The organism is Bradyrhizobium sp. HKCCYLS3077 (genome assembly GCF_051167555.1).
In the GTDB taxonomy this organism is placed as follows: domain Bacteria; phylum Pseudomonadota; class Alphaproteobacteria; order Rhizobiales; family Xanthobacteraceae; genus Bradyrhizobium.
In genome coordinates, this window is the sequence record NZ_JBNPTH010000006.1 from 340,611 (window position 1) to 558,597 (window position 217,987).

At 65.7% G+C, this 217,987-nt stretch carries 209 protein-coding genes, 6 tRNA genes and 1 pseudogene (1 of these 216 running past the window's edge); 133 read left to right on the top strand and 83 right to left on the bottom strand.

Annotation, left to right across the window (positions count from 1 at the left end; genetic code table 11):
- The 6 genes from ACQR0Z_RS24965 to ACQR0Z_RS24990 all read left to right on the top strand — a co-directional run.
- Positions 1-523 carry the 3' portion of a MotA/TolQ/ExbB proton channel family protein gene (locus tag ACQR0Z_RS24965; RefSeq protein WP_434920394.1) on the top strand. It extends 257 nt beyond the left edge of the window, so 523 of the gene's 780 nt are visible here — the last part of the coding sequence; its start codon lies beyond the left edge, outside the window; its stop codon occupies positions 521-523.
- Positions 520-1,191, top strand: coding sequence for a hypothetical protein (locus ACQR0Z_RS24970; protein WP_434858489.1), 672 nt, complete (start codon positions 520-522; stop codon positions 1,189-1,191). The genes ACQR0Z_RS24965 and ACQR0Z_RS24970 overlap by 4 nt, the downstream gene beginning before the upstream one ends.
- On the top strand, positions 1,188-1,805 hold the full coding sequence (locus ACQR0Z_RS24975; RefSeq protein WP_434875450.1) for a hypothetical protein: 618 nt from the start codon (positions 1,188-1,190) through the stop codon (positions 1,803-1,805). Before ACQR0Z_RS24970 ends, ACQR0Z_RS24975 begins: the two co-directional genes overlap by 4 nt.
- A gap of 220 nt (positions 1,806-2,025) precedes the next feature.
- Positions 2,026-2,238 (top strand): hypothetical protein, encoded by a 213-nt coding sequence (locus tag ACQR0Z_RS24980; RefSeq protein WP_434875451.1) that lies wholly within the window; start codon positions 2,026-2,028, stop codon positions 2,236-2,238.
- 19 nt (positions 2,239-2,257) lie between these two features.
- Positions 2,258-4,519, top strand: a complete 2,262-nt coding sequence (locus tag ACQR0Z_RS24985; protein ID WP_434920395.1) for a tetratricopeptide repeat protein — start codon at positions 2,258-2,260, stop codon at positions 4,517-4,519.
- Between the two features lie 118 nt (positions 4,520-4,637).
- Entirely contained in the window at positions 4,638-5,576 is a 939-nt protein-coding gene (locus ACQR0Z_RS24990) for a S1/P1 nuclease (RefSeq protein ID WP_434920396.1), read from the top strand.
- Between the two features lie 13 nt (positions 5,577-5,589).
- Here ACQR0Z_RS24990 and ACQR0Z_RS24995 read toward each other — a convergent pair whose 3' ends face one another.
- Positions 5,590-6,315 carry an SDR family oxidoreductase gene (locus tag ACQR0Z_RS24995; RefSeq protein ID WP_434920397.1) on the bottom strand — a complete coding sequence of 242 codons (726 nt, stop codon included), beginning with the start codon at positions 6,313-6,315 and terminating at the stop codon, positions 5,590-5,592.
- Positions 6,316-6,408: 93 nt separating this feature from the next.
- Here ACQR0Z_RS24995 and ACQR0Z_RS25000 point away from each other — a divergent pair, with 93 nt between their 5' ends.
- On the top strand, positions 6,409-7,299 hold the full coding sequence (locus ACQR0Z_RS25000) for a LysR family transcriptional regulator (protein ID WP_434920398.1): 891 nt from the start codon (positions 6,409-6,411) through the stop codon (positions 7,297-7,299).
- Positions 7,280-7,867, top strand: coding sequence for a hypothetical protein (locus ACQR0Z_RS25005; protein WP_434920399.1), 588 nt, complete (start codon positions 7,280-7,282; stop codon positions 7,865-7,867). Before ACQR0Z_RS25000 ends, ACQR0Z_RS25005 begins: the two co-directional genes overlap by 20 nt.
- Before the next feature lie 7 nt (positions 7,868-7,874).
- Here the strand turns inward: ACQR0Z_RS25005 and ACQR0Z_RS25010 are convergent, their stop codons facing one another.
- On the bottom strand, positions 7,875-9,008 hold the full coding sequence (locus tag ACQR0Z_RS25010; RefSeq protein ID WP_434920400.1) for a hypothetical protein: 1,134 nt from the start codon (positions 9,006-9,008) through the stop codon (positions 7,875-7,877).
- A gap of 520 nt (positions 9,009-9,528) precedes the next feature.
- Here ACQR0Z_RS25010 and ACQR0Z_RS25015 point away from each other — a divergent pair.
- On the top strand, positions 9,529-10,269 hold the full coding sequence (locus tag ACQR0Z_RS25015; RefSeq protein ID WP_434920401.1) for a metallophosphoesterase family protein: 741 nt from the start codon (positions 9,529-9,531) through the stop codon (positions 10,267-10,269).
- 3 nt (positions 10,270-10,272) lie between these two features.
- Positions 10,273-11,730, top strand: a complete 1,458-nt coding sequence (locus ACQR0Z_RS25020) for a serine/threonine protein kinase (protein WP_434920402.1) — start codon at positions 10,273-10,275, stop codon at positions 11,728-11,730.
- A gap of 349 nt (positions 11,731-12,079) precedes the next feature.
- On the opposite strand, the gene ACQR0Z_RS25025 is transcribed toward ACQR0Z_RS25020, so the two are convergent.
- Genes ACQR0Z_RS25025 through rpe form a run of 4 tightly spaced genes read right to left on the bottom strand, consistent with a single transcriptional unit; the run spans position 12,080 to position 14,662 of the window.
- Positions 12,080-12,529: a hypothetical protein gene (locus ACQR0Z_RS25025; protein ID WP_434858501.1), complete on the bottom strand. Its 450-nt coding sequence runs from the start codon at positions 12,527-12,529 to the stop codon at positions 12,080-12,082.
- Between the two features lie 54 nt (positions 12,530-12,583).
- Positions 12,584-13,414: a bifunctional allantoicase/(S)-ureidoglycine aminohydrolase gene (locus ACQR0Z_RS25030; RefSeq protein WP_434858782.1), complete on the bottom strand. Its 831-nt coding sequence runs from the start codon at positions 13,412-13,414 to the stop codon at positions 12,584-12,586.
- A 45-nt stretch (positions 13,415-13,459) separates the two neighbouring features.
- Positions 13,460-13,945, bottom strand: a complete 486-nt coding sequence (locus ACQR0Z_RS25035) for an ureidoglycolate lyase (protein ID WP_434858502.1) — start codon at positions 13,943-13,945, stop codon at positions 13,460-13,462.
- 15 nt (positions 13,946-13,960) lie between these two features.
- On the bottom strand, positions 13,961-14,662 hold the full coding sequence (rpe, locus tag ACQR0Z_RS25040; RefSeq protein WP_009028548.1) for a ribulose-phosphate 3-epimerase: 702 nt from the start codon (positions 14,660-14,662) through the stop codon (positions 13,961-13,963).
- A 226-nt stretch (positions 14,663-14,888) separates the two neighbouring features.
- Between rpe and ACQR0Z_RS25045 the strand changes: the two genes are divergently transcribed.
- Complete coding sequence (locus ACQR0Z_RS25045; RefSeq protein WP_434920403.1) at positions 14,889-15,650, top strand: EF-hand domain-containing protein; 762 nt, start codon at positions 14,889-14,891, stop codon at positions 15,648-15,650.
- Between the two features lie 2 nt (positions 15,651-15,652).
- On the opposite strand, the gene ACQR0Z_RS25050 is transcribed toward ACQR0Z_RS25045, so the two are convergent.
- Positions 15,653-16,651, bottom strand: coding sequence for a P1 family peptidase (locus ACQR0Z_RS25050; protein ID WP_434920404.1), 999 nt, complete (start codon positions 16,649-16,651; stop codon positions 15,653-15,655).
- Between the two features lie 57 nt (positions 16,652-16,708).
- Positions 16,709-19,483, bottom strand: a complete 2,775-nt coding sequence (locus tag ACQR0Z_RS25055) for a PAS domain S-box protein (protein WP_434920405.1) — start codon at positions 19,481-19,483, stop codon at positions 16,709-16,711.
- Between the two features lie 234 nt (positions 19,484-19,717).
- Between ACQR0Z_RS25055 and ACQR0Z_RS25060 the strand changes: the two genes are divergently transcribed.
- Entirely contained in the window at positions 19,718-20,122 is a 405-nt protein-coding gene (locus ACQR0Z_RS25060; RefSeq protein ID WP_434920406.1) for a response regulator, read from the top strand.
- Between the two features lie 129 nt (positions 20,123-20,251).
- Here ACQR0Z_RS25060 and ACQR0Z_RS25065 read toward each other — a convergent pair whose 3' ends face one another.
- The 5 genes from ACQR0Z_RS25065 to ACQR0Z_RS25085 all read right to left on the bottom strand — a co-directional run bounded on the left by ACQR0Z_RS25065 (position 20,252) and on the right by ACQR0Z_RS25085 (position 25,360).
- On the bottom strand, positions 20,252-21,370 hold the full coding sequence (locus tag ACQR0Z_RS25065; RefSeq protein ID WP_434920407.1) for a branched-chain amino acid ABC transporter substrate-binding protein: 1,119 nt from the start codon (positions 21,368-21,370) through the stop codon (positions 20,252-20,254).
- 160 nt (positions 21,371-21,530) lie between these two features.
- Positions 21,531-22,262, bottom strand: a complete 732-nt coding sequence (locus ACQR0Z_RS25070) for an ABC transporter ATP-binding protein (protein WP_434858508.1) — start codon at positions 22,260-22,262, stop codon at positions 21,531-21,533.
- Positions 22,259-23,092: an ABC transporter ATP-binding protein gene (locus ACQR0Z_RS25075; protein WP_434858509.1), complete on the bottom strand. Its 834-nt coding sequence runs from the start codon at positions 23,090-23,092 to the stop codon at positions 22,259-22,261. The genes ACQR0Z_RS25070 and ACQR0Z_RS25075 overlap by 4 nt, the downstream gene beginning before the upstream one ends.
- Positions 23,089-24,429 (bottom strand): high-affinity branched-chain amino acid ABC transporter permease LivM, encoded by a 1,341-nt coding sequence (livM, locus tag ACQR0Z_RS25080; protein ID WP_434858510.1) that lies wholly within the window; start codon positions 24,427-24,429, stop codon positions 23,089-23,091. The genes ACQR0Z_RS25075 and livM overlap by 4 nt, the downstream gene beginning before the upstream one ends.
- A gap of 13 nt (positions 24,430-24,442) precedes the next feature.
- Positions 24,443-25,360 carry an ABC transporter permease subunit gene (locus ACQR0Z_RS25085; protein ID WP_434858511.1) on the bottom strand — a complete coding sequence of 306 codons (918 nt, stop codon included), beginning with the start codon at positions 25,358-25,360 and terminating at the stop codon, positions 24,443-24,445.
- A gap of 311 nt (positions 25,361-25,671) precedes the next feature.
- Between ACQR0Z_RS25085 and ACQR0Z_RS25090 the strand changes: the two genes are divergently transcribed.
- Together ACQR0Z_RS25090 and ACQR0Z_RS25095 are read left to right on the top strand one after the other, a co-directional pair.
- On the top strand, positions 25,672-25,824 hold the full coding sequence (locus ACQR0Z_RS25090) for a hypothetical protein (RefSeq protein ID WP_434858512.1): 153 nt from the start codon (positions 25,672-25,674) through the stop codon (positions 25,822-25,824).
- Positions 25,825-25,993: 169 nt separating this feature from the next.
- Positions 25,994-26,539, top strand: a complete 546-nt coding sequence (locus tag ACQR0Z_RS25095; protein ID WP_434920408.1) for a hypothetical protein — start codon at positions 25,994-25,996, stop codon at positions 26,537-26,539.
- Between the two features lie 10 nt (positions 26,540-26,549).
- On the opposite strand, the gene pcaD is transcribed toward ACQR0Z_RS25095, so the two are convergent.
- Positions 26,550-27,332 (bottom strand): 3-oxoadipate enol-lactonase, encoded by a 783-nt coding sequence (pcaD, locus tag ACQR0Z_RS25100; protein WP_434920409.1) that lies wholly within the window; start codon positions 27,330-27,332, stop codon positions 26,550-26,552.
- A 232-nt stretch (positions 27,333-27,564) separates the two neighbouring features.
- Here pcaD and ACQR0Z_RS25105 point away from each other — a divergent pair, with 232 nt between their 5' ends.
- From ACQR0Z_RS25105 to ACQR0Z_RS25190, 18 genes and pseudogenes are all read left to right on the top strand, one after another.
- Complete coding sequence (locus tag ACQR0Z_RS25105) at positions 27,565-28,011, top strand: SRPBCC family protein (RefSeq protein WP_006612358.1); 447 nt, start codon at positions 27,565-27,567, stop codon at positions 28,009-28,011.
- 131 nt (positions 28,012-28,142) lie between these two features.
- Complete coding sequence (locus ACQR0Z_RS25110; protein WP_006612357.1) at positions 28,143-28,628, top strand: (2Fe-2S)-binding protein; 486 nt, start codon at positions 28,143-28,145, stop codon at positions 28,626-28,628.
- A gap of 46 nt (positions 28,629-28,674) precedes the next feature.
- Positions 28,675-29,532, top strand: a complete 858-nt coding sequence (locus ACQR0Z_RS25115) for an FAD binding domain-containing protein (protein WP_434920410.1) — start codon at positions 28,675-28,677, stop codon at positions 29,530-29,532.
- 22 nt (positions 29,533-29,554) lie between these two features.
- Positions 29,555-30,463: an AAA family ATPase gene (locus ACQR0Z_RS25120; protein ID WP_434858516.1), complete on the top strand. Its 909-nt coding sequence runs from the start codon at positions 29,555-29,557 to the stop codon at positions 30,461-30,463.
- Positions 30,464-30,631: 168 nt separating this feature from the next.
- Positions 30,632-31,837, top strand: a complete 1,206-nt coding sequence (locus ACQR0Z_RS25125; RefSeq protein ID WP_434858517.1) for a vWA domain-containing protein — start codon at positions 30,632-30,634, stop codon at positions 31,835-31,837.
- 20 nt (positions 31,838-31,857) lie between these two features.
- Positions 31,858-32,181, top strand: a complete 324-nt coding sequence (locus ACQR0Z_RS25130; protein ID WP_434858518.1) for an XdhC family protein — start codon at positions 31,858-31,860, stop codon at positions 32,179-32,181.
- A gap of 3 nt (positions 32,182-32,184) precedes the next feature.
- Positions 32,185-32,886 carry an XdhC family protein gene (locus tag ACQR0Z_RS25135; protein ID WP_434920411.1) on the top strand — a complete coding sequence of 234 codons (702 nt, stop codon included), beginning with the start codon at positions 32,185-32,187 and terminating at the stop codon, positions 32,884-32,886.
- Positions 32,883-34,490, top strand: coding sequence for an NTP transferase domain-containing protein (locus ACQR0Z_RS25140; protein WP_434920412.1), 1,608 nt, complete (start codon positions 32,883-32,885; stop codon positions 34,488-34,490). The genes ACQR0Z_RS25135 and ACQR0Z_RS25140 overlap by 4 nt, the downstream gene beginning before the upstream one ends.
- A gap of 294 nt (positions 34,491-34,784) precedes the next feature.
- Positions 34,785-35,186: a DUF4189 domain-containing protein gene (locus tag ACQR0Z_RS25145; protein WP_434875473.1), complete on the top strand. Its 402-nt coding sequence runs from the start codon at positions 34,785-34,787 to the stop codon at positions 35,184-35,186.
- 103 nt (positions 35,187-35,289) lie between these two features.
- Positions 35,290-35,702 (top strand): annotated as a pseudogene (locus ACQR0Z_RS25150) (DUF2000 family protein).
- A gap of 121 nt (positions 35,703-35,823) precedes the next feature.
- Positions 35,824-36,849 (top strand): alcohol dehydrogenase AdhP, encoded by a 1,026-nt coding sequence (adhP, locus tag ACQR0Z_RS25155; RefSeq protein ID WP_434920413.1) that lies wholly within the window; start codon positions 35,824-35,826, stop codon positions 36,847-36,849.
- A gap of 103 nt (positions 36,850-36,952) precedes the next feature.
- Positions 36,953-38,233 (top strand): alpha-glucosidase/alpha-galactosidase, encoded by a 1,281-nt coding sequence (locus ACQR0Z_RS25160; protein WP_434920414.1) that lies wholly within the window; start codon positions 36,953-36,955, stop codon positions 38,231-38,233.
- Between the two features lie 165 nt (positions 38,234-38,398).
- Positions 38,399-39,043 (top strand): TetR/AcrR family transcriptional regulator, encoded by a 645-nt coding sequence (locus tag ACQR0Z_RS25165; RefSeq protein ID WP_434920415.1) that lies wholly within the window; start codon positions 38,399-38,401, stop codon positions 39,041-39,043.
- Positions 39,040-39,816: an HlyD family secretion protein gene (locus ACQR0Z_RS25170; RefSeq protein WP_434920416.1), complete on the top strand. Its 777-nt coding sequence runs from the start codon at positions 39,040-39,042 to the stop codon at positions 39,814-39,816. Before ACQR0Z_RS25165 ends, ACQR0Z_RS25170 begins: the two co-directional genes overlap by 4 nt.
- Positions 39,813-40,751: an ABC transporter ATP-binding protein gene (locus tag ACQR0Z_RS25175; protein ID WP_434920417.1), complete on the top strand. Its 939-nt coding sequence runs from the start codon at positions 39,813-39,815 to the stop codon at positions 40,749-40,751. Before ACQR0Z_RS25170 ends, ACQR0Z_RS25175 begins: the two co-directional genes overlap by 4 nt.
- On the top strand, positions 40,748-41,905 hold the full coding sequence (locus tag ACQR0Z_RS25180) for an ABC transporter permease (RefSeq protein WP_434858528.1): 1,158 nt from the start codon (positions 40,748-40,750) through the stop codon (positions 41,903-41,905). Before ACQR0Z_RS25175 ends, ACQR0Z_RS25180 begins: the two co-directional genes overlap by 4 nt.
- 39 nt (positions 41,906-41,944) lie before the next feature.
- A complete protein-coding gene (locus tag ACQR0Z_RS25185) occupies positions 41,945-43,255 on the top strand; it encodes an adenylate/guanylate cyclase domain-containing protein (protein WP_434858783.1) in 1,311 nt (436 codons plus the stop codon).
- 90 nt (positions 43,256-43,345) lie between these two features.
- Positions 43,346-45,031 carry a tannase/feruloyl esterase family alpha/beta hydrolase gene (locus ACQR0Z_RS25190; protein WP_434920418.1) on the top strand — a complete coding sequence of 562 codons (1,686 nt, stop codon included), beginning with the start codon at positions 43,346-43,348 and terminating at the stop codon, positions 45,029-45,031.
- 4 nt (positions 45,032-45,035) lie between these two features.
- On the opposite strand, the gene ACQR0Z_RS25195 is transcribed toward ACQR0Z_RS25190, so the two are convergent.
- Complete coding sequence (locus ACQR0Z_RS25195; RefSeq protein ID WP_434858530.1) at positions 45,036-45,494, bottom strand: DUF488 domain-containing protein; 459 nt, start codon at positions 45,492-45,494, stop codon at positions 45,036-45,038.
- Positions 45,495-45,504: 10 nt separating this feature from the next.
- A complete protein-coding gene (locus tag ACQR0Z_RS25200; RefSeq protein ID WP_434920419.1) occupies positions 45,505-46,344 on the bottom strand; it encodes a DUF72 domain-containing protein in 840 nt (279 codons plus the stop codon).
- 155 nt (positions 46,345-46,499) lie between these two features.
- Between ACQR0Z_RS25200 and ACQR0Z_RS25205 the strand changes: the two genes are divergently transcribed.
- From ACQR0Z_RS25205 to ACQR0Z_RS25215, 3 genes are all read left to right on the top strand, one after another.
- Positions 46,500-46,700, top strand: coding sequence for a hypothetical protein (locus ACQR0Z_RS25205; protein WP_434920420.1), 201 nt, complete (start codon positions 46,500-46,502; stop codon positions 46,698-46,700).
- A gap of 265 nt (positions 46,701-46,965) precedes the next feature.
- Complete coding sequence (locus ACQR0Z_RS25210) at positions 46,966-48,099, top strand: glycosyltransferase (protein WP_434858533.1); 1,134 nt, start codon at positions 46,966-46,968, stop codon at positions 48,097-48,099.
- Positions 48,096-49,613 carry a glycosyltransferase family 39 protein gene (locus tag ACQR0Z_RS25215; protein WP_434920421.1) on the top strand — a complete coding sequence of 506 codons (1,518 nt, stop codon included), beginning with the start codon at positions 48,096-48,098 and terminating at the stop codon, positions 49,611-49,613. The genes ACQR0Z_RS25210 and ACQR0Z_RS25215 overlap by 4 nt, the downstream gene beginning before the upstream one ends.
- Positions 49,614-49,621: 8 nt before the next feature.
- On the opposite strand, the gene ACQR0Z_RS25220 is transcribed toward ACQR0Z_RS25215, so the two are convergent.
- Positions 49,622-50,422, bottom strand: coding sequence for an FkbM family methyltransferase (locus ACQR0Z_RS25220; protein ID WP_434875483.1), 801 nt, complete (start codon positions 50,420-50,422; stop codon positions 49,622-49,624).
- A 515-nt stretch (positions 50,423-50,937) separates the two neighbouring features.
- On the opposite strand from ACQR0Z_RS25220, the gene ACQR0Z_RS25225 reads away from it, so the two are divergent.
- The 6 genes from ACQR0Z_RS25225 to ACQR0Z_RS25250 all read left to right on the top strand — a co-directional run bounded on the left by ACQR0Z_RS25225 (position 50,938) and on the right by ACQR0Z_RS25250 (position 58,171).
- Entirely contained in the window at positions 50,938-52,122 is a 1,185-nt protein-coding gene (locus tag ACQR0Z_RS25225; protein ID WP_434920422.1) for a tlde1 domain-containing protein, read from the top strand.
- A 1,056-nt stretch (positions 52,123-53,178) separates the two neighbouring features.
- Complete coding sequence (gene paoA / locus ACQR0Z_RS25230; RefSeq protein WP_434920540.1) at positions 53,179-53,820, top strand: aldehyde dehydrogenase iron-sulfur subunit PaoA; 642 nt, start codon at positions 53,179-53,181, stop codon at positions 53,818-53,820.
- Positions 53,817-54,767, top strand: coding sequence for an FAD binding domain-containing protein (locus ACQR0Z_RS25235; protein WP_434920423.1), 951 nt, complete (start codon positions 53,817-53,819; stop codon positions 54,765-54,767). Before paoA ends, ACQR0Z_RS25235 begins: the two co-directional genes overlap by 4 nt.
- A gap of 3 nt (positions 54,768-54,770) precedes the next feature.
- A complete protein-coding gene (gene paoC, locus ACQR0Z_RS25240; protein ID WP_434920424.1) occupies positions 54,771-56,990 on the top strand; it encodes an aldehyde oxidoreductase molybdenum-binding subunit PaoC in 2,220 nt (739 codons plus the stop codon).
- Between the two features lie 350 nt (positions 56,991-57,340).
- Positions 57,341-57,529, top strand: coding sequence for a hypothetical protein (locus ACQR0Z_RS25245; RefSeq protein WP_434920425.1), 189 nt, complete (start codon positions 57,341-57,343; stop codon positions 57,527-57,529).
- Positions 57,530-57,634: 105 nt separating this feature from the next.
- Positions 57,635-58,171, top strand: a complete 537-nt coding sequence (locus ACQR0Z_RS25250) for an HNH endonuclease (RefSeq protein WP_434920426.1) — start codon at positions 57,635-57,637, stop codon at positions 58,169-58,171.
- 117 nt (positions 58,172-58,288) lie between these two features.
- Here the strand turns inward: ACQR0Z_RS25250 and ACQR0Z_RS25255 are convergent, their stop codons facing one another.
- The gene (locus ACQR0Z_RS25255; RefSeq protein ID WP_434920427.1) at positions 58,289-58,669 is read right to left on the bottom strand and encodes a hypothetical protein; all 381 of its coding nucleotides are present in this window, start codon (positions 58,667-58,669) and stop codon (positions 58,289-58,291) included.
- On the opposite strand from ACQR0Z_RS25255, the gene ACQR0Z_RS25260 reads away from it, so the two are divergent.
- The 9 genes from ACQR0Z_RS25260 (at position 58,655) to lepB (ending at position 65,974) form a co-directional block, all read left to right on the top strand.
- Positions 58,655-58,725, top strand: a tRNA-OTHER gene (locus ACQR0Z_RS25260). The two genes, ACQR0Z_RS25255 and ACQR0Z_RS25260, sit on opposite strands and share 15 nt — an antisense overlap.
- A gap of 2 nt (positions 58,726-58,727) precedes the next feature.
- A tRNA-Arg gene (locus ACQR0Z_RS25265) sits at positions 58,728-58,794 on the top strand.
- A gap of 370 nt (positions 58,795-59,164) precedes the next feature.
- Positions 59,165-60,316 carry a slipin family protein gene (locus ACQR0Z_RS25270; RefSeq protein ID WP_434920428.1) on the top strand — a complete coding sequence of 384 codons (1,152 nt, stop codon included), beginning with the start codon at positions 59,165-59,167 and terminating at the stop codon, positions 60,314-60,316.
- Positions 60,317-60,547: 231 nt separating this feature from the next.
- Entirely contained in the window at positions 60,548-60,835 is a 288-nt protein-coding gene (locus ACQR0Z_RS25275; RefSeq protein WP_434920541.1) for a GIY-YIG nuclease family protein, read from the top strand.
- A 286-nt stretch (positions 60,836-61,121) separates the two neighbouring features.
- Entirely contained in the window at positions 61,122-61,253 is a 132-nt protein-coding gene (locus tag ACQR0Z_RS25280) for a hypothetical protein (protein WP_434920429.1), read from the top strand.
- A 201-nt stretch (positions 61,254-61,454) separates the two neighbouring features.
- On the top strand, positions 61,455-62,795 hold the full coding sequence (locus tag ACQR0Z_RS25285) for an RtcB family protein (RefSeq protein ID WP_434920430.1): 1,341 nt from the start codon (positions 61,455-61,457) through the stop codon (positions 62,793-62,795).
- A 152-nt stretch (positions 62,796-62,947) separates the two neighbouring features.
- A complete protein-coding gene (locus tag ACQR0Z_RS25290) occupies positions 62,948-63,529 on the top strand; it encodes a 2OG-Fe(II) oxygenase (protein WP_434920431.1) in 582 nt (193 codons plus the stop codon).
- 246 nt (positions 63,530-63,775) lie between these two features.
- Entirely contained in the window at positions 63,776-65,119 is a 1,344-nt protein-coding gene (locus tag ACQR0Z_RS25295) for an RtcB family protein (protein WP_434920432.1), read from the top strand.
- 72 nt (positions 65,120-65,191) lie between these two features.
- A complete protein-coding gene (gene lepB / locus ACQR0Z_RS25300) occupies positions 65,192-65,974 on the top strand; it encodes a signal peptidase I (protein ID WP_434920433.1) in 783 nt (260 codons plus the stop codon).
- Here lepB and ACQR0Z_RS25305 read toward each other — a convergent pair.
- Positions 65,971-66,567, bottom strand: a complete 597-nt coding sequence (locus ACQR0Z_RS25305; RefSeq protein ID WP_434920434.1) for a cysteine hydrolase family protein — start codon at positions 66,565-66,567, stop codon at positions 65,971-65,973. The two genes, lepB and ACQR0Z_RS25305, sit on opposite strands and share 4 nt — an antisense overlap.
- 125 nt (positions 66,568-66,692) lie before the next feature.
- Between ACQR0Z_RS25305 and ACQR0Z_RS25310 the strand changes: the two genes are divergently transcribed.
- Complete coding sequence (locus ACQR0Z_RS25310) at positions 66,693-67,535, top strand: LysR family transcriptional regulator (protein ID WP_434920435.1); 843 nt, start codon at positions 66,693-66,695, stop codon at positions 67,533-67,535.
- A 145-nt stretch (positions 67,536-67,680) separates the two neighbouring features.
- Here ACQR0Z_RS25310 and ACQR0Z_RS25315 read toward each other — a convergent pair whose 3' ends face one another.
- The 4 genes from ACQR0Z_RS25315 to groES all read right to left on the bottom strand — a co-directional run bounded on the left by ACQR0Z_RS25315 (position 67,681) and on the right by groES (position 70,409).
- Positions 67,681-67,965, bottom strand: a complete 285-nt coding sequence (locus ACQR0Z_RS25315; RefSeq protein WP_434920436.1) for a HigA family addiction module antitoxin — start codon at positions 67,963-67,965, stop codon at positions 67,681-67,683.
- 11 nt (positions 67,966-67,976) lie between these two features.
- Positions 67,977-68,258 (bottom strand): type II toxin-antitoxin system RelE/ParE family toxin, encoded by a 282-nt coding sequence (locus ACQR0Z_RS25320; RefSeq protein WP_434920437.1) that lies wholly within the window; start codon positions 68,256-68,258, stop codon positions 67,977-67,979.
- Positions 68,259-68,362: 104 nt separating this feature from the next.
- Positions 68,363-70,003 carry a chaperonin GroEL gene (groL, locus tag ACQR0Z_RS25325; protein WP_006612114.1) on the bottom strand — a complete coding sequence of 547 codons (1,641 nt, stop codon included), beginning with the start codon at positions 70,001-70,003 and terminating at the stop codon, positions 68,363-68,365.
- A gap of 91 nt (positions 70,004-70,094) precedes the next feature.
- The gene (gene groES / locus ACQR0Z_RS25330) at positions 70,095-70,409 is read right to left on the bottom strand and encodes a co-chaperone GroES (protein WP_006612113.1); all 315 of its coding nucleotides are present in this window, start codon (positions 70,407-70,409) and stop codon (positions 70,095-70,097) included.
- A gap of 381 nt (positions 70,410-70,790) precedes the next feature.
- Between groES and ACQR0Z_RS25335 the strand changes: the two genes are divergently transcribed.
- The 3 genes from ACQR0Z_RS25335 (at position 70,791) to ACQR0Z_RS25345 (ending at position 74,331) form a co-directional block, all read left to right on the top strand.
- Complete coding sequence (locus ACQR0Z_RS25335) at positions 70,791-71,075, top strand: usg protein (protein ID WP_434920438.1); 285 nt, start codon at positions 70,791-70,793, stop codon at positions 71,073-71,075.
- Positions 71,076-71,492: 417 nt separating this feature from the next.
- The gene (locus tag ACQR0Z_RS25340) at positions 71,493-72,098 is read left to right on the top strand and encodes a cupin domain-containing protein (protein WP_434920439.1); all 606 of its coding nucleotides are present in this window, start codon (positions 71,493-71,495) and stop codon (positions 72,096-72,098) included.
- A gap of 157 nt (positions 72,099-72,255) precedes the next feature.
- Complete coding sequence (locus ACQR0Z_RS25345) at positions 72,256-74,331, top strand: acyltransferase family protein (RefSeq protein WP_434920440.1); 2,076 nt, start codon at positions 72,256-72,258, stop codon at positions 74,329-74,331.
- Here the strand turns inward: ACQR0Z_RS25345 and ACQR0Z_RS25350 are convergent.
- Positions 74,269-75,519, bottom strand: a complete 1,251-nt coding sequence (locus ACQR0Z_RS25350; protein ID WP_434920441.1) for a NupC/NupG family nucleoside CNT transporter — start codon at positions 75,517-75,519, stop codon at positions 74,269-74,271. The genes ACQR0Z_RS25345 and ACQR0Z_RS25350 overlap by 63 nt on opposite strands.
- A gap of 117 nt (positions 75,520-75,636) precedes the next feature.
- Between ACQR0Z_RS25350 and ACQR0Z_RS25355 the strand changes: the two genes are divergently transcribed.
- Complete coding sequence (locus ACQR0Z_RS25355) at positions 75,637-76,863, top strand: MFS transporter (RefSeq protein WP_434920442.1); 1,227 nt, start codon at positions 75,637-75,639, stop codon at positions 76,861-76,863.
- Positions 76,864-77,084: 221 nt separating this feature from the next.
- Here ACQR0Z_RS25355 and ACQR0Z_RS25360 read toward each other — a convergent pair whose 3' ends face one another.
- The 5 genes from ACQR0Z_RS25360 to ACQR0Z_RS25380 form a co-directional block, all read right to left on the bottom strand.
- Positions 77,085-77,837 (bottom strand): SDR family oxidoreductase, encoded by a 753-nt coding sequence (locus ACQR0Z_RS25360; protein WP_434920443.1) that lies wholly within the window; start codon positions 77,835-77,837, stop codon positions 77,085-77,087.
- A gap of 45 nt (positions 77,838-77,882) precedes the next feature.
- On the bottom strand, positions 77,883-78,641 hold the full coding sequence (locus ACQR0Z_RS25365; protein WP_434858559.1) for a peptidase: 759 nt from the start codon (positions 78,639-78,641) through the stop codon (positions 77,883-77,885).
- 242 nt (positions 78,642-78,883) lie between these two features.
- Entirely contained in the window at positions 78,884-79,735 is an 852-nt protein-coding gene (locus ACQR0Z_RS25370; protein ID WP_434920444.1) for a transglutaminase family protein, read from the bottom strand.
- A 161-nt stretch (positions 79,736-79,896) separates the two neighbouring features.
- Positions 79,897-80,841: an alpha-E domain-containing protein gene (locus ACQR0Z_RS25375; RefSeq protein ID WP_434920445.1), complete on the bottom strand. Its 945-nt coding sequence runs from the start codon at positions 80,839-80,841 to the stop codon at positions 79,897-79,899.
- 278 nt (positions 80,842-81,119) lie between these two features.
- A complete protein-coding gene (locus tag ACQR0Z_RS25380) occupies positions 81,120-82,538 on the bottom strand; it encodes a circularly permuted type 2 ATP-grasp protein (RefSeq protein WP_434858562.1) in 1,419 nt (472 codons plus the stop codon).
- Between the two features lie 229 nt (positions 82,539-82,767).
- Between ACQR0Z_RS25380 and ACQR0Z_RS25385 the strand changes: the two genes are divergently transcribed.
- The 3 genes from ACQR0Z_RS25385 to ACQR0Z_RS25395 all read left to right on the top strand — a co-directional run bounded on the left by ACQR0Z_RS25385 (position 82,768) and on the right by ACQR0Z_RS25395 (position 84,995).
- Positions 82,768-83,505 carry a competence/damage-inducible protein A gene (locus ACQR0Z_RS25385; RefSeq protein ID WP_434920446.1) on the top strand — a complete coding sequence of 246 codons (738 nt, stop codon included), beginning with the start codon at positions 82,768-82,770 and terminating at the stop codon, positions 83,503-83,505.
- Between the two features lie 243 nt (positions 83,506-83,748).
- Positions 83,749-84,270, top strand: coding sequence for a xanthine phosphoribosyltransferase (gene gpt, locus ACQR0Z_RS25390; RefSeq protein ID WP_434920447.1), 522 nt, complete (start codon positions 83,749-83,751; stop codon positions 84,268-84,270).
- Positions 84,271-84,374: 104 nt separating this feature from the next.
- A complete protein-coding gene (locus ACQR0Z_RS25395) occupies positions 84,375-84,995 on the top strand; it encodes a hypothetical protein (RefSeq protein WP_434920448.1) in 621 nt (206 codons plus the stop codon).
- A gap of 116 nt (positions 84,996-85,111) precedes the next feature.
- Here ACQR0Z_RS25395 and ACQR0Z_RS25400 read toward each other — a convergent pair whose 3' ends face one another.
- A complete protein-coding gene (locus ACQR0Z_RS25400; RefSeq protein ID WP_434920449.1) occupies positions 85,112-87,919 on the bottom strand; it encodes an autotransporter outer membrane beta-barrel domain-containing protein in 2,808 nt (935 codons plus the stop codon).
- Between the two features lie 455 nt (positions 87,920-88,374).
- Positions 88,375-89,397, bottom strand: a complete 1,023-nt coding sequence (locus tag ACQR0Z_RS25405) for a methionine synthase (protein WP_434858567.1) — start codon at positions 89,395-89,397, stop codon at positions 88,375-88,377.
- 138 nt (positions 89,398-89,535) lie between these two features.
- On the opposite strand from ACQR0Z_RS25405, the gene ACQR0Z_RS25410 reads away from it, so the two are divergent.
- The 3 genes from ACQR0Z_RS25410 to ACQR0Z_RS25420 all read left to right on the top strand — a co-directional run bounded on the left by ACQR0Z_RS25410 (position 89,536) and on the right by ACQR0Z_RS25420 (position 92,050).
- Positions 89,536-90,240: a glutathione binding-like protein gene (locus ACQR0Z_RS25410; RefSeq protein ID WP_434875510.1), complete on the top strand. Its 705-nt coding sequence runs from the start codon at positions 89,536-89,538 to the stop codon at positions 90,238-90,240.
- A 227-nt stretch (positions 90,241-90,467) separates the two neighbouring features.
- A complete protein-coding gene (locus ACQR0Z_RS25415) occupies positions 90,468-91,073 on the top strand; it encodes a 2-hydroxychromene-2-carboxylate isomerase (protein ID WP_434920450.1) in 606 nt (201 codons plus the stop codon).
- A complete protein-coding gene (locus ACQR0Z_RS25420; protein ID WP_434920451.1) occupies positions 91,073-92,050 on the top strand; it encodes an NADPH:quinone oxidoreductase family protein in 978 nt (325 codons plus the stop codon). Before ACQR0Z_RS25415 ends, ACQR0Z_RS25420 begins: the two co-directional genes overlap by 1 nt.
- 261 nt (positions 92,051-92,311) lie before the next feature.
- Here ACQR0Z_RS25420 and ACQR0Z_RS25425 read toward each other — a convergent pair whose 3' ends face one another.
- The 8 genes from ACQR0Z_RS25425 to ACQR0Z_RS25460 form a co-directional block, all read right to left on the bottom strand.
- On the bottom strand, positions 92,312-93,202 hold the full coding sequence (locus ACQR0Z_RS25425; RefSeq protein ID WP_434858571.1) for a crotonase/enoyl-CoA hydratase family protein: 891 nt from the start codon (positions 93,200-93,202) through the stop codon (positions 92,312-92,314).
- 416 nt (positions 93,203-93,618) lie between these two features.
- Positions 93,619-95,034, bottom strand: a complete 1,416-nt coding sequence (locus ACQR0Z_RS25430) for an amidase (RefSeq protein WP_434875514.1) — start codon at positions 95,032-95,034, stop codon at positions 93,619-93,621.
- A gap of 66 nt (positions 95,035-95,100) precedes the next feature.
- A complete protein-coding gene (locus tag ACQR0Z_RS25435; protein WP_434920452.1) occupies positions 95,101-96,264 on the bottom strand; it encodes a M20 aminoacylase family protein in 1,164 nt (387 codons plus the stop codon).
- Positions 96,265-96,287: 23 nt separating this feature from the next.
- A complete protein-coding gene (locus ACQR0Z_RS25440; protein ID WP_434920453.1) occupies positions 96,288-97,787 on the bottom strand; it encodes a M81 family metallopeptidase in 1,500 nt (499 codons plus the stop codon).
- 397 nt (positions 97,788-98,184) lie between these two features.
- A complete protein-coding gene (locus tag ACQR0Z_RS25445) occupies positions 98,185-99,831 on the bottom strand; it encodes an ABC transporter ATP-binding protein (RefSeq protein ID WP_434875517.1) in 1,647 nt (548 codons plus the stop codon).
- 111 nt (positions 99,832-99,942) lie between these two features.
- Positions 99,943-100,833 carry an ABC transporter permease gene (locus tag ACQR0Z_RS25450; protein ID WP_434858576.1) on the bottom strand — a complete coding sequence of 297 codons (891 nt, stop codon included), beginning with the start codon at positions 100,831-100,833 and terminating at the stop codon, positions 99,943-99,945.
- Between the two features lie 10 nt (positions 100,834-100,843).
- Entirely contained in the window at positions 100,844-101,785 is a 942-nt protein-coding gene (locus tag ACQR0Z_RS25455; protein ID WP_434858577.1) for an ABC transporter permease, read from the bottom strand.
- 419 nt (positions 101,786-102,204) lie between these two features.
- A complete protein-coding gene (locus tag ACQR0Z_RS25460; RefSeq protein WP_434920454.1) occupies positions 102,205-103,335 on the bottom strand; it encodes a M20/M25/M40 family metallo-hydrolase in 1,131 nt (376 codons plus the stop codon).
- A 337-nt stretch (positions 103,336-103,672) separates the two neighbouring features.
- Here ACQR0Z_RS25460 and ACQR0Z_RS25465 point away from each other — a divergent pair, with 337 nt between their 5' ends.
- The gene (locus ACQR0Z_RS25465) at positions 103,673-105,229 is read left to right on the top strand and encodes an ABC transporter substrate-binding protein (protein ID WP_434920542.1); all 1,557 of its coding nucleotides are present in this window, start codon (positions 103,673-103,675) and stop codon (positions 105,227-105,229) included.
- A 425-nt stretch (positions 105,230-105,654) separates the two neighbouring features.
- Complete coding sequence (locus tag ACQR0Z_RS25470; RefSeq protein WP_434858579.1) at positions 105,655-107,268, top strand: ABC transporter substrate-binding protein; 1,614 nt, start codon at positions 105,655-105,657, stop codon at positions 107,266-107,268.
- Between the two features lie 93 nt (positions 107,269-107,361).
- Here the strand turns inward: ACQR0Z_RS25470 and ACQR0Z_RS25475 are convergent, their stop codons facing one another.
- The gene (locus tag ACQR0Z_RS25475; protein WP_434875518.1) at positions 107,362-107,505 is read right to left on the bottom strand and encodes a hypothetical protein; all 144 of its coding nucleotides are present in this window, start codon (positions 107,503-107,505) and stop codon (positions 107,362-107,364) included.
- A 241-nt stretch (positions 107,506-107,746) separates the two neighbouring features.
- On the opposite strand from ACQR0Z_RS25475, the gene ACQR0Z_RS25480 reads away from it, so the two are divergent.
- Entirely contained in the window at positions 107,747-109,357 is a 1,611-nt protein-coding gene (locus tag ACQR0Z_RS25480; protein WP_434920455.1) for an ABC transporter substrate-binding protein, read from the top strand.
- Between the two features lie 336 nt (positions 109,358-109,693).
- Positions 109,694-112,816 (top strand): autotransporter domain-containing protein, encoded by a 3,123-nt coding sequence (locus ACQR0Z_RS25485; protein WP_434920456.1) that lies wholly within the window; start codon positions 109,694-109,696, stop codon positions 112,814-112,816.
- Between the two features lie 18 nt (positions 112,817-112,834).
- Here the strand turns inward: ACQR0Z_RS25485 and ACQR0Z_RS25490 are convergent, their stop codons facing one another.
- Entirely contained in the window at positions 112,835-114,238 is a 1,404-nt protein-coding gene (locus ACQR0Z_RS25490) for a methyl-accepting chemotaxis protein (protein ID WP_434875521.1), read from the bottom strand.
- Positions 114,239-114,419: 181 nt separating this feature from the next.
- On the opposite strand from ACQR0Z_RS25490, the gene ACQR0Z_RS25495 reads away from it, so the two are divergent.
- Genes ACQR0Z_RS25495 through ACQR0Z_RS25505 form a run of 3 tightly spaced genes read left to right on the top strand, consistent with a single transcriptional unit; the run spans position 114,420 to position 115,911 of the window.
- Complete coding sequence (locus ACQR0Z_RS25495; RefSeq protein WP_434875522.1) at positions 114,420-114,749, top strand: ArsR/SmtB family transcription factor; 330 nt, start codon at positions 114,420-114,422, stop codon at positions 114,747-114,749.
- On the top strand, positions 114,742-115,221 hold the full coding sequence (locus ACQR0Z_RS25500) for an SRPBCC family protein (protein WP_434920457.1): 480 nt from the start codon (positions 114,742-114,744) through the stop codon (positions 115,219-115,221). The genes ACQR0Z_RS25495 and ACQR0Z_RS25500 overlap by 8 nt, the downstream gene beginning before the upstream one ends.
- A 30-nt stretch (positions 115,222-115,251) precedes the next feature.
- A complete protein-coding gene (locus ACQR0Z_RS25505) occupies positions 115,252-115,911 on the top strand; it encodes a glutathione S-transferase family protein (protein WP_434920458.1) in 660 nt (219 codons plus the stop codon).
- Positions 115,912-115,940: 29 nt separating this feature from the next.
- On the opposite strand, the gene ACQR0Z_RS25510 is transcribed toward ACQR0Z_RS25505, so the two are convergent.
- The gene (locus ACQR0Z_RS25510) at positions 115,941-116,672 is read right to left on the bottom strand and encodes an SDR family NAD(P)-dependent oxidoreductase (RefSeq protein WP_434920459.1); all 732 of its coding nucleotides are present in this window, start codon (positions 116,670-116,672) and stop codon (positions 115,941-115,943) included.
- Between the two features lie 133 nt (positions 116,673-116,805).
- A tRNA-Leu gene (locus tag ACQR0Z_RS25515) sits at positions 116,806-116,892 on the bottom strand.
- A 320-nt stretch (positions 116,893-117,212) separates the two neighbouring features.
- Here ACQR0Z_RS25515 and ACQR0Z_RS25520 point away from each other — a divergent pair.
- Positions 117,213-117,671, top strand: coding sequence for a hypothetical protein (locus tag ACQR0Z_RS25520; RefSeq protein ID WP_434920460.1), 459 nt, complete (start codon positions 117,213-117,215; stop codon positions 117,669-117,671).
- Positions 117,672-117,681: 10 nt separating this feature from the next.
- Here the strand turns inward: ACQR0Z_RS25520 and ACQR0Z_RS25525 are convergent, their stop codons facing one another.
- Both ACQR0Z_RS25525 and ACQR0Z_RS25530 read right to left on the bottom strand, forming a co-directional pair.
- Positions 117,682-118,881 carry an FAD-dependent monooxygenase gene (locus tag ACQR0Z_RS25525; RefSeq protein WP_434920461.1) on the bottom strand — a complete coding sequence of 400 codons (1,200 nt, stop codon included), beginning with the start codon at positions 118,879-118,881 and terminating at the stop codon, positions 117,682-117,684.
- A gap of 10 nt (positions 118,882-118,891) precedes the next feature.
- Complete coding sequence (locus tag ACQR0Z_RS25530; RefSeq protein ID WP_434858590.1) at positions 118,892-119,134, bottom strand: zinc-finger domain-containing protein; 243 nt, start codon at positions 119,132-119,134, stop codon at positions 118,892-118,894.
- Between the two features lie 293 nt (positions 119,135-119,427).
- Here ACQR0Z_RS25530 and ACQR0Z_RS25535 point away from each other — a divergent pair, with 293 nt between their 5' ends.
- Positions 119,428-120,579, top strand: coding sequence for a hypothetical protein (locus ACQR0Z_RS25535; protein WP_434920462.1), 1,152 nt, complete (start codon positions 119,428-119,430; stop codon positions 120,577-120,579).
- Positions 120,580-120,622: 43 nt separating this feature from the next.
- Positions 120,623-121,372 carry an alpha/beta fold hydrolase gene (locus ACQR0Z_RS25540; protein ID WP_434920463.1) on the top strand — a complete coding sequence of 250 codons (750 nt, stop codon included), beginning with the start codon at positions 120,623-120,625 and terminating at the stop codon, positions 121,370-121,372.
- A gap of 122 nt (positions 121,373-121,494) precedes the next feature.
- On the opposite strand, the gene ACQR0Z_RS25545 is transcribed toward ACQR0Z_RS25540, so the two are convergent.
- Positions 121,495-122,700 carry a hypothetical protein gene (locus ACQR0Z_RS25545; RefSeq protein WP_434920543.1) on the bottom strand — a complete coding sequence of 402 codons (1,206 nt, stop codon included), beginning with the start codon at positions 122,698-122,700 and terminating at the stop codon, positions 121,495-121,497.
- A 599-nt stretch (positions 122,701-123,299) separates the two neighbouring features.
- Here ACQR0Z_RS25545 and cysE point away from each other — a divergent pair.
- Positions 123,300-124,127: a serine O-acetyltransferase gene (gene cysE / locus ACQR0Z_RS25550; protein WP_434858594.1), complete on the top strand. Its 828-nt coding sequence runs from the start codon at positions 123,300-123,302 to the stop codon at positions 124,125-124,127.
- Between the two features lie 269 nt (positions 124,128-124,396).
- Entirely contained in the window at positions 124,397-124,609 is a 213-nt protein-coding gene (locus ACQR0Z_RS25555) for a DUF3126 family protein (RefSeq protein WP_006611186.1), read from the top strand.
- Positions 124,610-124,848: 239 nt separating this feature from the next.
- Here the strand turns inward: ACQR0Z_RS25555 and ACQR0Z_RS25560 are convergent, their stop codons facing one another.
- A complete protein-coding gene (locus ACQR0Z_RS25560; protein ID WP_434920464.1) occupies positions 124,849-125,547 on the bottom strand; it encodes a hypothetical protein in 699 nt (232 codons plus the stop codon).
- Between the two features lie 197 nt (positions 125,548-125,744).
- Here ACQR0Z_RS25560 and ACQR0Z_RS25565 point away from each other — a divergent pair, with 197 nt between their 5' ends.
- Positions 125,745-126,074: a DUF6949 family protein gene (locus ACQR0Z_RS25565; RefSeq protein WP_434858596.1), complete on the top strand. Its 330-nt coding sequence runs from the start codon at positions 125,745-125,747 to the stop codon at positions 126,072-126,074.
- Positions 126,075-126,149: 75 nt separating this feature from the next.
- On the top strand, positions 126,150-126,680 hold the full coding sequence (locus ACQR0Z_RS25570; RefSeq protein ID WP_434920465.1) for a gamma carbonic anhydrase family protein: 531 nt from the start codon (positions 126,150-126,152) through the stop codon (positions 126,678-126,680).
- Between the two features lie 4 nt (positions 126,681-126,684).
- Here the strand turns inward: ACQR0Z_RS25570 and ACQR0Z_RS25575 are convergent, their stop codons facing one another.
- Both ACQR0Z_RS25575 and ACQR0Z_RS25580 read right to left on the bottom strand, forming a co-directional pair.
- Positions 126,685-126,852: a hypothetical protein gene (locus ACQR0Z_RS25575; protein WP_434875528.1), complete on the bottom strand. Its 168-nt coding sequence runs from the start codon at positions 126,850-126,852 to the stop codon at positions 126,685-126,687.
- Positions 126,849-127,157, bottom strand: a complete 309-nt coding sequence (locus ACQR0Z_RS25580; RefSeq protein WP_434875529.1) for a hypothetical protein — start codon at positions 127,155-127,157, stop codon at positions 126,849-126,851. The genes ACQR0Z_RS25575 and ACQR0Z_RS25580 overlap by 4 nt, the downstream gene beginning before the upstream one ends.
- Positions 127,158-127,232: 75 nt before the next feature.
- Here ACQR0Z_RS25580 and ACQR0Z_RS25585 point away from each other — a divergent pair, with 75 nt between their 5' ends.
- From ACQR0Z_RS25585 to ACQR0Z_RS25595, 3 genes are all read left to right on the top strand, one after another.
- On the top strand, positions 127,233-127,820 hold the full coding sequence (locus ACQR0Z_RS25585) for a hypothetical protein (protein WP_434875530.1): 588 nt from the start codon (positions 127,233-127,235) through the stop codon (positions 127,818-127,820).
- A gap of 160 nt (positions 127,821-127,980) precedes the next feature.
- Positions 127,981-128,286, top strand: coding sequence for a hypothetical protein (locus tag ACQR0Z_RS25590; RefSeq protein ID WP_434875531.1), 306 nt, complete (start codon positions 127,981-127,983; stop codon positions 128,284-128,286).
- 142 nt (positions 128,287-128,428) lie between these two features.
- A complete protein-coding gene (locus ACQR0Z_RS25595) occupies positions 128,429-128,581 on the top strand; it encodes a hypothetical protein (RefSeq protein ID WP_434858792.1) in 153 nt (50 codons plus the stop codon).
- Between the two features lie 75 nt (positions 128,582-128,656).
- Here the strand turns inward: ACQR0Z_RS25595 and ACQR0Z_RS25600 are convergent, their stop codons facing one another.
- The 6 genes from ACQR0Z_RS25600 to ACQR0Z_RS25625 all read right to left on the bottom strand — a co-directional run bounded on the left by ACQR0Z_RS25600 (position 128,657) and on the right by ACQR0Z_RS25625 (position 133,544).
- Complete coding sequence (locus ACQR0Z_RS25600; RefSeq protein WP_434920544.1) at positions 128,657-129,469, bottom strand: dienelactone hydrolase family protein; 813 nt, start codon at positions 129,467-129,469, stop codon at positions 128,657-128,659.
- A 409-nt stretch (positions 129,470-129,878) separates the two neighbouring features.
- Positions 129,879-130,394, bottom strand: coding sequence for a hypothetical protein (locus ACQR0Z_RS25605; RefSeq protein ID WP_434858601.1), 516 nt, complete (start codon positions 130,392-130,394; stop codon positions 129,879-129,881).
- A gap of 262 nt (positions 130,395-130,656) precedes the next feature.
- A complete protein-coding gene (locus tag ACQR0Z_RS25610) occupies positions 130,657-131,070 on the bottom strand; it encodes a hypothetical protein (protein ID WP_434858602.1) in 414 nt (137 codons plus the stop codon).
- Between the two features lie 198 nt (positions 131,071-131,268).
- Positions 131,269-131,895 carry a transglutaminase-like cysteine peptidase gene (locus ACQR0Z_RS25615; RefSeq protein WP_434858605.1) on the bottom strand — a complete coding sequence of 209 codons (627 nt, stop codon included), beginning with the start codon at positions 131,893-131,895 and terminating at the stop codon, positions 131,269-131,271.
- Between the two features lie 332 nt (positions 131,896-132,227).
- Positions 132,228-132,842, bottom strand: coding sequence for a PilZ domain-containing protein (locus tag ACQR0Z_RS25620; RefSeq protein ID WP_434858606.1), 615 nt, complete (start codon positions 132,840-132,842; stop codon positions 132,228-132,230).
- 144 nt (positions 132,843-132,986) lie between these two features.
- Positions 132,987-133,544 (bottom strand): PAS domain-containing protein, encoded by a 558-nt coding sequence (locus ACQR0Z_RS25625; protein ID WP_434858607.1) that lies wholly within the window; start codon positions 133,542-133,544, stop codon positions 132,987-132,989.
- Positions 133,545-133,879: 335 nt separating this feature from the next.
- Here ACQR0Z_RS25625 and ACQR0Z_RS25630 point away from each other — a divergent pair, with 335 nt between their 5' ends.
- From ACQR0Z_RS25630 to ACQR0Z_RS25685, 12 genes are all read left to right on the top strand, one after another.
- The gene (locus ACQR0Z_RS25630) at positions 133,880-135,148 is read left to right on the top strand and encodes a tyrosine-type recombinase/integrase (protein ID WP_434920466.1); all 1,269 of its coding nucleotides are present in this window, start codon (positions 133,880-133,882) and stop codon (positions 135,146-135,148) included.
- Between the two features lie 361 nt (positions 135,149-135,509).
- Entirely contained in the window at positions 135,510-135,821 is a 312-nt protein-coding gene (locus ACQR0Z_RS25635; RefSeq protein WP_434920467.1) for a hypothetical protein, read from the top strand.
- Between the two features lie 3 nt (positions 135,822-135,824).
- Positions 135,825-136,235 (top strand): hypothetical protein, encoded by a 411-nt coding sequence (locus ACQR0Z_RS25640; RefSeq protein ID WP_434920468.1) that lies wholly within the window; start codon positions 135,825-135,827, stop codon positions 136,233-136,235.
- Positions 136,232-137,221, top strand: a complete 990-nt coding sequence (locus ACQR0Z_RS25645; protein ID WP_434920469.1) for a bifunctional DNA primase/polymerase — start codon at positions 136,232-136,234, stop codon at positions 137,219-137,221. Before ACQR0Z_RS25640 ends, ACQR0Z_RS25645 begins: the two co-directional genes overlap by 4 nt.
- Positions 137,218-138,264, top strand: coding sequence for an AAA family ATPase (locus ACQR0Z_RS25650; RefSeq protein WP_434920470.1), 1,047 nt, complete (start codon positions 137,218-137,220; stop codon positions 138,262-138,264). The genes ACQR0Z_RS25645 and ACQR0Z_RS25650 overlap by 4 nt, the downstream gene beginning before the upstream one ends.
- Positions 138,265-138,726: 462 nt before the next feature.
- Positions 138,727-139,104 carry a type IV toxin-antitoxin system AbiEi family antitoxin domain-containing protein gene (locus ACQR0Z_RS25655; RefSeq protein WP_434920471.1) on the top strand — a complete coding sequence of 126 codons (378 nt, stop codon included), beginning with the start codon at positions 138,727-138,729 and terminating at the stop codon, positions 139,102-139,104.
- Positions 139,105-139,117: 13 nt separating this feature from the next.
- Complete coding sequence (locus ACQR0Z_RS25660; protein WP_434920472.1) at positions 139,118-139,474, top strand: hypothetical protein; 357 nt, start codon at positions 139,118-139,120, stop codon at positions 139,472-139,474.
- Between the two features lie 10 nt (positions 139,475-139,484).
- The gene (locus ACQR0Z_RS25665) at positions 139,485-139,919 is read left to right on the top strand and encodes a hypothetical protein (RefSeq protein ID WP_434920473.1); all 435 of its coding nucleotides are present in this window, start codon (positions 139,485-139,487) and stop codon (positions 139,917-139,919) included.
- A 406-nt stretch (positions 139,920-140,325) separates the two neighbouring features.
- On the top strand, positions 140,326-140,859 hold the full coding sequence (locus ACQR0Z_RS25670; RefSeq protein WP_434920474.1) for a hypothetical protein: 534 nt from the start codon (positions 140,326-140,328) through the stop codon (positions 140,857-140,859).
- Between the two features lie 681 nt (positions 140,860-141,540).
- The gene (locus ACQR0Z_RS25675; protein WP_434920475.1) at positions 141,541-142,194 is read left to right on the top strand and encodes a hypothetical protein; all 654 of its coding nucleotides are present in this window, start codon (positions 141,541-141,543) and stop codon (positions 142,192-142,194) included.
- Between the two features lie 644 nt (positions 142,195-142,838).
- Entirely contained in the window at positions 142,839-143,693 is an 855-nt protein-coding gene (locus ACQR0Z_RS25680; protein WP_434920476.1) for a hypothetical protein, read from the top strand.
- A 293-nt stretch (positions 143,694-143,986) separates the two neighbouring features.
- Positions 143,987-144,750, top strand: a protein-coding gene (locus ACQR0Z_RS25685; RefSeq protein WP_244424310.1) for an IS5 family transposase whose coding sequence is annotated in 2 segments (ribosomal slippage) — positions 143,987-144,322 and positions 144,325-144,750 — 762 coding nt in all. Because the reading frame shifts where the segments join, the coding sequence is not laid out codon by codon here.
- Here ACQR0Z_RS25685 and ACQR0Z_RS25690 read toward each other — a convergent pair.
- Positions 144,709-145,197 carry a hypothetical protein gene (locus ACQR0Z_RS25690; RefSeq protein WP_434920477.1) on the bottom strand — a complete coding sequence of 163 codons (489 nt, stop codon included), beginning with the start codon at positions 145,195-145,197 and terminating at the stop codon, positions 144,709-144,711. The two genes, ACQR0Z_RS25685 and ACQR0Z_RS25690, sit on opposite strands and share 42 nt — an antisense overlap.
- Positions 145,198-146,443: 1,246 nt before the next feature.
- Here ACQR0Z_RS25690 and ACQR0Z_RS25695 point away from each other — a divergent pair.
- Positions 146,444-147,238 carry a rhomboid family intramembrane serine protease gene (locus ACQR0Z_RS25695; protein ID WP_434920478.1) on the top strand — a complete coding sequence of 265 codons (795 nt, stop codon included), beginning with the start codon at positions 146,444-146,446 and terminating at the stop codon, positions 147,236-147,238.
- 286 nt (positions 147,239-147,524) lie between these two features.
- Positions 147,525-147,953, top strand: a complete 429-nt coding sequence (locus ACQR0Z_RS25700; RefSeq protein ID WP_434858609.1) for a CBS domain-containing protein — start codon at positions 147,525-147,527, stop codon at positions 147,951-147,953.
- On the opposite strand, the gene ACQR0Z_RS25705 is transcribed toward ACQR0Z_RS25700, so the two are convergent.
- Positions 147,940-148,968 (bottom strand): patatin-like phospholipase family protein, encoded by a 1,029-nt coding sequence (locus ACQR0Z_RS25705; protein WP_434858788.1) that lies wholly within the window; start codon positions 148,966-148,968, stop codon positions 147,940-147,942. The two genes, ACQR0Z_RS25700 and ACQR0Z_RS25705, sit on opposite strands and share 14 nt — an antisense overlap.
- 242 nt (positions 148,969-149,210) lie before the next feature.
- Between ACQR0Z_RS25705 and ACQR0Z_RS25710 the strand changes: the two genes are divergently transcribed.
- Positions 149,211-150,284: a hypothetical protein gene (locus ACQR0Z_RS25710; RefSeq protein WP_434858610.1), complete on the top strand. Its 1,074-nt coding sequence runs from the start codon at positions 149,211-149,213 to the stop codon at positions 150,282-150,284.
- 228 nt (positions 150,285-150,512) lie between these two features.
- Here the strand turns inward: ACQR0Z_RS25710 and ACQR0Z_RS25715 are convergent, their stop codons facing one another.
- Positions 150,513-151,148 carry a TetR/AcrR family transcriptional regulator gene (locus tag ACQR0Z_RS25715; RefSeq protein WP_434920479.1) on the bottom strand — a complete coding sequence of 212 codons (636 nt, stop codon included), beginning with the start codon at positions 151,146-151,148 and terminating at the stop codon, positions 150,513-150,515.
- A 98-nt stretch (positions 151,149-151,246) separates the two neighbouring features.
- Here ACQR0Z_RS25715 and ACQR0Z_RS25720 point away from each other — a divergent pair, with 98 nt between their 5' ends.
- Positions 151,247-152,092 (top strand): class I SAM-dependent methyltransferase, encoded by an 846-nt coding sequence (locus ACQR0Z_RS25720; RefSeq protein WP_434920480.1) that lies wholly within the window; start codon positions 151,247-151,249, stop codon positions 152,090-152,092.
- Positions 152,093-152,169: 77 nt separating this feature from the next.
- Here the strand turns inward: ACQR0Z_RS25720 and ACQR0Z_RS25725 are convergent, their stop codons facing one another.
- The 3 genes from ACQR0Z_RS25725 to ACQR0Z_RS25735 form a co-directional block, all read right to left on the bottom strand.
- The gene (locus ACQR0Z_RS25725; protein WP_434875542.1) at positions 152,170-152,736 is read right to left on the bottom strand and encodes a TetR/AcrR family transcriptional regulator; all 567 of its coding nucleotides are present in this window, start codon (positions 152,734-152,736) and stop codon (positions 152,170-152,172) included.
- 93 nt (positions 152,737-152,829) lie between these two features.
- Positions 152,830-153,405 (bottom strand): DinB family protein, encoded by a 576-nt coding sequence (locus ACQR0Z_RS25730; protein WP_434920481.1) that lies wholly within the window; start codon positions 153,403-153,405, stop codon positions 152,830-152,832.
- Positions 153,377-154,192 (bottom strand): class I SAM-dependent methyltransferase, encoded by an 816-nt coding sequence (locus ACQR0Z_RS25735; RefSeq protein WP_434920482.1) that lies wholly within the window; start codon positions 154,190-154,192, stop codon positions 153,377-153,379. Before ACQR0Z_RS25735 ends, ACQR0Z_RS25730 begins: the two co-directional genes overlap by 29 nt.
- An 818-nt stretch (positions 154,193-155,010) precedes the next feature.
- On the opposite strand from ACQR0Z_RS25735, the gene ACQR0Z_RS25740 reads away from it, so the two are divergent.
- Entirely contained in the window at positions 155,011-157,479 is a 2,469-nt protein-coding gene (locus ACQR0Z_RS25740; RefSeq protein ID WP_434920483.1) for a putative bifunctional diguanylate cyclase/phosphodiesterase, read from the top strand.
- Between the two features lie 263 nt (positions 157,480-157,742).
- Here ACQR0Z_RS25740 and ACQR0Z_RS25745 read toward each other — a convergent pair whose 3' ends face one another.
- Positions 157,743-158,306 carry a nitroreductase family protein gene (locus tag ACQR0Z_RS25745; RefSeq protein ID WP_434920484.1) on the bottom strand — a complete coding sequence of 188 codons (564 nt, stop codon included), beginning with the start codon at positions 158,304-158,306 and terminating at the stop codon, positions 157,743-157,745.
- Positions 158,307-158,613: 307 nt separating this feature from the next.
- Here ACQR0Z_RS25745 and ACQR0Z_RS25750 point away from each other — a divergent pair, with 307 nt between their 5' ends.
- Positions 158,614-159,531 carry a hypothetical protein gene (locus ACQR0Z_RS25750; protein WP_434920485.1) on the top strand — a complete coding sequence of 306 codons (918 nt, stop codon included), beginning with the start codon at positions 158,614-158,616 and terminating at the stop codon, positions 159,529-159,531.
- A 118-nt stretch (positions 159,532-159,649) separates the two neighbouring features.
- Here the strand turns inward: ACQR0Z_RS25750 and thrS are convergent, their stop codons facing one another.
- Positions 159,650-161,716 (bottom strand): threonine--tRNA ligase, encoded by a 2,067-nt coding sequence (thrS, locus tag ACQR0Z_RS25755; RefSeq protein ID WP_434920486.1) that lies wholly within the window; start codon positions 161,714-161,716, stop codon positions 159,650-159,652.
- Between the two features lie 254 nt (positions 161,717-161,970).
- On the opposite strand from thrS, the gene ACQR0Z_RS25760 reads away from it, so the two are divergent.
- The 3 genes from ACQR0Z_RS25760 to ACQR0Z_RS25770 all read left to right on the top strand — a co-directional run bounded on the left by ACQR0Z_RS25760 (position 161,971) and on the right by ACQR0Z_RS25770 (position 165,199).
- Positions 161,971-163,410, top strand: a complete 1,440-nt coding sequence (locus tag ACQR0Z_RS25760) for a hypothetical protein (RefSeq protein ID WP_434920545.1) — start codon at positions 161,971-161,973, stop codon at positions 163,408-163,410.
- A 91-nt stretch (positions 163,411-163,501) separates the two neighbouring features.
- Positions 163,502-164,677, top strand: coding sequence for an MFS transporter (locus ACQR0Z_RS25765; RefSeq protein ID WP_434920487.1), 1,176 nt, complete (start codon positions 163,502-163,504; stop codon positions 164,675-164,677).
- 159 nt (positions 164,678-164,836) lie between these two features.
- The gene (locus ACQR0Z_RS25770) at positions 164,837-165,199 is read left to right on the top strand and encodes a hypothetical protein (protein WP_434858621.1); all 363 of its coding nucleotides are present in this window, start codon (positions 164,837-164,839) and stop codon (positions 165,197-165,199) included.
- A 27-nt stretch (positions 165,200-165,226) separates the two neighbouring features.
- Here ACQR0Z_RS25770 and ACQR0Z_RS25775 read toward each other — a convergent pair whose 3' ends face one another.
- Positions 165,227-166,375, bottom strand: coding sequence for an alpha/beta hydrolase (locus ACQR0Z_RS25775; protein ID WP_434920488.1), 1,149 nt, complete (start codon positions 166,373-166,375; stop codon positions 165,227-165,229).
- Positions 166,376-166,802: 427 nt separating this feature from the next.
- Here ACQR0Z_RS25775 and ACQR0Z_RS25780 point away from each other — a divergent pair, with 427 nt between their 5' ends.
- Both ACQR0Z_RS25780 and ACQR0Z_RS25785 read left to right on the top strand, forming a co-directional pair.
- Positions 166,803-168,176 (top strand): APC family permease, encoded by a 1,374-nt coding sequence (locus ACQR0Z_RS25780; protein WP_434920489.1) that lies wholly within the window; start codon positions 166,803-166,805, stop codon positions 168,174-168,176.
- Between the two features lies 1 nt (position 168,177).
- Positions 168,178-169,416, top strand: a complete 1,239-nt coding sequence (locus ACQR0Z_RS25785) for a hypothetical protein (protein WP_434920490.1) — start codon at positions 168,178-168,180, stop codon at positions 169,414-169,416.
- A 14-nt stretch (positions 169,417-169,430) separates the two neighbouring features.
- On the opposite strand, the gene ACQR0Z_RS25790 is transcribed toward ACQR0Z_RS25785, so the two are convergent.
- Together ACQR0Z_RS25790 and yidD are read right to left on the bottom strand one after the other, a co-directional pair.
- Complete coding sequence (locus ACQR0Z_RS25790; RefSeq protein WP_434920491.1) at positions 169,431-169,640, bottom strand: hypothetical protein; 210 nt, start codon at positions 169,638-169,640, stop codon at positions 169,431-169,433.
- A 161-nt stretch (positions 169,641-169,801) separates the two neighbouring features.
- Positions 169,802-170,152, bottom strand: coding sequence for a membrane protein insertion efficiency factor YidD (gene yidD, locus ACQR0Z_RS25795; RefSeq protein ID WP_434920492.1), 351 nt, complete (start codon positions 170,150-170,152; stop codon positions 169,802-169,804).
- 261 nt (positions 170,153-170,413) lie between these two features.
- On the opposite strand from yidD, the gene ACQR0Z_RS25800 reads away from it, so the two are divergent.
- Positions 170,414-171,316, top strand: coding sequence for a hypothetical protein (locus ACQR0Z_RS25800; RefSeq protein ID WP_434920493.1), 903 nt, complete (start codon positions 170,414-170,416; stop codon positions 171,314-171,316).
- Positions 171,317-171,400: 84 nt separating this feature from the next.
- Here ACQR0Z_RS25800 and ACQR0Z_RS25805 read toward each other — a convergent pair whose 3' ends face one another.
- Positions 171,401-171,901, bottom strand: a complete 501-nt coding sequence (locus tag ACQR0Z_RS25805; protein WP_434920494.1) for an iron-sulfur cluster assembly scaffold protein — start codon at positions 171,899-171,901, stop codon at positions 171,401-171,403.
- A 227-nt stretch (positions 171,902-172,128) separates the two neighbouring features.
- Between ACQR0Z_RS25805 and folE the strand changes: the two genes are divergently transcribed.
- The 4 genes from folE (at position 172,129) to ACQR0Z_RS25825 (ending at position 175,957) form a co-directional block, all read left to right on the top strand.
- Positions 172,129-172,851 (top strand): GTP cyclohydrolase I FolE, encoded by a 723-nt coding sequence (folE, locus tag ACQR0Z_RS25810; RefSeq protein ID WP_434920495.1) that lies wholly within the window; start codon positions 172,129-172,131, stop codon positions 172,849-172,851.
- Positions 172,852-172,881: 30 nt separating this feature from the next.
- The gene (hisI, locus tag ACQR0Z_RS25815; protein ID WP_434858630.1) at positions 172,882-173,310 is read left to right on the top strand and encodes a phosphoribosyl-AMP cyclohydrolase; all 429 of its coding nucleotides are present in this window, start codon (positions 172,882-172,884) and stop codon (positions 173,308-173,310) included.
- Positions 173,311-173,459: 149 nt separating this feature from the next.
- The gene (locus ACQR0Z_RS25820) at positions 173,460-174,494 is read left to right on the top strand and encodes a lytic transglycosylase domain-containing protein (protein WP_434920496.1); all 1,035 of its coding nucleotides are present in this window, start codon (positions 173,460-173,462) and stop codon (positions 174,492-174,494) included.
- A gap of 287 nt (positions 174,495-174,781) precedes the next feature.
- On the top strand, positions 174,782-175,957 hold the full coding sequence (locus ACQR0Z_RS25825) for a DUF2336 domain-containing protein (RefSeq protein WP_434920497.1): 1,176 nt from the start codon (positions 174,782-174,784) through the stop codon (positions 175,955-175,957).
- A gap of 243 nt (positions 175,958-176,200) precedes the next feature.
- On the opposite strand, the gene ACQR0Z_RS25830 is transcribed toward ACQR0Z_RS25825, so the two are convergent.
- The 5 genes from ACQR0Z_RS25830 to ACQR0Z_RS25850 all read right to left on the bottom strand — a co-directional run bounded on the left by ACQR0Z_RS25830 (position 176,201) and on the right by ACQR0Z_RS25850 (position 181,578).
- A complete protein-coding gene (locus ACQR0Z_RS25830) occupies positions 176,201-176,785 on the bottom strand; it encodes an Hpt domain-containing protein (RefSeq protein WP_434920498.1) in 585 nt (194 codons plus the stop codon).
- A gap of 119 nt (positions 176,786-176,904) precedes the next feature.
- Positions 176,905-177,450: a response regulator gene (locus tag ACQR0Z_RS25835; RefSeq protein WP_434920499.1), complete on the bottom strand. Its 546-nt coding sequence runs from the start codon at positions 177,448-177,450 to the stop codon at positions 176,905-176,907.
- Positions 177,451-177,766: 316 nt separating this feature from the next.
- Entirely contained in the window at positions 177,767-178,546 is a 780-nt protein-coding gene (locus tag ACQR0Z_RS25840; protein ID WP_434858634.1) for an NAD kinase, read from the bottom strand.
- A gap of 182 nt (positions 178,547-178,728) precedes the next feature.
- Entirely contained in the window at positions 178,729-180,876 is a 2,148-nt protein-coding gene (locus ACQR0Z_RS25845) for a CHASE2 domain-containing protein (protein WP_434920500.1), read from the bottom strand.
- A gap of 18 nt (positions 180,877-180,894) precedes the next feature.
- Positions 180,895-181,578 (bottom strand): hypothetical protein, encoded by a 684-nt coding sequence (locus ACQR0Z_RS25850; RefSeq protein ID WP_434858636.1) that lies wholly within the window; start codon positions 181,576-181,578, stop codon positions 180,895-180,897.
- A gap of 236 nt (positions 181,579-181,814) precedes the next feature.
- On the opposite strand from ACQR0Z_RS25850, the gene ACQR0Z_RS25855 reads away from it, so the two are divergent.
- A complete protein-coding gene (locus ACQR0Z_RS25855; protein WP_434920501.1) occupies positions 181,815-183,401 on the top strand; it encodes a S10 family peptidase in 1,587 nt (528 codons plus the stop codon).
- A gap of 132 nt (positions 183,402-183,533) precedes the next feature.
- On the opposite strand, the gene ACQR0Z_RS25860 is transcribed toward ACQR0Z_RS25855, so the two are convergent.
- Together ACQR0Z_RS25860 and ACQR0Z_RS25865 are read right to left on the bottom strand one after the other, a co-directional pair.
- Positions 183,534-184,922: a serine hydrolase domain-containing protein gene (locus tag ACQR0Z_RS25860; protein ID WP_434920502.1), complete on the bottom strand. Its 1,389-nt coding sequence runs from the start codon at positions 184,920-184,922 to the stop codon at positions 183,534-183,536.
- Between the two features lie 246 nt (positions 184,923-185,168).
- A complete protein-coding gene (locus ACQR0Z_RS25865; protein WP_434858639.1) occupies positions 185,169-185,714 on the bottom strand; it encodes a tetratricopeptide repeat protein in 546 nt (181 codons plus the stop codon).
- A gap of 290 nt (positions 185,715-186,004) precedes the next feature.
- Between ACQR0Z_RS25865 and ACQR0Z_RS25870 the strand changes: the two genes are divergently transcribed.
- The 4 genes from ACQR0Z_RS25870 (at position 186,005) to ACQR0Z_RS25885 (ending at position 188,559) form a co-directional block, all read left to right on the top strand.
- Positions 186,005-186,439 carry a hypothetical protein gene (locus tag ACQR0Z_RS25870; RefSeq protein ID WP_434858640.1) on the top strand — a complete coding sequence of 145 codons (435 nt, stop codon included), beginning with the start codon at positions 186,005-186,007 and terminating at the stop codon, positions 186,437-186,439.
- 216 nt (positions 186,440-186,655) lie between these two features.
- Positions 186,656-187,102, top strand: coding sequence for a hypothetical protein (locus ACQR0Z_RS25875; RefSeq protein WP_434920503.1), 447 nt, complete (start codon positions 186,656-186,658; stop codon positions 187,100-187,102).
- Between the two features lie 298 nt (positions 187,103-187,400).
- Entirely contained in the window at positions 187,401-188,114 is a 714-nt protein-coding gene (locus tag ACQR0Z_RS25880) for an outer membrane protein (protein ID WP_434920504.1), read from the top strand.
- 205 nt (positions 188,115-188,319) lie between these two features.
- Positions 188,320-188,559: a hypothetical protein gene (locus ACQR0Z_RS25885; protein WP_434858643.1), complete on the top strand. Its 240-nt coding sequence runs from the start codon at positions 188,320-188,322 to the stop codon at positions 188,557-188,559.
- Positions 188,560-188,806: 247 nt separating this feature from the next.
- On the opposite strand, the gene ACQR0Z_RS25890 is transcribed toward ACQR0Z_RS25885, so the two are convergent.
- Positions 188,807-189,055 carry a hypothetical protein gene (locus ACQR0Z_RS25890; RefSeq protein ID WP_434920505.1) on the bottom strand — a complete coding sequence of 83 codons (249 nt, stop codon included), beginning with the start codon at positions 189,053-189,055 and terminating at the stop codon, positions 188,807-188,809.
- 181 nt (positions 189,056-189,236) lie between these two features.
- On the opposite strand from ACQR0Z_RS25890, the gene ACQR0Z_RS25895 reads away from it, so the two are divergent.
- A complete protein-coding gene (locus ACQR0Z_RS25895) occupies positions 189,237-189,344 on the top strand; it encodes a glucose transporter (RefSeq protein ID WP_434858645.1) in 108 nt (35 codons plus the stop codon).
- Positions 189,345-189,402: 58 nt separating this feature from the next.
- Here ACQR0Z_RS25895 and ACQR0Z_RS25900 read toward each other — a convergent pair whose 3' ends face one another.
- Positions 189,403-189,984, bottom strand: a complete 582-nt coding sequence (locus tag ACQR0Z_RS25900; protein ID WP_434920506.1) for a hypothetical protein — start codon at positions 189,982-189,984, stop codon at positions 189,403-189,405.
- Between the two features lie 342 nt (positions 189,985-190,326).
- Between ACQR0Z_RS25900 and ACQR0Z_RS25905 the strand changes: the two genes are divergently transcribed.
- From ACQR0Z_RS25905 to ACQR0Z_RS25915, 3 genes are all read left to right on the top strand, one after another.
- Complete coding sequence (locus ACQR0Z_RS25905) at positions 190,327-190,926, top strand: TetR/AcrR family transcriptional regulator (RefSeq protein WP_434920507.1); 600 nt, start codon at positions 190,327-190,329, stop codon at positions 190,924-190,926.
- 221 nt (positions 190,927-191,147) lie between these two features.
- A complete protein-coding gene (locus ACQR0Z_RS25910; RefSeq protein WP_434920508.1) occupies positions 191,148-191,810 on the top strand; it encodes a DUF3313 domain-containing protein in 663 nt (220 codons plus the stop codon).
- A 179-nt stretch (positions 191,811-191,989) separates the two neighbouring features.
- A complete protein-coding gene (locus ACQR0Z_RS25915; protein WP_434920509.1) occupies positions 191,990-192,616 on the top strand; it encodes a DUF2147 domain-containing protein in 627 nt (208 codons plus the stop codon).
- 15 nt (positions 192,617-192,631) lie between these two features.
- Here ACQR0Z_RS25915 and ACQR0Z_RS25920 read toward each other — a convergent pair.
- Both ACQR0Z_RS25920 and ACQR0Z_RS25925 read right to left on the bottom strand, forming a co-directional pair.
- A tRNA-Thr gene (locus ACQR0Z_RS25920) sits at positions 192,632-192,706 on the bottom strand.
- Between the two features lie 176 nt (positions 192,707-192,882).
- The gene (locus tag ACQR0Z_RS25925) at positions 192,883-193,362 is read right to left on the bottom strand and encodes a hypothetical protein (RefSeq protein ID WP_434920510.1); all 480 of its coding nucleotides are present in this window, start codon (positions 193,360-193,362) and stop codon (positions 192,883-192,885) included.
- Between the two features lie 279 nt (positions 193,363-193,641).
- Here ACQR0Z_RS25925 and ACQR0Z_RS25930 point away from each other — a divergent pair, with 279 nt between their 5' ends.
- A complete protein-coding gene (locus ACQR0Z_RS25930; protein ID WP_434875565.1) occupies positions 193,642-194,097 on the top strand; it encodes a hypothetical protein in 456 nt (151 codons plus the stop codon).
- A 55-nt stretch (positions 194,098-194,152) separates the two neighbouring features.
- Positions 194,153-194,683: a hypothetical protein gene (locus ACQR0Z_RS25935; RefSeq protein WP_434875566.1), complete on the top strand. Its 531-nt coding sequence runs from the start codon at positions 194,153-194,155 to the stop codon at positions 194,681-194,683.
- Between the two features lie 53 nt (positions 194,684-194,736).
- On the opposite strand, the gene rlmB is transcribed toward ACQR0Z_RS25935, so the two are convergent.
- Complete coding sequence (gene rlmB / locus ACQR0Z_RS25940; protein ID WP_434875567.1) at positions 194,737-195,567, bottom strand: 23S rRNA (guanosine(2251)-2'-O)-methyltransferase RlmB; 831 nt, start codon at positions 195,565-195,567, stop codon at positions 194,737-194,739.
- Between the two features lie 214 nt (positions 195,568-195,781).
- On the opposite strand from rlmB, the gene ACQR0Z_RS25945 reads away from it, so the two are divergent.
- Both ACQR0Z_RS25945 and ACQR0Z_RS25950 read left to right on the top strand, forming a co-directional pair.
- Positions 195,782-195,867: transfer RNA gene (locus tag ACQR0Z_RS25945), tRNA-Tyr, on the top strand.
- Positions 195,868-196,076: 209 nt separating this feature from the next.
- Positions 196,077-197,978, top strand: a complete 1,902-nt coding sequence (locus ACQR0Z_RS25950; RefSeq protein WP_434920511.1) for an acyltransferase family protein — start codon at positions 196,077-196,079, stop codon at positions 197,976-197,978.
- A gap of 12 nt (positions 197,979-197,990) precedes the next feature.
- On the opposite strand, the gene ACQR0Z_RS25955 is transcribed toward ACQR0Z_RS25950, so the two are convergent.
- Positions 197,991-199,874: an acyltransferase family protein gene (locus ACQR0Z_RS25955; RefSeq protein WP_434920512.1), complete on the bottom strand. Its 1,884-nt coding sequence runs from the start codon at positions 199,872-199,874 to the stop codon at positions 197,991-197,993.
- 243 nt (positions 199,875-200,117) lie between these two features.
- On the opposite strand from ACQR0Z_RS25955, the gene ACQR0Z_RS25960 reads away from it, so the two are divergent.
- From ACQR0Z_RS25960 to ACQR0Z_RS25975, 4 genes are all read left to right on the top strand, one after another.
- Complete coding sequence (locus tag ACQR0Z_RS25960) at positions 200,118-201,065, top strand: hypothetical protein (RefSeq protein ID WP_434920513.1); 948 nt, start codon at positions 200,118-200,120, stop codon at positions 201,063-201,065.
- A gap of 145 nt (positions 201,066-201,210) precedes the next feature.
- A complete protein-coding gene (locus ACQR0Z_RS25965) occupies positions 201,211-201,813 on the top strand; it encodes a TMEM175 family protein (RefSeq protein WP_434920514.1) in 603 nt (200 codons plus the stop codon).
- Positions 201,814-202,220: 407 nt separating this feature from the next.
- A tRNA-Gly gene (locus tag ACQR0Z_RS25970) sits at positions 202,221-202,294 on the top strand.
- Positions 202,295-202,606: 312 nt separating this feature from the next.
- Positions 202,607-202,822, top strand: a complete 216-nt coding sequence (locus ACQR0Z_RS25975; protein WP_434920515.1) for a hypothetical protein — start codon at positions 202,607-202,609, stop codon at positions 202,820-202,822.
- A gap of 95 nt (positions 202,823-202,917) precedes the next feature.
- On the opposite strand, the gene ACQR0Z_RS25980 is transcribed toward ACQR0Z_RS25975, so the two are convergent.
- From ACQR0Z_RS25980 to ACQR0Z_RS25990, 3 genes are all read right to left on the bottom strand, one after another.
- Positions 202,918-203,538: a hypothetical protein gene (locus tag ACQR0Z_RS25980; RefSeq protein ID WP_434920516.1), complete on the bottom strand. Its 621-nt coding sequence runs from the start codon at positions 203,536-203,538 to the stop codon at positions 202,918-202,920.
- A gap of 322 nt (positions 203,539-203,860) precedes the next feature.
- The gene (locus tag ACQR0Z_RS25985) at positions 203,861-204,184 is read right to left on the bottom strand and encodes a hypothetical protein (protein ID WP_434920517.1); all 324 of its coding nucleotides are present in this window, start codon (positions 204,182-204,184) and stop codon (positions 203,861-203,863) included.
- Between the two features lie 80 nt (positions 204,185-204,264).
- Positions 204,265-205,221 carry a LysR family transcriptional regulator gene (locus ACQR0Z_RS25990; RefSeq protein WP_434920518.1) on the bottom strand — a complete coding sequence of 319 codons (957 nt, stop codon included), beginning with the start codon at positions 205,219-205,221 and terminating at the stop codon, positions 204,265-204,267.
- A 108-nt stretch (positions 205,222-205,329) separates the two neighbouring features.
- On the opposite strand from ACQR0Z_RS25990, the gene ACQR0Z_RS25995 reads away from it, so the two are divergent.
- From ACQR0Z_RS25995 to ACQR0Z_RS26040, 10 genes are all read left to right on the top strand, one after another.
- Positions 205,330-206,211, top strand: coding sequence for an NAD(P)-dependent oxidoreductase (locus tag ACQR0Z_RS25995; protein WP_434875575.1), 882 nt, complete (start codon positions 205,330-205,332; stop codon positions 206,209-206,211).
- 8 nt (positions 206,212-206,219) lie between these two features.
- Positions 206,220-207,749 (top strand): aldehyde dehydrogenase family protein, encoded by a 1,530-nt coding sequence (locus ACQR0Z_RS26000; protein WP_434920519.1) that lies wholly within the window; start codon positions 206,220-206,222, stop codon positions 207,747-207,749.
- A gap of 74 nt (positions 207,750-207,823) precedes the next feature.
- Entirely contained in the window at positions 207,824-208,780 is a 957-nt protein-coding gene (locus ACQR0Z_RS26005) for an N-carbamoyl-D-amino-acid hydrolase (protein ID WP_434920520.1), read from the top strand.
- Between the two features lie 304 nt (positions 208,781-209,084).
- Entirely contained in the window at positions 209,085-210,689 is a 1,605-nt protein-coding gene (locus ACQR0Z_RS26010) for an ABC transporter substrate-binding protein (protein ID WP_434920521.1), read from the top strand.
- Positions 210,690-210,703: 14 nt separating this feature from the next.
- Positions 210,704-211,645 (top strand): ABC transporter permease, encoded by a 942-nt coding sequence (locus ACQR0Z_RS26015; protein ID WP_434875579.1) that lies wholly within the window; start codon positions 210,704-210,706, stop codon positions 211,643-211,645.
- Complete coding sequence (locus ACQR0Z_RS26020) at positions 211,642-212,559, top strand: ABC transporter permease (protein WP_434920522.1); 918 nt, start codon at positions 211,642-211,644, stop codon at positions 212,557-212,559. Before ACQR0Z_RS26015 ends, ACQR0Z_RS26020 begins: the two co-directional genes overlap by 4 nt.
- A 316-nt stretch (positions 212,560-212,875) precedes the next feature.
- Positions 212,876-213,865 carry an ABC transporter ATP-binding protein gene (locus tag ACQR0Z_RS26025; protein WP_434920523.1) on the top strand — a complete coding sequence of 330 codons (990 nt, stop codon included), beginning with the start codon at positions 212,876-212,878 and terminating at the stop codon, positions 213,863-213,865.
- Entirely contained in the window at positions 213,862-214,839 is a 978-nt protein-coding gene (locus ACQR0Z_RS26030; protein ID WP_434920524.1) for an ABC transporter ATP-binding protein, read from the top strand. The genes ACQR0Z_RS26025 and ACQR0Z_RS26030 overlap by 4 nt, the downstream gene beginning before the upstream one ends.
- Before the next feature lie 447 nt (positions 214,840-215,286).
- Positions 215,287-215,658 carry a tRNA-binding protein gene (locus ACQR0Z_RS26035; RefSeq protein ID WP_434920525.1) on the top strand — a complete coding sequence of 124 codons (372 nt, stop codon included), beginning with the start codon at positions 215,287-215,289 and terminating at the stop codon, positions 215,656-215,658.
- A 15-nt stretch (positions 215,659-215,673) separates the two neighbouring features.
- Complete coding sequence (locus tag ACQR0Z_RS26040; RefSeq protein WP_434920526.1) at positions 215,674-217,635, top strand: alpha amylase C-terminal domain-containing protein; 1,962 nt, start codon at positions 215,674-215,676, stop codon at positions 217,633-217,635.
- The last annotated feature ends 352 nt before the right edge of the window (positions 217,636-217,987 follow it).

A 217,987-nucleotide genomic window follows, 5' to 3' on the forward strand; every position in this document is an offset into this window, starting at 1 on the left:
CGGCTGCCGCGCGGTGCTGATCGGGCCGGACGCGGAACGCGCGCTCGAGCCGGAGGCGCGCCTGCTGCCGAACGGGCTCGTCACCAGTCACATCAGGAGCCTCGTCACCAAGGCGCGGACGCAAGGGGCAGGGCGCCTCGATCAGACGCTGCTGTTGCGCACGCTGGCCGACCGGCTGCGTGGCTCCAACGGCTTCGGCGGCTTCGCCTCGGACACGCTGATGAAGCTCGGCCTGCTCGGCACCATCATCGGCTTCATCATCATGCTGGCGCCGATCGCCGGTCTCGACGTTAACGACAAGCTGGCGATGAAGTCGTCGATGGGGCTGATGAGCGACGGCATGGCGGTGGCGATGTACACGACGCTGGCCGGCCTGGTCGGCTCGATCCTGGTGCGCATCCAGTACTACATGCTCGACGCCGCCACGGGTCGCGTGTTCTCCGATGCCGTGATGCTGACGGAGACGCGGGTGACGCCGCGGCTCGAGCGCGCCATGGAGCATGCGGCGGAGCAGGGCGCATGATGGACGATTTCGGGCTCTATCCGCGCGAGGAGCCATTCGATCCGTTCAGCGTGATGCTGTTCAAGGCGCTGCAGATCGTCGCGTTCTTCTTCTTCATTGCGGTGCTCGCGATCTCGCCGGATGCCAAGGACGGCAAGGTCGACAGCAAGGCCGAGTTCCTGATCACGATGGACTGGCCCGACAACCATCCCGATGATCTCGACCTGTTCGTGCAGGACCCGGTCGGCAACATCGCCTGGTACCGGCATCGCGAGGCCGGCTTCCTCACGCTCGACCGCGACGACCGCGGCGGCGCCAATGATTTCATCCTGGTCAACGGGCTGAAGATTCCGTCGCCGATCCGTGAGGAGATCGTGACCGTCAGAGGCATCGTGGCCGGCGAATACACCGTCAACATCTCGCATTTCCAGAACGTCAGCGGCGCGCCGGTCGAAGCCAAGGTCAAGGTGCAGAAGCTGAATCCGACGGCGCAGGTGATCTTCGACGACAAGGTCGTGCTCGATCATTCCGGCGACGAGAAGACGGCGCTGCGCTTCAAGCTCGATGCCACGGGAAAGGTGATCGACGTGCAGCGCCGGCCGAAATCGCTGCTGGAGACCTTTCGAAATGTCCGCGCCAACGGCGCCGACCTCGATCCCAAGACCGGCGTGAGGATGCTGCGGCCATGATGAGCAGCCTGCAAACCGTCATCGTGACGCTCTCGGTGTGCTACGCGCTGATCGGCGCGCTGCTGCTGCTGGTGCTGGTCTATGCGCGGCTGCCTTGGCCGGTGAAGGCGGTCGCGGTCGTCATCACCAGCGCGTTCTATGTCGGCAGCTTCGTCGGCGCGCGCGGCCTGCTCGGCTGGGCCAGCGTCGACCGGCTGCCCAAGGCGTTCAAGGTGCTGCAGGTGCGGATCGTCGATCCGCACAGCGTCGAGGGCGATCCCGGAGCGGTCTATCTGTGGGTCGAGACGCTCGACGATGACAATCGCCCGAGCGGCGTGCCGCGCGCCTATCGCATTCCCTTCAGCGACAAGTTGGCCGAGAAGGCGCAGCACGCCGCCGACCAGATCGCTGCTGGCCATCCGCAAGGCGGCCGCGCCGCCGATTTCGGCACCGGCGACGGCGGCGTCATCGATGCCGCGCGCGAATACATCCTGCCCCGGACGATCATCGAGACCGCCGGCGGCGACCCGTCGACCGGCGAGTTCAAGGCCGCGCAGCATGCCGGCGACGGCGTCTCCTTCACGCCGCTGCTGCCGCCGCGCATGCCGCCGAAGGATGAGCCGGCCCAACGCTGACATATCCTTGGCCCCCGCTTGTCCTTGGCCGCTGCCTGGCCTCGTACGCTTCGGCAAATTGCCGCGGATTGCGCGGCATGGGATTGAAACGGGATCGGTGATCCGGCGGCGGTGGCGCCTTCATCGTCGCAAAAGCGAAACCATTGACATTCGCTTCAAATGGTCCAAGAGTTGCGAATTGCTTCTCGTACAACTTCAATGTCCTCGCTGGAGTATTGCAATGGCGAACGAGACAGTGCACCCGGTCAATCCTCACAACGCCAAATATCCCGAGATCATCACGGAAACGGAGACTGAGGAGCGCACCGAGTCGACGGAAGAGCAGAAGCTCACCTACGAGTCCGGCGCGCCGCGCGGCACGTCGGTGATCAAGAAGATCACCACGACCAAGACCAAGGTTCGCACCACGACGCCCTACACCGGCACTGTATGACCGCCCGCGGGGGATCCTCGTGCCGCCCCCGTCATTCAACGCGATCGACGAGCGGAGCGCGGCGCGGCCTGCGTTCGTCGATCCGTCGCGCGAAGCATTGCGCCGGTCACGCGTGGTCGTGCTGCGAGGCGCGCACGGGCTCGGCTTGCGTGCCTCGGCGCAAGCCGCCGCGCGCAGTGTCGCGGGGCCGGACATCGAGACCGCCGATGGAGACTGGCAGCGCCATGGCTATCTCGCCGGTTTCGAGGACATGCTGCTTGGCCTGCTGCGGCGCGGCGAGACGGCATACCCCGATGTCGTCGCGCGCCATGAGCAGAGCCTGAAACGGCTATGGCCGTTCCGCACGTCGGCCTGCTTCAAAGTGCCGCGCGATCTCACCAACACGTCCGACCGAGACGAGCGGACCCGGTTCTACCATCACGAATACCAAAACAAGCTGCTGGTCGGTGCGGCGGAGTTCGCGCTGGACATGCTGGAAGTGACCGCTCGAACGGTGTCCCTGATCATCGACAATGCCCAGGCCATGTCGCCCACGTCCCGAAATCTGCTCGACACGATGTTGCGGCGGCAGGGCGAGCGGGCGCGCCTGCGGATCATCCTGCTGGACCGTTCGGCGGCGGCCTTGCCGCCGCAATGGCCGTTGATCGACATCCTGCCATGGGCGAAGCACGAGTTCGATGCGCTGTTTGATGAAGGGCGGCTTCGCCGCGCGCAGCGCGATCTCGTCTATGATCGTTCCGGCGGCAATCTCGCGGTTGCCGCCGTGATCGTTCGCTGCATGGCTCAGGGCATCAATGCCACGGACCGGCTCGATGTCGAGGCGATGGTCCACCTCCATCTGGCGACGCTGTCCGAGGAGGCGCGTATCGCCATGGCGCGCGCCTTTGTCGCCAACCGGATGGACGGCGACCTGATCGAACAGTGCAACGTCGCCAGCCTTCCGGACGAGCTCATCGACACGCTCAATATCGAGGCGCATGCGCGGCTGCTGAGCGCCCATCGCGGCGGGGAGGGGCCTCTCGTCCTGGCGCATGCGTTGGCTGTTCGCGACAGGTTCCGGCGCGCCGAAGCGCTGTGCGAGCCGTCGGCGATCCTGATGGGCATCGGCCTCTACGATACATGGTTCGCCTATTTTGCGGCGATGTTCGGCGATGCCGACCTGCGGCGACACGGCTCGGGCGACGATGCCGTCAATGGCATGTTCATCAACGCAGCCTTCGTGCTCTATGCGATGGGCTTCGCGCCGTCCGCCTTGCGCTATCTCGAGTTCTTCCTTGCCCATTTTCCCGATAGCCGTTTCGTGCCCACCGCGCTTTATGCGCAGTCCATGACCTATGGACGCTACCAGGTTCCTGTCGACCTCGATCGCGCCGAGGCCTGCGCCGTCGCCAATCTCGCGCTGATCGACCAGCGCTTTCGCGCGCATCCGCGGTACAAATACATCAAGGTCTTCGCCGAAAACGCCTACGCTTATATCCGCGCGCGCAGGGGCGACCTCCGCGGTGCGCTCGCGCTGTGCGAACATGGCATGGCTGAGATCGTCGAGGCCTATGGCGAGCAGCAGTTCCGGCTGCATCGTTCGATCCTGATCTACAATACCAGCCAGGTCTACGAGCTCGCCGGGGATAGCGCGCGCGCCGAGGCGCGCTTGCGCGACGCCATCGCCTGCGATCCGTTCTATGCGGAATATTACAATGATCTCGGCAATCTGCTCGGGCGTCTACCCGGCCGTGAGCACGAAGCGGCGGAAGCCTATGCGCGGGCTATCGCGTTGTCGCCGCCATATTACGAGGCGCATCTCAACAGGGGCATGCTGCGCGTCGAACTCGGTGACTTCGAGGGTGCCGCGGCTGATTTCGAGCGAGCGTTGCAGATCAAGCCCTCGGAGTGGCGCGCGATGCGGGAGCTCGGCAATATCGATCTCCTGCGCCGTGACGCGCGCGGCGCCCTCGAGTTCTACGAGCGCGCGATGGCGCACGAAGCGGGGGACGCGGATCTCTATGCCAATGCCGGGCTGGCTGCGTCCGAGCTCGGCGATGTCCGCAAGGCGATGGCCTATGCGCAAGCCGCGATCGAGATCAATCCGCGGCATCCCGGCGCCAACAACAATCTGGCCGCGGAATTGCTGGCGAGCGGCGATCTCGACCGGGCTGCCGGCCACGCGCGGGTCGCGGCCGAGGATCGCAGCGATCCCGATTATGCGACGAATCTCGACGTCATCGAGGCGCTGCTGGCCGAGCGGAACGCGGCCGTGCGCGATACGCCGCCGACCCGGCACTAGGAGCGCGCACACACGGTGAAATTGCCAACGCCGGTCGTTCGCGATAGCGTCCGGTTCGCTGGTCTTCTGGTGAAATCTGCGAATGGCCGCTTGTGCTCGATCGCGAGGGAGAGTTGTCGTGCGAACGCTGATGATTGCCTTCACCGTCGCCGTGCTGTGTCCGGCCGGTCCGGCCCTGGCGTGGTGGGACGAAGGCCACATGCAGATCGCGTATTTGGCCTACAAGAAGCTGACGCCCGCGGCGCGGGATCGCGCGGACGTTCTGCTCAAGCTCAATCCCGATTATGCGAGCTGGATCGCCGGCGCTCCCGCGGGCCAGGAGAAGCTCTACGCCTTCGTGCACGCGGCGACCTGGCCCGACGACATCAAGATGAAGCCGGACTACTATGACGACCAGCCGACGGATTCGACGGCGAAGCAGCTCATACCGTATGGCCATCTGAAGCATACGCATTGGCACTACAAGGACGCGCTGTTCTCGGCCGACGACACGCCGCTGCCGCGGCCGGATCCGGTCGACGCGGTGTCGCAGCTCAAGCTGATGATCGCCAAGCTGCCCGCCAGCACCGACGCTTCGGAGCCACTGCGGTCGTACAGCCTGAGCTGGATGATCCACCTTGTCGGCGATCTGCACCAGCCGCTGCATGCCGTCGCCCGCTACTCTGCGGCGCTGCCGGGCAAGGGTGGCGACCGCGGCGGCAACGAGTTGCAGGTCGTTGCCGCCAACGGCGAGACGCAGAATCTGCACGCCTATTGGGACGGCATCTTCGGCGGCTATTCCACGGTGTTTGGCGCGATCTTCGATGCCGACCAGCGCGGCGGTCTGTCGACCGTGATACCCGACGCCGGCAAGGCGCAGATCATCGACCCCGCGGTCTGGGCGCAGGAGAGTTTTGAGCTCGCCAAGACGACAGCCTACGCTCCGCCGGTGCGAACCGACAAGCAGCCGGTCGAGTTGACACGCGAGTACGAGACCAACGCGCGTGATCTCGCCCGCAAGCAGGCCGCGCTCGCCGCTGCGCGGCTCGCCAACCTGCTCGAGGTGCTGTTGCGGTAGAGCCGCCCGCGCCTCACGGCGCCCGGGTCGGCCGGACGACGATCTCGTTCACGTCGACATCGTCGGGTTGCTCGATGGCATAGCGAACGGCGCGGCCGATCGCGTCCGGCTGCAGGGCAATCGCGCGGTAGGTGTGCATCATCTCGGCTGCGCGCTCGTCGGTGATGGTGCTGGCGAGTTCGCTCTCCACCACGCCCGGATGGATGCAGGTGACGCGCAGCTTCTCATTTTCCTGCCGAAGCCCGTCCGAGATCGCCCGCACGGCGTGCTTGGTCGCGCAGTAGATTGCGGCGGTCGGCACGACCTGCAGAGCCCCGATCGAGGCGATGTTGATGATGTGTCCGGAGCCGCGGGCGAGCATGCCGGGCAACACCGCCGCGATGCCGTTCAGCACGCCCTTGATGTTGACGTCGACCATGCGATCCCACTCGTCGACCTTCATCGCGGCCATCGGCGACAGCGGCATGATGCCGGCATTGTTGATCATGACGTCCACGCGCCCCCACAAGGCGCGCGCTGCCTCGGCGAAGGCCGCGACGTCGGCGCGGTCGGTCACATCCAGCGCCCGTACCTCGGCGGTCCGGCCGGCTGCGCGCAACTCGGCGGCCAGCGCCTCCAGCCGATCCAGGCGGCGCGCGCCCAACAGCAGCCGTGCGCCCGTGGCCGCCAGCTCTCGTGCGATCCCGGCGCCAATGCCGCTCGAAGCCCCGGTAATCAGGATGACCTTGTCCATGTTCAACTCCCGTCGGTTGGTGACGGGCGGAAGCTAGGTGGCCGGCATTGTCACGACAATTTGCCCAATGGTTGTCTCGGTGGTAAGCATGCCTAACCAATGCGGATCGACAAGAACATCATCGAGCTGTTCGTGGCGGTCGCCGATGCCGGGAGCTTCCGCCTGGCCGCGGACCGGCTGGGCGTGACGCGGTCTGCCGTCAGTCAGGCGATGGGCAGGCTGGAGGACCATCTCGGGATTTCCCTGGTCAGCCGGACGACCCGCAGCTTCAGCCTGACCGAGGCGGGACGCCGCTTCTATGCGGACGTCGCGCCGGCGATCGGCGCGCTGAACGCCGCCGCCGAGCAGATCGGCGACAAGGCCGGGCCGCCGTCCGGCCTGCTGCGGCTGGCCGTGTCCTCCATCGCCGAACGCTTCATCTCCGGGCCATTGCTGGCCTCGTTCATGCGAGCCTATCCCGCGATCGAACTGGACGTCACCATCACCGACGACACCTTCGACATCGTCGCCGAGCACTACGACGCGGGCGTGCGCCTGGGAGAAGTCATCGCGCAGGACATGATCGCTGTCCCGGTGTCCGGAGATCAGAGGCAGCTGGCCTTTGCCGCACCGAGATATCTGGAAGCGCACGGCGCGCCGGCGCACCCGCGCGATCTGATCCATCATGCCTGCATCGGCTGGCGGCCCGCGCCGCTGGCCGCGCCCTATCGCTGGGAGTTCACCGAAGCGGGCAGGGACTTCAATGTCGAGGTCAAGCCCAGCCTGACGACCAACGACATGTTGTTGATGATCCGCACCGCATGCGCGGGCGGCGGTATCACCTTCGGCATGGAGGAGACGTTCCAGCCCTACGTCGCGCGTGGCGAACTGGTGCCGCTGCTCGAAAGCTTCGCGGCGCCGTTTGCCGGATTCCACCTGTACTTTCCAAGGCGTCGGAACCTGGCGCCCAAGCTCCGCGCGCTCATCGATCATGCGAGGCGGGGACTATGACGGTAGCGCGCGCAGCCCGGATGAGCGCAGCGATATCCGGGCTACGCGGCTGTCTCATGCTTGGAATGAACCTGGCGACAGTCGCCTGCAACTCATGGGCGGAGCGCCAATCCTGGTCCTGCGCGAGCAGGGCGGCGGTATCGGCGGCTTCTTCAGAGCAGCCGAGGCGATCCTCATGCCCTACATCATTGGTCTGTTTGCGGTCATCGTCATCATGAATTTGCAGATGGCCGGGGCGATTCCGATGGACGCCGTCGGTGCGGGGCTGGTGATCGCGGCCGTCACATTCGCCGCCGCCCTGGCGATCGCCATCCATGAGGCGTGGACGATGAAGCGTGGCGTGATCGGCTGGATCGTGAACATCATCGTGGCGCTGCTCGGCGCCTTCTTCGCCGCCCAGGTCGGCGGCCCCGTCGTCGCGATTCCGCTCCTGGGGCTCGCGGGCGAGGGCAGCAGCTCGCTTGCCGCTGCGGGCGGGGGCTTGATGGTGGCCGCGCTTGCGCTCATGATGATCGTCGGCATCGGCGGGGCATCGGGCGCGGTCTGGCTCGTCAACAGGCGGCGCTAAGCAAATTTTATTGTGCGCCCGTGCAATCGTTGGGTGGAGAGTTTGCGAACATCGCCTGTCTCTGCCGGAACTCCACATTAGCCGATAGCGAAACTGCCTCCATCTCAGACGCGATTGCGTTCTTGTAGTCGCCGGCATAGGCATAAGCGCAGGCGAGCGTGTCGAGATAATTAGCCAGATTTTCGCGTGTAACCGCGGCAGCTCCGGCCTGACGTTGCAGCGAAACTGCCTGGGTCGCGGCCTGAAGCGCTTCGGCTCTCAGGCTCTCTCTCTCCGAAAAATCGGTGGTTACAATCAGCCATGCCAGGTTGTTAAAAGGCGATGGATGGCCGGGCCGGTCGCGCATGTCTTGACGATATTCGGACAGCGCGCGGATGTACTGCTTTTGCTTCTTCCAAAGCGGTGCGCGCATGGTAGCAGCGTAGCCCATCGTCGCACTTCGACTCATGCTCTGGGCCTGAAAGGTGGGCTGATCCTTCGGTGAAACGCAGAGTCCCCGACCATTGGTGTCCCAGTCGAGCGAGCGGCCGTCAGACAGTGGCCAGCGGACGTAGTTGTGCAGACTGCCGCTGTTGAGCGTAATCTCAACCAACGATGCCGGCATTCGCAGATATTCTGCGACTGTGAGCAGGATGAGAGAGCCGGTATCACAATCGAAGATGTAGCGCGGCGGCATGCCGGACGCGCTCCGCGAGACAAGGGCGTCGCCCAAAGTCTCTGTTGGAATATAAAGTCCAAAACCGAGTTCTGCGAGAACGTCACCGGTAAGTTCGCTGATTGCGATTACGCGCGCTTCATCCGCGATACCAATTCCCGATTGCTGCGGTTCTGTTAGACGCGCTGTCACGCGATCGAGTATCTCATCCAACAGCCGGTAGGAGCTGTCGGGTACGAAGCAGGCTTCGGATTCAAGGTCCAGAATGTCGTAGCCAAGGCCGCGATGAGTGGGCTTATAGGTGCGCGGAATGGGCGTCTCGCAGGCACGTCGTGGCGCCGGGGAACCGAATGGTGGTGCGTACATCGTGCCACATACGGGGATCTGCGATCTCGCGATTTCTCCCTCCGCTGCACTAACGTTTTGTGTTTGACTCATCGATAGGACCGCCAGCGCGGCAATCGCATAGGCATGTTTCGTGAGCATTGGTCTGTCTCCGAATGATTCAATTAGACATTTGATTGATCTGGCGAGACTGTCATAAAAATCAATTTTAAGTTTAGTGTTTCAGTTCGTAATTGCAACGGTGGCTTGTGCTGCTGATTGTGCAGAAGCTGGTAAGGTTTAAGCCCGTACGGGCGGATCCTTGTCGGTATCGAATGTGCCGCACGCTGGCGATACAGCGGATGGAGACGTCACGGCTACGGCTTGGATATTTTTACGGAAGACCCGTCACGGCTCGACCGCGGTTCTATTGTTCTTTTGGAAAGGCCCCGCTGTTTCTCCCGGAGCGAGTAGCCATCCGCGGCGCATCTATTTCCTGGCAGTTGTTTTCAGAGATGATGTCGGCGAGGAGGGCTTCGTCTGCGGACGTGAGGTCGTCTGGTCTTGGCATCCCGTTCATGCCTGTGAGCCCGAAAAAAGCGCTTGCTCCAGCTCGTCCGGTTTGATGTTGCTCAAACTCCGTGCGAAGCCCACCTGTACGGTGGGAAGCGGGAGGTCACGGGTGCTGCTGGCGATATTCACCGACATCCATGCCAATCGGCAGGCCTTCGCGGCCTGCCTGGAGGCGGCGCGCGCCCGTGGCGCCGAGCGCCTGATCTGTCTCGGCGACATCGTCGGCTATGGCGCCGACCCGGAATGGTCGGTCGACACGGTCATGGAGATCGTCGCCGAGGGCGGGCTCGCGGTGCGCGGCAATCACGACAATGCGGTGTCGACCTCGAGCGAGAGCATGAATGCCGAGGCGCAGGCGGCGATGGAATGGACGCGCGGCCGGCTCAGCGCCGAGCAGCGCCGCTTTCTCGCCGAGCTGCCGATGAGCGTCGGCGACGAGGACCGGCTGTTTGTGCATTCGGAGGCGTCGAGCCCGCCGCGCTGGCGCTACATCCAGAGCTCGGCCGACGCCGCACGCAGCATGATCGCGACCGAGGCGCAGGTGACGTTCTGCGGCCACATCCATCGGCCGGCGCTGTACTCGATGTCCGCGACTGCCAAGATGACGAGCTTCACGCCGACCGCGAACATGCCGATCCAGCTGTTGCGCGGCCGGCAATGGCTGGCCGTGGTCGGCTCGGTCGGCCAGCCGCGCGACGGCGATCCCGCGGCATCCTTCGTGACCTTCGAGACCAGAACGCGCGAGCTGACCTATTGCCGCGTGCCATACGATGTCGAGGCGGCGGCGCAGCGCATTCGCGACAACGGCCTGCCGCCCTGGCTGGCGCAGCGGCTTTCGATGGGGCGTTAGAGCATGGCGAGATCGAAGCTCCAGCCGGGCGTCGTGATCGACGGCTTCACGGTCGGCGACTGCGTGCATTCCGGCGGCATGGCGACGCTCTGGAGCGTCACGCGGCCGGACATCGACCGGCCCATCCTGATGAAGGTGCCGCGCGTCTCCGAGGGCGAGGACCCCGCGGCGATCGTCAGCTTCGAGATGGAGCAGATGATCCTGCCGAAACTGTCCGGTCCGCATGTGCCGGCGTGCTTCGGCACCGGCGATTTCGCCACCCAAGCCTATGTCGTGATCGAGCTGATCCCGGGCGAGACGCTGTACAAGCGGTTGCCCGAGCTGCCGCTGCCTTATGAGGAGGCGCGGGTGCTGGTGGCGAAGATCGCGACCGCGCTCGCGGATCTGCACCGGCAGCATGTCATCCATCACGACATCAAGCCGTCCAGCATCATGTTTCGCCCCTCGGGCGAGGCGGTGCTGATCGACTACGGCCTGTCCTGCCACAAGCATCTGCCGGACCTGCTGCAGGAGGAGTTCCGCCTGCCTTACGGCACCGCGCCCTACATGGCGCCGGAGCGCATGATGGGCACCCGCAGCGATCCGCGCAGCGACATCTTTTCGCTCGGCGTGCTCTTGTATTTCTTCACCACCGGCGTGCGGCCGTTCGGCGAGACCGAGACCCTGCGCGGCATGCGCCGCCGCCTCTGGCGCGATCCCTATCCGCCGCAGCAGCTCAAGCCGGACTATCCGCCGTGGCTGCAGGAGATCGTGCTGCGCTGCCTGGAGATCGAGCCGGTCTGGCGCTACCCGACTGCCGCGCAACTCGCCTTCGACCTCGGCAATCCCGACCAGGTCAAGCTGACCGCGCGCGCCGAGAAGCTCAAGCGCGATCCGATCACCACCGTGTGGCGCCGCCGCTTCAATCGCGGCCTGGTGCAGCCGGAGACCAAGCCGTCGGATGTCGCCGTGCAGATCGCCACCAGCCCGATCGTGGCGGTCGCGATCGACACCTCGGAAGGCGGCGAGGAGCTCAACGGCGCGCTGCGCGTCACCGCCGAGCGCATTCTCGCCACCCTGCCGTCGGCGCGGCTCGCCTGCGTCAACGTGCTCAAGCTCGGCCGCCTGACCATCGACCGCACCCTGGACGAGGCCGGCAACAACAAGCATATCGACCGCATGGTCGCGCTGAAGCACTGGGCGACGCCGCTGAAGCTCGACACCAGCCGCCTCACGGTGCACGTGCTCGAAGCCGTCGATCCCGCCGCCGCGCTCATCGAGTTCGCCGAGGTCAACCAGGTCGACCATATCATCATCGGCGCCCGCCGCGACTCCGTGCTGCGCTCGCTGCTCGGCAGCGTGTCGGCCAAGGTCGCCGCGGAGGCGGGCTGCACGGTGACAGTCGTGCGCACGCGCGCCGCTGCGCGCGAGGCGGATGAGGAGGATGATGAGGTGGCGGCGCAGGTTGCGTCAGGAGAGTGAGAAGCTGGATGACGATTTGCGTCGGGCATTTTTCTCGGTGGGACGCTTTTGCCTACATCGGCTGTTAGTTGGAGCCGAGCCTTCACCGCGACGGCAGTGCGCTCCCTCTCCCCGTTCTTACGGGGAGAGGGTTGGGGTGAGGGGCCGCGGCACGGGCAGTCTCAGCAGGGGCAAACGCGCGGGGAGTGTTCGTGGGGAGACCTGTACCCCTCACCCGGATTGCATCTTCGATGCAATCCGACCTGTCCCCGCCCTAGCGAAGCTTCGCTTCGCCCTGGCGGGGCGAGGTACACCGAGCGCTCCGCGATATGTTCGCGAGCCAACGATCGCTGCGGCAGATGACCGTCAATCAGAGCAGGACAAGGCTCAGCATGGAGCCGAGCCCGACGAGAAGGGCGAGCATCAAGGTCTTGAGTTCGACCAACTGCGAGCCGACGATTGGAGTCAGGCGACTCCTCAACTTCGCATGAAGCACGTATTTGGTGGGGGAATGCACATGGGTGATCGCCCATGTGCCGACGACCATCGCCGCGAACAGCAGCACAAGCAAACCCAGCTTGACAAAAGAGAGTTCCCAGCCGCGGGGCAGAGCGCCGAGATGCCCCATGATCACAAGAGCGACAAAGGCCGGCCAGATCGCAGCGGCCATCCCATAAAGGGCCATGACCAACAAAAACTCCGCCGCAGTATGCTCGCGCTGGAAGCCGCCGGTGAGATAGATGCCATGCACTTTTAAAACACAGTTGGCGATCACGCCAATGAGATATACGACTGCGACGATCTTGAATGCGGTTGACATTCGATATCCTGCCGTTTCCGAAGCACGGCACGTAACTCGGTGCTTCGCCGTCACTCACCGGAACGGCCGCAGCTTCATATGCCGGTTGGAGTCCTTGTACAGCAGGTAGCGGAAGCGGCCGGGGCCGCCGGCGTAGCAGGCCTGCGGGCAGAAGGCGCGCAGCCACATGAAGTCGCCGGCTTCGACCTCGACCCAGTCGCGGTTGAGCTTGTAGACCGCCTTGCCCTCGAGCACGTAGAGCCCGTGCTCCATCACATGCGTCTCCAGGAACGGGATCACCGCGCCCGGCTCGAAGGTCACGATGTTGACGTGCATGTCGTGCCGGACGTCAAGCGGATCGACGAAGCGGGTGGTGGCCCAGCGGCCGTCCGTGCCGGGCATCCCGACGGGCGCAATCGTTGCCTCGTTGGTCACGAAGGCCTCCGGCGCGGCGATGCCGGGGACGGCCTCATAGGCCTTGCGAATCCAGTGGAAGGTCGCGGGCGCCGCGCTGTCGTTCATCAGCGTCCATTTGCAGGACGGCGGCAGGAAGGCGTAGCCGCCCTTCGCGAGGCGATGCGTGGTGCCGGCGATGGTCAGCGCGATCTCACCGCCGACGACGAACAGAACGCCCTCGGCCTCTGGATCAGGCTCCGGCTGGGTGCTGCCGCCGCCGGGCGCGACCTCGACGATGTATTGCGAGAATGTCTCCGAGAAGCCGGAGAGGGGACGCGCGATCACCCAGGTCCGCGTCTTGTCCCAGAACGGCAGCGGCGAGGTGACGATGTCGCGCATCACGCCCTTGGGGATGACGGCATAGGCCTCGGTGAACACGGCGCGCCCCGTCAGCAGGTCGGTCTGCGGCGGGTGGCCGCCCTGCGGCACGAAGTAGTTCGGCTTGTCCATCATCGTCTCTCCTGCGCGCGGATCAGCGAATTCGCGCGACACCAGTCAGGGAATGCTCAGGAACAGCGGCTGGTCGAGCCACAGCTCCTCGAGATTGTCGGGGCTCATGCGATCGACCACCATGAAGCGCGAGGCGTCGTCGAACACCAGCAGCGGATGGTGCCAGACATTGCGGGCGTAGTTCACGCCCTGGCGGCCGGTGGCGGTGAAGGCCCGGTAGCTCGTGGCATCGCGCGGGTCGGCGCAGACCAGCACAAGCCAGGGCCGGTCCTGCAGCGGCATGAACAGCTGGGTGCCGAGCGGATGCCGCTCCATCAGCTTGATCTCGATCGGGCGCGGCCGCGGCTTCGCTTCGAACAGGCTGATGTTCACGGGGACGGCGCCGGACGTGACGTCGATCGCGGCGAGCCCGTTGCAGCGGCGGGCAAAGCCCTGATTGATCTCGATCAGAGCCGCGCCATCGATCTCGACGACGTCGCCGAAGGCGGCGAACGCGGCCTTGGTCAGCGGCTGCGGCGTGAGCATCTGCATGTGCCGTCGACCGCCTCAGATCGCTTCGCCGCGCGCGGACGCGGCGGCATCGCGGATCGCGGCGATGTTGCTGCGATAGGCTTCCGTCGTGCCGCCCTTGAACACGGCGGAGCCGGCGACGAAGGCGTTGGCCCCGGCGGCCGCGAGCGCGCCGGCATTGTCGCGGCCGACACCACCATCGACCTCGATATCGATCGGGCGGCCCGCGGTCATCGCGCGCAAATCCTGCACCTTGCCGATCGCCGACGAAATGAACGCCTGGCCGCCGAAGCCGGGGTTGACCGACATGATCAGCACGAGGTCGACGAGGTCGAGCACATATTCGATGACGTTGAGCGGCGTCGACGGATTGAGCGACACGCCGGCCTTCTTGCCGAGCGCGCGGATCGCCTGCAGCGAGCGATGCAGATGCGGCCCGGCCTCGGCATGCACCGTGATGTGGTCGCAGCCGGCCTTGGCGAAGGCCTCGAGGTAGGGATCGCACGGCGTGATCATCAGATGCGCGTCGAAGATCTTGGTGGTGTGCGGGCGCAGCGCCTTGATGACATCAGGGCCGTAGGAAATGTTCGGCACGAAATGCCCGTCCATCACGTCGAGATGGATCCAGTCGGCGCCGGCAGCATCCACCGCGCGCACCTCTTCGCCAAGCTTGGAGAAATCCGACGCCAGGATGGACGGCGCAATGACGAGCGGACGCGGCGTGAAGGACTGGGTCATGGGCATCTGTTCCAGGGCGTACGGGGATGTCGCCGTATCATGCAGGGGCGGCTGCGGCAACGCGAGCGGGAAAAATCTGCCGGGTGGGGCACGATGTGCCGGGTTCAGGCGACCGTAACATCGCGAAATATCCGGACATATCAGCGGTTTGCCGCTGGCATGGGGATTGCGAGAGCCGTGGGGAGATGTTCTGCCGCCTCGCGGGCGGTCTTGCGGGAGTTTCGCCATGTGGTTTGCACTTGGGGCCGCCTCGTCGGTCCTGGACAGCCTGCAGTCGATCGGCTCGACGAAGTCGGGGTCCGGCAAGTCGGGCGGCGGTCTGTTCAGCCTCGACAGCAAGGGAGCGGGCAGCTCCGGCAATTTCAGCCCGTGGTCGAGCTCGGGCAGCAGCAGCTCGGGGCAGATCGCGCCGGAGACGATGAACGCGCTGCTGGCGGCGCAGAGCCAGTCGGGCGCATCGGCGGGTGCGAACTCCTCGACCAATCCATTGCAGGATCTGTTCTCGCAGATCGACGGCGATGGCAATGGACAGATCAGCAAGTCCGAATTCGAGAATGCTCTTGGCGCCGGCGGCAGCAACGTCGCGAATGCCGACAAGGTGTTCGGCAAGCTCGACACCAACAGCGACGGCAGTGTCAGCATGGACGAGCTGTCCTCGGCGCTGCAGGGCGCCAAGGGCCGACGCGGCCATCACCATCAGCAGGCGGGTGCGGGTCAGGCGGGCAGCTCGGGGAACTTGTCGAGCGCGGGCGCCGATGCGCTGATGCAGGCGCTGTCGGGCGCGTCGAGCTCGTCGTCCACCAACAGCGATGGCTCAACGACGACCATCATCACTTACGCCGACGGCTCCAAGATGACGCTGATCGCGCCGGCGGCCACCACGGCCTCCAATACGGCTGCCGCGTCCTACAACGACATGATCGAGAAGCTGATGCAGAATCAGCCCAAGCTGCGGCCCGCCACATCGACGACGGCGGTGAGCGTGTAGGCTCAGCCGCCGAAGCGGTCCTGCCAGCATGGCAGGGCGCCTGCGAATGGCAGCCGCTTCGCATGATAGACGCCGCGCGCGATCGCGCGGGCCAGCACGTTCGCCGCGACCATGCCGAGCTCGCTCAGTTCGACCAGCGGCTCGACGGGCTTGGCGCAGGTCGCCGCCGCGAACACGATGTCGCCGTCGAGCGGCAGGTGCACCGGATAGATCGCGCGCGCCATGCCGGTCTGGGCGATCATCGCCAGCCGCTTCGCCTGCGCCTTGGTCAGGATGGCGTCGGTCACGACCAGGGTAATCGTGGTGTTCTCGGAGGCCGACGGGGCAGGGCCACCCTTGATGCGCATCGCCAGCATGTCCGGCGTGAAGCTGGCGGGCAGGCCGCGGCCGCCGAACTCGCCGTTCGCTTCGTAAGGCGCAGCCCAGAACCACGGGCCGTCGCCGACGGTCACGCAGCCTACCGCGTTCACGACCGCGATGGCCGCAACCTTGATGCCGCGGCTGGTCACGGCAGACGCCGATCCGAGACCGCCCTGCAGATTGGCCGTGGTGGCGCCGAGCCCGGCGCCGACGCTCCCCAGCGCAAACGTCGTGTCGGCCGCGGCCGCGGCGGCATAGCCGAGCTCGCGATACGGCGCGTAGCGGCCCCATTGCTTGTTGCCGCCGTTGAGCAAGTCGAACACGATGGCGCCTGGCACGATCGGAATCAGCGCGTCGCGCACGGCGAAGCCGCGGCCTTGCTCGGCGAGCCACGCCTGAATGCCGCTGGCGGCCTCCAGCCCGAATGCCGAGCCGCCGGACAGCGCGATCGCATCCACCCTCTCGACCGTATTGGCGGGGTCGAGCAGCGCGTCCTCGCGCACCCCGGGGCCGCCGCCGCGGATGTCGATCGCCGCCACGGCCGGCTGATCGAACAGGATCGCGGTCACGCCGGAGGCGAGCGACGCATCGTCGGCGTGGCCGACGCGAACGCCTGCGATGTCGGTGAGAAGATTCTGCACGGTCGCCCTCGGCTGCGGGTGATGAGGGCCGATGGATACCCCAGCCGCTCGGGCCGCTCAACGATCGAGCGCGATGCGGATCATCCGGGCAAGGTCCGGCTTGCGGTAGGGCTTGGCCAGCAGCAGCACGTTGGCGTCGAGGCGGCCATGGTGCACGATCGCATTTTCCGTATAGCCGGACGTAAACAATGTCTTCAGCGACGGCCGGCGCCCGCGGGCGGCATCCGCGAGCTGGCGGCCGTTCATGCTGCCCGGCATGATCACGTCGGTGAACAGCAGGTCGATCTCGGGATGGCGCTCCAGCACGTCGAGCGCTTCGGCCGCATTGGCGGCCGCAAGGGTCGTATAGCCAAGAGCCGCGACCTGGGCGAGCACGTGCTGGCGCACCAGCGGGTCGTCCTCGACGATCAGGATCGTCTCGTCGCCGCCGCGCAAATCCGTAACCTGCTGTCCTGTCTCCGCCACGGGCGCCGAGGTGGAGCGGGGCAGATAGAGCTTGATCGAGGTGCCATGGCCGACCTCGCTGTAGATCTTGATGTGGCCGCCGGACTGCTTGACGAACCCGAACACCATGCTGAGGCCAAGGCCCGTGCCCTTGCCGATGCCCTTGGTCGAGAAGAAGGGGTCGAAGACCTTTTCGAGATAAGCGGGCGGAATACCGCAGCCGGTATCGCTGACGGCGAGCATCACGTAGTCGCCGACGGCGACCTCGTTGTTGGCATTGGCGTAGTCCTCGTCGAGCACGACATTCGCGGTCTCGAAGGTCAGCTTGCCGCCTTCCGGCATCGCATCGCGGGCATTCAGCGCGAGGTTGACGATGGCGGTGGCGAGCTGGTTGGGATCTGCCAGCGCCGTACACGGATCTGTGCTGAGGATGCGCACGATCTCGATCTGCGCCCCGAGCGTGGGTCGCAACAGCGCCGCGGTCTCGTCCATCAAGGCGTTGACGTCGAGATCGACCGGTTGCAGCGGCTGCTTGCGCGCGAAGGCGAGCAGTTGCCGCGTGAGCTCGGCGCCACGGTCGGCGGAATCATCGATCAGCTTGGCGACCGATGCGAGTTCCGGGCGATCGGACACAGCATCGGCGATGATGCCGATGCTTCCCGTGATCACGGTGAGGATGTTGTTGAAGTCGTGGGCGACGCCGCCGGTGAGCTGGCCGACCGCCTCCATCTTCTGCGCCTGACGGATTTGCGCCTCGGCGGCGCGCTTCTCGGTGAGGTCGCGGCCGATGAAGAAGTGACGCTGCACCGGTTCCGACCAGCTTGCCATCCAGTTCAGGACGACGCCGCGCCCCTCCTTGTGCAGCAGCTGCGCCTCGAAATCGCGAACGTCCTGGCCGCGGCGGCAGAGCCGCATCTGCGTGCGAACGACCTCGAGCTCGGGCGGATACACGAAGTCGCTGGCGTTGCGGCCGACCATCTCCTCGGGCTCATAGCCCAGGATGGAGCGCGCGCTGGGGCTGACCTGCATCAGCTGACCATAGGAATTGGCGATCAGGATCAGGTCCTGCGACGTCTCGAAAATGCGGCGGCGCTCCTCGGTTTCCCGGGTCAGGGCCGTGCGGGTCCGCTTGGCTTCGGTGATGTCGCGCGCGACCTTGGAGGCGCCGATCACGGCGCCGCGCGCATCCAGGATCGGAGACACGCTGAGCGACACTTCGATCTGATGGCCGTCCTTGTGGCGGCGTACCGTTTCGTGGTGCTCGATCTTCTCGCCGCCGCCGATCCGTTCCAGGATGCGATCGACCTCGCTGCGCCGGTCCGGCGGCACGATCAGGCCGATGTCGTTGCCGAGAGCCTCGTCGGAGGCATAGCCGAACAGCTGCTCGGCGGCACGGTTCCAGGAGGTGATCTTGCCGTGCAGGGTCAGCGTGATGATGGCGTCGTTGGAGGATTCCACCACGGCACTGAACAGACGCTCGCGTGCGATGAATCGCGCACGCTCGCTTTCGCTCTGCCGGCGCTGCCGCTGCAGGAGACGCGTCAGCTTCGCCTGCAGCCCGACATTGTCAGCGAGCAGCACGCCGAGCACGAAGCTCGCGGCCAGCAGCCCGTAGAAGCGGCCCGCATAGTAGCCGAGGTCGAAGCGGGATGCGTTGAGCAGCGACGACAGCGACAGATCGAACAGCCAGGCGCACAGTACGACCATGACCCAGAGGTCGAGAATGCTGTGCGGCCGGCGCGAGGCGAGCACCACCAGGGCAACGGTTGTCACGCACCAGATCGCGCCCACCGCAACCTTCAGTTCCAGCGTGGCGGTTCCACCTGTCAGCAACTGCGGCAGCGCTGCGTCGAAGGTGATGACGCCCCAGGTCAGAGCTCCGAGCGCGAGGGCCACGCCGCCGACGGCCACCGAGAGCGACGTCGCCAGCGAACGAACGGGCGTGAACTGGCGGCGGTCGTGCAGCGCATAGATTAGCACGAAGAGCGGAAATCCGCCGTGCCAGATCATGTAGATCCATACCGCTGTCTGCGAACCGGCTCCGAGCAGTCCGGTCGGCGAATACAGACCCGGAAAGACCAGCGTGTGCAGCAATGCCGCGGGCGCGGTGAACAGGTAGCCGGAGGCCAGCCACAGCAGCGACCGCGAGCGCATGAGGACAAACTGGGAGAACAGCAGAAATGCGGTGATGGCGTCGTTGAGGGCCAGCGCGGATTGATAGCTCGCGATGAACGCCGGGATCGCCGTCAGCTGCAGCTTGGCAAAGGGGGCGGCGACGGCAAACAGCACCCCGGACATGGCAACCGCGACGAGCGCCGCGAGTTGGTCTCGGCGCGTGGCAAGGGAGGTCGACAGAAGGACGTCGCGGTGATCCTCGTTGCTTGGCATCTCCAGGGTCCTGCGCAGCCGGCGTCAAGCGCGAGATCACTGCTGCGACTGATGCGCGAAAATGGCGGAAAGTCTAATTAAGGTTGTGTGGTGCCGGATCGAAACGTTATGTAGAATGAGTCGAGAGTTGGAGTAACTGCACCTTTACCGCGACTGAGATAAATATACCCATAGTTGTACCTGATTTCTTTTTATGTTGTAGGCTGTCCAACAGAAAAATTTCTGGAGAAGTTGATGCCACGAATTCTTGTGGTCGACGATCAGAAGGACGTGCGGACCATGATCAGCATGGTGCTGCGCGTCAATCAGTTCGAGGTGGTCGAGGCGGGAACCGCCACGGCCGGACTCCAGTTGTTCCGTGAGCAGGCTTTCGACGCCGTGATCGTCGACATCTATCTCGACGATACCAACGGACTCGATCTCGTCAGCAGCATGCGCGCGCTGGTTCCCGATTTGCCGGTGGTGGCGGTGTCCGGGATGAGTGCCTTCGACGGTGCGTCGATGTCGGAGGAACTGACACGTGTGGTGTATCTGCAGAAGCCGTTCCGTCCCGCCGAGCTGACGCGGGCGGTCGAAATGGCCCGCTCGGCGGTCGCCGGCAAGAGCGAAGCAGTCTCGCTCTCGGCCTGCGCCGGCTGAGCCGGTCCGCGCATGCCCTGAACGACGCGGCACGGCTGCGCAGTCGGGAAGGTGACTCAACAAAACGCCCCGGTCTTCGACCGGGGCGTTCGTGTTTTCGGTATTACAGAGATCGAGACCGGACGCCGATCAGGAACCCTTGCCGCCGAGCTCGGCGTAGGCGCCCTTGGCGTCCCACTTGTAGACGACGTAGTCGATCTGCTTGATGTCGCCCTTGGCGTCGAAGCCGAGCTTGCCGAGCACCGTGTCCCACTCGCCGGCCTTGATGGTGTCCATCACCTTCTTGGCGTCGGTGGTGTTGGCCTTCTTCACGGCCTGCGACCAGACCTGGATGGCGGCGTAGGTGTAGAGCGTGTAGCCCTCGGGGTCGATGTTCTTGGCCTTGAACTTCTCGACGATCGCCTTCGCGGTCGGCTTGTTGCGCGGCTCGGGGCCGAAGGTGAACAGCGTGCCTTCGGCGGCCGGGCCGGTGATCGACGCGAATTCCTTGTCGTTCATCGCATCGCCCGCCATCAGGATGGTCTTGAGGCCCTGATCGCGCATCTGGCGCAGGATCAAGCCGGCTTCCTGATGATAGCCGCCGACATAGACGAGGTCGATGTTCTCACGCTTCAGGCGCGACACGATCGCGTTGAAGTCCTTGTCGCCCTTGTTGTACGACTCGAACATCTTCTCGGTGACGCCGGCCTTGTTGAGCGCCTTCTTGGTCTCGTCTGCGAGACCCTTGCCGTAGGTGGTCTTGTCGTTGAGGATCGCGATGTTCTTGCCCTTGAAGTTCTTCGCGATGTAGTTGGCGGCGACGAGGCCCTGCTGATCGTCACGGCCGCAGACGCGCGCCACGTTCCACAGCTTGCGCTCGGTGAACAGCGGGTTGGTCGAAGCCGGGGTGATCTGCAGCACGTTGCTGTCGGCATAGGCCTCGGAGGCCGGGATCGACGACGACGAGCAGAAATGGCCGGCGACGAACGGAATGCCGGAGCCGGCGAGCTTCTCGGCGACCGAGCGGGCCTGCTTCGGATCGCAGGCGTCGTCACCCACCTGCAAAGCGAGCTTCTTGCCGAGCACGCCGCCTGCAGCATTGAGATCGGCGATCGCCATCTCGGCGCCGTTCTGCATCTGGCGGCCGAAGGCCGACTCGCCGCCGGTCATCGGGCCGGCCACGGCGATGGTGATGTCTTCGGCGTAGGCGGCGGTCGAGAGCGCAAGCGACGCGCCCAGCGCCAGACCAATGAGTTTGAGTGGTTTCATGAGAAATCCTCACAGGGGGTAGGTCGACATGGAAATGGCCCGAACGGTGGGCCGCAGACCGCGCGCATTGTGGCTGATTTTCCGCCGAAGTCACCGCAAAATTTCGGGGAGACCGACGAAGGGCTAAGGCCATTTCGGCCGGGATTTTCGACCCCGGCCTTCAGTGGCGGCCGCCCTCCAGATAGGCCGCGCGGATCTCGGGGCGCTGCAGCAGCTCGGAGCCGGTACCCGACAGGGTGATCATGCCGTTGACCAGCACGTAGCCGCGATGGGCGAGCTTGAGCGCGTGATTGGCGTTCTGCTCGACGATCAGGACGGTCAGTCCGTCCTGGCGGTTGAGCGTCCGGATCGCGTCAAAAATCTGTCGTGCGATCAGCGGGGCGAGCCCGAGCGAGGGCTCGTCGAGCAGCAGCAGCCGCGGCCGGCTCATCAACGCGCGGCCGATCGCCAGCATCTGCTGCTCGCCGCCGGACAGCGTGCCGCCGCGCTGCTCGAAGCGTTCCTTCAGCCGCGGAAACAGCGCGAACACGCGCTCCAGCGTATCGGCGCGCTGCGCCTCAGTGGTGTCGCCGGCGTCTGCGCCCATCTGCAGATTTTCCGCAACGCTCATGCGCGGGAAGATGCGGCGGCCTTCCGGCGACTGCGCGATCTTGAGCCGAGCGATCAGGTGCGTCGGCACCTGGGTGATGTCATGGCCGTCATAGACGATATGGCCGGAGCTCGCCCGCGGGCGGCCGAAGATCGACATCATCAGCGTCGACTTGCCGGCGCCGTTGGCACCGATCAGGGCGACGATTTCGCCAGCCTTGATGTCAAGGTCGACGCCCTTCAGCGCTTCGATCTTGCCATAGGACGCGCGCAAATTCTGGATCTGGAGGAGGGACGCGCTCACGCCTCGGCCTCCATCACCGCTGCGGCCTCTTCCTCATCGGTGCCGAGATAGGCGGCGATCACCTTGGGATCGTCACGGATCTCGCGCGGCGTGCCCTCCGCGATCTTGACGCCGTAGTCCATCACCACGACGCGGTCGGAGATTTCCATGACGACGCTCATGTCATGCTCGATCAGGAGGATCGAGGTGGCGTGGTCGCTGCGGATCGACAGCAGGAGCTCGCTCAACGCCGCGCTTTCGCGCGCGTTGAGGCCCGCGGCCGGCTCGTCGAGGCAGAGCAGGGCGGGGCCGGTGCACATCGCGCGCGCGATCTCGAGGCGGCGCTGATCGCCATAGGCGAGGTTGCCGGCGGCGTCGTCGGCGCGGTCGATCAGGCCGACGCGCTTCAGCCAGAACACGGCATTGTCGATCGCGCTCTGCTCGGCCGCGCGCCAGGAGGGGACGCCGAGCAAGCCGAGCAGGGTCAGGCCGGACGCCTTCATCAAGGCGTTGTGCTGGGCGACCATCAGGTTCTCCAGCGCCGTCATGCCGGGAAACAGCCGGATGTTCTGGAAGGTGCGCGCCACCTTGGCCTGCTTGGAGATGTTGAAGTCCTTCAGCTTCTGCATCTCGAATTGCGTGCCGTCGTCATGCGTCAGGCGGATCACGCCCGAGGTCGGTTTGTAGAAGCCGGTGATGCAGTTGAACACGGTGGTCTTGCCGGCGCCGTTGGGGCCGATCAGCGCCGTGATCTGCTGGCGCTGCGCGGTGAACGACAGCGCGTTGACGGCGACGATGCCGCCGAAGCGCATGGTGAGGTTCTCGAGCGTGAGAATGGGAGCTGAGCTCATCCGTGGCCTTCCTTGACGAGGTCCGAGGAGATGCTCTTCGATTTTTCCAGGAACACGGTGGGCGCGCGATGGCCGACGATGCCGCGCGGCCGCCAGATCATGATCAGCACCATGGCGAGGCCGAACACCAGCATGCGGTAGACCTCGAGGCTGCGGAACAGCTCGAAGCCGCCGATCATGGCGAGCGCGGCCAGCGCGACGCCGAGCTGCGAGCCCATGCCGCCGAGCACGACGATGGCGAGCACCAGCGCCGATTCCTGGAAGGTGAAGGATTCGGGGCTGATGAAGCCCTGGCGGGTGGCGAAGAAGGCGCCGGCGAAGCCGCCGAACATGGCGCCGGTGGCGAACGCCGTCAGCTTGGTCGTCGTGATGTTGATGCCGAGCGCGCGGCAGGCGACCTCGTCCTCGCGCAGCGCTTCCCAGGCACGACCAATCGGCAGCCGGCGCAGCCGGATCGTGACCCAGTTGGTGAGCAGCGCCAGCGCCAGGATCAGATAGAACAGGAACACGATGCGATGGGTCGGCGAGAACGGGATGCCGAGCATCGCAGCAAGCCCGCCCTCACCGGGAGCGAGCGGAATGCCGAACAGGGTCGGACGCGGAATGCCGGAGATGCCGTTGGGGCCGCCGGTGACGTCCTGCCAGTTGATCAGCACCAGGCGGATGATCTCGCCGAACGCCAGCGTGACGATGGCGAGATAATCGCCGCGCAGCCGCAGCACGGGGAAGCCGAGCAGCACGCCCCAGAACGCGGCGAGGATGCCGGCGAGCGGCAGGCAGATCCAGAACGACAGGCCGAAAGTGGTCGAGAGCAGCCCGTAGGAATAGGCGCCGACCGCGTAGAAGGCGACATAGCCGAGGTCGAGCAGGCCGGCGAGGCCGACCACCACGTTGAGACCCCAGCCGAGCATGACATAGGTCAGGACGAGGATGCCGAGGTCGAGGATGTAGCGCTGATTGTAGAAGATCACCGGCACGAGGAAGGTGAAGATCAGCAGCGCCGGCGCGAGATAGCGGGCAGCGACCGACATGCCGCTCTGCACTGACGACGGCACGAAGCTGCCGAGACCGCCGCGCGGGCCGAGCCACATTCTCAGCAGCTCGACAACGATCGAGCCGACGAACACCGCGCCGACGAGGCTCGCGAGCTCGCCGAACCGGGTCCAATATTCCAGCTGGCCGCTCTGGCCGGCCTCGGTGCGGACGCCGACCATCAGCGAGAACAGGCCGAGCGCGACCAGCGCGCTGAGGACCGCTTTCTTGAGGATGAAGGCGGCTCCGACGGGCTCGGAGCCATTCGACGGGACAGGCGAAGATGATGGAAGAGACGCGCTCACACGGGCTCCGTCGTCAGACTTTTTCGACTTCGGGACGGCCGAGGAGGCCGGTCGGCATGAAGATCAGCACCACGATCAGGATCGAGAACGCCGCGACGTCCTTGTACTCGACCGAGAAATAGGCCGACCAGAACGTCTCGATCAGGCCGATCGCAAGACCGCCGAGCATCGCGCCGGGCAGTGAGCCGATGCCGCCGAGCACGGCCGCAGTGAACGCCTTGATGCCGGCGACGAAGCCCATGAAGAAATCGACCAGGCCGTAGTACAGCAGGTACATCATGCCGGCGACGGCGGCGAGCGCGGCGCCGATCACGAACGTCATGGAGATGGTGCGGTCGACATCGACGCCGAGCAGCGCCGCCATGGTCTGGTCCTGCTCGCAGGCGCGCATGTCGCGGCCGAGCCGGGTGCGCGACACCAGCCACGTGAACAGCGCGAGCAACACGATCGTGGTGATCACCACGACGATCTGGATGTTGGAGAGCTGCACGACGAAGCCGCTGTCACCCTCGTGCAGCGTGTAGCCGCCGGTGATGATCGGCGGCACCGGCTTGACGCGCGCGCCCTGCGAGACCTGAGAGAAGTTGGTCAGCACGAACGACATGCCGATCGCCGACAGCATCGGCGCCAGGCGGAAGGAGTGGCGCAGCGGCCGATAGGCGATGCGCTCGATGGTCCAGCCATACAGCGCAGTGATCGCCATCGAGACCAGCAGCACGATCAGCAGGATGACGGGAACCGCGGTCAGGCCGATCGACACCAGCACCAGGAACGAGATCAGCGCGATGAAGCCGCCGATCATGAAGACGTCGCCATGAGCGAAGTTGATCATGCCGACGATGCCGTAGACCATGGTGTAGCCGATGGCGATCAGGCCGTAGATCGAGCCGAGCACGAGGCCGTTGATGAGCTGCTGCGCGAAATAATCCATGAACTGCCGTTTTGAGACTGTCGATACTCGTTCGCAACGCGGCGGGGACCTCGCGGGCGGGTGTTGGTATTCCTCCACACCCGCGGCCGCAGGCAACGCGTCCTGGAGTACTAACAGCTAGGAACCGTCTGCCGCAACAGCGTGCAGTGCCACAATTGCGGGCTTATCCCGCCTGCTTTGATGGCTGGTTCCGCGGCCATGATTTCGCCCGATGCCCGAGTGTCGCCTGATGCCGGCAAAATGCAGCGAGAGGCAACGCGAACCCCGGTTCCCGCATTGGTTGTCATTGCAGCGTCACCGAGGAGACCCGCATGAGCAGCCTGACGGACAAGAACCAGGGCCACCAGAACCCCGGCCAGAATCAGCAGGGGCAGACCAGCGGCAAGCCGCTCAGCCAGGACCAGGGGCAGGAGGGGGCCCAGCGTCCACAGGAGAAGCCGCCAGGCCAGGATCGTGGCGGCTGAAGGCCGTTGCCGTCGGTGGACCCGCCAGCGGTCCTTACCGCCTTTGGCCCTCCGCCTGGGCGCCCGTTAAGGTAAACAAAGGGTTTAAATTGCCCGCTGCATTTGCCGCGCGTTAGCTCGTCTGGAACTCGCCATGCCGGCGGGGGACGGGACGTAGAGGCGGGCGAGCATGATCAAGAACATTGTGATCAGGAACTGGCGGCTGAGCTGCGTCAATGGCGTGCTGCTGGCCCTGTATTTCGTCCCGGTCTGGACGACTGTGGCCTTCCAGATCATGGTGTCGCCGATCCAGGGGCTGTTCGCGCGGCCAAATATCGCCGTGGCGCTGTTCATCAGCGACCATTTGCATCTGTCCGCGATCGACACGGTCCGCGCCGCCTGGCTGCTCGCCCTGGCGCGACTGACGGTCGCAGGTTTCTTCGCGATGTTCCTGGTGCTGATCCTCGTGCCGCGGGTGCGAAAGGTCGCGGGCTATGTCGAGTCGCTATCGATCGGGCTTGGTCTCGGCAGCATCCTGGCGTTCACCAGCATGATCCTGGCGTCCCAGGTCGGGGAGACCCAGGCACTGCGTCTGCATGCCACGGAGCTGCTGATGCTGCTGGGGACCGCGATCGTCATGCTCGTGGAGAAGCCGGCGACGCCGGCTAATTCGTCCGACGAGGCGTGTGCCATGCCGGCGCTGGACGTCGAGCGCGCGGCGCAGCCCAGCAGCTAGTTTCCTTTGATCAGCGCTGGGTCAGGAAGCCCAGCACGGCGTCGTTGAACGGGCCGGCCGCCTCGACATTCGAGATGTGCGCGGCGTCGACGATGGTCATGCTGGCGCCGGGAATACGGCTGCGAATCGCTTCCGCCATGTTGATAGGCGTCGATTTGTCGTAGCGGCCGGCCACGACCAAAGTCGGGCTCTTGATGCCAGGGAGATCCTCGCGCAGGTCGAGCGCGCGCAGCGCCGCGCAGCTGGCGAGATAGCCCTCGACCGGCGTGGCGAGCAGCATGGCCTTCATCCGGTCGGCAACCTCGGGATTGCGCTCGCGGAACTCCTGCGTCAGCCAGCCGGCAATCACGGTGTCGGCGATTCCGGAGAGACCCCCCTCCGTGACGGCCTTGATTCGCGCGTCCCAGATCGCCGGATCGGGGTAGTAGCAGGTGGTATTCGCGAGCACGATCTTGCCGAGACGCTCGGGGGCGTGCGCGGCCAGCCACTGGCCGACCATGCCGCCCATCGACACCCCGCACCAGTGCACCTTGTCGATGTTCAGATCGTCCAGAATCGCGATCGCATCGCGGCCGAAGCGCTCGATCGAGTAGGGCCCGGGGGCGACCGTCGACTTGCCATGGCCGCGCCGGTCATAGCGGATGACGCGAAAGACCTGCGTGAAGGCACGCATCTGCGGCTCCCACATCTGCAGGGTCGAGCCCAGTGAGTTCGACAGCATCAGGGTCGGCCCGCCGTCGCGGCCCTCGACGGTGACGTTCAACAGACAACCGTCGGCATCGATCATCGGCATGGGCGCAATCCTTGTCGCAGGCGGCGGTCAACGCCGGAGGAATCGTGCAGATTTGATGGCGAACTAACCATTGCGGGCGCCGTCTGCCAATCAAAACCCGCCGGCCGGGAGACCCGGAATGCTGCGGTGCTCCCGCTTTTCTGCAACGCTTGACGGCGCTGCTTGCCCTTCCTTTTGGGCGTTCGGTGCTTTACTTGAATGCCTCTAACCGCGCCAATCCGGGGGAATGCTCATGGCAATGACGATGACGGGCGAGGTCCAGCTGGCGGCTCCGCGTGAGGCCGTCTGGGCCAAGCTGAACGATCCTGAGGTGCTCAAGGCCTGCATCCCCGGCTGCGAGGAGCTGGAGAAGACCGAGGATGGCGGCTTCCGTGCCGTCGCCAAGATGAAGGTCGGACCGGTATCCGCGCGCTTCAAGGGCAAGGTCACCTTGAGCGATCTCGATCCGCCGAACGGCTACAAGATCTCCGGCGAGGGCGAGGGCGGTGTCGCCGGATTCGCCAAGGGCGGCGCGGTCGTCGGCCTGGCGGAGAAGGATGGCGGCACGCTGCTGAGCTACAATGTCGACGCGCAGATCGGCGGCAAGCTGGCGCAGCTCGGCCAGCGCCTGATCAACGGCGCGGCCAAGAAGCTCGCCGATGAATTCTTCGCGAACTTCGCCAAGGCCGTTCAAGGCTGACCGCAACCGACCCATGCGCTGTCCGGGGCGAGGTTGCCCGTCGCGGAGAGCGTCAATATGATGGTTTTCGACCGATTTTTGCTGGGCTGCGCTGCAGTGCAACGCTGTGCGCGGAATATAGAGAGTCCTGAATGGCCAAGATTTCCATGATTGTGAACGGTAATCCCGTCACGGCGAATGTCGACCCGCGGACGCTGCTGGTGCAGTTCCTGCGCGAAAATCTGCGCCTCACCGGCACCCATGTCGGCTGCGACACCTCGCAGTGCGGCGCCTGCGTCGTGCATCTCGACGGCAAGGCGGTGAAGTCCTGCACGACGCTCGCGGTGATGGCCGACGGTCACGAGGTCCGCACCATCGAAGGTCTCGCCGCAGACGGCGCGCCGCTGCATCCGATGCAGGAGGCCTTCCGCGAGCACCATGGTCTGCAGTGCGGCTTCTGCACGCCGGGCATGATCATGACCGCTGTCGATCTCGTCCACCGCAAGGGCCACGAGCTCAGCGAGGAGACGATTCGCGAGGAGCTCGAAGGCAATCTCTGCCGCTGCACCGGCTATCAGAACATCGTGCAGTCCATTGCTGCCGGCGCCAAGGCGATGGCCAAATCGGACCTCGCCTAACAGCCGGACCCCGCCTCAGCCGCCCGCCGCGACAGGACATTTCCCCATGTACGAATTCAAATATCACCGGCCGGCCACCGTGCGCCAGGCCGCGAATCTCCTCACCAAAAACGAGGACGCCAAGCTGGTCGCCGGCGGTCACACGCTGGTGCCCGTCATGAAGCAGCGGCTCGCCAGCCCGCCGCATCTCGTCGACCTTTCGCATGTCGAAGGTCTGGACACGATCGAGGTCAAGGGCCGCAACCTCGTGATCGGCGCGATGGCGCGCCATGCTGACGTCGCGAACTCCGCCACGGTCGGCGAGGCGATTCCGGCGCTCGCGCATCTGGCCAGCCTGATCGGCGACCCCGCCGTGCGTCATCGCGGCACGATCGGCGGCTCGATCGCCAACAACGATCCGACGGCGGACTATCCGGCAGCGTGCCTCGCGCTTGGCGCGACCATCGTCACCAACAAGCGCAAGCTGAAGGCCGAAGAGTTCTTCCAGGGCCTGTTCACGACCGCGCTGGAGCCGGATGAGATCATCACCAAGGTGAGCTTCCCGCTGGCGAAGAAGGCCGCTTACGTCAAATTCCGCAACCAGGCTTCGCGCTACGCGCTGGTCGGCGTGTTCGTCGCCCGCCGTCCGTCGGACGTGCGCGTCGCCGTCACCGGCGCTGGCGGCAACGGCGTATTCCGCGTCACCGCCTTCGAGGAAGCGCTGCAGAAGCGCTTTTCGCCGAAGGTGCTGGAGGGCATCCCGGTCGCGGCCGAGGGCCTCAACAGCGACATCCACGGCAGCGCCGAATATCGCGCCCACCTGATCGGCGTGCTCGCGCGCCGCGCGGTCGATGCCGCCAATGCCGAGGCCAAGGCCTCGACGGCGTCGGACGGAGCCGCCGAGCCCGACGCTCCGGCGTCGTGACGTCGAAGGAAGCGGTCTCGCCATGAGTGCTCCGGCTCTGCCAGCATCGGTCGATGCGATGCTCGAATTGTTGTCGTCGCGCGGCTATCTGGCCGAGCGATCGCTGGCGACGGTGACCTATCTGTCGCTGCGCATGGGCCGGCCGCTGTTTCTCGAAGGCGAGGCCGGCGTCGGCAAGACCGAGATCGCGAAGGTTCTGTCGGCGGCGCTCGGCCGCAAGCTGATCCGCCTGCAATGCTACGAGGGTCTCGACGTCGCGTCCGCCGTCTATGAGTGGAATTCGGCGGCGCAGATGATCGCGATCCGGCTGGCGGAAGCCGGCGGCGACGTCGACCGCGACCAGTTGTCATCGGACATCTTCGCCGACCGCTACCTGATCAAGCGCCCGCTGCTGCAGGCGCTGGAGCCCGATGTCGCCGGCGCCCCGGTGCTCTTGATCGACGAGCTCGACCGTGCCGACGAGGCCTTCGAGGCCTATCTGCTCGAGATCCTCTCCGACTTCCAGGTCACGATCCCCGAGTTCGGCACCGTCAAGGCGCCGCATCCGCCGATCGTCATCATTACCTCCAACCGCACCCGCGAGATCCACGACGCGCTGAAGCGGCGCTGTCTGTATCACTGGGTCGACTATCCCTCCGCCGAGCGCGAGCTCGCGATCGTCAAGACGCGGCTGCCCGGCATCTCGCAGCGGCTGTCGCAGCAGATCGTGCGTTTCGTGCAGGCCCTGCGCGACCAGGATTTCTACAAGTCGCCGGGCGTGGCCGAGACACTGGACTGGGCCACCGCGCTGACCGAGCTCGATGCGCGCTCGCTCAATGCCGAAGTCGTCGGCGATACGCTGGGCGCGCTGCTGAAGTATCAGGACGACATCGCCCGCATGCAGGGCGACGCGTTGAACAAGGTGATCAAGGACGCGACCAGCGAGACGTAGGTCCCGCTGGTGCCTCAAACAACGGTCGTCATTCCGGGATGCGTGCGCAGCACGCAGGCCCGGAATCCATAACCACGATCGTGAGTATGGATTCCGGGCTCGCCATTCGGGCGCCCCGGAATGACGGCCTCAAGTTGAGGCGCGTCTGGACTTCGAGGGGATCAGGCCATGCCCACCAGCATCAATCACCTCGCGCCGCCGACCGGCGGCATCGCCGATAACATCGCAGGCTTTGCGCGAGCGCTCCGCGCCGCTGGTCTGCCCGTCGGGCCGGGCGCCGTCATCGACGCCATGACCGCGCTCGAGGTCATCGACATCGGCAAGCGTCCCGACGTCTTCACCACGCTGGAATCGATCTTCGTCAAGCGCCACGAGCATGCGCTGATCTTCGCCCAGGCCTTCGACCTGTTCTTCCGCCCCGCCGAGGAATGGAAGTCGATGCTGGATTCGGTGCCGCTGCCGGATCACGCCAAGAAGAAGCCGCCGCCGGCCTCGCGCCGCGTCCAGGAGGCGATGTCGCAGCCGCAGATGCATGAGGAGCCGAAGGCGCAGGAGCAGGACCTGCGGCTGTCGGTGTCCGACCGCGAGGTGCTGCAGAAGAAGGACTTTGCGCAGATGAGCGCTGCGGAGATCGCCGAGGTGGCGCGCGCCATCGCCAAGATGCGGCTGCCGCAGGCCGAGCTGAAGACCCGCCGCCACACCACAGATCCGCGCGGCCACCGTATCGACATGCGCAAGACCCTGCGCCAGGCGCTGCGCACCGAGGGCGAGATCATCAACTTCCATCGTCTCGGGCGAATCGAGAAGCCGGCGCCGATCGTGGCGCTGCTCGACATTTCCGGCTCGATGAGCGAGTACACGCGGCTGTTCCTGCATTTCCTGCATGCCATCACCGACGCGCGCAAGCGCGTCTCGGTGTTCCTGTTCGGCACGCGTCTGACCAATGTCACGCGCGCGTTGCGGCAGCGCGATCCCGACGAGGCGCTGGCGAGCTGCTCGGCCAATGTCGAGGACTGGGCCGGTGGCACCCGGATCGCGACCTCGCTCGAGACCTTCAACAAGCAATGGGCGCGGCGCGTGCTCGGGCAGGGCGCCATCGTGCTCTTGATCTCCGACGGGTTGGAGCGCGAGGCCGATAGCAAGCTCGCCTTCGAGATGGACCGGCTGCACCGCTCCTGCCGGAGGCTGATCTGGCTGAACCCGCTGCTGCGCTATTCCGGCTTCGAGGCCAAGGCGCAGGGCATCAAAACCATGCTGCCTCACGTTGACGAATTCCGCCCCGTACATAACTTGACGTCGATCGAGACCCTGATCTCGGCGCTGTCGGCGCCGCTGCCGCCGCATCAGCGTAGCGCCATCCGGCCTGCCGCCTGATCAGTCCAAAGGAGATCACCATGCTCAACCGGGACGAAGACATCCTCAAGGCCGCCGAGGACTGGCACAAGGGCGGACACGGCGTGGCGCTCGCCACCGTGGTCGAGACCTGGGGCTCGGCGCCGCGCCCGGTCGGCTCCAATCTCGTGATCAACGACGATGGCACCTTCCTCGGCTCGGTGTCCGGCGGCTGCGTCGAGGGCGCCGTCGTCACCGAGGCGCTGGACGTGATCTCCAGCGGCCAGCCGAAGATGCTGGAGTTCGGCGTCGCCGACGAGACCGCCTGGAATGTCGGGCTGTCCTGCGGCGGCACCATCCGCGTGTTCGTCGAGAAGGTGGGCTGATCGATGCAGCTGTCGACACTGTCCGAGCTCAACGCCGAGCGCGCCGCGCGCCGCCCGGCCATTCTCGTCACCGACGTTGCCTCCGGCGAGCAGCGCCTGGTCAAGGCGGCGGGGATCGCCCGCGATCCGCTAAGCGACGAACTCGCCAAGCACCTGCGCATGGGCAAGAGCGGCATGGTCGAGGCGGACGGCAAGCGGCTGTTCCTGAACGTCTACGCGCCGACGGCCAAACTCGTGATCGTCGGCGCCGTCCATATCAGCCAGGCGCTGGCGCCGATCGCAAAATCGCTCGGCTATGACGTCACCGTCGTCGATCCGCGCACGGCCTTTGCCAGCCCGGAGCGTTTCCCCGACGTGCCGTTGATCGCCGAATGGCCCGACGTGGCGCTGCCGCCGCTCAACGTCGATCACTATACCGCGTTCGTGGCGCTGACGCATGATCCGAAGATCGACGATCCCGCGCTGCTGCACGCCTTCTCGCGCGACTGCTTTTATATCGGCGCGCTCGGCTCGCGGAAGACGCATGCCAAGCGGCACGATCGGCTGCGGGCGCAGGGGGCCAGCGATGCCGACATCGCCCGTATCCACGCGCCGATTGGGCTGGCCATCGGCGCGGTGTCGCCATCGGAGATCGCGGTCTCGATCATGGCCGAGATCACCGCGACGTTGCGGCTGCCGGCCAAGGAGAAAGAGCAGGCGGCATGAAGTTCGGTCCTGCCAGTCCGCATGAGGCGATCGGCGGGGTGACGGTGCACACCCTGCGCAAGGGATCCTTGGTGCTCAAGAAGGGCACCCTGATCGGCTCCGCCGAGGTCGATGCGCTGGTCAGGGAAGGGGTCAAGGAGATCGTCGTCGTCCGGCTCGAACCTGGCGACGTGTCCGAAGACGAGGCGGCCGCCGATGTCGCCAACGTCGTGGCGGGTGAGGGCATTCATGTCGATCGCGCCTTCACCGGCCGCGCCAATCTGTTCGCGGCTCAGCCGGGCGTGTTGGTGATTGACCGTGCCGCAGTGGACCGGATCAACGAGATCGATGAGGCCATCACCTTCGCGACCTTGCCTGCCTTCAAGCCGGTGGTCGAAGGCGAGATGGTCGGCACCGTCAAGCTGATCCCGTTCGGTGTGGAGGGCCGGCTGCGTGATGCTGCGGTGGCCGCGGCAGGCCAGGGCGCGCTGCGCATTGCTCCCTACATCGTCAAGCGCGTCGGCGTGGTCTCGACGATTCTTCCAGGACTCGCGCCGAAGGTCATCGACAAGACGCTGCGGGTCACAGCCGAACGTCTGGCGCCTGCCGGCGCTGCCATTATCGCCGAGCGTCGCGTGCCGCATGAGCAGGCCGCGCTGGCTGTGGCCATCAAGGAGCTGCTGGCGCTCGGCGCCGAGCTCGTCATCGTGTTCGGCGCCTCGGCGATTGCCGACCGCCGCGACGTGATCCCGGCCGCAATCAGCGGCATCGGCGGCGCTATCACCCATTTCGGCATGCCGGTCGATCCCGGCAATCTGCTCCTGATCGGCAGCGCCGGCGGCGTGCCGGTGCTCGGCGCGCCCGGCTGCGCCCGCTCGCCGGCCGAGAACGGCTTCGACTGGGTGCTGATGCGGCTGCTCGCTGGCATCAAGGTGACCCGCGCCGAGCTGACGGCCATGGGCGTCGGAGGTCTGCTGATGGAAATCGTGACCCGGCCGCAGCCGCGCGCCAAGCCGGAGGAGACCGAGGGCGAGCGCAAGGTCGCCGCCATCGTCCTCGCCGCCGGACGCTCGACCCGGATGGGCGGGCCGAACAAGCTGCTCGCCGAGCTCGACGGCAAGAAGCTGGTGCGGACGGTGACCGAGCAGGCGCTGGCGTCCAAGGCGAGCGAGGTCATCGTCGTCACCGGCCATCAGGCCGAGCTGGTCGAGCAGGCGCTCGCCGACCTCGAGGTCCGCTTCGTCCGCAATCCCGATTTCGCCGGCGGCCTGGCCAGCTCGGTGAAGGCAGGCATTGCTGCAGTGCCGGAGGGCATCGACGGCGCCGTGGTCTGTCTTGGCGACATGCCGATGGTGTCGTCCGATCTGCTCGACCGGCTGATCGGCGCCTTCGCGCCCGATCGCGGCAATTTGATCGTCGTGCCCGTCTCCGAAGGCCGCCGCGGCAATCCCGTGTTGTGGTCGCGCCGCTTCTTCGCCGAGCTGATGACGCTCGACGGCGACGTCGGCGCGCGGCATCTGATCGCCAAGCATACGGAAGCCGTCGCCGAGGTGCCCGTCGACGGCGACAGCGCCTTTCTCGACATCGACACGCCGCAGGCGCTGGAAGCCGCGCGGCGAGGGTGATCTTTGTCGCCTGCGGGACTCCCACTTGCTCATTCCGGGGCGCGCGGAGCGCGAGCCCGGAATCCATACCCACAGGAAGCCGTGTGAGGCGCGCTGGTCGTTGGCATCTCGCCTCACGACATCGTCCTGTGGCTATGGATTCCGGGCTCATTCGCGCTGCTTCAAAATGGCTTCGCCATTTTGCGCGCGAATGCCCCGGAATGACGCCGACAACCCCAGTCTCAACCTCTCGTTCACCAACTTTCAACGCCCCCCGGCTAGATTTGCCGACATTGGGCCTCGGGGGAGGAGAGAGTGATCATTTCGACCGCCGCGCGACGTCTCGCGCTGTTTGCATTTGGACTGACCGTGATCGTCGGCGCTGCGCGCATCGCGACCACCGTGATCAGCCCGGCGCATGCCGCCGGTGCCTTCGCCATCGGCCAGTGCGCGGCCTATGGCCAGGCGTTCGACTACCCGGCCGAGCACCTCGCCAAGGCCGCAGCGCTCAAGCAGTGCAAGGGCGACTGCACCGCCGTGACGATGAAGAAGGCCTGCGCGGCTTTCTCCGTCGACCTGACGAATCCTTGCGGCCCCCACGGCTATGCGGTGCGGCCGAAGATCTCCGCCTCGCTCAACGAGGCCACGCGCGAATGCTATAAGTATGGCGGCAAGGAATGCGTGATCCGCGCCTGGGTGTGCGACGCCAAGGGCTGATGGCTCGGCAATCTGAGTTCCACGCGCGCACTTTCGATTCACGCCTTCACGCCCGGAATGGCCTTGCTATTCTGGGCGTTCGCAATTTGGAATTGGAAGTGACATGCAATTCGATACCAAGATCGCGCTCATCATCCGGAACGATCTCGAAGCGTGGCAGAAGCTCACGTGGCGGCGTTCCTTGCCAGCGGCATTGCTGCGGCGTTTCCGGAATGCATCGGCGCACCCTACGAGGATGGCTCCGCGACGAGCTATCACGCGCTGATTGGCCAGCCGATCCTGATCTACGGTGCACCCGACAACGCGGCCTTGGCGCGCGCCCTGGATCGGGCGTTGTCGCGCAACGTCAAGCCGGCGGTCTACACGGAAGACATGTTCAAGACGACGCATGACGAGGCCAACCGTGCCGCCGTGAAGGCGGTGGCGCGTCCCGATCTCAATCTGGTGGGATTGGCGTTTCGTGCCGAGCGCAAGGTGATCGACAAGGTCGTCGACGGGCTGAAGTTTCACGCGTGAGCTTCGTGCTGTCATGAAACTGTTACATGCTGCGCATCAAAGCGGCAGCGTCCTTTGATACCGATCAAGACCGCGAGACTGCGGGGTCGTTAGTTTGCGCCTCAACATGAGGAGCAGACCGATGCAGACCATGAAAGCCGCCGTCGTCAAAGCCTTTGGCAAGCCGCTCGTCATTGAGGACGTACCCGTGCCGGTGCCCGGTCCGGGCGAGTTGCTTGTGAAGTTGAAGGCCTGCGGCGTGTGCCACACCGACCTCCACGCCGCCTCCGGCGACTGGCCGGTGAAGCCGACGCCGCCGTTCATTCCCGGTCACGAAGCCGCAGGCGTCGTCGCCGCGCTCGGCGCTGGCGTGACCGATTTCAAGGTCGGCGACGCGGTTGGTGTGGCCTGGCTGCACGATGCCTGCCTGCGCTGCGAATATTGCGAGACCGGCTGGGAAACCCTGTGCGAGCACCAGCACAACACCGGCTACAGCGTGAACGGCGGCTTCGCCGAATATGTCATCGCCTCCGCCGCCTTCGCCGCGCGCCTGCCGGCCGATGTGGACTTTGCCAGGGTGGCGCCGATCCTCTGCGCTGGCGTCACCACCTACAAGGGCCTGAAGGAAACCGACACGCGTCCCGGCGAATGGGTCGTCATCTCCGGCGTCGGCGGCCTCGGCCACGTCGCGCTTCAATACGCGAAGGCCATGGGCTTGAAGGCGATCGGCCTGGACATTGCCGAGGACAAGCTGAAGCTGGCGCTGGAGGCGGGCGCCGAGCATGCCGTCAACGCGCTCGACAAGGACGCCGTGGAGCGTGTCATCGCGATCACCGGAGGAGGGGCGCACGGCGTGCTGGTGACGGCCGTGTCGACACCCGCCTTCGCACAGGCGCTGAAGATGGTTCGTCGCAAGGGCACCGTCAGCCTGGTCGGCCTGCCGCCCGGCGAATTCCCGACCCCGATCTTCGACGTCGTGCTCAAGCGTATCACCGTGCGCGGCTCGATCGTCGGCACCCGCCGCGACCTCGACGAAGCCATCGCCTTCGCCGCCGAAGGCAAGGTGAAGGCCGAGGTAACGACGGCGCCGCTGTCGGAGATCAACACCATCTTCGACCGCATGAAGGCCGGCAAGATCGACGGCCGCGTGGTGCTCGACTTCACCTGATCATCGCGTTGCGTCCCCCGCGCAGACGGCCGCCATCCTTCGAGCTGGCGGCCGTCTTGATCTGGATCACGCCTGCGGCGCGCCGGACTGGCACAGTCTACCGATGACCGCCGTCACCAAGATCGTCTTCCTCGGTGCGAGCAGCGCATCGTTCGGGCTCAGCGTGTTCCGGGACCTGTTCTCGACGCATGATCTCGCCGGGTCGACGCTGGTGCTGGTCGGTCGCGACACGACGCGACTGGCGCGGGCGGAGCGCTTGGCGAGGCTGCTGAACGATCTCTCCGGCGCAGGCCTCGCGATCGAAGCGACGACCGACTGGCGCGCCGCGCTCGAAGGCGCCGGCTTCGTGATCCATTCCACCGCGATCGATCGCAACCGGCTGTGGAAGCTCGACTTCGAGGTGCCGCGCAAATACGGCATCCGTCATACGCTCGGCGAAAATGGCGGACCGGGCGCGCTGTTCTTCACGCTGCGCACCTTGCCCGTGGTGTTCGATTTCGTGCGTGAGATGGAGCAGCGCTGTCCGCACGCGCTGTTCATCAACTTCTCCAATCCGGAGAGCCGCATCATCCTCGCGCTCGGCCTGCACAGCAAACTTGCGCATATCGGCCTTTGCCACGGCATCTTCATCGCGCGCAGCCAGGTGGCAGCGATCCTGGGCTTGCCCGAGGGACGCGTCGAAGTGGCAGGTGCCGGGCTCAATCATTTCCAATGCCTGCTGCAGATCCGCGACCGCGAGACCGGTGTCGATCTCTATCCGCTGCTGCGCGAACGGGAGCGCGGCCACGATCCCAAGGTCGCGCCGCTGACCCGAACGCTGCTGCGCGACTTCGGCTGTTGGCTCGGCTGTGGCGACGGCCATGTCGGCGAGTATCTCGCCTATGGCTGGGAGGCGGGCGAGCGCGGCTATGATTTTGCCTGGGACGAGGCGGAGAGATCCAAGCTGATCGGCCAGATCGATGATGTCCTGTCGGGGCGCGCCGACGTGCCGGATTGGTGGCGGATGCCGTCGGGCGAACGCGCGGTGACAGTGATCGCGTCGGTGCTGCACGACCGCAGGCAGGTGATCGAGTCCGGCGTCGTGCTCAATCGCGGTGTGGTCTCCAATCTTGCGGCGGACGCAGCCGTAGAAGTGCCCGTCGTTGCCGATCGCGGCGGCATTCATCCGGTCTCGCTCGGGCCGCTGCCGGATCCCGTCGCCAAGTTGATGTCGGTCCAGGTCCAGGTGCAGCAACTGGCGGTGCAGGCCGCCATGACGGCCTCGAAGGAGCTCGCGCTGCAGGCGCTGCTGATCGATCCCGTGGTCAACTCGGGCTCGGCGGCCCGCAAGATCCTCGACGAGCTCTGGGAGATCAACCGTCCCTATATCAGGCCGTGCACCTGATCCCGCGCCGCTGATCCCCGCTTCGCGCCAATCGGTCCGCGGCACGCTGCCTCGCAGGAGGCGGGAACCGACCGCTCCTCAGAATGCCTTTACAATGACTGACTAGTCAGTCATATTGTGTGCGTGTCGAAGTCATCGAGACGAACCGGAGAGGGAAGGGCCGCTGTGGCCGCCTCCGCAAAACAGGAAGCGACCGACGCTGCGGTGTCCCGGCGCGCCGATCGCGCGGCCGAGCGCCGGGCGTCGATCGTGCAGGCCGCCATGGACGAATTCATCGCCCGCGGCTTTGCGGCGACGCGCCTTGACGACATCGCCAAACGGGCAGGGGTCGCCAAGGGTACGATCTACCTGCACTTCAAGGACAAGGAATCGATGTTCGAGGAATTGATCCGGACCGCGATCGTGCCCTTCGTCGGCCGTTTGGCCGCGCCGCCGCCGGTGGGCGGGTCGGTGCGGGACATGGTCGAAGCCTTGGCCCGCATGTTCCTCCAGGAGATCGCCGGCACGCGGCGGGCCGATCTCGTCCGCCTGATCATTGCCGAGGGGCCGCGCTTTCCTGCGATCGCCGATTTCTACTATCGCGAGGTCGTCTCGCGCGGGCTTGCAGCCATGCGCGCGCTGATCCAGCTGGCAATCACGCGCGGCGAGATCCGTGAGCCCAAGCTCGTACAGCATCCGCAATTGATGATCGCGCCGATGATGGTCGCGGTGATCTGGAAGAGCCTGTTCGAACGCCATGCGCCGCTCGATGCGGAAGCGATGCTGCAGACGCATCTCGATCTGATCTTCGGGCCGAGGAGGCCAGCATGAGCCTGCTGCATTGCCTCGCCGTGCTGGTCACGGCCTTCAGCTTCGATGGCTGCAAGGAGACGCGCGATCCCGGCTACCAGGGCTGGGTCGAGGCCGACATGATCTTCGTCAGTCCGGACGAAGCGGGCCGTGTGACCAGGCTCAACGTGCGCGAAGGCGACGTGGTCAAGGTTGGCGATCCGCTCTATTCTGTCGACGACGATCTGCAGCAGGCCGATCTCAACCAGACCAAGGCGACGCTCGCCAACGCGCAGCAGACCTATGACCGTGCCGCCGCGCTGAGCAAGACCGGGGCGGGGACGCAGGCCACGCTCGATTCCGCCGTCTCGGCGCTGCGCATCGCCGAGGCGCATGTCGTGACCTCGCAGACTCGGCTGGCGCGGCGCAAGGGCGTGGCGCCGGTCGCCGGCACCATCCAGCAGATCTATTTCCGCGAGGGCGAGATGGTCGCCGCACAGCGGCCGGTGCTGTCGATCATGCCGCCTGGGAACATGAAGGTGCGCTTCTACGTGCCGGAGACGGACCTGCCGAAATTCGCCGTCGGCGACGAGGTCAAGGTCACCTGCGACAATTGCGCGGGAGATCTCACTGCCCGGGTGTATTTCCTGGCGACGGCGGCGGAGTACACGCCGCCGGTCATCTACAGCCTCGAGGAGCGTAACAAGCTCGTCTACCTCATCCAGGCGCGCCCCTCTCGGCCGGATGCATTGCGCGTCGGCCAGCCCGTCAGCATCTATCCGAACCCGAAGACGCCGGTGGCGGACAAGCGATGAGCGCGGCCGGACCAGCCGGGATCGCGATCGACGTCAAGCGGCTGAGCAAATCCTTCGACGGCCGCGAGGTCGTGCATGACCTGTCCATGCAGGTGAAGCGCGGCTCGATCTATGGCTTTCTCGGGCCGAACGGCTCAGGCAAGACCACGACCATCCGCATGCTCTGCGGCCTCTTGACCCCCGACAGCGGCGAGGGCACCTGCCTCGGCTTCGACATCCGCCGCGACGCCGACAAGATCAAGCGTCGTGTCGGCTACATGACCCAGCGCTTCAGCCTGTATCAGGACCTCTCCGTGCGCGAGAACCTCGAGTTCGTCGCGCGGCTCTACGGCATGCCCGATCCACGCCGTGCCGCGCGCGACATGGTGCAGCGCCTCGGTCTCTCCGGCCGCGAGCGGCAGCTCGCCGGCGAACTGTCGGGCGGCTGGAAGCAGCGGCTGGCGCTCGGCGCCTGCACCTTGCCGAACCCGCAACTGCTGCTGCTCGACGAGCCCACGGCGGGCGTCGACCCGAAGGCGCGGCGCGACTTCTGGAACGAGATTCATGCGCTCGCCGGCGAGGGCCTGACCGTGCTGGTCTCGACCCACTATATGGACGAGGCCGAGCGCTGTCACGAGATCGCCTACATCGCCTATGGTCATCTGCTGGCGCACGGCACCGTCTCCGAGGTAATCGCGCAGTCTGCGCTGACGACATACACCGTCAGCGGCGATGATCTGCGTGCGCTCGCGGCCGATCTCGCCGGCAAGCCCGGCGTCGACATGGTGGCGCCGTTCGGCACCAGCCTGCACGTCTCCGGCCGCGACGCCAAGGCCCTGGACGAGACGATCGCGCCGTGGCGCGACAAGCCCGGCCTGCAGTGGCAGCACGCCGCGCCGTCGCTCGAGGACGTCTTCATCGACCTGATGAACCGGTCGCGGGACAATTTCCAATGAGCGAGACCGCGCATCAGCAGAGCATTCCTTCGCCGCGCTTCGGCTTCTGGCGGCGCACCTATGCGATGCTGGTCAAGGAGTTCATCCAGCTGCGCCGCGACCGGGTCTCGTTCGCGATGATCGTGATGCTGCCGGTGATGCAGCTGATGCTGTTCGGCTACGCCATCAACACGACGCCGCACCATCTGCCGGCGGCGGTGCTGCTGCAGGAGGACAGCGATCTCGGCCGCTCGATCCTCAAGGCGATGGAGAACACGGCTTATTTCCGCTTCACCCGCGAGGTCACGAGCGTCGCCGAATTCGACGATCTCCTGCTCTCGGGCAAGGTCCTGTTCGGCGTCGAGATCCCGCGCGGCTTCGAGCGCGCCGTCCGCCGCGGCGACCGTCCGGCGCTGCTGGTTGCCGCCGATGCCACCGATCCAGTCGCAGCGTCCTCGGCGCTGTCCTCGCTCGGCACCATCGTGCAGACCGCGCTGTCGCACGATCTCTACACCGGTGATCCGGTCACGACGCCGTTCGAGATCAGGGCCCATGCCCGCTACAACCCGGCCGCTTCGTCGCGGCTCAACATCGTGCCGGGCCTGGTCGGCACCATCCTGACCATGACGATGCTGATCTTCACCGCGCTGTCGGTGACGCGCGAAATCGAGCGCGGCACGATGGAGAGCCTGCTGTCGATGCCGATCACGCCGGTCGAGGTGATGCTGGGCAAGATCATCCCTTACGTGATGGTCGGCTTCCTCCAGGCGACGATCATCATCGGCATCGGCGTGCTGCTGTTCGGCGTGCCCGTGATGGGCAGCCTGCTGCTGCTGGCGCTGCTCTCGACCCTGTTCATCGCCACCAACCTCTCGATCGGCTACACGTTCTCCACGCTGGCGCAGAACCAGCTGCAGGCGATGCAGCTCTCGATGATGTTCTTCCTGCCGAGCATCCTGCTGTCGGGCTTCATGTTTCCGTTTCTCGGCATGCCGCAATGGGCGCAGATCGTCGGCGAGTGCCTGCCGCTGACGCACTACCTGCGGATCGTCCGCGCCATCATGCTCAAGGGCTCGACGCTGGCCAACCTCCAGCACGACACGATCGTCCTGTTCGGCCTGATGCTGTTCGCCATGACCGTTGCGGTGATGCGCTTCCGCCGCACCCTCGATTAGGGCAGAATGGCGGCCGGGCAGAGGACCGGCTGGGGCATGATGCGAATCTCGGGGATAGGCAAGGCAAGCGGTACGGCGGCCGCGCCGGCGGAGTTCAACCATGCGCTGATGCGCCAGACGTTGAACACCGAACTGTTGCGGGTGAAGGCCCTGATCGCGACGGCGACGCTGTTTTTCGTTATCACCACGGTAGTCGACATCTTCGTGCCGCGCATTTCGGAATGGATCTGGCCGAACCGAACGCGGATCCTCGATGTCCACGTGGTCATCGTATCCTTCATCGCCTTCGAGCTTCTCATCCTGTTCCGGATCAAGGCCCATATGCGCCGCGACCGTGACGTGCCGGTCGTCTGGCGCTACATCAGCGCCCTGGTCGAAACCTCGATGCCGACGCTCGTGCTCATCATGCAGATCGAGGGGATTGGTGCGGACAGGGCGCTCGGCTTCGGCGCGCCGCTGGTCTATTTCATCTTCATCATTCTCTCGACCTTGCGTCTCGATTTCTGGCTGTCGAGCTTCACCGGCCTGGTGGCTGCGGCGGAATTGCTGACGGTCGCGCTGACAGGCCGTCCCTCCATCGATGTCAGCCAGCATCCCGAGATCTACTATCACGGGGAACGCAGCTTCATCATTTTCCTGAGCGGCCTGCTGGCCGGGGCCGTCGGCGTCCAACTGAGACGCCAGTTCGCAGCGAGCATCGAAGCGGCCTCGGCGCGCGATCGCGTGACCGACCTGTTCGGCCAGCATGTCTCGCCGCAGGTTGTCGAGCGTCTGATGAAAGAGGGTACCGCGGAGGCGCGCGACATCCGGCAGGTCGCGGTGATGTTCGTCGATTTCCGCGGCTTCACGGCTGCGGCGCGATCGAAGTCGCCGCAGGAGGTTGTCGACCGGCTCGACGGCGCCTTTGCCGTACTGGTCGAGATCCTCGAGCGTCATGGCGGCATCGTGAACAAGTTTCTCGGCGACGGCTTTCTCGCGCTGTTCGGCGCACCGTTCGAGACCCGCGACGCCGCGGCGCAGGCGGTCGCGGCGGCGCGCGAGATGGTGGCATCGATGCAGGACGTCAACGCCGCGTCGTCCTGGCCGCTGCGGATCGGCATCGGCATCCATCTCGGCGAGGTCGTCGCCGGCAGCATCGGCTCGCCGCGCCGCAAGGAATACACCGTGATCGGCGACACCGTGAACTTCGCGTCCCGGCTGGAGGCGCTGAACAAGGAGTTCGGCTCGCAATTGCTGATCTCGACCGAGGTCCGGCAAGCCGCGGGTGATGGCGCCGAAAATGCGGTCTTCCACGGCGAGGTCGTCGTGCGCGGCTACGATCGGCCGTTCGAGGTCTGGCAGCTGCACTAGCAGTTGATGCCGCCGTCCCGGTCGGCGATTTACAACGGCGCATCCCCAAGGTTTACTCCCCCCCAACGAACAGGAATCAGGGGGAAATGCATGATCCGATCGAGGACCTCGTTGATCGCGGGCGTCGGCCTTGTCTGCGCTGCCGCCATGGGCTCGGCCCGCGCGGACGACGCCGGCTGCAGCAGGGTGACGGCGGAGGCGCTGAAGGTCCCCGGGCTCACCTTGACCGGATCGAAGCTTCAGGAAGCCGGCGACGGGCTGCCGCGGCACTGCATCCTCTCCGGCAAGGTCAACGAGCGGACCGGAGTCGATGGCCGGGCCTATGCCATCCAGTTCGAGATCAGGCTGCCGGAGACCTGGAACGGCCGCTTCCTGCATCAGGTGAACGGCGGCAATGACGGCGTCGTGGTGCCTGCGCTCGGCGACAAGGCCGACGGCCTTGTCAGTGGCGGCACCACGCCGCTGGCGCGCGGCTTCGCCGTGCTGTCGTCGGACAGCGGCCATTCCGGCAGCGATCCCGCCAACAAGCCGCGAGGGCTCGCGGCGGGCTCGGCCTTCGGGCTCGACCCGCAGGCGCGCCGCGATTACGGCTATTCCGCCGACATCACGCTGGCGCCGATCGCCAAGGCGATCATTGCCGCGCATTACGGCAAGAAGCCGGATTACTCCTACATCGCCGGCTGCTCCAATGGCGGCCGTCACACGATGGTCGCGGCCGAGCGCATGCCCGAGCAGTATGACGGCTTCCTGGTCGGCAATCCCGGCTTCAACCTGCCGCGCGCGGCCGTGCAGCATGCCTGGGATGTGCAGGCACTGACCAAGGCCGATGCCGACATCCGTAAGTCGATCACCCGCGAGGACGCCAAGCTGATCTCGTCCAAGATCATCGAGCTCTGCGACGGTCTCGATGGCGCCAAGGACGGGCTGACGGCCAACCTGAAGGCGTGCCAGAAGACGTTCAGCTTCGACAGCCTGCGCTGCGCTGCCGGGGCGACCGACGCCTGCCTGCCGGCCGCGAAGGTCGATGCGCTGAAGACGATCTTCGCCGGCCCGCGCAATTCGAAGGGCGAGGCGCTGTATTCGGATTGGCCGGCCGATGGCGGCGTCGGCACCGGCAACTGGCGCGCCTGGAAGGTCGAAAGCCCGGTGGCGCCGTGGAACAACCTTCCGATCATCGCCACCATGGGCGGTGCCTCGCTGAACTACATCTTCTCGACGCCGCCGGTGGAGGTCGAAGGCTCGCCGGACAAGCTCGTGGAGAAGCTGCAAGCCTACGACTTCGACAAGGACGCGCCGAAGATCTACGCCAAGGAGGGGCCGTTCACGGAGTCCGCGATGGATTTCATGACGCCGCCCGCCGTCGACAATCCGACCTTGCCGGCGTTCCAGAACGGCGCGCGCAAGATGCTGATCTATCACGGCCAGGCCGATCCGGTGTTTTCGGTCAACGACACCATCCGCTGGTACGAGAAGCTCGATGCCAATGTGCAGGGCAAGGCCGATACGTTCGCTCGCCTGTTCGCATTGCCCGGCGAGACGCATTGCGGCGGCGGCGTCACGCTCGAAAAGTTCGATGCGCTGGGCGCGCTGATGGACTGGGTCGAGAAGGGCAAGGCGCCGGAGGCGATCACGGCTTCGGTCAATCCAGCCAACAAGGAGCTGCCGTCCACGTGGAGCCCGCAGCGGTCGCGGCCGCTGTGCCCGTGGCCGAAGTTTGCCAAATACACCGGTGGCGACATCGAGCAGGCGTCATCCTTCACCTGCGCCGCGGAGTAGCGGCCTAGACCTGGGGCGCGACGAGGTTCTCCACCCGGACCTTGTCGCGCTCCTCGATGATCTCGGCGATCCATTGCCGGTGGCAGTGCGCGTGATCACGCTCGTAGCAGAGCAGGCAGACGGGGCCGGCGGTCTTGACCAGCGACGCCAACTCGTCCATCTGCTCCCTGGCCTGCGGCGTCTTCAGATGCGCGCTGTAGATCTTGTGCAGCGTATCGTAATGGCCGCTGCGCGCCGCCTCGCGACCTTCCTTCGGCGTACCGAGCCCGCGCAGATGGACATAGGCGATGCCGCGCTCGTCGAGCCCGGCGGCGAGCTGGCTCTTGGCGAAGCCCGGCCGCCGTGACGCCGCCACCGCGCGGACGTCGACCAGCAGCTTCACGCCGGCCGACTGCAGCTCGTCGAGCACGGCCTTGGCCGGCGTGTGCTCGTAGCCGATGGTGAACAACGTTGTCTTGGCCATCGCCGCCTCGTCAGCTCACGCGTTCGATCAATTCCATTGCGCCGGCCGGCGCGCGCACCTTGCCCTCATGGATCACATAGGCGAACACATCGCGCGCCTTTTTCTTCGCCGGCTTATCGTCAACCCGCGGCAGGTCGTCCGGTTCGCCACCCTCGGCCCACAGCTGCAAGCGCTTCGCCCAGGCATCGAGCTGCTTCGGCGGATAGCACGTCTTGAGCTCGTCATTGCCCTTCTGCAGCCGCGTATAGACGAAGTCGCCGGTGACATCGGCGATCGCCGGATATTTGCCGTGCTCGGCGAACACCACGGGCGTTTCGAACTCGCGCAGCAGTGCGACGAACTCGGGCACGCAGAAACTGTCGTGCCGGACCTCCACGACATGGCGCAATTTGCGGCCGTCGATCTCGCGCGGCAGCACCTCGAGAAACTTGCCGAAATCCACCGCATCGAATTTCTTGGTCGGCGCGAACTGCCAGAGCACGGGACCGAGGCGGTCGCCGAGCTCGAGCACGCCGGTGTCGTAGAAGCGTTTCACCGAGTCGCCGGCCTCCGCCAGCACCTTGCGGTTGGTCGCGAAGCGCGGACCCTTCAGCGAGAAGATGAAGCCGTCGGGCACCTCGCGGGCCCATTTGCGAAAGCTCTCCGGCTTCTGCGATCCGTAATAGGTGCCGTTGATCTCGATCGAGGTCAGCTTGGACGCTGCATATTCGAGCTCCTTCGCTTGCGGCAGCTTGTCAGGATAGAACACGCCGCGCCAGGGCGCGAAGGTCCAGCCGCCGATGCCGATATAGATCTGGCTCTTGGATGTCGAGCTCTTGGAGTGCGAGGCGCGTGCAGGAGCTTTGCTCACTGGATGTTCCGTTGCTGGCGGGAGGGTGGTTTGGCCTGTGGCAGAGTAGTCAACTGCGGCGCGTCTGACCAGTTTCGGCGGTGTTGCGTTGCCGCTCTTCCAGCCGTGCTGAGCCTCGTGTATCGAGGGGGCGGCTGGGAAGGGGAGATGTGACCATGAAAGCGGAATCGGTCGGCGGCCTGCTGGGCGCGATCGTCGGGGCGGCCGCGCTGGCGTCGGCGTTCTATTACGTTCCCGTCGGGCCGATGGCCCGTCCGGTGCAGCCGGCCAAGGTCGAGGTGCCGCCCACGCCCGTGCAGACCGTTCCGGTCGCGCCGGCCGTCCGTGGGCCGGTCGTGCGCGAGGTTCCGAACTAGGCAAAACTCCGGGCGGCCCTTGCATCTTCGCGGGGGCACCCCATCTAGGTAGGGACGGTGACGTCGAGCTCTCTGGGCTCCGGCATCGAGACGACCACGGCAGAGCGGTTGCGCCGGATGTACGCGCGCCCTTTGTTTGTGGTCGTTGGCATTTTGGGGCCTTGCCGGAACGGTGCAGGCCGGCACCACCGGCCGGGTTTTCTGCGCCATCCCCCAGCGGCCGTGCTTGGCAGTGCTGAAAGCGGCAGATATACGCATCGGCACCATGACCGAAGCCATCCGAACGGCCCCGCCAGTGTCCCTGCAAACCGCTGATATTCCGATCGTTTCGGTGGTCGTCCCGACCTTCAACGAGCGTGACAATGTCACCACGCTGTACCGGCGGCTGGAGGCGGCGTTCAAGGACGTGCCGTGGGAGGTCGTGTTCGTCGACGACAACTCCCCCGATGGCACCTGGCAGGTTGTGCGCGAATTGTCGCGTGGCGACAATCGCGTTCGCTGTATCCGCCGCATCGGCCGCCGCGGCCTTTCCGGCGCCTGCATCGAGGGCATCCTCGCCGCCAGCGCTCCTTTTGCGGCCGTGATCGACGCGGATCTGCAGCATGACGAGACCCAGCTGCCGAAGATGCTGGCGCTGCTGCAGAGCGGGGCGGCCGAGCTCGTCGTCGGCAGCCGCTACATCGAGGGCGGAAGTGCCGCGAGCTTCGACAGCAAGCGGGCAGGGGCCAGCGCCTTCGCCACCGAGATCGCGCGCCGCGCGCTCAAGGTCGAGGTCAACGACCCCATGAGCGGCTTCTTCATGATCCGCCGCGACCGTTTCGAGCAGATCGCGCCAAAGCTGTCGACGCAGGGCTTCAAGATCCTGCTCGACATCATCGCCAGCGCCGAGGGCGGGCTGAAGACCGTCGAGGTGCCCTATACATTCGGCTCGCGCCTGCATGGCGAGAGCAAGCTCGATTCGATGGTCGCGCTCGACTTCCTCGGCCTCGTGCTGGCCAAGATGACCAACGACGTCGTCTCGCTGCGCTTCCTCTTGTTCGCCATGGTCGGCGGCACCGGCCTGGTCGTGCATCTCGCCACGCTCTTTCTCGGTCTCAACCTGTTCGACCTGCCATTCGCCGAGGCGCAGGCGCTCGGCGCCTTCGTGGCGATGACCTCGAACTTCATCCTCAACAACTTCCTCACCTATCGCGACCAGCGCCTGAAGGGCTTTGGCATCCTGCGCGGCCTGCTTGCGTTCTATCTGGTCTGTTCTGTTGGCCTGCTCGCCAATGTCGGCGTCGCCTTCTCGGTCTATGACCAGGAGCCGATCTGGTGGCTGGCGGGCGCAGCGGGCGCGCTGATGGGCGTGGTGTGGAATTACGCGATCTCCGGATTGTTCGTCTGGCGCAAGCGATGATCCCTGCCACTGCTGGCGACGACACGCGGCTGGCGCGCAACGCCTGGCTGACCATTGCGGGCCTCGTCGTTGTCCGGCTGATCGCGGCCGCGGTCACGCCGATCACCTTCGACGAAGCCTATTACTGGATGTGGTCGAAGCATCTCGCCGGCGGCTACTACGACCATCCGCCGATGGTCGCGGTCGTGATCCGCCTGGGCACGATGATCGCCGGCGACAGCGAGCTCGGCGTGCGCTGCGTTTCGATCCTGCTCGGCTTGCCCATGAGCTACGCAGTCTATCGCACCGCCCAGATCCTGTTCGGCAGCGTGCGCGTGGCAGCCACGGCGGCGATGTTGCTCAACCTCACCCTGATGGCCGCAGTGGGCACGCTGATCGTGACGCCCGATGCGCCGCTGCTGGTGGCGTCGAGCTTCGTACTGTTCTTCTGCGCCAAGCTCGTGGAAACGGGCAGGGGCGTATGGTGGCTCGCGCTCGGCGCGGCCGTCGGCGCAGCGCTGCTGTCGAAATACACCGCGATGTTCTTCGGCGCGGCGATCCTGATCTGGCTGCTCGCCGTCCCAAAGATGCGGCCCTGGCTGGCTTCGCCCTGGCCCTATCTCGGCGGCGCCGTGGCGTTTGCGATCTTCTCGCCGGTGATCCTGTGGAATGCCGATCACCAATGGGTGTCGTTCATCAAGCAGCTCGGCCGCGCCAAAATCGAAGATTTCCGGCCCGTCTTCATCGCCGAGCTGATCCCGACCCAATTCGTCTTTGCGACGCCCCTGATCTTCATCCTCGGGGTGATGGGTCTCTACGGTCTGGCGCGGCGCCGGGCAGGGGATGCGGCGGGACGCGTCCTGGTCGAGGCGATGGTCTGGGTCATCGTCGCCTACTTCTTCTGGCACGCGCTGCACGCCCGCGTCGAAGCCAACTGGTTCGCGCCGATCTATCCGGCCTTCGTGGTGGCTGCCGCAGCCGCCGCCCATGCTATGACCTGGTCCCCGCGTGAGCAGCGCACCGCAGCGTTCTGCCTGCGCTGGGCGCTGCCGGCCGGCATCGTCATGTTCGTCGCCCTGATCGTGCAGGCCGACACCGGCGTGCTGTCCGGCTACAAGCGCGACGCCACCGTGCGCAGCGTCGGCGTCGGCTGGCGTCCCCTGGCCGCCGAGATCGAGGCGGCGCGCCGGCGCGCCGGCGCGACCTGCGTGCTCGCCATGGACTACGGCACCACCGCGTGGCTTTCGTTCTATCTGCCGCGCGGCACCTGCGTGCTGCAGCCGATCCAGCGCATCCGCTGGGTCAATTTCCCCGAGCCGGATCCAGTGCAACTGGCGGGCACGCAGCTGTTGGTGGATGAGGCGCAGATCGGGCCGCGGTTCTATGTCACCAACACATTCGGCCGGGCCGAAAAGATCGGCGAGGCCGAGCGCAAGCGCGGGCCCTTGACCATCGAGACCTATGCCTTCTACTCGCTCAGCGAGCCCAAGCGCGACGTGCTCGACCGCACGCCGCCGCCGGAGTTGCAGCGCTGACGCTCGCGTCAGGATTGCTGTGGAATGATATCCGCCAGCGATGGGTCCTGCGCATGGATCCCCACCATGTTGATGCCGGCGTCGACCGTCTTGTAGCCGCGGCGCTCCAGCCATTGCCGCAACTGGTCGGCATCGCTCTTGATCTTCTCGATCAGCATGATCGGCGTGCAGCGCTCGATCGTCGCCGCGGCGCCTTCCAGCGCCTCCAGCTCCATGCCCTCGACATCGAGCTTGATCAGGTCGCAACGCGGCAGGTTGAAATCGTCGAGCGGAAGCTTGCGCACCTCGACCGTGTTGTTTCCATAGTCGATCGGCTGGCCGATGAACTCGGTGTTCGGACGCTGGCGCAGCTCCAGGCTGCCGAAGCTGGACGGGGTCAGATAGTCCGGACACGGGATGTTCAGCACGCCGCGTTCGGACGAAACCGCGGCATGGATGGCGATCGCATTGAAGCAGTTGTTGATCGCGACGTTGCCGGCGAGCGCGTAGTAGATCCGCTCCTGCGCCTCGATCGACAGCACCGATCCCCAGCCGGTCATCGCCTTGGCCCATTCGATCGTATGGACGCCGATATTGGCGCCGCAATCGATCGCGACCGCGCCGTCGCCATGATGCTTGCGGCGGATGGCGAGCATACGCACAGCCAGCTGGACCTCGGAGGGGTCGAAGGCGCCGGTCTGCAGGAGCTGGTAGCCGACGCCGTAGCCTCGGTTGGCGTCGACCATCCGATAGTCGAGCCGGTTCACGATCATCGTGCCGTGGTTGCTGGAGGCGAGAACGAAGGCCAGCTTCCGGTCGGGAATCTGCATGGGTGTCCTTATCGTGTCGTCGCGGCAGGAAGCGGACGCGGTACGATGTGCCGACGAGGCGTTGCGGAGAATCGGTCGCTACCATACTGCCGTCGTGGCCCTGGCGGCGCAAAATCCGGAAGGTTACGGGGGCGGGCAGGGTCCTCAAGCCTTGGAAAACCGCGCATTGCTTGCGGCGAGTTGGTGAAAGACCGAGATGATCGGCCGCACAGCGGCGCCGCAGCCCAATCGTTAACGCCGCGTGCGATGTTTTACTGATCCGCACCGAGTAAAACCGCACCGTCTCCGGAGTTGTGCGGGGCTGATTTCCCGGCCCGAAGCGCAATTTTGCCCTGTTTCCGCCCTGTTTGGCGGCAAAACAGAGCTCCATGGTTAACCCGCCCTTAATCCGCCAAAACTTAATCAGCATTTAACTAAAAGTCGCCTTAATGAAGCTCTGTGCTTCTGCGAGATGCAAAGCGGGTGTCCGTGGCGCATCGAGCGAGAGTTTCAAGTCTTCGTTCGGGCGTGAGTAAATGAGTAACAGTCGAGCTGCGTTGGCCGCACGAAATCGCAGGAAGTCCTCCCTGATCGCTCTCTCTCACAAATTGATCGGTGGCGCGGCAATCGCATGCCTGATCGGGGGCTGCGCGGTGACGGTCTATACCAAGATCATCGCGGCCGACGCCTATCCGACCCTTGGCCCCTCTGTTGGCAGCATCGAGCAGGATGAGCCCGTCGCGCGCCCGGCGCCGCGGATCGCCACCCGCAGCGCCGCGGAGGCCGTCGGCGACGCGTTCTCGGCGCTGCCGGAGTCGCCGCCGGTGACGACCGTCGCCGCGATCACGCCGCAGATGTTCAACGACCGCTTCGGCGCAGCCGTGCCCCAGGGCGTCGCCTCCAACGCGGCCGCCGGCGCACCGCCGCTGCCCAGGCTCGTCGACACCGCGCCCAAGCTGCCTGACCTGAAGCTGGCCGATGCCAAACCGGCCGAGACCGCCAAGGTCGCCGACGCGCCGAAGAAGGACGCCCGGCCGCCGATGCAGCTTGCTCTCGCCAATACCAATCCGAAGCAGGCGCCGAAGCCGCAGGCCGACGCGCCGGCGCAGGCGACTGATGCCAATGCCTCGAAGTCCGGCGGCTTCTCGCTGCGCGCCATGACCGAACGCGCCAAGGCTGCCGTGATGTCGATCGCCGGCGAGCGCCATTCGATCCAGGAGAAGCTCTGGGGCAAGCCGGAGAACCAGGAGGGCGGGCTCCTGGCCTACGCCTCGGCCGACTCCAACATCACCGCCTCGATCGCCAAGGATCCGACCCGTGGCGGCCGGCCGCCTTACGATTTGAGCACGGCGGTCTACGACATCTCGGCCAAGGCGGTGTATCTGCCTGACGGCACCAAGCTCGAGGCGCATTCCGGCCTCGGCGAGAACCTGGACAAGCCGAGTTCGGAGAAGATCAAGATGCGCGGCGTCACGCCGCCGCACATCTACGAGCTCAAGCCGCGCGAGGCGCTGTTCCACGGGGTGCCGGCGCTGCGCCTCAACCCGATCGGCGGCGAGGATGCGATCCACGGCCGCAACGGCCTGCTGGCGCACACCTTCATGCTCGGACCGAACGGCGACTCCAACGGCTGCGTGTCGTTCCGCGACTACTACGCTTTCCTCGATGCCTACAAGAACAAGGGCATCCGCAAGCTCGCCGTGCTCGCCCGGATCGATTGAGGCGGGCAGGGGGAAGCATCCTCCCGTTCCGTCGTTGGTGATCAGCTGAACTTTCTCCGCATTGTCATTCCGGGGCAGCCCGCAGGGCTGAGCCCGGAATCCATAACCACGATCGTGAGTATGGATTCCGGGCCCAGCCGCTGGCGCGGCTGTCCCGGAATGACGAGCTGAGCTGGGTTGCGACGTCCCCTCTCTGTCGGTTTTGCAAGGGCAGCGCGTCGAAGTTGGTGCCTCGCTCACGCGCCTCTCGACGAAATTGTTGATCGACGACGGACTCGAGGCGGTGCTTCTGTCTACAAGTGCTGCAGCCCGAGTCATGACATCGCAATCTCGCGGCCGATGACGCCCGAGTCTTGCTGACGATATCGCCCTCGAAATCGTTGAGAGGGCGCGGGGAATGCCGGGTGAGGGCCTCACCCATGGCCCGCCTGCAACAAGAAAAGCAGGCGGCAGTCACCACAGGTTTAGCCGGACACTCCGGCATTCCCCGCGCGATGGCGTTACGGCTTATACGTGGTCTCCCTGGTGCGCCGGCTGTCTGGCCACCATCGGTCGGAGCATGTCGGGCTCCTCGCTTGACACCAGCATCGGGGTGTCAGGACATCACGACTTCGCCGTGCGCACCGGATCGTTCGTCCGCATGATCAGATCACGCTACGACCGGCGTGCCCACCGCATCCCGCCCTCCACGTTCGTGACGATCGCGAGGCGCCCCTCTCATGAGAGCAGGACGGACCCAGATTGCACGATTTCTGATTTTTGGAAAGCAAAAAATCGGCGCGTTTCGGCTGATCGGCGCGATCGCCTTGGCGGCATTGATCAAATGAGCTTTATCGCGCACGCGCTTTTCTGACGATTGGAGCGAGGCCTGCGTCGCGTGCTGACCGGACCGCGCAATTGATTTGCCCGTCGGGCAGGGTTCGGTGGAGGGCAACCAGGCGCGGGAACATGCGTCACCGACCGTCAGCGCCATCGGGTGAGACACGTGATCGCGACCACGCAACCGATCCGGGTGGGGCGCGTTTGCTCCTCGCGAGTCGAGGATCGAAAGCCGTGATGGACAATCCCCCCTTCAGAATGAATCGCCGCGATCTGATGGTCGGCGGCGCCGTATCGGTGGCCGGGCTGGCGATGCCGTTCTCGCCCGGCGCCTTCGCAGCAGAGCCCGCCGCAGCGGTGCCGCCTGCGACGACCAAAGTCTCCTTCGCGGTCAATGGCAGCATCAGGGAACTCGAGCTCGACACGCGCACGACCTTGCTCGATGCGCTGCGCGAGCATCTCCAGCTGACCGGAACCAAGAAGGGCTGCGATCACGGCCAGTGCGGCGCATGCACCGTGCATGTCGACGGCCGGCGCATCAATTCCTGCCTGACGCTGGCGGTGATGCACGAGGGCGATGCGATCACGACGATCGAGGGCATCGGCACGCCCGACCATCTCGCGCCGATGCAGGCGGCTTTCGTCAAGCATGACGGGTTTCAATGCGGCTATTGCACGCCCGGACAGATCTGTTCGGCCACCGCCGTGCTCGACGAGATCAAGGCCGGCATTCCGAGCCACGTCACCGGCAGCCTGACCGAGCCGCCGCAACTCACCCGTGACGAACTGCGCGAGCGCATGAGCGGCAACATCTGCCGCTGCGGCGCCTATTCCAACATCGCCGAGGCGATCCTCGAGGTCGCGGAGAACAAGGCATGAAGCCCTTCACCTATGAGCGCGCTCAATCGCCGGCGCAAGCGGCCGCTGCCCTCGCGACCAAGACCGGCGCCAAGTTCATCGCCGGCGGCACCAATCTGCTCGACCTCATGAAGCTGCAGATCGAGGCGCCCACGCATCTGATCGATGTCAACGGCTTGGCGCTCGACAGGATCGAGGATACCGGCGACGGCGGCGTGCGGATCGGCGCGCTGGTGCGCAACACCGATCTCGCGTCCGACTCCCGCATCCGGCGCGACTACGGCCTGCTGTCGCGGGCGCTCGTCGCTGGTGCCTCGGGCCAGCTGCGCAACAAGGCGACCACCGCCGGCAATCTGCTTCAGCGCACGCGCTGCCCGTATTTCTATGACACCAACATGCCGTGCAACAAGCGCCGGCCCGGCAGCGGCTGCTCGGCCATCGGCGGCTACAGCCGGCAGCTTGCGGTGATCGGCGCCAGCGAGGCCTGCATCGCCACGCATCCGAGCGACATGGCAGTTGCGATGCGCGCGCTCGACGCCAGCATCGAGACCGTGAAGCCGGATGGCGCCACGCGCAGCATCCCGATCGCGGCGTTCTATCGCGAGCCGGGCACGACGCCGCATCTCGAGACCGCCTTGGCGGCGGACGAACTGATCACCGCGGTGACCCTGCCGAAGCCGATCGGCGGCACGCAGATCTACCGCAAGGTCCGCGATCGTGCGTCCTACGCCTTCGCGCTGGTCTCGGTGGCCGCCGTGGTTCAGCGCGACGGCTCGGGACGCGTCGCGCTGGGTGGCGTCGCTCACAAGCCGTGGCGCCTCGATGAGGCCGATGCGCAGCTCGGCCAGGGCGCCAAGGCTGTCACGGCAAGGCTGCTGGGCGATGCCAAGCCGACCAATGACGACAGCTTCAAGATCCGTCTGGCCGAGCGCACTCTCGGTGCCGTCATCGCCGAAGCACGAGGCTGAGCCATGAAGTTCGACACTCCCGCCACCACCAATCCGATCGATCAGCAGAAGCTCGTGGGCCGGCCGACCGATCGCGTCGATGGCCGCTTCAAGGTCACCGGCACTGCACCCTACGCCTATGAGCGCCACGACGTCGCGCCGAACCAGGCCTATGGCTACGTGCTCGGTGCCGGCATCGCCAAGGGCCGGATCCGATCGATGGATCTGGGCAAGGCCAAGGCGGCGCCCGGCGTGATCGCGATCGTCAGCACGCTCGACATGAACAGGCTCGAGCTCGGCCGCATGAACACCGCATCGCTGTTCGGCGGGCCGGAGGTTCAGCACTATCACCAGGCCATTGCGCTGGTCGTGGCGGAGACGTTCGAGCAGGCGCGGGCTGCGGCTTCGCTGATCGACGTCGACTATCAGAAGCAGGAGGGCCGGTTCGATCTCGGCGCTCTGGCCGGCAGCGCGCCGCCGGTGGCCGGCGACAGCGGTGAGGGCAGCGGCGCCAAGCCGGTCAACGGCATCGGTGATTTCGACGGCGCGTTCGCGGCCGCCCCGGTCAAGCTCGATGCGATCTACACGACGCCCGACGAGAGCCACGCGATGATGGAGCCGCACGCCAGCATCGCGGCGTGGGATGGCGACAAGGTGACGATCTGGACCTCGAACCAGATGATCGCCTGGGGTAAGGGCAGCATCGCCAAGATTCTCGGCATCCGCCCTGAGAACGTGCGTCTCGACTCGCCCTTCATCGGCGGCGGCTTCGGCGGCAAGCTGTTCATTCGCGCCGACGCCGTACTGGCGGCACTGGGCAGCCGGGCTGCCAAGCGCCCGGTGAAGGTCGCGCTGCAGCGGCCGCTCGTCATCAACAACACGACGCACCGTCCGGCAACGATCCAGCGCATCCGCATCGGCGCGTCGCAAGACGGCAAGATCACCGCGATCGCGCATGAGAGCACGTCCGGCAATCTGCCCGGCGGCCGGCCCGAGACGGCGGTCGATCAGACCAAGTTGCTCTACGCGGGCGCCAACCGGCTGACCGCCATGAAGCTCGCCGAGCTCGATCTGCCCGAAGGCAACGCCATGCGCGCGCCCGGCGAGGCGCCGGGCATGATGGCGCTGGAGATCGCGATGGACGAGATGGCCGAGAAGCTCGGCCTCGACCCGGTCGACTTCCGCATCCGCAATGACACGCAAGTCGATCCGGAGAATGCCGAGCGGCCGTTCTCACAGCGCAATCTGATCGGTTGCCTGCAGCTTGGCGCGGAGCGCTTCGGCTGGAGCAAGCGCGTTGCGCGGCCTGCACAGGTCCGCGACGGCCGCTGGCTGGTCGGCATGGGCATGGCAGCCGGCTTCCGCAACAATCTGCTGCAGAAATCCGCGGCGCGCGTCAAACTCGGCCGCGACGGCATCGTCACGGTCGAGACCGACATGACCGATATCGGCACCGGCAGCTACACGATCATCGCGCAGACTGCGGCCGAGATGATGGGCGTGCCACTCGACCGCGTCGTGGTGAAGCTCGGCGATTCCGACTTTCCAGTATCCGCCGGCTCGGGTGGACAATGGGGCGGCAACAATTCGACGGCGGGCGTCTATGCGGCCTGCGTGAAGCTGCGCGAGGCCGCCGCGGCGCGGCTCGGCTTCAACTCATCGGAGATCGTGTTCGCCGACGGCGAGGTCCGCGCCGGCAATCGCAGCGCGCCGCTGACGCAGGCGGCGGCCGATGGCGAGCTCGTGGCCGAGGATGCGATCGAATATGGCGATCTCGCCAAGACGCATCAGCAATCGACCTTCGCGGCACACTTCGTCGAGGTGGGCGTCGATGCCGCGACCGCCGAAGTGCGGGTGCGGCGCATGCTGGCGGTCTGTGCGGCGGGGCGCATCCTCAACCCGAAGTCGGCGCGCAGCCAGGTGATCGGCGCGATGACCATGGGCGTCGGCGCCGCGCTGATGGAGGAGCTCGCGGTCGATCGCCGCTACGGCTTCTTCGTCAATCATGATCTCGCCAGCTACGAAGTCCCGGTCCATGCCGACATTCCGCATCAGGACGTCATCTTCCTGGACGAGACCGATCCGATGTCGTCGCCGATGAAAGCCAAGGGCGTGGCCGAGCTCGGCATCTGTGGCGTCGGCGCAGCCGTGGCCAATGCCGTCTACAACGCCACCGGCATTCGGGTGCGAAAATATCCGGTGACGCTGGACAAGCTCATCGGTGGCTTGCCGGAGGTTGCGTAAGCCGGCCATGTTGCTCCGCCTTGCTCCGACGCGGAGCGGGGCGAAGGCCGCTGCTCTTGACGATCCCGGCAAAATCTGCGCATAGGACTGCCCCATCGCAACTGGGCCGTCGATCATCGCCGGCCTGCTGCTCTCGAGGATCACGACCGTGTCGAGCCTAGGCTCACATTTTGCGAACGCTACCACCAGCGAACGACCCTTCAATCGGTCGGGCGGCTGGTCGGGTCTGCGCGTCGCCTGTCAGGGTCCGCGCTATCTGGTGATGGCCCCGAAATGGTCGGGCCTGCGGATTTCAGCAAGAGCATAACAGCGGCGGGCACTCCCCCTCCGCACATTGAGCGGAGGGTCTGATGACCCGGACAATCAGCGAAGAGACCGATATCTGCGATATTTCACGCGTGCTGGCTTCGCCGGTGGCGACGGCCTTCGTGCGCATCGTGATGGCGTGCCGCGGCGTCACCGAGGCGCGCGCCCGGCAGCTCTACCTCGACTACATCAACCGCGCCCAGCCCGACGGCGCGCCGGCGGCGCGTGACTGATTGCCCCCAGCGCCGAGGCGCGGACACGCGTCTAGCCTGGCTGATCGGCGTGTCATGGGCGCGCCAATGAATCTCGATACGGTCGCCACGGAAAGGAGGTCGACGATGTCTGCAACTCATCCCGCACTCGTTCTCAACGCCGACTTCCAGCCGCTGAGCTACTTTCCGCTGTCGGTGTTCAGCTGGGAAGATGCGATCAAGGCCGTGGTCAGCGAGTCCCACGTCGTCGTCGCCGAGTACGACCGGGTCGTTCGCAGCCCGAGCGTCACCATGCGGCTGCCGTCGGTGATCGCGCTGCGCGACTATGTGAGGCCGGCGATGCGCGTGCCGTTCACGCGCTTCAACGTCTTCCTGCGCGACCGCTTCGAATGTCAGTATTGCGGTGGCCGTTATCTCCACGGCGAGCTGACGTTCGATCACGTCGTGCCGCGCGCCGATGGCGGCGAGACGTCGTGGACCAACATCGTCGCGGCCTGCAGTCCGTGCAATGCGCGCAAGGATCGGCGTTACCTCAAACCGAGGCGGCCGCCGTTCGAGCCGACACGGCACGAGCTGATGGCTGCCCAGCGCCTGTTCCCGCCGAGATTCCTGCATGTGACTTGGCAGGATTATCTGTATTGGGACGTGGAGCTGGAGCGGTGATGATAGGCGAGTAGCCCGGATGAGTCTGTGTCGATGCCCGAAGAGCGTCGGCGCAGGCGACATCCGGGTTCTCGTCCGCTGCGCGTGTGACCCCGGATGTCGCTTCGCTCATCCGAGCTACGAAGCGGTTCGCATATATGCGGCCGTCATTCCGGGGCGCGCATAGCGCGAGCCCGGAATCCATAGCCACATCTGGTCATGTGGCGCGAGATGCGAGTGACGAAAGTCTTCGACCAGCTCCCGCTCGTGGTTATGGATTCCGGGCTCGCGCTGCGCGCGCCACGGAATGACGATGTGGGTGTAGTTGCGTCCATCATGATCAGTCGTGCTTGTATTTTTGTCGTAGCGATAAACTAACACTTGCGTCGATTTATCAGTTGATATACGTAAGCGACCCTTCGCTTCGGACATGGGTTCGGGCTCGCTGAGATCCCGACTGGTGCGCGCCGGTTTCCGGTGGCGTATTCCGCTGAAGAGAAGATGTGCTTCGAAGCTCATGGTGAGCATCGGGTGTGAGCCCGACGGCATCGGTTCGATTCCGATCGACGCAACCAAGGATAGCTCAGTAGGTAGAGCAGATGACTCCGAATCATCCTGTCGCGGGTTCGACTCCCGCTCCAGCGCTACGGTTTAGCCTGAACAGCTAATCACCTCTGACGAGGACCGGACGCGCGCTTCAGTCGCGGTCCGGCCGTTTTGCTCGAAAGAGCAGTTCGACCTGATCAGGACACTGCAGAGCCGGCTCTGTGCCGCGGTGGATACCGCGTCGCGTATGGCCGGGACAGCCGGCACATCGCCACGTCTGCTTCGGCGGCTGTGAGGTGTGCAGGCGCCCGGTCGCACCCGACGCTCAAGCCGCAGCCCGCTCGGTTCAGGCAGGAAGCGCCGTCCGGTCCTCACGTCCTTTGAATTTCAAACTGCTGCGGGCGTGGGCCGGCAGCCAACAGAGCAGGGCCCGGCATCCGGCCGGACCTTGCATGACAGGAGAGTGCCATGAGCTGGCATGTGATGATGAAGACGCAGACGGTGGCGGATGGCGAGCGGGCGCTGGTCTGGCGCGACGGCCAGCTCGTGCGCGTGCTCGGTCCCGGCCGTCATGCGCTGCTCGATCCGCTGCACCGGCAGACCGTGCAGGTGTTCGACGTGGTCAAGGCCGAATACCCGGCTGATCGTTACGCGGTGCTGAAGGCGGCGCGGCCCGATCTTGCGGCCGAGCTGTTCGAGGCAGTGGAGACCGGCGCGAACGAGATCGCGATCGTGAGCCTCGACGGGCGGCCCGCGCACCTGCTGACGCCGTGGCAGACCCGTGTCTACTGGAAGGTGGCGACGCGGATCGAGGTCGAGCGGATCGACGTCACCAGCGACGTGCGCGTGAGCGCGCGCCACCTGGCGATGATCGAGCGCAACCGCCCCAGCATCGTGACCGAGGCCGTAGTCGAGAACCACGAGGCCGGTCTGCTCCATGTCGATGGCAAGCTGACGGAGCGGCTGGCGCCGGGACGGCATGCGTTCTGGGTGGTCGGCCGCAAGATCGAGGTCAAGCGTCTCGATCTCAGGCCGACCGCGCTCGAGATCACCGCGCAGGAGATGCTGACCAAGGACCGCATCGCGTTGCGGGTGACCTTGACGGCGTTCCGACGGATCGTTGATCCGGAGGCGGCGGTGGCGACGACGCCGGACGTGGATGCGTGGCTGTACCGGCTGGTGCAGTTCGCGATCCGGGAGGCGGTGGCGTCACGCACGCTCGACGAGGTGCTGGCGGCGAAGGCCTCGCTCGATGCCGAGCTGCGTGACTACGTGCGCGCGCGGCTCGATGGCTCGGGTGTTGAGGTGACGGAGCTCGGCGTGAAGGACGTGATCCTGCCCGGCGAGATCCGCGAGCTCGTCAACAAGGTGGTGGAAGCGGAGCGGCTGGCGAAGGCCAATCTGATCCGCCGCCAGGAGGAGACCGCGGCGACGCGCTCGCTCCTGAACACCGCCAGGTTGATGGAGGAGAACCCGCTGCTGCTGCGGCTCAAGGAGCTGGAGTCGCTGGAGCGCCTCGTCGAGAAGGTCGGCCGCATCGACCTGCACGCCGGTGAGGGTGCGGGCCTGGATGCGCTGCTGACAAGGCTGGTGCGGCTGAAGGCGCCGGATGCTGCGTGAGCGGCCGTGCAGCCTCGTCGTTGATAGGAAAGGCCGCCCACGGGCGGCCTTTTGCTTGTTAGGAGTTGTCTTAACGAGGAGTTGTAAACCCAACTCGGTTTTGGGAGTATGGATTCCGGGCTCTCGCTGCGCGAGCCCCGGAATGACGAGTGGATAGAAGTCGCGCTCTCTCCGCTCGTCATTCCGGGGCGCCCGAAGGGCGAGCCCGGAATCCATAACCACGGCTGTCCGATGGCGTATTGCGTCTATCTGCTTGCGAGCAAGAAGCACGGCACGCTGTATCTTGGCGTGACGAATGATCTTGTGCGGCGTGTCTACGAGCACCGTACCAAGGCCACGCCAAGCTTCACGTCCCGTTACGACGTTGGTAAGCTCGTCTGGTTCGAGGTCTATGATGATCCAACGACCGCCATCACCCGCGAGAAGGAGCTGAAGAAATGGCGGCGGGATTGGAAGATCAGGCTGATCGAGGAGCAGAACCCGAACTGGGATGATCTGTATCCGGGGATCTGTAGATGAGCAGCGGGGCTCAAATGCTCATCATGCGTATGGATTCCGGGCTCAGCCGCTGTGCGGCTGCCCCGGAATGACCGGAGGAGAGAGTACGTGGTCTCTCCGCCCGTCATTCCGGGGCTCGCGTAGCGAGAGCCCGGAATCCATAGCCACGATCCCTTAGTGATGAGCTCGATCGAAGCCACGTTGCCATGATTTCCAACGAGCTGCACCATCGTCACTTTACAAATCCAAAAACCACCTGTATCTCCACGCGCCAAGTTCAATGCGGATGATCCGCAGCGAGAGACCCATGTCGTATCCGACCCCACGCCACATCAAGGACAGCGCGCTGCCGCAATCGCGGCGCCGTGAGCTGGTCCTGCGCGTGCCGGCGGTCTCCGCAGCCAACGCACTACCCGTCAATATCAGACTGATAGCCTAACGCGGCAGCGGGATCGTCCCTCTGCCGACCCGGCCAGAGCGACGATCATCCCGAGACTGGGCTTCCTGCACGGAGTCCTCCCTCAACTCAGATCTACCTTTTGGCCTGCACCACCCGCTTGCGCGACGGTTCGCGCGAGCGTCGATCGCGGAGCGCGTTCGGGCGCTCCGTGTCCTGATGCGAGCAAGAGAGGAGGATCCGATGCGAGCCGATCCCTACAAAGACCGAGCGCGAGAGCTGGCTGTCGAGGCCGGGCTCGATCCGGATGCGCGGATCGAACGGCCGGGGCAGCGCTCGATGCCGTTGTGGTGCACGTTCCGTGACGCCGCGCGCAAGGAGCAGCTCGCGCGTGAGGCCGAGGCGCTGGCCGATACGGTGGCGAGCCGGCCGCAGGACGCGCAGTACCAGAACAGCCCGCTGAAGGTGTTCGGGACTCATGAGGACGCGACGATCGCGCAGATGCGCAACTGCATGGCGGTCGGCAACGCCGTGGCCGGCGTGATCTGCGCCGACGGCCATCTTGGCTATGCCCAGCCGGTCGGCGGCGTGATCGCCTATGAGAAGCAGATCAGCATCTCCGGCGTCGGCTTCGACATCGGCTGCGGCAACATGGCGGTGCGGCTCGACACGCCGTTCAGCGCGATCGAGGACAAGGTCGGCGCGATCATCAAGGACGTGTCGAAGGTGATCTCGTTCGGCGTTGGCCGCAAGAATGCCGAGCGCGTCGAGCATGAGCTGTTCGACGATGCCGATGCCTGGCGGGAGTCCGACATGGACGCCTACCGGCAGAAGGCGGTCGGGCAGCTCGGCACGGTCGGGTCGGGCAACCACTATGTCGATCTGATGCGCGACGAGGACGGCTTCGTCTGGATCGGCGTACACTTCGGCAGCCGTGGTCTCGGCCACACCTCGGCGACGCGCTACCTCAAGGCGGCCGGCGGCAAGGACGGCATGAACGTGCCGCCCGCCGTGGTCGACGAGGACTCGGAGGTCGGGCAGCGCTACATCGCCGCGATGCAGCTCGCCGGTCGCTATGCCTATGCGGGCCGCGAGTGGGTGGTGGAGCGCGTGCGCCAGATCATCGGCGGCGCGGTCACCGACAGCGTGCACAACCACCACAACTACGCCTGGCGTGAGACCCACGACGGGCGTGATCTGTGGGTGGTGCGCAAGGGCGCCACGCCGGCCTTTCCGGGTCAGCGCGGTTTCGTCGGCGGCTCGATGGGTGACGACGCCGTCATCATTGAGGGCGTGGAGTCGGAGGAGGCGAAAGCTTCGCTGTACTCGACGGTGCATGGGGCCGGGCGAATGTTCGGACGGCGTGAGGCCAAGCGGCGCTTCACGCGCGACGAGATGGACGCCTGGCTGCAGAGCCGCGGCGTCACCTTGATCGGCGCCGACCTCGACGAGAGCCCGATGGCCTATCGCCGTTTGCCCGAGGTGCTCGCCGAGCACGCCGGCTCGGTGAAGGTCGTGCATACGCTGCGGCCGTTCGCCGTCGTGATGGCCGGCGAAGGCGAGTTCGATCCCTTCAAGGATTGAGCGAACGTAGCCCGCATGAGCGCAAGCGACATGCGGGTTCACATTTGTAGCTCGCGAGACCCCGGATGTCGCATCCGCTCGCGCTCTGGTGGGCGCGGTCGGGTGCTCAACCGGGCACCGCGGCTGCGACTGATTTCAAAGAGGAGGTCATCATGACCGAGCTCACTTGGCACGCCGATAATATCGAGACGATCGCGAACTTCCTCTCTGCTGAGGAGTGCGATGACTATATCAGATGGGGTGAAGCCATCGGCTTCGGAGATGCGCCGATCTCGACATCGATGGGCATGATCATTGCGAAGGACGTTCGCAACAACGAGATAGCCATGATCGACGATGCGGAGCGTGCGCATAACCTCTATGCACGGCTTGCTCAGCATCTCGCTCCGTCATTCCAGCAACGCTGGCACCCGGTCGGGCTGAACGAGCGGCTGCGGCTGTATCGCTACGACGTCGGCCAGAAGTTCGACTGGCATCGCGACGGTCATTTCGCGCGCGACAATGGCGAGCGCAGCCTGTTCACCTTCCTGATCTATCTCAACGATGATTTCGAAGGTGGGGCGACGTCGTTCTGCGACGACACGGGCCTGATGCCGGAAGGGCCGCTGCGCATTACCCCGCAGCAGGGCATGGCGCTGCTGTTCCATCACCCGATCATGCATCGCGGCGATCCGGTGACGCGGGGACGCAAATACGTGTTGCGGACCGACGTGATGTACCGCCGGGCGAGGTGAGAGGGCAAACTCTCTCCTCGTCATTCCGGGGCAGCCGCGCAGCGGCTGAGCCCGGAATCCATAACCACGAGCTTTGGTTGGGCGAAGACAAGCGCCACGGCCATCTCGCGTCTCATAGCTCCCTGGGGCTATGGATTCCGGGCTCTCGCTGCGCGAGCCCCGGAATGACGAGTGGAGAGAGCATCCGCTGTGAACGCACGCGTCGCCAGCGGCGACAAACGACTCTGTTCAAACACGAGACACGCCATGATCGACGGAAACACTCTGATCGCCTGGGGCTTCAAGCCCGGCCGCTGGTTCAAGGACGCCCTGGCGACGGCGAACGCGATGCGCGCCAATGGAGCGGATGACGACGCGATCTTCGTCGCGCTGCAGGCGCTGCAGCCGGTGGAGGCGTTGATGCGCACCAATGGCGTGCCGTTTGCGATGCTGATCGAGGCCGAGAACGAGTTGGAGCGCGTCAATGTCGCGGCGGTGGCGCAGCACATGGATGCGTTGATGCGGGTGCCGACCATCGTGGCCGGCGCTGTCATGCCGGACGCCTGCCCGTCGGGCACGGCGCTCGGCACGATTCCCGTCGGCGGCGTGGTCGCCTGCGAGGATGCCATCCATCCCGGCTTCCATTCGTCTGACATCTGCTGCTCGGTCGCGGTCACCGTGTTCGCGCGCAAGGACGATCCCAAGCGTATCCTCGATGCCGTTCATGCCGTCACTCATTTCGGTCCCGGCGGCCGCGACCGGCTGCACCAGCCGCCGGACGAGGTGATGCAGGGTTTTGATGGCAATCCGTTTCTGAAGGGCCTGGAGCGCTTCGCGGTCGGCCATTTCGCCACGCAGGGCGACGGCAATCATTTCGCCTTCGTCGGTCATCTCAAATCGACCGGGCAGGCGGCGCTGGTGACGCATCACGGCTCGCGCGGCTTCGGCGCGCAGCTCTACAAGCGCGGCATGGCCGTGGCGAAGCGGCACGCCGCGATCCACGCGCCGAAGGTCCCGGAGCACTCAGCCTGGATCAAGGCGTCGAGCGACGACGGCCGCGCCTATTGGGACGCGCTGCAGGTCGCGCGACTGTGGACGCGCGCCAACCACCACGCGATCCACGATCTCGCGGCGGCCAGGCTCGGCAATGCCGTCGCCGACCGCTTCTGGAACGAGCACAATTTCGTCTTCCGCAAAAGCGATGGCCTGTATTACCACGGCAAGGGCGCAACGCCGAACTGGTCCGGCTTCTCGGCCGATGATGACGGCCGCACCATCGTGCCGCTCAACATGGCCGAGCCGGTGCTGATCATCAGGCATCGCGACAACAAGGAGGCGCTCGGCTTCGCGCCGCATGGCGCCGGCCGCAACCTCGGCCGCAAGGCGTTCTTGCGCGAGCATCGCCCCGAACTGCCCGAGGGAATCGATGCGCGGTTCTACTGCGGCAAGCCCGATCTGTCGGAGCTGCCGCAGGCCTACAAGAACGCTGCCTCGGTGCGGGCGCAGATCGCCCGCTTCGGGCTGGGCGAGGTCGTCGACGAGGTTGTGCCTTACGGCTCGATCATGGCCGGCGATTGGGAGGACGATGCGCCGTGGCGGAAGAAGCGTTGAGCATGGCGCGCAGGTGATTGCGCACCGCGCGGTGTTGGGTCATCCTGGCGATGCGATCGCAAGGGGGACATCGTGACGAGCTTGGATGCGGGTGAGATCAGGCCGAAGCGGGAGCCGTGGTGGGCGATCCTGGGTATCTTCCTCGCCGGCTTCGTGGCGCTGTGCCTGCTGCTGGCCTCGCCGATGCTGATCCGCAACTTCCTGTATCAGCCGTTCAATGCGCCGTCGGGCTCGATGAAGCCGACCATCCTGGTCGGCGACTACTTCTTCGTGTCGAAATATCCCTATGGCTACAGCCGTCTGACCTGGCCGTTTCCGTGGCCAACCGGCTTGTCGCCGTCCGATCGCATCTGGGGAGCGATGCCGGCGCGCGGCGACGTGGTCGCGTTCTTTCTGCCCAAGGACAATGCCACCGTCTACATCAAGCGCGTCGTCGGCCTGCCCGGCGACCGCATCCAGATGAAGGGCGGGGTGCTCCACATCAACGGCGCGGCCGTGCCACGCGAGCGGCTGGCGGATGCGATCGGAATGGAGGCCTGCGGCGACGACGAGGACGAGCGTGTCAAGCGCTGGCGCGAGACGCTGCCGGACGGACAAAGCTACGAGACGCTCGATTGCGTCGACAACGGCTATCTCGACAACACCAACGTCTACGTCGTTCCGCCGGGGCATCTTTTCATGCTCGGCGACAACCGCGACAACTCCAACGACAGCCGCGCGATGTCACAGATAGGGTACGTTCCCGTCGAGAACGTCATCGGCCGCGCTGCGATGATCTTCTTCTCCCTCGCGGCCGGGGACGAGGACCAGTCCGGCCGCCTTCGCCTCGGGCGCATCGGGAGCGTGATCCGCTAGACGAGCGCCGCGCCGTCGCGCGCGATGATTGCGAAGCGGTCGGCCAACTCAGCCAGCGCAACCTCATGGATCAAGGCGGCCTGCAAGGTGCCGCCCTTGCCGTCGGGCAGGTCGCGCGTCGCGCAGCTCTCGGCATCGATGGTGACGCGCCAGCCGAGATCGAGCGCGGCGCGCGCGGTCGACGACACGCACATATGCGTCATGAAGCCCGCCAGGACGAGGTTCTTGCGGCCGGCCGCCGTGAGCTGCGCCTGCAGATCGGTGCCGGCGAAGGCGTTCGGAAGCGTCTTTTCGATCACGGCTTCGCCGGCCAGCGGCCTCACGGCCTCGACGATGGCGCCGCGTGGTGCGGTCCGGTCGAACAGGCTGCCCTCCTTGCCGCGATGGGCGATGTGGATGATCACGCTGCCGGCGGCTCGCGCCCGCGTCAGCAGGCGAGCGGCCTGCGCGATCGCCGCCTCCGCGCCCGGCAACGCCAGCGGGCCGTCACGATATTCGTTCTGGATGTCGATCAGCACCAGGCTGGACCCGGCGAGCGCGGGAAGGCTGAGGTCGGCGCCGGAAAGCTCCAGCAAGGTCTTCGGATTGGGCATGGCGGTCAATGCTCCGTCGTGAGATCGCAGCAGACTAACCGGCCGATGGCCTGCGGCAACGCAGGAGTGCGCAGCCAATGGCTGCAGATTTGCAGGCAAGGCGCTCGCCGTGATACGGCCGAAGGATGAACTGGGACGACCTGCGGATCATCGCGGCGGTGCGCGACGCCGGCAGCTATGCCGGAGCCGGCAAGCGGCTGCGCATCGACGAGACCACCGTCGGCCGGCGGCTGGGACGTATCGAGGCAGCGCTCGGCGTGCGCCTGTTCGAGGCGGTCGACGGCGTGCGCCGGCCGACGGCGGCCTGTGAGACGGTGCTGGCGCATGTCGAGGCGATGGCGCAGCACGCCGCCGACATCTCCCGTATCGGGGCGGCGCAGGCCGGTGTGAGTGGCCGCTTCCGCATCGCCGCAACCCCTGCCGTCGCGGAAACCATCCTGGCCCCGCGCATCGCCGCGCTCCTGAACGCGCATCCCGGTTTGCGGCTACAGCTTCTCACCGCGAGCCAGAATGTCAGCTTCTCGCGCTGGCAGGCCGATTTCGCGATCCGGCTGCGCAAGCCGGAAAAGGGCGACTTCACCATTACTCGGCTCGGCAGTCTCGGGCTCTACCTGATCGAGCCGGCAGGTGCGGCGCCAAGCCTTGTCTGTGGCTATCCCGACGAGCTCGATGGAATTCCCGAGCAGCAGCTCCTGAAGCAGCGCAAGCTCATCGACGCTGCTCGCTGCATCACGGATGATGTAAGGGTGATGGCCGAGGTGCTGCGGAGCGGGCAGGCTGTTGCCGTGCTCCTCGAACATGCCTGTCGCGATCTCTTCGACGATGCGTCGCTGCGCGTGACGCAATTGCGAAGACGTCGGGACGTCTGGCTGCTGGTGCAGACGCATCTGAAGCGCGATCCCGCCGCTCGCGTCGTGATCGATTGGCTGCGCGATTGCTTTGCCGACCGCGGAGTTCAGGATCGGTAGGTAGGGAGACCCCGGATGTCGCTGCGCTCATCCGGGCTACACGCTGTGCCCGGCGCACGCTGAGCACAAGCGGGCGAATTCTGCTGTTTCGCGAGCTATCAGTAGTAAGCGCGGCTTATGATCGGTCGTGTGGTCGAGCGGCGCCTCACGCTGCGTCGCGCGGCACGATCTTCTTGTAGTTCTGGGTCTGCTCGGCCTTCGACAGATCGTATGCGGTCTGAAGGTTCATCCAGAAGCGGGGATCGGTGCTGAAATAACGACCGAGCCGAAGGGCGGTGTCGGCGGTGACGTCGCGGTTACCGCGCATGATCTCGCTGAGACGGTTGGGCGGAATGTCCAGGAGTTTTGCGAGCGCGCGCGCCGACAGTCCGAGAGGAATGAGGAATTCCTCGCGGAGGATTTCGCCGGGATGGGTGCGCAAGCGGGGCATCGTGGTCTCCGTCAGTGATAATCGACGATCTCGACCTGTTCCGGTCCGTCGGACGTCCAACGAAAGCAGACTCGCCATTGCTGGTTGATCCGGATCGAGTACTGGCCGCGTCGATCTCCTTTCAGTGCTTCCAGTCGATTGCCAGGCGGGGAACGAAGATCGTCCAACCTAACGGCAGCGTCCAACATGTCGAGCTTCCGCAGAGCAGCGGCTTCAAAGCTCCGCCACGTCGCAGGACAGAGATGCTCGCGGAACAATCGCTCGGTGGCCCTGTCAGCGAAGCTGCGGATCATGAGCCATGATCCGATACGTTCCGCGTAACAGTCAAGGGGAGAGATTCAAACAAAAAGGGCGCGGCTTGCGCCACGCCCTTCGTGTGTATTCGAGGAGACCGGACTTAGAAGTCCATGCCGCCCATGCCGCCGCCCGGAGGCATCGCGGGGCCGCCGGCGTTCTTCTTCGGCAGCTCGGCGACCATCGCCTCGGTGGTGATCAGCAGGCTCGCCACGGAGGCGGCGTTCTGGATCGCGGTGCGCACGACCTTGGTCGGGTCGATGATGCCCTTGGACACCATGTTCACGTAGTCGCCGGACTGCGAGTCGAAGCCGTAGGCATACTGCTCCTTCTCGAGGATCTTGCCGACGATGACCGAACCGTCCTCGCCCGCGTTGATGGCGATCTGGCGGGCCGGAGCGGAGAGAGCCTTGCGGACGATCTCGACGCCGGTCTTCTGGTCCTCGTTCTTGGTGCGGACACCCTTGAGCTGCTCGGAAGCACGGAGCAGGGCGACGCCGCCGCCCGGCAGGATGCCTTCCTCGACAGCCGCGCGGGTCGCATGCATCGCGTCATCCACGCGATCCTTGCGCTCCTTCACCTCGACCTCGGTCGCGCCGCCGACGCGGATCACCGCGACGCCGCCGGCGAGCTTGGCCAGACGCTCCTGCAGCTTCTCACGGTCGTAGTCCGAGGTGGTCTCCTCGATCTGCGCCTTGATCTGCGCCACGCGCGCCTCGATGTCGGCCTTCTTGCCGGCGCCGTTGACGATCGTGGTGTTCTCCTTGTCGATCATCACCTTCTTGGCGCGGCCGAGCATGGAGAGGTTGACGTTCTCGAGCTTGATGCCGAGGTCTTCCGAGATCGCCTGGCCGCCGGTCAGGATCGCGATGTCCTGCAGCATGGCCTTGCGGCGGTCGCCGAAGCCCGGCGCCTTGACGGCAGCGACCTTCAGGCCGCCACGCAGACGGTTCACGACCAGGGTGGCGAGAGCCTCGCCCTCGACGTCCTCGGCGACGATGACCAGCGGCTTGCCGGTCTGCACCACGGCCTCGAGCAGCGGCAGCAGCTCGTTCAGCGACGACAGCTTCTTCTCGTTGATGAGGATGTAGGCGTCGTCCATCTCAACGCGCATCTTGTCGGCGTTGGTGACGAAGTAGGGCGAGATGTAGCCGCGGTCGAACTGCATGCCCTCGACGACGTCGAGCTCGGTCTCGAGCGACTTGGCTTCCTCGACGGTGATGACACCCTCGTTGCCGACCTTCTTCATGGCGTCGGCGAGGAACTTGCCGATCTCGGAGTCGCCGTTGGCGGAGATGGTGCCGACCTGGGCGATCTCGTCGTTCGACGTGACCTTCTTGGAGTTCTTGACGAGATCGGCGACGACCGCCTCGACCGCGAGGTCGATGCCGCGCTTCAGATCCATCGGGTTCATGCCGGCGGCAACCGCCTTGGCGCCCTCGCGCACGATGGCCTGGGCCAGCACGGTCGCGGTGGTGGTGCCGTCGCCGGCCGCGTCAGCGGACTTCGAGGCGACTTCGCGCACCATCTGCGCGCCCATGTTCTCGAACTTGTCGTCGAGCTCGATCTCCTTGGCGACGGTGACGCCGTCCTTGGTGATGCGCGGCGCGCCGAACGACTTGTCGAGGACGACGTTGCGGCCCTTCGGACCAAGCGTGACCTTCACGGCATTGGCGAGAATGTCCACGCCGCGCAGCATGCGGTCGCGGGCTTCGACGCCGAACTTTACGTCTTTCGCTGACATATTGGGTTTCCCTGAGTTGAATTGTCTGTCTCACCCTCAGGCAGGGCGCCCGCAGGCGCGCTCCTCAGGGCGAGCGGTGTGCGAGCTTGGATCAGGCGGCCTTCTTCTTGGCGCCGGCGTCGGTGATGACGCCCATGATGTCGCTTTCCTTCATGATCAGCAGCTCCTGGCCGTCGATCTTGACCTCGGTGCCCGACCACTTGCCGAACAGCACGCGATCACCGACCTGGACGTCGAGCGGAACCAGCTTGCCGCTCTCGTCGCGGGCGCCGGGGCCCACCGCGATCACTTCGCCCTGCGAGGGCTTTTCCTTGGCCGAGTCGGGGATGATGATGCCGCCAGCGGTCTTCTCTTCGGCGTCGATGCGCTTGACCACGACGCGGTCGTGAAGCGGACGGAAAGCCATACAGTCCTCCTAAGCAATTGAAGCGATTGTCAGTTTCTGGAGATTTGGCAGTCGGTGCCGGCGAGTGCCAGCACGCGGGCTGGATTTAGGGGAGAGTGTCCAGCCGGGCAAGGCCTTGTAGCAGAAAAATTAGCAGTCAACTGCGCGCTCTGCCAAAGCGTTCCGATAGCGTTAACACGGGCGGAACGAAACACGAAACACCGTATTAGCACCTGGGCTAAGTGGCTGCTAATGCAGCATTTTTCAACATGCCGTTAAACATTTAAGCTTGAGATGGGCTGAGGACATGCGTCACATTTCTTTTGCAGTGAGCGCATCTTTGCCGGGTGGCTCCATCCCGGTTGGCCACGCGGACATGCGCTCCAGAAACGGAGGGTTGGCATGGTGTCGAAGGTTGAGGTTTCCGAGGACTTTCGGAAACAGGTGCTGGGTTATGGGCTGACGACCGCGCAGATCCTGTATCGGATGCCGGACCATCGCTCGCTGCTGCAGACCTATGTCTGGCAGAACTACGACCTGTTTCCGAAATTCCCGGCGTTGCAGGATTTCCTGGCGTTCTGGCAGGAGAAGATCGAGGGCCCGCTGCACTCGGTCACCGTGGCGCACTCCAAGCTGATCAAGCCGGCCGAGCTGCGCGCCGTGGATGGCGTGTTCCGGCTGCATTGAGCTGAGGTCACTGTCGCCCAGCCACCACCGGTGTCATTCCGGGGCGCGCGTCGCGCGAGCCCGGAATCCATAGGGCGGCAGAACGCGCGGAGGAATGGATTCCGGGCTCGTGCTGCGCACGCCCCGGAATGACGGCCTTTGTTGGAGAAGCTGCTGAGTCTCTCCAATCCGTATCCCCCTTGCGACGAGGTTCGCAGTTCCTAGCCCTGCATGAGCCGGGGTCGCCGCCCCATCACCGGGGTCATTCCGGAGCGCGCGTCAGCGCGAGCCCGGAATCCATCGGGCAGCAGAACGCGCGGAGGAATGGATTCCGGGCTCGTGCTGTGCACGCCTCGGAATGACGGCCTTTGTGGGAGAGGCTGCTGAGGTTCGACAACATGTGCTAGCCTTGCATCGAGGACTCGCAGGGAGAGCACCATGGCCAGCAAGAGCCGTACGACGAAATCAGCATCACGCGCCGCCGCCAAGGCTGCGGCGCTGAAGATCAGTAAGGGCAGCAAGGCGACGGTGAAGACGTCCGCCAAGCCCGGTGTGAAGACCATTGCGAAGACGCCTGCCAAGCCGGGCAGGGCCGATGCGCCGTCGGCGCGCAAGGCGCTCGTGAGCCAGGGCAGGTCGACGCCCGCGCCGCGGCGGCCGAAGCAGAAGGTCGCGATCTCCCACCACCGCGAGGAAGACTTCAAGGCCGACGGCCTGCGCGCCTATGCGCATTACCGGGACCTCGGCATCGCGGACGCGACGCATGGCCTCGCCCGCGCGCATGTCATCCGCATGCTGCCGCCGTGCAACCCGCAGGAGGTGTCGAAGCTGCACACCCATGCCGTCGACTTCCAGATGGTCTATGTGCTCAAGGGCTGGGTGAAGAGCTATCTCGAAGGCGTCGGCGAGACCTTGATGAAGGAAGGCAGTTGCTGGACCCAGCCGCCGAAGATCCGGCACATGATCCTCGACTACTCCGACGACGTCGAACTGCTCGAAGTGATCCTGCCGGCCGACTTCAAAACCGTCGAACTCTCGACGTAAAGCCGACAGAAACGGATGGAAACATTTGCGCGCGGTGGGCGGCGGTCCGATCGCGCGTGTGTGTTGACGTCCAGTCCCGGGTGATCGGGATGGACGGGCCGGCGACCGGTCGGAGTGCCGTGTTCGGCGCCAGCTTGCGGAAGGCGTATCTGTCCCGTTGCCGTCCTATGTCGTCCAGTTTCGTCCGACCGCAACGCTCGCTCCGCGCAGGCTCGTCGCGCTGCGGCCCGGCATGGGCGAGGCGAGCGCGAGCTCGGCTGTCGCGCATCGCGAGGACATCGACTGGCTGCGCGCGATCGCGGTGCTCGCCGTCATCGGCTTCCATTTCGAGGCGCCGGGCATTTTCGGCGGCTTCGTCGGCGTCGACATCTTCTTCGTCATCTCGGGCTATCTGATCACCGGCATTATCGCCGCCGACATCGCGCAGGGACGCTTCTCGTTTGTGCGCTTCTACGAGCGGCGGATCCGGCGGCTGCTGCCCGCGCTCTATGCCGTCGTCGCGTTCTCAGCCATCCCCGCCGCGGACATGCTGAGTTCGGAGCGGGCCGAGTTCTTCCGCGCCGCCGCCGCCGTCGTCACCTTCACATCGAACATCTTTTTTTGGCTGCAGTCGGGCTATTTCGACCATTCAGCGATCGAGAAGCCGCTGCTCCATACCTGGTCGCTGGCGGTCGAGGAGCAGTTCTATCTTGTGCTGCCCATCGTCGTCTGGGCGGTGCTGATGATCGCGCGGAAACGCCGTTACGTCCTGCCCCTCATCCTGGCGCTGCTCGCGGCCGCGTCTTTCACAGTCAGTCTGATGCTGATGCGCGACAACGCGCCGGCCGCCGCTTTCTTCCTCAGCCCATCGCGCGCCTGGGAATTCCTGCTCGGCAGCCTCGTTGCCGTGGCGGGGCTGCCGGCGCCGCGGCTTGGCGCGATGCGGATGGCGGCCCGCGGGCTGGCACTGCTGCTGATGGCGATCCCGATCCTGTCGCTGCGGCCCGGTCCAGGCTTTCCAGGTTTGAACGCGCTAGCGCCGTGCCTCGGCGCCGCGCTGTTCCTGTGGAGCGGGACGGGGACCGCCGCCGTTGCGCGCAGCCCGCTGTCGCCGCTGGTCGTGCTGTCCTTCATCGGCCGCATCTCGTACTCGCTGTACCTCTGGCACTGGCCGCTATTCGTCTTCGCGCGCCTTGCCAAGCCGGGACTTGCGCTGGACGGCGGGGAGCGGGCGGCCTTGTTCGTGCTGACGCTCGGTGTCGCCGCGCTGTCGTGGCGCTTCGTCGAGCAGCCGTTTCGCACGCGGCAGTTTGCGCCGACGCCGCGCGCGGCCTTCGGCTTTGCGGCGCTCGCCAGCGTGCTGCTGCTCGCCGGCAGCGGCATGGGGCTGATGCGGAGCGGATCGGCGTCGGATGCGGATCGCAAGGCGCAGCGCCTCGATGCCTACAACGCCTATGACATGAAGCCGGTCTATCGCTACGGCTCCTGCTTCACGACGCCCGATGGCCGGGTGCCCGAGGAGTGCCTGCGCGTGGTGCCGGGCAAGATCAACGTCCTGCTCTGGGGCGACAGTTTTGCGGCGCATGCCTATCACGGGCTGGCGGCCAGCATTGATCCGCTTGAGGTCAACATCATGCAGGCGAGCCAGCCGACCTGCATGCCGACCTTCAGCGCGGAGACGCAAGGCGCCCCGGCCTGCCGTGCCCTTGCGCGCCAGATGCGCGACAGCATCGCCGCGCTTCGGCCCGATCTCGTGGTGATGGCGGCGGATTGGCTCGAGGATGCCCGCCCGCCGCGCTTCGCCGGCATGGTGCGCGATCTCCGGCTGACCTTGGCCCGCCTCAGCGAGGCCGGCATTCCCGTGGTGCTGCTCGGCCCGCCCGTGCAGTTTCGCGCCCGGCTGCCGGCGATGCTGGCCCGCGCGGCTTTGCGCGGCGTTGCGCCTGATCCTGCGGCGTTCGTTCGCCCGGATGTCTTCGCCTTGGACCAGGCGATGCAGGCGGCCCTGCCGAGCGGCGAGAGCCTATCCTACGTCTCGATCCTCTCGGCGGTCTGCGAGCAGCGCGCCTGTCCGCTCACCGCTGACGACGTGCCGCTGTCGTTCGACCATGCGCATATGACCGCGGAGGGATCGGTGCACGTGATGGCCAGGGTCGCGCCGCTCTTTCTGCCGCGGACGATGCTGTCGGGCTCAATTCAGCAGGCCGACGATCGCGCCCATCAGGCAGGTGGTGAGGGTGCCCGAGACGATTGATTTCAGCCCGAGCGCGTTGATCTCGTCGCGCCGTGTCGGCGCCATCGTGCCGAGGCCGCCGATCATGATGCCGAGGCTTGCGAAGTTGGCGAAGCCGCACATCGCATACAGCATGATCAATCGCGCGCGCGGGTCGAGTGCCGTGGCGTCGAGCTTGGCCAGCTCGACATAGGCGATCAGTTCGTTGAGCACCGTCTTGGTGCCCATCAGGCTGCCGGCGGTGACCGCTTCCGACCACGGGAGGCCCATCAGCCAGCACACCGGCGCCATGACCAGGCCGAGCAGCCGCTGCAGCGAGATGTCGGCGCCGCCGACAGCCGGCAGCAGCGACAGAATGGCGTTGGCGAGAGACACCAGCGCGACCAACACCAGCAGCAGCGCGACGATGTTCATCAGGAGCTCGAGCCCGGCGCTGGTGCCCTTGACGATGGCATCCATCGTCGAGGACGCCTGCATGTCGGGATCGGCGAGCGCGCCGCCGGTGAGTTGCTTCGAGGTCTCCGGCACCATGATCAGGCTGATCAGGATCGAGGCGGGGGCACCGAGCACCGAGGCGATGACGAAATGCGCGGCGGCATCGGGAATGAGCGGGGCGAGCAAGGTCGCGTACAGCACCAGCACGGTGCCGGCGATGCCGGCCATGCCGCCGGTCATCACCAGGAACAATTCGCTGCGCGTCATCTGCGCGAGATACGGCCGGATGAACAGCGGCGCTTCGACCATGCCGAGAAAGACGTTCGCGGCCGTGGAGAGCCCGACCGCGCCGCCGACGCCGAGCGTGCGCTCCAGCAGCCAAGCCATGCCGCGCACCAGCGGCGGCAGCACCCGCCAGTAGAACAGCAGCGTGGTCAGCACGCTCATCACCAGCACGATCGGCAGCGCCTGGAACGCGAGCACGAAGTCGGCCCCGGGCGCCTTGAGGTCAAAGGGCAGGGCGCCGCCTCCGACATAGCCGAACACGAAGGACGTGCCGGCGCGGGAGGCCTGGGAGATCGCGCCGACCGCGTCGTTGATGGCACCGAAGGCGCGGGCCACCACGGGCACCTTGAGCAGGATCAGCGCCGTCAGCAGCGTCACCACCAGTCCCAGCGCCGCGTGCTTCAGCGAGACCGCGCGTCGGTTCTCAGCCAGCGCCCATGCGATCGCGAGCAGCGCGATGATCCCGAACGCCGATTGTAATTGCAGCATCAGATCCCCCAAACCCCGCGCAAGTATGAGCGCAGGGCACGGCCCCGCGCAATGCGCTGCGGCCATGCGGGGCTTGCGATTGACAAGCAGTGGGGCCTGCGCCACCCAGGCCCCACCATGTCGACCACCGTCCCGATCGGCGCGCGCGATCTCCTCAAGCAAAGCGCGTTCCTGTTCTTCCTGTCGTCCCGCAGCCTGTCGCGCTTTGCCAGCCAGATCGCGGCGGTGGCGATCGGCTGGCAGATCTACGACCTGACCGGGCGGGCGTTCGATCTCGGCATGGTCGGGCTGATCCAGTTCCTGCCGACGGCGCTGCTGGTGTTCGTCGCAGGCAATGCCGCCGACCGCTTTCCGCGCAAGCGCGTGGTGCAGCTGTGCCAGCTCGCCGAGGCGCTCACGGCGCTGTATCTGGGCTGGGGCGCTTATGCGGGGCAGCTCGGGGAAGTGCAGCTGTTCGCGGCGGTGTTCGTGCTCGGCATCGCCGGTGCGTTCGAAAGCCCTGCCACGGCCGCGCTGCTGCCGCTGATCGCGCCGGAAGGCACGTTGCAGCGGGCGAGCGCATTGTCGAGCGGCGCAGCGCAACTGGCCACCATCGCCGGTCCCGCGATCGGTGGCTTTGCCTATGCGGTCGCGCCAGGACTGCCCTATGGCATCATGATGCTGTTCTGGATCGCCGGCATGGCGCTGACGGGACTGATGCAAGTGCCGGACGATGTGCCGGCGGAGCGGCCCGACGGCAGCAAGGACGACCTGTTCGCCGGCGTCCGCTTCATCCGCGCGAATCCCGCCATCCTCGGCACGATCTCGCTCGATCTGTTCGCGGTGCTGCTCGGCGGCGTGACGGCGCTGTTGCCGATCTATGCGCGCGACGTGCTCGATACCGGACCGTTCGGCCTCGGCGTGCTGCGCGCGGCGCCCGCGGTTGGTGCGCTCGCGATGACTGCGGTGCTGGCGCGCTACACGATCCAGCGGCGCGTGGGCCTGCGGATGTTTCAGGCGGTGATCGTGTTCGGCGCGGCGACCGTGGTGTTCGCTGTCTCGCATGTGATGTGGATCTCGGTCGCAGCGCTTGCGATCCTCGGCGCTGCCGACACGATCAGCGTCGTGATCCGCTTCTCATTGGTGCAACTCGCCACGCCGAACGAGATGCGCGGCCGCGTCGGCGCGGTGAACTTTCTCTTCATCAACGCCTCCAACCAGCTCGGCCAGTTCGAGAGCGGCGTCACCGCCGCGCTGCTCGGTGCCATGCCCGCCGCCATCCTCGGCGGCCTCGGCACGATCGGAATTGCGTTGCTGTGGATGAAGCTGTTTCCGACGCTGCGGAAAGTGGAAAGGCTGGAGTAGGGGCGTTTCGCTCTCCCCGTCTTATCGGAACGCACAAATCTTTCCGTCGTCATTCCGGGGCATCGCGCAGCGATGAGCCCGGAATCCATAACCACGACACGCCGTGTGACGACAACAATCGCCACAGCCATCTCGCGCCACATCACCGCTCGTGGCTATGGATTCCGGGCTCGCGCTTCGCGCGCCCCGGAATGACGAGCGGAGAGAAACAGGAAAGGCGACTAGCCCCGGCCGACGAACGGCATCTTCGTCGCCATCACCGTGATGAACAGCACGTTGGCGCTGAGCGGGAGGCCGGACATGTAGACGACGGCGTCGGCGACGGCCTGCACGTCCATGCGCGGCTCCGGCATCATGCGGCCGTCGGGCTGCAAGACGCCGCCGACCATGCGCTCGGTCATCGGGGTCTCGGCATTGCCGATGTCGATCTGGCCGACCGCGATGTCATAGGCGCGGCCGTCGAGGTTCGAGGCCTTCGTCAGGCCGGTGATGGCGTGCTTGGTGGACGTATAGGGCGAGGACAACGGGCGCGGCGCATGCGCCGAGATCGAGCCGTTGTTGATGATGCGGCCGCCGCGTGGGCTCTGGTCCTTCATGATGCGAAAGGCGTGCTGCGTGCACAGGAACGGCGCGGTGAGGTTGGTGGCGACCACCGAATTCCACTGTTCGAGCGAGAGGTCCTCGAACGGCAAGGGCGGCGCGCCCATGCCGGCATTGTTGAAGAGAACGTCGAGCCGGCCATAGGTTGTCTTCACGGTGTCGAACAGCGCCGCGATCGAGGCGGGGTCCATCATGTCGGCCGGCACGGGGAGGCTCATGCCGGCGGGGCCGAGCTTGGCGGTCTCCTCCAGCATCTCCTTACGGCGGCCGGCGAGCACCACGGTGAAGCCCGCGTTCATCAGCGCCAGCGATGTGGCGCGGCCGACACCCGTGCCTGCGCCCGTCACCAGCGCGATCTTCTTAGCTTCAGCCATGTTTCCTCACCTTTTCACGTTTGCCGTTTTGAGCAGAGTGCAGCGTCAGTGCTTCACGTCGCTCTGAGTCTTATAGGGCGGCCGTGGAATGTTGTTATGCGCCGCGCGCAGGGCCGCCGACCAGCGCGAGCGGAGGTCGTGAAAATAGGGCTCGCCGGCCTCGATGCGGTGGTTGAGATCGGCCTCGCAGGCGTCCGCGCGCACCACCAGCACGTCGATCGGCAGACCGACGCCGAGATTGGAGCGCATCGTCGAATCCATCGAGATCAGCCCCGTTTTGAGCGCCTCATAGAGCTCGACGTCGTAGTGCATGGCGCGGTCGAGCACCGGCTTGCCGTATTTGTGCTCGCCGATCTGCAAATAGGGCGTGTCGGTGGTGCACTCGATGAAATTGCCTGCGGTGTAGACCATGAACAGCCGCATCCGCGAGCCCTTGATCTGGCCGCCGAACAGGAATGAGACATCGAACGAGATGTCCTCGGCCTTCAAGGCCGGGCCTTCGGTCGCATGCACCATGCGGATCGCCTTGCCGATGCGCTGCGCGGCCTGGAACATGGTCGGCGCGTTCATCAAAGTCTCGACCTCGCCGGTCTCGGGGTCTTCGATGCCTTCGGTCAGGGTCGACAGCACGGACTGGCTGATGGCGAGATTGCCGGCGCTGGCGACGGCCACGATGCGCTCGCCGGGATTGGAGAAGATGTGCAGCTTGCGGAAGGTGGAGACGTTGTCGAGGCCGGCATTGGTCCGGGTGTCCGCGATCATGACGAGACCGTCACGCACCAGAATTCCGCAGCAATAGGTCATCGTTCGTCCCCCGAGCCAGAGCGCGAATTAGTAGCGAAAATCGGTGGCGCGTCCAACCCTGCAGAGAAGGCCGGGGCTCAGGCAAGACGCCGCTCCACAACAGGTCGTCATTCCGGGGCGGCGCGAAACGACGAGCCCGGAATCCATGTCTCAGCGCGTCCTGCCGCCCGATGGATTCCGGGCTCGCGCTGCGCGCGCCCCGGAATGACACCGCTGGTGGGGTTACGGGCGCGTTCCGGATTTCAGGACTGGCGCTGGGACTGGGATTGCGACTGGCCGCCGCTGCGGCCGACCTGCTCGACCTTGACCTTGACGGTCAGTGTCTCCGAACCGCCGCCATAGCGGGTGCCGCGCACCGGGGCGGCGCCGAGATAGTCCAGCCCGATCGCGACCCGGACATGGGCGTCGGTGGAGCAGATGCAGTTGGCGGCATCGAAGCCGACCCAGCCGAGGTCCGGCACATAGGCTTCGGCCCAGGCATGGCCGGCTTCCTGGTGCACCGCACCATCGGAGCGCAGGAAATGGCCGGAAATGAAGCGCGCGGGGATGCCGGCGGCGCGGGCGCTGGCGATGAAGATGTGCGCGTAATCCTGGCAGACGCCGCGCTTGAGCGCGAAGGCCTCGGCCGCGGATGTGCCGCTGTGGGTCGGGTCCTCGTCGAAGGTCATGTGCTCATAGACCTGCGTCATCAGCGTGTGCAGGAAGCCGAGCACGTCGGTCTCGGACTCCGCGCGCAGGTCGCGCACGACCGCTGTCATGGCGGCATTGGCCGCGGTCAGGGGCGTGGTGCGCAGGAAAAAACCGGGCGGGAAGCGCTCGTCGGCGCCCTTGAGCACGCCGCCGGTGTCGTGGGTCTCGACCAGGCCCTCGGCGGTGATCGTGAGATCCTCCAGGGCGCCATGGGTGATGACGTGGGTGACGTTGCCGAACGCGTCCTCGTGCATGTCGAGGCGGGAATCGGTCGAGACGTCGATCTGCCATTCCGCCACATATTGGCCGTCATGGCTGCCGGGCGTCATGCGGATGATCTGGATGACGCCGGTCGCCGCCGGCTCGTAGCGGTAGGTGGTGGAATGGGAGATACGCAGGCGCATGGCAGTCGACCAGTCTCGTCAGATGGGCTGTCCGCGGTTAGCTCGTTTCGGCTCGGCCTGGAAGGGGCGGGGCCGTCCGTCAGCCTACGGGAACGGAGCCGCGTACCGGACGTGGGCTTGCGGACACGCGCCGATTGTGGCCTCCCGCGCCCGTGAGGCGATCAGATCAGATATTGCTTGGTGATGATCTCCCCGAGCCGGGAATTGTCGGCGATGAACTCCTGGATGAACTCGTGGACGCCGCGCTGGAAGACGTCGTCCATGTTGGAATGTTCGAGCCGGTTGCGCACGCCGCGGGCGTGGCGCTGCGACGGACCCTGGCGGCCATAGGCGACGCCGATCTGGTCGAGATTGCGGACGAGATTGCCGTAGCAGCTGGCGAGCGAGCGCGGCAGGGTGTCGTTCAGGATCAGGAGATCCGCGATCAGCCAGGGTTTCAGCGTCTCGCGATACACCCAGTGATAGGCGGTCAGCGCCGAGACCGAGCGCAGGATCGAGGTCCACTGGTAGTAGTCGAGCGGGCCGCCGACATGCTCCTCCTCGGGCAGCAGCACGTGATATTTCACGTCGAGAATGCGCGCGGTGTTGTCGGCGCGCTCCAGATGCAGGCCGAGCCGCGAGAACCAGTAGGCATCGTTGCGCAGCATGGTCCGGTAGGCCGAACCGTCGAAGCGCAGCGAGGTCTCCTGCACGAAGCGCAGGAAGCGCGCGAGCTCCTCGCGCGTCTTGGTGCCCTTGCTCCAGACCTCCTGCAGCTCGATCCAGGAGCCGTTCAGAGTATCCCACATCTCGGAGGTAAGGGCGGTGCGGACCGAGCGCGCATTGAGCCGCGCGGCCTCGATGCAGTTCTTGATCGAGGACGGGTTCGACTGGTTGAACGAGAGATACTCGATGACGTTCTGCTCGTTGGCCTCGGAATAGTGCTCGTAGAAGCTGACATTGACGCCGGCCGTCATCAGCGCCGATTCCCACTCGTTGGTCTTGCCGATATAGGCCGCGGGAAGGGCGGTGACGCGCAAGGTCGCGTCGATGGTGCGGGCGAGATACTCGGCGCGCTCGACGTAGCGGGCCAGCCAGTACAGGTTTTCGGCGGTGCGCGACAGCATGGGCAATCTACGAGGTGCGGAGGGAGCCTGCCCCAGCGGGGCAGGCGTGCACGGCTAGAGAGAAGTTTGTTGGCGAGCTCATTCCGCGAGCACGCTGCGCTCCCTCTCCCCGTCCTTTACGGGGAGAGGGCTGGGGTGAGGGGCAGCCGCACGGGCGGTGCGAATCGATAGACCTGTACCCCCTCACCCGGATTGCATCTGGCGATGCAATCCGACCTCTCCCCGCAAGCGGGGAGAGGTGAAAAACGGCGAGTTGCCCGAGGTGCGTAACCCAACCCTTACTCATCCAGCACCCATGTGTCCTTGGTGCCGCCGCCCTGGCTGGAATTCACCACCAGCGAACCTTCCTTGAGCGCGACGCGCGTCAGGCCGCCCGGCACGATGGTGGTACGGTCGCGGCCCGTCAGCACGAACGGCCGGAGATCGACATGGCGCGGCGCCAGTCCCGAGGCGACGCAGGTCGGACATGTCGACAGCGCCAGCGTCGGCTGGGCGATGAAGCCCTCGGGCTCGCGCTTCAGCTTGTCGCGGAACGCTTCGATCGTCGCTTTCGTCGCGGCCGGGCCGATCAGCATGCCGTAGCCGCCGGAGCCGTGCACCTCCTTGACGACGAGCTCGCCGAGATGGTCGAGCACGTAAGACAGATCCTGCGGCTCGCGGCAGCGCCAGGTCTGCACGTTCTTCAGGATCGGCTCCTCGCCGAGATAGAACTTCACGACGTCCGGCATGTAGGAGTAGATCGCCTTGTCGTCGGCGATGCCGGTGCCGACCGCATTGGCGAGCGTGACGTTGCCGGCGGCATAGGCCGACATCAGGCCGGGCACGCCGAGCGCCGAATCCGGGCGGAAGGTGAGGGGGTCGAGGAAGTCGTCGTCGACGCGGCGATAGATCACGTCGACCCGCTTGAGGCCCTCCGTGGTCCGCATGAACACCTCCTCGTTCTTGACGATGAGGTCGCGGCCCTCGACCAGCTCGATGCCGAGCTTGTCGGCCAGGAACGAGTGTTCGTAATAGGCTGAATTGTAGATGCCGGGGGTCATCAGCGCCACCGTCGGCTCGGCCGAGGCGCTGAGCGGCGCGACCGAGCGCAGGCACGACAAGAGCTCGTCCGGATAGCGCTCGACCGGGGCTACGCGGTGGCGTGCGAACAGGTCCGGAAACAGCCGCATCATGATCTCGCGGTTTTCCAGCATGTAGGACACGCCCGAGGGCGTTCGCGCATTGTCCTCGAGCACGATGAAGTCGTTGGCGTCGACGCGGACGATGTCGATGCCGGCGATATGCACATAGACGTCGTGCGGCACGTCCTGGCCGTTCATCTCCGGGCGGAACACCGGGTTCTGGAAGATCAAATCATCCGGAACGACATTGGCGCGCAGGATGTCGCGGCCATGATAGATGTCGCGCAGGAACATGTTCAGCGCCTTGACGCGCTGCTTCAGCCCCTTCTCCAGCAGGGTCCATTCCTTGCCCGAAAGGATGCGCGGGATCACGTCGAACGGGATCAGCCGCTCCTGCGCCTCCGCCTCGCCATAGACGGCGAAGGTGATGCCGATTCGCCGGAACAGCAATTCGGCCTCGTGGCGGCGATATTCCAGCGCTTCCGGCGGCGTTTCCTTCAGCCACCGCGACAGCTCCTGATAAGCCTGACGGACGTCGCCGCCCGGCTCGTTCATTTCGTCGAACGCAACTGCCATAGATGCCCGTGTGTCCCAGCCTCGCCATACACTGCATGACTCCACAGGATGGTAGCAAGGGCCGGGCCAGCGCGATATGCATTCTCCTGCGGCATTTCGTGGGACACGCGAGAAGGCCTGCCCGAAAAACCGGCTGCACGATGCTCAAATCCGCGGCATAGACTGCGACGTTCCGGATGACATTGGCGCCGAGGCGGGCCAAAAGAGACGGGGAATGCGAGGAGATATCATGAGCGAGATCGTCACCGCGGGGTTGCTGGTCATCGGCGACGAAATCCTGTCCGGCCGGACCAAGGACAAGAACATCGGCTTCATCGCCGAATACCTGACCAATCTCGGCATCGACCTCAAGGAGGTCCGGGTGGTCTCGGACGATGAGAGCGACATCATCGCGGCGCTGGACGCGCTGCGGCACCGCTACACCTATGTCTTCACCACCGGCGGCATCGGGCCGACCCATGACGACATCACGGCCGACTCGATCGCCAAGGCGTTCGGCGTCGGCATCGACCATCATCCCGAGGTCGTCGCGCGCTTCCGCGAGCGCTGGAGCGAGCAGGAGCTCAACGAGGCCCGTCTGCGCATGGCGCGCATCCCCGATGGCGCCGAACTGATCCAGAGCGCAACCATCCTGGCGCCGGGCTTCAAGCTCGGCAACGTCATCGTCATGGCCGGCGTGCCCTCGATCATGCAGGCGATGATGGACATCGTCGCGCCGAAGCTGAAATCCGGCGTGCGCATGCTGTCGGAGACCGTGCGCGCCAACGCCCGCGAGGGCGACATCGGCGGCCCCTTGCGCGAGATCGCGAAGGCGCATCCGGACACCATCATCGGCAGCTATCCCTTCATCGACGAGGACCAGAAGCCGAACACGCATCTGGTGGTGCGCTCGCGCGACCAGGAGAAACTGTCGGCGGCGATGGGAGCCGTGAAGGAGATGCTCGCCGGGCTGAACGTGACGCGCTAAGTTTACGACGTCGCAAAGAGCTAGGCGGCTTGCGCGCTCGCCGTCATTCCGGGGCAAGCGTCAATGCGAAGACGCGAAGCGGCGAAGCGTTGACGATTGAACCCGGAATCCCGAGATTGTCAGAAATGAACGCAAGACAATCTCGAGATTCCGGGTTCAGGGCCTCTCGGCCTTCCCCGGAATGACCGAGACTTTGCGCGGCAGGTGTCATCAGAGGCGGCGGGCGAGGGCGGACGGGACGACATGACAGACAAGACCTTGAGCGCAGAGGAACGGGCAGGCCGGGCCTTTCCGGTGTCCTGGGATCAGTTCCACAGGGACTGCCGGGCGCTGACCTGGCGGCTCAACGAGATCGGACCGTTTCACGCCGTCGTGGCCATCACCCGCGGCGGACTGGTGCCGGCGGCGATCGTGGCGCGCGAGCTCGGCGTGCGGGTGATCGATACGATCTGCATCGCCAGCTATGACCACACCAAGCAGGGCGAGCTGCAGGTCCTCAAGGGCATCTCGCCCGACACCGCCAAACTCGGCGGCGGCACCGGCAAGGGGCTCCTGATCGTCGACGACCTCGTCGACACCGGCAAGACCGGACGGATGGTCCGTGAACTGCTCCCCGACGCCCATTTCGCCACCGTCTACGCCAAGCCCAAGGGCCGGCCGCTGGTCGACACGTTCATCACCGAGGTGTCTCAGGACACCTGGATCTTCTTCCCCTGGGACACCGCGCTGTCCTTCGCGCCGCCGCTGCGCGACGGGGCGGCATGAGAAGGTGCGAATGGCGAGTAGGGAATAGCGAATAGGAATTCGGGTGGGCCAGTCGTGCTCTATTCGCTACTCCCTATTCGCTATTCGCCGGCCAAGGGCTCGCCATGCCGCTGCAGAACCGCGTGACGCCAACTGGCGACATCGTCGCCACGCCGCATCGCGGGATTTTCACCGGCAATCGCGGCATCATCCATGATCCCGCAACCAGGACACTGCTGAGCAGGCGCTGGTCGAGCCCGGCCTGGCTGGTCTGCCTGTGCGAGTTCCGCGGCAAGCGCCGAGAGGTGATGGCGAGGCGGAGCTGGACCGAGCTGTTCTTCCTTGACGAGGCCACCGCGCTCGCCGCCGGCCACCGCCCCTGCTTCTATTGCCGCCGCGACGACGCCGAGCGCTTTCGCGCCGCCTGGGAGACGGGCAACGATGTCAGGGATATCCGCGCGTCCGAGATCGACAAGGTGCTGCATCGCGAGCGGCTCGACCGCGGCCGCAAGCGGTTGCATCCGCTATCGATACCGATCGATCAACTGCCCGATGGCGCGATGGTGCAGGCGGGTGAAGAGAGCTTCGCGATTCTGCGGGGCAGGGCGCTACCGTGGTCCTTCGCCGGTTACGGCGTCGCGCGCGATGACCTTGCTGCTCCGCTGCTGCTGACGCCACCGTCGACGCTCCGCGCGCTCCGGGCCGGCTATCGTCCGGTGCTGCATCCGAGTGCGAAGGCCACGTAGCCCGGATGAGCGGAGCGACATCCGGGGTCTCACGCGCTGTTCGTGTGAACCCGCATGTCGCTGTGCTCATGCGGGCTACGGCAACGCCTTCGCGTTCGGAGGCAGGCGCGTAGCCATCACCACGAATAGCGCACGACCGCCTTGCCGCCATAGCTGCGGGTGACGTTGGAGAACTCGCCCTCGAACGTTCCTGCGGCCGACCAGCCGTTGGTCCACTTCATTTCCGCCGACGCCGAGGTCAGCGCGGAATCGCTGGCTTGCCGCGCGCCATTGACGACGAAGGCAGCCCCCGGCAGCGCCTGGAAGGTCGCTGCGATCGAGCGGTCCGGGTTGAAGTCGTGCGCCCAGGCGAACCGGCCGCGCAGCGTGAAGATGCCGTCCGACAAGGCGTAGGATTTGTCGGTACGCAAGCCGAGCTCGCTGCGCGTCGCCGTGATGGTCCTGGCGCCGTAGGCAAGCGCGAAGGTGTTGTTGCCGACGACCGCCCGCTCGCCGTAGCCCGGCAGGGCGAAGGTGGTGAACTGAGCGGCCGCATAGGGCGTGATGCCCACGCTCGTCCAGGGGGTGAGGAAGCGATGACCGCCCTCGATCCGGCCTGAATAGGTGTTGGCGTTGAAGTTGGCGCGCAGCTGATCGATGCCGGCCACGGTCACGGTGCGGTTCGTGGTGATGTCCTGCCAGCCATAGGCGAGCGCGCCGGTGATATAGCCTGCGCCGATATTGTGCCGCATGAAGCCGCCGGCTTGGAACAGGTCGGACCGGCCGCCACCGCCATTGAAGACGTTGAAGTTCGTGCCGCCGCCCGCCAGTGCAAAGCCTGCTACAGTGTAGGGCGAGAAGCGATAGTCGGCGCCGACCGCGGTCGCGTAGAGATTGCTGGTGGCGGTGTTCGAGCCGAGCGCGGCGTTGCCGTCGGTGGTCTGGGCTCCGCCGAACGCGGCCGCCCATACGCTCCAGCCGGCCCTCGCCATCACTGCGGGAGGGGCCTTGGTGTAGATCGCCGCCAGCGCATCGCTCGGATTGCGCTTCTGCGCATAGGCGAGTTCGGGTCCGGCATAGGCCGTCGGACCGGTCGGCGGCGTCGACGGCTCACCGCGACCGCCGACGAAGGGATCGGTCATGACGCCCATGAACTGCGTCATCGCGTTGAACGTCGCCTGCTGGGCGCCGGTGGCGGTTTCGCCCGAGAGCTGCGTCAGGCCAGCGGGGGTCAGCCCGGTGAAGACGATCGGGATGCTGCCGTTCGTGTTGAAGTAGTTGCCGAGCGCCCGGTTTACGTTGGTCTGGTTGATGTTCCCGCTCAGCACGGGAGCGAGATCGAGATTGAGAAAGGCGTTATTGGCGTCATAGCTCAAGGATGACGTGAAGCCCGCCGGCGCGCTTGTCGCCGTCACGCCGCTGAAGGTGCCGCTGACGCCGCCCGTCGCGGTCAGGATCGTGTATTTCTTCGCGACATAGGTTCCGGCGGCGTAGACCGCATTGACCGTGGCGCCGTTGAGGGTGGCGATGCCGGTCACGCTGGCGCGCGAGGCGGTCGTCGGATCGACCTGGACCAGGTAGATCGCACCCGACTGGAATGCGAGATTGCCGCTGACCGTCATCGTGCTGGCGGCCGTCCCGTTGCCGGGCGCGAAGGTGCCGCCCGAATTGATCTGGGTGCCCCTGACCGTTCCGACACCGGCCAGCGTGCCGCCGGAATTGACCGAGGTCAGGGCCGAATTCGCCGCTGTGCCGTTCACCTCCAGCGTACCGCCATTCACGACGGTGTTGCCGGTGTAGGTGTTGGCGGCCGTCAGCACCAGCTTGCCGCTGCCGGTCTTGACGAGGGCGGTGTTGATGCCGCCGGTGGTCAGGCCTGTGCCGGCGATGGTGTTGGCGTAGGTGAGGGTGCCGCTGGATACTGCGATATTGGCGGTGACGCCGCTGATGAAGATGCCGGATCCCTGCGCGGCGCCGGCCGCTGCCGAAAATCCATTGATGGCGCTCGGTCCGATGCCGATGCCAGGGGTGCCGGCGGCGCCACCGGTGACGGTGTTGCCCGAGATCGGCGAGTCGAGAATCGTCAGCGTGCCGCCGGTGGCGACGTAGATGGCGCCGCCATTGCCGGCGCCGCCATTGCCGCCGGCGCCGCCGTCGGAGCCGGGTCCGGGACCGCCCGCGCCGCTGGCGTTGGTGGCGCCGTCACCGCCGGTGCCGCCATTGCCGCCATTGGCGTTGCCGGTGCCGCCGGGATTGTTGTTGGTGTAGGTGGTGCTGTTGGTGGTGCCGGAGCCGCCGCCGCCGCCGCCGCCGTCACCGACCGAAGCGCCCGCGGTGCCGGCCGTGCCTTGTCCACCGGCATGTCCGCCTATGCCGCCCGCGCCACCGCCGCCGCTGGCGCCACCATTGTTCGCCGCACCACCGGTGCCGCCATTGCCACCATTCACCGGGTCGGCCGCCGCGTTCTGCGCACTGCCGCCATTGCCACCGGCGCCGCCTGTGGCGCTGTTGCTGGTGAAGGTCACTGCGGCAATCGTGACATTGGCGCCACTGCCGACGAACAGGCCGCCGCCGGCCCCGAGGCCGCCGCCGCCGCCGCCGCCGGAGCCGTAGGCCAGACCGCCGCTGTAGTAGCCGTTCTGACCGTTGGTGCCATTGCCGCCGATCGCCGCCATGTTGGTGATTGACAGGCTGGAGATGTTCACGGTCGGCGCGTTGGCCCCATTGACGACGATGCCCTGGAAGGAGGAGGCGCCGTTGACGGTCTGGCCGTTGCCGGTGATGTTCACCGTGACGTTGGCGTTGGCGGCTTGCAACTGTGCCAGCGAGCTCGACAGCGTGAAGCCGCTGATGATGTTGATGGTCACCGTCGAGTTGGCGCCGGCGGCTGCGACCGCAGCGACCGCCGTGTTCCAGTCGGCCTGATTGGCGACGTCAATCGCCATCGCCTGGGTACTCAGCATCGTTCCCGCGAGGAGGATCGACATGGCCAGAAAGCGACGCGCCTTTGACTTCGGCGCAGCAAACATCGTTCTCGCAAAGCAAGCCATCTCAGTCCCCAGCAATGAAGGCAAGTGTCAGACTCGAACTAATTTAGGCGGCAGAAATTTCACGCCAAACTTGTGTTCCGAAATGAAATGTCGGGACGCATCTTGTCAAGAACAGCAAAGACACACCCGGAAACGAATGATGTTCCATAGGTGCTAAAATACCCTGGGGCCGATTGAACTGTGGACCGGCGTGTGCGGCGGATGCCGGCGGCAGCGCGCACGGCATTCTGATGCGGACGAGGTGATGGCCGCAACGCATCGTAGGATGCGCAAGCGATGCCGTGTCTCGCATCGCTTCCGCGTCATTATCGCACGTGAGGTCGCAGGTGGCCTGCGGATCGGTGATTCCCTTATGCGAACCGCTGCCGCGCCAGCTTCGCGCCGGTGCCGAGCGCCATCAGCTTCGCCTCTGCGACTTCGCGCCGCATCGGGGCCATGCCGCAATTGGTGGTCGCGATGATGTTCTCTTTCGGCACCACCTTCATGACGTCCTCGAGTGTCTTGCAGACGTCTTCGGCGGTCTCGATCTCGTCGCTGGCGACATCGATGACGCCCGCCTGGACGATCTTGTTCTTGAGCAGGCCGAGCAGCTCGATCGGCACCTTCGAATTGCGGCATTCGACCGCGACCTGCTGAATGCTGCTGGCGTCGATGACCGGGAAGGTCTCCTCATATTGCCGCCACTCGCTGCCGAGCGTTTCCTTCCAGTCGGTGTTGGCCTTGATGCCGTAGCCGTAGCAGATGTGGACCGCGGTCGGGCACGTCAGGCCTTCGGCGGCGCGCTCCAGCGCCTTGATGCCCCAGTCGCGCACCTCGTCCATGTAGACGTTGAAGGCGGGCTCATCGAACTGGATCATGTCGATGCCGTCGTCGTGCAGCGCCTTGGCCTCCTGGTTCAACAGCTCGGCGAAGGCGAACGCCATCTTGACGCGGTCGCCATAGTAGTTGTCGGCGATGGTGTCGATGATCGTCATCGGCCCCGGCAGCGTGAACTTCACGGCGCGCGTGGTGTGCGTGCGCGCGATCCGCGCCTCGTCGCCATGGACGCGGCCCTTGAGCGACAGCGGCGCCACGACTTGCGGCACCATCGCCTTGTAGCGGTCCTTGCGGATGCCCATCTCGACCTTGTGCGCGAAGTCGATGCCCTCGACGCGCTCGAGAAAGCCGTGCACGAAATGCTGCCGCGACTGCTCGCCCTCGGTGAGGATGTCGATGCCGGAATCCTCCTGCAGCTTCAGCGCCAGGATGGTGGCATCGCGCTTGGCGCGCGCGAGCTCGTCGCCCTTCGACTTCCACGGCGCCCACAGCACGTTCGGCTCGGCCAGCCATTCCGGCTTCGGCAGCGAGCCCGCGATGGTCGATGCAAACAGCATGGTCGTATTCTCCGGCGTAGGGGCAGTCAGGCTTGAGCGCCTGTCTGCCATGGCTTACCCTTCCCGTACAGAAGAACGAGCCGCGTCATGCGTTCCGCAGCGCGGCATAATGGGTCGGGAACGAAGCTCGGGGAAGGCATGATCGACCTCTATTATGCGCCGACGCCGAACGGCTGGAAGATCTCGATCATGCTCGAGGAACTCGGGCTGCCTTATACGGTCATTCCCGTCGACATCCGGGCCGGCGACCAGTTCAAGCCGGAGTTCCTCGCGATCAGCCCGAATAACCGCATTCCCGCGATCGTCGATCGCGCGCCGGCTGACGGAGACGAGCCGTTCTCGGTGTTCGAGACCGGCGCGATCCTGATCTATCTCGCCGACAAGACCGGGCGTTTTCTGCCGCAGGAGATTCGGGCGCGTTCGCGCGTGATCCAATGGGTGATGTGGCAGATGGCGGGTCTCGGGCCGATGATGGGGCAGCATGGCCATTTCGCGCTGTATGCGGCGGAGAAGATCCCTTACGCGATCCAGCGCTACCGCGACGAGGTCGCGCGTCTTTTCCACGTGCTCGACGTCCAGCTCGGCAAGACCGGCGCCCACGTCGCCGGCGACGACTACACGATCGCCGATATGGCCTGCTTTCCCTGGATCATGACGCACAAGGCGCAAGGCTTTACGCTCGACGACTATCCGAACATCAAGCGCTGGTACGCGAGCTTGCGCGCGCGGCCGAAGCTGCAGGCGGGGCTCGCAATTGGCAAGTTCGTCAAGGAGCCGTTCAACGACGAGACGCGCCACGTGATGTTCGGCGCGCGGGCGAAGGAAATGACGGGGAGATCGTGAGCGAACGCCACGGCGTCGCGAGGAGAGTGGTGGCAAACTGTCCAGACTGTGCCTCGTAGCCCCTGGATTGCTTCGTCGCTTCGCTCCTCGCAATGACGGAGAGAGTAGGGACGCCAGTTCTCTCCGCCGTCATTGCGAGCGGAGCGAAGCAATCCAGGGGCCGCACAAATAGTCTGCATAAATCGACACTCTCAATGACGAACTCATAAAGACCTTGAGGAACCACGATGATCGAATTCTTCTTCGACTGCTCCAGCCCCTGGACCTATCTCGCCTTCCACAACATCCAGCCGCTGGCAAAGGAGTTCGACGTCGACATCGTCTGGCGCCCCATTCTGGTCGGCGGCATCTTCAACACTGTCAATCCCAGCGTCTATGCGCAGCGTGAGAAGCCGGTGCCGGCCAAGGCGGCCTATATGCTGAAGGACCTGAACGACTGGTCGCGCTCGGCCGGGCTCAAGATCAAGATGCCGCCTTCGGTGTTTCCGGTGAACAGCGTCAAGGCGATGCGCGCCTGCATCTGGTTCGGCAACGAGGCCATGGTGCCGTTCGCGCGAGCCGTGTTCGAGATCTATTGGGGCGAGGACCAGGACATCTCGAAGGATGCGGTACTGACCGAGGTGTGCCGGCGTGCCGGCGTCGATGCGAAGGCGTTGTTCGACGGCATCGCACAGCAGGGCGTCAAGGATCAGCTGCGCATCAACACCGAGGAGGTCGTCAAGCGCGGCGGCTTCGGTTCGCCGACGATTTTCGTCGATGTCAAAGACATGTATTTCGGCAACGACCGGCTGCCGCTGATCCGCGAAGCGCTGGCGAAGCGGAAGGCGGGCTGATGCCGCGGGCGATCGTCTGCCGCGAGCTCGGGCCGCCGGAGAAATTGCGGCTCGAAGAGCTGCCGCCGCGCGCGCTGGGACAAGGCGAGGTGCGGGTGAAGATCCGCGCTGCCGGGATCAATTTTCCGGACATTCTGATGGCGGCCGGCGAGTACCAGTTGAAGCCGGAACTGCCGTTCACGCCCGGCGTCGAGGCGTCGGGCGCCATCATGGAGCTCGGGCCCGATGTCAACGGCTACGCCGTCGGCGACCGCGTCATCGTGCGCATGCGCTTCGGCGCCTTTGCCGAGGAGGCGGTCGTCGCGTCGAGCCAGCTCACGCCGCTGCCGTCACCCTTCGACTATGCGGAGGGCGCGACCTATCTGGCCGGCCACGGCACCGCGCATCACGCGCTGGTCGATCGCGGCCAGCTCAAGCCGGGCGAGACGCTGCTGGTGCATGGCGCCGGCGGCGGCGTCGGGCTTGCCGCGGTCGAGCTCGGCAAGCTGCTGGGCGCCACCGTGATCGCGGCGGCGTCATCGGAGGAGAAGCTCGCGGTGGCCCGTGCGCGCGGTGCCGATCATCTCGTGCTGTATGCGCGCGAGCCGTTCCGCGACGCCGTCAAGCGCATCACGGATGGACGCGGCGTCGATGTGGTGTTCGATCCGGTCGGCGGCGAGGTGTTCGAGAACAGCGTCCGCTGCATCGCCTGGGGCGCACGGCTGCTGGTGATCGGCTTCACCGGCGGCATCGGCCTGGCGCGGACGAATTTGATCCTGATGAAGGGCGCCAGCGTGCTCGGCGTCCGCGCCGGTGAAGCCGTGCGGAAAGATCCCGCGCTCGGCGAGCGTCGCATGGCCGCGCTGCTGGATCTCGCGGAGCAGGGCAAGCTGCGGCCGAACGTGTCGCATCGGGTGCCGTTCGAGGATTATGCCGCGGCGATGCGGCTGCTGATCGATCGCAAAGCGATCGGCCGCGTGGCGCTGGTGATGGAGTGAAGGGAGGCTGCACAGCCTGGCCGGCACCGCGCAAATGAATGCACACTCTCTCGTTTGTCATTCCGGGGCGCGCGTAGCGCGAGCCCGGAATCCATAGCCACAGGTCGTCATGTGAGGCGAGATTTCCGTGGCGCGGTCTTCGACAAACCCTCCGTTCGGGGATATGGATTCCGGGCTCATTCGCGCGCGAAATGGCGAAGCCATTTCGCGCGCGAATGCCCCGGAATGACGTGGGAGAGAGGCGGGCTCACCCTCGCAGACCTACTTGTACTCCCGCTCGTCCCACCACGGGAAATAGTCCGGCATGTCGGCCGTGACCGTGTTCTTGAACTGCGCGGGACGCTTCTCCAGGAACGACACCACGCCTTCCTTGACGTCATCAGAGCGACCCCGCGCGTAGATGCCGCGGCTGTCGACCTTGTGGGCCTCCATCGGATCGTCGGCGCCCATCATGCGCCACATCATCTGGCGGATCAGCGCGACCGACACCGGCGCGGTCTTGTCCGCGATCTCGCGCGCCAGTGCGCGCGCGGTCGGCAGCAGTTCGTCCGGCGGCACCACCTTGCTGACGAGACGGCCGGCCAGCGCCTCCTGGGCCGGGAAGACGCGGCCGGTGTAGCACCATTCCAGCGCCTGCGAGATGCCGACGATGCGCGGCAGGAACCAGCTCGATGCCGCCTCCGGCACGATGCCGCGCTGGGAGAACACGAAGCCGAACCGCGCGGCTTCCGAGGCGATGCGGATGTCCATCGCGAGCTGCATGGTGACACCGATGCCGACGGCCGGGCCGTTCACCGCGGCGATGACCGGCTTCAGCGACTTGAAGATGCGCAGCGTGACCTGGCCACCGCCATCGCGGACCTGCGGATCGGAATAGTCGACGCGGCCGTCGGCATGCCGCTTCACCGGCCCGCGCTTGGCATCGCGATCGAACGTGTCGGCGCCGGAGGAGAGGTCGGCGCCGGCGCAGAACGCGCGGCCCGACCCGGTGACGATGATCGCCCTGACACCATCGTCCTTGTCGGCGCGGTCGAAGGCGTCGATCAGCTCTTCCATCATGGTGCCGGTGAAGGCGTTCAGCTTCTCCGGCCGGTTCAAGGTGATGGTGAGGATCTTGTCGGCGACGTCGTAGAGGATGGTCTGGTAGGCCATGAGCGTTTCCTGATGTTGTTGTCGTGGCGTTTGTTAGTTGGTTGCTCGTGCCACAATCTCCGCCGTCATTCCGGGATGCGCCCTATTGGGCGCAGGCCCGGAACCCATAACCACGATCGTGAGTATGGATTCCGGGCTCGTGCTTCGCACGCCCCGGAATGACGACGAAATTGAGATCGGCGATGGCGATACAGTAGTTCAGCGCGCGGCCAACGCAAAGTGTGCATGACATTCCGCAGGGCGGGCAAAAACAATGCGCGCAGCATTGCTCTCCCGGCAAGCGATGCAGCAGTGATCGGGTCTACGCTCTCTCCCGCGTCATTGCGAGCGCAAGCGAAGCAATCCAGAGTCGTGGGCGGGACTCTGGATTGCTTCGCTTCGCTCGCAATGACGGAGGAGGAGGCAGTGGATAGGCTTCACTTGACCTTCGGCCACGGCCGCTGCTCGCCACGCAATCCTTCGAACGTCTTGGCCATGCCGAGCACGCCGACATCGTCGAAGCGGCGGCCGACGATTTGCAGGCCGATCGGGAAGCCGTGGTCATCGTACCCGGCATTCACAGAGATCGCCGGGTTCTCCGACATGTTCCATGGCACGGTGTAGGTGATGTGCTCGAACGGCTTCTCGGGGTCGTTGACCGGCGAGGCGAATTCGGCCGGGAATTTCACGCCCGGCGAGACCGGCGAGATGATGTAGTCGAATTCGGTGAACAGTTTTGCGGCGGCTGCGCGCAGCGCCATCGTGACGTTGAAGCCCCTGACGACCTCGACGCCGGACAGGTCAGCACCGCGCTCGGCCCATTGGAGGATGTAGGGCAGGGTCTTCGCGCGCACTTCCGGCGCGAGCCGGGCGAGATCGTCCCACAGCCGCGCGCGCCAGAAATTGTCGAGGCCATCGAGCATCTCGCGGGTGAGAAAGCCCTTGGTCTCGGTCACGACCGCGCCGGCCTCCTCGAACGCTTTGGCCGCCGCCAGCGTCGTCGCGCGCACCGGCTCTTCCAGCGCTTGGCCGACGCCGCCGAGATCGAGCATCAGCCCGATGCGCAGCTTGCGCACCGGTTTCTCCGCGACCTTCCAGTGCAGGTCGGACGGCGGCAGCGCCGTGCCGTCGCGGCGGTCGGGTTTCGACAGCACGCTCATCATCAGCGCGGCATCGTCGACGATGCGCGTCATCGGGCCGGCGACGCGGCCGACATAGGGGGGATCGATCGGCACCCGGCCGAAGCTCGGCTTGAGGCCGACCAGGCCGCACCACGACGCCGGCAGCCGGATCGAGCCGCCGATGTCGGTCCCGACATGCAGTGGGCCATAGCCGGCAGCGGCCGCGGCGCCCGCACCGGCGCTGGAGCCGCCGGGGTTCATGCGCAGATCCCACGGATTGCGCGTCAGCGGGTGGAAGCTCGACAGGCCCGACGACAGCATGCCGTAGTCGGGCATCGTGGTCTTGGCGAAGATGATCGCGCCGGCTTCGCGCAACCGCGCCACCGGCGGCGCGTCGGCCGCGAGCGGCGCCCGCGCGACGCTGGCCGCGCCGAGCGGCATCGGCTGGCCCTTGGTCGCGATGTTGTCTTTCACCGTCGCCGGCACGCCGTCGAGCACGCCGGCCGGCTCGTCATTGGCCCAGCGTTCCGTCGAGGCCTTCGCCGCGGCGCGCGCCGCGTCGACGTCGAGCAGATACAGCGCCTTGATCTCAGGCTCCCATGCCGCGACATGCGCCAGCACGTCGTCCATCACTTCGGATGGCGAGAACTGGCGCGCGCGGTAGCCGGCGATCAGGTCGACGGCGGAGAGATCGTGCAACGAGGTGACGTCGTCTGAAACGGGCTTGTGCATGCTGGTCCTCCGTCGCCGAAGTTCGTCTCAATTCCAGGCCCGCTCATTGACATACGTCAGGCGGCGCTAGGCCGCCGCCAGACGGGTCTCGATGATCCGGGCGAACATGCTGGCGCCGATCGGCAGGATCTTGTCGTCGAGCACGTAGCCGGGATTGTGCACCGGCACCGAGCCGTCATGGCCGACCCAGAAATAGGCGCCCGGGATGGTCTGCAGCATGTCCGCGAAATCCTCGCTGCCCATCTTCGGCGTCGAGCGCGTCAGCACCTTGGACGGCTCGACGACGGTGCGCGCGACCTCCTCGACGACCTTCGACTGCTCCTCCTGGTTGACCAGGACGCTGAAAGTGTCGCGGATGTCGACGTCGATCTCGCAGTTGAACGCCGCCGCCATGCCGGCGCAGATCGCGCGCATGCGCTCGCGCACCAGCGCGCGGACGTTGTCGGAGAAGGCGCGGACGGTGCCGCACAGCCAGGCATCGCCCGGAATGACGTTGTAGGCCGATCCGGCATGGATCTGGGTGATCGAGACCACGGCGGCCTGCAGCGGTTCGACGTTGCGGCTCACGATGGTCTGGATCGCCTGCGCGACGCTGGTCGCGATCACCACCGCGTCCTTGGAGCGCTCGGGCATCGCGCCATGGGCGCCGTAGCCGGAGATGCGGATGTCGAAGAAGTCGGCGCCGGCCATGGCGGGGCCGGGCAGGATCGCGATCTCGCCATGGGCGAGGTCCGGCGCGTTGTGCAGGCCGTAGAGCTCGTCGCAGGGGAATTTCTGGAACAGGCCGTCCTTGATCATCGCGCGCGCGCCGCCGAGGCCTTCCTCGGCCGGCTGGAAGATGAAATGCACGGTGCCGTCGAAATTGCGGGTCTCGGCGAGATAGCGCGCGGTGCCGAGCAGCATCGTGGTGTGGCCGTCATGGCCGCAGCCGTGAAAGCGGCCCGGAATGGTCGAGCGCCACGGCAGATTGGTGTTCTCCTCCATCGGCAGCGCGTCCATGTCGGCGCGCAGGCCGATCTTTTTGCTGCTGTCGCCCTTGCCCTTGAGCACGCCGATCACGCCGGTGCCGCCGAGGCCGCGATGCACCTCGATACCCCATTGCGCGAGCTTCTCGGCGACGATGCCGGAGGTGCGCGTCTCCTCGAAGCCGATTTCGGGATGCGCGTGCAGGTCGCGGCGGATGGCGGTGAGCTCGTCGGCGTAGCCTTGGATGCGATCGATCGTGGGCATGGGTGTGTTTCCGTTGATGAGGTTTAAGCGTTGAACGCCGGGCCGTTCGGCTTGAGGCGAATGCCCGGACGCAGGCGCGCCCAGGGCAGGGTGGAGGGATCGGCGGGCATCGCGCCGGGCGCGGCGCAGATCAAAAGCTGCTCTGCGATCGGCTCGAAATCGGCGCGGAAATGCACCGAGCTCTTGTTGACCAGGATCGCCTGCTCGGTCGGTTCGATGCCGACGAAGCGATACATCTCCTGGTCGGCGAGCTGCGACTTGTGCGAGGCCACGACCACGCGGACGTCGCCGATGCGCAGGCAGGCGGAGGGTCCCATCTCCATCTTGCGGCCGCCGTAGAATGGGCCGGGCGCGATGAAGCGGCCGTCGGAGATCTTTTCGACGATGAAACTCTCCTCGAACGGCGCATCGCCGGGAATGCCGCTCTTGCCGCCCAGCGACAGCGTGATGGTCGCGCCTTCGCCGGCCGCATGCGCAGCGAGCGCCGATTGCGGGTCGTAGATCATGCCGATCGCCGCACGGCTGGCCCGGTTGCGCACCAGCGCGCGGAGCATGCCCGTGGTGTCGGAATCGCCGCCGGCTCCGGGATTGTCCTGGGTATCGGCGATCACGATCGGCCGCGTCGCATTCTTCGCCAGCATCATGGCATGGCGGACGCCCTCGTCGGGGGTGTAGATGCGGCCGTCGAAATCATCCTCGTGGCCGGTGACAATGGCCGCGATCGCATCTGCGGCGGCGTCGGCGTCGGCCTGCGTGCGGCCATAGGCGAACACGCTCGGACCGCAGTGTACGAAGTCGGCGGCGGGGAAGCCCGGCGCGAAGGACAGCGTCGGCACGGCCTCGCTCTGCATCGCGGCGAGCTTCTCGTAGATGCCTTTGGTGGGCTGGTCGTTGGTGCACTGCCAGCTGATCGGGATCAGGAACGGCAGCTGCCGGAACGCCTTCGCCAGCGGCTGCTTCGTGCGCAGCAGCAGCGCGAGGTGCTCGGCGCAGGCGCGGCCGGTGTCAGCCATGTCGGTGTGCGGATATTTGCGATAGGCGATCAGCGCGTCCGCATGCGCCATCATCTCGGGCGTGACGTTGGCGTGCAGATCGAGGCTCGCCACCAGCGGCACATCGGGGCCGATCGCCTGGCGCACGCGGGCGAGGATCTCGCCTTCGCCGTCGTCGAAATGCTCCGGCACCATCGCGCCGTGCAGGTCGAGATAGACGCCGTCGAGCGGCAGGGCCGCCTTGATGCGGTCGACCATCACGGTCGTGATGCGCTCGAACGCATCCTTGGTGACATGGGCCGAGGGGCTTGCCGCGCAGGCGATGGTCGGCACGATCTCCCAGCCGTTGGCCTCCGCAACCGCGATGAAGCCCGATTGGCCGGCATTGATGCCGCGCATCGTCGTCATGACGCTCGCTGCGTCAGCGATGGAGGCGCGGCCGCCGCCATGCATGAAGTCGTCGTAATCCGCTTTCGTCGGTGCGAAGGTGTTGGTTTCGTGCAGAAAGCCGCCGATCGCGACGCGCGTCATTACTTCGCCTCTGGCCGTGAAATGGAGTGGCGACGTTAGACTGTGCCCTGCGGCCCGCGCAAGCGACGGAGCGATGCCGTTTTGCATGCCGCTTGAGCGGCCATCGATCGGCATCCCCGCAAACAGGGTGATGGAGACGAACTATCCCTCCCTCGTCATTCCGGGGCGGCCTCGTCCGCCGCAGGCGGAGGAGGGCGAGCCCGGAATCCATAACCCCAGGGAGTTCTTCGGGGCACGCCGGTGTCCACCAGCTGTCGTAACCATATCCGCCCGTGGGTATGGATTCCGGGCTCGCGCTTGCCGCCGACATGGCTGCGCCATGCCGTCGGCAAGCACGCCCCGGAATGACGGGAGGAGGGATTTGGCCTCCCGTCTCCCTCCGGCGTTCGCTGATCGACTACGCCACCGCCTCCGAGACCGGACGGAAGTTGGCAAAATCCCAGTTCCGGCCCGGAGCGGCTTCGAGCAGGGACTTGGTGTAGGCTTCCTTCGGATGCGTCAGGATCTCGCCGGCGGGTCCTTGCTCGACGATGCGGCCCTTCTGCATCACCACGACCTCGTCGCAGATCTGCGCGGCGACGCGCAGATCGTGGGTGATGAACAGGATGGCGATGCCGAGGCGGCGCTGGATCTCGTCGAGCAGCTCCAGCACCTGCGCCTGCACCGACACGTCGAGCGCGGACACGGCTTCGTCGGCCACCAGCACGTCCGGATCGAGCGCGAGCGCGCGCGCGATCGCGATGCGCTGGCGCTGGCCGCCGGAGAACTGGTGCGGATAGCGCGAGATCGCATCCGCCGGCAGGCCGACCAGCTCGAGCAGCTCGCGCGCCCGGGCCATCGCCTTGTCGTGCGAGGTGCCGTAGTTGATGGGGCCCTCGGCGATGCTTTCGCCGACCGTGAGGCGCGGGTTGAGCGAACGGTAGGGATCCTGGAACACGATCTGGATGCGCTTGCGGTGCGGCTGCAGCAGCCGACGCGTCAGGATCGAGATCTCGTGGCCGGCGAGGCGGACGCCGCCGGAGGTCGGATCGATCAGGCGCACGATGCAGCGCGCCACCGTCGACTTGCCGGAGCCGCTCTCGCCGACGATGCCGAGCGTACGGCCCTTGCGCAAGGTTAGCGAGACGTTCTGCGCGGCGACGACCTCGCGCGGCTTCCCGAGGAAGGAGCGCTCACGATAGACCTTGCCGAGATCGTTGGTCTCAAGCACCACCGGCTCGGTGCTGTCCGGGCGCGGCGGCCGCGGAATGAGGCTCGGCACCGAGGACAGCAGGTTGCGCGTGTAGTCCATCTCGGGCGCGCGCAGGATCTTGTCGAGCGCGCCGGTCTCGACCAGGCGGCCCTGGCGCATGACCGCGACGCGGTCGGCGATCTCGGCGACGACGCCCATGTCGTGGGTGATGAACAGCACCGCGGTGCCGTGATCGCGCTGCAACTCGCGGATCAAGGAGAGGATCTGCTTCTGCGTGGTGACGTCGAGCGCGGTGGTCGGCTCGTCGGCGATCAGGAGCTTGGGCTCGAGCACCAGTGCCATCGCGATCATGATGCGCTGGCGCTGGCCGCCGGAGAGGCGGTGCGGATAGGAGCCGAAGATGCGCTCGACGTCGGGCAGGTGGACCTGCTCCATCATGTCGAGGATGCGCTTGCGGCGCGCGCGCGCATCCAGCGAGGTGTGGGCGCGCAAGACTTCGTCGATCTGACGACCGACCGGAACGACCGGATTGAGCGCGGTCATCGGCTCCTGGAAGATCATCGCCATCCGCGTGGCGCGCAGCTCGCGCAGCCGGCGATCACTGGCGGTCAGCAGCTCCTCGCCGACGAGCTTCACGCTGCCGCCGACGGCATGCAGCGCGTTCTTCGGCAACAGGCCCATGGTGGTGAGCGACGTCACCGACTTGCCGGAGCCGCTCTCGCCGACGACGCAGAGCGTCTCGCCCTTTTCGACCTTGATCGAGACGCCGTCGATGATGCGCGGGCCGTTCGGGTTCTTGGTCTTTCCGACGGTGACGACGAGATTGTCGATGTCGAGGATGGTATCGGTCATGCGTTCATTTCTCCACCGTCATTGCGAGGAGCGTCAGCGACGAAGCAATCCAGAGCTCCGGGCGCGGCCCCTGGATCGCGTCGCTTCGCTCGCGATGACGAAAAACCATTTTCACTTGCCGGCCTCGCGCTGCTTCATGCGCGGGTCGAGCGCGTCGCGGGCGGCGTCGCCGATCAGGTTGATCGACAGAATCGCGATCGACAGCAACAGGCCCGGCCAGAAGATCAGCGACGGCTTGACCTGGAAGTAGGAGCGGCCCTCGGCCATGATGTTGCCCCAGGTCGGCGTCTCCGGGCTGATGCCGGCGCCGAGGAACGACAGTATCGCCTCGGTGAGAATCGCGGCGGCGCAGATATAGGTGCCTTGGACGATCAGCGGCGCGATCGTGTTCGGCATCAAATGCCGCCACATGATCTTGGGCATCGAGGTGCCCAGCGAAATCGCGGCCTCGACGTAGGGCTCCTCGCGTGCGGTCAGAACGACCGAGCGGACGAGGCGCGCGACGCGCGGAATCTCGACGATGGTGATCGCGATCATCACGGTGCCGACGCTGGCGCCGGACAGCGACACCACGGCGATGGCGAGCAGGATGCTCGGGATCGCCATCAGGCCATCCATCACGCGCATCATGATGGCGTCGACCCAGCGGAAGAAGCCGGAGACGAGGCCGATGACGAGGCCGATCGCGATCGAGATGATCGCAGCGCCGACGCCGACCAGGAGCGAGATGCGGCCGCCATAGATGGTGCGCGACAACAGGTCGCGGCCGTAGGCGTCGGTGCCGAGCAGGAATTGCGCGCTCGACGGCTTCAGCCGTTGCGACGGTGCGAGCAGCACCGGATCATGCGGCGCCAGCAGCGGCGCCAAGACCGAGACGATCACGATCAGCGACAGGCACACGGTGGCCACCGCGATGATCGGGGTCGAGGTGAGGAAGCCGAACCGGGGCCCCAGTCGCGTGGTGACCGGAATCGACGGCTCGGGAGTGGTAACGATCGCCATCGGGTTGGCCTCAGTAGCGGATGCGTGGATCGAGGATAGTATAGGCGAGGTCGATCAGGAGATTGACCGCGAGATAGATGAAGGAGGTCAGCAGGATCATGCCCTGGATCACCGGGTAGTCGCGCGCCAGCACGGCATCGACCGTGAGCCGCCCGATGCCGGGCAGGTTGAAGACGCTCTCGGTGACGACGACGCCGGAGATCAGCAGCGCAAAGCCGGAGCCGATCACGGTGATGACGGGCACGGCGGCATTGCGCAGCGCATGGCGCAGCAGCACCGCGACTTCGCTGACGCCCTTGGCGCGCGCGGTGCGCACGAAGTCCTCGCCGAGCACGTCGAGCATGGCGGCGCGCGTCATGCGCGCGATCAGCGCGACGTAGATGAAGGACAGTGCGCAGGTCGGCAGGATGATGCGTTCGAAGAACGGCCCGAAGCCGACGCTGATGCTGCGGAAGCCCTGCACGGGCACCCAGCGCAGGTTGATCGCGAACACCTGGATCAGGATGTAGCCGATCACGAACACCGGCACCGAGAAGCCGAGCACCGAGAGCGCCATCACGAAGCGGTCGATCCAGGTGCCGTGCTTCCACGCCGCGATCACGCCGAGCGGGACGGCGACGAGGATCGAGAGGACGATCGTCGTCAGCGCGACCGAGATCGACGGCTCGATGCGCTGGCCGATCATCTGCAGCACCGGCACCTTGGAGATCAGCGACACGCCGAGATCGCCGTGCAGCAGCTGATTGATCCAGGTGAAGAACTGGATGTAGAGCGGCTCGTTCAGTCCGAGCGTGGTGCGGATGCGCTCGAGCTGCTCGGGCGTGGCGTTGTCGCCGGCGAGAATCGCGGCGGGATCGCCGGGCGTCAGCCGCAGCAGGAGAAAGACGAACAGCGCCACCACGCCCATCACGGGGATGGATGCGAGGATTCGGCGAAGCAGGTAACCGATCATCTTGAGAGAACCGCCTTCATGGTGCTGGGACGACGCTCACGACGTAACAGAGTTCTTGCGTGAGCGAGTTTGCATGTCACCGATATCAATCGCTTTCAAGGTCTCCGACGGCATCGCTGATGACGCGGCATTCGCGTTCATCGCAACTCGTCGCAATTGCGAACAATGTCGCAGGAACTTTGCAAGGCGCATGCCATCATGCGCGCGCCGTTGCGCGAAAGTCCATCGTTTTGGTCCCGGAAAATGAAACCTTGCTGCTACGCAGCAGGAATTGTCCCGAGGCAGGAGCTGGCCGGTGGCAGAAACGCGGCGATCCTATGTACACAAACGAAATCGCCGTGGCGGCGTACCGTCGAAAGCACCGCTGAGCGCGCCCAGCGATGCCTGGCCTTAGCCGCCGCTCTGCCCATGCCGCGGGCTCATGCCAGCGTCGCGAGCAGGCCGGCCATGAGCCGGCCGCGCTCGGCGAGGCTGTCGATCTCGATATACTCGTTCAACGTGTGCATGTCGGCGCCGCGCACACCCAGGCCGTCGAGCGTGGGGATACCGAGCGCGCCGGTGAAATTGCCGTCGGAGCCGCCGCCCGCGGAGCCATGGGGCAGGGACATGCCGAGCCGCTCGGCAATGCCGCGCGCCTGCTCGTAGAGCGCCATGGTTCCGGAATCCGGCTCCCATACGGGGCGCGTCACGCCGCGTGTGACCTTGAACGCGACGTCATCATTGGTGCCGGACAGCGCCAGCATGCGCTCGACGCCGCGATCGAGATCGGCCTGGCGCTTGGCCATGCTGAGCGCTTCGCCGGTGCAGGTGGTGGCGACACAGTTGACCCATTGGCCGCCATGCACGATGCCGACCGAGAAGGTGCAGTCCTCCGTGGTCATCGCATCGATCGCGAGAATCTGCCGCGCCATTTCCCGGATTGCGGAACGGCCGGCGCCGAGCCGCGCGCCGGCATGGCTCGGGCGCCCCGTGGCTTCGAGATTGAAGCGGGCGATCGCGTAGCGGCCGGTGACGACGCCGTTGTCGACGCGGCCCGGCTCGGGCACCAGCACGTATTTGTTGCGCTTCGCCTCGGCCTCGATGATGTCGCGTGTCGACGGCGTGCCGACTTCCTCGTCCGGCGTGAACAGGACGGTGATCGGCAGCGGCGTCGCGATCGAAGCCTGCATCAGCTGGCGGATGGCTTCGAGCGACAGGTAGTTGCCGCCCTTCATGTCGCAGATCCCGGGGCCATGACAGCGGCTGCCGTCGCGTCGCCACGGCAGCTTCGCCAAGGTGCCAACAGGGTGAACGGTATCCATGTGACCGGCGATGAGGATGCCCGGCTCGCCCTGGCGCGGGTGGGGGAAGCGGGCGCGGACGCAGCCGGCGAAGCCGTCGCGGCCGGCGATGCGTTCGATCGTCGCACCCATGATCGCCATATCGCGTGCGGCGAGGCCGAGCATGCGCTCGACCGCCGCAGCGTCCCAGGTTGGACTCTCGCACTCCACCCAGCCGCGCAAGCCCTGCAGCATGGCGTCGGTATCGAAGGGAAGATCGGCTGGATTCATGGTGGCTCTCTTTTGGCGGCGCTCTTCGAGCTTGTCGTTGTCTTGTCACACGAGACGGAGTCGGGCGCTTTGTAAAGCGAAAGCTGTGCGAGCGTTAACGCCGTTCTCGGCTGCAACGGGCATGCGCGGAATGCGGATTGACGTGAAAGGCGACCTCTGCAACTGTCAAAATCTCACGTCCTGCAGCGTGTTAGTTCGCACAAGGATTGATCTGCACGCACAACGAATGATCTGAATCTGATCGATTTCAGGTCAACCCTTCCCTTCAGGAGACCTCGTAATGTTCCACACCCCGCGCTGGAAAGGCCTGATGCTCGCCACGAGCGTCGCCGTTTCCATGCTCTCGATCTCGACGGCGCTGACTACACAGGCGATCGCAGCGGGCAAGAAGACCATCACGGCGGTGATGCATTCGGATCTGCGCGTCATCGACCCCGGATTCACGACGGCCTACATCACGCGTGACCATGGCTACATGGTCTACGACACGCTGCTGGCGACCGATTCGAACTTCAAGATCCAGCCGCAGATGGCGGACTGGAAGGTCTCCGACGACAAGCTGACCTACACCTTCACCCTGCGCGACGGCCTGAAGTGGCACGACGGCACGCCGGTGACGGCGGAGGACTGCGTCGCCTCGCTGAAGCGCTGGGGCCGCAACGACGGCATGGGCCAGAAGCTGATGGACTTCACGGCGAGCCTGGAGGCGCCGGATGCCAAGACCATCGTGCTCAAGCTGAAGGAGCCCTACGGTCTCGTGCTGGAGTCGATCGGCAAGCCGTCGTCGCTGGTGCCGTTCATGATGCCGAAGCGTCTCGCCGAGACGCCGCAGGGGCAGCAGATTCCCGAGCAGATCGGCTCCGGCCCGTTCAAGTTCGTCAAGGCTGAATTCCAGCCCGGCGTGAAGGCGGTCTACGAAAAGAACACCGACTACGTGCCGCGCAAGGAGCCCGCAAGCTGGGTTGCCGGCGGCAAGGTCGTGAAGGTCGACCGCGTCGAGTGGATCACGATGCCGGACGCGCAGACTGCGGTGAACGCGCTGCAGTCGGGCGACATCGACTTCATGGAAAACCTCCCTTACGACATGCTGTCGGTGCTGGAGTCGAATCCTGAGCTCAAGATCGATGTGCTCAACAAGTTCGGCTATCAGACCCTCGGCCGCATGAACTTCCTGAACCCTCCGTTCGATAACGTGAAGGTTCGTCGCGCGGCGTTCCTGGCGCTGAACCAGAAGGACGTGCTCGACGCGCTGGTCGGCAATCCGAAGTACCAGAAGGTCTGCGGCGCGGTGTTCGTCTGCGGCACGCCGCTGGAGACCGATATCGGCGCGGAGACGCTGATCAAGGGCAACGGCATGGCGGAGGCCAAGAAGGCGCTCGCCGAATCCGGCTATGACGGCACCCCGATCGCGATCATGGCGCCGGGCGACGTCACCACCCTGAAGGCGCAGCCGGTCGTTGCGGCGCAGCTGCTGCGCGAGGCCGGCTTCAAGGTCGACCTGCAGGCGACGGACTGGCAGACCGTGGTGACGCGGCGCGCCAGCCAGAAGCCGGTCAAGGAAGGCGGCTGGAACATGTTCTTCACCAACTGGGTCGGCGCCGACGTCGCCAATCCCGTGGCGAACGTGTCGGTCGGCGGCCGTGGCACTAAGGGCGGCTGGTTCGGCTGGGCCGAGGACGCCGAGATCGAGAAGCTGCGCGACGCCTTCGCGCGCTCGTCGTCGGCCGACGAGCAGAAGAAGATCGCGACCGAGATCCAGAAGCTCAACTACGAGCGCGTGATCTACGTGCCGCTTGGCCAGTATCTGGTTCCGAGCGGCTGGCGCAAGTCGCTGACCGGCATTCTCGATGGTCCGGCGACGCCGCTGTTCTGGAACGTCGACAAGAGCGAGTAGCTCGCGGCGTTCGATCGATCGACGTCACCAAGCGGCGGAGGCAACTCCGCCGCTTTTGTTTGCGGGGAGGCGGGGTGCCGTGGGGTGGGCGAAGCAGCCGCCGAGAGGCGGCAGCGTGCCCACCATCAGGCGGCATGTTCCGTGGTGATATGGTGGGCACGGCGCCTCTGCGATCTCGCAAGTACAAATAGCACTGCCGCGCCTTTGCCCACCCTACGGGAGCGGGACTGGTAATTGGATGCACGGCGGCCGGCGAAGGGCGCCAGCAATGCCGATTGACGTCCGCGAGAACTGTTGCAAGTCTTTCGCCCGCGGAACGAACGCTGGGCGGAGACCCTGAGAACGATGCTGCGACGCCCCAGCGGTCGCCGTGTCTCGATGAGTTTCGAGGCCGTCGTTCACCCCGTCACGTCAAGAGAGATCGCATGTCACCTCATCCGCGCCGGGCCCGTTCCGTGCTCGCGTCTTGGCTTGTTGCGTCCGCCGTCCTGCTCACACCGTGCCTCGTGCCCCAGGCCCTCGCCGCCGGTAAGAAGACCATCACCGCGGTGATGCATTCCGACCTGCGCGTCATAGACCCCGGGTTCACCACGGCCTACATCACCCGCGACCACGGCTACATGGTCTATGACACGCTGGTCGCCACGGATTCCAACTTCAAGATCCAGCCGCAGATGGCGGACTGGAAGGTCTCCGACGACAAGCTGACCTACACATTCACCTTGCGCGACGGCCTGAAATGGCATGACGGCACGCCGGTGACGGCGGAGGACTGCGTCGCTTCGCTGAAGCGCTGGGGCCGCAACGACGGCATGGGCCAGAAGCTGATGGACTTCACGGCGAGTCTGGAGGCGCCGGATGCCAAGACCATCGTGCTCAAGCTGAAGGAGCCTTACGGCCTGGTGCTGGAGTCGATCGGCAAGCCGTCCTCCTACGTGCCTTTCATGATGCCGAAGCGTCTCGCGGAGACGCCGCAGGGCCAGCAGATTCCCGAGCAGATCGGCTCCGGCCCGTTCAAATTCGTCAAGGCGGAATTCCAGCCCGGCGTGAAGGCCGTCTACGAGAAGAACACCGACTACGTGCCGCGCAAGGAGCCGGCAAGCTGGACCTCCGGCGGCAAGGTGGTGAAGGTCGATCGCGTCGAGTGGATCACGATGCCCGACGCGCAGACCGCGGTGAACGCGCTGCAGTCGGGCGACATCGATTTCATGGAGGCGCCGCCTTACGAGATGCTGCCGGCGCTGGAGGCGAACGCCGAGCTCAAGGTCGATGTGCTGAACAAGTTCGGCTTCCAGACACTCGGCCGCATGAACTTCCTCAACCCGCCGTTCGACAATGTGAAGGTGCGCCGCGCGGCCTTCCTGGCGCTGAACCAGAAGGATGTGCTCGACGCGCTCGTCGGCAATCCGAAGTATCAGAAGATCTGCGGCGCGGTGTTCGTCTGCGGCACGCCGCTGGAGACTGACGTCGGCGCGGAGACGCTGATCAAGGGCAACGGCATGGCGGAGGCCAAGAAGGCGCTCGCCGAATCCGGCTATGACGGCACGCCGATCGCGGTGATGGCGCCGGGCGATGTGGTCGCACTCAAGGCGCAGCCGATCGTCGCGGCGCAGCTGCTGCGCGAGGCCGGCTTCAAGGTCGACCTGCAGGCGACGGACTGGCAGACCGTGGTGACGCGGCGCGCCAGCCAGAAGCCGGTGAAGGAGGGTGGCTGGAACATGTTCTTCACCAACTGGGTCGGCGCCGACGTCGCCAATCCCGTGGCGAACGTGTCGGTCGGCGGCCGTGGCACCAAAGGCGGCTGGTTCGGCTGGGCCGAGGACGCCGACATCGAGAAGCTGCGCGACGCCTTCGCGCGCTCGTCGTCGCCCGAGGAGCAGAAGAAGATCGCCGCCGAGATCCAGAAGCTCAACTACGAGCGGGTGATCTATGTCCCGCTCGGCCAGTATCTGGCGCCGAGCGCGTGGCGCAAGACGCTGTCCGGCGTGCTGGACGGTCCGGCCACGCCGGTGTTCTGGAACATCGACAAGAAGGAGTAGGGGGCGTCGGGCGCCTCAACTCAGGCGCGCTCGAAACAGAGCACGCGGCGGGGCTGAGCCTCGCCGCGCGCAGGACCACAGGGCTGCACAGTCTCAGCAATGTGTGTCGCGGACGGCTTCCAGTCCTTCCACCATCAGCGGAGGCGTGAGCTGATCCTGCGACGGCGTCTTGCTCGCAGGAATCGGCGCGGCGGCGCGGCTCTTGTGCTGGGGCTTGACGGCGGCTTCGGTCGGCATCTCGTGCTCCCTGGTTGCGCTCATAACGGGCCAGCGTGTGCCGGGTTCCACGCGGCGGGACCGCTTCCGCCTGCGCGTGAGCGGGAGGCGATCCTTGCCATGCATCCAAGCCGATTGACCTCGGATGGAACTGCTGCAAGTCTGTGTTCCGCAAGCTTGTTTGCTCCGCGCTTTCATACGCTTGCCGGGCCTTGATCGCGGTCGGGACCGTCGGATGAAAGCTCACATCAAGAGATATTGCATGTCACATCCTTTGCGGCGGACCTCATCCGCGCTGATGTCCTGTCTGATTGCCGCGGCGATAGCGCTGTCGATGGGGCCAACGAGCACGGCCCTGGCTGCCGGCAAGAAGACGATCACGGCGGTGATGCATTCCGATCTGCGCGTGATCGATCCCGTGTTCACGCCGGCCTACATCACCCGCGACCACGGCTACATGGTCTATGACACGCTGCTCGGGACGGACGCGAAGTTTCAAGTCCAGCCGCAGATGGCGGAGTGGAAAGTCTCCGACGACAAGCTGACCTACACTTTCACGCTGCGCGACGGCCTGAAGTGGCATGACGGCACACCCGTGACCGCCGAGGACTGCGTCGCCTCGCTGAAGCGCTGGAGCCGCAACGACAGCATGGGCCAGAAGCTCATGGAGGCCACGGCCTCGCTCGAGGCCACCGATGCAAAGACGATCACCCTGAAGCTGAAGGAGCCCTATGGCCTGGTGTTGGAGTCGATCGGCAAGCCGTCCTCCTACGTGCCGTTCATGATGCCGAAGCGCCTCGCCGAGACGCCGCCCAACGCGCAGATCTCGGAGCAGATCGGCTCGGGACCGTTCAAGTTCGTCAAGGCGGAATTCCAGCCGGGCGTGAAGGCGGCGTACGAGAAGAACACCGACTACGTGCCGCGCAAGGAGCCGCCGAGCTGGACGGCCGGCGGCAAGGTGGTGAAGGTCGATCGCGTCGAGTGGATCTCGATGCCCGACGCGCAGACCGCGGTCAACGCGCTGCAGTCCGGCGACATCGACTTCATGGAGTTTCCGCCGCTCGATCTCGAGCCGGTGCTGTCCGCCAGCCCCGATCTGACGATGAACGTGCTGAACAAGTTCGGCTACCAGACGCTCGGCCGGATGAACTTCCTGTTTCCGCCGTTCGACAATGTGAAGATCCGCCGCGCGGCCTTCCTGGCGCTGAACCAGAAGGACGTGCTCGACGCGCTCACCGGCAATCCGAAATACTACACGATCTGCGGCGCCGTGTTCGGCTGCGGCACGCCGCTCGAGAGCGACGTCGGCTCGGAGACGCTGGTCAAGGGCAACGGCATGGAGCAGGCCAAGAAGCTGCTCGCCGAGGCCGGCTATGACGGCACGCCGGTCGTCATTCTCGCGCCCGGCGATGCGATCACGCTGAAGGCGCAGCCGGTGGTCGCCGCGCAATTGTTGCGCGCGGCCGGCTTCAAGGTCGATCTGCAGACGACGGACTGGCAGACCGTGGTGACGCGGCGCGCCAGCCAGAAGCCGCCGAAGGAGGGCGGCTGGAACATGTTCTTCACCAACTCGGTGATCGCCGACTCGGGCAACCCGATCGGCAGCACCTTCGTCAGCGCGCGCGGCCAGAAGAGCCCGTTCGGCTGGCCCGACGATCCGAAGATGGAGGAGCTGCGCGACGCCTTCGCGAAAGCCGGCACGCCGGAGGACCAGAAGCGCATCGCCGCCGAGATCCAGAAGGAAATCTACGACCAGGTGATCTACGTGCCGCTCGGCCAATGGTTCATGCCGAGCGCCTGGCGCAAGTCCATCACCGGCGTTCTCGAAGGGCAGGCGGTGCCCGTGTTCTGGAACGTCGACAAGAGCGAGTAGCTGACAGCGTGTGTAGCCCGCATGAGCATAGCGACATGCGGGTTCACCACCACCGTGCCCGAGACCCCGGATGTCGCTGCGCTCGTCCGGGCTACGCGCTCATCAGACTAATTGCTGATGAGTTGTCTAAGGGAAGATGGGCAAGCGGCCGCATTGCCCAGCCCATCGCGCGACATCATCCGCGCGCTCTGGCCAATGTGTCAGCGAATGCGCCAATCATCGAACGCAGTGCTACTCATCCGTGCAATCGCGCGCCAAAGTTGTAACGTATAGTTAACTCTTGGTTAGATCGAGTTGTCCTAGATTCGCGTTCCATCAGCGGAGCGCATGCACCAGATGGCGCGTTTCTTCAGACCGCATCGCGGTCACGGCCTGGCGGCGACATCTATCATCATGGGAGCGGTCCTGGCGCAGACGACGCCAGCCATTGCCGTCGACTGGACCGGTCTGGTGTCGACGGACTGGTTCAGCGCCGGCAACTGGACGGGCGCCGTCCCTGACAATACGACGAGTGTGGCGATCGACACCATCACCCCGAATACGGCGTTGGTCGGCGCGCCCGGCGCGACGGCGGCCGATCTGAGGATCGGCGTGTCCGCAACCGGCGCGTTGATGGTTCAGAGCGGCGGCACTCTCAACGCCACCCTCGGCGTCATCGGCGACACAGCGGGTGCGATTGGCACAGCGACTGTGGATGGCACAGGTTCAAGCTGGATCAACAGCGCCGATGTGATGGTCGGGAGCGCGGGCCAAGGCACGCTGATCATTCGCAATGGCGGCGCGGTGAGCAATGACTACGGTTATGTCGGCAACGATCATGGTGCGACCGGCGTTGTGACCGTGGATGGCGCCCATTCGACCTGGAGCAACATCTCCGATCTGCTCGTCGGCTCCAGCGGCAACGGCACGCTGACCATCCGCAACGGCGGCGCCGTGAGCAATGAATTCGGTTTTGTCGGCAATGACAGCGGCGCGACCGGCGTCGTCACGGTCGATGGCGTCGGGTCGACGTGGACCAACCGGGGGGAAGTGTATCTCGGCTCAGCCGGCAATGGATCTATGAGTATCCAGAACGGCGGCACAGCCACCAGCGGGACAGGCCTTGCTGCCATCAATCCCGGCTCGACCAGCGCTGTGACGGTGAGCGGCGCCGGCTCGCGCTGGACGGCTGCCGGCGATCTGTATTTCGGCAGCCGCGGCAGCGCGACGCTGACGATTCAGAACGGTGGTGTCGTGAACATTGGCGGCGGCAGCTATCTTGGCGTCGCATCGGGCGCAGTCGGCGGCGCGACCGTCGACGGCACCGGCTCGCGCTGGATCAGCACCGGCAATCTCGGCATCGGCTACCAAGGCAGCGGCGCGGTGACCATCCGCAACGGCGCAGCCGTGAGCAACGTCTTCGGCTCGCTCGCTGTCCAGGCCAATTCGACCGGCAATGTGACGGTGGATGGGACCGGCTCGACCTGGACGAATAGCGCGGATCTCCACGTCGGCTATGGCGGCAGCGGAGCGTTGACGATCAGCAATGGCGGCAGCGTGTCTGCCTCGACCATGTTCATCGCCTATCAGCCCGGCTCGAGCGGCAAGCTGATCATCGGCGCAGACGTCGGCCAGGCAGCCGCAGCGCCGGGAACGCTCAGCGCCGCTTCGGTCAACCTGGGGAACGGCAACGGCGAGATCGTGTTCAACCACACCGGCACGAACTACACCTTTGCGCCTCTCATCACAGGCAGCGGCGCAGGCACGCGAATGGTGCGCGTCGAGGCCGGCAAGACGATTCTCAGCGCGGCCAGCACCTACACGGGACCCACGATCATCAATGGCGGCACGCTGTCGGTGAACGGCTCGATCGCCGGTTCGGCTGTGACGGTGAATGCCGGCGGCACGCTTGGCGGCAACGGCACGGTCGGCAACACCACGATCAATGGCGGCAGGCTCGCGCCTGGCAATTCGATCGGTCTGCTGACCGTGAATGGCAGCCTGTCGTTCACCACGGCGGCGTCCTACATGCTCGAGATATCTCCGGCGAGCGCCGACCGCGTCAATGTGAGGGGAGCGGCGACTCTCTCTGGCGCCACGGTGAACGCGTCGTTTGCGACCGGAAGCTACGTCGCCAAGCGGTACACCATCATCAGCGCCGATGGCGGCATCCGCGGCACGTTCGGTCCGGTGGTGAACAGCAATCTGCCGTCGAATTTCACATCGAGCCTGAGCTACGACGCCAAAAATGCCTATCTCGATCTGGCCCTGGCCTTCATCCCACCGGCCAGGACCGGCCTCACCATCAATCAGACCAACGTCGCCAACGCGCTGGTCAACTCCTTCAACAGCCATGGCGGCATTCCGCTGGTCTATGGCGGGATGACCGCGCCGGCGCTGACACAAGCCGCAGGCGAGATTGCAACCTCGGTGCAGCCGACCATGGTGCGCGCCATCACGCAGTTTACCACGGCGATGACCGATGTCGGCGCCGCCGACCGCAGCCGCAACCAGGCGACAGCAACCGGCGCGCCCGATCAGGCCGATCTCGCGAACGCCTATGCCAGCGTCCCGCTCCGCGGCACCGTGGGTGATGCCTTCCCAAGTGCGGGCCATGCACCGCCATTCGAAGCGCGCTGGCGAACATGGGCCGCAGGCTTCGGCGGTGGCCAGATCACCGACGGCCATGCGGTGCTCGGATCCAGCGCCGCCACCAGCCGCATGTTCGGCGGCATGGCGGGGGCCGATCATTGGCTGTCGCCGTCGACAGTCGCCGGTTTCGCGCTCGGGGGCGGCGGCACCCATTTCAGCGTCGCCGCCGGCGGCAGCGGACGCAGCGACGTCTTGCAGGCCGGCGCATTTGTCCACCACATGACGGGTTCGGCCTATGTCAGCGCCGCCGCAGCCTATGGCTGGCACGACGTCACGACGGATCGGACGCTCACTATCTCCGGCATCGACCAGCTGCGCGCTCGCTTCAGCACCAGCAGTTTCGCAGGCCGTCTCGAAGGCGGCAGCCGCTTTGTGACACCCTGGTTCGAAGCCGTTGGCCTGACGCCCTATGCCGCCGCGCAGGTGACCACCACGCGGCTTCCTGCCTATGCCGAAACCGTAACCGCCGGCGGCAACGCCTTTGCACTGTCCTATCTCGCGAAAACCGTGACGGCGGGGCGGAGCGAACTTGGCGTGCGCAGCGATGCGTCATTCGCCGTGAACGATGCGCTGCTCACCTTGCGCGGTCGTGCCGCATGGGCCCGTGATTTCAACGCCACCACATCCGCTTCGGCCAGCTTCCAGGCATTGCCCGGCGCAGGCTTTGTGGTGAACGGCGCTGCGGGAGCGCGTGATGCGGCATTGACGACGGTCTCTGCCGAAATGAACTGGCGCAAGGGCATCGCGCTCGCCGCGACCTTCGAGGGCGAGTTTTCCGCCGTGACCCGCTCCTACACCGGCAGGAGCGTTGCGAGCTACCGGTGGTGAACGGAGCGCGATGCGCCGTTACTCCTTGATCTGATCGAGCGCCGCCAGCACCTCGCTGGAGGCCACCTCGACCTTGCCGATCTCGTTGAGCGCCTCGTCGATACGTCCAGAGCTGAACAGGCGTGCGGCCTCCTTGCCGTGGCGATGCACGGCTTCGTGCGGCCGCTCGAGCCGGCGAAACGCGGGATCGCCGGCGAGACGCTGGCCGCCTTCGCCATAGTACCATTTGCCCAGCCGGCAATTGTGATGGTCCGAGAGCTCGTCGGCCCGCAGCTGCAGCCGTCCGACGGACATGTCGACCAGCCGCTTCTTCCAGATCACGTGATCGGCCTTGGCCAGGCGCACGACCTGGTTGTCGAGCGAGAGCTTGGACATCTCGGCCAGCATCTTGCCGACCTTCGCGTCGGTCTTGCCCATGGTGTCGGCAAGCGACATCACCTCATTCGCGTTGGCCGTCGCGAGATCGGCGATGATGGTGATGCCCTGCGCGACCTCGTCGGTCGCCGCGGTCTGCTCGGTGAGAATGCCGGAGATCTCGTCCATCTTGCTGCTGACCATGGCCGTGCGGCTGCCGGCCTGATCGATCGTCTGCGCCAGATCATTCATCTCGGTCATGCCAACCTCGACCGCCTTGGCGCCGCCGGCCATGGCCTCGACGATGCCGCTCATCTCCGCCTGCAGCCGTTCGATGCGGCCCTTGATGTCTTCGGTCGCCTTGGTCGTCTGCTGCGACAGGTTCTTCACCTCGGCGGCGACGACGGCAAAACCCTTGCCGAACTCGCCGGCCCGCGCCGCCTCGATGGTGGCATTGAGCGCCAGCAGATTGGTCTGGTTGGCGATGGCATCGATGGTGCCGACGATCGAGCCGATCTCGGCGGAGGCGGCGCTGAGGTCGGCGATCTTCGCCGACGTGTCGCGCACCGAGCTCGCGATGCCGTTCATCGTCTGCAGCGTCCGGCGCACCGCGGTCACGCTGTTTTCGACCGCCTGGCGCGTGGCAGCGGCCTCGGCTGCGGCTTCGGTCGATGTCGAGCGGATGGTGTGCACGGAGGCCTGCATCTGGACCGACGCCGAGGCGAGGCTCTGGCAGCGCTCGGACTGATTGTTGGAGGCGCCGATCAGGCGGGCGGCGCTGATCGAGGCCTCATTGCTGTTGATGCAGAGGTCGACCACTGCGTCGAGATCCTGAGAGGCGCGGCCGGCGAGCGTCGTGCCGAGGCGGTGGATGGCCTCGATCAGCTCCGGCTTGAGTTTGGCGCGCAGCGCTGCTGCATCGACGTCGGCGACATCGCGGTCGAGCTTGCCCCCGGCCCAGTCGTCGAGGCACTGCGCGAGAGCGGCTTGAAACGCCTCGTGTGCGGCCACGTCGAAAGCGGGCGGGGCGTCCCGATGATCGGTCTTGCGGCTGCGGAATCCAAGCATCGTGCCCCTCACATGGCGCCGGCCAGCCCGAGCCATGTCGCCGAGTCGAATGGTGGCAGCCGCTGTTCCAGCTTTGGGCGGTCATGGTTAACAGGCGGTTTCTTCTGCAACCGGCGGTAGCGAGGTGCGTCGCGTGGAGATCTCCCTTGACCCATTCGTAAGTCGTGGCTTACGGTAAGTCATGGCTTACGAAACGGCATTGGCAGTCCTGGCTGATCCGACGCGGCGGCAGGTGTTCGAGCGCCTGCGCGGCGGACCGTCGCCCGTCAACGTCATCGCGGCGGGGCTGCCGGTGTCGCGGCCCGCGGTGTCGCAGCATCTGAAGGTGTTGCGTGACGCCGGCCTCGTCGAGGAGCGCAGCGAAGGTGTGCGGCGGATCTATTCGCTGCGGCGGGAAGGGCTGAGCGAGCTGCGCGACTGGCTCGACGGCTTCTGGGATGACGCGCTGCTCGCCTTCAAGATCGAGGCGGAGAGCTCGCATCGAAAAATGAAAGGGAAGGCGGATGAGTGAGCGGGGCGTGATCGCGCCGGTGGAGAAGCAGGTTCGCGTGCGCGCGCCGATTGATCATGCCTTCGCCGTCTTCACCAGCGGGCTGACGCGCTGGTGGCCACACACGCATGGCGTCGGCGGCAAGCCGATCGCAAAGGTCTTGCTGGAGCCGAAGCTCGGCGGGCGCTGGCGCGAGATCGCCGAGGACGGCACGGAGGTCTCGGTCGCCACCATCATTCTGTGGGAGCCGCCGCATCGTTTCGTGATGCTGTGGCAGGTCGATGCGCAATGGCGGCCTGACGTTGCGATGCGCTCCGAAGTCGACGTGCAGTTCTTCGCCGAGGGACCGGAGATGACGCGCGTCGAGCTGCTGCACCACAAGTTCGAGACCATGGGCGAGGCGGCCGGCGCGTCGATGCGGCGGGATGTCGATGGCGGTTGGCCCGGCCTGCTGCAGCGCTTTCTGGCCGAAGCCGAGAGCAACCGCTCCTAAGCCCAATCATTCATCAGGGGGAGAGTCGTCATGTCCGAGTTCGTCGTTCATTCCGTGCCGGGAAGCCCATTCGGGCGCAGCGTGCTGGCGACGCTGGAAGAGAAAAGCGCGCCGTATCGTCTCGCCCCTCTCGGACCTGGCGACTCCAAGTCGGCAGCCCATCTCGCGCGTCATCCATTCGGCCGTGTGCCGGCGATAGAGCATGACGGCTTCGCGCTGTACGAGACGCAGGCGATCCTGCGCTATCTCGACCGCGTGCTGCCCGAGCCTGCGCTGACGCCGGCCGACGCGAAGCGCGCGGCGCGCATGGACCAGGTCATGAATATCAGCGACTGGTACCTGTTCCAGGGCGTCTGCAACGTCATCATTTTCCAGCGCATCATCGGCCCGCAGTTCTTCGGCACGGCCACCGACCAAGCCGCGATCGAGCGGGCGATGCCGCAGGCGCGGGCCGTCATCGCGGAGCTGTCGCGTCTGCTCGGCGAGCAATCGTTCATGGTGGGCGAGCAACTTTCGCTCGCCGATCTGCAAGCCGGGCCGCAGGCGAGTTTCCTGGCCTTGACCCCGGAATGGGCGGAGCTGACCGAGCCCCATGCCAATCTCACCGCCTGGGTCGACCGGCTGGAGGCGCGGCCGAGCTTTCAGGCCACGACATGGGCCCGGCTGACGGAGCAGGCGAAGGTCGCTTAGGCGGGACCGATCGTCCTCATCGGTCGCGATCACCAGCCGAGCGGCTGGCCGTCGCGGAAGAAGCCGCCGGTCGGTCCGTCGTCGCCGAGCAGCGCCGCCCAGACCACGCCGGCTGCGCCCTCTGCCACGGGGCGTGCGCCCATCGCCGCGCCGCCCTCGAACGTCGCGGTGAACCCCGGACACACCGCGTTGACGCGGAGCGACGGGTTTTCCCGGGCGAGCTTTACCGTCAGCGCGTTCAGGGCTGCCTTGGCGATGCCATAGGAGGCCGGCATCGGCGCCGGGGTCGCCAGGCCGAACTCCGGATCGGCGTGCGAGCCGGCACCGCTCGAGACGTTGACGAGCCGGCCGTGGGCGCTGCTCCGCAAGAGCGGCAGGAAGATCTGCGCGACCGACCAGGCGCCGAACAGCGTGCTCTCGAAGTTGGCACGGACCTCCGTGAGATCAGCGGACGAGGCGGTCTCGTCGTAGCTCCCCAGGGTCGCGGCGTTGTTGATCAGAATGTCGATCCGGCCGAACCGCTCATCCAGCAGCGCCGCGACCTTGCCCGTGGCATCGGTGTCGGTGATGTCCATGACGTGACCCTCGGCCGCGATGCCCGCCGCGGTCAGTTCGGCCGCACGGGCCTGGGCATCCTCGGCCTTGCGCGCTGTCAGGACGATATGATGGCCGCGCTGCCCGAGCTGCCGCGCCACCTCGAACCCGATCCCCGTCGCGCGCCCGGCGCCCGTGATCAGGGCAATGGAAGTTGCTGCGCTCATCGTCACCTCGCTGTCGGATGCGTGGGGGGACACTCGCAAAGCGGAACGCTGCCGACGTCGGCTCGGATCGATGTTTGGGCCGCTGAGCTTTTTGATCGACGGCGAGATTTTGTCGCCACGGACTGTCGCGCCTTGGTGCGGACGGTGGGACTCGAACCCACACGACGTTGCCATCGAGGGATTTTAAGTCCCTTGCGTCTACCGATTCCGCCACGTCCGCGTTTGACATCAGAGACTTGGCGCAGGATCCGGCGAGGCGGAACGAGCTCTGCGGGGGGCTCTGACGTTCATGCTCTGCTTAAGCCAGGGCAACCGCCTTGGTAAAGCCTCAATCCGGCCGTCACCACCTGCTTGAACTGCGTCCGAGTTCAAGCGAGCTGCCAGCTCCGAGGCATGACGTCCTGCAAGACATGGACGAGGTGGCTGTTGTAAGGCACGGATGCATCACGGGAAACGATTCTGGCCCAGCGCCGCCGGTCAGGGACATTCTCGGCGCGTGAGCGCGGCGATGTCTTGAGACCACTGCATGATCGAGGCTGCATGACCACCGACTGCCACCGTTCACGCCTTCAACGTCTCGCCGTCCTCGCGGGACTGCTCGCCGGCGGATCGCTGCTCTCGGGCTGCGCGGGCATGAGCGACAGCGTCTCCACGGCTTTCGCGGACCCGGCCAAATACGAGCTCTACGATTGCAAGCAGCTCGAAGCCGAGCGCAAGTCCCTGGCCACCCGCACCGCCGAGCTGCAGGGGCTGATGGCGAAGGCTGAGACCGGGGCCGGCGGCGCCGTCGTCGCCGAGGTCGCCTATCGCAACGACTACATCGCCGTGCGCGGCCAGTCGCAGTTTGCCGAGGAGGCCTGGCGCAAGAACAAATGCGTGGAAACGCCGCCGCAGCCGGTTGCCGGCAAGCCGGCGAAGCCCGCGCGCGCGATGCGGCCGATGGCCTCGTCGAATTCGGCCGCCCCCTCGACGCTGCCGCGCGACGGCTCGGTCTACTGATCCTCCGCCGTCACGGACGCCAGTCGTAGATCCAGTTCTGCCGGGCCGACAGCCGCTGCGGCCCGAGCGCCTGGATGCTGAGATCGCGGGCGAGCGCCAGCGGCCCGGTCATGTGGTAGATCCGCCCCTGTTGACGGGCGGTGCGCTGGACGCGGCCGACACGTGGCCGGCGCAGCTTGGCGTAGCGCTTCAGGGCCGCCGGGATCGCGCCGGGACCTTCGGTGCGCGCCTCGGCCAGGCTGTTGGCGAGCACCACCGCATCCTCGATCGCCATGCCCGCGCCCTGCGCCGCAAACGGCAGCATGGCATGCGCGGCATCGCCGAGCAGGGCGACGCTGCCCTCGGTCCATTCGATGCCCTCGGGCACCGCGAACAGAGCCCATTTGCGCCAGCCGTCCACCGCATTGAGCAGCAGCCGCGCCGTCGAAGGCCAGCGCGGCGACCCGAACACCGCCTTCAACTCGGCCGGATCGCCCTCGGAACTCCAACCCGGCCGGTTCCAGGTGCCCGGCACCACCGCGACGACGTTTACCTGCCGGCCCGCGGCAATCGGATAGGCGACAAGATGGGCCCCCGGGCCCATCCAGAGCTGGACCCGCGCCGCGGTGAACTCGCGCGGCAGCTGCCGGGCGTCGAGCGTGCCGCGCCAGGCGATCAGCCCGGAGAATTCGGCGCCGATGTTGGGAAACAGATGATGGCGGACCGCCGACCAGACACCGTCGGCGCCGATCAGCGCCAGCGCGACGTCCTGGCGGCGCTCATTGCCGCGGCGATGGACGACCGTCAGGCCGCGGGTATGCGCGGTGACATCCTCGAACTGGCATCCGAGGCGCAGTTCGACGTCCGGATGCGCCATGACCTCGGCCGCGAGCGCAGCCTGCAGATCGGCGCGGTGGATCACCCAATAGGGCGCACCGGCCGCCTGGCTTGCGGCCTCGCCGAGCGGCAGGCGCGCGACTTCGCCGCCGGCGCGCGCGCTCATGATGCTCACGGCCTCCGGCACCACGGCGCGCGCGGTGAGCCGCGGCTCCAGGCCGAGATCGATCAGGATGCGGCTGGCATTCGGCGACAGCTGCAGGCCCGCGCCGACCTCTTCGAGCCGCTCGGCCTTTTCCAGCACGACGACGCGGAAGCCCTTCGCGGCGAGCGCGAGCGCGGCCGTCAGGCCGCCGATCCCGGCTCCCGCCACAGTGACGGTACGCAGTGTCACGTTACGCCGATCAGGCGACGTCCTTCAGCACGCATTCCGGCGGCCGCGCCTCGCCGGCGGCGAGATCCGGCGCATGGCGGTACAGCGTCGAGCAATAGGGGCAGATGATCTCTTTGTCGTTGCCGAGATCGAGGAACACATGCGGGTGATCGAACGGCGGATTGGCGCCCACGCACATGAACTCATGCGAGCCGATCTCGATGACGGGGACACCGGCATCGTTGTGGAAATGCGGGACGATGTTATCGGCCATCGGGTTCACCTCGAGGGGCAGCGGGAGTGTAGACGGTCAGCACGACGGCGTAGCACCAGCGGCGGTCGCACGGCCGCGCGCGTCGAAAACGGCGCGACCATACTGAGCCTTAAGGCCAATTCCTAGTGTTGGGAACCCGCGTCTGGTGCAACGCACGCCGTTATGTTCTGGCCTGTGGATTCGACACAAAGCGGGGCCTTCCGAGAAGCCCTTCTTTCGTCGGGGCCGTTGTGTCCCGGACCGGGCATCCTATGTTTGTCGGCAGTGTCGGCGCGCGAAAACGTGAAGGCGACGTGATCCCTCAGCGAATCAAACCGGGAATCGTCCTGGCCGTGGCCGGGCTGCTCGCCAGTGCCGCGGTCGGCGCGGCGTGGTGGCCGCATGCCTATCGTGCCGGCGCCGTGATCGCGGCGCAGGAGGATCCGGCACGGCTGTCGGACCTGCAGATCGCAGTACTGCTCAAAAGCGATTCGGCGATCGTTGCGCGCCAGATCGAGGAGGCGCTCGCGGCCGGCGATCCCGATCTCGCGGAAAGTTTCGTCGCGCTGGCGCGTGAGCATCGAGTTGCGCTCGATGCGGCGCTGGTCCAGCGGGTGAGCGACGCGGTGGCCGCCGAGAAGGCGCCGACCGCGGTCGCGATGCGCTTTGCGACCGGCCTCGTCACGGGCCAGGCGGATGACGTGGCGAGCCTGTCGGGCACCGTGGCTGGCGATCTGTTCGTGTTCGGCGACATCCGCGACGCCGTCCGCGAAGGCAAGCATCTTGTGATGGGCGAGGAGACCGACCGGCTCGTGCTCGGGCTTGCGACCGCGGGCCTTGCCGTGACAGCGGCGACCTATGTCTCGGTCGGCGGCGCAGCGCCGGTCCGGGCCGGCCTGACCCTGGTCAAGGATGCCCGCAAGGTCGGCCGGCTCGGCGAGGGGCTTGCGGCATGGGCCGGGCGGTCGGCGCGCGAGGTGGTCGACGCGCCGCTGCTGCAGCAGGCCGTCGCATCAGGCTCGGTGCTGCGGCCGGGCGAGACCGCGACCGCGATCCGAGCCGCGTTCCGCGCCGAGAAGGCCGGTGCGCTGATCCGGCTCGGCAAGGATGTCGGCCGCATCACCGAGAAGGCCGGCACCCGCGGCGCACTTGATTCGCTCAAGCTCGCCGAAGGCCCGAAGGACGTCGCCCGCGCCGCCCGGTTGGCGGAGGCCAAGGGCGGACAGACCCGCGCCATTCTGAAGCTGCTCGGCCGCGGCGCGCTGCTGCTCACCGCCGGCGCGTTCAACCTCGCGCTATGGCTGTTCGGCGCGCTGCTGTCGCTGTTCGGCTTCATCGCGTCCCTGAAGGCGACGACGGAGCGCGCGACGCAGGCCTGGATCGACCGCGGCAAGCGGCGGCGTCTGCGCCGGATGCAGGCGGCCGCGGCACGCCCCGAACTGGTCGCGCCGGCGGCCTGCGGCTAGACTGCGGCCGCACCGACCCTCATTGCACATTCCGGGATAAGCGATGCCGAGCTTCTACAACGGCGCAGTTGAAATCGCCTTCATCGACGAGGGGGAGGGCGATCCGATCGTGCTCGTCCACGGCTTCGCCTCGACCAAGAACGTCAACTGGATCTATCCGGGCTGGACCACGGAGCTGCGCAAGGCCGGCCGCCGCGTCATCGCGCTCGACAACCGCGGCCATGGCGACTCCGCCAAGCTGTACGATCCGAAGCAGTATGCGATCGCCGAGATGGCGAGCGACGTCACCGCGCTGATGGATCATCTCGGCCTCTCCAGCGCCGACGTGATGGGCTACTCGCTTGGCGGCCGCATCGCCGCGCATATCGCGCTGACCACGCCGGAGCGGCTGCGCTCGGCGATCTTCGGCGGCATCGGCATGGCGATGATCGAGGGCGGTGGTCCCGGCGAGAACGTCGCGGCCGCGCTCGAGGCGCCCTCGATCGACGAGGTTACCGATCCCGTGGGCCGCACCTTCCGCGCCTTCGCCGACCAGACGCGCTCGGACCGGCTCGCGCTCGCCGCCTGCATGCGCGGCTCGCGCGGCTTGATCACGCGCCAAGACGCCGGCCGGATCGCGGTGCCGGTGCTGGTCGCGGTGGGCACGACCGACGAGGTGTCGGGCTCGGGGCCGGAGCTCGGTGCGCTGATTCCCGGCGCCGAGGTGCTCGACATTCCCAACCGCGACCACATGCGCGCCGTCGGCGACAAGGTCTACAAGGCCGGGGTGATCGATTTTCTTTCGCGGCGGTGACGTTTAGAAGCGCTTTTCCTTCGGCTTGCTCCGTCATTGCGAGCGCAGCGAAGCAATCCAGAGTCCCATCCGAGCTCTGGATTGCTTCGCTGCGCTCGTAATGACGCGGGGTGAGAGGCGGACTACGGCACGCCTGACGCCGCCGCGTCAGAGCGTTCGCCCGCAAACCACTTGGCCACGGCAATCAGCGCCGTGAACGTCGCGATCCACACCAGCCGGGCGCCATAGCGGTCGTGCGGGCCGGAGATGACGCCGCAGATCACGGCATTGCCGAACAGCGCGATCGTCACCGTGACGGCGAGCAGGGTGATGTCGTCGCGACGCCGACGCCAGATCGCGTGCGCGGCGATCGCCGCCACCGCCAGCATCGAGCCGAGCGCGACCGGCACGTGCAGCCAGTTCACGACGGCGAAATTGATCTCCCAATGCTGCTGATGCGCGGCGCGCATCTGCTTCACCTGCGAGGGGATGTAGCGTTCGATGATCCCATAGGTGTGCGGCACCCAGCCGCTGGTGCCTTCGCCGGTCGCCACATGCATCAGCTGATCGGCGGTGGCCACGGCCGCCGCCTTCGCCTGCCACAAGGGATAGGCGGCGAGCGACCGCTTCACGATGAAGCCCATCTCCTCGTTCATGCCCTCGAAGCGGCCGAGCTTGTTGAACATGCTGTTGCCCCACAGGAAGTCATCGGCGGTGGGCGGCAGCTCGTTGCGATAGGGGCAGAGCTTGAGTTTTTCCTGCGCGCAATAGTCCTTCAGATATTGCGCGACGATACCATCCTGCAGCATGCGGCCGAAGGCGACGCCGGTGCCGCCCGGCGTCCACGCCAGCTGGCCGGACAGGGCAAAATTGGCCGCCAGCAGCATGGCCGCGCTGGCCACGATGGTCATGCTGGCCTGCACCAGGCCGGAGAGCGCGATCTGCCGCCGCATCCAGGGATAGGCGATCCAGCCGACGCAGCAGAGCCCGAACAGCACGCCCAGCGTGGCGCTATGCGTCGCCGAGGCGAAGGCGACGAAGCCGAACAGCGCCGCCTTTTCCAGCACCGTGGTCCGGCGCGCCTGGGTGACCATGATGTACAGCGCCAGCACCGAGAGGCCGGCGAAGATGTCCGTCAGCAGCATGCTGGCGAGCCAGGGCAGGGCCGTGGTCAGGATCAGCAGCAGGCCGATCCACAACAGCCGCAGCGGCTGCGCCAGTCCGAGCGCGCGCAAAGTGAGCTGCAGGATCCACAAGGTCGCCAGCGCCTGCAGGCCGAGATTGAGCCAGAAGCTCGAGCCTTCGCCCCAATGCAAATAGAGGCCGAACACGGTCGAGCGGCTCGGCACCAGATAGCCTTCGTACCAGCGCGCAAGATAGCCGCCGGTGTCCCACTGCAGCAGCGGGTATCCGTTCCACAGCGCGGGCGCGACCAGGAAGAGGGGGATGACGATGACCGGGAGCCAAGCCGTTCCGGCCTCGGCAGCGCGTTCGTCCAGGATCTGAGCGTTACTGATGCCTGCGTCCCCCGTTCGGAGCACCATGGCCAAAACATGGTCAAGGCGATATTCATCAATAGACGCAGCGTGATGGATGGTAAAGCCGAACCCGTGATCGCGCGGGGGACAGCCGGCTTTCGACGCCGTGTGGTTCCTTTTTGCCGCGCTCCCGGTACCCCGCGGCCGATCGACCTGATTTTTCGTCCGGATCGGCGCGGTTCATTCCGAGCGATGGCGCTTGATTTCCGGTTCCTGCTGCCCACCTTGATCCGGCCGGGCCACAGGGGGGCGGGCGGCGGAACCGTCGCGTAACGGAAATGTCTCAATCCCGTGCTCTCTGGGACCAAGGCTGGATGGAATGGACGATCGAGCTCTCACGCAGCCTGCAGAGGACATCATTCCATGCCCCGTGCTATAATGCCTGCCCACTGAACGTGCGAGAAGCAGCCATGGTGATGCATCAGACCAGTCCGCAGGGCGGAAAGCTGGCGACGCTCGATCCGATCTGGGATCGGATCCGCCACGAAGCGGAGGAAATCGTCCGCCGCGAGCCCGAACTCGCGACCTTCATTTATTCGACGGTGTTGCATCACAGCCGGCTCGAGGACTCGGTCGTCCACCGCGTCGCCGATCGCCTCGATCATTCCGCGCTGTCGGGCGACCTGATCCGCCAGACCTTCAATGACGCGCTACGCGACGAGCCGGATCTCGGCCACGCGTTCCGCGCCGATCTCGTGGCGGTCTACGACCGCGATCCCGCGACCTCGCGCTTCATCGATCCCTTGCTCTATTTCAAGGGCTTCCATGCGCTGCAGACGCACCGCCTCGCGCATTGGCTGCATCGCAAGAGCCGCAAGGACTTCGCGTTCTACCTGCAGAGCCGATCGTCGGCGGTGTTCCAGACCGACATCAATCCGGCGGCGCGGATCGGCCGCGGCATCTTCCTCGATCATGCCACCGGCTTCGTCTGCGGCGAGACCGCCATCATCGAGGACAACGTCTCCATCCTGCACGGTGTGACGCTCGGTGGCACCGGCAAGGAGAACGAGGATCGTCACCCGAAGATTCGTCACGGCGTGCTGATCGGCGCCGGCGCCAAGGTGCTCGGCAACATCGAGGTCGGTCACTGCGCGCGCATCGCAGCGGGATCGGTGGTCGTGAAGCCGGTGCCGAACAACGTCACCGTCGCGGGCGTGCCGGCGAAGATCGTCGGCGAGGCCGGCTGCGCCGAGCCGTCGCGCACCATGGACCAGATGATCAACGCCATCGGCATCTGAACGCGGACGCCCTCCGGCGATCGCGAAGTCAAGACCTTCTCATCCAGGGAATTTCGTGCCAACACATGGCGGTCTGTGGATTTGACGATCCGGCATTTGTGTTGGCGGAATGAATGTGAGATCCACGGCGTCCCTTTTCAGGTCGTTCGACATCGCCGGTCCATGTTGCCTCGATCAATGGACCGACGCGCCGAACTCATAACGGCACGGACGTTCGCGCTTGCGACGTCCGCATCATCTGCAAACCTCGCTGTCGATTGGAGATCACCGTGGACGTTCAGGAAGTCAGGAAGCTCGACGCGTATCTGAAGCGCGTGTTCGGCAATCCCAAGATCCGCGTCGTGCCGCGGCCGAAGAAGGAAGACTCCGCCGAGGTCTATATCGGCGAGGAGTTCATCGGCGTGCTGTTCGTCGACGACGAGGACGATGATCGCTCGTTCCAGTTCCAGATGGCCATCCTGGAAGACGATCTCGTCGAGTAGCGCGTGCTCAGTTCACGCGCGTGATCTCTTCGTCATTCCGGGGCGCGCGCAGCGCGAGCCCGGAATCCATAACCACCAGCGGTTATTGTCGAAGACATGTGCGGCGTACTGCCCGCGATACGATGCGGCCTGTGGTTATGGATTCCGGGCTCATCGCTATGCGATGCCCCGGAATGACTCGTGGGAAGAGTTTCCGCTTTAACCAGCGCACGTGGTCGTTGCGCGAGCTACTCGCCCGACTACTTCACCGCATGCATCTGTGCGGTCAGTCGCTCCATGGCCGCGGCGACGTCCTGCCAGTTTGACAGCCAGCTGCGCGGAAAGCGGAAGACGAGATCGGCACTCTCGATGCGTCGTTCGCTGAGGCACATGCCGGGCGTGGCGGCGTCGCGGGTGCATCGGGCGACCAGCGACGGCTGATCGCCGACGAACAGGTCCTCGACATCGTAAGGGGTGCCTGCGCGAAAGCCACGCATGGTGAGACCGTCCTGCACCGCGACCCCCGACGGAGCGAGATAGCGCGGATAGATCGTCTTCAGCCGCGTCTCCGGCGACATCGCATCGTGATGCGCCGAGATCGACACGAAGATGCGATCGATCGGATGCGGCGCCTGATCGATCTGGTCGGCGCTGACGTGATGCGGCGCCTCCGGCGGCGTCAGCGACGGATAGTCGAAGCCGAGATCGACGCGCTCCTGCGGCCCGGTATGGCGCTGGATCTTGACCCGGATGGCTGCCGACGGAACGTTGAAGATCGTGCCGCCGATGCTGACGGGCAGACGCTCGGGGCCCTTGAAGGCCGCGGCCCGCCAGGTCGGCCACAGCAGATAGGCCACGACCGCAACCGCCGACGCCGCAAGCATGCACCCCACGACGATCGGCACGGCATGGCCATGTCCGTTCGAAGGGCGGGCACTGCGAACCGAAAACATCGTCATGGCGGGCAGGGGGATCTCACGGCCGAATCACCGGCGACTATGCCACGCCGATGCCGCTTGTCTTCAAAATCTTACCGGTGGGCACATGCGAGCCACGCGGCCATCATTAACCGTTTCTTAAGGATAATGTGGCGCGCCCAGCCGGTTTTTGCCAAACCGGCGTTGGGCAGTGCTGCAAGTGTGTGTGGGTGCGTTCGATGTCGGCAGAAGCGTTCAATTCCCTGTTCTCGCTCCTGATCGGATTTGCCTTGGCCGGTGCCCTGGCGAGCGGTTATCAGGTCTATGCCGAACGTCCGCCGGGGTTCGAGCTGCTGCAGGAAGGCGTCACGCCCCGGCGCTTCGCCGCGGTGCCGTTCCTGGTGTTCGCCGCGCCCTTCATCATCATGCGCAACACGCTGCGCGGCGCGCGTATCGAGCGCCGTCGGTTCGAGTTCGTGATGCTGGCGACCGTGATCGCCGGCTTCTGGAGCATGATGTGCGGCACCTTCGTGGTGATGACCCTGCGCGCCGCAGGCGTGCTGGCCTAGTTCCATCGCCGCGGCCCGCTTGCTTGAATTCGCGCTGCTGCCTGTGCCAAGGTCTCTCGCGAATGGGAGATCTCGATGGCCATCTACGAACTCGACGGGCAGGCGCCCAAGTTGCCGGCGGACGGAAATTACTACATCGCCGACAATGCGACGGTGATCGGCCGCGTGAAGCTCGCGAAGGAAGTCACGGTCTGGTTCGGCGCGGTCATTCGCGGCGACAATGACTGGATCGAGATCGGCGAGAGCTCGAACATCCAGGACAATGCCACCTGTCACGTCGATCCCGGGTTTCCCTTGCGCGTCGGCCGCAACGTCACGGTGGGCCACAACGTCATCTTGCACGGCTGCACCGTCGAGGATGACGCGCTGATCGGCATGGGCTCGATCATCATGAATGGCGCCAATATCCGCCGCGGCAGCGTCGTCGGCGCCGGCGCCATCATCACCGAAGGCAAGGACTTTCCGGAGTACTCGCTGATCATCGGCGCTCCCGCGCGCGTCGTGCGCACGCTGGAGCCGGCGCAGGTGGAGCGCATGGGGATCGCGGCCAAGGCCTACGTGGCCAAGGGGCCGCGCTACACCAAGGGCCTGAAGAAGATCGGCTGACCGCTCAGGTCCCCTCGGATTCGTTTGCCTCGGCCGCACTCGCAACACGCTCATGGCCGCTCGCCCACAGGGCGTGCTGGTCGGAGCCGTCCTGATACGGATTGGCCTCGGCCGGGATGTTCTCCCGCGCGGCGCGCTGGCCCTGTTCGAACGGATCGGGGTCGGTGGTCATGCTGAAATCCTGCTCCTCTTGTTCGGCTTGGTCTTTGCTTTGCCGTCGGTTTCGCTGCCGTTGATTTTTCTCTTCGCCTTCCGCTCGGGCTTGCGGGCGCCGCCGTCTTCCTCCGCAGCGCTCTTGCGCAGCGCGTCCTTGAGGTCGGCCGGCACGCCGTGCTTCTCCAGCAGATCCATGAACGCCTCGTCGGCGAGATCCTGCAGACTCAGCATCTGATCGCGGCCGAGCTGCTTCAGCTTGTCGAAAGTATCCTCGTCGAAGGCGATCAGCTTGCGCACGGCCCCTTGCTCTCCTCGCGCCATCAATCCGCTCCGCGTCCGTTTCGTTCCGGAACACGGTCTGTCCGCTCGGGTTGAGATGTAAAGGGAGATCGTCCGATGGCGAGAGTTTCACTGGGTACGTTGATCGTGATCGCAGGCCTCACCACGGCGACGGCCGTGTTCGCCCAGGGCGGCGGCGGAGGAGGTGGCGGTGGTAGCGGCGGAGGGGCGGGTGGAGGAGCCAGCGCCGGCGGTGCTGCGAGCGGCGGTGCCGCAGGCGGCGCAACGACGGGCAGCACGAGTGGAGCGGGCGCAACGAGCGGAACGGCATCCGGGACCGGCAACGTCGGCGCGCCGAGCGCCGGCACGACCGGGATTGGCGGCGGCGCCAATGGCGCTCCTTCAGGCAACGCGGCCGGCCTCGGCAATACGCAGGGCAATCCCAACGCCGCGGGCAACGGGGCGCAGCTGTCTCAGCCGGGGGCGACCGATGCGAACGGCACCAATAGCCTCGGCACGGCGCAATCCTCCGGCTCCGGCGCGAGCGGGTCGTCGGGCGTGACGACCGGTTCAGGTCGTGGCGCAACGGGCGGCACGTCGGCAACGGGACCAAACCGGACCGGGGACTCCACTGACGAGGCCGCGATCCAGCAGGAGAACCGGAAGGTCGATCAGAGGGTCAAGAGTATCTGCCGCGGTTGCTGATTGTTGCCAGCCAGGCTGAGGGCATGGGCAGACACCACATCGCGCAGATGTGAGCAGACGTGTCCGCGAGCTGTTCCAAATCAGGCTTTAAGCATCGGCCTGCAATGATGGCCTCATTGCAGGCTGTTTGTTTGGCCGGTTTGAATTTGGAGACAGATCGATGCGCAGGACATGGATGGGATTGCTGGCAGGTGGCGTGATGGCGCTGGGGATGGTCCCCGGCGTGGCATCGGCACATGGGCCCGGCGGTTTCCACGGCGGCGGATTCTACCACGGCGGATTTCACCGCGGGTTTGGTCCGGGCTTCGGCTTCGGTCTGGGGTTCGGCTATCCCTATTACTACGGCGGCGGATATCCTTACTACTACCCCTACACCTACGAGGACCTCGGCGGCTGCTATGTCGCCCGCAAGCGCGTGCGGACAGCGCACGGCTGGCGGACTCGCCCCATCGAAGTTTGCGAGTGAGCCCTCGCACGGTGAAACCGGCGCGGGAGTGATGAGTTAGCTGATCACTTCACGTTAACGACAACTCGTCACCATCATTGTCGCTGCGCTGGACGAGCGGCGACGGAGAGAGAGCTGGCGCAACGCTTGCATGGAAACAGGCATGATGAACTCACTTACATCCCCCGAACTCACGCTGGTTTTCATGGGCGTCGTCGTCAGCCTCGGCGCCGCGCTGGTCTGGATGGCCTGGGAGCTCGAGCGAGGCGCTCGGCAGCCGGCAAAGATCCGCCGCGGCGATCGCCGGCTGCGCTGAGCTGATCAGCTCGCGTGCAGGGCGCGGGTCCACGGGCGCTCGACTGGCCCGAGGACGACGGCCTTGGTGCGCTGCTTAGCCCAGCACGCCGTAGGTCTTGAACCACGCCTGCATCTGTGCCCAGCCATCTTCCGCTGCGTCCTTGCGATAGCTCGGACGGTAGTCGGCGTGGAAGCCATGCGGCGCGCCGGGATAGATCTTGAACTCCGCGGTCTTCTTGTTCTCCGCGAGCGCGGCTTTCATCGCCTCGACGCTGGCGACCGGAATGCCGGTATCGGCTTCGCCATAGAGACCGAGAACAGGGGCCTTCATCTCGGGCGCGAGCTGCGTCGGGCTCTTCGGCCATGCCGGATTGGGCGGATCGATCAGCGGGCCGTAGAACGCGACGCCGGCCTTCAGCGCGGCGCTTTTCGCGGCATACTCCCACACGGTCCGGCCGCCGCGGCAGAAGCCGACGATACCCAGGCGTGAGGTGTCGCCGCCCTGCGATTTTGCCCAGGCGACGGTGGCGTCGAGATCGGACAACAGCTCGGCATCCGGCTTGGCATTCACGATCGGCAGCAGGTCCTTGATCTCGGTGATCTTGGTGAGGTCGGTGCCGGCGCGGAAGTAGTAGTCCGGGGCCACGGCGAACGCGCCGAGCTTGGCCAGACGCCGCGTGACGTCCTTGATGTACTGGTGCAGGCCGAAGATCTCCATCGCCACCAGCACGACCGGCGGGTTGCTGGCGCTCGCGGGGCGGGCGAAATAGGCGGGCATCTCGCCATCTCCCACCTTGATCCTGGCGTCTCCCGCGTTGAGGCCGTTGCTATCCGTCGTGATGGCCTCGGCTCGGACCGGGCCAGCAGCCAGCGTGTAGCCCGCCGTCACGGCCGCGGAGGCGGTCATGAAGCCGCGCCGGGAGAAGGGGGCGACCTTGGTCAGCCCGATGATATCGGAGGTCAGCGCGGGATCGACGGACATGAAGGCTCCTCTGCGGATTGCGGGGGGCATTGAGCCGGGAATGGCAGCCGAAAAGCAAGTCACCAGCTGGAGAGCCGTCCAGGAACTGCGAGAGCGCGCGGATGGCGCGCCGCGTTCAAGCATCCTGACAAAGAACAAGGCCGTCGGCGCAGTATGGCGCCAACGGCCTTGCCAGCCCCGGATATTGAAATTGGCCCTGCGCCATCCTGAAATTGGCTCGCCATCCGGTGACCACAGGATGGCCTGAATCCGTGACCGGCTTTGTGAAGCACTTCACAAGACACCGGGAAAATTCGGCAGGATTTGTACTGTCAGAGCAACGCGCCGTCGCGATTCAGGATCGGCTGCGACGCCCTCGATGTGCACTGCGGCTCGCGTGAGACCGTGCGCGAATGCTGCGGTTACGCGGAGCGGGAGCGGCCTGCTCCGAGCTCTGGGTGCTGGCGAAGGATTGGCGAAGGCCGTCGATGGACTCCTTCAGCGTCGAGACCTGGTCCGAGAGGCGCTTGGTGTCGGCCTGCTGGGCGGCGAGCAGGCGGCGCATGCTCTGCAACTGCTCCTGCATCAGCTGCAACTGATCGATCGATTCCTGCTGGGTGGCTTCGAGCCCCTTGGTCTTCTCGACCAGCTGCTCGGAGGCCTGCACCGTGCGGGCCTGCAGTTGCCGCGTGACCGCACCGCGGTCGACCTCGACCGGAGCGCCGCCATAGGCTCGCCAGAGAACAATGCCGCCGATACCGGCGATGATCACCGCGAGCGTTGCGGCGGCGAGGGCGATCGGTTGGCCCCGCGTTGGACCCGGCCGGGTCGTGTCAGCATAGCGACTGGTGTCGCGCGTCACAGGATTCATCACGAAACCACCCAATCGAAAAGACTTCGCAGTCCTCTCCGCAGAAAATGCGGGAGGCGGGGACATTCGAGAAATCAAACGCGGACCGTTCGGCGCAGGCGTGCGCTGAACGGACAAACCTCATCGTAAAGATTTGGTGAGCAAATCGGACAAAAGCGAGGCCCGCAACCCCGAAAGAGTGCGGCGCGGCCATGCCGCGGCAAGCTTCCGGCCGCCGATCGGCCGGGGCGACGCTCCGCAAAAGGGTCAACTGATCAGGAGCTTACTGGCCCGAATTGCAGTTCCGGCAGATCGTGAGCTTCTGCTTCAGACGGGCCTCGTCGGCGAGGTCGGCAGCCTGTTCCTCCTCCCAGCTCATGCGGCCGCGTGAGCCGGAGCTGGACTGCGCGGACATGACGTCGACCCGGGAATCGCCTCGGCGCCTGGCCGGCTTGCGGGCGGTTCCGATGTCCGGCTCCATCACCATGTCGGTGTCGGTCTCGGAGGCGACCCGGCCATCCCAGTCGGCCGCCTGCGGCTGCGGGCCGGCCGCAACCGGCGTCGCCGCCATGGCGGGCGTTGCAGCCGGCGTGTTGGCCGAGGCCATCGGCCCGGAGCAGCCGGTCCCGGACATGCAGCAGTTCGCCAGGGTCAGGGCCGCCGCCAGCACGGTCGCGCTTCGCAGGATCATCATCATGCCGACAACCTAAACCCGACCATCGAGGGAAAACAAGGTTGGCGGCCGACGCCGCGCCCCGACTGCGACATATCTGCCGAGCAAGGCCAAAAAAAGTTGCGGCCAGGCCTTGGGGGAGGCCTGGCCGCGCGCGAACCGGTCTGGGACGGGGAGGGGTGGGGATGTGACCGGGTCGCGTAACTCGAAACTGTTGTCCTCTTAGCGCTCCCTTGCGCTGGCGGTGGCGACCGCCGGGCGGGCGTCGCCGAGCGAGACCCAGACGTTCGGGTCGCTCTGCGACTGCCGCTTGACGAAGCGGTAGCCGGTGTCGGTCCAGGCGACGACGTTCTCGTTCTGATTGTCGAGCACGTATTCGCCCTTGTCGGTCTTCACGGTGAGGACGGCGTGTCCCTCACCCTTCTTGTCGCGCACCACCGTGATCAGCAGCGCCTCGCGGGGCCAGCCGGCATCGATCAGCAGCTTGCGCTTCAGCAGCACGTAATCTTCGCAGTCGCCGTAGCCGTCGGTCGGCAGCGACCATTTCTCGACCACGCCCCAATGGTCCATATCGGTGATGGGCTTCACATTCTCATTGACCCAGCGATTGACCTTTAGCAGATCGCGCCAGGCGGTCTGGGACAGCACGATGTCGCGGGGCTGCGACGCGCCGCCGCGGCATTCCTCAGGGGTCTCGGTGCAGAACTCGATCCAGCCGATCGGGGCCCGCGTGGTGTCGCCAAGGCTCGCATAGAGCACGCGGTCATCACCGGCATGCGCCATCGTCCCCATCGCCATCAGGATGGCTGCGACCGCCAATCCCTTCGCCTGTCCCGTCCGCTTGACCATTTTGGCCCCCGTTTTCGTTGGGACCATGTGTCTCACAAAGATTTTTCGCTGCCGCTAAATCGCCACGATGGATTTGACGAAAACCCAATTCAAACAAGGCGCTAATTAGAAGATCTGTTGAATCGAATAAGCATAAAATTTGAATCGATCGCAGTTAGTTCAAATGCAGCGCATTAAGCCGCAAACCGCTGTGATTGCAGTCATGCCGACGCGTTTCAGGCTGCGTATTAACTGCGCCGGGCACAGCGTGCGGTCGCCGAACGGCACACGGCGCCCGCGGTGGCGGACGCCGTGTGCCCCGGAGAGTTGCGGGATTTGCAGGAGTTGCGGCTTTACCGCGCGGTAACGCTCTCTTCGAGCGTTTCGGCGAGCTGGGCGTGGATGAACTCGATGGCGAAGCCGCCTTCGAGATTTCGCACCACGCGCGCCTGCACGCGGCCGAGCATGACCTGCGATTTCATCGGCGGCTTGGTCTCCGCCGCGATGGCCGCGCCCGACAGCGACATGTCGATGATGCGGCAGGTCATCTTGGTGCCGTCCTCGAGGGTGAGCACCGCGATCGGGTTGCGCGGGATGATACGGTCGTGGCGGCGATCCTCGGGCAGGTTGAGGATGTCGCGGTTGGCGAGCCAGGTCAGCTGCGCGGCGAGCTTGTCGCGCTTGCGGGCGGTCGCGCCGATCGTCATCGCAAAGCCGTTGTCGATGATCCGGGTGATCTTGCCCTCGACGCGGCCGATATGGTCGAGATAGGCGATCACGCGGTCGCCGACATTGCCGATCCCCGGCGCGAGCAGCGCGAGGCCACCGGGCGACATGTTGATCACCTGGCAGGGAAACTCACGGCGGTCCGGCAGCATGTAGCGGCCGAGCAGATGGACCTTGACCCGCTGGAAGCGGCGGCGCTCCTCGGCGGCCGGAAGAGTCAGTTTTTTGTTCGGCAACGCCATGTTTCGCCACTTCAAAGCCGGCTCTTAGCAGCGCCGGACGGTCCAGCAACGAAACTAAATCCTACAGGGTTAATTCAGCGTTATCGCAGCACCGCAAGCGTTCATGTTGCGCACGTGTTGCGGGAAGGATCGGGCGACGTGCTATCAGCGCAGGCCCTCATACACCATCAGGCCGCGGGCGAGCGCGAGCTTGCGCAGGGCGCGCGGCACGATCGGCTCGACCGGGGGATGGATGTAGCGCCAGGAGACGACCTCGAGCGGGCCCAGCGCACCCTTCGGGGTCTCGAACGGGGCGAGCAGGCCGGTCAGGCTGATCGGCTCGTGTGCACGCGTGGCGAACGGCAGCAGCAGGAGCTCGAAATGGGCAATCGTGCGGTCCGGCGCGCCGGCCTTCACGCCGGCGATCGCCGGCAGCGTCTCCTCGCAGACCACGGTCGTGATCTCCTCGATCTCGCGGCGGCTTTCGGACGTGAAGTGCGACGGGAAACTCTTGTCCTTCACGTCACCGCCGAGCAGGGCGCACAGCCGCGTGCCGGCCATGCGGAACGGGAAGCCGCTCCCGGCGTCGCAGGACAGCACGAAGATGTCGCCGAGCAGCTCGCGCACGGCCTGTGGCTCGAAGTCGCTGCGCTCCGGCGCCTTGGCATAGCCGCGTCTGGCGTTCCAATAGGCGAAGAGCTCGCGATTGGACGGATGTTTCATCTGAAGACCCCTCGCGCACTGGATGTCGTCGGGACATCGCTGTCCCGCTTTCGTCCAGGCGCCTCCCTGGATTGTTGTCGCAGGAGGGGCGGTGCAGCGTCCATGCCGATGGTGCGATCGTGCCGGCTTTCCCCCGGCCTTCCGCGCGTTAAGGTTAAATTTACCAAGTCGCTGCCCCACGGTGTTTTAGGGCTAAGGCTCCGTAGGGTATAACATTGATTCTAAAGGCTTTTTCCCGCTCGCCGCGCGTGTTAGTTTTTGGCGCCTAAAGCACCAGCGGGCCGAAAACCGACGAGAATCCCCTTATTGGGCGGCCCTCACCAGGAGGCAGAAAGATGCCGACCGAGCGCCTGACCCAGAAGTTCGTCAGCCAGCTGCGCGCGCCGCATCCCAGCGGTAAACAGGTGATCTACTTTGACACGGAGACCAAGGGGTTCGGTGTCCAGGTATCGGGCACCACGACCGCGATCGACTACGTCGCTCAGCGCGACCTGCCCAACCGGACGAGGGGAGCGCGAAAGCAGACGCGGCGCGTCAACTTGGGACCGGTGAACGGCAAGGTCCTGACCCTGGAAGTTGCGCGGCAGCGAGCCGAGGAGGCGCTCGACCAGATTCGAAGGGGCGTCGACCCGCGAGCCAAGGCCGAGCCGGAGCCGGCCGAGGCGATGTACACGCTGCGACAGGCGAAGGAAAAGTATTTCCTGCTCAACAAGAAGCTGAGCCAGGGCAGCAAGCGCACGTACGGCCACCACGTCGAGCGGCACCTCGCGGACTGGCTCGACAAGCCGCTGTCGTCCATCACGCCCGACATGGTCGAGGAGCGGCACCAGAAGATTGCCAGCGATATCGCGAGAGGCGGGCGCTACGACGGCAGGACGTCCGCGAACGACGCGATGAACACGCTCCGCGTTCTCTGGCGCTGGGCGGCGCGGCGCGTCACCCTGCCGCCGTGCCCGGTCGGTCGGCTGCAGGACGAGGACCAGTGGTTCCCGAGGCAGCGCCGAACGAGCCGCGTGTCGGCCGAGCAGATGCCCGCCTTCTATCAGGCGGTCTGCGCGCTGGAGAACCGCGCAGCTAGAGACCTGCTGCTGCTGCTGACGTTCACCGGATTCCGCAAGACGGAGGCGGCGCGGATCAAGTGGGCCGACGTCGACCTAGTTCAACGGGTGATCACGCTCCCGGCACCCAACACCAAGACTAAGAAGACGGTCGAGCTGCCGATGAGCACCTTCGTCCACGACTTGTTAGTTGCCCGGCGCGCGCTCGGTCATGAGTCCGACTACGTCTTTCCGGGCGGCAAGGCAGGTCGACCGATCAGCGACACGCAGCGCCACTTCGCGCGAGTGAAGCAGGCGAGCGGCGTGGCCGTCAGCGCTCACTCGCTGCGGCGGACATTCCTCAAGGTCGGCGCCTCCGCCCGCGTCAACATCGTGTGGCTCAAGGTGCTGTGCAATCACGCGCTGCCCGCCGACGTCACGGCCGAGCACTACTTGGCGCCCGACGTCGAGGACCTGCGCGAGCCGGCGCAGCAGGTCTGCGACAAGCTGCTGTCGCTGTGCGGCTTCGAAGTAGTTGCAGAGCCAAAGGTGACAAAGCTGCGCTAGGCGCATATCTACGTTAGCTAGAAATGCGCTAGCCGCATGGCCAAATTGCCAATGCTGCGGGCCGCATAAGGGGTTAGGTCGCGTAACAGCATTTAGGGGTACCCAGTGCTACCACTTGCCAAAACACCCCCAGGGACCTTATCCGTGGGGTTGCGTGTCCCACTGCTAGGCGGCTGCGACGAGCACCAGGGGGGACAGGCGGGTGACTCAATGGCCCGCACCATTTCAATCGGTCTTCTGGCGCTGGCAGCGCCGTTCCTGATCGGCCGCCAGGGACAAAGGGAACACCGCCACGACGCTTCAGCGTCGGGCGGTGCTTGTTTACGCCCGCTCGACGCTCCCCAGCATGGGAGCCTTCGCTATGACGACAAGCGCCAAACACGCGCGAAACAACTCTCCGAAATTCCTGCTTCTCGACCGCCGCGCTCAGCAGGTTGCTCAGGTCGCGATCGGTGCCGACCCTGACCTTCTTCTTGATACCAAGCGCATGGCCGAGTGGCTCGGCGTCTCGACGCAATGGCTCGAGATCGGTCGCTCTAAGGGCTTCGGTCCGCCCTTCCGCAAGCTAAGTCCGAAACTGGTCAGGTATCAGGTGGGCGAGGTCAAGGCGTGGCTGGAGACCCGCTCGCATCGCTCGACCGCCACGTGCGGCAAGTCGTCGGAGGTCGCGTGAGTCATGACCTTCCATCGAAAGAGCGAGGGCCCCGCCGCCGTTGACGCGGCGCGCGGAGCCGATGGTCGCCTTGCACACGCGCCAAGCCGTGCAGGCAGTGACCTTAGCAAAAAGTCCCTGGTCGAGCATCACCAAAAACTGTTCGCGACTTTTGCGCCCTGCCGCGAGGCACACGAGCAGCAGCGAAGTCGCGACGCAGCGTTGCTAAGGGCAGCGCGAGCCGTGGCGGAAGAGCTGGAATTCAAGGAGGAGAGCCCAGGATATTTCAGCGCTATGTGCCCCGAGTGCGACGCTATCGTGAGCTTCGGCTGCGATGCTATTGTTACTGACAATCCTCCCAGCAGCTGCAAGGCGGTGCCGTCGATTCGAGAGCGCGTGCAGCGCGTGCTGAAAGCGGTGGGAGGCCCCCGATGAGCGCGAGCGCACAACTACACGCTGCGCTCGCGCTCGTCGAACACGGCTTCCACGTGTTTCCCGCTCGCATCGACGGCAAGGTGAAGCGCGGCTTCACCTCCGGCAAGCGAACCAACGGCAATCGATGGGGGCACACGAACGACCCCGCCCTCGCCGAGCGCTACTGGCGGCGCTGGCCTGATGCAGCGATCGGCATTCCAACTGGCGGCGTCAATCGCATCTTCGTCGTCGACGTCGACACGAAAGTCGGTCACGGCGTCGACGGGATCGCCAGCCTCAAGAGCTTGGAAGCGCGCTGCGGCGCGCTTCCCGACACGCGGCGCGCCGTGTCGCCGACCGGCTCCGTTCACTACTACTTTCGCCTTCCAGAAGGCGTCGTGGTCAAGAATAGCAGCGGCGAGATCGGCGAGGGCATCGACGTTCGAGGCGAGGGCGGCATGGTCATCGCGCCGCCGAGCTTCCGCGAGGGGAAGGGAGCCTACCGGTGGGCCAGCCTGACCGAGATAGCGGACCCGCCGCCCTGGCTGCTCGAACTCGTCGTCAGTAAGCACTGCAAGAGACCGAAGTCCGAGCAGCCGCGTCCGACTTCTCGCGAGAAGCGGCCCGAGCCGTCGCTGCCGCCTGATGCCATCGATGCCATGCTGCAGGACGCGGGCAGGGGCCTATTTGAGGAGGCGCATCCCGAGGAGGACGTGCGGCTCAAGCTGGAGTCGGCGCTGGCTCACATCTCTGCCGATCTTCCATATCACGACTGGTTCAAGGTCGGCTGCGCGCTGCACGGTGCGCTCGGTGACGACGGGTTCGCTCTGTTCGACGAGTGGTCGGCGCAGTCGACTACCAAGTACGACCGCGAGAGGTGCAGGGCGAAGTGGATGGAGTGCGCCAAGGTCACGCGCTTCAGGGCTGATACCGTGTACTGGATGGCCGACGCCTACGACGTCGACTGGCGAAGGTGGCACCAGCGCCGACTGGCGGTGCTGGCATGAGCACGATGAAGGAAAAGCAGGCGGCGCAGCTGGCGCAGCGGGCCAAAGCCGATGTCGTTGCGAAGCTCAAGAGCAAGGTCAAGAGCGCGGCCGACCTTCAGCACAAGACGTTCGCTCCCCTGCGCTGGATCGTTCCAGGCGTGCTGACCGAGGGCCTGTCGATGCTGGTCGGCAAGCCGAAGGTCGGCAAGAGCTGGATGGCCCTGGACATCGCGATAGCCGTCTCAACGGGTGGCGCCTGCATGGGAAGGCCCTGCGAGCAGGGCGACGTGCTGGCGCTGTTTCTCGAGGACAACGAGCGGCGCATCCAGAGGCGCATGACGGAGATGATCGGAGCGAACAAGCAAGATTGGCCGCCGCGCCTCTCATATGTCACGACGTCGGACGACTGGCCGCGCCTCGGGCAGGGCGGTACCGAGCTGATCGAGGGCTGGATAAAGCAGGCAGAGAAACCCCGGCTCATCATCGTGGACATTCTGGAGCGAGTTCGTGATCGCAATACGAAGTCCAACGCCTCGGCGTATTCGACAGACTACGAGGCGCTAGTCGCCCTGCACAAGCTCGCGTCCGAGCATCAGCTGTCGATTCTCGTTCTGCACCATCAGCGCAAGGCCGGCGCAGATGACCTCATGGACACCATCAACGGCACGGGTGGAATAGGTGGAGCGCTGGATACGCTGATGGTCCTGGGAACTGACGCAGCCGGTCACTTTCTGTACGGCAGGGGACGCGACCTCGACGAGTTCAACAACGCGGTGGAGATGAGCAAGGACAGCAAGCGCTGGATCGACCTCGGTTGGCGACCGGAGGCCAGCACGCCCGAGCGAAAGAAGATCGTCGGGGCGCTGCTGAAAGCCAATCGACCCATGAGCGTGGCGGAGATCGCCAAGGCCGTGCCCAGCATGAAGCCGGCCAACGTCAAGAACCGCCTTGCCGATATGTGCAAGGACGGCGAGGTCGAGTCGGTGGCTCGCGGCGTGTACCGGCTGCCCGATCTGCAGGGCAAGCTCGACGTGGCCGACAGTGGGGAGGTCATCTTATGAGGGCCAAACGTGCTAGCCGTGCTAGCCGTGCTAACCGGGTTTGGGGTGTGTGTAGTGCCGTGCGTGCCGGGGGTGGGGGACGGGGGACCGAGGCTGCATGGCGGTGCTGCGGTGCGGGGGGCACCCGCTTGCAGCCCATCCCCACACTCTTCTTCCCGTACCAACTCAACTTAGCACGCATAGCACGCCACACACCCCACCTAGCGCCCTGCTGCGGCGTGCCGCCGCTGACTCGTTTCAATTCGAGCGTGGAATCGTCTTCGACTGCTAATAGATGCGGTCACTCCACCCTCGACGACGTCCGCGCTACCACATCTAGGCGTTTAGTTCGGCCCATGATTCGCGGGTCCTTACCTTCGACTACTAATAAGCGCGGGCTCGCGCCACGGCTCGCGTCGAGTGTTTCTGGTCTGCCCAGAATTCCAGTTTACTTTACCTTCCGGTACAAAATGGAGACCACAGATGTCGACTAACCGCGATCAAGCACGCGCTCTCGTCAGGCAGGCTGCCGAGGTCATTCGTCGCGACAAGACGAGCGACCGCGCTCAGAAGTTTCTGCGTCTAGCGGAGTCGAACATCTCGCATCCCGATCCCATGATGTTTCACGACCTCCAGCCAAACACGGTCGGAAGGCTCGCTCATCCGGACGGCCACGAGGTCGACTACGGCAACGTGTTCTTCACGCTGGAGGAGTTCATCGAGGTAACCGGCCTGTCGCGCACGACCCTCCGCAAGCTGGTGAACGACGGCTGGATGAAGCAGAGGCATCGCGGGCTCTATTGCCTGCACGACTTCCTCCCAGCTGCCGACGACTACTTTCACTCGGGAGATCGTCGATGATGGAGGAGCAGGCGTGAGCCACATCGATCTCGAAGTGATCCGCCGCGCGCTGGAGGTCCGCGACTCCAAGCTGGAGGCGATCTGCCAGGTTCTATCTGCTCGCGTCTCGGAGCTGGAAACGTCGAACCGCGAACTACGCGCTCACCTCAAGATGGACCCGCCACCCCCGGTAATCGGCAGCGAGTACGCGACGCTCAAGCAGGCCGCCGGCGAGTTAGAACTCTCGATCAACGGTGTGAAGTACCACTGCAAGCGGGGCAGCCTCAAGCGGGTGGACGCTGGCGGGCGCGTCTTCATCGAGCGCGCCTCTATGGAACGGTTTAAGGTGATGCAAAAGTGCTCCGCGCGTGCACCACGGCGGCCGGGCTAGGTTGTGCGCCATGGCAACGACACCAAACCCACACGTCAAGAATCTTGAGGCCTCGCTGCAGTCCGCGCTGGACCGCGCCCTGGCCGCGCGCAACAAGCTCTCGGCGGCTCGCCGGGAGTACGGGCTGCCGCACGCGGCACGGAGCTTCCTCACGATCGAGGAGCACCGCGCCGAAGTCCGAGAGATGCGGCGCGAGCACGACGAGCAGCTGCGGAGCATGGCCGCATTCTTCATGGGCGGCGGCGAGAAGTATCGGCGCATGGCTCAGCTGGCGATGGCGAACGCCAATCGCGAGGTCACGGCCGAGGAGCGGGCGCAGCGCGACTGGATGGCGACCGTCGCGGCGGCTCACGAGATAGTAGCCGAGCGAGACCGCGATGCTGCGGCGAGTGCCGCTGCCGACGCGATCCTTCGGGCAGGACGCAAGCGCAGAGGGGAGGACTGACCGTGAGCAGCAGTCTCGCAAGAATTATGGCGCTCGCTGCCCTGCCGCGAGTCAGGTCGGCGGTGGAGCGTGCCGATGGTGCAGTCTCGACGGCCGCGAAGGCCGCGTCGAGCGCTGCCCCGGCTCGACCGGAGCCCCGCTCGCCTTCGCAGCCCGCGAACCGCGCCACCGCAGAGGCAATCCTGCGCGCTGGCCGACATCGTCGCGGCGAGTTGCGGGAGGAGGCCGCCTCGCATCCGGAGCGCGGCACTCCCTCGGCGTCGGCCACCGCCGAGGCGATCATACTCGCCGGTCGAAAGCGCCGAGGCGAACTCCCTGCCAGCGTCAAGCCGACAGGCCTCGCCCTTCAGATCATCAACGCCGGCCGCGCGCGGCGCGGCGAGCAGCCAATGTAAGGAGGGCCGAGATGGTCCGTATCTACCACGCACCCCCGACGACCACGCTCGTCATGCCGAGTGAGGCAGAGCTTCGCAAGTTGATCGACGTCGTCTATCGGGCTCGCCCCGACATCGACCTGCGAGCGGATCGCGAGTTCAAGCACCTCGACCACGATCGCCTATTTCGCTCGGCCTTTCTGACGGTCGGCGCGATGGGTCGACTCGACCGGGTCGATCACGGAAAGGCGATCAGCTACTGGGCCGACTACGCTCGCAACTTGATCGCCGAAGCTGGGAACGAACTCGTCGAGATTCCCAGCAACATCTTGCTCGCTGCGGCGCTCGCTCACGGCGACGTCTACTACTCGCGCAACGCGCTGGGGTTGACGTGGGTCGAGACCGGCAGGCGCGCCGCCGACGCGTGGCGCGGCGTCCTGAAGACGGGCAAGATCCTCGCGGCGTCCGAGGAGCAGTCGACCAGCTATCGGGCCGCTCCGGTCGTCATCGACCTGAACCAGAGCCCCAATCACGTCGGCTACGTCGGCTCGTCGTGGGATAGGTGAGGGAATCGGGGCGCGGGTCGAGCGGGTGCCAGGGCTCGCGTTCCAGGGCGGCGAGTGGCGGTTTGGCAGGAGCCGCCCTCGCTGCTCAAAAACATTTGCGCGGTGCGATGCGTCCTTGTCGTCCGCAGTGCCGCGCCAAAGCCGGGACCTGACGTCCTCTGCCCGGCGCGCCCGGCCCGGCGAACCTCGCCGGGCCGGGTATCCATCTTTCTTTGTTCGTGGCTACGTCAAACAGGACCCACGACGTTCGGCGGCGCGTGCGAGGCTCCTTGGCACGTACCTCCGCATCGGGAGAAGAAACTGTGGCCGACATCATCGCAGCCATTCAGAGATGTTGAGTCTTCTGGACTGCGGCCTTAGATTGCATCGCACCGATTTAACCGCTGAACCTGCGAGGACTGAGCGCTTGATCGCGCGCGAGTGCTTCGGCAGCGAGGTCGACTGCGCGAGATCATGCCGAGAGTCAAACCAGAGCCCCCCGCTAGTAGTCGGCTGAAGCTCACTCACTGCATTTTCTGTGGCGCTCAGGGCACGCCGAAGAATCCCATAACTGATGAGCACGTTTGGTCGGACTGGTTGAAGTCGATCGTTCCCAGGCGTTCAGTTCGATACGAGAGCCGAACGAAGTTCTCTCAACTCAGCGAAAGCCCGGGCCTCATCGTTGATCCTCCAAAGGCCGTCATGGGCGACGTGCATACCAAGAAGGCAAAAGTAGTCTGCGCCAAGTGTAACAATGGATGGATGAATGAGATCGTGGGGGCGGCAAAACCTGTCGTGACCCAGGTCGTTCTCGGGCGATTTGGTGCGCTCAACGCAGCCGCACAGAAGAAACTCGCCACTTGGTTGGCTCTTCAGGCCATGATGGCGGACCTCCTCACTAAAGAGCCGGTCAAGCTTCCTCGCTCCGATCTCGACTATCTCTACAGAAAGAGAGAGCCGCCACCTGAAATGTTCATCGGCATCGGTCGCTACGCCGGACCTTCACACGTGGCGTTCGACCACACTTGCGTGCCCATCTGGGGTCGCGATGGGGACGCTGAGCCGGTTCTGCAGGTTAGCTTACATACGATGTGTTCCATAATTGGCGGTCTCTACGCAATCCAGACCCGATCCAGCCCGGCGCTTACCCCGGACATGCCTGCCGGGGAATACTGGCCGTACGTGATCCAGCTCTGGCCGATCGTTCACTCCGATATTTCGTGGCCATCTCCAGTTCAGTTCTGGATACAGGGTGATTTAGTCCCGGATGGCGGGCTTGCCCGAGCGCTGTCAGTCAAGCTCGGCAACCGGTTCTATGCTGAGATGGACAAGTTAATCTCTAGCGCGTCGCACTAATGATGCTCGGCAGCGTCACGATTGGGGAAGGACAGCATTGCTTGTCGCTCAACTACGCGAACGAACACATCATAGATGTTGTTAAGGTCGACCGCGATGGGCTGTTCGGCGAGGAAAACCACGTGGATTTCCGGATAGGGTAAGAGAAATTCACGCGAATGTGAACGCACTGGACGGATATGGCTTATGGAAAATTCATAATGTTCTTGAGCAAAATGTCCGAGCCTCGTAGATTGCGGTCGGAACCAAAAACCCAACGGCGTCTGCGCTGGAACCGCAGACGCCGCCGGTTGAGGTCTTGGCCACCGAGAATGCTCTCCATAGCCGAGGTGCAGCCGGGCAAGAGTTGCCGCAGTCCGCACGTCACACGTGGTACATGTAGCACGCGCCCGTACGTCACTCAAGAGAGCGCCTTCTGACGAAGGAGCGTGCAATGACGAGAAGACGTCGTTGGCCTGGGCCAAGCGGTCCAAAGCCTCGGATCCGAGTCGTTCGTAAGCCTCCGTTCCCGTTGCGGCGGTAACGGGTTCCGGGTGGGCCGCCTGCAGTCCGACCTGGCTGTGGGCGGCCTGATGGAGACTTGGGGGAAACTGTCGGCTTCCAGAATTCTATCAGGGGTCGGGAGAAATCGATGGAGGCGGGACATGGAATCCGCAGAAAAAGAAATTGAAAAGCGGCCGGCGCAGAGCACCATAGCGTTTCCGTATATGGACCTGGAGGCGGCAATCTCCATCGCTCGAGCGTTGCACGAATCTGGAGCGGTGCCGCTCAGCAGGGACCAACTCGCGGGCGTGATGAATTCCAGTCCGGGGGGAGGAACGTTCCTCACGAAGATCGCCACCGCCAGGACTTTTGGCCTAATTACCCATTTCCAGGGCAAGTACGAACTCACGCAGTTGGGCCATGAGATCCTAAGTAGCGACGAAAACCGTCAGCGAGCCGCGCGGGCGGAGGCATTCATGGCCGTTCCACTTTACCGGAAAACTTATGAGGAATTCCGAGGAAAGGAGCTGCCGCCAAAGGAAGGTCTTCAGAATGCGTTCGTGAGTTTTGGAGTTGCTCCAAAGCAAGCTTATAACGCTAGGCTAGCCTTCGAAAAGTCGGCGAACCAAGCAGGATTCTTCGCCGCGGGAACGCAGAAGTTGGTGCCGCCGATCTTGGGGGCGTTGCCTCCGGGATCTGCCGCCCCTCCCGTTGGCACGACCGCGCCAACCAGCCCATCAGGCCCATCTGGCCGCCCGGGGTACAGATATCCCTGGTACCCAATGGCGCTGTCGACTGGGCCGCGTCCTTCGGCTGAGTCCACGGGGCCATCCGTATTAACCGACGAAATTGATCCATTGATCCTAGGCCTGCTGCAGCGCTTGCCAAAAGCAGGAGAGAAGTGGAGCGTCGAGAAGCGGGCGCGTTGGCTTCAGACGCTCGCTGCTAATTTTGATATAGTTTACGAGTCTGATGATGGCGGCGCCGTCATCGTTCAATGTAAAACTGACAATTAGCAATCAGAATCGAAAAGCGGTTTGTTTCTTGGCCGCGATCCGCAAGGCTTAAATGCCCCCGGCTAACGAGCCGGGGACGCTTCGTCACTGAATTCAATTGAGCGCCGAAGCAAGTCCGGGCTCGACCAATTCCATGATCGAGCCCGCGTCGGCGTGCCCGTCACAACTACACTCCTGGTCGTGCACGATCTTGCGAACCAGTCCATCGATGTCGACTAGGTTCTGTACTCATAAATGGATTCCGTTAGCTGACGAACAGTGATTCACTCCCCTTAGGTGATTTGGGGGTAGACATGGCGCGGTTTGACCTGAGCGATCGAGAATGGGCTTTGATCAAGCCCTTGCTGCCGAATAAGCCACGCGGTGTCGGTCGGGTCGACGACCGGCGGGTTCTCAACGGCATCTTCTATGTGCTGCGGACAGGCTCGCCCTGGCGAGATCTTCCGGAACGCTATGGCCCTTACACGACGGTCTATAACCGCTTTAACCGCTGGGCCAAGGCAGGTGTTTGGGTCCAAATTTTCGAGGTGTTGGCAGCGCGCTCGCCGCAGTCGATGGCGCTGATCGACAGTTCTATCGTCCGCGCCCATCAGCACGCCGCTGGGGGTAAAAAGGGGGCGAGGATCACGCCATTGGCCGTTCTCGTGGAGGACTGAGCACCAAGATCAATGCGGTCGTCGACGAGAACGGACTGCCGGTCCGGCTGATGCTAACCCCGGGGCAGGCCCACGATCTGCGTGCCGCGCCATTTCTGCTCCAAGGGCTCAAATGCCGTGATGTTGTGGCCGACCGTGGTTACGACGCCGATGCCCTCCTGCACATGATCAGAGCCCGCGGAGCTAGGGCTCATATTCCTTCCACCAGCCAGCGAGTGGTCCAACGCTCCGTCAGCCGCCGCATCTACCGCAAGCGCAATCTTGTTGAGCGCTTCTTCTGCAAGCTCAAGCATTTCAGGCGCATCGCGACCCGCTTCGACAAGCTCGCTCGCAACTTTCTCGCGGCAGTCGCACTCGGCTCAACCCGCCTCTGGACCAGGGTTTATGAGTCCACGCCCTAGTTCGACTGCCCCGGGGTGCCGTTCGGCGACTACGATCTTGATGGCCCGGCACAAGGCGTCGTGGATCGCCGCGTGGATGCAGGAATTTAGCAGGTCTCGGTCTTCCTCGGTAGTCGTAGTCTCGTCAAACAACCAGTCCACGACGCCGGTCTGCTCGCATAGCGTACAGCATATTTCGTATGGAGTTGCAGAGTCCGGGTCTCGACGGACCCAGTCGAGCACGTACTCGTATATCGGCGCGAATGACGGATATTTGTCGGGCCCTTCGTTTGCGAAGTACTGCTTCAGGCTTTCGCGCTCGATATATTCTGACACCGTTATGCTCGATGCCTTCGCCCGACGCACCAGCTCTTCGCGGAATACGGTGTCGTCCTCGTCTCTCTTTGACGTTTCTGCAGCATGTCCGATCAGCTCGCGCCCGTTCATCGATTTGACGTCATAAGTCATGGTGATCTCTCCTCATTGAACCTATCGACTGACGCCCAAGCTGGCGTCGATCCAAAAAGTCTCATGGGTCGCGGGCGCGGCAAAATCGCGAGAAAAGTCGGTCGCGTGCTAAGTCGCGCCGACCAATGCAACTCCGCGCATGGCATCCATGAGGTGAGGCGCATAGCTCAAAAGAAAACCCGGCCTATTTGGCCGGGCTGCGCGTGACGCTTAGTTGTTGGTGGCAGGACCTACGGTCTTTCGAGGACCCGCGCCACGTCCGCCGCTATCGCCTCGTCGCTGCGGTCCGGGTCCTCCTCCAGCAATCCGATCGCGACGTCTGCCGCGTCCCACCTGCCGTCGCGGACTCTGCCGCGCACCATCTGCTCGATGGCTGCGGCGCGGTGTCTGAGGGTAGGGGCGTCGGGTCTCACGGCTGCTCTCCTCGCTGGTTTGCGTGCGAGGAATCTTAGTTCTCGCCGACTCGGCCGAGCAATCGCCTTGAGCGAGCGATCGTAATTGTACGCGTTTTGGGCGAGTCTGGTGTCGGCGGCCCGCCGACCTGCCGCCGCGCCCTGGCAGCGCGCCGGGGGCACGGGCGGCCCCCCGGCAGGCCGCCCCTGCCGCGCGGCTCTGGGCGAGCCGCTGGGAGTCGAATGGGGCTGGCCGGTGTTGGGTACCGGCAGCGGCCCCCAGCGCGCGGGCGGCTCGCCCCGCGAGTCCTGGCCGGGGCGGGGCGGCGGGGCGGCTGCCGGGGGCAGGGGCGGCCGTCCCAGCCGCCGCGCGCCGCCCGCAAGAATCCCCTTATTGGGTGGCCGGGCCAATAAGGTGAACGCCCAAAACTCCAGCTGCCAGAGTCACTTGTGCTATGCACTCGGCGGATGCGCCGTTAAGGTTAAATTAACGATGAGCTTGGCAGCCGCGGCGTGATCGTTAAAAATTCGTTTCGTCAGACCGCGGCCGGGCGATGAAAGCTCCGCCGCGATCGGTCCAGGACACGAAGGCGGCGTCAAACAAGTCCGGTCGTCGCGACGGGGAGGGGTGGGGATATAACCCCGGGCTCCCCGGATGCCAACAAGGCCGGCGCTCTTGCGAGGGAGGGTTTTCTCAGGACCCTCCCTCTTTTCTTTCCAAGTCCTTCCAGATCCGGCCCGCGCCGCAACGCGCCGCTGCGCCGCACATCAACTCTGCGCCGGTGCGCTTGCGCAACCGCACCAAAGCCGCCTATCTGACGGGTCTGTTCCTCTCGTCGAAGGCGTGCGTTCCGTTGGATTCTTCGTCAGATCTCACGCAAGGGCAGCCGCTGCAGCAGGCCCGCGAGCCGATCCTCAATCTGCCGGGGGCGCTTACCGCCTACATCCTGCTGATCGCGGTGATCCACCTGCGCGTGCTGCTGCCGGAGGACTGGGACGACTTGATCATCAACCTGTTCGCCTTCGTCCCGAAACGCTACGACCAGTCGCTGATGGATGGGCCGTTTCCCGGCGGCACGCCGGCCAAGATCTGGACCTTCGTCAGCTACTCGCTGCTGCACGCCAATCTCGCCCATATCGGCTTCAACGTGCTCTGGCTGCTGCCGTTCGGCAGCGCGCTGGCGCGACGCTTCGGCGCGCTCAGGTTCTATCTGTTCATGGCGGTCACGGCGGCCGCCGGCGCGCTCGCCCATCTCCTCACCCACGAGCACGCGCTGGCGCCGATGATCGGCGCCTCGGCCTCGGTGTCCGGCACCATGGCGGCGGCGATGCGCTTCGCCTTCGTCCGCGGCAGCTTCCTGTCGTTCAGCCGTGGCGACGCTGTCGCGGCCGCGAAGGTGCCGGCCTTGTCGCTCTCGCGTGCGCTGCGCAATCCGCGCGTGCTGGGCTTCCTGGCGGTCTGGTTCGGTGTGAACATCGTGTTCGGGATCGGCGGCATCACGCCGGGCGCCGAGGGCGCCGACGTCGCCTGGCAGGCCCATATCGGCGGCTTCGTCGCCGGGCTGATCCTGTTCGCGCTGTTCGATCCCGTTCCGCATGTGCGTGACGATGCTGCACCTGCGTTGCCGTCCGACGCGGTCGACAGTTAGTTGCCGTTTTCCTGCGCTTGCGGGCGCGGCTGATTTCATCCATCATTTGCGTCCGCTACAACCGGAGCACGATTCCGGAACAATGAGCAGTGCCGGTTTTTGCCGTGCAGATCCTGCGACGCAAAACGGCCTGCCAAGGGCACTGCAACCGGAGCGCGATCGGTGCATTGCCAGACTGTTGATTGAATCTCGTGACTTAAGCGATCCGCTTGACGGACGACTGCAGGCATCGGCCGCAACGACGCCTCGCTCAAGAAGGCGCATCGGCCTCTCAAGGAGACGAGCAATGACAGTACGTGCGATCCTCGACACCAAGGGCCACAAGGTCGAGAGCGTCGAATCCCAGACCACACTCGCCGAAGCCGCCAAGCTGCTCGCCGACCGCAAGATCGGCGCGGTGCTGGTGATGTCGGGCACGCGGATGGAGGGCATCCTCTCCGAGCGCGACATCGTCCGTTCGCTCGGCGAGCGCGGCGCCGCGGCGCTCACCGAGCCGGTGGCGAACGTGATGACGCGCCGCGTCGTGAGCTGTCGGCCGCAGGACACGGTGGCCGAGATCATGGAGATGATGACGAACGGCAAGTTCCGTCATCTGCCGGTGATCGACGGCGGCCTCGTGGTCGGCCTGATCTCGATCGGCGACGTCGTGAAGTGGCGCGTCAACGAATACGAGACCGAGCAGGAAGCGCTGCGTCAGTACATCAAGACGGCGTAGCTCCGCCGCTGGCCGGCGAGCCCGCGCCCGCCGGCTGGCCGATCGCCTCCTGTATCGAATCCAGCGCGCGTTCGGCGGCCCTGGTGCCGAACGCGATGAGATCGGCTGCGCGATGAAAATCGAACCAGCCGATCTGGCCGACGCGCGGTGAGATCAGGAGGTCCGGCGGATCGCCGGCAAGGCGCGCACGGGTGATGCGGTCCTGCATGATGTTGAAGGCGTCGACCATGACCGAGGAGATCCCCGGCCGTCCGCCGCCGCCGAAGAACTGCCGCTTCACGGCCTTTTCCGGCGAGAACAGCTTGCCGAAGCGGCGCTTCGGCGGAGCGGTTTCCATCACCGTCTCCGGCACCTCGACGGGCTGGCCGTGCGAATAGATCGTGGTCGAATGCGTGAACACGTCGCTCGACAAATTGGCGGCGATGACGATCTCGGCGCCCAACGCGCGGGCCGCCGACACCGGCACCGGATTGACCATCGCGCCGTCGACCAGCCAGCGGTCGCCGATCAGCACCGGCGCGAAAATGCCGGGCAGGGCGTAGGAGGCGCGCATCGCGTCGACCAGGCTGCCATGGGTCAGCCAGATCTCGTGCCCGGTGCGGATCTCGGTCGCGACGGTGGCGACCTTCATCGGCAGGTCCTCGATTCCGATGCGGCCGAGCGAGGCTTCAAGCTGGGCGGCCAGCTTCTCGCCGCCGATCAGGCCGGAGCCGTTGAGGCGGATATCGAGATAGCCGAGAATGTTGCGCATCTGCAGGCTGCGCGCCCATTCCTCGAGCGTGTCGAGCTGGCCGGCCGCATAGGCGCCGCCGACGACTGCGCCGATCGAGGTTCCGACCACGACGTCGGGCACGATGCCATGCGCCATCAAAGTGCGGATCACGCCGATATGGGCGAAGCCCCGCGCGGCGCCGCCGCCCAGCGCCAGCCCGATCACCGGTTTGCGAATGGTGCCCAGCCCGATATCGGCGCTTTCGGTTCCGCTGTGACGGCGTCCCTTCAACATGTCCAGCACTGTCATCTCCACGCTCACGCCATCGTGCCGCGAGTCGGTCAACGGCTCGTGACACCGGTCTCGAATGTACCAGAGGCATTCTTTATGCCGGCTGACGTGAGCAGCAGATGCCGCCGAATTGAAGTTCCCGCCGCCGCGTCTGTCCCGCTTCCTGCGACCAAGCCGCGCGCCACGCCGGCGCGGCGCGGGAAGGGGCTCAGTAGAGGCTTGAATTCGCCGCGTTTTCGGTCAAAAGCAGGATGATGACGAGAGGTCGCGGATCCCCAGGTTTCCGGCGCAGCGGGCAGCTATGGCTTGCGCTCGCCTGGTCATGCGCGCTGGCTTGCCTCGTTGCATCTCCCGCCGCAGCGCAGTTGTTCAGCGACAGGCCGCCGCCGGTGCCGCCGGCATCGGTGCCGGACCCCGGCAACGCCGTCAGCCTGGCGCCGCCATCAGGGCCGGGCGCGGGTCCGGTTCTGCCGCCGGCGCCGCAGGTCGTGCCCGGGCCGCCGGTCGCTGCGATCCCGCCGGGCGCACCGGCCGCCATTCCGCCGGTGGCACCGCCGCCCGCGGCCCCGAACCAGGGCGTGCTGTCGCTCTCGGCGCGCTACGGCAAGGATCTGCCTAACATCAATGGCGGGCTGGTCTGGCGCGTCTTCGCCGACCGGCCCGACGAGACCGGCGCGTTCAAGATGCTGCGCGAGGATCGTGGCGCCACGCCGAACATCGTGCTGCCGCCGGGCAACTACGTGGTGCACGTCGCGCTCGGCCTGGTCAGCTCGGTCCGCTCGGTCAATCTGAAGGCGGAGACCGATCGCGAATCCTTCGTGCTGCCGGCCGGCGGCCTGCGCCTGGAGGGCAAGGTCGGCTCCAGCAAGATCCCGCAGAACCAGATCTCGTTTGCGATCTACAAGGGCAGCCAGTTCGACGGCCGCGAACGCGCGCCGCTGGTGCCGAACGTTGCGGCGGGCGACATGCTGATGCTGCCCGAGGGAACCTACTACATCGTCTCGAACTATGGCGACGCCAACTCGGTGGTGCGCTCGGACATCCGCGTCCAGGCCAGCAAGCTCACCGATGTCACCGTGACGCATCGCGCCGCAGTGATCACGCTCAAGCTCGTCAGCGACCGCGGCGGCGAGGCGCTCGCCAACACCGCCTGGTCGGTCATCAACCCCGGCGGCGACGTGATCAAGGAATCGATCGGCGCCTTCCCGAAGGTCGTTCTCTCCGAAGGCGACTACCGCGCCATCGCCAAGAACGAAGGCAAGGTGTTCGAGCGCTCGTTCACGGTGGTCAACGGCGTCGACGGCGAGGTCGAGGTGCTCGCGCGCTGAGGCGCCTCCGCGGTTGCCGTAGCGGATGAGCGCAGCGACATCCGGGTTCTCACGCGCAGTCTCTGTGAACCCGCATGTCGCTACGCTCATGCGGGCTACAACGCTTCGGTGAGTGGCAAGCTCTTTCCACACGTCATTGCGAGCGCAGCGAAGCAATCCAGAGTCCCGCCCGCCAACCTGGATTGCTTCGCTGCGCTCGCAATGACGCGGAGAGAGCGTCGCCTGTCCTCATCTCGCGTCGGTCGAAGAGCCAGGGTCGCTTCCCATCGTTCTTTGCCGCATCAGTCCCGTTCCCGCCAGCGTCAGCACCCGGCGGATGACGTCCTCCAGGTCGCCGTCGCGCACGATCTGGCGGTCGACGAGCAACAGTCCCAGGCCATGCACGAGCGCCCAGAGAAACAGTGCGGCGATCGGCAGCTCCGCAGCCGGCAGTCGGGATTCGAGGCTCGTCTTCATGATCTCGTAGCTGCGTGCCCGCAAGCCGCGGATTGCTGCGCTGTGCTGCGAGACTTCCGGAAAACCCTCGCCGAACATCAGCCGATAGAGCGCCGGATTGGCGCGCACGAACGCGACATAGGCTTCGCCATAGGTCAGCAGCGAGCCGCCGGAGTGCGGTGGCGCGGCGGCAAGAGCCGCGGCGAGTTCGGCTGCGCCTTGTTCGGCGAGGCCGAGCGCGATCGCGTCGCGGCTTGGAAAATGATGATAGGCCGATGGAGCCGACACGCCGACCCTGCGCGAGATCTCACGCAGGCCGAGAAACGATGGCCCGCGCTCCTCCAGCACCTCTCGCGCCGCGGTCAGCAGGGCGTTGCGCAGATCACCGTGGTGATACGTCTTGCGCGGCTTCTTCGCCGTCCTGGCCATGCGGTTGCTCTCCGATCTCTATCTTTACACTGTTAGAATTATGCGCTACCAGGTGATCGCCTGCAACGGCAGGCATCGCGCGGGGAGAGACGATCGTCATGCAGACGGGACAGCCCAGCCGGACCGCCTTCGGCGCGGCCATTCTCCGCGCGGTGCATCAGACCGCCGACGGCGCCAGCATCTTCGTCGATCCGCTCGCCCACGTGCTGCTCGGCGACGATGCCGATGCGCTCATCGCGGCCTCCGCGGCCGATCCGAGCAGACAGCAGTTGCGGCTGTTCCTGGCGGCGCGCAGCCGCTTCGCCGAGGATGCGCTGGCCGCGGCGGTGTCGCGGGGCGTACGCCAGGCTGTGATCATCGGCGCCGGTCTCGACACCCTCGCGCTTCGCAATCCGCACCAAGCGATCGGACTGCGCGTGTTCGAAGCCGATCACCCAGCCACGCAGGCCTGGAAACGGGAGCGCATCGTGGCTGCAGGCCGCGCCGTGCCGGACTTGCTCACCTTCGTGCCGGTCGATTTCGAACGGCAGCATCTCGGTGATGCCCTCGCTGCCGGCGGCTTCCGGTCCTCCGAGCCGGCCTTCTTCCACTGGCTCGGGGTCGTGCCCTATCTGCGACGCGAGGCGGTGCTCGCTGTGCTGTCATTCCTGGCGAGCCTCCCCGCGGCGGAGGTCGTGTTCGACTACACCGAACCGCTCGCCAACTACGCGCCCGCGCGCCGCGTCAATGTCGCCGCGCTCGCGGCACGCACCGCCGCGATCGGCGAGCCCTGGCTGAGCTATTTCGACCCGTCGGAACTCGCCGCCGAGCTGCGCAAATGCGGCTTCGACGAACTGGTGGATGTCAGCCGCGACGACATTGTCGGACGCTATCTCGGTGTGCCCCAGGCCGAACGGGCGCGCGAGGCGGGAGCCCATGTGATGCAGGCGAGGCGGCTGACGTGAGACGGCGCGTCCATCTCATCGGCTGTCTCGGCAGTCTGGACCACGATTGGCATGTTGCCCTGCGTGCCGGGCTGGCGTCATCTCGCCGATGACCCGCCTTGCAGATAGCCGACGATCATGCGCGTCACCTCATTCACGAACTCGAGCGCGCGCGTGTCGAGAGGGTCGGGGTAGAGGATTGCGAGCTTGTGAGAGAGGTTGTCGATGGTCGAAACGCAGATAAGCGTTGCGGCGTCAATGTTCTCCACACTGATCTCGCTACGACGCTGATCGAGATACGACCTGACGAGCGCCACGATCTGGCGATCGATTTGCTCGATCTCGGCGAGTTGGCCCATGCGTGGGACCTCATCATTGAAGATACGGTGCAACTCGGCGTCGGCCTGATGAGCCGTCAGAATCGCGGTCATCATCGTGCGGACGCTGGCTGCAAGGCTGAGCTGAGCGGAATCTTCAATCTTGATACGAAGCAGCTCCAGCATGTCGCGATTGTGCCGGGCGACCAGCGCGCCGACCAACGCCTCCTTGTTGGGAAAGTACTGGTAGAGCGAACCGATGCTGACGCCGGCCGCCGCCGCGATCCGGTTCGTGGTCGCCCGCTCGTAACCCACCTGCTTCAGAACGCGGGCAGTGGCATCGAGCATAAAGTCTACCAACGCACGCGATCGGTCTTGAGAGGCAGATTTTCGCGGAAGCGACGCTCTGGCCATGAGCCCATCATCCTGATGATGCCGGCATCATAGGCGGTTTTGCAATTCGAGCACAAGAAAATCGGTCAACCGGTCCTGGTTCGGCGCGATGCCGTTCTTCTGCAGCAGCAGACCGACATTGCCACGATGATAGCAGCCATGCGCCGCGACGTGGAGCAGCATCTGGCCCGGTGTCATGGTCATCGGCTCGCCGTTGGTAAAGCTGAACATAATGGGCTCGTCGCGGCCTTGCGGTGACAGATGGTCCGCAAAGGCGACATACCACTCGGCAGAACTCCGCGCCGTTCGTTCGAGTACCTCAAAGGATGGCAATTTGGCCGAGCGCGCCGCGCTGTAGCCATGCGTCCGCCGTTCGAGATGGTGGATGAAGATCTCGTCAACCGCCTGAACGTGATCGAGCAGTCGGAGGACAAGTCCCTGGTCGGGCTCAGCCATGCTCCGCAGGGTGTCGCTGAGCACGGCATAGAGATCCAGCGTCGCCCACCTCTTGTAGTGCATCAGCGTGCGATAAGGACAATCAGCCATCTGTACGTCTCCGCGATACGTGGATCTTACGAAGGTCGTTTCGTCGCGGTTATCCAGCGCGCTGTGGCGCGCGGCCACGATAGATCGATATCGAGCCGCTCGGAGTCGCGAACAGGTCGGTCTCTACGACCTCGGTGAAGCCTGCCTCGCGCATCAGCTGCGGGAGAAGGCCGTCGGCATTTGGCTGTGTATCCACGAACCCGTCGACACATTGCACGAGCTTGAACAAGCTGCGCATCAGCATGGTGCGTTGCAGGCCATAGTCGGCGATCAGCACAGTCCCGCCCGGAGCCAGCGCCTTGACCATGGCTGCGAGCCCGGCGCGCTTTTCCTGCATTGGTACCTGGTGAAAGACGAGACTGCTTGTGATCTTGGAAGCCTGGCCCTCGCCGATCACCGCGCACACATCGCGCAGAAACCCATGCTTCAGATCAGCCTGAACGCTGGCGCGCGCGAGCTTGGCGGCCGCGCGATCAAGAATGCGGGCATCGGGATCGATGCCGATGAGACGCGCTCCGGAGGCCTTGACGCCTAGCAGCATCAGCAGGGAGCCGGTGCCGCAGCCAGCATCCACGATCAGCTCGCTGTCCCGAGCATCGAGCCTGTCGATCAGCGCCGACCGCCACGCTGTCTCGCGGCTGACCCATCTGACGATCAGATCGTACGCGCCAAGCACGGGGAATGCAGGGGTGAAGGCCGAACCGGGCGCCGGTGAGCGTTCGAGTTCTGGAGTCGACGGTGATGTTTTCATGCTCCTCAAAATGAGCGTCGCCGCCAACTCTGTCCACTCGCGTTGGATGGAGATAAAGAGAGGCGTCAGCGGCCGCATGTTGATCGGGGAGAATGACCGCGTGTCGCTCGTCAATCCGGACGGTGCTCGCATTTTTGATCGCGTGAGTTTCGGCGGATCTCGGCCGCAATCAGGTACACGCCGCATGCGGGCGAAGCTCCGACTGCCCGTCGGGTTACTTTGCCGCACTTATGAGTTCTTGCGCCGTCGGGCAAATCAGGCCGATCCTCTCGGACATCCTGTCCCGGGATGAGGGGCGTATCGCGGTCGTCACGACACGCGGGGCGGGGAGCGGTGGGCGTGGTGGATTGCAGCGCGGGGGTGCTCGCGCCGACGAACAATTCGCTGCGCACGGTCAAGTCGCGCGGTCCTGATATCCCGATGCTGATATCAACTCACGTTGAGGCCCCTGAGCTTCGCGTAGGGATGGTGGCCAGAAAGCCCGGCGCACCAGGGAGAACGCGAAGCAGCCGTTAGAGCCATCGCGCAGGGAGGGCCGGGTCTGTCCGGCTGAACCTGTGGTACCTGCCGCCTGCATTTTTTTTCCGCAGGCGGGCCACGGGCCTCAGTCGAGGTCCGGTCCTCCTTGCGCCCTCACGTCACGAGGGTCCCGATCGACGCATCACCCGGACGGACATTCGCCGCGGGAGCGCAGCGCCATGAGATCGCCAATGACATCGACATGCGATGTCCGCGGCTGCGCTGTTCCTTACGATCGCAGCCGCGCCGATGTCATAGTTGCTAATGAGCGATAACCATGAGGTGACTTAAAACCGTCACATGCGCGCGCGGCGGGACGAAGCTTCCGCGCCTTTACAACTCATTAGAACACCGCGACGCATGGGTAATGGGAGACCGCCTGCAGGCGGAGTATGGACGACGTAGGACATGCAATGAGTGCCGCCAAGACGACGCTGGACAAGGTCAGCAGCGATCTGTTCGACGATATCCCGGTGCTCAGGCGCAAATGGCAGGCGGCGCTCAAGCCCGGCCAGTCCCTGCCGCGCTATGAGGACGTGATGCTCGGCAGCCTCGGGCGTCTCGCCGACCACATCGCGGTGATCAGCAACGAGCGGGATCGCCTGGAGATTTCACGCAGTGGCCGCTACATCCAGGAATGGCTGCAGGACGAGCGCTGGGACATTCCGGTCGACGCCGTCTCGCCGGATTGCGCCACCGTGCTGGCGGAGGCGGCGCATTGCGCGCTCGCGGGCCGCCAGCCTTATCTGGCCCATGCGCATTGCGTGCGCGACGGCATGGTGAGGACCTACGATGTCCTGGCGCTGCCGACCAGTTCGCGCTGGGGCAGCACGCTGGTCGGCGCCTACGTCAATGAGCGCGCGACCCAATACAATCTGCTCGATGCGATCTTCTCGACCACGGACGACGGCGTCGTCTCGCTCGCGACCATCCGCGACAGCGCCGGCACGCCCTGCGATTTCCAGGTCGTGCATCATAACCGGGCCGCCGCCGATCTGCTCCGGCTGCCTTCGCCAGACCTGCAATGGCGGCGGCTGAAGCAGGGCGGGCACATGCTCTGCACGCCCGAGGTGATGGCGCGGCTGTTCAAGGTGGTGATACAGGGCGAGCGCGATCAGTTCGAGCTCGATTGCGACGACCGCAGCCTGCGGCTCGGGGCGCATGCCTTCGGCGACATCGTCTCGCTGACCATCGCCGACGTCACGGCGCTGAAGCGGCGCGAGCACTCGTTCCGCCTGCTGTTCGACGCCAATCCGGTGCCGATGTGCATCCTCGACAAGGCGACCGCGCAATTCCTCAACGTCAACGATGCGCTGGTCCGGCACTACGGCTATGGCCGGGCCGACTTCCTGCGCATGAGCGTGTGGAATCTGTGGCCGCCAGGGGAATGGGAGATCCTCGACGACGCGCTGCTCGGGCTCGCCGATGGCAATCTGTTTCACCGTGACTGGCGGCATCGCAAGGCGGATGGCAGCGAGATCGAGGTGCTGACCTACGGACGCGAGATCACGTTCGACGGGCGTGACGGGGTGCTGGTCGCGATCGTCGACATCACCGAGCGGCGGCGTGCCGAGGCCCGCATCGCCTATATGGCGCATCATGATGGCCTGACCGGCCTGCCGAACCGCGAGTTCTTCCAGCAAAGGTTGACGCAGGCGCTCGACGGCGCCGTGTCCGGGGCCAACCGTATCGCGGTGATGTGCATCGATCTCGACCTGTTCAAGAACGTCAACGACTCCTTCGGCCATCCGATCGGCGACCGCCTGCTGCAGGCGGTGGCCGGCCGTCTGCGGCAGAACATGGATGGCGGCAGCCTCGCGGCGCGGCTCGGCGGCGACGAGTTCGCCGTGATCGTCTCGCAGACCGGAGCCGATGATGCCAGCGAGTGCGCGACGCGCCTGATCGCCGCGCTCAGCGCGCCCTACGACATAGACGGCAACGAACTGGTGATCGGCGCCTCGATCGGGATCGCGCTCTCGCCGTCCGACGGCACGAGCTGCGAAGAGCTGATGAAGAACGCCGACATGGCGCTGTATCGCTCGAAACAGGATGGCGGCCGCGTCCACCGTTTCTTCGAACGGGAGATGGACCTGCAGGCGCAGAAGCGCCGCGACATGGAGCAGGACCTCCGTCACGCCTTCGCGCAAGGCGAGTTCGAGCTGCACTACCAGCCCTTGATGGACGTCGCGACCAACACGGTATCCGGCTTCGAATGCCTGCTGCGCTGGCGCCACCCCGACAAGGGCATGATTTCGCCCGCGGAGTTCGTGCCGGTCGCGGAGGACATCGGCCTGATCGTGCCGCTCGGCGAGTGGGTTTTGCGCGAGGCCTGTCACGAGGCCGCGAAATGGCCCGATGGCGTCGCAGTGGCGGTGAACCTGTCGCCCGTGCAGTTCCGCAGCCGTCATCTGGTGCAGGTCGTGGTACAGGCGCTGGCGCAATCGGGGCTGGCGCCCGAGCGGCTCGAGCTCGAGATCACCGAGTCGATCCTGCTCGCCGAGACCGAGGCAAACCTCGCGACGCTGCACCAGTTGCGCCAGCTCGGCATCCGCATCTCGATGGACGATTTCGGCACCGGTTATTCCAGCCTCAGCTATCTCCGCAGCTTCCCGTTCGACAAGATCAAGATCGACCGTTCCTTCGTGAAGGATCTCGGGCTGCGCTCCGACTGTCTCGCCATCGTCCGCGCCATCGCCGGGCTCGGCCGCAGCCTGAACATCACGACCACGGCCGAGGGTGTTGAGACCTCGGACCAGCTCAATTGGCTGCGTGCCGAGGGCTGCAACCAGGTCCAGGGCTTCCTGTTCAGTCCGGCCAAGCCCGCGTCGGAAATTGCGGCGCTCCTGGCGCAGTTCGGGGCAAGAGCATCGAAGGCGGCGTGATGGGACGAGGAGAGGGTAGGGAGTGCCGAGCTTCGAGTGGCGTCCTCAGCTCTCTCCAAACGTCATTCCGGGGCTCGCGCAGCGAGAGCCCGGAATCCATAACCCCGGGCGCCGGTTTGGCGGTGACAGGCGCCACAGCCAGCTCGCGCTTCATGAATGCTCGTGGCTATGGATTCCGGGCTCATCGCAGCGCGATGCCCCGGAATGACAAGTGGAGAGAGCATGGCATGCTCCTCGCTAGTCGCGGTTCTCCATTCGACCCGTCAGAACCGTGTCACGATGTCGGCCAGCGCGGGGCGCGGGCGGTCCTCGCTCGGCTTGGTCGGCTTGCCGATGTGGATCAGTCCGGCGAGCTTCTCCTCCGGCTTCAGGCCGAGCCCGTCCATCACGTCGCGGTCGAACATGAACCAGCCGGACAGCCAGCAGCCGCCATAGCCGAGCGCGGTCGCCGCGGTCAGGATGTTCATCGCGCTGGCGCCGGCGGACAGCTCCTGCTCGTAGGCCGGCACCTTCGGATGCGGCCTGGTGAAGCTGACGAGACCGATCACCAGCGGCGCTTCCATGAAGCGGTTTGTCTCCACCTCGAGCTCGGCTGCGGTCGCCTGCGGGTGCTTCCTGGCGAACACCGACGCGATCACCTCGCCGGCGCGGCGGCGGCCGTCGCCTTCGAACACGATGAAGCGCCAGGGCGCGAGCTTGCCGTGATCCGGCACGCGGGCGCCGATCGTCAGGATGGTGTCGAGCTCCGCGGCAGAGGGGCCGGGGCCGCTCATCTCGCGCGGCTTCACGGAGCGGCGGGTCTTCAGGAGTTCAATCGCGTCGGGCACGTCGTTCGATCTCGTTCGTTGCACACGCGACAGATAGCACGCGGCCTGGCCCGCAACGAGGCCATGGCACGCCGTTTTGATCGCTTCTACCGTTGTCGGCGGGATCGCACGGCCCGCCTGACAATCCCTGCAACTCGGCCACGTAGCGCTGAGGGGCCTCGCGCAATGCGACGCGCGGACGATGGGGTGGCTGCGGCCTTCTGTCCGGATCGCGAACGTCGGCCCGAATTGTCGAACCTTGCGCGGGCCGGTAAAAACATAGTGCTGAGATATCTGCCGGGGGGCCGCTTCAATTGCACGTTCTGACATGCCGAGCACCGAACTGATGCCGACAGCCGACGCCATCATGCGGCTGCGCGGGTTGCCCGGCTTCGCCGAAGCCATGCGGGCATCGACCGCCGCGGCCGTCCGCTTGTACCGGGGCGACCGGATTCTCAATGCTCTGCTGAGCGATCGGGCCCGGGCGCTTTTTCCGCACGTCGCGCTGTACCTGCATTTCGCCGAGCACCGCGAGGGCGAGCTGGGCCTGACGGTCGGCGCCATGAAGGAGATGTGCGTGAGGCTTGGCCTGTGCAGCGGCGGCCGCTGCGAGGCGATGCTGGCGCTGATGCGCGCCACCGGTATGGTCGCCTCGGCGCCGCATCTCGACCGGCGGCGGCGGCCGCTGGTGCCGACGGACAAGCTGATCATGCTGCATCGTGAGCGCTGGGGCGCGCAGTTCGACGCGATGAGCGCGGTGCTGCCGGCCGCCGTGGCCTATCGCTCCGCGTTGAACGATCCGGCCTTCGTCAAGACCTTCGTGCTCGAACTCGGCGGCCGCTTCATCGCCGGGTTGCGGGTGCTCGACGGCGCTCCGGAGCTGGAGCCGTTCGCCGAACGCACCGCGGGCATGGTGATCCTGTTCAGCCTGGCGCAGGGCGCGGGCCCGGACGAGGCGTTTCCGCCGGCGAGTCCCGTGCCGCTCTCCATCAACGGCCTGGCGACCCGCTTCTCGGTGTCGCGCAAGCACGTGCTGACGCTGATCCGTGACGCCGAGGAGCGGGGCTTGCTCGCCCGCGGCGGTGCCGGCAACGACGCCATCACCATCCTGCCTCCAGGCCGCGAGGCGATCGAGCGGATGCTCGCGACGATGTTCCTCTACATGTCCGAATGCGCCGATGTGGCGCTGCAGGCGGCGGCCAGGGAAGGGCGTACGGTTGGTGCGGTGGCCAGCCTGTCAGCATAGCCGCGTCGCCCGGATGAGCTCACGCCCGAGCCCGTCAGGGCTGAGGCGGGAGCGACATCCGGGCTCACGCATGCTCGTGGTGAACCCGCATGTCTCTGCGCTCATGCGGGCTACGACGTCAGGCCGCCTCGCGCGCGCGGCGCCGCACATCCGGCGGCGTCGCCTCGTCGACGAGCGCGGCGATCGCCTCCGCGGTCGGCATCACCGTCTGGCCGTCGCGGCCGAGCCGACGGACGGAGACCGAATGCGTCTCGGCCTCCTTCTTGCCGACCACGAGCAGCGCCGGGATCTTCTGCAGCGAGTGCTCGCGGACCTTGTAGTTGATCTTCTCGTTGCGAAGATCGATCTCGGCCCGCAAGCCGGCCCGGCGCAGCGCCGCCAGCACCTGCTTGGCGTATTCGTCGCCTTCCGAGGTGATGGTGGTGACAACGACCTGGGTCGGCGCCAGCCACAGCGGGAAGCTGCCGGCATAGTGCTCGATCAGGATGCCGATATAGCGCTCCATCGAGCCGCAGATCGCCCGATGCACCATCACGGGCGCCTTCTTGGCGCCGTCGGCATCGATGTAGAACGCGCCGAACCGCTCCGGCAGGTTGAAGTCGACCTGCGTGGTGCCGCACTGCCAGTCGCGGCCGATGGCGTCGCGCAGAACGTATTCGAACTTCGGCCCGTAGAACGCGCCTTCGCCCGGATTGATCTCGGTGCGGATGTGGTTGTTCTGCGCCTTGATCTCGTTCAGCACGGTCGCCATCACGCGCTCGGCGTGATCCCACATCTCGTCGGTGCCGACGCGCTTCTCCGGCCGGGTCGAGAGCTTCACCGTCAGTTCGCCCTCGAAGCCGAAGTCGGAGTAGGTCGACAGGATCAGATCGTTGATCTTGAGACACTCCTCGGCGAGCTGATCCTCGGTGCAGAACACATGCGCGTCGTCCTGCGTGAAGCCGCGCACGCGCATCAGGCCGTGCATGGCGCCGGAGGCCTCGTAGCGGTGCACGACGCCGAACTCGGCGAGACGCATCGGCAGGTCGCGGTAGCTCTTCAGGCCATGCTTGAAGATCTGCACGTGACCCGGGCAGTTCATCGGCTTCAGCGCGAACCAGCGCTTGTCCTCGGCCTCGTCGCCGGCGGACTGCGCCGCGAACATGTTCTCGCGGTACCAGTTCCAGTGGCCCGAGGTCTCCCACAGCGACTTGTCGAGGATCTGCGGCGCATTCACCTCGTCATAGTCGCCGGCGAGACGCCTGCGCATATAGGCGATCAGCGCCTGGAAGATGCTCCAGCCCTTGGGGTGCCAGAACACGACGCCGGGGCCTTCCTCCTGGAAGTGGAACAAATCGAGCTCGCGGCCGAGCTTGCGGTGGTCGCGCTTCTCGGCCTCCTCGATCTGCTTGAGGTAGGCGTCGAGCTGCTCCTGCTTGGCGAAGGCGGTGCCGTAGATGCGGGTCAGCATCGGGTTGTTGGAATCGCCGCGCCAATAGGCGCCCGCCACCTTCATCAGCTTGAAGGCGTTGCCGATCTTGCCCGTCGAGGTCATGTGCGGGCCGCGGCACAGATCGAACCAGTCGCCCTGGTAGTAGATCTTGATCGGCTCGTCGCCGGGAATGGCGTCGACCAGCTCGACCTTGAAAGCCTCGCCCTTGTCGCGGAACACCTGCTTGGTCTTCTCGCGGTCCCACACCTCCTTGGTGAAGGGTTTGTCGCGGCCGATGATCTCGCGCATCTTCTTCTCGATGGCGGCGAAGTCCTCGGGGGTGAAGGGCTCGTTGCGGAAGAAGTCGTAATAGAAGCCGTTCTCGATCACGGGACCGATCGTGACCTGGGTGCCCGGCCACAGCGACTGCACGGCTTCCGCGAGCACGTGCGCGCAATCGTGCCGGATCAATTCCAGCGCGCGCGGATCGTCGCGGTCGACGAGCTCGAGCTTGGCATCCTCTTCGATCGGATCGGTGAGGTCGACGACGTCGCCGTTCAGCGCCATCGCGACCGTGCGCTTGGCGAGCGAGGGCGAGATGCCCTTGGCGATGTCGAAGCCGGTGGTGCCCTTGGGATATTCGCGCTTGGCGCCGTCGGGGAAGCTGATGGTGATCTTCTCGACCGGGGCGGCGGGCTTCAGATTGCTGAGGCTGTACTGGAAGCCGGCCTTGGACTGGTCGGATTTCGAGTCGGGGGATTTCGAGTCAGGCATTGTCTCTCTCCTGTAGCTCACTCCTGCGAACGAGCGCAGGTAAGCGGGAGCCAGGGGTATAGCAGGGGAATCGGAGGCTGCAACCGGGGGAAAGGCGGGAAAACCGCTCGATCGCGGGCCGCTGTTGCGGTGCGGACATTGCCGGAGAGGGGCGGTATGATACAACTTAAGGTCTTCGGGGACGTGGGGATGCGTGGGTGATGATGGCTGCAGGGGAGGCACCTGTTCCTCTGTATCGGCGCGGCGGCATGCGGATGGTCGCCGTGGGACTGGCTGTCGCGCTGTGGAGCGCTCCTGCGCTGGCAGCCGTTCCCGCCGCGACGCCGTCCGCGGACCGGGCGAAACTCTCGGTCCCGCAGATGCCGGCGCCGCCGAAACCGCTGCCCCAGAGCTCCTCGCCGCCGAAGCCCGTCGCGCAGCCGAGGCTGGCTCCCACGCAAAGGCCAGCAACATTGGCGAGGCCCGGGACGCCGATCATCCCTGCGGCGGGCGGCAAGCTGCCATCTCGCCGTGCGGCATCGCCTCGGATCGGCGAAGGTGTGGCGCCGATTGCGTTCGCGCTCGTGAAGGGGCCGGCCGACGCCTGCGGCCCCGGCTGCGACAGCTGGATCGCGGCCGAAGGCAAGATCGACAATGACGCCGCGGCGCGCTTTCGCAAGTTCATGAAGCTGGTCGGCGACCGCAAGCTGCCGATCTACTTCAACTCGCCCGGCGGCAATCTTCAGCAGGCGCTGGCGCTCGGCAACATGCTGCGCGAGCGCAAGGCTGTGGTCCGGGTCGGGCGGACGACCGTGCGCGAATGCGGTTTCGAGCCCCAGGAGGGCGACGTCTGCACCAGATTGAAGCTGTCCGGCCGCGAGCTGCATGGCGAGGTGTGGACGCGCGGGGCGATCTGCAACTCGGCCTGTCCCTATGTGATCCTCGCCGCGCCGACCCGCGAGATCGCCGCCGACGCCACGCTTGCTGTGCATTCGCCGCGCGTGATCCTCAATTTCACCGGCGGCGTGCCGACCCGTGAGATGCGCGCGCAGGCGATGCAGCAGGCGATGGCGCGCGCCGACAAGATGGTGCTCGACTACATCGTCAAGCTCGGTGCCGACCCGGGCCTGCTGACGGTGGCGCGCTCGGTCCCGTTCGAGAGCATGCGCATCCTGACCCGCGAGGAGATCGTGCGCTTCGCGCTCGACCGGCGCCAGCGGGTGGAGAGCCCGTGGATGTTCGAGACTGCCAGCCGCGGCATCGCCTACAAGACCATTCTTGCTCGCAAGGACGGCGAAGGCCCGTTCCAGACCACGCGCATCCAGCTCGTCTGCTTCGATCAGGACCGCTTCGAGCTCGACGTCGAGCGCAGCGCGCCGGCCGGCTCGTCCGGGCTGCTCGCGCTGGCGAGCGGCGGCATTCGGCTCAATTTCCTGTCGCCGCCGCGGAGGTCTGGAGACCGTGAGACGTGGGGCGTGTTCTTGAACGCAAGCCAGGTCAAGACGCTGGCGGCGATGCCTGCGGCCGAATTGAGCGATGCCGTGCTGAACGTCGCGCGCCCGAACCTCGCGACATTCGCTGTGAGCAGCGAGGGCCTGCCGAACGCCGTGAAGATGCTGACCGAGAGCTGTCCGCCCCCGAAGGTCGTCGCCCGTTCATCCGGCTCGCCGGTCTCGCCGCAGGCCTCCGCGGCGCCATCGGCGCCGGCGCGCTGAACGGAGGAGGAGAGCAATGGACAAGAGAAACTCATGCAGCGCATGAGAGAATTTCATGCAGATGCATGAAATTCTCTGCTATTGAGACGCGATGACATCCGCCTTCGCGTCCCCGCGCTTCGCCCCGACCGCGCTCATGCTCGGCAATCTCGTCACCGGCTGCTCGGTGCTGGCGCCGGCGGGCATGATTCCCGAACTCGCCGCAGGTCTCAGCGTCGAGATTCCCACGGTCGGACTGCTGATCACCTTCGGCGCGGTCGTGCTCTGCATCTGCTCGCCGCTGACGGCGTGGCTGACCAGCCGCTTCGACCGCCGCAGCCTGCTGGCGGTCACGCTGCTGGTGCTGGCGCTCGGCAATCTCGCGTCGGCCTTCGCGCCCGACTATGCGACCCTGCTGGCGCTGCGCCTGGTGATGCTCGCCGTCGGCGCGCTCTACACGCCGCAGGCGGCGGGGACCGCAGCGCTGATCAGCCCGGTGGAGAAGCGCGGCAGCACCATCGCCTATGTCTTCCTCGGCTGGTCGCTGGCCGCCGCAGTGGGCCTGCCGCTGATCACCTTCATCGGCAGCCATTCCGGCTGGCGGACATCCTACCTCGCCGTCGGCGCGGTGGGCGCGCTGAGCTTCCTGCTGCTGACCTGGCGGCTCCCGTCGGGCCTGAAGGGAGCTCCGGTCGAGCTGAAGACATGGACGGAACTCGGCCGCAACCGGATGGTCGTGCTGCTGCTGCTGATCACCACCCTGCAGATGTCCGGGCAGTTCGTGATCTTCACCTTCATGGGGCCGCTGCTGAAGCGCCTGACAGGCGCCGACGCCAACCAGATCGGTCTTGTCTTCGCAGTCTACGGCGCCTGCGGGTTCCTCGGCGTCGTCGTCGCCACCCGAATCGTCGACGGCTGGGGTGCGTACCGGACCTCGCTGCTGTTCACCTGTCTGATGCTGGCCGGTGTGGTGGCCTGGACCATGTCGGCCGGCGTGTATCCCCTGATGGCGGTGGCCGTCGCCATCTGGGGCCTCGGCTTCGCCTCGACCAATTCGATGCAGCAGGTCCGCCTGGTCACGGCCGCGCCGCCGCTCGCCTCGGCCTCGGTGTCGCTCAACACCTCGGTCCTCTATATCGGCCAGGCCATCGGTTCCGCCGTCGGCGGCAGCCTGTTCGCGCGGGATCTGCTCGGCGTCACCGGCTACGTCGCGACGGCCTTCGTGGTGCTTGCCATGCTGGTCATCCTGGCAACCCGCCCCCGCGAACGAATCGCAGTCCCCGCCTGAATAGCGCGTTCAAGCTTGGCAAAACCCGCCTGACCGGATTAAAGGCCGGTATTGTGGGGGGCTGCCGGACATGGATTCCGCCACAGCCGGCGAGTAGCATCGACGGCCCGTCCGCGCGTGCCCATGGAGCAGATTGGGTCGGATGAAAGAGATATTGGCATGAAGAAAATGATGTTGAGCCTGGCCGCAGTGCTGCTTTGCACCTCTGCGCTGGCCCAGAGCAACCCGCCGATGGTCGGCGACCGCCCGCTGGTGCAGGTCAAGCCGAAGGGGACGAAGACGGCAGCCGCCGCGCCCGCCAAGCCGCAGTCCGCGGCCGCCAAGCTCCAGGCCTGCCTGGAGATCGACGACGGCACCAAGGAGCGGCTGGACTGCTACGACGCGGTCATTCCGCCGGCCGCCAAGCCGAAGGCGATGAAGGCGAAGGCTGTGGCCGACTGCAAGTTCACCAAGGAGCAGGACGAGCGGCTGGCCTGCTTCAACGGCTTCGTCGAGAACATGCCGAAGCTGCCCAAGAGCTGACAGATGGCTGACTGCGAGCGGACGGGGTCAGCGGCTCGATGAGCCGGACACCCCGGCCGCGATCCGGATCGGCGGCTGCGCGGCCGCCATCTTGACCAGCACGTCCTTGATCGGATGGCGGGTCCAGGCCTGCGTCACGTAGTCCCGATGCGTGATGCCCTCATCGGTCTCGACGAACACGACGCTGCCCGGCCGCAGCGGCCGGTCCATGTCCTCCGACACTTCGATGCCGCGGTTGCGCAGCATCGTCATCAGCTCCTGATCATGCCGCGCGGTGTAGCGCGTGTAGGAGCTGATGAAGAAGCCCGAGCGGTTGCGCTCGATCCAGTTGGCGAACTTGTCGAGCTGGCCATAGACCGCATCGAGCAGCACGACGCCGCGCACGCGGTCGCTGATGCCGCCGACCTCAAGGCTCCAGGCGGTCGGCAGGAAGCCGCCGCTATAGCCGACGATCACGATCGGCATGCCGGCGAACGTCTTGGCGGTGGCGGGATCGCCGGTCAGGCGAGCAAGGTTTAGCGCGGCCTCATCCATGAAGCGCTTGAACCCACCGGGCTGCCAGAACTTGCCGGCGCTCGAATCGGCCGCGTCCACCGCCATCTGCGGCGCGAGCAGCACCGCATTGACCCCCGACGCGGTGATCTGCTGCGGCACCAGCTGGCGGTCGCGCACGTCGCGCTCCAGCGTCGCGCCATTGCCGTGGAAGAACACCACGATCACGCCGGGCTTGCGCGCATCGAACTGCTCGGGAACGTGCACCAGCACGCGGCTGTCATTGTAGGTCTGGTCCTGCCAATAGACTCGGCCCGAGAAGCTGCGGTGGCCGCGGCGCTCGCCATTGCTGACGTTCAGGAACGGCGCATCCGATGCCGGATTGTTGCCGAAATAGGGGAAGGCGGACGACTTCATGCTGACGAGCGTCGTCAGATTGTCCCGTGTCCGCTGCGCCGGGACCTGCGGCTCGAGCGACGCGACCTGATAGGGCGGCGGCTTGGACGCGAAATCGGCGGGAGTGTGAAGCCGGAAGCTCTCTTGCGCCGAGGGAAAGCGCTCGCTGAACTCGGGCGCGGGAAAGCGTTCGTCGAAGGTCAGCCCATGAGCCGCGGAGGCATTGGCGGCCAGGGTTTCGGGAGCCGGTGCTTTGCCGCACTGCGCAAGGAGTACGCAGATCGCCATGGCCGCCGTGGCCCGCGCCAAGCTGAGCGCAGCCGCGGGCGCGCGTCGACCGCGCCAAACCGAGCGGCGCGTCGCTGGACGTCCTGCGACTATCTGATCTCCCTTGATCATCCGTCCCCAAAAGACGAGCTGGAGCCGCAGCGCAGCCCTCCAACCATCGGATCTCGGTTCAACTTGCGCCACCCGCATTGAGGGCGCGTTAAGCATCGTGTCCGGTCGACTCCGGTCCAGCGGGACACACCATGCGATCGTGTCGCCAGTGTGGGACGCCTTGCGACCCGAGGCAATCCCGCGGGCTCTCCCGAGCGGAATCGGTTTCAAAATACCGTTTCAGAAGGACATATTTAACGCGCGTTAACTATGTTTGAATGCTTCTGCGGGAACCTGGGCTGAGCAGAGGAGGGGGCGCCAAGCGTCCCTCGGCGTGATGGCTGCATCCGAGGCGGACGATCCCAGCCGGGCGGGCCGGTCAGGCGGCGCGGTGGCATCCGTGTCGCTGCCGGTCGCAACCGCGATCGTGATCGCCGACATGATCGGCGTCGGCGTGTTCACCAGCCTCGGCTTCCAGGTCAAGGACATCCCGTCTGGCTTTTCCATCCTGATGCTGTGGGCGGTGGGCGGCCTGGTCTCGATTTGCGGGGCGTTGTCCTATGCCGAACTCGGCGCAATGTTTCCGCGCTCGAGCGGCGAATACAATTTCCTGAACCGGGCGTTCCATCCGGCGATCGGCTTCATGGCCGGCTGGGTTTCGGCAACTGTCGGCTTCGCGGCCCCAGTGGCGCTCGCGGCCATGGCGTTCGGCGAATATGGCCGCGCCGTTCTTCCCGATGCCCCGCCGATGTTGCTCGCGGCGGGCGCCGTCTGGCTGGTCACACTGGTGCAACTCGGCGGCATCCGGCAGTCGAGCCGCTTCCAATTGTTATCGACCGTACTGAAGCTCGGACTGATCGTTGCCTTCCTGATCGCGGGCTACGCCATCGCTGCTCCGCAGCCGGTGCGATTCATGCCCGCGTCAGCCGATATCGGCTACATGACGAGCGCGGCGTTCGCGACGGGCCTGGTGTTCGTCATGTACGCCTTCTCCGGCTGGAACGCAGCGACCTACATCATTGGCGAATTGCGTGCGCCGGAGAAGACGCTGCCGCGTGCACTGCTGTTGGGCACGCTGATCGTGCTGGTGCTCTACATCGCGCTCAATGCTGTGTTCCTGCGCGCCGCCCCGATGGACGCGCTCGCGGGTCAGCTGCAGGTCGCGAGCATCGCTGGCGGTCATATCTTCGGCGAGACCGGCGGGCGGTTCGTCGCTGCGATGATCTGCATCGGGCTGGTGCCGTCGATCGCAGCGATGATGTGGATCGGCCCGCGCGTGCTGATGACGATGGGCGAGGACATTCCGGCGCTGTCGGTGTTCGCCCGGCGGCTGCCTAACGGTGCGCCGGCCTATGCGGTGTTGTTCCAGCTCACGGTCGCCACCTTGATGCTGTTCACCGAGAGCTTCGAGGCTGTTCTGGACCTCGTGCAGTTCTCGCTGTTGTCGTGCTCGTTGCTGACCGTGCTCGGACTGTTCAAGCTGCGGATCGCGCAGCCGGACCTCGCGCGGCCCTATCGGGCCTGGGGCTATCCGGTAACGCCGTTGATCTTCCTCAGTGTGACGGCTTTCATGATGTACTACCTGATCACGACGCGGCCCCTGCAATCCGGGCTCGGCGCGGGCGCAATGGCGTCGGGACTACTGATCTATTGGTTCGCTCACGCGCGGTCGCGCCGGATCGCTGCAACAGCCGTATCGGGTTCGGATTGACATGCTGCTGATCTCCAGAATCTGCTTCGCCCTCGCATGCCTGGTCCTTGCGACGAGCTTTGAGGCCCGGGCGCAGACCGTGACGCCGGACGATACGGCGCGCGTGCTTGCCGGTCTGGCGCCGGCGGCGGGATCGCCGCTTGCGCCTTTGGTGCAGGAGCCGGCGTGGCGGCGCCATGCGGCGTTCTTCGACAACGCGTTCAGCCAGCTCGAGCAGCGGCAATTGTCCAAGATCCGCGTCTGGGGAGATTCCAATCTGGCGGCGCCGCGGCCGACGATGTTCTACTTCTTCTCAGGCCCCGACTTCTTGTACGCCGACGCGTTCTATCCGAAGGCGACGACCTATGTGCTGGCGGCGCTCGAGCCGACCGGCCCGATCCCTGATCTGACCAGACTGCCGCGCGGCGGCGTCGGCCCGGCGCTGTCCGACGTCCAGCGCTCGCTGCAGTCGATCCTCAGCTTCTCGTTCTTCATCACCAAGGACATGAAGTCGGATCTGCGCGAAGGCGAGTTCGAGGGAACGTTGCCGGTGCTGTACGTCTTCCTCGCGCGCTCCGGCAAGACGATCCGGAGCGCGGGCCTGATCTGGCTCGACGAGAGCGGCGGTGTGCACGGGGCTAACGAGGCCCCGACGCGCAATGCGACCAAGGGAGCAAAGATCATTTTTGCCGGCTCCGATGGCGTCGAGAAGACGCTCTACTACTTCTCGACGGATCTCTCCGACTCCGGCGTCAAGGCGAGCGGCTTCCTGAAGTTCTGCGAGCCGCTGGCGCCAGGCAACAGTCTGTTGAAGAGCGCATCCTATCTGCTGCATCAGAGCGGCTTCGGGCAGGTGCGCAGCTGGCTGTTGAAAAACAGCGCCACCATCATCCAGGACGATTCCGGCATCCCGCTCGCGAGCTACGAGGCTCGGGCCTGGCGCTTCTTCCCATTCGGGCGCTACCTTGGCCCGATCGACAAGTTTCCGGACATGTACCAACGCAGTTATGCCAGGCTGTTCGAGCGCGCGCAGCCGCTCGACTTCGGCATCGGCTATCGCTGGCGCACGCGCGAATCCAACGTTCTGCTGTCCGTGAGATCCCCGTCAGCTGATACGACGGTGTCAGCAGAGGCCAGCGCTCCCGCCGAGACGGACTATCAGCCGCCGCGTGCACGGCGCGTTCCGCGGCCGGCGGAGCCTGTCTATGCCTATCCTCCGCCGCCGCGACGTGATGAGTTCATCTTCTGGCCGCGGTGGTAGAGATCAAGTCGCTGCTACCAGTGCACGCTCTGGCTCGGCACGATGTAGGAGGTGGTGGTCGGTGGCAGGGTGGTGCTGTCGGCGAGGTAGCGCCATCCGCCGACGATAACGATCAGAAGCGCGATGATGCAAAGCAGATCGACCTGCCGCGCGTCGTGGTGGATATGATCGGGGCCGACGCCCTTGCGCGATCGGCTCGTTCTCGGGCTGATTGTCCAGCGCATCGTTGTTTCCTCCCGAAGGAAGCATGACATCAATGCAAGTCCCGGCGGCGATGTTCCTTGCGAACGGCGCCGCCGCTTCGCATGAGACTAATCCTAATCAGAACCGGCGTCACGGCGATTTGCTGCAGATCAATGGCTGCGAGAACCTGTTGCGCCGCACCCTAGGACCCACTGTTGACGCCCCGCCAACGCGCGTAGCGCCAGGGCAGGTACCAGCGCGCCTGTACCGGCGCAGTTCTGGGCACGTTGTCGATGCCCGAGGTGCCCCAGGGCTGGCAGCGCAGCAGCCGCGCCAGCGTCATCCAGCCTCCGGCCCAGAGCCCGAACCGTTCGATGGCTTCGTCGGCGTAGACCGAGCAGGTCGGCAAATGCCGACAATTGTAGCCGACCAGAGGCGACAATGTGTGGCGATACAACCAGATCAGGGCGTGAGCGCCGCGCCGCGGCAGCCGTCCGAGCTGCGACGTGGCGTGGGCGGGGCGACAGGAAGGATCAGAACATGAGTGCTTCATGGGCGCAGTGGCGGACGGATGTGCGAGTTGTGAACGGTTTCTCGGCAAGGAACCCGGCTCGCGTGCATGTGTGGTGACGTGATGCAACAATGACCGGATTTCAGCGGCGCCGCAGCACGCCGCAGCTGGACGGTAGGTGATTGCCCGGATACGTTTCTCGACAAGGATGTGACAGACTAATAACGGATTTGAGGCCAACTTGTCAGGTCTTGCCGCGAGAAAACCGAGGAACTGCGTACCGAGCTTTACGAGGGGGACGGATTGCGCGTGAGATTGCTGCGGTCGCGTGAATTGCGCTGGATGCTTCTCGGTGTTGCAGCGCTGGGTATGGTGGTCGGGAGCACGATCACCATCATGTCAAACACGGCGCGCGCCGGCGGCGCGCTCGAAGAGCGCAAGCTTCCGATGCGTTTCGGCTGGGTCGCCTGCGAGCCCAATTGCGGCTGGGTCAGCGCGGTCGGGATCGTCACCGCCGATACCCCGAAGGATTTCGAGGATTTCGCCCGGGAGCGCGACCTCAACGGGGCGACTGTCGTACTCGACTCAAGCGGCGGTTCCGTCAATGACGCCATCACGCTGGGCCGTCGGTTCCGCGGACTGAAGATGCGCACGACGGTGGGGACGACGATGCGTCCGAGCCGGGCCAGCGAGCGGCCGCGCGTTCAGCCGGAAGCCTATTGCGAGTCGATGTGCGTGTTCCTGCTGCTCGCGGGAACCACGCGCTATGTTCCGGATACGGCGCATGTCCGCGTGCACCAGATCTGGATGGGTGATCGTGCTGACGACGCCAAGGCGGCGAGCTACACCGCGCAGGATCTGATGATCGTCGAGCGCGACATCGGCCGGCTCGCCAAATACACCTTCGACATGGGCGGAGCGGGGGACCTGCTGGCGCTGGCGCTGAACGTCCCGCCCTGGGAAGACCTGCATGAGCTGTCGCGCGCCGAGCTGCGGCTGACCAATGTCATGACGACGGAGCTGGTCGCGGACGTGCTGCCGGCTAAGGGCGCGGTGCCCGTGGCTCTCGCGCCGAAAGGGCAGGAAAAGGGACAGGATCGCTTCACGGCGGCCTCGGCCGAGCAGGACAAGGTGCAATCGTCCCGATCGACGCGGACGGCGGAGGCGCTGCCGCCGAACACGGTTGCGGCGACGCCGCAGCAGTAGCTCAAAATGCCGGCCCGTGCGTGACACGGGCCGCTGGCGCGATGGCCTTAGAGGGGGCGCAAACTGGGCCGGCTGTCGGCCTTTTCAGCCCTGAGCCGCGGCCGTTTGCTTCGGTGCCGACGCAGGATCGTCCGCCGCGCCAGACCCTGCGTGCTTGGCCTTGGCCTCGATCTGGTTGATCGCATCGACCACGGCATCGAAGGTCAGCAGGGTCGAGGCGTGGCGGGCCTTGTAATCCCGGACGGGCTCGAGCAGCGCGACATCGGCCCATTTTCCGTCCGGCGGCGCGCCGTTTTCCTTCAGCATCTTGCGGACGGTCTCGCGCAGCGCGCGCAATTCGTCGGCGTTCGAGCCGACGACATGCCGGGCCATGATCGAGGACGAGGCCTGGCCGAGCGCGCAGGCCTTCACGTCATGGGCGAAATCGGTCACCACGGCGCCGTCCATCTTCAGATCGACCTTCACGGTCGAGCCGCACAGCTTGGAGTGGGCGGTGGCGGTGGCGTCCGGGTGGTCCAGCCGCCCGAGCCGCGGAATGTTGCCGGCGAGCTCGATGATTCGCTTGTTGTAGATGTCGTTCAGCATGTGCGTGACGTCCCGGAATTACCGGCGGGTCGGCCTTGGCGGCCGGGTTTCATCGCCCTATATTGCGACTATATGGAAACGATTGGCAGGAATTCCAGCCACTTCCGCAGGCACCGGCGTCAAAAGCGCCAGACGTGCGGATCACACCTCTGCAGGTGACGCCGTCCAAGGTGACGCTCTGCCGGTGACACTCCGGTCGGTCCGCCGACCGGTCGAACGGAGACGAGATGGACACTTTGATCAAGACGCTGCGCGCGACCAAGCCGGACGCCAAGCCTTCCGACGCTAAGCCTTCCGATCCCAAACTGGCTGCTGAGCGCCCGGCGGGGCTCGATCCGGCTGAGTTTCTCGCCGCTGCCGTGGGGCCTGACCGTCCGCGGCCGTCACGCGCCGAGGCCGAGGCGGCGGTCTATACGCTGCTGAATTACATCGGCGAGGACCCGACCCGTGAGGGGCTGATCGATACGCCGCGCCGCGTCGTCGAGGCCTATGACGAGCTGTTCCAGGGCTATCATCAGTGCCCGGCCGAAGTTCTCGACCGCACCTTCGGCGAGACCGCCGGCTATGACGACTTCGTGCTGATTCGTGACATCGAGTTCACGTCGCAATGCGAGCATCATATGATGCCCTTCTACGGCCGCGCACATATTGCCTATACGCCGGTCGAGCGGGTCGTCGGCCTGTCCAAGCTCGCGCGCTTGACCGACATCTTTGCCCGCCGGCTGCAGACCCAGGAGCATCTCACCGCGCAGATTGCGGCGGCGATCGACGAGGTGCTGAAGCCGCGCGGCGTCGCCGTCATGATCGAGGCGGAGCACACCTGCATGTCGGTGCGCGGCGTCGCCAAGCACGGCGCGGTCACCTTCACCAGCCGCTTCACCGGCATGTTCCGCGACAATCCGGCGGAGCAGTCGCGCTTCCTCTCTATGGTGCGCTCGCCGCAACGGTGAGCCCCGCCCGGATATCGAGCCGAGAGAGTCGTGTCTTCATCTTCAGTTGAACGCGAGGAGGGCTCCGCCTTCCTGCCCAAATTTGACGCGGCCGGCCTGGTCACCTGCGTGACCACCGATGCCGCGAGCGGCGACGTTCTCATGGTCGCCCACATGAATGAAGAGGCGCTGCGAAAGACTGTTGCGACCGGCGAGGCCTGGTACTTCAGCCGCTCGCGCAATGCGCTGTGGCGCAAAGGCGAGAGCTCGGGGCAGACCCAGCGCGTCGTCGAGATGCGCACCGATTGCGACCAGGACGCGGTGTGGCTGCGCGTCGAGCAGCGAGGGGCCGCCTGCCATACCGGCCGGCATTCCTGTTTCTACCGCAAGGTCGAGCGCTCCGATGATCAAGGCGGCGCCAAGCTCGTCTTCGTGGATGCCGACCGGCTGTTCGATCCCGCCACGGTCTATCGCAAGTAGGTCATAGACCTGCATCCCCGACATCCGCTGTCGTTCAATGGCCGCGTTGGCGGGGTCGGATTAACGCGCCATTAACCATACCAGCCGCATTTTGCCCGGCGTTTCCGGCGCGTTCGTTTGCCAGCGATTCTGCAAAAGGGCGGGTCAATATGTCGGTCGACGCATCCAATTCCTCGTCCCCAGGGCTGCTCGACGGCGTCCGGGCGAAGGTCGCCGGCGCAATCAAGCAGGCGGCCGACACGGTCGGCGCGAGCTTCGAATATCTGCTGTCGACCGCCAAGATGGAGTCGGACTTCAATCCGACGGCCGGCGCGTCGACGTCGTCAGCGCGCGGACTTTATCAGTTCATCGACCAGACCTGGCTCGGCACGGTGAAGGAGGCGGGCCCCGATCTCGGCTACGGCCAGTATGCCGACGCGATCAGCCGCAACTCGTCCGGCGAATACACCGTCAGCGATCCCGGCATGCGGCAGGCGATCATGAAGCTGCGTGACGATCCGCAGGCGTCCTCCGCGATGGCCGCCGCGCTGACCCAGTCGAACAGTTTTCAGCTCACCGCCAAGCTCGGCCGCCGGCCGAGCGACGCCGAGCTTTATATGGCCCATTTCATGGGCGTCGGCGGCGCGGCCAAGCTGATCTCAGCCGCACAGGACACGCCGAACGCTTCGGCCGCCCAGATCTTTCCGAATGCCGCAGCGGCCAACCGGCCGATCTTCTACGACCGCGACGGCCAGGCCCGCAGCGTGTCCCAGGTCTATTCGGTGCTGAACACCCGCTATGCCGGCGCTGCCAACTCCTCCACAACCCGCGGCGCGCTTGCGCTCTATGGCGGGGCGTCCTCGCCGGCCAATGTTGCCGGCGGCGGCGCGCTGCCGACCACCGACACGGCGACGTTCCTCTCGATGTTTCCCGACGCCCGTGGATCCGCGCAAACCGCATCGGCGAGCGTGTCGGCCACAAGCCGCCCGTCGGATCCGATGTTCCGCTCGCTGTTCCAGGTCGACGGCGGTGCCGCTCCGGCGGTGTCTCCCGACGTCCGCCACCTGTGGGGACGCGCGGCCGTCGCCAGCGCGACCTCGGCCGAGAGCAGCGGCAACGACGGCAACACCAATAACGGCAACACCAATAGCGGTCAGCGCCGGCTCGACCTGTTCAGCGATCCCAACGGCACGTTTTCGGGCTGACGCTTCCCCCTCGCGGCTGGTTTCGGGCTCGCTTCGCGGCTGATCTGGCGAAGAAAATCTCGCATGCCTGGACCTCGGGAAGGCCCTGCGCCCGACCACGCGCCTGGTGTTTTCTCCGGTAAACTACGCGATTTGAGGTGCTTGGGTAGTGGTTTCCCCGGGCGTCTTAACAAACATCAATAAAACCAGCCACTTATGGTGAACGCTTTGTTAAGCGTCGTGGTTTATTTTCGGTGCTGTTGAGGCCCTCGTGGCCTTGTTTGCAAGTTGCGTAAGCCGGAAAGACCATGATCGTTCGGCAGTTTCTCAGTTGGGTCAGAACCGCGCCCGCCGGTGAGCGGGCAGAGGCCACCAGGGCTCTCGCGCGGGCGTGGTTGTTGTCGGATCTCTCTGACGAGGATCGCGGCGCCGCCGAAGGTGCGCTGCTGATGCTCCTCGATGATCCCTCGCCGCTGGTGCGGCAGGCCATGGCGGAGGTGTTCGCCCGCTCGGACGAGGCGCCGGCCGCCATCGTCCAGGCGCTGGCCACCGACCAGCCCTCCGTCGCGGCTATCATCCTCGAACATTCGCCGCTGCTGATCGATGCCGATCTCGTCGACATCGTCGCGACCGGCAATTGCGCGACGCAATGCGCGATCGCCCGGCGCATCGGCCTGCCGGCGCCGGTCTGTGCGGCGATTGCCGAGGTCGGCAGCGCGGCTGCGGCGCTCGAATTGATCGAGAACGCCTATGCCGAGCTCCCGCCATTTTCATGGGACCGTATCGTCGAGCGTCACGGCCATCTGGCCGCGATCCGCGAGGCCATGCTGGTGCTCGACGATCTGCCGGCGGCGACACGGGCCGCTTTGGTCGACAAGCTCTCCGAGACACTCGCCCAGTTCGTCGTCGCCAGGAACTGGCTCAGTGCCGACCGGGCGGGGCGTATCACCAGCGAGGCGCGCGACCGCTCCACCATCACCATCGCGGCGCGTTCGCGCGGCGAGGAGCTGCGCGGTCTGGTGCAGCACCTGCGTCTCACCTCGCAACTGACGGCGGGCTTGATCCTGCGCGCGCTGCTCTCCGGCAATGTCGAGTTGTTCGAAATCGCGCTGTCGGAGCTGTCCGACATGCCGCGCGCAAGGGTCTCGGCCCTGCTCAACGACCGCGGCCGCGCCAGCCTGCAAGGTCTGCTGCGCAAGGCGGGCATTCCGGACACGACCTTCGATGCGTTCCGCATCGCGCTCGAGGTCTGCCGCGAAAACGGCTTCGCCGACACGCTCAGCGGCGCCGCGATCCTCCGCCGCAAGATGGTGGAGCGCGTGCTCACCCATTGCGCCACCGACCGCGATGCCGCCGAGCCGCTGCTCATCCTGCTGCGCCGCTTCGCCACCGAATCCGCGCGCGACGAAGCCCGCGAGTTCTGCGATGAGGTGATGGCCGAGGATTTCGTAGCCGGGCTGGAGTTCGGACTGATGGCGGCGTAGTCCGCGCTTCCTCCAGCCGTCATTCCGGGGCGCGCGCAGCGCGAGCCCGGAATCCATAATCCCGAGTCGGGATGTGGCGAAGACAAGCGCCACAGCCATCGCGCCTCACATAGCGGCCTGTGGCTATGGATTCCGGGCTCGCGCTACGCGCGCCCCGGAATGACGAGGAGAGAGGGTTGCCCGAAGTCTTGCGTCGAATCCCGCAGGAAAGCGGTGCGCGGCGGCTCAGCGTCGCCTGTCCAATTACGGCTGATCGCTCGGCACCAGGCTCGGCGCCAGGATCGCTTCGAGATGCTCGGGGCGATTGCGATTCACCTGGATCAGATAGTCGTCGGCGACACGGCGCAGGCGGCGGCTCAGTTCGGCGGCGACCGTCGGGCTGTGATACTTGGTGTGATCGTGCACGATCGCCTGGATGGCGTTGACGTGATGCTCGAACAGTTCGGTTGGCACCTTCTCCAGATCCGGCGCGTGCTCGATGATCCGGCACAGGCTGTCGGCGACTTCAGCCGCGGCGGGGTAACCGAAGGTCGCGGCGTCGCCCTTGATGTCGTGGGCGGCGCGAAACATTTCCTCGCAGGCGTCGTCGTCGAAATGGGTCTTCAGCATCGCGGCGTAGCCCTTCGACAGGCGCTCCGCTTCGGTATCCATCCAGGATTTGAACTCGCCGGATAGTCCAGCCAGCGCGGCCTCGGCGCGCGCGATCGGATCGTCGAGATCCTTCTCGTCGGTCCGGCGCAGCACCTTCTTCAGCGGATTGGGCTGGGTGATGACGTGATGCGAGGCGTAGCTCTTGACCTGGATCGCCGGGGCCTTGTCCTTCGCCATCTCGATATCCTCAGGTGCTGCCGATCAACGCGATCAGTTGATGTGAAGACTAGCCGAGCAACCGCATGTGCGATGCAGCGATTCCCGGACGGCGTTAACAGGGGCTCACTGCCGAGCCCCTAAACTGCTGAGCGCGCTTTATCCAGAAGTGACGGCTGCTGGAAGACCTCGGCCTCGCCGCCGACCCGGCGCTCCGGGCCGATGTAAGCGGTATTGGTGTTGCGGCGCCGGTCCGGGCCGAAATAGGTCTTGGTCTTGATGAAGGGCCGGGGATTGGCGACCACGTTGAGAATGCGCTGATAGAGTCCCTTGGCCGAGATCGGCTTGGCGAGAAACTCCGTCACGCCGGCGTCGCGCGCCACGGTGACGCGGCGCTTCTCGGAGTGGCCGGTCAGCATGATGATCGGGGCGTAGGGATTGCCCTTGGCCTCCGGCTGCCGGATCATCTGCGCGAGTTCGAGCCCGTCGAAGATCGGCATCGCCCAGTCGGTGATGACGATGTCGGGCGAGAAATGGGTGTACATTTCGAGCGCGGTGGCGCCGTCCTCGGCCTCGTTGACCTCGCGCGCGCCGAACGAATGCAGCAGCGTGCGCAGGATGCGGCGCATGTGCGGGTTGTCGTCACAGACGAGAAAGCGAAGCTTGTTGAAGTCGATGCGGTACATCTGGCCGGCCTGAGGGCATCACCAATGAAGGTGGTCAACGCGCATTAACCATACGGAGCGCCGGGTTAACAAAGCGTTGCGGAGTGCGGTGTTTCGAGGACGTCGTAGGGCAGGAGGCAATCAAGGTGTCATTCCGGGGCGCGCGCAGCGCGAACCCGGAATCCATACCCACGATATGTCGTGCGAGGCACGCTCGGGATGGGCGCTCGTTCCAGCAACATCTGCCTGTGGCTATGGATTCCGGGTTCGTCGCTGCGCGCCGCCCCGGAATGACGAGAGATGACATCTGGGCCGCGATGTTGCGGCTGACGCCGGTCTAATACCCGAACTGCTCGCTCAGGATCCGCTCTTCGAGGCTATGTCCCGCGTCGAACAGCATGCGCATCGAGATCGTCTTGTCCGACAGCACCTCGACGCGCTGGACGTTGCGGACCTCGTCGTGGTCGGCCACCGCGGCCACCGGGCGCTTGTCGCCTTCGAGCACCTCGATGATGACATAGGCGGTGTTCGGGAGGAGGGCGCCGCGCCAGCGCCGCGGCCGGAAGGCGCTGATCGGCGTCAGCGCCAGCAGCGCGGCGTTGATCGGCAGGATCGGGCCCTGCACCGAGAGATTATAGGCGGTGGAGCCTGCGGGCGTCGCCACCAGCACGCCGTCGGCGATCAGCTCCGGCATGCGCTCGCGCTCGTCAATCAGAATGCGCAGCCGCGCGGTCTGCGCGGTCTGGCGGAACAGATAGACCTCGTTGATCGCGTGGTGGATGTGAACGGTACCTTGTACATCGGTCGCCCGCATCAGCAGCGGGTGGATCACCGATTCCTGCGCAGCCGCGAGCCGTCCGTGCAGGTCGATGGTCGAGAACTCGTTCATCAGGAAGCCGACGGTGCCGCGATGCATGCCGTAGATCGGCTTGCCCGAGCGCATGTGGTCGTGCAGCGTCTGCAGCATCAGCCCGTCGCCGCCGAGCGCGACCACGACGTCGGCCAGATCGGGATCCGAATTTCCATACAGTGAGGAGAGCTGCGTCAGCGCGGCCTGGGCCTCGGGACTTGGACTCGCGACGAAGGCGATCCGCTCATATCGCTTGGGCGTGGTCATGCGTCGCAAGGCTCGCTGGTCGTTGGCCGGTTGAAGGCGCCGTGTCGTCTACCCGACCTTGGCCGTGCTTGTCCATCGCGGCCGGTATTGCGGGGCAATGCGGCCGCGATGCGGGCCGATCTCGCCCGGAACTGGGCGCTCACCGCCGCAGCCTTGCAGGCTGTGACACCGTCATCCCGGCGTCATTTTTCCTGGAGCGTGCGCACGGGGTCCCAAGCCGCCGGGGTGCCCTCGAGCGCCGCGCTCACGCGTTCGGCGAACAGCGCGCTCGGCGCATCCACCGCCGCGGCGGATGCGAAGCATTCGGCCGCCTGCGACAGCTCGCCCGCGCGCCAGTGCGCGACACCGGCCGCATAGCCGTCGAGCACGGCGCGATCGTCCGGCGTCAGCTCGGCGGCGCGGCCATGGAGCTCGTAGATGGTCAGCGACTGCTCGCGGCCCTTGACGCGGATGGTGTCGAGCTCGCGCCAGGCGAACTCGGAGCCGGCGAGCGCGACGGTGCTCTCCGAGGCGATGATCGTGGTGCCGTAGAACTTGTTGGCGCCTTCGAGCCGCGAGGCCACGTTCACGGCGTCGCTCATCACGGAATAGTTGAAGCGGCGCTGCGAGCCGAAATTGCCGACCAGCGCGGCGCCGCTGTTGATGCCGATGCGCTGCGCCACCTTGATGCCCTGGAAGGCGGTGGACGAGCTGTTCAGCTCCGCGAGCCTCGCCTTGCAGTCGAGGGCCGCGCGCGCGGCGCTGCGGGCATGGTCGGGATCGTCGAGCGGGGCGCCGAACACTGCGACGACGGAGTCCCCGATATATTTGTCGACATAGCCGTCATGGGCCTCGATCACGTCCGTGATCGCCGAGAGATACTCATTGGTCAGCGCCATCAGTTGCTCCGGCGACATCTGCTCGGCGATGCGCGAAAAGCCCGCGATATCGGAGAAGAACACCGTGACTTCGCGCGTCTCGCCGCCGAGCTGCGGCAGACGCCGCGAGGCGAGCATGCGATCGATCTCGCGCGGTGCGAGGTAGTAGGCGAAGCTCTTCTGCAGCAGGCGCCGGTCCTTGTCGGTGACCATGAAGCGATAGCCGGTGGTCGCCGCCAGTGCGAGCACGCCGGCGGCGAGCGGCTCTGCCAGAGGCAAGGCATAGGCATGGCAGAAGAGAGCCGTGGCGAGCGCCGTGTAGAGAACGGCCAGCACCGCCAGCAGCGCCGCGGCCGTGGCCGGTCTCAGCAGCCGCGCGAATGCCGCGGCGAGCAGGGCCATGGCGGCGGCGATCGTGAAGATCGCTGGTCCGCTCATTTCGATCGCTGCGTCCTGCCGAACGAGGTTGTTGACCGCCGTCGCATGAATATAGACGCCGGCGATCGTGCTGCGGGCAAATGTCTCGGCCACCCGGCGCTCGCCGAGCACGCAGCGCGGCCGCCGCGCGCCCTCGGCACGGGTGGCGAAGCGTTTCGAGGTCACCCGCCGGTCCTCGATGCCGACCGTACCGATCAGGACGACCTTGCCGGCGAACTCGCGGCGGAAGTAGTCCTTGTCGCCCTTGAGCGCGCAGGCGCGCAGGTCGGCAAAGGAGTAGGTCGGGATGTCCTGCGCGCCGCCGGCGAAGTTCAAGGTCATCGTCCCCGGCACGCTGCCGGGTACGCGATAGTCGCCCAGCATCACCGCGTCCGGCGCAATCACCGGCGGCGTGCCGCGGGCGCGGGCCGCCAGTTCGAGCGCCATGCTGGGCACGGCCTTGCCCTCCGCCGACAGCGTCAGCGGATGGCGGCGGACGACATCGTCGCTGTCGGTATAGGTGTTGAGCGGCCGCAGGTTCTGCTGCTGGCGCACCGCGATGCGCTGGCCGGGGGCGGGCAGGATCGGCGGCTCGCCGAAGATCTCCCCCAGCACCATCTTGCCGCCCACGGCCGCCGCGGCGAGCGCGCGCAGGAAATCACGGTCGAAGCCGCGGGTCTTCTCGCCGAGCGTGGAGTCGCCGAGGGGAATCTCGGACTGCTCGATCGAGGTCTGGAACACCATGTCGAGGCCGACCACCTTGGCGCCGCCATCGAGCACGGTCGACAGCACCCGGCCGATCTCGCCGGTCCAGGTGAGCAGCGGCGCTCCCTTGAACGGCGGCGCCTGATAGCTCTCCTCGTCGATGGCGATGACGACGGCCGGACTGGTCGCAGCGTCGTGGCGATTGCCGAAGGCTTCGAAGCGCAGCCAGGTCAATGCGTCGAGCGAGAGGCCGCGGAAGCGCTCGAACGCCGGCGATGCGAACACGCCGGCACACGCCAGCGCGATGGCGATCACGGCAAGCGCGTCACGCGTCCGGCGTCCGATCGCCACCGCCAGCCGCTTTCAATCTCAGTTGAGTCGGATCAGTCGCCCGACCACGGGCCCTGGACCCGCCTTGGCCTGCGCATCGATCTTGAAGACAATTCGCGCAGGGCCGAACATCGCGACATAGGTGCCGCCCGGCGTCAGCGGATGGCTGGTGCCGGCGAAATCGTAGAACCGTCCCTTGTACTGCCGGCCGGACAGCTCGACCTCCTGGCGCTCGCCGGGCTGGTCGATCCGTTCGACGATCAGGGTGCCGCGCCCCTTGGCTTCGAAGATCGGCGAGGCGCCGTAGATGATGGCCTGTGCCACCGGCGCGCTGTCCGGTCCGACGCTGCGCACGATGGTTGCCGCCACCTCGCTGGTTTCGCGGGAGGTCGCCTGGGCGTGGCTGGCATCGCAATTGACGATGTCGCTCTTGAGGGCCGCGCCGTCGACCTTGCTCTCGCCGGGACCGACGGTGACGCTGCCGGCGCCGCTGACGGTCTCGCGGCGGCAGGATTTGAGGTAGCTCATCACCACGGCGCCATCGGAGCCGAGCTTGATCACCTGGCCGGGCGCGACATAGTCCATCAGCTCGGCACCGGCGACGTCGCCCTGGACGTCCTCGACCAGCGCCGCCGGCGGCCCGGCCCAGGCCACTGACGGCCCGAACAGGGCCGAGGCGGCGAGCCCGGTCAGGGCTGCGACGATGAGCCTCGATGATGTCATGATGAACTCCGTGATCGCGCCGTGAGCGCGCCTTCTGTCCCATGATTGGGACGTTCGACGGGATCGAGAGGTTCGAGCCCATAACATACCTTACGGAGGACGGGCACTGGCATGGATGTGACCTGGATCACGGAAGCTTGGGTTGAGGTTGGTCCCCGGCCACGTTTCATGCGTTTGCAATGAGAGAGCGAAAAGCTGCCGCGTTGCCCCAAGCTCATGGTCCAGGGAGTGAGTTGATGCCTGATTTGAGATCGCCCGCCGGTTGGCCCCGCTTGCTGGCCCTGGCCGTGACGGTCATGCTGGCCGGCCAGCCGGTGTGCGCGCAGGACACGCCGCCGGCGGCGGCGCCGACGCAGGACGCCGTTGCGCCCGGCGTGCATCGCTCCGGCTCCGCCGGCACCCGCGCCGCCAGCCCGCCGAGCTCGCCATCGACGGCGGATCAACACAAGCTTCCGGCGGATTCGACCACCACGCAGACGCTCGAATTGCCGGGTCGCACGCTGTCGTTCACGGCGACGGCGGGCTCGATCCGGCTGTTCGATGACAAGGGCGAACCTCAGGCCGATATCGCCTACACCTCCTACCAGCTCGACGGCGTCGACCGCGCCACCCGTCCGGTCACCTTCTTCTTCAACGGCGGTCCCGGCGCATCCTCAGCCTATCTGCAGCTCGGCAACGCCGGCCCGTGGCGGATCGGGATCGACGCGGCCAGCGTCACGCCGTCGTCGAAGCCGGAGCTGATGCCCAACGCCGACACCTGGCTCGACTTCACCGATCTGGTGTTCATCGATCCCGTGGGCACCGGCTACAGCCGCTTCGTCGCGACCGGCGACGAGGTCCGCAAGCGCTTCTTCTCGGTCGACGGCGATGTGCGCTCGCTGTCGCTGGTGGTACGCCGCTGGCTCGAGAAACACGACCGGCTGGCCTCGCCGAAATTCGTCACGGCCGAGAGCTATGGCGGCATTCGCGGGCCGAAGATCGTCAACAACCTGCAACAGGACCAGGGCATCGGCGTGAGCGGCCTGATCCTGGTGTCGCCGCTGATGGACTTCCGGGAGTATTCGGGCTCCAGCCTGCTGCAATATGTTGCGAGCCTGCCGAGCTTTGCCGCCGTCGCCAAGCAGATGAAGGGGCCGGTGACGCGCGCCGATCTCGCCGATGTCGAGCGTTACGCCAGCGGTGACTTCCTGCTCGATCTCGTGCGCGGCGAGGCCGATACCGAGGCGACCAACCGGCTCGCGGACAAGGTCGCGAGCCTGACCGGTATCGACCAGGCCGTCAGCCGGCGGCTGTCGGGCCGCTTCGACGTCTCGGAGTTTCGCCGCGAGTTCGACCGCAAGAACGGCCGCATCACCGGCCGCTATGATGCTTCGGTGCTGGGCATCGATCCGTATCCGGATTCGAGCCACTCGCGCAGCTCCGATCCGTCCGGCGACGTGCTCACCGCGCCCCTGACCAGCGCCGCGGTCGAGCTGACGCGCAAGCTGAACTGGCGTCCCGACGGCTCCTACGAGCTGTTGAGCGGCGCGGTGAACCGGAGCTGGGATTTCGGCCGCGGCATCAGCCCGCCGGAATCGACCGGCGAGCTCAGGCAGATCCTCGCGCTGGATCCGAAGCTGAAGCTGCTCGTCGGCCACGGCCTGTTCGATCTGGCGACGCCGTACTACGGCTCGAAGATCCTGCTCGACCAGTTGCCCGCGTTCGCCCGGCCGCCCCGCGTCAAGCTCGTGGTCTATCCCGGCGGCCACATGTTCTATTCGCGCGACGATGCGCGCAAGGCGTTCCGCGGCGAAGCCGAGGCGATGATGAAGGAGGGCAGGTAGCTCGTTGTTTTGAGCCGCCACTCTGTCCACTCGTCATTGCGAGCGTAGCGGCGTAGCGAAGCAATCCAGAATCCTCGCGCCGTCCTGGATTGCTTCGCTGCGCTCGCAATGACGGCGTGGCAAGCACTCGGGCTAACTCTCCTTCTTCCGCCGACCCTTCGGGTACTTCTTCTCCATCTCCGCCTTCAGCACGCGCTCCGGCCGCAGCCGTGCGCCGCCGAGCCAGACTTCGCTGACACCGGACTTGGCGCGCACGCGCCGGACCGGCTCGCCATGGCTGGAATAGCCTGCGGCGTGCGCGATACGGCCCTGGTCGCGCCCCGTCACCTCGATGCGCGGCGCATCGATGAACGGGTTGATGAAGGACGGATTGGCCACCATCACCTGTTCGCCGAAGGGGACGAGGTCGAATGCGCTCCACAGCGTCCACCAGCGCCCGGTCCAGTCGCGTGTCTTGCGCGACGGTGCGCCATGGGTGGCAAAGGCCTGCAGGATGAACTTGACGCCGTTGGCCCAGGCCGGCGCCCAGCCATCGATCGCGTTGGTCAGCACGGTGATCGCGATCTCGCGCGAGGGGATGACGGAGGTGCGCGAGATGTAGCCCTGGAAGCCTCCGCCATGGCCGAACCAGTCGAAGCCGGCGGTGGTGCCGCTCATCAGCGCCAAGCCGTAATAGGCTTCCTCGATGTCCTGCGGCACGCGCCATTGCCGGCGCACCATCTCGCGGCGGCTCGCGACCGAGAGCAGGCTCTTCTTCGCGTTGGGGGCGAGCTGGGCGAAGAAGCGCGCGGTGTCGGCCGCGGTCGCGACGATGCCGGCGGCCGCCATGATGGCGTGTGTCGGATTGTCGCCGGGAATCACGGCGCGCCGTCCCAATGGCACGATGCGGGAATGGCCGCGCGCGAACGGCACGGTCTTGCCCAGCAGCGTCATGTCCGGCGCGCTCTCGCGCAAGCCCAGCGGCGCCATGATCTCGCGCTGCAGCCAGCTGGGGTAGGGCTCGCCGGTGATCTGTTCGATGACGAGGCCGAGCAGGCCGTAGCCATGGTTGGAGTATTTGAAGCGGCTGTTCGGCGCGATCGCCGGCGGCAGCTTCAGCTCGGCCAGCAGCTCGTTCCAGTCGAGATAGGGGCGGCCGTCGGTGAACTGGCTGGAATCCTTGCCGTCGCGAACGAGGCCAGCGGTATGCGAGAGCAATTGGCCGAGCGTGGCCGTGGCGACCTCGGGATGCAGGTCCTTGACGTAGTCGCCGACGGCATCGTCGAGCTTCAGCCGCTTCTGCTCGCGCAGCCGCATGATGCCGGCCGCCGTGAAAGCCTTGGTGTGAGAGGCGATCCGGAAGCGATGCCGCGGCGTCAGCTTCTCGCCACTGTCGAGATTGGCGTGCCCGAAGGCCGCTTCCAGCACGATCTCGCCGCGATGGGCGATCGCGATGATGCAGCCGGGCTGTCCGGAGAGTTCGACCTGATACGCCAGCCAATCCTTGATGTAACCGAGTGCCGCGCCAAGCCAGGGCTCCACGACCATGCCTCCTGTTCGAGCGCGCGAACCGTCGTGCGCCGGAAGCGGTATATTGATCGGAGGAACGGTGGGGGACAATGGGGGGCGCGTAGTCTGGATGAGCGTAAGCGACATCCGGGTCCAACACGACCGCCTGCGATGAACCCGGGTGTCGCTCCGCTTACCCGGGCTACAAGCTCCAAACGAAAATGGCGCAACCCTTTCGGGTTGCGCCACTGTCGAGATCGGATCAGGTCCGATCGCGTCTCAGTAGACGAGGCCGGTGCCCGGCTGCTTCTCGAGCGCGTCGGCCAGCGAGCGATATTCTGCGCTGTTGGTGCCGGCGAGCTGCGCGACCTTGTCGAGGTGGAACTTGGCCTGCTCGCGGTTGCCCTGTTCGAGCTGCCACAGGCCATAGTACTGCCAGGTGCGCACGTGGTTCGGATCATCCGCCAGGGCCTGCTCGTAGTACTGCTTGGAGGCCTGGTAGTTGCCGAGCTTGCGGTAGGAGTAGCCGATCAGGTTGGCGACGTCGGCGACGTCCTCACGGTTCAGCGCCTTGAGCTGCTCGATCGCGGTGGCGTAGTCGCCGCGGTCATAGATCGAGGTGTAGGCGGTACGGTAGGCCGCCAGGAACTTCGGATCTTCGATGCTCGAGCTCTTGTCCTTCTTCTTCTTGGACGAATCCGAGGCCGGCGGCGACGACGGGGTGTCGCTGCCCGCGGCATAGGCCTTCGACAGAAGCAGCGGCCCGGAGGCCACGGCCATGGAGAACAGCGCCAGCGTGGCGATCCTGATCGCAGACTTTTTCATTCGTATCTCCCGAGTTGTCGATCCAACAGGTGACTGCGCGAGCAGAAGAACTCCCGCAGCTGCGAAATATTCCCGGCCATTTGCGCGGATTTTGCGCCGCGATCGGTGCATTATACGGACGACAAGATGACAGGCCAGTCACTTCGATGACTATCCCTTCATGTGCATGAACTGAAAACCTCGCTTTACTTCAGGGTGGGTTCAGTGCCGGTTCCTTATCGTCGTCTCCATGATCGCGAGCCCATCCAGTCTGGATGGAGCCTCCAGATCATCACATCACGGAGACGACCATGCTGAAGTCCATGTCTGTTGCGCTGCTCGCCGCGTCGATCCTGGCTGCGCCCGCGTTCGCCGCAGGTCCCGCGAAAACCGATACGTCCGCCAAGCCCAATCAGACCACCGGCGTGACCACGGGGGCCGCGAAGACGGAAGCCGGGAAGACCGACGCGTCCAAGACCGTCACCACGACCAAGTCCGATACCAAGGCCGATGCCAAGACCGACTCCAAGTCCGAGTCCAAGTCCGGCCCGACGCAGGCGGGCGACAAGACCAACGAGATGAAGCCGGCCGTCGACAAGAAGGGCAAGCCGCACGCCTCGCTGCTCCGTCACACCCATCGCCATACGGCGCACCTCCGCCATCACAACAAGGTGAAGGTCTCGCATGCGGTCAGCCACACGAAGGTGAGCCTGAAGCGCGTCACCCCGGCGACCCGCCGCGGCTGAGGTGTCGAAGCCTCGATCAGCCCCAGCCGACGCCCTCAGGGCGTCGGCGGTGGCAAGACGATGAGGCACTTTCGGGCGATGCGCGCGGCGGCCTCGGCGTGGCCGGCGTTAGGGCGGCGCACCTCGGCGCTCCCGGCCGAATGCGCCGATTTCCTTCGCCACCCGCTTTCGGCTAGAAGCCGGTGACGCGGGTGGTGGCGAACGGATTGGTCGGCCGTGGGGAAGAGGATATCGGGCTGGTGGCCGGCAGCTGCGCTGGCCCTGTTGCTGGCGGGCTGCGCGAGCGGTGGTCCTGCCGCCTTTGTCAGCGAGGACAATCGCGGCATCGCCTATACCGGCGATCGCGGCGTCGACAGCCAGCCCTTTCCGGCGAACTACCGCGGCGAGATCCTGGCCTATCTGAGGACCTATCTGAACAATCCGGCCGGGGTGCGCGACGGCGTGATGGCCGAGCCCGTTCAGCGGACGGTCGGCGGCCGGCTGCGCTATGTCAGCTGCCTGCGCTATGCGGCGCGCGAGTCCGACGGCAGCTATCGTCCGGCGCGGGAGCGGGCGGCGATCTATGTCGACGGCCGGTTCGATCGCCTGGTCGAGGACGCCGGCGAGCTTTGCGCCGGATCGAGCTACGCGCCGTTTCCCGAACTGGCCAGCCTGACGCGCTAGTCTGCAGCATTTCGTCTGCGGCATTTTCGACGGTCTGCCACGACGTCGCAGCGCCTTGCCGAGCCGCGATCACGATCACAAATTGGAGACGAGTTCAAACGCTTTGCCGCCGCGCTGCGACCAAATATCGGGCGAGGCGTCAGCTTCACGAAATATTCGGGAAGCCTATGGAACAAAAGGCCTTTGTTGCCCCCTGGTGACACGCGCTGAGTATTCACAGCTGCGTCACCGCCATGGGGCAACCCAAATGCGGCCATGATGTTCGATAGATGTCGCAAACGAATAACGGGGACGTCCCATGAAACGCTTTTTCTTGAGTGCAGTGGCTTTGACCGCTTTGGCTGCCCCGGCGTTCGCCGCCGACATGCCCGCGCGCACCTACACCAAGGCCCCCGCCTATACGCCGCCTCAGGCGATCTACAACTGGACCGGCTTCTACCTCGGCGGCCATCTCGGCGGTGTCTTCGCGGGCAACAACAGCCTGGAAGGCAACAATGGGCGCTTCCTCGGTGGCGTGCAGGGCGGTTTCGATTACCAGTTCGCGCCCAACTGGGTGCTGGGCATCGAGGCCCAGTACAGCTGGATGGACCGCAACACTACCAATTTCGGTTTCCCGGGCGCGACCGTCGTGAGTTCGACCGGCGCCAACCAGCTCGGCTCGGTCACTGGTCGACTGGGTTACACCTGGGGTCCGGCGCTGCTCTACGCCAAGGGCGGCTACGCCTGGCGTGACGGCAACAATCTCGGCGTCACCGTCGCCGGCGCCCCGGCGGGCTTCACCACCTCGGGCAACAGCAAGGACGGCTACACCGTCGGCGCCGGCCTGGAATACATGTTCGCGCCGAACTGGTCGGCCAAGGCCGAGTACCAGTACTACAATTTCGGCAATACCACTTTCACGGGCGGCCCGGCGCCGGTCGTCGGCAGCCGCTTCAACAGCGACGAGCATACGGTCAAGGTCGGCGTGAACTATCGCTTCGGCTGGGGCGGTCCGGTCGCCAGCAAATACTAGCCTTGTGACCGTCGTCGCCTGACGGCGGTCAAAAGCAGGCTAAAATGTGAGGACGCCCGCCATCGTGCGGGCGTCTTGCTGTTCGAGGTTGGGCCACCACGAGCAGGAGGCGTGCTCACGCACTGCAAAAAAATTTTCAAACCTCCGTGAAACTTTCATCATCAGTTGTTATTATGAGTCCGCCGGTTTGATGGATCATTCCCACATGCGTATCTTGGTGTCCGTGCTGTTGCTCTCGGCGGCTGCTTTGCCGTGCTCCGCCCAGACTATCCTGAAGTCCGAACCGTTGATGCTGGCGCCCTACGAGGTCGCGCTGGTGCAGACCGCGTCTTGCCCGTCCGGCAAGGTGCTCAAGGTGACCGGTGCGATCCGCGGCCTCAGCCGCAAGCGGGCCTGCGTCGCGCTGCCGTCTGAAACGGCTTCGCTCGCCACGGCGACGCCCTGAGGCGGGCTTCACGGCCAACCGCAGCGGCCAGCTCCTGCTGTCCGCTGATCCCGTTTTCGTCTTTGACGGAATCCCCCCATTCTTGATCGGCCATCCTCGATCACAGGGTTCGATCGAGGCCGCTTTGCCGATAAGCGTTTAAGCGTTGGATGCCTGCGCGCATCGCGCGGGACACGTCCTCGGCCGATCTGGCATCCGGGGGCCCGGAGCCGTTTCGACGGCACGATGCGGCGAGCCGGCCGCGTGCTCAGGATGCGAACGGGATGTTGAACTCCTGCTCGGCCTCGACCCGGTTCTGCCAGGGATCTTCCTCCGGCTCCGCGGCGCAGGGCCGGATCTCGTAGTCATTGTCGAGCTGCAGATGGACGGCCGCCTGGCGCGCGTTCACGGTCACGTCCACCACGAGCCCGCTCTGCCGCGCCAGTCGCCAGACATCCCCTTCGGTCGGGTAGGACTTGCTCAACTTGGCGTCGTTGCAAAACAGGGCGTAGGGCATTCCAAGCGGCTCCAGAGACGCGAACGATGAACCGAGGATGAACATCGGTTGTAGCGAGAGGCGGGCACCTTCGCGGCCGCAAGGCGGCCATTTCGGCGCGGCCGAGTCGTAAACGAGTCCTAAATTTTTGAAAAAAGAATCCGTGGGACTCCGGGGCTAGAATCGCCAGATGGTTAAGTCCATGGGAACCGATCTCCACATCTTTTGCGGGCGGATCCAGCTGACGCTCACCTTTGGGCTGCTGCTCGCCTTCGTCGCCAATGTGGCGCTGCTGTGCGCCTGGCTGTGAGCCGGCGCGTCACGATGCGAGGGACTATCCGGGATTTGCCACGCCGAGCCGCGCGCGCTCAATCCTCGGGGAGCGGGGTGCCGTCAGCCGACGCTTTGAGGCGCGCGATCGTTTCGCTGAAATACGCTTGGCGCTCGCGGTTGAAGCGCTCCTGATGAGCGCGAAATCGCGCCACCCGGGCGCGGATCTCGGTCTGCATGTCACGCTGCAACTGGAGCTGCGACGCGATGCTGGTGAAGCGCTCGGGCGCGACCGTGGCTTGGCGGGTTGCGGCCGCGTCCTGGGTCGCAGCCTCTCGCGGACGTCCCGCCTGTAACGGGGAGGGCGCCGACCGCATGGTCATTGAAGCGGCATTTTCAGGATTGCTGATGACGGGCTCTGACACCAGCGGCAAGCCGGTCGTGTGCGAGGCGAGACGCTGAGATTCAAGCGGCGGAGAGACAAGTGGCTGCGAGACAAGTGGCGGAGAGACAAGCGGCGGAGAGACAAGCGGCGGAGATGCAAGTGGCTGCGAGACAATCGGGGCCGTCGCAGGAGCGGCTGCGTCGAACCGGGCGAAATCAGCCGGCTTGCCGGTGACCGACTGGACAAAGGCCATCGTCTGCGCGATCAGCGCATCACGCTCTTCCTTCCATGTCATGCCAGTCGTCCCCCAGAAGGTCGCAATTGCAACAAAATCACGTCGCGGAATCAAGCTGGAACACCAGTGACTTCTGGGGATAAGCGCGAGTCTTGCATGAGTTGTGGCAACATTGTTGCCGCAGTCTGTGCTTCTTCCGTCCCACCCGCAGAAGGCGATACCGCCAATGCGGTCACTTGCAGATGGTTCCTGTCGTCCAGATGGTTTCGATCGACCTTGGCAGGCGCGGCTTGACAGAAGAGGGTGGCTCTCGCCTATCACCGGTACGGGCATAGCGGCCATCCGCAGCTCTCCTTGGTCTGAAACCCATTTCAGCCTTTCCGACGAACCCGGCTTTTCTCGATGGACAACCCCTCGCGTTCAGAGCGCTCGCGCAAGGCCGCGCTGACCGCCGCCCTCACCATTATCGCCCGCGACGGTCCCGGACGGCTGACCCTTGATGCGATTGCGCGCGAGAGCGGCCTCAGCAAAGGCGGGCTCATGCACCAGTTTCCCAACAAGGAGGCTGTGCTCAAGGCGCTGCTCGAACAGCAGTTCAGGCATTTCGACGACTTCGCCAATGATTTCAGGGCCAAGGCCGGCGAAGCAGGGGGGCAGCCTGAACTCGCCACCCAGATTGCGATCTCCCGCGAGCTGATCGCGCAGCAATATTCGGTCGCTCAGGCCATGCTCGGTGCGCTGGCCCAGGAGCCCAGCCTGCTGGCCGACGCCCGCGCCAAGGATGCGGAGCGCCTCGCCGAGATTCGTGGCGAAGCGCACGACCCCGATCTCGCCGTGTTGCGTTGGGCCGCGGCGAGGGGACTTGCGCTCATGGCACTGCTGCGCGTGTCCCCACTCGAGGCGAGCGAGCTCGACCGCCTGTTCGAGCGGCTGCGCGACAACCGCCAATGGCCCGGTGTCACAGCGGATAGTCGTCCAAGCCCTGAACCGGCCAAGTACTGACCGCCCAAGTACTGACCGCTCAAGTACTGACCGCTCAAGTACTGACCGCTCAAGTCCTGACGCGTTCAAGTCCTGATCGTCAGGTCCTGACGGCGGTCTCCTCCCTGTCGGCCGCGGGTCACGATTAACCAGAACTTCAGCAAATCCCTTTACAAACCGACTAGTCGGTTTATAAAGATTTGGCCGATTTTGCATCGCAGCAGTGACAAGAGGGTAAAGGCATGAGCGGTTGGTCTCGAACGGCCGGTGTTGTCGCGGTGGCGGCAACCGGCTTCTGCGCCGGGTGCAACACCGTGGCGCCGGTGGCCTATTCCGAAGTAGCATCGTCGCGATATCTGGCTCCCAATCCTTCTGATGCGTCGGGGCGGATCCCTTATCGTTACGCGGCCGCCACCGATTGGCGCGGCTATGACAAGGCGATCCTCGAGCCGGTCGTGATCTATCGTGGCCGCGATCATCAGTTCGGCGACATGTCCGAGCAGGACAAGGCGAAGCTCGCCACCTATATGCACACGCGTTTTCAGGAAAGCCTCGCGACGCGCTTCCAACTCGTCGGTCAGCGCGGCCCAAACACGCTGCGCTTACGGCTGACCTTGACCGGAGCCGTGACCACGACGCCGGTCCTCGGCACCGCCTCGCGCTTCGATCTTGCCGGTGCTGTCTACAACGGGGTGCAGAGCGCGCGCGACGGCGAGGGGCTGCTGACCGGCTCGGTGTTCTACGCGGCAGAGATCTTCGATGCCGCAAACGGCAGGCTGCTGAACGCCTTTGTCAGCAAGCAGTATCCGGCGCCCTATGACATTCCGGCCAGCGTCGGTGCGCTCGCGGCCGCACAGGCAGGGATCGACAAGGGCGCCGATGCGCTGGTCGCCCAGCTCCGATGAGTGGCCAAAGGGCTCCGGAGGCACGAGACGACCGATCAGCTGATGGCCGGATGTGCTCGCTCGGAAACAGCGTGCGCGGACAGCTCGATCCGACGTCGCGTGCATCCCCCCGACATGGACCATCCGCATCACCGCTCTCTCAACAGCCCGCCCGCCGCGTCAGCGCGTGGATCGAGGCGATGGAAACAACGAGGTTCTTCGACATGAAACTAAGATTTCTTGTTCGCGTCAGCTTGCGCATCGTGGTCAGCCTGATGGTGTCGATGGCAGAAGGTCGCGGCAACGCCGCACCGGTGAGCGATCCGATCGGCACTTGGCTGACAGAGGACGGCCGCGCCCGCATCCGCATCGAGCGCTGCGGCGCGGCGTTGGATCGCGTCTGCGGCTATGTCGTGTGGATGAACGAGACTGCCGATGCCAAGGGGCAGCCGTTCCGGGATCGCCTCAATCCCGATCCGGCCAAGCGCGGCCGCCTGCTGCTCGGCCACCAGATGCTGCTCGGTCTGAAACTGAATGCCGACGGCCGCTACACCGGCGACGTCTACAATGCCGAGGATGGTAAGACCTATAACGTCTCGATCTGGTTGGAGAGGCCGAGAATTCTGGCCGTGAAGGGCTGCCTCCTGGGCCTGTTCTGCGCGACTCAGGGCTGGGCGCAGGTGACCGATCTGGTGCCGGGTCAACTCTTAGCCGCAACAGGGGACGGCGGCGGGCCGGTCCCAGATCTGGATTGGGCCCCGACGAGACCTGCCCAGCCGGCGGCGAAAGCCTCTGCTTCGGCCAAGATCAAGACAGGGGGGAATTGAGCGATATCTGGCAAATGGTGCCGGCTGAGGGGATTGAACCCCCGACCTTCGGTTTACAAAACCGCTGCTCTACCGCTGAGCTAAGCCGGCAAGCGCCTCGACGAGAGGTCTCGTCCGGTCGCGTGACGAGGCCCTCCAGCGCGCGGTGTTCCTACCAGAGATGATCCGGTCCGGCTACTGCCTTGCGCCGGACGCAGGGATGGATCCCTGCACGCAGAAGGGGCGGCCGTGAGGCCGCCCCCAACGAGACGAACGGGGCCTCGTGCTTACTGGCAGATGTGCATCGCGCCGTCGGAGCCCTTGAACATGGTGCCGGGGCGGCAGACCAGGCCGTTGCGGGTCGCGTAGCTGTTCCAGTCGCCGTAATAGCCGAGCTGGCCGCGGTCATAGCTCGGCTGCGAATAGCGGTACGGGCCGGGATCGTAGGCATAGGCGTCGGCCGTGCGGAACGGCGCCGTGGCGATTGCGCCGGCTGTGCCGATCGCCGCGCCCGCGACGCCGGCGGCAGCGCCGACCGCGCCCGCTGCCACGTCGGCCGGCCAGAAGCCGGTGCCGCGGCGATTCCAGTCGTTGTTCCAGCCGTTGTTGTTCCAGCCATTGTTGGACCAGCCCGCGTCCGAACGCTGCTGCATCATCGCGCCGTCCTGGCGGGCCATGTGGTGCCGGTGGTGCATGTCGCGCGCCATGGCTGGGCCTGCCAGCGCCGTCGCGAGAACAGCAGCCCCGAGAAGTGCGGATCGAATCATGGGTAACTCCGTCGTTGCGCCCCATCTCCTAAGTTCATCCCGCCGCTGCCGTTCCGCGCCGCCTGGATGTTTTTGACGGCGCCCCGATCGAGCCACGCCCCGATGCTCCGCAGGCGAACGCTGAACATCCGCCATTAACCCTCGCGCCTGAACGGGTCCCGGGCCTTAACTCCGAAAGAATGGCTCGCGCGTTAGGCTTACCGGCAGATTGACCCGCGCGCTTAACCCATCGAGGCGCGCGTTGCGGTATTGGTAGGGTGGCAACCGGGGCGTGAGTTCATGCGTTTTGCAACGGGTCTTCTGATTTTCATCGGGACGGCGTCGGCCGCAGCGGCCAGCGAAGGATTCGAAATCGTGATCCCGCAGCGGCCCGGCGTGCCCGTCGTCATCAACGGCATCGACGCGTCCTATGCGGTGGTCGAAGGCCAGTACGGTCTCGGCCGCGGCAATTACATGCAGCCGACGATCTATGGCGGCCGGCCGGTCGAGCCCGAACCCTATGTCGGCCACTATTACCCGACCCTCGGTGCGAAGCCGGGCTATGGCCGGATGGAGATCGAGCCGCCGGCCGATCGCAAGCTGCCCAAGCCTGCCGAGAGCTATTCCCGTTCGTGGGGCGCTCAGTCTCAGATGCAGCCGGCCCAACCCGAGCCGCCGATGTATCCACCGGCCGTCATCCTCGCCCCACGAGAGGGCGGCCCGTTTTACGATTCACCGCCAGCCTACCGGCGTTAGCCCGACAACACCCTCGATCATCAAATCAAGCAAGAAACATCAACAGGAGCGAGTTATGCGTACAGCAATTTCAGGACTTGTGGCCATTGCGGGCCTTGCCGTCGCCGGCAGCGCGCCGGCTTCGGCGTGCGGTATCTCCGGCTGCTCGCCGTGCGGCTATGCCAGCCCGTGCGCGCCGCAGGTGAGCTATCAGCCGCAGGTCTCTTACCAGCCGAGGGTCACCTATCAGCCGACCGTGACCTACCAGCCCACGGTGACCTATCAGCCGCAATACGTCTATCAGCCCGGCTACACCTATGGCTCCGGCTGCGGCAGCTGCGGCGCCAGCTATGAGCGGCTGCCCGAGCCGACGCGGCAGTACTACTACGTCAACCAGGGCCCGACCTACAGCGGTCCCGGCGCCTTCGCGCCGTATCCGGCCTATGAAGAGCAGGCGCTCCCGGTCTACCGCTATCACCACCGTCGTCACGCCTATGAGGCGACCCGGGTCGCGCCGGAAGTGGTGTACGCCCAGCCGCGTCATTCCTATCGCTGGGGCGCCTCGCCTTATTATCACGGCCAGCGCGTGCTGCGCCGCTACTACTGATCTGACGCCCGACGTCAGGCGCGAACGCCCGCAACGAGGTTGCGGGCGTTTTGCTATGCGCGCATCAGTCCGAGCCGGCTGGCGCCGACATAGAGCGCGAGCACGGCGGCGTTGGAGACGTTGAGGCTCTTGATCGCGCCGGGCATGTCGAGCCGCGCCACCACGCTGCAGGTCTCCCGCGTCAGCTGCCGCAAGCCCTTGCCTTCGGCGCCGAGCACGAGCGCAAGCGGCGCGCGCAAGGCGACGGCGGCGATGTCCTGCTCGCCGGCGCTGTCGAGCCCCACCGTCTGGAAGCCGCGCTCGTTGAGCCGCGTCAGCGCGCGGGCGAGGTTCTGCACCGTGATGATCGGCACCAGCTCCAGCGCGCCGGAGGCGGACTTGGCGAGCACGCCGGTGGCTTCGGGGCTGTGCCGCGCGGTGGTCACGATCGCCTTGACGTCGAACGCGGCGGCCGAGCGCAGGATGGCACCGACATTGTGTGGATCGGTGATCTGATCGAGCACCAGAATCAGCCCCTCGGCGTCCAGCGTGTCGATGTCGGGCGAGGGCAGGGGATCGGCCTCGGCGAGCAGGCCCTGATGCACGGCATCCGGGCCGAGCCGCCGATCGATATCGCCGGGACGGACGATCTCGGGCGTGACCCGCGTTTCGATTTGCTCGTCAGCCAGCCGCCGCGCGGCATTTTCGGTGAGGTAGAGCTTGCGAATTTTCCGTTTGGGGTTGGCCAGCGCCAGGCTCACGGTGTGCCAGCCATAGAGAATGACGGGACCGTCCGCGCCGGATTCACGCTCCCGCCAGGGCTGCGGACGCTCGAATCCGCGCGGTTTGCCGGAGAATTTGCCGCCCTGGCGGCGAAACGGGGGCTTTCGGTCGCGATCGCTCATGGCGTGAGCTTCTGTCACGGCGAGCGGATTCTGGCAATTTGGCACCGCCGCCTTGGGAAAATTCGTCGTCGCTTGGTTGACTTTGAGGCCCCGGTTCGATCATAAGGGCCCCGGCCGCGCGCGCCCCTTACCGGGCCCCGCGGTCTTACCGTCTCCATGGCGCTGATGGTCCGATGCCGCTGTTCCGCGGCCGGGGCCGGATTGCCATCGATGCGGGGGAGTGTCCCGAGTGGCAAAGGGAGCTGACTGTAAATCAGCCGCCTCATGGCTTCGCAGGTTCGAGTCCTGCCTCCCCCACCATCCCTGAGCATCGCCAACACCGACCGCCAAGACCGACGCTGGCTGACACGCGACCGCCGCGCCGTCGCGCGCTGATCGCGCGAATTCCGCCATGCAGCCGCCGGCGCGGCGTCATCGGATGGGTCCGATGACGTCATGAGTGTTTCCCGCTGTTGCCATCCGCGTCTGTCCCTCTCGTCCGCCCATCAGACAGCGCGGAGCGGACGACAGTGGAACGCAGTCATCGGGCTGACATCGATGGCCTCCGGGCGATCGCCGTCATCATCGTCATTCTCTTCCACCTCAAGATCTCCGGCTTCGAGGCGGGCTTTGCCGGCGTCGACATCTTCTTCGTCATCTCCGGCTATCTGATCACCGGGCAGATCCTGCGCGATCTCGCCGCGCGGCGTTTCTCACTGTCGGACTTCTATCTGCGCCGGGCGCGGCGCATCCTGCCGGCGCTGGTGGCGACCATCGCCGCGACCTTTGCGGTCGGCTGGCTGTTCCTGTCACCCGAAGCGATGCGGCAGTTGGCGAAGGAGGCGACCCATGGCCTGCTCTCGATCTCCAACGTCCAGTATTGGCGCGAGGCCAACGACTACTTCAATCCCGGCGCCGATCGTCTGCCGTTGCTGCACATGTGGTCGTTGTCGCTGGAGGTGCAGTTCTATGCGGTGGCGCCGCTGCTTCTGATGGCCTGGGCGGCCGCGGGACGGCCGGTCTTCCGCGCCATCGCGGCGATCGGGCTGGTGTCGTTTGCACTCGCCGCGGTCTGGCTCGCGCGTGATCCCGAAGCGGTGTTCTTCCTGACGCCGTTCCGGGTGTTCGAATTCGCGCTCGGCGCACTCGCGATTCCGCTCGAGGCGCGGCTGGCCGCGTCGCCGCGCGCCCGCGTCGCTGTCGCTGCCTGCGGCGACATCGTGCTGCTCTTGAGTCTGGCGGTGATCGGCCGCATGCAGGCCCAGGCCGGCATCGTCGCCTTGGTGCCGTGCCTCGCCACGGCCGTGATCATCGCTGCCAATGCGCCGACATCGCTGATGATGGCAGGGCCGGTCCGCGCCATCGGCCGCGCGTCCTATTCGCTCTATCTCGTCCACTGGCCGGTGATCTTCTTCGTCCGCTTCATCTTCGGCGACGAGGCGCAGACGCCGGCCGGACTCGCGGCTCAGCTCGGGATGACGGCCACGCTGGGGGCGCTGCTGTTCGCCGCCGTCGAGCAGCCGATGCGACGGCTGGCCTGGCCGCGCTGGACGCAGGTCGCGGGCTTTGCCACCGCGCTCGTCGTCTGTGCCGCGCTGACGCACGCGACCTTCCGCGCCAATGGCGTGGTCTCGCGGCTGCCGGAGGACCAGCTCGCGCTGTTCAAGCTGCAGGGCTTCGGCCTCAACAAATGCAGCCGCACCGTCGACCGCATGTGCACCTTCGGCGATCCCGGCGGCACGCGCGGCGTCGAGCTGCTCGGCGACTCCTACGTCCAGCAATATGTCGCGGCGCTCGACACGACGCTGAAGGCGCGCGGCATGATCGGGCACGTCTCGACCATGAGCGGCTGCCCGACCCTGGCAGGCCTGACCGCCGAGGGGCCGCGAGCCGGTGTTTGCGCGGAGCTGCGCGACCGCGAGCTGCCGCGGATCAAGCAGTCGCAGGCCGATTTCGTCGTGATCGGGCAGGCCTGGCAGCATTATCTCGATCTCGGCGACGGACCCGAGGCCGAGGCGCGCAACGCTGACGTCGCCGCCAAGCTCGCCGACACGATCCGTCTGCTCGATCGGCCCGGCCGCCACTTCCTCGTCATCGGCGGACAGGTGCGGCCGGTGAATTGCGGCTTCGATCAGCTGCGCATGCTGCCCGGGCCGCTCTGGCACGCGCCGCCGAAGCCATGCGCGCCAATGCCGCGGGCCGAGGCCCTCGCGGCCAATCACACCATCGACACCGTGCTGGCGCAGGCGATCCGGCCGTTGGCGAAGGTCGCACTGCTGCGGCCGACCGAGGTGTATTGCGACCAGCATTGCCCGGTCGTCGAGAACGGCCTGTGGCTGTTCCAGGACGCCGGACATTTCACGGTGGCGGGGGCGCAGCGCATGGGCGAGCGCGCGGCGCCGATCTTCGCGACCTTCCTGGCGGACGATTGAACCGCGGCGGGGCTACTCGCTGCCGCGGGCGCGTGAGCCGGCGAGCGTCGGTGACGCCGCGGCGATGCGCGTGGCGGCCAGCTCCGATCCCTGCGCAGTGAAGTGTCCGTCGTCCCAGGCGATCGGGGTGCCGTCGGCGGCCTGGAGGACGCAATCGGCGCCGGGACAGAGCAGGGACAGCAGCGATACATATTCGGTGTTCGCCACATCCTGCAGCAGCTTGCGCAGGAAGACGTCGACGTCGTTGAACAGCTCGCGCATGTGCCCGTCGGGCGTGATGCCGAAGCGTGACGCTGCGATCAGGATGTCGGGCAACGGGCGATCGAACTGCAGGCTCGGCCCGATCACCACGACGCGGCTGCCGGCCGCCGTGATCGACGCGATGGTGGCGAGCAGACTCGCGCGCGCGGCGGGCGCCATCACGGTACGCGTCCAATTGCCGGAGAGGATCACGATGTCGGGCGCGAGGTCGCGCATGAGGCCCGCAAGCCGCCCGCGGAAGTCGGCGCAATCGGGCGTCTGTCCGGGCTCGTCATAGGGCGCGCATTGCGCCAGCGCTGCGCGCAGCAGCGTCGCCTGGGGCAGGGCGCGTTTCAGCCCGTGGACCAGATGCGCGGCATGGCTGTCGCCCCAGACCAGAATGTTCGGGCGAGGGCCCTTGGCAAGACAGGCCGGCTGAATCGCGGCGAAGCTCTGGCCCGGGGTCAGGAAGCAGGTCCCTTCCTCATAGAGATCCTTGTGATCGTAGCGGTTGAAGTTCGCCAGCGCCTGCTGCTCGGGCGAGAAGCGGGTAGGCAAACCGGCAGCCCCGATCACCACGAGGCTTGCGGCGAGAACCACCGTTCCCGACACGGCGAGAGCACGCGCGGTCACCGTCCACGCGGCGTGCCGCGCCGGCTGCTCGATCAGATAATAGCTCGCCAGCGCCAGCGTGGTGCAGGCGCCGAGCAGCGCGAGCTTGTCCATGGCCGAACTGGGCGGTCCCCAGATCGCGCTGGCCAGCGAGACGACGGGCCAGTGCCACAGATACAGCGAGTAGGACCACAGCCCGACCACGACCATCGGCCGCGTGATCGCGAGCGCCGTCCTGCTCAGCGCCGGCTGCCCCCAGATCACGGCGGCAGTACCGAGGCAGGGCAGCAGCGCGGCAACGCCGGGATACGGCGTGCGCGGCGAGAAGATGTTGGTCGAGGCGCCGAGCGCGATCCAGCCCAAGGCCGTCACGCCAATTCTCACCGACTGCCTGTTGAGCGACGGCACGGCGTCGACGGCGAGCAGCGCGCCGAGCGCGAGCTGCCAGGCCCGCGCCGGCAGCAGATAGAAGGCGGCCGCCGGCTGCATCCGCGTCTGGATCACGCAGAGCAGGAACGACACCGCGCAGATCGCGGCCAGGCTGGCGAGCATGCGTGAACGCCGCAGGCCAAAGACAGCCAGCGCCAGCGCGGGAAACAGCAGATAGTACTGCTCCTCGACACCGAGCGACCAGGTGTGCAGCAGCGGCTTGGTGATCGCGGCCGCGTCGAAATAGCCCTGCTGCCACCAGAACAGGACGTTAGAGCAGAAGGCGAGGACGGATATCGCCTGCTGCCCGGCCGACACCACGGCCGATGGCGACAGGATCACGCTCGCGCCCAGCAGGGTGGCGCAGACCATCGCCAGGGCCGCCGGCAGGATGCGGCGGGCGCGACGCCGATAGAACGCCGCGAACGAAAATGTGCCTGTGCGTATCTCGGCGTGGATGATCCGCGTGATCAGGAAACCCGAGATGACGAAGAAGACGTCCACGCCCACATAGCCGCTGCGGAACGGCGGAATGTCGTAGTGGAACGCGATCACCGACAAGACCGCGAAGGCGCGCAGGCAATCGATGTCGGGACGATAGTCGGTCGAACTCAAGATGGCTGTCCGGAAGGCTTGCTGGCGGCGGCTAAGTTGATTTTTGATCGCCGCGTGCGGCGCGACCCTGGCACGTACCGGTTGAGACCGCAATGCGGAGGACGAAGGGAGCCGCTGACCTGTGCAGATAGGACACAACGCCATCGAATTGACATCCGCTCGCGGCTTTGCAGCCTGCGCTTCACAGACTTGCCTCAATGGCGTGGTCGCCTGACGGCAGTGGGTGCGTTGAGCGAGCGTGTCATGCGTGTATCGGGGCGGAAGGCCGGCCAGGCCGGTTTGCTGTGCGGCGTTGTTCTATTTCAGGTTGCTTTCGGCTTTCCGCTTGCGCAAGGCGCGGAGTCCGGTGGCGCGGCATCATCGGGTGAGCTGGCCAAGGAAGCCGGCAAGGACAGCGGACCCTTCGGCGGCTGCGAGCCGATCGGACTGACGGCGTCAGGCGAGTTGGTGTTCCCGCTCGATTGCAAGAAGCTGATCAAGAAACCAGCCGACGCGCCCGTGGCCGAGGACAAGCCGGCCGCGGATGACAAGACCGCGTCGACCAACGCCGCCTCGACGATGTCGCAGCCGGCCGGCACCGAGGCGAAGCCTGTCACGGCCGAGGCCGCTGCACCGCCATCCGCGGCGCCCGCAGAGACCACGCCGGCCGCAGAGGCCGACAAGCCGGAGCCCGGCCACAAGACGGCTGCTGCGGAGCCGGCCGCCGCTGCGCCGGCACCGATCAAATCCGCGCCGAAATCAACGGCTGCGGGCAAGCCGGCCAAGCTCTCGGCCGCGAGCCCATCGGTGGCAGCCCCTGCCGCCAAATCGTCGGGCAAGGCCGTGCCGAGCTCGGCTGTGACGATCGCCGCCAAGGAGTCTGGGGGCAAGGAGCCTGCGATCAGGACTCCGGCAGTCAAGGATGCGGCCGTGGCGAAACCCTCAGCTGCCAAGCCGGCCGCAAAGACCGGGCAGGCCGACGCGTCGAAGACCGAAGGCAACGACTCGGGCAAGGCGACGCGGACGGCTGGCAGCCGTCCGATGATCGTGCTGGCGCGGCCTGCCGCGACCCCGGTGGCCGCCAGGCTGCAGGCGGAGGATAAGCCCCGTTTGCGCACCGCGGGGCTGCCGGCCTGCGTCCAGTATCGCAGCTACAACCCGACGACCCGCAGCTATCGCGGCTTCGATGGCCGTCTCTATGCCTGCCGCTGAAGACGGATGTTGAGGCCAAGCGGGGAGGGAGTGTGACGCCGCGCCGTCCGCGTGCGGCGTCGATAGCGGGCAGCGCGGCGCGAGACCTGCTATAGAGCGCGTCAGCCGCTCATTCTGGTCCCTTCTGCCGCTGCCTCCGTGTGACATGACCGAACCTCAATCCGACCTGTTCGAGATGCGCCGACTGGAGTCGCTCTCCAACACCATCTTCGGCGTGGCGATGACGCTGCTCGCCTATGACCTTCCGAAGCCGAATTTCGCGCAGATGCCGGGCTGGGACGACCTGGCCCACATCTATTCGGGCCGGCTGGCCGGGCTGGTGCTCAGCTTCATCATCGCCGGCGTGTTCTGGATCAGCCATCACCGGCGGCTGGCGCGGCAGCCGTTCGGCAGCCGCTTCGTCGTCATCCTCAATCTGTTCTTCCTGCTGTCGATCGTGCTCCTGCCGGTCACCAACGGGCTCTACAGCAGCTACCGGCTGTCCAGCGCGGTCGCCGTGCTCTACGGCCTGCATCTGACCATCATCGCCGCGTTGAACGCCGCGCTCTGGTGGCTGGCCCTGGCAGGGGGCCGCCATGCCGAGATCGCCGGCGCCGTCTTTCCGGTCGTCGTGTTCGTGCCGGGAATCGTGCTCGCGGCCTACGCGCCCGAATACGTGCAGTATTTCTGGATGCTCGGATTCGGCGGGTTCCTGGCGCGACGGTTCGTCGGCAGCAAGCCGGAGAAACCCGCCGGCGAGGGCGGCTGACGCCATACAACTGGGCCATAAAAAACGCGGCGGGCCGCAAGACCCGCCGCGCTTCCGATCTTGAACTCGCTGGTCCAGGGCCGAGACCGCCCCGTTGCCGAGCTGCGATGGCGCAAGAGCGCTGACGAGCCGTACGCACATCGACCGTTGCTCACGAAGAGCTGCTCAGCGGGCGATCCCAGCGAGGTGACAGCGCTTGGTAAAAGACACTGGATCACCTCCTTTCGTTGTTGATGGTTCGATCAATATAGGACGCCCCGGGCCAGGCGGATAGGGGGGCCGATTACGGAACTCGCCCGGTCTGATGCGGTGCACGCGCCACCCGGCGAACCCGCTTGGAACGCTCGAAAATCGGCCCCGAAGGGAGGTTGAGACCCGCGACGGACCATGTTAGGGAACGCCTCGATGCGGGTGTAGCTCAATGGTAGAGCAGCAGCCTTCCAAGCTGAATACGAGGGTTCGATTCCCTTCACCCGCTCCAGTTGCATTTAGCCAAAACCGTAGGTTATTCAGTTGGTTGCGCGGCTGTTTAACTCCCGTCAATCGACGTTTTTGCGCTGTGGAAAACTCAACTCGGGCGCAGGTCGGGCGCACTTTCGGGCGCATCGATTTTCCTAAGTCCTTGTCGTGTCGTGCTTTATCGCCAGAGCATCAGCCTTTGCGACTGATGACCTCTGCAATCGAGCGTGTACTACACCAAATTCGATCAGGTTGCTTCGCCACGAACTACGAATCGCTCGCGCGCGTTGCGAATTTTTCACTGTTCGCCACGCGAAGTCGTGCATCAAGTAAGATGCGTGACACGACCATCAAAGCCACGAACCAACTGATCCTATTTCTCAAGCCTATCGACGCGAAAAAGTCCGAGCGTAAGCGTGGCTGCATTGGCGGAGGCGACGAAGCTCTGGAGGAGATCCGCATCATCTTCCAAGAGCGCGTCGACGAGGTGGAGACGGATGAGGATCGGGAGAAGGCGAAGAGGGAGTTGCGGAAGGTCGATGCCGCCTAGTTACTGCTAGAGCGTCAAGCGCTCTCCTGAAATGCCATTGACAACATGTGGTAGGCAGCGCCCGCAGACTCGGTTGAAAACGACCCGAAGCGGACCTATGACGCAAGCTCGGCAATACGCTTGGCGAAGGCATCTTCGGTGTCTTTCACCAGGCCGATATTCTGATGATACCGAAACCCGGATCGGGTCTCGCGCGCCGCAGCCATTGCCGCGTTCGCTGCGTCACGTGCCTCCTGTATATGCCCTAAGTGTTGAAGGAGAAGGGCACGTGCTCCGTTGGCGCGGTACCGGTCGACCGGAAACATTAGTCTGTCACCATGAGACTCAAGGATCTCCAAAGCGCGGCGGTAAAGGGGCGCGACTGGCGTCTCTATCACTAGACACGCGAATTCCAGATAGGCCTGCGTCTTAAAAGAAGGGTGTAGGTCTTCCTGCACAAGAGCGGCTTCGTACGAAGATAAAGCTCCCTGCACATCGCGAAGAGCGATCATAGCTTGGGCCTTATTAACGTAAGCCTGTGCTGTGTCGAAATGGTTGCCAAGCGAGAAGTATTCATCCAGTAGCCTCAATGCGACCGCAGGATGGCACTTCGCGAGACAGCTTGCCTGAATCCGCAGTATTTGAGATTTGTCGCGCGCTCGGCGAAGTCGCTGCCGGAAATTGAGCTCGATTTCGTCGTTCCAGGTTTTGTTGCGAAACCAATCGTCCCGAGCCATGATCCCTCCAATCAGTCGCCTTCGGAGACAGTTACTGCACAACTATCCCATCGCTTACCGGAATAGGACTAGCATCGGCACGATCGAATGTCTCATTTTGACCCATCGCGTCGTCTCGACGCCGTGCGGTAACTCCGTCGTTTTGGGGGAAAGCCGACATTCGCTATCGGTGCGTGATTGATTCGCGCGCCGAGAAGTTGGGTGATACAGCCGACCACGGACTTCCAAGCTGAATAGGAGGGTTCGATTTCCTTCGACCGCTCCAGCCATCCCAGCTCCCAAACAATACACCGTCGCTTCGGTCCGGCCGCGTTGCCGGCGGCTAATCGCAATGGATCCGATTGGCGATCCGCCGGCAGGTCCTGCCATCGCTGTAATAGGTCGTGTTGCCGATCGTCTGCGATGACGAGCCGTCGCTGGAGGTGGTGCGGTTGCCGAGCTGCTGTGAGCTCGTGCCGTCGCTGTTGTAGGTGAAGCGGCCGACCTGCTGCGACGTCGAGCCGTCATTCCAATAGGTGGTGTTGCCGATCCGCTGCCCGGAGGTGCCGTCGTCGCAGATGATCTGGTTGCCGATGACTTGGCACGTCTCGGCCCGCGCGGCGGTTGCCGCCGCGAGGCTTACTGCGATCGCGATGAGTCTGCGCATGATGGTCTCGTGATGCTGCCGCATCCAACCGCAAGCGGAAGCCTTGCGCAATGCCAGATCCCTCGCGGAGGTCCCCAAGGTCAGCGGGCGCTCGCCTGTGCCTTGGGGCCACGTTGCGCCGCGGCCGCCCGGAACGCCCGCATCTGGCCGCTGAGGAAGCGCAGCAGTTGGCTGGCGGCCGGCGGCAGTTCGCGGCCGCGTCGTGTGATCACGCAGGCCTCGCTCGACGACAGCAGGCGATTCTCGATCGTGATGGCAGCGAGCGAACCGTCGGCGAGATCGGCGGCGATGGAGAAGGCCGGGAGGAGCGTCAGGCCGAGGCCGCTCTTGACGAAATGGCGGAGCACGTTGATCGAGCTCGTCGTCAGCTTCGGCGCGAGCGCGATGTGCTCGGCGGCCTCCGCCATCGCCAGGATCTGTCGCGTGCCGTAGCTCGGATGCATCAGGCCGAGCGGATGGTCGGCGAGCTCGCGGAGCCTCAAAGGGCGGCCGAGCCGCGCCAGCGCATGATCCGGCGGCACGATCGCGCAGAGCGGCTGGCGGCTCGCGGTGGCGACGCGGATGCGTGGATCGGCCGACGGGTTGAACACCAGGCCGATGTGACAGCGGTCCTCTGCCACGGCGTTGACGACCTCGTTGGTGCCGGCGAGATCGAACGACATCGTCAGGTCCGGATGGCGCTGCCAGAAGCGGCCGAGCGGGCCGGACATGAGGTCGCTGACGAAGCCTTCGCCGAGCACGATGTCGACATGGCCGCGCTTGAGCCCCTGCAGCTCGCGCAGCTTGGCCACGGTGTCGGCCTGGTCGGCCTGCCATTGCCGGAAGCGCTCGGCCAGCAGCGCGCCGGCCGCGGTGCCGCGGATGCCACGGCTGAGCCGCTCGACCAGCGTGAGCCCGAGCTCCTTTTCCAGCAGCGCGATCTGCCGGCTGATCACGGAGGCGTTGATGTCGAGGGCCTCGGCCGCCGCGCGGACCGAGCCGAGTCGGATCGCTTCGTGAAGATAATGGAGCCGATGGTGGTCGAGCAGGGCGGACATGGGCTTCGGACGAGTGTTGACCAGAGGTCAACACTAGTGCGGGGCCTCGCTGATGTCTGCCCTGAAATCAGGCGGCTAGATTTTCTGGGCAGGATCTCAGGAGGCATCGTGACCGCCGTCGGCATCATCGGACTTGGCAACATGGGGCGCGGCATGGCGCTGACGCTGAAGGGCGCGGGCTTTGCCGTCACCGGCTATGACGCATCCGAGGCAACCCGCGCGGCGCTGGCCGCCGCGGGCCTTGCCGTCGCGGAGAGCATTGGCGCGGTGGTCGCCGCCGCCGACACCATCATCCTGTCGCTGCCGACGGCCGAGATCGTTGCGCGCGTGGTGGAAGGCGCCGACGGCATCCTCGCGCATGCGCGCCCCGGCGTCGTCATCGTCGACACCTCCACGTCGCATCCCGAAACCTCGCGCCGGCTCGCTGCTCTGCTCGCGGCGCGCGGCATGGGCTTCGTCGATGCGCCGGTCAGCGGCGGGCCGAAGGGCGCGGCGACGGGCACGATGACCATGGTGATCGGTGCCGACGACGATGATCTCGCGCGCGTGCTGCCGGTGCTGGAGAAGATGAGCGCCAAGCGCGTGCATGTCGGCGGCGTCGGCGCCGGCAACGTCGCCAAGATCGTCAACAATCTGCTCTGCGCCGCGCATCTGCTCACCGCCGCCGAAGCGCTGCGCATCGCCGATGCCGCGGGCGTCGATGCCGTGAGGCTGCTCGACGGCCTCAATGCCGGCTCCGGCCGCTCCGGCGTCACCCAGGTCAACGTGCCCAACTGGATCCTCAACGGCGCCTTCGATTCCGGCTTCACGATGCAGCTGATGCGCAAGGACGTGAGGCTCGCGGCGCAGTTCATCGGCGAACTCGGGCTCGCGCTGCCGATGGCGGCCGACACCGCGCGCATCTGGGCGGAGAGTGCAGGCAGCATCGCCGATCCCGAAGATTTCAACCGTATCGTCGAGCTGCAGCTCGGCCCGATCTCGAAGACATGAGTGCCGCCATGACACACTTCATCGACCCGCGTCTGCGCGAGGCCGTCAGGCCGTTCTGGCCCGAGTTTTCGCGCATCGGCTCGCATGTCGGCGGCCAGCTCGTCATCGGCGATGGCGCGATCGTCTCGGTGAACGATCCCGCGACCGGGCAATTGCTGTTCAGCTATGCGGATGCGGGTGCCGACGTCGCGGCGCGTGCTGCAAAGGCGGCCGTCGCGGGGCAGGCGGAATGGGCGCGCGTGACGGCCGCCGGCCGCGGCCGCGTGATGCAGGCGGTCGCGCGCGCGATCCTGGCTTCAGCCGAACAGCTGGCCCAATTGGAATCGCTCTCCGCCGGCAAGCCGATCCGCGACACCAGAGGCGAAGTCGCCAAGGTCGCGGAGATGTTCGAGTACTACGCCGGCTGGGCGGACAAATTCCACGGCGACGTCATTCCGGTGCCGACGAGCCATCTCAACTACACGCGCCGCGAGCCGATGGGCGTGGTGCTGCAGATTACGCCGTGGAACGCGCCGGTCTTCACCGCCGGCTGGCAGATCGCGCCGGCGATCAGCATGGGCAATGCCGTGATCCTCAAGCCGTCCGAGCTGACGCCGCTGACGTCACTGGCCCTCGCGGTCATCGCGGAAGGTGCCGGCCTGCCGAAGGGCGTCGTCAACGTGCTCGCGGGCTTCGGTCACACCACCGGTCAGGCGGCGCTGGCGCAGCCCGCGGTGAAGAAGGTCGTGTTCGTCGGCTCGGTGCCGACGGGGCGGCTGATCGGCGAGGCCGCGGCGCGGCGGCTCGTCCCCTCCGTGCTCGAGCTCGGCGGCAAGTCCGCCAACATCGTGTTCGCTGATGCCGATCTCGAACGCGCCGCGATCGGCGCGCAGGCCGCGATCTTCGGCGGTGCGGGACAGAGCTGCGTCGCGGGCTCGCGGCTGCTGGTGCAGGGCGCGGTGTATGACCGCTTCGTCGATCTGGTCGCGAAAGGCGCGGCCAAGATCAGATGCGGTGATCCGCTGTCGGCGGAGACCGAGATCGGTCCGATCAACAACGCCAAGCAATATGATCACGTGCTGTCGCTGATCCGCGAGGGCGCGGCGGAGGGAGCCGAGATCGTCGCCGGCAGCCATGGTGAGCGCGCGGACAGCGGCTACTACGTCAAGCCGACCGTGCTCAAGAACGTCACCAACGCCATGGGCATCGCGCGCAAGGAGGTGTTCGGTCCCGTCGTCGCCGCGATCCGCTTCGAGACTGAGGAGGAGGCAATCGCGATCGCCAATGACAGCGAGTTCGGTCTGGCGGGTGCGGTGTGGACCCGTGACGTCGCGCGCGCGCATCGCGTCGCAGCAAGCGTGAAGGCCGGCACCTTCTGGATCAACTCCTACAAGACGATCAACGTCGCCTCGCCCTTCGGTGGTTTCAACAACAGCGGTCACGGCCGCTCCTCCGGCGTCGAGGCGCTCCACGAATATACGCAGGTGAAGAGCGTGTGGGTCGAGACCGCGGCCGAGCCGGCGGTCGCGTTCGGCTATGCACCCGGCTTGCGCGATTGAAGGCGCATGGCATGATGAGTGCAGGAGCAGCGCACCCCGCGAACTCAATAGTTCCGGAATAAGGAACAGGAAACATGCCGCGCTTCGTCAACGTCGCCATCGGCCAGCTCGGCCCCATCGCCAAGAGCGAGCCGCGCAGCGCGGTCGTCGCGCGGCTCAGCGCCTTGATGCGGCAGGCGCACGCCAATGGCTGCGATCTCATCGTCTATCCCGAGCTCGCGCTCACGACCTTCTTCCCGCGCTGGTACATGGCCGATCAGGCCGAGATCGATACGTATTTCGAGCGCGAGATGCCGGGGCCGGAGACGCAGCCGCTGTTCGCGCTTGCGAAGGAGCTGCGCGTCGGCTTTTGCCTGGGTTATGCCGAGCTCGCGAGCGAGGACGGCGTCATTCACCGCTACAACACCGCCATTCTCGTCGACAAGGAAGGCCGCATCGTCTCGAAATACCGCAAGGTGCATCTGCCGGGGCATGCCGAGCATGAGCCGTGGCGCGAGTTCCAGCATCTGGAAAAGCGTTACTTCGAGCCGGGCAAGAATTTCGGCGTGGCCGATGCATTCGGCGGCGTCATCGGCATGGCGATCTGTAACGACCGCCGCTGGCCCGAGACCTATCGCGTGATGGGCCTGCAGGGCGTCGAGATGGTGCTGATCGGCTACAACACGCCGGTGCACAATCCGCCCGCGCCGGAGCACAATGATCTCTCGCTGTTCCACAACCGCCTCGTGATGCAGTCCGGTGCCTATCAGAACGGCACCTGGGTCATCGGAGTGGCGAAGGGCGGCATCGAGGAGGGCGTCGACCACATCGCCGGCAGCTGCATCATCGCGCCGTCGGGTGAGATCGTCGCGGCCTGCGCCACCAAGGGCGACGAGATCGCGCTGGCGCGCTGCGACCTCGATCTGTGCAAGTCCTACAAGCAGACGATCTTCAATTTCGACGTCCATCGCCAGCCCGCCGCTTACGGCATGATCGTCGAGCGCAAGGGCGAGCGGCTCATGGCCGATGGATCGCCGGTGAAGACGCGATGATCGGCCCTCATCTCTCCCCACGTCATTCCGGGGCATCGCGCAGCGATGAGCCCGGAATCCATAACCACGGGCAAATGTGCGGGGCACGCGGGTGGCCACATCTCGCTTCTCCAACGCCCGCCTGTGGCTATGGATTCCGGGCTCGCGCCGCTGCGCGGCACGCCCCGGAATGACGCGCGGAGACAGGCGGGCTCTTGCGCTCCATGCCTCATTTGCGTTCAAATGAATGCACTCCACGCTCATGGCATGGGCCTTGCTTACAAATTCGGCAATTGATCTCAGGCACGTTGCATCAGGAGAGAACATGGATCGCAGAACGGTATTGAAGGGACTGGCGGGCGCGGGTGGTCTGGCGCTGACGGGCGGCTTCGCGGCGCCGGCGATTGCCCAAGGCGCTTCGGCGCGCACCCTGCGCTTCGTGCCGCAGGCCAATCTCGCCAATTTCGATCCGATCTGGGGCACGCAATATGTCGTGCGCAACGCGGCGGCGATGGTGTGGGACACGCTTTACGGCATCGACGACAAGTTCGTGCCGCAGCGCCAGATGGTGGAGTCCGAAGAGGTCTCCTCCGACGGCCTGACCTGGACCTTCAAGCTGCGTTCGGGCCTGAAATTCCATGACGGCGAGCCGGTGCTCGCCAAGGACGTCGTCGCCAGCCTGACGCGCTGGTCGGCGCGCGATCCGATGGGCCTGATGCTCAAGGCGATCCAGAACGAGCTCACCGCGGTCGACGACAAGACCTTCAAATGGGTGCTGAAGCAGCCTTATCCGAAGATGCTGTTCGCGCTCGGCAAGGGCAATGCGCCGTGCGCCTTCATCATGCCCGAGCGCATCGCGCAGACCGATCCGTTCAAGCAGATGTCCGAATATGTCGGCTCCGGTCCGTTTAAGTTCGCCAAGGGCGAATGGGTGCCGGGCGCCAAGGCCGTGTTCGAGAAGTTCACCGACTACGTGCCGCGCCAGGAGAAGCCGGTGTGGCTCGCCGGCGGCAAGCAGGTGCTGGTCGATCGCGTGGAGTGGGTGATCATGCCGGACCCTGCGACGGCCGCCGCCGCGCTGCAGAACGGCGAGGTCGACTGGTGGGAGAACCCGATCACCGATCTCGTGCCGGTCTTGAAGGGCAACAAGAACATCGGCGTCGATATCGGCGATCCCCTCGGCAATGTCGGCGCGTTCCGCATCAACCATCTGCATGCGCCGTTCAACAATCCGAAGGCGCGCCAGGCCATCCTGATGGCGATGAGCCAGGAGGACTACATGCGCGCGCTGGTCGGCGACGACAACGCGCTGTGGAAGCCGCTGCCGGGCTTCTTCACCCCGGGCACGCCGCTCTACACCGAGGAAGGCGGCGACATCCTCAAGGGCAAGCGCGATTTCACCGCGGCCAAGAAGCTGCTCGAGGAAGCCGGCTACAAGGGCGAGCCGATCACCTGCGTGGTCGCGCAGGACCAGCCGATCACCAAGGCGTTCGGCGACGTCACCGCCGATCTGCTCAAGAAGCTCGGCATGAATGTCGATTTCGTCGCCACCGATTGGGGCACGGTCGGCGCCCGCCGCGCGCAGAAGACGCCGCCGTCTCAGGGGGGCTGGCACATGTTCCACACCTGGCATGCCGGCGCCGACTGCATCAATCCGGCCGCCTATAATGCGCTGCGCGCCAATGGCGACAAGGCGTGGTTCGGCTGGCCGAGCAGCGAGAAGGTGGAGACCGAGATCACCAACTGGTTCAACGCCAAGTCGCTCGACGAGGAGAAGGCGGTTGCCGGGCGCATCAACAAGGCGGCGATCGATGACGTCGTGTTCGCGCCGACCGGCTTCTTCCTCGGCTACACCGCCTGGCGCAAGAACGTCTCCGGCGTGACCAAGGGGCCGATCCCGCTGTTCTGGGGCGTGTCGAAGACCGCGTGAGGCACTGACCAAACATGCTCGCTTATGCGCTTCGACGCGTGCTGTCGACCCTGCCGGTGATGGCGATCGTCGCGCTGTTCGTCTTCAGCCTGCTGTACATCGCGCCGGGTGATCCGGCCGTTGTCATCGCGGGTGATCAGGCGAGCCCGGCCGACGTCGAGCGCATCCGCGCCAATCTCGGACTGGACCAGCCCTTCCTGGTCCAGTTCGGCAGCTGGGTGTGGCGTCTGCTGCACTTTGATCTGGGCACATCGATCTTCACCAATCTTCCGGTGTCGGCGATGATCGCCCAGCGCATCGAGCCAACGCTGTCGCTGATGATGGTGACCTTGTTCCTCACCATCCTCATCGCGGTGCCGCTCGGCGTGATCGCGGCGTGGAAGGCCGGCACCTGGATCGATCGAGTCATCATGGCCTTCGCCGTGTTCGGCTTCTCGGTGCCGGTGTTCGTCGTCGGCTACATCCTCGCTTATGTGTTCGCGCTGAAGTTCGATCTCCTGCCGGTGCAGGGCTACACGCCGCTGTCGCAAGGCTTCTGGCCGTGGCTGCAGAACCTGATCCTGCCGGCGGTGGCGCTCGGCTGTGTCTACATCGCGCTGATCGCGCGCATCACCCGCGCCGCCATGCTCGAGGTGCTGCAGCAGGACTATATCCGCACCGCGCGCGCCAAGGGCCTGGGGCAGGGCGGCATCCTGTTCATTCACGCGCTGAAGAACGCGGCGGTGCCGATCGTCACCGTGGTCGGCATCGGCATCGCGCTGCTGATCGGCGGCGCCGTGGTCACCGAGAGCGTGTTCGCCATTCCCGGCCTCGGCCGCCTCACCATCGATGCCATCCTGCGCCGTGACTATCCCGTCATCCAGGGCATCGTGCTGCTGTTCAGCTTCGTCTATGTGCTCGTCAATCTCCTGATCGACATCACCTACACCCTGGTCGACCCGAGGATCCGCTATTGACCGCCACGACCACAACCTCTCCGCCGCCGGGCCTCGTCGTCGCGCCTCGCCTGCCGGACCTGATGGCGGCGCCAAAGATCCGGCGCGGCGCCATCGGCTTTCTGCGCAACCATCCGACGGTCGCGATCGGCGGCGCGTTGCTGCTGGTGCTCGTCATCATCGGCGTATTCGCGCCGTTCCTGTTCACCGTCGATCCCACCGCGATCGCGCCGGCCAAGCGCACGCGGCTGCCGTCGGCGGATTTCTGGTTCGGCACCGACGCGCTCGGACGCGACATCTATTCGCGCGTGCTCTACGGCACCCGCGTCTCGCTGACGGTCGGCTTGTCGGTCGCGCTCGCCGCGTCGCTGATCGGGCTCGCGATCGGCCTCGTCGCCGGCTTCCTGCGCTGGGCCGATGGCGTGCTGATGCGCTGCATGGACGGGTTGATGTCGATCCCGCCGATCCTGCTCGCCGTCGCGCTGATGGCGCTGACGCGCGGCAGCGTCGGCAACGTCATCCTCGCCATCACCATCGCCGAGATCCCGCGCGTCGCGCGCCTCATCCGCGGCGTCGTGCTCAGCTTGCGCGAGCAGCCCTATGTCGACGGCGCCGCCGCCTCGGGCACGCGCACGCCGATGGTGATCCTGCGCCACATCCTGCCCAACACCATGGCGCCGATGCTGGTGCAGGCGACCTACATCTGCGCCAGCGCCATGATCACCGAGGCGATCCTGTCCTTCATCGGCGCCGGCACGCCGCCGACCATTCCGTCCTGGGGCAACATCATGGCCGAGGGCCGCGCGCTGTGGCAGGTCAAGCCCTACATCGTGTTCTTCCCGGCGGCGTTCCTGTCGGTGACCGTGCTGGCGGTGAATCTCGTCGGCGACGGATTGCGCGACGCGCTCGATCCGCGCATGGCGAAATCACCATGAGCGGAGTGGTGGTGAGAAACATGTCCGTCCACGCCATCTCGGCATCCGCGTCAGAGCTGCCAAATACCCGCTCCAATCTATCCGTCCGTCATTCCGGGGCAGCCCGCAGGGCTGAGCCCGGAATCCATAACCACAGGCAGATGATGTGGAGCGAGATCCCACAACGCGTGTGCCTCACACGTCTTCCTGTGGATATGGGTTCCGGGCTCGCGCTGACGCGCGCCCCGGAACGACGAGGGGAGGGAGCGGGGCACGCTCCTGATTTGGTCAGACCGGGCGGGGTGATCGACGCGTACGCCGAGTGGGAGCTGACCTAATGCCGCTGCTCGAGGTCGAGAATCTCCAGGTCCATTTCCGCACGCCGACCGGCATCAACCGCGCCGTCGACGGCGTCTCGTTCCACGTCAACCCGGGCGAAACGCTCGCCATCGTCGGCGAATCCGGCTGCGGCAAGTCCGTGACCTCGATGTCGATGATGCGCCTGATTCCGGAGCCGCCGGGCAAGATCGCGGGATCGATCAAGCTGGAGGGCCGGGACATCCTGACGCTCAGCGATCGCGAGATGCGGAGCTTGCGCGGCAACGACATCTCGATGATCTTCCAGGAGCCGATGACCAGCCTCAATCCGGTGCTGACCGTCGGCCGCCAGATCGGCGAGACCCTGCGGCTGCACCAGGGACTCGACCAGGCGCAGGCCGAGGCGCGCGCCGTGGAGATGCTGACATTGGTCGGCATCCCCGAGCCCGCGCGCCGCGTGCGCGAATATCCGCACCAGCTCTCCGGCGGCATGCGCCAGCGCGTGATGATCGCGATGGCGCTGGCCTGCAATCCAAAACTCCTGATCGCGGACGAGCCGACCACCGCGCTCGACGTCACCATCCAGGCGCAGATTCTCAAGCTGATGCTGGAGCTGAAGCAGCGCGTCGGCGCCGCGATCATCCTGATCACGCACGATCTCGGCGTCGTCGCCGAGGTCGCCGAGCGGGTGATGGTGATGTATGCGGGCCGCAAGGTCGAGGAAGCCCCGGTGAAGGAGTTGTTCCGCAGCCCGCGCCATCCCTATACGCAGGGCCTGCTCGGCGCGCTGCCCAAGCTCGGCTCGTCGCTGTCAGGCGAGACCAAGCGCCTTGCGGAAATCCCCGGCCAGGTGCCGGACCTCAAGCAGCGCATCGAAGGTTGCGTGTTCGCCGGCCGCTGCGCGCTGGCAACCGACCTCTGCCGCCAATACGCGCCGGGATTGGAGCAGAAGGCTGCGCATCACATCGCCGCCTGTCATTTCGCTGCCAAGGAGCAGGCTGCCGCATGACCATGCCGCTGCTCCAGGTCAACGACCTCAAGAAGCATTTTCCGATCTCGGGCGGGCTGTTCGGCCGCACCAGGAGCAAGGTGCATGCGGTCGACGGCGTGTCGTTCGAGATCGCGCGCGGCGAGACGTTGTCGCTGGTCGGCGAATCCGGCTGCGGCAAGTCGACCGTCGGCCGCGCCATCCTGCGGCTGTTCGACATCACCGGCGGCCAGATCGTGCTCGACGGCCAGCGCATCGACGATCTCGGCCCGCATCGCCTGCGCGAGATGCGCCGCCGCGTCCAGGTCGTGTTCCAGGACCCGTTCTCCAGCCTCAACCCGCGCATGCGCATCCGCGACATCCTCGCCGAGCCGATCAACAATTTCGGCCTCGCCAAGGACAAGGCCGAGCTCGACGCGCGGATCAAGGAGCTGATGGAGATCGTCCGCCTGCCGCGCGACGCCGTGAACCGCCGCCCGCACGAATTCTCCGGCGGCCAGCGCCAGCGCATCGGCATTGCGCGTGCGCTCGCTGCCAAGCCCGAGCTGATCGTCTGCGACGAGGCGGTGTCCGCGCTCGACGTCTCGGTCAAGGCGCAGATCGTGAACCTGCTGCAGGATTTGCAGCGCGAGTTCGGCCTCGCGCTCCTCTTCATCAGCCACGACCTCGCCATCGTCGAGCACATGACGCACCGCGTCGCCGTGATGTATCTCGGCAAGATCGTCGAGATCGCGCCCCGACGGCAGATCTTTGCGTCGCCCGGCCATCCCTACACCAAGGCGCTGCTGTCAGCCGTGCCCGTCCCGGAGCCCGGCGCCGAGCGCTCACCGATCATCCTGAAGGGCGATGTGCCTAGCCCGGTCAACCCGCCGAAAGGCTGCCGCTTCCACACGCGTTGCCCGCTGGCGTTCGACCGCTGCCGCAGCGAGGTGCCTGAGCTGCGGCTGAAGGGCGAGGACCAGTGGGTGGCGTGTCACCTGGAGAATGTCGCATAGTTGGCGTCGCGCTGGGGTTCTGATCCTCCGCTGCCACGCCCCCCTCCGCTGTCGTCCCGGGCAAGCCTGCCGACGCGAAGCGGCGGCGGGCGCTGACCCGGGACCCATACTCCGTGACGGTCGTTGCCTTGCGCAAGTGGGGCCATCTCGTGTCGCGACATCATCCTGTGGTTATGGATCCCGGCGTGCGCCGGGATGACGGCGGTAGGTGTGGAGGCCGTGCGGCTTTGCCGAGGGTAGGGTCCGGGGGGCATGCCGTGCGTCCTGCGACCCATCCGCCACACCGAACCGGCCAACCGTCCCCGCCAGCCCGCCATCCCCAGCCCGGCGCATTGTCACCGCCCGACCCGGCGACTAGAAATTGATCCGGTTGAGGAATCTCCAATTCGCGCCGCGCCGGGAACCATGATGCCCCGCCGGCCTGTCCCGCGTTCGAAGAGGCCGCCCATGCATCTCGCCCATGATCCGACAGCACCCGCGGCGGCTCAGATCAGCTTCGACGAGTTCCTCGCCGTCGACATCCGAATCGGCACCATCGTCGCCGCCGAGCCCTATCCGGAGGCGCGCAAGCCGTCGCTGAAGCTGACGATCGATTTCGGCCCCGCCATCGGCACCAGGCGCTCGAGCGCGCAGATCGCCTCGCTCTATGATCCGGCCACGCTGGTCGGCCGCCAGGTCGCGGGCGTCGTCAACTTCCCGCCGCGGCAGATCGGCAAGTTCATGTCGGAGGTGCTGACGCTCGGCTTCCCGGACGAGGCCGGCAACGTCGTGCTGTTCCAGCCGGACAAGACCGTTCCGAACGGCGCGCGGCTGTTCTGATCGGGAGCGGCTGACATGGATATGCTGCTGGAACCTGTTACGCTGCCGCCATTTCCCGAAGGCTTGAGGATTTCGCTGCGGCAGATGCATCTTCTCCAGGCTCCCATGGGCGGCACGCTCGTGACGGGCGGCGCCACCTTCCGCGTGTTCGCGCCGCATGCCAAGGCGGTCTACGTGTCCGGCCCGTTCAACGACTGGGCGCAGGATGCGAGCTGCCGCCTCGCGCCGATCGGCAATGGCCATTGGGCGATCTTCATCCCCGGCCTGAAGGACGGCGACGCCTACATGTATTTCGTCGAGGGCGAGGGCAATTCGGGCTACAAGCGCGATCCGCACGCGCGGCTGCTCACCGTCGATCCGCCATTCCCGCAGGCGCATTCGGTGCTGCGCAACCCGCAAGCCTTTCCCTGGCATGATACCGACTTCACGCCGCCGCCCAGCAACGAGCTGGTGATCTATCAGCTTCATGTCGGCTGCTTCGACATGAAAGCCGGCAATCCCGACGGCTGCTTCTTCGACGTGATCGAGCGCGTGCCGCATCTGAAGAAGCTCGGCATCAATGCCATCGAGCTGCTGCCGGTGCAGGAATTCCCGTCGATGTTCAGCATGGGCTACAACGGCACCGACCTGTTCAGCCCGGAGACCGATTATGGCGAGCACGAGGAGGCGCATCTCGCGGCTTATTTCGCGCGCACCAACTCGATCCTCACGGCCGCCGGGGCCGCGCCTTACGCCGATATCGGCGTCATCAGGCATTGCGACGACCAGCTGCGCGCGCTGATCGACGTCTGCCATGTCCATGGCATCGCCGTGCTGTTCGACGTCGTCTACAACCACGCCGGCGGCGGTTTCGACGAGGCCAGCATCTGGTTCTTCGACCGCCAGCCTTACGGCGATCCGAACCGCAGCCTGTATTTCACCGACCAGGGCTGGGCCGGCGGGCAGGTGTTTGCCTATTGGAACGCCGACGTGCGGCAGTATCTCGTCGACAACGCCATCATGTTCTATCGCGAGTACCACGCCGACGGCCTGCGCTTCGACGAGGTCAGCGTGATGGACCGGTTCGGCGGCTGGGCCACCTGCCAGCAGCTCACCGAGGCGCTGCGCGCCGAGAAGCCGGACGCGATCCAGATCGCGGAATTCTGGCCGGTCAATCCGTGGGTGGTGAAGGACATCGCCACGGGCGGCGCCGGCTTCGATGCGACCTGGAGCGACGGCCTGCGGCTCGCCGTCCGCGGCGCGATTGCCAGTGCCGCGGGTGGAGCAGGGGCTTCGGTGGCGATGCAGCCGATCGCCGCGGCAATCGCCGATCTCGGCTTGGGCAACCGCTGGCGCGCGGTCAACTCGATCGAGAACCACGACATCGTCTATGCCGGCCGCGAGCCGCGCATCTCGCGTCTCGCCGATCCCATCGACAGCCGCTGCTGGTACGCCCGCAGCCGCAGCCGCGTCGCCACCGGCCTGCTGCTGACCGCGCCGGGCATCCCGATGCTGTTCATGGGCCAGGAGCTGTTCGAGGACCGGCCCTGGAGCGATACGCCGAGCCCGGACACCACGATCCAATGGGCGCTGCTCGACGGCGAGGACAAGATCACCGCGGATGCGATGCGCTTCACATCCGAGCTGATCGCCATCCGCCGCACCCATCCGGCGCTGACGAGCGAAGGCTGCGCCATTGTCCACGTCCACGACGCCAACCGCGTCCTCGCCTTCCACCGCTGGGACGGCAAGGGCGACGACGTGATGGTGATCGTGAGCCTCAGCGAAACGCCGTGGCGCGACTATGCCATTGGCTTCCCTGCCGGCGGCACCTGGCACGAGGTGTTCAACAGCGACGTCTACGATAATTGGGTCAATCCGGGCGTCGTCGGCAACAACGGCGCGGTGACCGCCAGCGGCCCGGCGCTGCACGGCCAGCCGAATTCGGCCATGGTGACAATCCCGGCCAACGGCGTGCTGGTGTTTGCGAGGAGCTGATAGGCTTTGCCGTCCTCTCTCCACGTCATTCCGGGGCGCGTCGCGCAGCGGCGCGAGCCCGGAATCCATAACCACAGGCTGGCGTGTGACATGAGATGATTGCGAAGCCAATCTTCGACAAGCAAACGGTCGTGGTTATGGATTCCGGGCTCATCCGCGCTGCCTCAAAATGGCTTCGCCATTTTGCGCGCGAATGCCCCGGAATGACGGCGTGGAGAGAGCGTGCAACCCCCGGCGCAGAGCGATATGCGCGAGGAGACCCGGGCTATTGCCGCCGTCATTGCGAGCGCAGCGGTAACTACCCAGGTCGCCGCTCTGTCAAGCAAGGCGGATTGTATGGATGAGCTGTGTT

Coding starts and splice junctions, on each gene's coding strand:
- ACQR0Z_RS24970 (WP_434858489.1), top strand. CDS start 520: ATGATGGACGATTTCGGGCTCTATCCGCGCGAGGAGCCATTCGATCCG.
- ACQR0Z_RS24975 (WP_434875450.1), top strand. CDS start 1,188: ATGATGAGCAGCCTGCAAACCGTCATCGTGACGCTCTCGGTGTGCTAC.
- ACQR0Z_RS24980 (WP_434875451.1), top strand. CDS start 2,026: ATGGCGAACGAGACAGTGCACCCGGTCAATCCTCACAACGCCAAATAT.
- ACQR0Z_RS25000 (WP_434920398.1), top strand. CDS start 6,409: ATGCGGATCGACAAGAACATCATCGAGCTGTTCGTGGCGGTCGCCGAT.
- ACQR0Z_RS25005 (WP_434920399.1), top strand. CDS start 7,280: ATGCGAGGCGGGGACTATGACGGTAGCGCGCGCAGCCCGGATGAGCGC.
- ACQR0Z_RS25010 (WP_434920400.1), bottom strand. CDS start 9,008: ATGCTCACGAAACATGCCTATGCGATTGCCGCGCTGGCGGTCCTATCG.
- ACQR0Z_RS25020 (WP_434920402.1), top strand. CDS start 10,273: ATGGCGAGATCGAAGCTCCAGCCGGGCGTCGTGATCGACGGCTTCACG.
- ACQR0Z_RS25025 (WP_434858501.1), bottom strand. CDS start 12,529: ATGTCAACCGCATTCAAGATCGTCGCAGTCGTATATCTCATTGGCGTG.
- ACQR0Z_RS25030 (WP_434858782.1), bottom strand. CDS start 13,414: ATGGACAAGCCGAACTACTTCGTGCCGCAGGGCGGCCACCCGCCGCAG.
- ACQR0Z_RS25035 (WP_434858502.1), bottom strand. CDS start 13,945: ATGCAGATGCTCACGCCGCAGCCGCTGACCAAGGCCGCGTTCGCCGCC.
- rpe (WP_009028548.1), bottom strand. CDS start 14,662: ATGACCCAGTCCTTCACGCCGCGTCCGCTCGTCATTGCGCCGTCCATC.
- ACQR0Z_RS25045 (WP_434920403.1), top strand. CDS start 14,889: ATGTGGTTTGCACTTGGGGCCGCCTCGTCGGTCCTGGACAGCCTGCAG.
- ACQR0Z_RS25055 (WP_434920405.1), bottom strand. CDS start 19,483: ATGCCAAGCAACGAGGATCACCGCGACGTCCTTCTGTCGACCTCCCTT.
- ACQR0Z_RS25060 (WP_434920406.1), top strand. CDS start 19,718: ATGCCACGAATTCTTGTGGTCGACGATCAGAAGGACGTGCGGACCATG.
- ACQR0Z_RS25065 (WP_434920407.1), bottom strand. CDS start 21,370: ATGAAACCACTCAAACTCATTGGTCTGGCGCTGGGCGCGTCGCTTGCG.
- ACQR0Z_RS25075 (WP_434858509.1), bottom strand. CDS start 23,092: ATGAGCTCAGCTCCCATTCTCACGCTCGAGAACCTCACCATGCGCTTC.
- ACQR0Z_RS25085 (WP_434858511.1), bottom strand. CDS start 25,360: ATGGATTATTTCGCGCAGCAGCTCATCAACGGCCTCGTGCTCGGCTCG.
- ACQR0Z_RS25090 (WP_434858512.1), top strand. CDS start 25,672: ATGAGCAGCCTGACGGACAAGAACCAGGGCCACCAGAACCCCGGCCAG.
- ACQR0Z_RS25095 (WP_434920408.1), top strand. CDS start 25,994: ATGATCAAGAACATTGTGATCAGGAACTGGCGGCTGAGCTGCGTCAAT.
- pcaD (WP_434920409.1), bottom strand. CDS start 27,332: ATGCCGATGATCGATGCCGACGGTTGTCTGTTGAACGTCACCGTCGAG.
- ACQR0Z_RS25105 (WP_006612358.1), top strand. CDS start 27,565: ATGGCAATGACGATGACGGGCGAGGTCCAGCTGGCGGCTCCGCGTGAG.
- ACQR0Z_RS25110 (WP_006612357.1), top strand. CDS start 28,143: ATGGCCAAGATTTCCATGATTGTGAACGGTAATCCCGTCACGGCGAAT.
- ACQR0Z_RS25115 (WP_434920410.1), top strand. CDS start 28,675: ATGTACGAATTCAAATATCACCGGCCGGCCACCGTGCGCCAGGCCGCG.
- ACQR0Z_RS25120 (WP_434858516.1), top strand. CDS start 29,555: ATGAGTGCTCCGGCTCTGCCAGCATCGGTCGATGCGATGCTCGAATTG.
- ACQR0Z_RS25125 (WP_434858517.1), top strand. CDS start 30,632: ATGCCCACCAGCATCAATCACCTCGCGCCGCCGACCGGCGGCATCGCC.
- ACQR0Z_RS25130 (WP_434858518.1), top strand. CDS start 31,858: ATGCTCAACCGGGACGAAGACATCCTCAAGGCCGCCGAGGACTGGCAC.
- ACQR0Z_RS25135 (WP_434920411.1), top strand. CDS start 32,185: ATGCAGCTGTCGACACTGTCCGAGCTCAACGCCGAGCGCGCCGCGCGC.
- ACQR0Z_RS25140 (WP_434920412.1), top strand. CDS start 32,883: ATGAAGTTCGGTCCTGCCAGTCCGCATGAGGCGATCGGCGGGGTGACG.
- adhP (WP_434920413.1), top strand. CDS start 35,824: ATGCAGACCATGAAAGCCGCCGTCGTCAAAGCCTTTGGCAAGCCGCTC.
- ACQR0Z_RS25160 (WP_434920414.1), top strand. CDS start 36,953: ATGACCGCCGTCACCAAGATCGTCTTCCTCGGTGCGAGCAGCGCATCG.
- ACQR0Z_RS25170 (WP_434920416.1), top strand. CDS start 39,040: ATGAGCCTGCTGCATTGCCTCGCCGTGCTGGTCACGGCCTTCAGCTTC.
- ACQR0Z_RS25175 (WP_434920417.1), top strand. CDS start 39,813: ATGAGCGCGGCCGGACCAGCCGGGATCGCGATCGACGTCAAGCGGCTG.
- ACQR0Z_RS25180 (WP_434858528.1), top strand. CDS start 40,748: ATGAGCGAGACCGCGCATCAGCAGAGCATTCCTTCGCCGCGCTTCGGC.
- ACQR0Z_RS25185 (WP_434858783.1), top strand. CDS start 41,945: ATGCGAATCTCGGGGATAGGCAAGGCAAGCGGTACGGCGGCCGCGCCG.
- ACQR0Z_RS25190 (WP_434920418.1), top strand. CDS start 43,346: ATGATCCGATCGAGGACCTCGTTGATCGCGGGCGTCGGCCTTGTCTGC.
- ACQR0Z_RS25195 (WP_434858530.1), bottom strand. CDS start 45,494: ATGGCCAAGACAACGTTGTTCACCATCGGCTACGAGCACACGCCGGCC.
- ACQR0Z_RS25205 (WP_434920420.1), top strand. CDS start 46,500: ATGAAAGCGGAATCGGTCGGCGGCCTGCTGGGCGCGATCGTCGGGGCG.
- ACQR0Z_RS25210 (WP_434858533.1), top strand. CDS start 46,966: ATGACCGAAGCCATCCGAACGGCCCCGCCAGTGTCCCTGCAAACCGCT.
- ACQR0Z_RS25215 (WP_434920421.1), top strand. CDS start 48,096: ATGATCCCTGCCACTGCTGGCGACGACACGCGGCTGGCGCGCAACGCC.
- ACQR0Z_RS25220 (WP_434875483.1), bottom strand. CDS start 50,422: ATGCAGATTCCCGACCGGAAGCTGGCCTTCGTTCTCGCCTCCAGCAAC.
- ACQR0Z_RS25225 (WP_434920422.1), top strand. CDS start 50,938: ATGAGTAACAGTCGAGCTGCGTTGGCCGCACGAAATCGCAGGAAGTCC.
- paoA (WP_434920540.1), top strand. CDS start 53,179: ATGGACAATCCCCCCTTCAGAATGAATCGCCGCGATCTGATGGTCGGC.
- ACQR0Z_RS25235 (WP_434920423.1), top strand. CDS start 53,817: ATGAAGCCCTTCACCTATGAGCGCGCTCAATCGCCGGCGCAAGCGGCC.
- paoC (WP_434920424.1), top strand. CDS start 54,771: ATGAAGTTCGACACTCCCGCCACCACCAATCCGATCGATCAGCAGAAG.
- ACQR0Z_RS25245 (WP_434920425.1), top strand. CDS start 57,341: ATGACCCGGACAATCAGCGAAGAGACCGATATCTGCGATATTTCACGC.
- ACQR0Z_RS25250 (WP_434920426.1), top strand. CDS start 57,635: ATGTCTGCAACTCATCCCGCACTCGTTCTCAACGCCGACTTCCAGCCG.
- ACQR0Z_RS25255 (WP_434920427.1), bottom strand. CDS start 58,669: ATGAGCTTCGAAGCACATCTTCTCTTCAGCGGAATACGCCACCGGAAA.
- ACQR0Z_RS25270 (WP_434920428.1), top strand. CDS start 59,165: ATGAGCTGGCATGTGATGATGAAGACGCAGACGGTGGCGGATGGCGAG.
- ACQR0Z_RS25275 (WP_434920541.1), top strand. CDS start 60,548: ATGGCGTATTGCGTCTATCTGCTTGCGAGCAAGAAGCACGGCACGCTG.
- ACQR0Z_RS25280 (WP_434920429.1), top strand. CDS start 61,122: ATGTCGTATCCGACCCCACGCCACATCAAGGACAGCGCGCTGCCGCAA.
- ACQR0Z_RS25285 (WP_434920430.1), top strand. CDS start 61,455: ATGCGAGCCGATCCCTACAAAGACCGAGCGCGAGAGCTGGCTGTCGAG.
- ACQR0Z_RS25290 (WP_434920431.1), top strand. CDS start 62,948: ATGACCGAGCTCACTTGGCACGCCGATAATATCGAGACGATCGCGAAC.
- ACQR0Z_RS25295 (WP_434920432.1), top strand. CDS start 63,776: ATGATCGACGGAAACACTCTGATCGCCTGGGGCTTCAAGCCCGGCCGC.
- ACQR0Z_RS25305 (WP_434920434.1), bottom strand. CDS start 66,567: ATGCCCAATCCGAAGACCTTGCTGGAGCTTTCCGGCGCCGACCTCAGC.
- ACQR0Z_RS25310 (WP_434920435.1), top strand. CDS start 66,693: ATGAACTGGGACGACCTGCGGATCATCGCGGCGGTGCGCGACGCCGGC.
- ACQR0Z_RS25315 (WP_434920436.1), bottom strand. CDS start 67,965: ATGCCCCGCTTGCGCACCCATCCCGGCGAAATCCTCCGCGAGGAATTC.
- ACQR0Z_RS25320 (WP_434920437.1), bottom strand. CDS start 68,258: ATGATCCGCAGCTTCGCTGACAGGGCCACCGAGCGATTGTTCCGCGAG.
- groL (WP_006612114.1), bottom strand. CDS start 70,003: ATGTCAGCGAAAGACGTAAAGTTCGGCGTCGAAGCCCGCGACCGCATG.
- groES (WP_006612113.1), bottom strand. CDS start 70,409: ATGGCTTTCCGTCCGCTTCACGACCGCGTCGTGGTCAAGCGCATCGAC.
- ACQR0Z_RS25335 (WP_434920438.1), top strand. CDS start 70,791: ATGGTGTCGAAGGTTGAGGTTTCCGAGGACTTTCGGAAACAGGTGCTG.
- ACQR0Z_RS25340 (WP_434920439.1), top strand. CDS start 71,493: ATGGCCAGCAAGAGCCGTACGACGAAATCAGCATCACGCGCCGCCGCC.
- ACQR0Z_RS25350 (WP_434920441.1), bottom strand. CDS start 75,519: ATGCTGCAATTACAATCGGCGTTCGGGATCATCGCGCTGCTCGCGATC.
- ACQR0Z_RS25355 (WP_434920442.1), top strand. CDS start 75,637: ATGTCGACCACCGTCCCGATCGGCGCGCGCGATCTCCTCAAGCAAAGC.
- ACQR0Z_RS25360 (WP_434920443.1), bottom strand. CDS start 77,837: ATGGCTGAAGCTAAGAAGATCGCGCTGGTGACGGGCGCAGGCACGGGT.
- ACQR0Z_RS25365 (WP_434858559.1), bottom strand. CDS start 78,641: ATGACCTATTGCTGCGGAATTCTGGTGCGTGACGGTCTCGTCATGATC.
- ACQR0Z_RS25370 (WP_434920444.1), bottom strand. CDS start 79,735: ATGCGCCTGCGTATCTCCCATTCCACCACCTACCGCTACGAGCCGGCG.
- ACQR0Z_RS25375 (WP_434920445.1), bottom strand. CDS start 80,841: ATGCTGTCGCGCACCGCCGAAAACCTGTACTGGCTGGCCCGCTACGTC.
- ACQR0Z_RS25380 (WP_434858562.1), bottom strand. CDS start 82,538: ATGGCAGTTGCGTTCGACGAAATGAACGAGCCGGGCGGCGACGTCCGT.
- ACQR0Z_RS25385 (WP_434920446.1), top strand. CDS start 82,768: ATGAGCGAGATCGTCACCGCGGGGTTGCTGGTCATCGGCGACGAAATC.
- gpt (WP_434920447.1), top strand. CDS start 83,749: ATGACAGACAAGACCTTGAGCGCAGAGGAACGGGCAGGCCGGGCCTTT.
- ACQR0Z_RS25395 (WP_434920448.1), top strand. CDS start 84,375: ATGCCGCTGCAGAACCGCGTGACGCCAACTGGCGACATCGTCGCCACG.
- ACQR0Z_RS25400 (WP_434920449.1), bottom strand. CDS start 87,919: ATGGCGATTGACGTCGCCAATCAGGCCGACTGGAACACGGCGGTCGCT.
- ACQR0Z_RS25405 (WP_434858567.1), bottom strand. CDS start 89,397: ATGCTGTTTGCATCGACCATCGCGGGCTCGCTGCCGAAGCCGGAATGG.
- ACQR0Z_RS25410 (WP_434875510.1), top strand. CDS start 89,536: ATGATCGACCTCTATTATGCGCCGACGCCGAACGGCTGGAAGATCTCG.
- ACQR0Z_RS25415 (WP_434920450.1), top strand. CDS start 90,468: ATGATCGAATTCTTCTTCGACTGCTCCAGCCCCTGGACCTATCTCGCC.
- ACQR0Z_RS25420 (WP_434920451.1), top strand. CDS start 91,073: ATGCCGCGGGCGATCGTCTGCCGCGAGCTCGGGCCGCCGGAGAAATTG.
- ACQR0Z_RS25425 (WP_434858571.1), bottom strand. CDS start 93,202: ATGGCCTACCAGACCATCCTCTACGACGTCGCCGACAAGATCCTCACC.
- ACQR0Z_RS25430 (WP_434875514.1), bottom strand. CDS start 95,034: ATGCACAAGCCCGTTTCAGACGACGTCACCTCGTTGCACGATCTCTCC.
- ACQR0Z_RS25435 (WP_434920452.1), bottom strand. CDS start 96,264: ATGCCCACGATCGATCGCATCCAAGGCTACGCCGACGAGCTCACCGCC.
- ACQR0Z_RS25440 (WP_434920453.1), bottom strand. CDS start 97,787: ATGACGCGCGTCGCGATCGGCGGCTTTCTGCACGAAACCAACACCTTC.
- ACQR0Z_RS25445 (WP_434875517.1), bottom strand. CDS start 99,831: ATGACCGATACCATCCTCGACATCGACAATCTCGTCGTCACCGTCGGA.
- ACQR0Z_RS25450 (WP_434858576.1), bottom strand. CDS start 100,833: ATGGCGATCGTTACCACTCCCGAGCCGTCGATTCCGGTCACCACGCGA.
- ACQR0Z_RS25455 (WP_434858577.1), bottom strand. CDS start 101,785: ATGATCGGTTACCTGCTTCGCCGAATCCTCGCATCCATCCCCGTGATG.
- ACQR0Z_RS25460 (WP_434920454.1), bottom strand. CDS start 103,335: ATGAATCCAGCCGATCTTCCCTTCGATACCGACGCCATGCTGCAGGGC.
- ACQR0Z_RS25465 (WP_434920542.1), top strand. CDS start 103,673: ATGCTCTCGATCTCGACGGCGCTGACTACACAGGCGATCGCAGCGGGC.
- ACQR0Z_RS25470 (WP_434858579.1), top strand. CDS start 105,655: ATGTCACCTCATCCGCGCCGGGCCCGTTCCGTGCTCGCGTCTTGGCTT.
- ACQR0Z_RS25475 (WP_434875518.1), bottom strand. CDS start 107,505: ATGCCGACCGAAGCCGCCGTCAAGCCCCAGCACAAGAGCCGCGCCGCC.
- ACQR0Z_RS25480 (WP_434920455.1), top strand. CDS start 107,747: ATGTCACATCCTTTGCGGCGGACCTCATCCGCGCTGATGTCCTGTCTG.
- ACQR0Z_RS25485 (WP_434920456.1), top strand. CDS start 109,694: ATGGCGCGTTTCTTCAGACCGCATCGCGGTCACGGCCTGGCGGCGACA.
- ACQR0Z_RS25490 (WP_434875521.1), bottom strand. CDS start 114,238: ATGCTTGGATTCCGCAGCCGCAAGACCGATCATCGGGACGCCCCGCCC.
- ACQR0Z_RS25495 (WP_434875522.1), top strand. CDS start 114,420: ATGGCTTACGAAACGGCATTGGCAGTCCTGGCTGATCCGACGCGGCGG.
- ACQR0Z_RS25500 (WP_434920457.1), top strand. CDS start 114,742: ATGAGTGAGCGGGGCGTGATCGCGCCGGTGGAGAAGCAGGTTCGCGTG.
- ACQR0Z_RS25505 (WP_434920458.1), top strand. CDS start 115,252: ATGTCCGAGTTCGTCGTTCATTCCGTGCCGGGAAGCCCATTCGGGCGC.
- ACQR0Z_RS25510 (WP_434920459.1), bottom strand. CDS start 116,672: ATGAGCGCAGCAACTTCCATTGCCCTGATCACGGGCGCCGGGCGCGCG.
- ACQR0Z_RS25520 (WP_434920460.1), top strand. CDS start 117,213: ATGACCACCGACTGCCACCGTTCACGCCTTCAACGTCTCGCCGTCCTC.
- ACQR0Z_RS25530 (WP_434858590.1), bottom strand. CDS start 119,134: ATGGCCGATAACATCGTCCCGCATTTCCACAACGATGCCGGTGTCCCC.
- ACQR0Z_RS25540 (WP_434920463.1), top strand. CDS start 120,623: ATGCCGAGCTTCTACAACGGCGCAGTTGAAATCGCCTTCATCGACGAG.
- cysE (WP_434858594.1), top strand. CDS start 123,300: ATGGTGATGCATCAGACCAGTCCGCAGGGCGGAAAGCTGGCGACGCTC.
- ACQR0Z_RS25560 (WP_434920464.1), bottom strand. CDS start 125,547: ATGACGATGTTTTCGGTTCGCAGTGCCCGCCCTTCGAACGGACATGGC.
- ACQR0Z_RS25565 (WP_434858596.1), top strand. CDS start 125,745: ATGTCGGCAGAAGCGTTCAATTCCCTGTTCTCGCTCCTGATCGGATTT.
- ACQR0Z_RS25570 (WP_434920465.1), top strand. CDS start 126,150: ATGGCCATCTACGAACTCGACGGGCAGGCGCCCAAGTTGCCGGCGGAC.
- ACQR0Z_RS25575 (WP_434875528.1), bottom strand. CDS start 126,852: ATGACCACCGACCCCGATCCGTTCGAACAGGGCCAGCGCGCCGCGCGG.
- ACQR0Z_RS25580 (WP_434875529.1), bottom strand. CDS start 127,157: ATGGCGCGAGGAGAGCAAGGGGCCGTGCGCAAGCTGATCGCCTTCGAC.
- ACQR0Z_RS25585 (WP_434875530.1), top strand. CDS start 127,233: ATGGCGAGAGTTTCACTGGGTACGTTGATCGTGATCGCAGGCCTCACC.
- ACQR0Z_RS25590 (WP_434875531.1), top strand. CDS start 127,981: ATGCGCAGGACATGGATGGGATTGCTGGCAGGTGGCGTGATGGCGCTG.
- ACQR0Z_RS25595 (WP_434858792.1), top strand. CDS start 128,429: ATGATGAACTCACTTACATCCCCCGAACTCACGCTGGTTTTCATGGGC.
- ACQR0Z_RS25600 (WP_434920544.1), bottom strand. CDS start 129,469: ATGACCGCCTCCGCGGCCGTGACGGCGGGCTACACGCTGGCTGCTGGC.
- ACQR0Z_RS25605 (WP_434858601.1), bottom strand. CDS start 130,394: ATGAATCCTGTGACGCGCGACACCAGTCGCTATGCTGACACGACCCGG.
- ACQR0Z_RS25610 (WP_434858602.1), bottom strand. CDS start 131,070: ATGATGATGATCCTGCGAAGCGCGACCGTGCTGGCGGCGGCCCTGACC.
- ACQR0Z_RS25615 (WP_434858605.1), bottom strand. CDS start 131,895: ATGGTCAAGCGGACGGGACAGGCGAAGGGATTGGCGGTCGCAGCCATC.
- ACQR0Z_RS25620 (WP_434858606.1), bottom strand. CDS start 132,842: ATGGCGTTGCCGAACAAAAAACTGACTCTTCCGGCCGCCGAGGAGCGC.
- ACQR0Z_RS25625 (WP_434858607.1), bottom strand. CDS start 133,544: ATGAAACATCCGTCCAATCGCGAGCTCTTCGCCTATTGGAACGCCAGA.
- ACQR0Z_RS25630 (WP_434920466.1), top strand. CDS start 133,880: ATGCCGACCGAGCGCCTGACCCAGAAGTTCGTCAGCCAGCTGCGCGCG.
- ACQR0Z_RS25635 (WP_434920467.1), top strand. CDS start 135,510: ATGACGACAAGCGCCAAACACGCGCGAAACAACTCTCCGAAATTCCTG.
- ACQR0Z_RS25640 (WP_434920468.1), top strand. CDS start 135,825: ATGACCTTCCATCGAAAGAGCGAGGGCCCCGCCGCCGTTGACGCGGCG.
- ACQR0Z_RS25645 (WP_434920469.1), top strand. CDS start 136,232: ATGAGCGCGAGCGCACAACTACACGCTGCGCTCGCGCTCGTCGAACAC.
- ACQR0Z_RS25650 (WP_434920470.1), top strand. CDS start 137,218: ATGAGCACGATGAAGGAAAAGCAGGCGGCGCAGCTGGCGCAGCGGGCC.
- ACQR0Z_RS25655 (WP_434920471.1), top strand. CDS start 138,727: ATGTCGACTAACCGCGATCAAGCACGCGCTCTCGTCAGGCAGGCTGCC.
- ACQR0Z_RS25665 (WP_434920473.1), top strand. CDS start 139,485: ATGGCAACGACACCAAACCCACACGTCAAGAATCTTGAGGCCTCGCTG.
- ACQR0Z_RS25670 (WP_434920474.1), top strand. CDS start 140,326: ATGGTCCGTATCTACCACGCACCCCCGACGACCACGCTCGTCATGCCG.
- ACQR0Z_RS25675 (WP_434920475.1), top strand. CDS start 141,541: ATGGGCGACGTGCATACCAAGAAGGCAAAAGTAGTCTGCGCCAAGTGT.
- ACQR0Z_RS25680 (WP_434920476.1), top strand. CDS start 142,839: ATGGAATCCGCAGAAAAAGAAATTGAAAAGCGGCCGGCGCAGAGCACC.
- ACQR0Z_RS25690 (WP_434920477.1), bottom strand. CDS start 145,197: ATGACTTATGACGTCAAATCGATGAACGGGCGCGAGCTGATCGGACAT.
- ACQR0Z_RS25700 (WP_434858609.1), top strand. CDS start 147,525: ATGACAGTACGTGCGATCCTCGACACCAAGGGCCACAAGGTCGAGAGC.
- ACQR0Z_RS25710 (WP_434858610.1), top strand. CDS start 149,211: ATGACGAGAGGTCGCGGATCCCCAGGTTTCCGGCGCAGCGGGCAGCTA.
- ACQR0Z_RS25715 (WP_434920479.1), bottom strand. CDS start 151,148: ATGGCCAGGACGGCGAAGAAGCCGCGCAAGACGTATCACCACGGTGAT.
- ACQR0Z_RS25720 (WP_434920480.1), top strand. CDS start 151,247: ATGCAGACGGGACAGCCCAGCCGGACCGCCTTCGGCGCGGCCATTCTC.
- ACQR0Z_RS25725 (WP_434875542.1), bottom strand. CDS start 152,736: ATGCTCGATGCCACTGCCCGCGTTCTGAAGCAGGTGGGTTACGAGCGG.
- ACQR0Z_RS25740 (WP_434920483.1), top strand. CDS start 155,011: ATGAGTGCCGCCAAGACGACGCTGGACAAGGTCAGCAGCGATCTGTTC.
- ACQR0Z_RS25750 (WP_434920485.1), top strand. CDS start 158,614: ATGCCGAGCACCGAACTGATGCCGACAGCCGACGCCATCATGCGGCTG.
- thrS (WP_434920486.1), bottom strand. CDS start 161,716: ATGCCTGACTCGAAATCCCCCGACTCGAAATCCGACCAGTCCAAGGCC.
- ACQR0Z_RS25760 (WP_434920545.1), top strand. CDS start 161,971: ATGGTCGCCGTGGGACTGGCTGTCGCGCTGTGGAGCGCTCCTGCGCTG.
- ACQR0Z_RS25765 (WP_434920487.1), top strand. CDS start 163,502: ATGACATCCGCCTTCGCGTCCCCGCGCTTCGCCCCGACCGCGCTCATG.
- ACQR0Z_RS25770 (WP_434858621.1), top strand. CDS start 164,837: ATGAAGAAAATGATGTTGAGCCTGGCCGCAGTGCTGCTTTGCACCTCT.
- ACQR0Z_RS25775 (WP_434920488.1), bottom strand. CDS start 166,375: ATGGCGATCTGCGTACTCCTTGCGCAGTGCGGCAAAGCACCGGCTCCC.
- ACQR0Z_RS25780 (WP_434920489.1), top strand. CDS start 166,803: ATGGCTGCATCCGAGGCGGACGATCCCAGCCGGGCGGGCCGGTCAGGC.
- ACQR0Z_RS25785 (WP_434920490.1), top strand. CDS start 168,178: ATGCTGCTGATCTCCAGAATCTGCTTCGCCCTCGCATGCCTGGTCCTT.
- ACQR0Z_RS25790 (WP_434920491.1), bottom strand. CDS start 169,640: ATGCGCTGGACAATCAGCCCGAGAACGAGCCGATCGCGCAAGGGCGTC.
- yidD (WP_434920492.1), bottom strand. CDS start 170,152: ATGAAGCACTCATGTTCTGATCCTTCCTGTCGCCCCGCCCACGCCACG.
- ACQR0Z_RS25805 (WP_434920494.1), bottom strand. CDS start 171,901: ATGCTGAACGACATCTACAACAAGCGAATCATCGAGCTCGCCGGCAAC.
- folE (WP_434920495.1), top strand. CDS start 172,129: ATGGACACTTTGATCAAGACGCTGCGCGCGACCAAGCCGGACGCCAAG.
- ACQR0Z_RS25820 (WP_434920496.1), top strand. CDS start 173,460: ATGTCGGTCGACGCATCCAATTCCTCGTCCCCAGGGCTGCTCGACGGC.
- ACQR0Z_RS25825 (WP_434920497.1), top strand. CDS start 174,782: ATGATCGTTCGGCAGTTTCTCAGTTGGGTCAGAACCGCGCCCGCCGGT.
- ACQR0Z_RS25830 (WP_434920498.1), bottom strand. CDS start 176,785: ATGGCGAAGGACAAGGCCCCGGCGATCCAGGTCAAGAGCTACGCCTCG.
- ACQR0Z_RS25835 (WP_434920499.1), bottom strand. CDS start 177,450: ATGTACCGCATCGACTTCAACAAGCTTCGCTTTCTCGTCTGTGACGAC.
- ACQR0Z_RS25840 (WP_434858634.1), bottom strand. CDS start 178,546: ATGACCACGCCCAAGCGATATGAGCGGATCGCCTTCGTCGCGAGTCCA.
- ACQR0Z_RS25850 (WP_434858636.1), bottom strand. CDS start 181,578: ATGACATCATCGAGGCTCATCGTCGCAGCCCTGACCGGGCTCGCCGCC.
- ACQR0Z_RS25855 (WP_434920501.1), top strand. CDS start 181,815: ATGCCTGATTTGAGATCGCCCGCCGGTTGGCCCCGCTTGCTGGCCCTG.
- ACQR0Z_RS25865 (WP_434858639.1), bottom strand. CDS start 185,714: ATGAAAAAGTCTGCGATCAGGATCGCCACGCTGGCGCTGTTCTCCATG.
- ACQR0Z_RS25870 (WP_434858640.1), top strand. CDS start 186,005: ATGCTGAAGTCCATGTCTGTTGCGCTGCTCGCCGCGTCGATCCTGGCT.
- ACQR0Z_RS25880 (WP_434920504.1), top strand. CDS start 187,401: ATGAAACGCTTTTTCTTGAGTGCAGTGGCTTTGACCGCTTTGGCTGCC.
- ACQR0Z_RS25885 (WP_434858643.1), top strand. CDS start 188,320: ATGCGTATCTTGGTGTCCGTGCTGTTGCTCTCGGCGGCTGCTTTGCCG.
- ACQR0Z_RS25890 (WP_434920505.1), bottom strand. CDS start 189,055: ATGCCCTACGCCCTGTTTTGCAACGACGCCAAGTTGAGCAAGTCCTAC.
- ACQR0Z_RS25895 (WP_434858645.1), top strand. CDS start 189,237: ATGGGAACCGATCTCCACATCTTTTGCGGGCGGATCCAGCTGACGCTC.
- ACQR0Z_RS25900 (WP_434920506.1), bottom strand. CDS start 189,984: ATGACATGGAAGGAAGAGCGTGATGCGCTGATCGCGCAGACGATGGCC.
- ACQR0Z_RS25905 (WP_434920507.1), top strand. CDS start 190,327: ATGGACAACCCCTCGCGTTCAGAGCGCTCGCGCAAGGCCGCGCTGACC.
- ACQR0Z_RS25910 (WP_434920508.1), top strand. CDS start 191,148: ATGAGCGGTTGGTCTCGAACGGCCGGTGTTGTCGCGGTGGCGGCAACC.
- ACQR0Z_RS25915 (WP_434920509.1), top strand. CDS start 191,990: ATGGAAACAACGAGGTTCTTCGACATGAAACTAAGATTTCTTGTTCGC.
- ACQR0Z_RS25925 (WP_434920510.1), bottom strand. CDS start 193,362: ATGATTCGATCCGCACTTCTCGGGGCTGCTGTTCTCGCGACGGCGCTG.
- ACQR0Z_RS25930 (WP_434875565.1), top strand. CDS start 193,642: ATGCGTTTTGCAACGGGTCTTCTGATTTTCATCGGGACGGCGTCGGCC.
- ACQR0Z_RS25935 (WP_434875566.1), top strand. CDS start 194,153: ATGCGTACAGCAATTTCAGGACTTGTGGCCATTGCGGGCCTTGCCGTC.
- rlmB (WP_434875567.1), bottom strand. CDS start 195,567: ATGAGCGATCGCGACCGAAAGCCCCCGTTTCGCCGCCAGGGCGGCAAA.
- ACQR0Z_RS25960 (WP_434920513.1), top strand. CDS start 200,118: ATGCGTGTATCGGGGCGGAAGGCCGGCCAGGCCGGTTTGCTGTGCGGC.
- ACQR0Z_RS25965 (WP_434920514.1), top strand. CDS start 201,211: ATGACCGAACCTCAATCCGACCTGTTCGAGATGCGCCGACTGGAGTCG.
- ACQR0Z_RS25975 (WP_434920515.1), top strand. CDS start 202,607: ATGCGTGACACGACCATCAAAGCCACGAACCAACTGATCCTATTTCTC.
- ACQR0Z_RS25980 (WP_434920516.1), bottom strand. CDS start 203,538: ATGGCTCGGGACGATTGGTTTCGCAACAAAACCTGGAACGACGAAATC.
- ACQR0Z_RS25985 (WP_434920517.1), bottom strand. CDS start 204,184: ATGCGCAGACTCATCGCGATCGCAGTAAGCCTCGCGGCGGCAACCGCC.
- ACQR0Z_RS25990 (WP_434920518.1), bottom strand. CDS start 205,221: ATGTCCGCCCTGCTCGACCACCATCGGCTCCATTATCTTCACGAAGCG.
- ACQR0Z_RS26000 (WP_434920519.1), top strand. CDS start 206,220: ATGACACACTTCATCGACCCGCGTCTGCGCGAGGCCGTCAGGCCGTTC.
- ACQR0Z_RS26005 (WP_434920520.1), top strand. CDS start 207,824: ATGCCGCGCTTCGTCAACGTCGCCATCGGCCAGCTCGGCCCCATCGCC.
- ACQR0Z_RS26010 (WP_434920521.1), top strand. CDS start 209,085: ATGGATCGCAGAACGGTATTGAAGGGACTGGCGGGCGCGGGTGGTCTG.
- ACQR0Z_RS26015 (WP_434875579.1), top strand. CDS start 210,704: ATGCTCGCTTATGCGCTTCGACGCGTGCTGTCGACCCTGCCGGTGATG.
- ACQR0Z_RS26025 (WP_434920523.1), top strand. CDS start 212,876: ATGCCGCTGCTCGAGGTCGAGAATCTCCAGGTCCATTTCCGCACGCCG.
- ACQR0Z_RS26030 (WP_434920524.1), top strand. CDS start 213,862: ATGACCATGCCGCTGCTCCAGGTCAACGACCTCAAGAAGCATTTTCCG.
- ACQR0Z_RS26035 (WP_434920525.1), top strand. CDS start 215,287: ATGCATCTCGCCCATGATCCGACAGCACCCGCGGCGGCTCAGATCAGC.
- ACQR0Z_RS26040 (WP_434920526.1), top strand. CDS start 215,674: ATGGATATGCTGCTGGAACCTGTTACGCTGCCGCCATTTCCCGAAGGC.